197 protein-coding genes, 2 tRNA genes and 2 pseudogenes (2 of these 201 cut by a window edge) are annotated in these 230686 nt (G+C 73.6%); 95 read left to right on the top strand and 106 right to left on the bottom strand.

Annotated elements, in window-relative coordinates:
• Positions 1–603, bottom strand: partial view of an MFS transporter gene (locus PSED_RS09775; RefSeq protein ID WP_013674086.1) — the 5' portion only. 567 nt of this gene lie to the left of the window's left edge; only the first 603 of its 1170 coding nucleotides appear in the window; it begins with the start codon at positions 601–603; the stop codon falls past the left edge of the window.
• 53 nt (positions 604–656) lie between these two features.
• On the opposite strand from PSED_RS09775, the gene PSED_RS09770 reads away from it, so the two are divergent.
• On the top strand, positions 657–1427 hold the full coding sequence (locus PSED_RS09770) for an AraC family transcriptional regulator (RefSeq protein WP_013674085.1): 771 nt from the start codon (positions 657–659) through the stop codon (positions 1425–1427).
• Here the strand turns inward: PSED_RS09770 and PSED_RS09765 are convergent.
• The gene (locus PSED_RS09765; protein ID WP_013674084.1) at positions 1424–2248 is read right to left on the bottom strand and encodes a class II aldolase/adducin family protein; all 825 of its coding nucleotides are present in this window, start codon (positions 2246–2248) and stop codon (positions 1424–1426) included. The two genes, PSED_RS09770 and PSED_RS09765, sit on opposite strands and share 4 nt — an antisense overlap.
• Before the next feature lie 200 nt (positions 2249–2448).
• Between PSED_RS09765 and PSED_RS09760 the strand changes: the two genes are divergently transcribed.
• Both PSED_RS09760 and PSED_RS09755 read left to right on the top strand, forming a co-directional pair.
• On the top strand, positions 2449–3183 hold the full coding sequence (locus PSED_RS09760) for a DUF899 domain-containing protein (protein WP_013674083.1): 735 nt from the start codon (positions 2449–2451) through the stop codon (positions 3181–3183).
• Positions 3184–3222: 39 nt separating this feature from the next.
• On the top strand, positions 3223–4158 hold the full coding sequence (locus tag PSED_RS09755; RefSeq protein ID WP_013674082.1) for an RNA polymerase subunit sigma-70: 936 nt from the start codon (positions 3223–3225) through the stop codon (positions 4156–4158).
• Here the strand turns inward: PSED_RS09755 and PSED_RS09750 are convergent.
• The 4 genes from PSED_RS09750 to PSED_RS09735 all read right to left on the bottom strand — a co-directional run bounded on the left by PSED_RS09750 (position 4120) and on the right by PSED_RS09735 (position 8011).
• Positions 4120–5004 (bottom strand): hypothetical protein, encoded by an 885-nt coding sequence (locus tag PSED_RS09750; protein WP_013674081.1) that lies wholly within the window; start codon positions 5002–5004, stop codon positions 4120–4122. The two genes, PSED_RS09755 and PSED_RS09750, sit on opposite strands and share 39 nt — an antisense overlap.
• Positions 4997–6763, bottom strand: a complete 1767-nt coding sequence (locus PSED_RS09745; RefSeq protein WP_013674080.1) for a choline/carnitine O-acyltransferase — start codon at positions 6761–6763, stop codon at positions 4997–4999. The genes PSED_RS09750 and PSED_RS09745 overlap by 8 nt, the downstream gene beginning before the upstream one ends.
• A gap of 2 nt (positions 6764–6765) precedes the next feature.
• Positions 6766–7629: a HalD/BesD family halogenase gene (locus PSED_RS09740; RefSeq protein WP_013674079.1), complete on the bottom strand. Its 864-nt coding sequence runs from the start codon at positions 7627–7629 to the stop codon at positions 6766–6768.
• Between the two features lie 196 nt (positions 7630–7825).
• The gene (locus PSED_RS09735) at positions 7826–8011 is read right to left on the bottom strand and encodes a hypothetical protein (protein WP_013674078.1); all 186 of its coding nucleotides are present in this window, start codon (positions 8009–8011) and stop codon (positions 7826–7828) included.
• A gap of 123 nt (positions 8012–8134) precedes the next feature.
• Between PSED_RS09735 and PSED_RS09730 the strand changes: the two genes are divergently transcribed.
• Both PSED_RS09730 and PSED_RS09725 read left to right on the top strand, forming a co-directional pair.
• A complete protein-coding gene (locus tag PSED_RS09730; protein WP_013674077.1) occupies positions 8135–9124 on the top strand; it encodes a DUF6925 family protein in 990 nt (329 codons plus the stop codon).
• A gap of 366 nt (positions 9125–9490) precedes the next feature.
• Positions 9491–10264 (top strand): hypothetical protein, encoded by a 774-nt coding sequence (locus tag PSED_RS09725; RefSeq protein ID WP_013674076.1) that lies wholly within the window; start codon positions 9491–9493, stop codon positions 10262–10264.
• A 144-nt stretch (positions 10265–10408) separates the two neighbouring features.
• On the opposite strand, the gene PSED_RS09720 is transcribed toward PSED_RS09725, so the two are convergent.
• Both PSED_RS09720 and PSED_RS09715 read right to left on the bottom strand, forming a co-directional pair.
• Complete coding sequence (locus tag PSED_RS09720; RefSeq protein ID WP_013674075.1) at positions 10409–11245, bottom strand: Fpg/Nei family DNA glycosylase; 837 nt, start codon at positions 11243–11245, stop codon at positions 10409–10411.
• 3 nt (positions 11246–11248) lie between these two features.
• On the bottom strand, positions 11249–11722 hold the full coding sequence (locus tag PSED_RS09715) for a ribose-5-phosphate isomerase (protein ID WP_013674074.1): 474 nt from the start codon (positions 11720–11722) through the stop codon (positions 11249–11251).
• 16 nt (positions 11723–11738) lie between these two features.
• On the opposite strand from PSED_RS09715, the gene PSED_RS09710 reads away from it, so the two are divergent.
• A complete protein-coding gene (locus PSED_RS09710; protein WP_013674073.1) occupies positions 11739–12407 on the top strand; it encodes a DUF429 domain-containing protein in 669 nt (222 codons plus the stop codon).
• A 121-nt stretch (positions 12408–12528) separates the two neighbouring features.
• On the opposite strand, the gene PSED_RS09705 is transcribed toward PSED_RS09710, so the two are convergent.
• A complete protein-coding gene (locus PSED_RS09705; RefSeq protein ID WP_013674072.1) occupies positions 12529–13071 on the bottom strand; it encodes a DUF937 domain-containing protein in 543 nt (180 codons plus the stop codon).
• Positions 13072–13426: 355 nt separating this feature from the next.
• On the opposite strand from PSED_RS09705, the gene PSED_RS09700 reads away from it, so the two are divergent.
• From PSED_RS09700 to PSED_RS09670, 7 genes are all read left to right on the top strand, one after another.
• A complete protein-coding gene (locus tag PSED_RS09700) occupies positions 13427–15148 on the top strand; it encodes a hypothetical protein (RefSeq protein ID WP_013674071.1) in 1722 nt (573 codons plus the stop codon).
• Positions 15149–15901: 753 nt separating this feature from the next.
• Positions 15902–16675: an MBL fold metallo-hydrolase gene (locus tag PSED_RS09695; RefSeq protein WP_013674070.1), complete on the top strand. Its 774-nt coding sequence runs from the start codon at positions 15902–15904 to the stop codon at positions 16673–16675.
• 413 nt (positions 16676–17088) lie between these two features.
• Entirely contained in the window at positions 17089–17427 is a 339-nt protein-coding gene (locus PSED_RS09690; RefSeq protein ID WP_041759465.1) for an acetamidase/formamidase family protein, read from the top strand.
• Positions 17331–17921 carry a haloacid dehalogenase type II gene (locus PSED_RS09685; protein WP_013674069.1) on the top strand — a complete coding sequence of 197 codons (591 nt, stop codon included), beginning with the start codon at positions 17331–17333 and terminating at the stop codon, positions 17919–17921. The genes PSED_RS09690 and PSED_RS09685 overlap by 97 nt, the downstream gene beginning before the upstream one ends.
• A gap of 145 nt (positions 17922–18066) precedes the next feature.
• Positions 18067–20628, top strand: a complete 2562-nt coding sequence (locus tag PSED_RS09680; protein WP_013674068.1) for a carboxylate--amine ligase/circularly permuted type 2 ATP-grasp protein — start codon at positions 18067–18069, stop codon at positions 20626–20628.
• Between the two features lie 38 nt (positions 20629–20666).
• The gene (locus PSED_RS09675) at positions 20667–22448 is read left to right on the top strand and encodes an N-acetylglutaminylglutamine amidotransferase (RefSeq protein WP_013674067.1); all 1782 of its coding nucleotides are present in this window, start codon (positions 20667–20669) and stop codon (positions 22446–22448) included.
• On the top strand, positions 22449–24380 hold the full coding sequence (locus PSED_RS09670; RefSeq protein WP_013674066.1) for a S9 family peptidase: 1932 nt from the start codon (positions 22449–22451) through the stop codon (positions 24378–24380).
• Between the two features lie 23 nt (positions 24381–24403).
• Here PSED_RS09670 and PSED_RS09665 read toward each other — a convergent pair whose 3' ends face one another.
• Together PSED_RS09665 and PSED_RS09660 are read right to left on the bottom strand one after the other, a co-directional pair.
• On the bottom strand, positions 24404–25942 hold the full coding sequence (locus PSED_RS09665; RefSeq protein ID WP_013674065.1) for a serine/threonine-protein kinase: 1539 nt from the start codon (positions 25940–25942) through the stop codon (positions 24404–24406).
• Between the two features lie 150 nt (positions 25943–26092).
• A complete protein-coding gene (locus PSED_RS09660; RefSeq protein ID WP_013674064.1) occupies positions 26093–27517 on the bottom strand; it encodes an aldehyde dehydrogenase family protein in 1425 nt (474 codons plus the stop codon).
• 241 nt (positions 27518–27758) lie between these two features.
• Between PSED_RS09660 and PSED_RS09655 the strand changes: the two genes are divergently transcribed.
• Complete coding sequence (locus PSED_RS09655) at positions 27759–28193, top strand: CBS domain-containing protein (RefSeq protein WP_013674063.1); 435 nt, start codon at positions 27759–27761, stop codon at positions 28191–28193.
• Positions 28194–28288: 95 nt separating this feature from the next.
• Here PSED_RS09655 and PSED_RS09650 read toward each other — a convergent pair whose 3' ends face one another.
• Positions 28289–28915 (bottom strand): mycothiol-dependent nitroreductase Rv2466c family protein, encoded by a 627-nt coding sequence (locus PSED_RS09650; RefSeq protein ID WP_013674062.1) that lies wholly within the window; start codon positions 28913–28915, stop codon positions 28289–28291.
• Positions 28916–29129: 214 nt separating this feature from the next.
• Between PSED_RS09650 and PSED_RS09645 the strand changes: the two genes are divergently transcribed.
• The 3 genes from PSED_RS09645 to PSED_RS09635 are packed head-to-tail and all read left to right on the top strand — an operon-like array spanning position 29130 to position 32137.
• The gene (locus PSED_RS09645; RefSeq protein WP_013674061.1) at positions 29130–30425 is read left to right on the top strand and encodes a class I SAM-dependent methyltransferase; all 1296 of its coding nucleotides are present in this window, start codon (positions 29130–29132) and stop codon (positions 30423–30425) included.
• Positions 30425–31090 carry a PIG-L deacetylase family protein gene (locus tag PSED_RS09640; protein ID WP_013674060.1) on the top strand — a complete coding sequence of 222 codons (666 nt, stop codon included), beginning with the start codon at positions 30425–30427 and terminating at the stop codon, positions 31088–31090. The genes PSED_RS09645 and PSED_RS09640 overlap by 1 nt, the downstream gene beginning before the upstream one ends.
• Before the next feature lie 21 nt (positions 31091–31111).
• Positions 31112–32137, top strand: coding sequence for an NAD-dependent epimerase/dehydratase family protein (locus PSED_RS09635; RefSeq protein WP_013674059.1), 1026 nt, complete (start codon positions 31112–31114; stop codon positions 32135–32137).
• A gap of 10 nt (positions 32138–32147) precedes the next feature.
• On the opposite strand, the gene PSED_RS09630 is transcribed toward PSED_RS09635, so the two are convergent.
• Positions 32148–32690, bottom strand: a complete 543-nt coding sequence (locus tag PSED_RS09630) for a dTDP-4-dehydrorhamnose 3,5-epimerase family protein (protein WP_013674058.1) — start codon at positions 32688–32690, stop codon at positions 32148–32150.
• On the opposite strand from PSED_RS09630, the gene PSED_RS09625 reads away from it, so the two are divergent.
• From PSED_RS09625 to PSED_RS09580, 10 genes are all read left to right on the top strand, one after another.
• Positions 32689–33840: a class I SAM-dependent methyltransferase gene (locus PSED_RS09625; RefSeq protein ID WP_143770413.1), complete on the top strand. Its 1152-nt coding sequence runs from the start codon at positions 32689–32691 to the stop codon at positions 33838–33840. The two genes, PSED_RS09630 and PSED_RS09625, sit on opposite strands and share 2 nt — an antisense overlap.
• A gap of 85 nt (positions 33841–33925) precedes the next feature.
• A complete protein-coding gene (gene pepN / locus PSED_RS09620; RefSeq protein WP_013674056.1) occupies positions 33926–36517 on the top strand; it encodes an aminopeptidase N in 2592 nt (863 codons plus the stop codon).
• Positions 36518–36531: 14 nt separating this feature from the next.
• Positions 36532–37224: a phosphatase PAP2 family protein gene (locus tag PSED_RS09615; RefSeq protein WP_013674055.1), complete on the top strand. Its 693-nt coding sequence runs from the start codon at positions 36532–36534 to the stop codon at positions 37222–37224.
• Between the two features lie 11 nt (positions 37225–37235).
• The gene (locus PSED_RS09610) at positions 37236–38195 is read left to right on the top strand and encodes an NAD-dependent epimerase/dehydratase family protein (protein WP_013674054.1); all 960 of its coding nucleotides are present in this window, start codon (positions 37236–37238) and stop codon (positions 38193–38195) included.
• A 176-nt stretch (positions 38196–38371) separates the two neighbouring features.
• Complete coding sequence (locus PSED_RS09605; protein ID WP_013674053.1) at positions 38372–39490, top strand: Gfo/Idh/MocA family protein; 1119 nt, start codon at positions 38372–38374, stop codon at positions 39488–39490.
• On the top strand, positions 39487–40647 hold the full coding sequence (locus PSED_RS09600; protein WP_013674052.1) for a DegT/DnrJ/EryC1/StrS family aminotransferase: 1161 nt from the start codon (positions 39487–39489) through the stop codon (positions 40645–40647). Before PSED_RS09605 ends, PSED_RS09600 begins: the two co-directional genes overlap by 4 nt.
• Positions 40644–41753 carry a DegT/DnrJ/EryC1/StrS family aminotransferase gene (locus tag PSED_RS09595; protein WP_013674051.1) on the top strand — a complete coding sequence of 370 codons (1110 nt, stop codon included), beginning with the start codon at positions 40644–40646 and terminating at the stop codon, positions 41751–41753. The genes PSED_RS09600 and PSED_RS09595 overlap by 4 nt, the downstream gene beginning before the upstream one ends.
• Positions 41754–42021: 268 nt before the next feature.
• Positions 42022–42591 carry an acyltransferase gene (locus PSED_RS09590; protein WP_013674050.1) on the top strand — a complete coding sequence of 190 codons (570 nt, stop codon included), beginning with the start codon at positions 42022–42024 and terminating at the stop codon, positions 42589–42591.
• Positions 42588–43688 (top strand): glycosyltransferase family 2 protein, encoded by a 1101-nt coding sequence (locus PSED_RS09585; RefSeq protein ID WP_013674049.1) that lies wholly within the window; start codon positions 42588–42590, stop codon positions 43686–43688. The genes PSED_RS09590 and PSED_RS09585 overlap by 4 nt, the downstream gene beginning before the upstream one ends.
• A 32-nt stretch (positions 43689–43720) precedes the next feature.
• Positions 43721–44533: a polysaccharide deacetylase family protein gene (locus PSED_RS09580; RefSeq protein ID WP_013674048.1), complete on the top strand. Its 813-nt coding sequence runs from the start codon at positions 43721–43723 to the stop codon at positions 44531–44533.
• Between the two features lie 828 nt (positions 44534–45361).
• Here the strand turns inward: PSED_RS09580 and PSED_RS09575 are convergent.
• The 3 genes from PSED_RS09575 to PSED_RS09565 form a co-directional block, all read right to left on the bottom strand.
• On the bottom strand, positions 45362–49495 hold the full coding sequence (locus PSED_RS09575; protein WP_013674047.1) for an oligosaccharide flippase family protein: 4134 nt from the start codon (positions 49493–49495) through the stop codon (positions 45362–45364).
• 164 nt (positions 49496–49659) lie between these two features.
• Positions 49660–50799, bottom strand: a complete 1140-nt coding sequence (locus tag PSED_RS09570) for a glycosyltransferase family 4 protein (protein ID WP_013674046.1) — start codon at positions 50797–50799, stop codon at positions 49660–49662.
• A 227-nt stretch (positions 50800–51026) separates the two neighbouring features.
• Complete coding sequence (locus PSED_RS09565; RefSeq protein ID WP_013674045.1) at positions 51027–52070, bottom strand: glycosyltransferase family 2 protein; 1044 nt, start codon at positions 52068–52070, stop codon at positions 51027–51029.
• A 526-nt stretch (positions 52071–52596) separates the two neighbouring features.
• Here PSED_RS09565 and PSED_RS09560 point away from each other — a divergent pair.
• The 6 genes from PSED_RS09560 to PSED_RS09535 all read left to right on the top strand — a co-directional run bounded on the left by PSED_RS09560 (position 52597) and on the right by PSED_RS09535 (position 61015).
• Entirely contained in the window at positions 52597–54072 is a 1476-nt protein-coding gene (locus tag PSED_RS09560) for a sugar transferase (protein ID WP_158511302.1), read from the top strand.
• Complete coding sequence (locus PSED_RS09555; protein ID WP_013674043.1) at positions 54065–55276, top strand: glycosyltransferase family 4 protein; 1212 nt, start codon at positions 54065–54067, stop codon at positions 55274–55276. The genes PSED_RS09560 and PSED_RS09555 overlap by 8 nt, the downstream gene beginning before the upstream one ends.
• A 9-nt stretch (positions 55277–55285) precedes the next feature.
• Complete coding sequence (locus tag PSED_RS09550; RefSeq protein WP_013674042.1) at positions 55286–56242, top strand: YveK family protein; 957 nt, start codon at positions 55286–55288, stop codon at positions 56240–56242.
• A gap of 74 nt (positions 56243–56316) precedes the next feature.
• Positions 56317–58341 carry an O-antigen ligase family protein gene (locus PSED_RS09545; protein WP_013674041.1) on the top strand — a complete coding sequence of 675 codons (2025 nt, stop codon included), beginning with the start codon at positions 56317–56319 and terminating at the stop codon, positions 58339–58341.
• 31 nt (positions 58342–58372) lie between these two features.
• Positions 58373–59380, top strand: a complete 1008-nt coding sequence (locus PSED_RS09540) for a dTDP-glucose 4,6-dehydratase (protein ID WP_013674040.1) — start codon at positions 58373–58375, stop codon at positions 59378–59380.
• A gap of 522 nt (positions 59381–59902) precedes the next feature.
• Positions 59903–61015: a hypothetical protein gene (locus PSED_RS09535; RefSeq protein WP_041759461.1), complete on the top strand. Its 1113-nt coding sequence runs from the start codon at positions 59903–59905 to the stop codon at positions 61013–61015.
• Positions 61016–61070: 55 nt separating this feature from the next.
• Here the strand turns inward: PSED_RS09535 and PSED_RS09530 are convergent, their stop codons facing one another.
• Positions 61071–62315, bottom strand: a complete 1245-nt coding sequence (locus PSED_RS09530) for a carboxylate--amine ligase (RefSeq protein ID WP_143770409.1) — start codon at positions 62313–62315, stop codon at positions 61071–61073.
• A 255-nt stretch (positions 62316–62570) separates the two neighbouring features.
• Between PSED_RS09530 and PSED_RS09525 the strand changes: the two genes are divergently transcribed.
• The 3 genes from PSED_RS09525 (at position 62571) to PSED_RS09515 (ending at position 65625) form a co-directional block, all read left to right on the top strand.
• Positions 62571–63746 carry a glycosyltransferase family 4 protein gene (locus tag PSED_RS09525; protein WP_013674037.1) on the top strand — a complete coding sequence of 392 codons (1176 nt, stop codon included), beginning with the start codon at positions 62571–62573 and terminating at the stop codon, positions 63744–63746.
• Between the two features lie 43 nt (positions 63747–63789).
• The gene (locus PSED_RS09520) at positions 63790–64557 is read left to right on the top strand and encodes a polysaccharide deacetylase family protein (RefSeq protein WP_013674036.1); all 768 of its coding nucleotides are present in this window, start codon (positions 63790–63792) and stop codon (positions 64555–64557) included.
• Positions 64558–64638: 81 nt separating this feature from the next.
• A complete protein-coding gene (locus tag PSED_RS09515) occupies positions 64639–65625 on the top strand; it encodes a polysaccharide deacetylase family protein (protein WP_013674035.1) in 987 nt (328 codons plus the stop codon).
• Between the two features lie 136 nt (positions 65626–65761).
• Here PSED_RS09515 and PSED_RS09510 read toward each other — a convergent pair whose 3' ends face one another.
• Complete coding sequence (locus PSED_RS09510) at positions 65762–66823, bottom strand: GNAT family N-acetyltransferase (RefSeq protein ID WP_013674034.1); 1062 nt, start codon at positions 66821–66823, stop codon at positions 65762–65764.
• 89 nt (positions 66824–66912) lie between these two features.
• On the opposite strand from PSED_RS09510, the gene PSED_RS09505 reads away from it, so the two are divergent.
• From PSED_RS09505 to PSED_RS09485, 5 genes are all read left to right on the top strand, one after another.
• Positions 66913–68298 carry a sensor histidine kinase gene (locus PSED_RS09505; protein ID WP_233899371.1) on the top strand — a complete coding sequence of 462 codons (1386 nt, stop codon included), beginning with the start codon at positions 66913–66915 and terminating at the stop codon, positions 68296–68298.
• 120 nt (positions 68299–68418) lie between these two features.
• Positions 68419–69111 carry a response regulator transcription factor gene (locus PSED_RS09500; protein ID WP_013674032.1) on the top strand — a complete coding sequence of 231 codons (693 nt, stop codon included), beginning with the start codon at positions 68419–68421 and terminating at the stop codon, positions 69109–69111.
• A gap of 125 nt (positions 69112–69236) precedes the next feature.
• Positions 69237–70469, top strand: a complete 1233-nt coding sequence (locus PSED_RS09495) for an ATP-grasp domain-containing protein (RefSeq protein WP_013674031.1) — start codon at positions 69237–69239, stop codon at positions 70467–70469.
• Positions 70470–70695: 226 nt separating this feature from the next.
• A complete protein-coding gene (locus tag PSED_RS09490; protein WP_013674030.1) occupies positions 70696–73077 on the top strand; it encodes a right-handed parallel beta-helix repeat-containing protein in 2382 nt (793 codons plus the stop codon).
• Positions 73078–73154: 77 nt separating this feature from the next.
• Complete coding sequence (locus PSED_RS09485) at positions 73155–74039, top strand: IS5 family transposase (RefSeq protein ID WP_013674029.1); 885 nt, start codon at positions 73155–73157, stop codon at positions 74037–74039.
• A 473-nt stretch (positions 74040–74512) separates the two neighbouring features.
• Here the strand turns inward: PSED_RS09485 and PSED_RS09480 are convergent, their stop codons facing one another.
• The 3 genes from PSED_RS09480 to ctaJ form a co-directional block, all read right to left on the bottom strand.
• Positions 74513–76084: a sensor histidine kinase gene (locus PSED_RS09480; protein ID WP_013674028.1), complete on the bottom strand. Its 1572-nt coding sequence runs from the start codon at positions 76082–76084 to the stop codon at positions 74513–74515.
• A gap of 103 nt (positions 76085–76187) precedes the next feature.
• The gene (locus PSED_RS09475; protein WP_013674027.1) at positions 76188–76721 is read right to left on the bottom strand and encodes a DUF5130 family protein; all 534 of its coding nucleotides are present in this window, start codon (positions 76719–76721) and stop codon (positions 76188–76190) included.
• Positions 76708–76947, bottom strand: coding sequence for an aa3-type cytochrome oxidase subunit CtaJ (gene ctaJ / locus PSED_RS09470; protein WP_013674026.1), 240 nt, complete (start codon positions 76945–76947; stop codon positions 76708–76710). The genes PSED_RS09475 and ctaJ overlap by 14 nt, the downstream gene beginning before the upstream one ends.
• Positions 76948–77222: 275 nt before the next feature.
• Here ctaJ and PSED_RS09465 point away from each other — a divergent pair, with 275 nt between their 5' ends.
• The 6 genes from PSED_RS09465 to PSED_RS09440 all read left to right on the top strand — a co-directional run bounded on the left by PSED_RS09465 (position 77223) and on the right by PSED_RS09440 (position 83444).
• Positions 77223–78050 carry a sugar phosphate nucleotidyltransferase gene (locus tag PSED_RS09465; protein WP_013674025.1) on the top strand — a complete coding sequence of 276 codons (828 nt, stop codon included), beginning with the start codon at positions 77223–77225 and terminating at the stop codon, positions 78048–78050.
• A gap of 262 nt (positions 78051–78312) precedes the next feature.
• Positions 78313–78888, top strand: a complete 576-nt coding sequence (locus tag PSED_RS09460; RefSeq protein WP_158511301.1) for a phosphatase PAP2 family protein — start codon at positions 78313–78315, stop codon at positions 78886–78888.
• A 287-nt stretch (positions 78889–79175) separates the two neighbouring features.
• A complete protein-coding gene (locus PSED_RS09455; RefSeq protein ID WP_063821892.1) occupies positions 79176–80642 on the top strand; it encodes an MATE family efflux transporter in 1467 nt (488 codons plus the stop codon).
• On the top strand, positions 80639–81595 hold the full coding sequence (locus tag PSED_RS09450) for a glycosyltransferase family 2 protein (RefSeq protein WP_013674022.1): 957 nt from the start codon (positions 80639–80641) through the stop codon (positions 81593–81595). The genes PSED_RS09455 and PSED_RS09450 overlap by 4 nt, the downstream gene beginning before the upstream one ends.
• The gene (locus tag PSED_RS09445; protein ID WP_013674021.1) at positions 81592–82872 is read left to right on the top strand and encodes a polysaccharide pyruvyl transferase family protein; all 1281 of its coding nucleotides are present in this window, start codon (positions 81592–81594) and stop codon (positions 82870–82872) included. Before PSED_RS09450 ends, PSED_RS09445 begins: the two co-directional genes overlap by 4 nt.
• Positions 82869–83444 (top strand): acyltransferase, encoded by a 576-nt coding sequence (locus PSED_RS09440; RefSeq protein WP_013674020.1) that lies wholly within the window; start codon positions 82869–82871, stop codon positions 83442–83444. The genes PSED_RS09445 and PSED_RS09440 overlap by 4 nt, the downstream gene beginning before the upstream one ends.
• 28 nt (positions 83445–83472) lie before the next feature.
• Here the strand turns inward: PSED_RS09440 and PSED_RS09435 are convergent, their stop codons facing one another.
• The 14 genes and pseudogenes from PSED_RS09435 to PSED_RS09370 all read right to left on the bottom strand — a co-directional run bounded on the left by PSED_RS09435 (position 83473) and on the right by PSED_RS09370 (position 106134).
• Positions 83473–84711 carry a glycosyltransferase family 4 protein gene (locus PSED_RS09435; RefSeq protein WP_013674019.1) on the bottom strand — a complete coding sequence of 413 codons (1239 nt, stop codon included), beginning with the start codon at positions 84709–84711 and terminating at the stop codon, positions 83473–83475.
• A complete protein-coding gene (locus tag PSED_RS09430) occupies positions 84708–85970 on the bottom strand; it encodes a membrane protein (protein WP_013674018.1) in 1263 nt (420 codons plus the stop codon). Before PSED_RS09430 ends, PSED_RS09435 begins: the two co-directional genes overlap by 4 nt.
• 1 nt (position 85971) lies before the next feature.
• A complete protein-coding gene (locus PSED_RS09425; RefSeq protein WP_013674017.1) occupies positions 85972–87528 on the bottom strand; it encodes a right-handed parallel beta-helix repeat-containing protein in 1557 nt (518 codons plus the stop codon).
• Positions 87525–89513, bottom strand: a complete 1989-nt coding sequence (locus tag PSED_RS09420) for a heparinase II/III family protein (RefSeq protein ID WP_013674016.1) — start codon at positions 89511–89513, stop codon at positions 87525–87527. Before PSED_RS09420 ends, PSED_RS09425 begins: the two co-directional genes overlap by 4 nt.
• On the bottom strand, positions 89510–91717 hold the full coding sequence (locus tag PSED_RS09415; RefSeq protein WP_013674015.1) for a bi-domain-containing oxidoreductase: 2208 nt from the start codon (positions 91715–91717) through the stop codon (positions 89510–89512). Before PSED_RS09415 ends, PSED_RS09420 begins: the two co-directional genes overlap by 4 nt.
• Positions 91714–93657 carry an asparagine synthase (glutamine-hydrolyzing) gene (gene asnB / locus PSED_RS09410; RefSeq protein WP_041760805.1) on the bottom strand — a complete coding sequence of 648 codons (1944 nt, stop codon included), beginning with the start codon at positions 93655–93657 and terminating at the stop codon, positions 91714–91716. Before asnB ends, PSED_RS09415 begins: the two co-directional genes overlap by 4 nt.
• Before the next feature lie 291 nt (positions 93658–93948).
• A pseudogene (locus PSED_RS09405) lies at positions 93949–94803 on the bottom strand (glycosyltransferase); the annotation flags it as partial.
• Positions 94804–94877: 74 nt separating this feature from the next.
• Complete coding sequence (locus tag PSED_RS09400) at positions 94878–96203, bottom strand: nucleotide sugar dehydrogenase (RefSeq protein WP_013674013.1); 1326 nt, start codon at positions 96201–96203, stop codon at positions 94878–94880.
• 2 nt (positions 96204–96205) lie between these two features.
• On the bottom strand, positions 96206–98833 hold the full coding sequence (locus PSED_RS09395) for a histone H1-like repetitive region-containing protein (protein WP_233899441.1): 2628 nt from the start codon (positions 98831–98833) through the stop codon (positions 96206–96208).
• A gap of 2 nt (positions 98834–98835) precedes the next feature.
• Complete coding sequence (locus PSED_RS09390; RefSeq protein WP_143770407.1) at positions 98836–100437, bottom strand: YveK family protein; 1602 nt, start codon at positions 100435–100437, stop codon at positions 98836–98838.
• A 229-nt stretch (positions 100438–100666) separates the two neighbouring features.
• A complete protein-coding gene (locus tag PSED_RS09385) occupies positions 100667–102013 on the bottom strand; it encodes a glutamate-1-semialdehyde 2,1-aminomutase (RefSeq protein WP_013674010.1) in 1347 nt (448 codons plus the stop codon).
• Positions 102014–102023: 10 nt separating this feature from the next.
• Complete coding sequence (locus PSED_RS09380) at positions 102024–103529, bottom strand: sugar transferase (protein WP_233899369.1); 1506 nt, start codon at positions 103527–103529, stop codon at positions 102024–102026.
• Between the two features lie 603 nt (positions 103530–104132).
• Entirely contained in the window at positions 104133–105515 is a 1383-nt protein-coding gene (locus tag PSED_RS09375; protein WP_013674008.1) for a DUF2252 domain-containing protein, read from the bottom strand.
• Positions 105516–105642: 127 nt separating this feature from the next.
• Positions 105643–106134, bottom strand: coding sequence for an HNH endonuclease (locus PSED_RS09370; protein WP_041759458.1), 492 nt, complete (start codon positions 106132–106134; stop codon positions 105643–105645).
• Between the two features lie 309 nt (positions 106135–106443).
• Here PSED_RS09370 and PSED_RS09365 point away from each other — a divergent pair, with 309 nt between their 5' ends.
• Positions 106444–106656: a hypothetical protein gene (locus PSED_RS09365; RefSeq protein ID WP_013674006.1), complete on the top strand. Its 213-nt coding sequence runs from the start codon at positions 106444–106446 to the stop codon at positions 106654–106656.
• Between the two features lie 47 nt (positions 106657–106703).
• Here PSED_RS09365 and PSED_RS09360 read toward each other — a convergent pair whose 3' ends face one another.
• From PSED_RS09360 to PSED_RS09350, 3 genes are all read right to left on the bottom strand, one after another.
• On the bottom strand, positions 106704–107804 hold the full coding sequence (locus PSED_RS09360; RefSeq protein ID WP_013674005.1) for a cystathionine gamma-lyase: 1101 nt from the start codon (positions 107802–107804) through the stop codon (positions 106704–106706).
• Positions 107801–108811 carry an NAD(P)H-dependent glycerol-3-phosphate dehydrogenase gene (locus PSED_RS09355; protein WP_013674004.1) on the bottom strand — a complete coding sequence of 337 codons (1011 nt, stop codon included), beginning with the start codon at positions 108809–108811 and terminating at the stop codon, positions 107801–107803. The genes PSED_RS09360 and PSED_RS09355 overlap by 4 nt, the downstream gene beginning before the upstream one ends.
• Positions 108812–108884: 73 nt before the next feature.
• The gene (locus PSED_RS09350; protein ID WP_013674003.1) at positions 108885–109613 is read right to left on the bottom strand and encodes a lysophospholipid acyltransferase family protein; all 729 of its coding nucleotides are present in this window, start codon (positions 109611–109613) and stop codon (positions 108885–108887) included.
• A gap of 68 nt (positions 109614–109681) precedes the next feature.
• Here PSED_RS09350 and cofC point away from each other — a divergent pair, with 68 nt between their 5' ends.
• From cofC to PSED_RS09335, 3 genes are all read left to right on the top strand, one after another.
• Positions 109682–110449, top strand: a complete 768-nt coding sequence (gene cofC, locus PSED_RS09345; protein WP_013674002.1) for a 2-phospho-L-lactate guanylyltransferase — start codon at positions 109682–109684, stop codon at positions 110447–110449.
• A gap of 89 nt (positions 110450–110538) precedes the next feature.
• Positions 110539–113064, top strand: a complete 2526-nt coding sequence (locus PSED_RS09340) for an RNA degradosome polyphosphate kinase (protein ID WP_013674001.1) — start codon at positions 110539–110541, stop codon at positions 113062–113064.
• Between the two features lie 7 nt (positions 113065–113071).
• Entirely contained in the window at positions 113072–114010 is a 939-nt protein-coding gene (locus PSED_RS09335) for an NUDIX hydrolase (protein ID WP_013674000.1), read from the top strand.
• A gap of 53 nt (positions 114011–114063) precedes the next feature.
• On the opposite strand, the gene PSED_RS09330 is transcribed toward PSED_RS09335, so the two are convergent.
• The 3 genes from PSED_RS09330 to leuC all read right to left on the bottom strand — a co-directional run bounded on the left by PSED_RS09330 (position 114064) and on the right by leuC (position 116844).
• On the bottom strand, positions 114064–114621 hold the full coding sequence (locus tag PSED_RS09330; RefSeq protein WP_013673999.1) for an HU family DNA-binding protein: 558 nt from the start codon (positions 114619–114621) through the stop codon (positions 114064–114066).
• Positions 114622–114757: 136 nt separating this feature from the next.
• A complete protein-coding gene (gene leuD / locus PSED_RS09325; protein WP_013673998.1) occupies positions 114758–115354 on the bottom strand; it encodes a 3-isopropylmalate dehydratase small subunit in 597 nt (198 codons plus the stop codon).
• A gap of 71 nt (positions 115355–115425) precedes the next feature.
• On the bottom strand, positions 115426–116844 hold the full coding sequence (gene leuC, locus PSED_RS09320) for a 3-isopropylmalate dehydratase large subunit (protein ID WP_013673997.1): 1419 nt from the start codon (positions 116842–116844) through the stop codon (positions 115426–115428).
• 82 nt (positions 116845–116926) lie between these two features.
• On the opposite strand from leuC, the gene PSED_RS09315 reads away from it, so the two are divergent.
• Together PSED_RS09315 and PSED_RS09310 are read left to right on the top strand one after the other, a co-directional pair.
• The gene (locus PSED_RS09315) at positions 116927–117628 is read left to right on the top strand and encodes an IclR family transcriptional regulator (RefSeq protein ID WP_013673996.1); all 702 of its coding nucleotides are present in this window, start codon (positions 116927–116929) and stop codon (positions 117626–117628) included.
• Between the two features lie 148 nt (positions 117629–117776).
• Positions 117777–119534, top strand: coding sequence for an Hsp70 family protein (locus PSED_RS09310; protein ID WP_013673995.1), 1758 nt, complete (start codon positions 117777–117779; stop codon positions 119532–119534).
• 184 nt (positions 119535–119718) lie between these two features.
• Here PSED_RS09310 and PSED_RS09305 read toward each other — a convergent pair.
• The 3 genes from PSED_RS09305 to gltX form a co-directional block, all read right to left on the bottom strand.
• Positions 119719–119791, bottom strand: a tRNA-Glu gene (locus PSED_RS09305).
• A gap of 45 nt (positions 119792–119836) precedes the next feature.
• Positions 119837–119908, bottom strand: a tRNA-Gln gene (locus PSED_RS09300).
• 67 nt (positions 119909–119975) lie between these two features.
• Complete coding sequence (gltX, locus tag PSED_RS09295; protein ID WP_013673994.1) at positions 119976–121469, bottom strand: glutamate--tRNA ligase; 1494 nt, start codon at positions 121467–121469, stop codon at positions 119976–119978.
• Between the two features lie 73 nt (positions 121470–121542).
• Between gltX and PSED_RS09290 the strand changes: the two genes are divergently transcribed.
• Positions 121543–122829, top strand: a complete 1287-nt coding sequence (locus PSED_RS09290; protein ID WP_049803349.1) for an FAD-dependent oxidoreductase — start codon at positions 121543–121545, stop codon at positions 122827–122829.
• 124 nt (positions 122830–122953) lie between these two features.
• Entirely contained in the window at positions 122954–123268 is a 315-nt protein-coding gene (locus PSED_RS09285) for an EthD family reductase (protein WP_013673992.1), read from the top strand.
• A gap of 73 nt (positions 123269–123341) precedes the next feature.
• On the opposite strand, the gene PSED_RS09280 is transcribed toward PSED_RS09285, so the two are convergent.
• A complete protein-coding gene (locus PSED_RS09280; RefSeq protein ID WP_013673991.1) occupies positions 123342–124382 on the bottom strand; it encodes a 3-isopropylmalate dehydrogenase in 1041 nt (346 codons plus the stop codon).
• A 267-nt stretch (positions 124383–124649) separates the two neighbouring features.
• Positions 124650–126251 (bottom strand): phosphoglycerate dehydrogenase, encoded by a 1602-nt coding sequence (serA, locus tag PSED_RS09275; protein ID WP_013673990.1) that lies wholly within the window; start codon positions 126249–126251, stop codon positions 124650–124652.
• Positions 126252–126490: 239 nt separating this feature from the next.
• On the opposite strand from serA, the gene PSED_RS09270 reads away from it, so the two are divergent.
• Positions 126491–127354: a methyltransferase domain-containing protein gene (locus tag PSED_RS09270; protein ID WP_013673989.1), complete on the top strand. Its 864-nt coding sequence runs from the start codon at positions 126491–126493 to the stop codon at positions 127352–127354.
• Positions 127355–127363: 9 nt separating this feature from the next.
• On the opposite strand, the gene PSED_RS09265 is transcribed toward PSED_RS09270, so the two are convergent.
• The 4 genes from PSED_RS09265 to PSED_RS09250 all read right to left on the bottom strand — a co-directional run bounded on the left by PSED_RS09265 (position 127364) and on the right by PSED_RS09250 (position 132001).
• Entirely contained in the window at positions 127364–128356 is a 993-nt protein-coding gene (locus PSED_RS09265; protein WP_013673988.1) for an LLM class flavin-dependent oxidoreductase, read from the bottom strand.
• A 130-nt stretch (positions 128357–128486) separates the two neighbouring features.
• On the bottom strand, positions 128487–129491 hold the full coding sequence (gene ilvC / locus PSED_RS09260) for a ketol-acid reductoisomerase (RefSeq protein ID WP_013673987.1): 1005 nt from the start codon (positions 129489–129491) through the stop codon (positions 128487–128489).
• 45 nt (positions 129492–129536) lie between these two features.
• Positions 129537–130043 carry an acetolactate synthase small subunit gene (ilvN, locus tag PSED_RS09255; protein WP_013673986.1) on the bottom strand — a complete coding sequence of 169 codons (507 nt, stop codon included), beginning with the start codon at positions 130041–130043 and terminating at the stop codon, positions 129537–129539.
• Positions 130043–132001 carry an acetolactate synthase large subunit gene (locus PSED_RS09250; protein ID WP_013673985.1) on the bottom strand — a complete coding sequence of 653 codons (1959 nt, stop codon included), beginning with the start codon at positions 131999–132001 and terminating at the stop codon, positions 130043–130045. The genes ilvN and PSED_RS09250 overlap by 1 nt, the downstream gene beginning before the upstream one ends.
• Before the next feature lie 239 nt (positions 132002–132240).
• Here PSED_RS09250 and PSED_RS09245 point away from each other — a divergent pair, with 239 nt between their 5' ends.
• The 3 genes from PSED_RS09245 (at position 132241) to PSED_RS09235 (ending at position 135332) form a co-directional block, all read left to right on the top strand.
• Positions 132241–132702, top strand: a complete 462-nt coding sequence (locus tag PSED_RS09245; RefSeq protein WP_049803347.1) for a PH domain-containing protein — start codon at positions 132241–132243, stop codon at positions 132700–132702.
• A gap of 5 nt (positions 132703–132707) precedes the next feature.
• Positions 132708–134549, top strand: coding sequence for a dihydroxy-acid dehydratase (gene ilvD, locus PSED_RS09240; protein WP_013673983.1), 1842 nt, complete (start codon positions 132708–132710; stop codon positions 134547–134549).
• 132 nt (positions 134550–134681) lie between these two features.
• Positions 134682–135332: a dihydrofolate reductase family protein gene (locus PSED_RS09235; protein WP_013673982.1), complete on the top strand. Its 651-nt coding sequence runs from the start codon at positions 134682–134684 to the stop codon at positions 135330–135332.
• Between the two features lie 54 nt (positions 135333–135386).
• Here the strand turns inward: PSED_RS09235 and PSED_RS09230 are convergent, their stop codons facing one another.
• From PSED_RS09230 to PSED_RS09220, 3 genes are read right to left on the bottom strand one after another with little or no spacing between them, the layout of a single operon-like run.
• Positions 135387–136193: a phosphotransferase gene (locus PSED_RS09230; RefSeq protein WP_013673981.1), complete on the bottom strand. Its 807-nt coding sequence runs from the start codon at positions 136191–136193 to the stop codon at positions 135387–135389.
• Positions 136190–136786, bottom strand: coding sequence for a DoxX family protein (locus PSED_RS09225; protein ID WP_013673980.1), 597 nt, complete (start codon positions 136784–136786; stop codon positions 136190–136192). The genes PSED_RS09230 and PSED_RS09225 overlap by 4 nt, the downstream gene beginning before the upstream one ends.
• A gap of 53 nt (positions 136787–136839) precedes the next feature.
• Complete coding sequence (locus tag PSED_RS09220) at positions 136840–137763, bottom strand: 2-hydroxyacid dehydrogenase (RefSeq protein ID WP_013673979.1); 924 nt, start codon at positions 137761–137763, stop codon at positions 136840–136842.
• Positions 137764–137847: 84 nt separating this feature from the next.
• On the opposite strand from PSED_RS09220, the gene PSED_RS09215 reads away from it, so the two are divergent.
• The gene (locus tag PSED_RS09215) at positions 137848–138996 is read left to right on the top strand and encodes a PQQ-dependent sugar dehydrogenase (RefSeq protein WP_013673978.1); all 1149 of its coding nucleotides are present in this window, start codon (positions 137848–137850) and stop codon (positions 138994–138996) included.
• A 444-nt stretch (positions 138997–139440) separates the two neighbouring features.
• Here PSED_RS09215 and PSED_RS09210 read toward each other — a convergent pair whose 3' ends face one another.
• From PSED_RS09210 to PSED_RS09170, 9 genes are all read right to left on the bottom strand, one after another.
• Complete coding sequence (locus PSED_RS09210) at positions 139441–139857, bottom strand: DUF6841 family protein (protein ID WP_013673977.1); 417 nt, start codon at positions 139855–139857, stop codon at positions 139441–139443.
• A 142-nt stretch (positions 139858–139999) separates the two neighbouring features.
• Entirely contained in the window at positions 140000–140323 is a 324-nt protein-coding gene (locus PSED_RS09205; RefSeq protein ID WP_013673976.1) for a hypothetical protein, read from the bottom strand.
• A gap of 61 nt (positions 140324–140384) precedes the next feature.
• Complete coding sequence (gene fabG, locus PSED_RS09200) at positions 140385–141143, bottom strand: 3-oxoacyl-ACP reductase FabG (RefSeq protein ID WP_013673975.1); 759 nt, start codon at positions 141141–141143, stop codon at positions 140385–140387.
• The gene (locus PSED_RS09195; RefSeq protein ID WP_013673974.1) at positions 141136–142329 is read right to left on the bottom strand and encodes a CaiB/BaiF CoA transferase family protein; all 1194 of its coding nucleotides are present in this window, start codon (positions 142327–142329) and stop codon (positions 141136–141138) included. The genes fabG and PSED_RS09195 overlap by 8 nt, the downstream gene beginning before the upstream one ends.
• Positions 142326–143312 (bottom strand): alpha/beta hydrolase, encoded by a 987-nt coding sequence (locus PSED_RS09190; protein WP_013673973.1) that lies wholly within the window; start codon positions 143310–143312, stop codon positions 142326–142328. The genes PSED_RS09195 and PSED_RS09190 overlap by 4 nt, the downstream gene beginning before the upstream one ends.
• Before the next feature lie 25 nt (positions 143313–143337).
• Positions 143338–144459, bottom strand: a complete 1122-nt coding sequence (locus PSED_RS09185; protein WP_013673972.1) for a thiolase family protein — start codon at positions 144457–144459, stop codon at positions 143338–143340.
• Positions 144456–144875 carry a Zn-ribbon domain-containing OB-fold protein gene (locus PSED_RS09180; RefSeq protein ID WP_041760788.1) on the bottom strand — a complete coding sequence of 140 codons (420 nt, stop codon included), beginning with the start codon at positions 144873–144875 and terminating at the stop codon, positions 144456–144458. Before PSED_RS09180 ends, PSED_RS09185 begins: the two co-directional genes overlap by 4 nt.
• 63 nt (positions 144876–144938) lie before the next feature.
• Positions 144939–146024, bottom strand: coding sequence for a flavin-containing monooxygenase (locus PSED_RS09175; RefSeq protein ID WP_193788435.1), 1086 nt, complete (start codon positions 146022–146024; stop codon positions 144939–144941).
• A 33-nt stretch (positions 146025–146057) separates the two neighbouring features.
• Positions 146058–147101, bottom strand: a complete 1044-nt coding sequence (locus PSED_RS09170; RefSeq protein ID WP_013673969.1) for an IS110 family RNA-guided transposase — start codon at positions 147099–147101, stop codon at positions 146058–146060.
• A gap of 214 nt (positions 147102–147315) precedes the next feature.
• Between PSED_RS09170 and PSED_RS09165 the strand changes: the two genes are divergently transcribed.
• Entirely contained in the window at positions 147316–148722 is a 1407-nt protein-coding gene (locus PSED_RS09165; RefSeq protein WP_233899366.1) for an MFS transporter, read from the top strand.
• A gap of 167 nt (positions 148723–148889) precedes the next feature.
• Here the strand turns inward: PSED_RS09165 and PSED_RS09160 are convergent, their stop codons facing one another.
• Entirely contained in the window at positions 148890–149891 is a 1002-nt protein-coding gene (locus PSED_RS09160) for a LacI family DNA-binding transcriptional regulator (RefSeq protein ID WP_013673967.1), read from the bottom strand.
• 317 nt (positions 149892–150208) lie between these two features.
• On the opposite strand from PSED_RS09160, the gene PSED_RS09155 reads away from it, so the two are divergent.
• Genes PSED_RS09155 through PSED_RS09130 form a run of 6 tightly spaced genes read left to right on the top strand, consistent with a single transcriptional unit; the run spans position 150209 to position 155700 of the window.
• Positions 150209–151360, top strand: a complete 1152-nt coding sequence (locus PSED_RS09155; RefSeq protein WP_013673966.1) for an LLM class flavin-dependent oxidoreductase — start codon at positions 150209–150211, stop codon at positions 151358–151360.
• 36 nt (positions 151361–151396) lie between these two features.
• The gene (locus PSED_RS09150) at positions 151397–152899 is read left to right on the top strand and encodes an aldehyde dehydrogenase (RefSeq protein WP_013673965.1); all 1503 of its coding nucleotides are present in this window, start codon (positions 151397–151399) and stop codon (positions 152897–152899) included.
• Between the two features lie 41 nt (positions 152900–152940).
• The gene (locus tag PSED_RS09145) at positions 152941–153792 is read left to right on the top strand and encodes an SMP-30/gluconolactonase/LRE family protein (protein ID WP_013673964.1); all 852 of its coding nucleotides are present in this window, start codon (positions 152941–152943) and stop codon (positions 153790–153792) included.
• Positions 153786–154163 carry an alpha/beta fold hydrolase gene (locus PSED_RS09140; RefSeq protein WP_049803345.1) on the top strand — a complete coding sequence of 126 codons (378 nt, stop codon included), beginning with the start codon at positions 153786–153788 and terminating at the stop codon, positions 154161–154163. The genes PSED_RS09145 and PSED_RS09140 overlap by 7 nt, the downstream gene beginning before the upstream one ends.
• A complete protein-coding gene (locus tag PSED_RS09135) occupies positions 154082–154726 on the top strand; it encodes an alpha/beta fold hydrolase (RefSeq protein ID WP_233899362.1) in 645 nt (214 codons plus the stop codon). Before PSED_RS09140 ends, PSED_RS09135 begins: the two co-directional genes overlap by 82 nt.
• Positions 154727–154770: 44 nt before the next feature.
• Positions 154771–155700 carry a TIGR03564 family F420-dependent LLM class oxidoreductase gene (locus PSED_RS09130; protein ID WP_013673963.1) on the top strand — a complete coding sequence of 310 codons (930 nt, stop codon included), beginning with the start codon at positions 154771–154773 and terminating at the stop codon, positions 155698–155700.
• 81 nt (positions 155701–155781) lie between these two features.
• On the opposite strand, the pseudogene PSED_RS35850 reads toward PSED_RS09130, so the two are convergent.
• The 4 genes and pseudogenes from PSED_RS35850 to gatC form a co-directional block, all read right to left on the bottom strand.
• Positions 155782–156322 (bottom strand): annotated as a pseudogene (locus tag PSED_RS35850) (hypothetical protein); the annotation flags it as partial.
• A 120-nt stretch (positions 156323–156442) separates the two neighbouring features.
• Entirely contained in the window at positions 156443–157945 is a 1503-nt protein-coding gene (gene gatB, locus PSED_RS09125; protein ID WP_013673962.1) for an Asp-tRNA(Asn)/Glu-tRNA(Gln) amidotransferase subunit GatB, read from the bottom strand.
• A complete protein-coding gene (gene gatA / locus PSED_RS09120; RefSeq protein ID WP_013673961.1) occupies positions 157942–159447 on the bottom strand; it encodes an Asp-tRNA(Asn)/Glu-tRNA(Gln) amidotransferase subunit GatA in 1506 nt (501 codons plus the stop codon). Before gatA ends, gatB begins: the two co-directional genes overlap by 4 nt.
• Entirely contained in the window at positions 159444–159767 is a 324-nt protein-coding gene (gene gatC, locus PSED_RS09115; RefSeq protein WP_013673960.1) for an Asp-tRNA(Asn)/Glu-tRNA(Gln) amidotransferase subunit GatC, read from the bottom strand. The genes gatA and gatC overlap by 4 nt, the downstream gene beginning before the upstream one ends.
• Before the next feature lie 316 nt (positions 159768–160083).
• Between gatC and PSED_RS09110 the strand changes: the two genes are divergently transcribed.
• Complete coding sequence (locus PSED_RS09110; RefSeq protein ID WP_013673959.1) at positions 160084–160743, top strand: ACT domain-containing protein; 660 nt, start codon at positions 160084–160086, stop codon at positions 160741–160743.
• Positions 160744–161904, top strand: a complete 1161-nt coding sequence (locus PSED_RS09105; RefSeq protein ID WP_013673958.1) for a helix-turn-helix domain-containing protein — start codon at positions 160744–160746, stop codon at positions 161902–161904.
• Positions 161905–162159: 255 nt separating this feature from the next.
• Here the strand turns inward: PSED_RS09105 and PSED_RS09100 are convergent, their stop codons facing one another.
• The 5 genes from PSED_RS09100 to PSED_RS09080 all read right to left on the bottom strand — a co-directional run bounded on the left by PSED_RS09100 (position 162160) and on the right by PSED_RS09080 (position 168861).
• Positions 162160–163302, bottom strand: coding sequence for a fatty acid desaturase family protein (locus PSED_RS09100; RefSeq protein ID WP_013673957.1), 1143 nt, complete (start codon positions 163300–163302; stop codon positions 162160–162162).
• Between the two features lie 8 nt (positions 163303–163310).
• On the bottom strand, positions 163311–164375 hold the full coding sequence (locus tag PSED_RS09095; protein ID WP_013673956.1) for a ferredoxin reductase: 1065 nt from the start codon (positions 164373–164375) through the stop codon (positions 163311–163313).
• A 153-nt stretch (positions 164376–164528) separates the two neighbouring features.
• Positions 164529–165248 carry a 3-keto-5-aminohexanoate cleavage protein gene (locus PSED_RS09090; RefSeq protein WP_013673955.1) on the bottom strand — a complete coding sequence of 240 codons (720 nt, stop codon included), beginning with the start codon at positions 165246–165248 and terminating at the stop codon, positions 164529–164531.
• 330 nt (positions 165249–165578) lie between these two features.
• The gene (gene ligA / locus PSED_RS09085; RefSeq protein ID WP_013673954.1) at positions 165579–168017 is read right to left on the bottom strand and encodes an NAD-dependent DNA ligase LigA; all 2439 of its coding nucleotides are present in this window, start codon (positions 168015–168017) and stop codon (positions 165579–165581) included.
• A complete protein-coding gene (locus PSED_RS09080) occupies positions 168004–168861 on the bottom strand; it encodes an LLM class flavin-dependent oxidoreductase (protein ID WP_013673953.1) in 858 nt (285 codons plus the stop codon). The genes ligA and PSED_RS09080 overlap by 14 nt, the downstream gene beginning before the upstream one ends.
• 258 nt (positions 168862–169119) lie before the next feature.
• On the opposite strand from PSED_RS09080, the gene PSED_RS09075 reads away from it, so the two are divergent.
• Entirely contained in the window at positions 169120–169866 is a 747-nt protein-coding gene (locus tag PSED_RS09075; protein ID WP_013673952.1) for a Clp protease N-terminal domain-containing protein, read from the top strand.
• A 7-nt stretch (positions 169867–169873) separates the two neighbouring features.
• Here PSED_RS09075 and PSED_RS09070 read toward each other — a convergent pair whose 3' ends face one another.
• Entirely contained in the window at positions 169874–170971 is a 1098-nt protein-coding gene (locus tag PSED_RS09070) for a pyridoxal-phosphate-dependent aminotransferase family protein (RefSeq protein ID WP_041759441.1), read from the bottom strand.
• 79 nt (positions 170972–171050) lie between these two features.
• Between PSED_RS09070 and PSED_RS09065 the strand changes: the two genes are divergently transcribed.
• Complete coding sequence (locus PSED_RS09065) at positions 171051–171356, top strand: hypothetical protein (protein WP_013673950.1); 306 nt, start codon at positions 171051–171053, stop codon at positions 171354–171356.
• Between the two features lie 93 nt (positions 171357–171449).
• On the opposite strand, the gene PSED_RS09060 is transcribed toward PSED_RS09065, so the two are convergent.
• The 5 genes from PSED_RS09060 to PSED_RS09040 are packed head-to-tail and all read right to left on the bottom strand — an operon-like array spanning position 171450 to position 177227.
• Positions 171450–172715 carry a uroporphyrinogen decarboxylase/cobalamine-independent methonine synthase family protein gene (locus PSED_RS09060; RefSeq protein WP_013673949.1) on the bottom strand — a complete coding sequence of 422 codons (1266 nt, stop codon included), beginning with the start codon at positions 172713–172715 and terminating at the stop codon, positions 171450–171452.
• Between the two features lie 39 nt (positions 172716–172754).
• Positions 172755–173351: a TetR/AcrR family transcriptional regulator gene (locus tag PSED_RS09055; RefSeq protein WP_013673948.1), complete on the bottom strand. Its 597-nt coding sequence runs from the start codon at positions 173349–173351 to the stop codon at positions 172755–172757.
• Positions 173348–174544: an acyl-CoA dehydrogenase family protein gene (locus PSED_RS09050; protein WP_013673947.1), complete on the bottom strand. Its 1197-nt coding sequence runs from the start codon at positions 174542–174544 to the stop codon at positions 173348–173350. The genes PSED_RS09055 and PSED_RS09050 overlap by 4 nt, the downstream gene beginning before the upstream one ends.
• Positions 174541–175683, bottom strand: a complete 1143-nt coding sequence (locus tag PSED_RS09045; RefSeq protein WP_013673946.1) for a thiolase family protein — start codon at positions 175681–175683, stop codon at positions 174541–174543. The genes PSED_RS09050 and PSED_RS09045 overlap by 4 nt, the downstream gene beginning before the upstream one ends.
• Entirely contained in the window at positions 175680–177227 is a 1548-nt protein-coding gene (locus tag PSED_RS09040; protein ID WP_013673945.1) for a class I adenylate-forming enzyme family protein, read from the bottom strand. Before PSED_RS09040 ends, PSED_RS09045 begins: the two co-directional genes overlap by 4 nt.
• 305 nt (positions 177228–177532) lie before the next feature.
• On the opposite strand from PSED_RS09040, the gene PSED_RS09035 reads away from it, so the two are divergent.
• Complete coding sequence (locus PSED_RS09035) at positions 177533–177826, top strand: DUF1330 domain-containing protein (protein ID WP_013673944.1); 294 nt, start codon at positions 177533–177535, stop codon at positions 177824–177826.
• A gap of 3 nt (positions 177827–177829) precedes the next feature.
• Here the strand turns inward: PSED_RS09035 and PSED_RS09030 are convergent, their stop codons facing one another.
• The 7 genes from PSED_RS09030 to PSED_RS09000 form a co-directional block, all read right to left on the bottom strand.
• A complete protein-coding gene (locus PSED_RS09030) occupies positions 177830–178723 on the bottom strand; it encodes a DUF1206 domain-containing protein (protein WP_013673943.1) in 894 nt (297 codons plus the stop codon).
• Between the two features lie 71 nt (positions 178724–178794).
• The gene (gene mnmA / locus PSED_RS09025; protein WP_013673942.1) at positions 178795–179874 is read right to left on the bottom strand and encodes a tRNA 2-thiouridine(34) synthase MnmA; all 1080 of its coding nucleotides are present in this window, start codon (positions 179872–179874) and stop codon (positions 178795–178797) included.
• Positions 179871–181130, bottom strand: coding sequence for a cysteine desulfurase family protein (locus tag PSED_RS09020; protein WP_049803637.1), 1260 nt, complete (start codon positions 181128–181130; stop codon positions 179871–179873). The genes mnmA and PSED_RS09020 overlap by 4 nt, the downstream gene beginning before the upstream one ends.
• A 130-nt stretch (positions 181131–181260) precedes the next feature.
• Positions 181261–182385, bottom strand: coding sequence for a lysophospholipid acyltransferase family protein (locus PSED_RS09015; RefSeq protein ID WP_013673940.1), 1125 nt, complete (start codon positions 182383–182385; stop codon positions 181261–181263).
• 71 nt (positions 182386–182456) lie between these two features.
• Complete coding sequence (locus PSED_RS09010; protein ID WP_041759436.1) at positions 182457–183242, bottom strand: GNAT family N-acetyltransferase; 786 nt, start codon at positions 183240–183242, stop codon at positions 182457–182459.
• Positions 183243–183495: 253 nt separating this feature from the next.
• Positions 183496–184443, bottom strand: coding sequence for an electron transfer flavoprotein subunit alpha/FixB family protein (locus PSED_RS09005; protein WP_013673938.1), 948 nt, complete (start codon positions 184441–184443; stop codon positions 183496–183498).
• A gap of 27 nt (positions 184444–184470) precedes the next feature.
• Positions 184471–185259, bottom strand: coding sequence for an electron transfer flavoprotein subunit beta/FixA family protein (locus tag PSED_RS09000; RefSeq protein WP_013673937.1), 789 nt, complete (start codon positions 185257–185259; stop codon positions 184471–184473).
• Positions 185260–185663: 404 nt separating this feature from the next.
• Between PSED_RS09000 and PSED_RS08995 the strand changes: the two genes are divergently transcribed.
• The 6 genes from PSED_RS08995 (at position 185664) to PSED_RS08970 (ending at position 190261) form a co-directional block, all read left to right on the top strand.
• Entirely contained in the window at positions 185664–185954 is a 291-nt protein-coding gene (locus tag PSED_RS08995; RefSeq protein ID WP_013673936.1) for a hypothetical protein, read from the top strand.
• Positions 185955–186149: 195 nt separating this feature from the next.
• Positions 186150–188009: a 2-oxo-4-hydroxy-4-carboxy-5-ureidoimidazoline decarboxylase gene (gene uraD / locus PSED_RS08990; protein WP_013673935.1), complete on the top strand. Its 1860-nt coding sequence runs from the start codon at positions 186150–186152 to the stop codon at positions 188007–188009.
• A complete protein-coding gene (gene uraD, locus PSED_RS08985; RefSeq protein WP_013673934.1) occupies positions 188006–188482 on the top strand; it encodes a 2-oxo-4-hydroxy-4-carboxy-5-ureidoimidazoline decarboxylase in 477 nt (158 codons plus the stop codon). The genes uraD (PSED_RS08990) and uraD (PSED_RS08985) overlap by 4 nt, the downstream gene beginning before the upstream one ends.
• Positions 188479–188775, top strand: a complete 297-nt coding sequence (gene uraH / locus PSED_RS08980; protein WP_013673933.1) for a hydroxyisourate hydrolase — start codon at positions 188479–188481, stop codon at positions 188773–188775. The genes uraD (PSED_RS08985) and uraH overlap by 4 nt, the downstream gene beginning before the upstream one ends.
• Positions 188776–188780: 5 nt before the next feature.
• Positions 188781–189638: a factor-independent urate hydroxylase gene (gene pucL / locus PSED_RS08975; protein ID WP_013673932.1), complete on the top strand. Its 858-nt coding sequence runs from the start codon at positions 188781–188783 to the stop codon at positions 189636–189638.
• A gap of 254 nt (positions 189639–189892) precedes the next feature.
• On the top strand, positions 189893–190261 hold the full coding sequence (locus PSED_RS08970) for a hypothetical protein (protein ID WP_013673931.1): 369 nt from the start codon (positions 189893–189895) through the stop codon (positions 190259–190261).
• Between the two features lie 58 nt (positions 190262–190319).
• On the opposite strand, the gene PSED_RS08965 is transcribed toward PSED_RS08970, so the two are convergent.
• On the bottom strand, positions 190320–191834 hold the full coding sequence (locus tag PSED_RS08965) for a PucR family transcriptional regulator (protein WP_013673930.1): 1515 nt from the start codon (positions 191832–191834) through the stop codon (positions 190320–190322).
• 94 nt (positions 191835–191928) lie between these two features.
• Between PSED_RS08965 and PSED_RS08960 the strand changes: the two genes are divergently transcribed.
• From PSED_RS08960 to alc, 7 genes are all read left to right on the top strand, one after another.
• Positions 191929–192801, top strand: coding sequence for an FAD binding domain-containing protein (locus tag PSED_RS08960; RefSeq protein ID WP_013673929.1), 873 nt, complete (start codon positions 191929–191931; stop codon positions 192799–192801).
• Positions 192801–193271: a (2Fe-2S)-binding protein gene (locus PSED_RS08955; protein WP_013673928.1), complete on the top strand. Its 471-nt coding sequence runs from the start codon at positions 192801–192803 to the stop codon at positions 193269–193271. The genes PSED_RS08960 and PSED_RS08955 overlap by 1 nt, the downstream gene beginning before the upstream one ends.
• On the top strand, positions 193268–194602 hold the full coding sequence (locus PSED_RS08950; RefSeq protein ID WP_013673927.1) for an 8-oxoguanine deaminase: 1335 nt from the start codon (positions 193268–193270) through the stop codon (positions 194600–194602). Before PSED_RS08955 ends, PSED_RS08950 begins: the two co-directional genes overlap by 4 nt.
• Entirely contained in the window at positions 194599–196869 is a 2271-nt protein-coding gene (gene pucD, locus PSED_RS08945; RefSeq protein ID WP_013673926.1) for a xanthine dehydrogenase subunit D, read from the top strand. The genes PSED_RS08950 and pucD overlap by 4 nt, the downstream gene beginning before the upstream one ends.
• 70 nt (positions 196870–196939) lie before the next feature.
• Positions 196940–197314 carry an allophanate hydrolase-related protein gene (locus tag PSED_RS08940; RefSeq protein ID WP_041759430.1) on the top strand — a complete coding sequence of 125 codons (375 nt, stop codon included), beginning with the start codon at positions 196940–196942 and terminating at the stop codon, positions 197312–197314.
• On the top strand, positions 197311–198636 hold the full coding sequence (allB, locus tag PSED_RS08935; RefSeq protein ID WP_013673924.1) for an allantoinase AllB: 1326 nt from the start codon (positions 197311–197313) through the stop codon (positions 198634–198636). The genes PSED_RS08940 and allB overlap by 4 nt, the downstream gene beginning before the upstream one ends.
• Positions 198629–199558 (top strand): allantoicase, encoded by a 930-nt coding sequence (alc, locus tag PSED_RS08930; RefSeq protein WP_013673923.1) that lies wholly within the window; start codon positions 198629–198631, stop codon positions 199556–199558. Before allB ends, alc begins: the two co-directional genes overlap by 8 nt.
• A gap of 7 nt (positions 199559–199565) precedes the next feature.
• Here the strand turns inward: alc and PSED_RS08925 are convergent, their stop codons facing one another.
• Positions 199566–200411, bottom strand: coding sequence for an AraC family transcriptional regulator (locus PSED_RS08925; RefSeq protein ID WP_013673922.1), 846 nt, complete (start codon positions 200409–200411; stop codon positions 199566–199568).
• A gap of 399 nt (positions 200412–200810) precedes the next feature.
• Here PSED_RS08925 and PSED_RS08920 point away from each other — a divergent pair, with 399 nt between their 5' ends.
• Both PSED_RS08920 and PSED_RS08915 read left to right on the top strand, forming a co-directional pair.
• A complete protein-coding gene (locus PSED_RS08920; RefSeq protein WP_013673921.1) occupies positions 200811–201548 on the top strand; it encodes a class I SAM-dependent methyltransferase in 738 nt (245 codons plus the stop codon).
• Positions 201545–203119: a 1,4-alpha-glucan branching protein domain-containing protein gene (locus PSED_RS08915; RefSeq protein WP_013673920.1), complete on the top strand. Its 1575-nt coding sequence runs from the start codon at positions 201545–201547 to the stop codon at positions 203117–203119. Before PSED_RS08920 ends, PSED_RS08915 begins: the two co-directional genes overlap by 4 nt.
• Here the strand turns inward: PSED_RS08915 and PSED_RS08910 are convergent.
• The 11 genes from PSED_RS08910 to PSED_RS35625 all read right to left on the bottom strand — a co-directional run bounded on the left by PSED_RS08910 (position 203068) and on the right by PSED_RS35625 (position 212460).
• The gene (locus tag PSED_RS08910) at positions 203068–203910 is read right to left on the bottom strand and encodes a trypsin-like serine peptidase (protein ID WP_041759428.1); all 843 of its coding nucleotides are present in this window, start codon (positions 203908–203910) and stop codon (positions 203068–203070) included. The genes PSED_RS08915 and PSED_RS08910 overlap by 52 nt on opposite strands.
• 108 nt (positions 203911–204018) lie before the next feature.
• Entirely contained in the window at positions 204019–204324 is a 306-nt protein-coding gene (locus tag PSED_RS08905) for an antibiotic biosynthesis monooxygenase family protein (protein WP_013673918.1), read from the bottom strand.
• Between the two features lie 181 nt (positions 204325–204505).
• Complete coding sequence (locus PSED_RS08900; RefSeq protein ID WP_013673917.1) at positions 204506–204961, bottom strand: cupin domain-containing protein; 456 nt, start codon at positions 204959–204961, stop codon at positions 204506–204508.
• Positions 204958–205737, bottom strand: coding sequence for an alpha/beta hydrolase (locus PSED_RS08895; protein ID WP_013673916.1), 780 nt, complete (start codon positions 205735–205737; stop codon positions 204958–204960). Before PSED_RS08895 ends, PSED_RS08900 begins: the two co-directional genes overlap by 4 nt.
• Entirely contained in the window at positions 205734–206585 is an 852-nt protein-coding gene (locus tag PSED_RS08890; protein ID WP_013673915.1) for an ABC transporter ATP-binding protein, read from the bottom strand. The genes PSED_RS08895 and PSED_RS08890 overlap by 4 nt, the downstream gene beginning before the upstream one ends.
• Positions 206578–207387, bottom strand: coding sequence for an ABC transporter ATP-binding protein (locus tag PSED_RS08885; protein ID WP_013673914.1), 810 nt, complete (start codon positions 207385–207387; stop codon positions 206578–206580). The genes PSED_RS08890 and PSED_RS08885 overlap by 8 nt, the downstream gene beginning before the upstream one ends.
• Positions 207368–208219 (bottom strand): ABC transporter permease, encoded by an 852-nt coding sequence (locus PSED_RS08880; protein WP_013673913.1) that lies wholly within the window; start codon positions 208217–208219, stop codon positions 207368–207370. The genes PSED_RS08885 and PSED_RS08880 overlap by 20 nt, the downstream gene beginning before the upstream one ends.
• Positions 208219–209256, bottom strand: coding sequence for an ABC transporter permease (locus tag PSED_RS08875; protein ID WP_013673912.1), 1038 nt, complete (start codon positions 209254–209256; stop codon positions 208219–208221). Before PSED_RS08875 ends, PSED_RS08880 begins: the two co-directional genes overlap by 1 nt.
• On the bottom strand, positions 209253–210785 hold the full coding sequence (locus tag PSED_RS08870; RefSeq protein ID WP_013673911.1) for an ABC transporter substrate-binding protein: 1533 nt from the start codon (positions 210783–210785) through the stop codon (positions 209253–209255). The genes PSED_RS08875 and PSED_RS08870 overlap by 4 nt, the downstream gene beginning before the upstream one ends.
• Positions 210786–210815: 30 nt before the next feature.
• The gene (locus tag PSED_RS08865; RefSeq protein WP_013673910.1) at positions 210816–212186 is read right to left on the bottom strand and encodes an LLM class flavin-dependent oxidoreductase; all 1371 of its coding nucleotides are present in this window, start codon (positions 212184–212186) and stop codon (positions 210816–210818) included.
• A gap of 145 nt (positions 212187–212331) precedes the next feature.
• A complete protein-coding gene (locus PSED_RS35625) occupies positions 212332–212460 on the bottom strand; it encodes a putative leader peptide (protein ID WP_379652802.1) in 129 nt (42 codons plus the stop codon).
• 96 nt (positions 212461–212556) lie between these two features.
• On the opposite strand from PSED_RS35625, the gene PSED_RS08860 reads away from it, so the two are divergent.
• The gene (locus PSED_RS08860; protein WP_013673909.1) at positions 212557–213414 is read left to right on the top strand and encodes a LysR family transcriptional regulator; all 858 of its coding nucleotides are present in this window, start codon (positions 212557–212559) and stop codon (positions 213412–213414) included.
• A 22-nt stretch (positions 213415–213436) separates the two neighbouring features.
• Positions 213437–214702 carry a glycosyltransferase family 4 protein gene (locus PSED_RS08855; RefSeq protein WP_041760769.1) on the top strand — a complete coding sequence of 422 codons (1266 nt, stop codon included), beginning with the start codon at positions 213437–213439 and terminating at the stop codon, positions 214700–214702.
• A gap of 50 nt (positions 214703–214752) precedes the next feature.
• On the opposite strand, the gene PSED_RS08850 is transcribed toward PSED_RS08855, so the two are convergent.
• Positions 214753–215526, bottom strand: a complete 774-nt coding sequence (locus PSED_RS08850) for an acyltransferase (protein WP_013673907.1) — start codon at positions 215524–215526, stop codon at positions 214753–214755.
• A 138-nt stretch (positions 215527–215664) separates the two neighbouring features.
• Here PSED_RS08850 and PSED_RS08845 point away from each other — a divergent pair, with 138 nt between their 5' ends.
• Positions 215665–215868: a hypothetical protein gene (locus PSED_RS08845; RefSeq protein ID WP_013673906.1), complete on the top strand. Its 204-nt coding sequence runs from the start codon at positions 215665–215667 to the stop codon at positions 215866–215868.
• A 45-nt stretch (positions 215869–215913) separates the two neighbouring features.
• Here PSED_RS08845 and PSED_RS08840 read toward each other — a convergent pair whose 3' ends face one another.
• From PSED_RS08840 to PSED_RS08815, 6 genes are all read right to left on the bottom strand, one after another.
• A complete protein-coding gene (locus PSED_RS08840) occupies positions 215914–216534 on the bottom strand; it encodes a helix-turn-helix transcriptional regulator (RefSeq protein WP_013673905.1) in 621 nt (206 codons plus the stop codon).
• A 149-nt stretch (positions 216535–216683) separates the two neighbouring features.
• Positions 216684–217343, bottom strand: coding sequence for a response regulator (locus tag PSED_RS08835; protein WP_013673904.1), 660 nt, complete (start codon positions 217341–217343; stop codon positions 216684–216686).
• A complete protein-coding gene (gene macS, locus PSED_RS08830; RefSeq protein ID WP_013673903.1) occupies positions 217340–218479 on the bottom strand; it encodes a MacS family sensor histidine kinase in 1140 nt (379 codons plus the stop codon). Before macS ends, PSED_RS08835 begins: the two co-directional genes overlap by 4 nt.
• 44 nt (positions 218480–218523) lie before the next feature.
• Positions 218524–219480 carry a class I SAM-dependent methyltransferase gene (locus PSED_RS08825; protein WP_013673902.1) on the bottom strand — a complete coding sequence of 319 codons (957 nt, stop codon included), beginning with the start codon at positions 219478–219480 and terminating at the stop codon, positions 218524–218526.
• Positions 219481–219514: 34 nt separating this feature from the next.
• Positions 219515–220294, bottom strand: coding sequence for an enoyl-CoA hydratase/isomerase family protein (locus PSED_RS08820; protein ID WP_041759425.1), 780 nt, complete (start codon positions 220292–220294; stop codon positions 219515–219517).
• 67 nt (positions 220295–220361) lie between these two features.
• Entirely contained in the window at positions 220362–221126 is a 765-nt protein-coding gene (locus PSED_RS08815) for an ABC transporter ATP-binding protein (protein WP_041760767.1), read from the bottom strand.
• Between the two features lie 113 nt (positions 221127–221239).
• Between PSED_RS08815 and glgX the strand changes: the two genes are divergently transcribed.
• A complete protein-coding gene (glgX, locus tag PSED_RS08810) occupies positions 221240–223261 on the top strand; it encodes a glycogen debranching protein GlgX (RefSeq protein WP_013673899.1) in 2022 nt (673 codons plus the stop codon).
• A 61-nt stretch (positions 223262–223322) separates the two neighbouring features.
• Positions 223323–223547 carry an FmdB family zinc ribbon protein gene (locus PSED_RS08805; protein ID WP_013673898.1) on the top strand — a complete coding sequence of 75 codons (225 nt, stop codon included), beginning with the start codon at positions 223323–223325 and terminating at the stop codon, positions 223545–223547.
• A gap of 56 nt (positions 223548–223603) precedes the next feature.
• Here PSED_RS08805 and glgP read toward each other — a convergent pair whose 3' ends face one another.
• Entirely contained in the window at positions 223604–226159 is a 2556-nt protein-coding gene (gene glgP / locus PSED_RS08800) for an alpha-glucan family phosphorylase (RefSeq protein ID WP_013673897.1), read from the bottom strand.
• Positions 226160–226571: 412 nt separating this feature from the next.
• Between glgP and PSED_RS08795 the strand changes: the two genes are divergently transcribed.
• The 3 genes from PSED_RS08795 to PSED_RS08785 form a co-directional block, all read left to right on the top strand.
• Entirely contained in the window at positions 226572–228542 is a 1971-nt protein-coding gene (locus tag PSED_RS08795; protein WP_013673896.1) for an alpha-1,4-glucan--maltose-1-phosphate maltosyltransferase, read from the top strand.
• Positions 228543–228799: 257 nt separating this feature from the next.
• Positions 228800–230563 carry a maltose alpha-D-glucosyltransferase gene (gene treS, locus PSED_RS08790; RefSeq protein ID WP_013673895.1) on the top strand — a complete coding sequence of 588 codons (1764 nt, stop codon included), beginning with the start codon at positions 228800–228802 and terminating at the stop codon, positions 230561–230563.
• Positions 230560–230686 carry the beginning of a maltokinase N-terminal cap-like domain-containing protein gene (locus tag PSED_RS08785; RefSeq protein ID WP_013673894.1) on the top strand. It continues 1277 nt past the right edge of the window, so only the first 127 of its 1404 coding nucleotides appear in the window; its start codon is at positions 230560–230562; its stop codon lies off the right edge, out of view. Before treS ends, PSED_RS08785 begins: the two co-directional genes overlap by 4 nt.

Genomic DNA, 230686 nt, shown 5'->3' with positions numbered 1-230686 from the left:
GCGGACCGAGGCCGACGTGGCGGGGAGGGTGCGGCGCTGGTGGCGCAGCAGCACGAACCCCATGAGCACGGCGGGTGGGACGAACAGTGCCGTGGCCCCGACACCGAGGGCGTCGAGAGCCGGCGTCGCCAGGGCGGGAGCGACGAAGAACCCGACGCTGCCGCCCGCCGCGAAGTAGCTCATCGCGGTCGCGCTGCCCCCGGCGGCCCGCCGCGCGTCGCGGCCGGCGGGCGGATGGAACATCGCGACGCCCAGGCCGGAGACCAGCAGCGACACGAACATGAGCGGGTAGGCCGGGACGAGCCCGGCGACACCCGCGCCGATCCCGGCCAGGCTGATCCCGAGCGGGGACATCCACGGCAGCCTGCGGCGGTCGGCGAGCACGCCGACGGCGATCTGCGGCAGCGCGCTGCCCAGCGTCGCCGCGAGCGCGAGCCCGGACGCGCCGAGGTAGCCGATGTCGCGCTGCAGCACGAAGTACGGCACGGCGGCCGGCACGAGGCCCTGGTAGAAGTCGTCGACGGCGTGCGCGGCGGCCCACACCCGCATGCGCCGCCAGTGCGACGCCGGTTCTGCGACGGCGGTGGTCTCGAACGTGCTCACCGCTCCACGATCATCGTCGCGACGCCGACGGGCTTCCGATAATCTGCCGTTCGATGTCGGACATCCGCCACATGCCGGAGGCGCCCACCCACTCCGCGGCACACGAGGCCGGGGACGTGATCGACCGGCACCGCCACGACGACCACCAGCTGATCTACCTGAGCACCGGCGTACTCGCGATCCGCACCGCGCGCGGCGACTGGGTGGCCTCCAGCGACCGCGCGGTCTGGGTGCCGGCGGGGGTCTGGCACGAGCACCGGTTCTACGGGCGCGCGTCGTTCCACACGGTCGGCTTCCCGGTCGCGACCACACCGCTCACCGGGAGCTCGCCGACCGTCGTCGCCGTCGACGGCCTGCTGCGCGAGCTGATCGTCGCGTGCACCGAGGACGGGCTCCCCGCCGCGGAGTCGGCGCGCATCCGGGCCGTGCTCGGCGACCGGCTGCGCCGTGCCTCGGTCCAGCCGCTGCGGCTGCCGACCGCTCGCGATCCCCGGCTGGCCGACGCCTGCCGCATCGTCGAGGACGACCTGCGCACGCCACGCTCGCTGGCGGAGCTGGCGCGGGCCGTCGGGGCGGGCGAACGGACGCTGACCCGGCTGTACCGCACCGAGTTCGGCATGACCTACCCGCAGTGGCGCACCCGGGTCCGGGTCTTCCACGCGATGATCCGGCTCGCCGAGGGCGCGACCGTCACCGAGACCGCGCACCTCTGCGGATGGGCGACGACGAGCGCGTTCGTCGACACCTTCGCGCGCACGATGGGCCACACCCCCGGCACGCACCGGTCCGCCGCGGCGGACCGGTCACCGCACGACGGGCGCTAGTCGAACAGGTCGGGGTCGGTCCGGACGATCTCGTCCCACAGCGGCTGGAAGGAGAACCAGCCCGCGTAGGGGCTACCGGTCTGCTCGCGGGTGAAGCGCGCGTTCTCCGGGTCGATCAGCTTCGGCGTGCCCGCGGCCTCGGCGAGCAGCTGCGCCTGCGCGTTGCGCTCCATCTGCACGAACCACCACGCGGCCTCCGCGACCGTGTCCCCGACGGTGAAGATGCCGTGGTTCTGGTGGATCGCGGCGCGCTTGTCGCCCAGGCCCTTGGCCAGCAGCCTCGCGGCCTCCTCGTCGACGACGACGGCGCCCGCACCGTCGGTGACGACGACGTGGTTCTCGTAGAGCGCGCAGGCGTCCTGCGTGATCGGGTCGAGCACCCGCCCCAGCGACGACCAGGCCTTCCCGTGCACCGCGTGCGCGTGGCACGCCGCGACGACGTCGGGACGCGCCTCGTGGATCGCGGAGTGGATGACGAAGCCCGCCCGGTTGACCGGCCGGGTGCCGTGGTGGATGCGGCCCGTGTGGTCGACGAGCAGCAGGTCCGAGGCCCGGACGTGCCGGAACGACATGCCGAACGGGTTGACCCAGAACATGTCCGGGTCCTCGGGGTCGCGCGCGGTGATGTGCCCGGCGACGCCCTCGCCGAAGCCGAACCGGCCGAAGATCCGGCACGCCCCGGCGACCTGCTCCTTGCGGTGCCTGCGCTCCTCCGCGCTGGTCGCGAAGACCGGCGGCCGGGGCAGCGAGATGCCCTGCTGTCCGGGCTCGAAGGCCGTCATCGTGGCGTCGGCGGGGGTCGTGTCAGCGGGCGCAGCCATACGACGACCGTGCGCCGGTTCGCGGCCGAAAGCAAGACGGCGTACGCGCGACGCGGCAGAGCGGGACATGACCGCAGCGGCCCTCAGCGGCGCCCGACGAACGCGCATCGGAGTGCCGCAGCACACCACAGTCCCCGATGAGTCCGGGCCCGCGCCGCAGTCACCACCACAGGACGGACACCCCGACCGAGGGAGAGACGATGGCACTGCCCCGGATCGCGAGCCGCGACGAGTGGCTGGCCGCACGCATCGACCTGCTCGCCGAGGAGAAGGCGCTCACCCGCGCCCGCGACGCGCTGAACACGAAGCGGCGTGAGCTGCCCATGGTCGAGATCGACAAGGACTACCGCTTCACCGGTCCCGAGGGCGAGGTGGGGCTGGCCGACCTGTTCGCGGGCCGCCGCCAGCTCGTGGTCGTGCACTTCATGTTCGACCCGTCGTGGGAGGAGGGCTGCACCAGCTGCACCGCGGGCGCCGCCGAGCGGTCGCAGGGCCTGCTCGAGCACCTCGCCGTGCGCGACACCTCCCTCGTCCACGTCTCGCGGGCGCCGCTGCCGAAGATCGAGCGGTACAAGGCGAAGATGGGCTGGACGCTCCCCTGGTACTCCTCGTACGGCAGCGACTTCAACCACGACTTCCACGTCACGCTCGACGACGGCGTCCTGCCCGCGGAGTACAACTACCGCCCGGCCGCCGCGTACGGCCCCACGTGGACCGGCGACGCCCAGCCGTTCGAGATGCCGGGGCTGTCCTGCTTCCTGCGCGACGGCGACCGCGTCTTCCACACGTACTCGCAGTACGCGCGGGGCACCGAGTCGACGGGCGGGTCGTACTACTACCTCGACCTCACCGCGCTCGGCCGTCAGGAGGACTGGGAGGAGCCCGCGGGTCGCGCCGACCACGTGCGGTCCAACCAGCCGGACTTCTCGTCGTGACACCGATGAGCACCCCCGCCCCGCGTCGTTGAACCGGACATGGACGAGACCGACCTCGGCGCGCGGATGCAGCAGCACCGCCGCGAGCTCCATGTGCACTGCTACCGGATGCTCGGCTCGTTCGACGAGGCCGAGGACCTGGTGCAGGAGACCCTGATGCGGGCGTGGCGGGGGCGCGACTCGTTCGACGACGCGACGAACCTGCGGGCGTGGCTCTACCGGATCGCGACCAACGCGTGCCTCGACGTCCTGCGCCGCAAGGCCCGTCGTCTCCCGAGGACCGACAGCCCCGCGGAGATCCCGTGGCTGCAGCCCTATCCCGACCCGCTGCTCGACGCGGTCGCGCCCACGGCGGAACAGCCCGACGTCCTGGCCGTCGCGCGCGAGACGATCGGGCTCGCGTTCCTCGCGGCGATCCAGCTGCTGCCCGCCCGCCAGCGTGCGGTGCTGGTGCTGCGCGACGTGCTGGAGTGGTCGGCCGCCGAGACCGCGGACCTGCTGGAGATGACGGTCGCCGCCGCCAACAGCGCACTGCAGCGGGCCCGGGCGACACTGCGTGCGCAGCTGCCCGCTCATCACGGCGAGTGGCAGGCACCCGCGCCGACCGACGAGGAACGGGCCCTGCTCGACCGGTTCGTCCGCGCGCACACCACCGGCGACCCGGACGAGCTGGTGGCGTTGGTGCGCGACGACATCCGCGTCACGATGCCGCCCTACCCGATGGAGTTCACCGGGCTGGACGCGCTGCGGCCGCTGTTCGACCGGGCTACGTCGGGCGTCGACGGCGAGTGGCGGCTGCTGCCGACCGCGGCCAACCGGATGCCGGCGGCGGCGAGCTACCTGCGCGCCCCCGGCGCGACGGAGTTCCTGCCCTTCAAGCTCGACGTGCTGCGCATCGTCGACGGGCGGATCGCCGAGATCACGACGTTCGGGCCGTCAGGGTTCGCCGGCCACGGCCTGCCCGCGTCGTTGTGAGCCGGCGCGCACGGCGGCGAGGGCGCCGAACGGCGACGTCGTGCCCGCGGGGCGGCTGACGAAGCAGTCGGCGTGGTACCAGCCGTCGGCCTCGCGGCCGACGGGGTCCAGGCCGCGGGCGGCGACGTCGCGGCACGCCGCGGCTCGTTCCGCGGCGTCGGCGAACCGGCGCTGCCGGCACGCCAGCGCCGGGATCCGTTCGGTGACCAGGCCGAACCCGGCCAGGACGTCCGCGACCGGCGTGTAGTCGAAGACCCGCAGCACGTAGACGACCAGCCGCGTGCGGTCCGGCCGGTCGACCGCGCGCAGGATCCGGGCGAACGTCGTCGCGCCGACGTAGCCCACCCCGCCGGTGCACACGACGACACCGACCCCGCGGAGCGCCGCGGCCAGTGCGGGCGACGGGTCCGCGGTCTCGAGGTCCTCGGCGAACCCCGCGTCGAGCAGGCCGGTCGCCGTCGCGTATCCGACGGCGGGCGCAGACGCGTCCAGCCCGAGGATCCGCAGCTCGCGCCCGGTGTCCGTGAGACGGGCGGCGTAGAAGACGGTGTCGGCGGCGATGACCTCGACCGACGGCAGGGCGGCGCGGCCGGGGTCGGCGTGCCGGGCGGCGAGCTCGTCGTAGGCCGCCGTCGTGCGCAGGAGGGCGGCGTTGATCCCGTAGGAGCAGCACACGTCGAGCACCGTGGGCGAACCGGGCGCCGCCGCCAGGACCGTCTCGACGACGGGCAGCGCGTGCCGCGGCACCTGGTAGCCGAGCGGGGTGAGCGCGCGGAAGTAGGGCCGCGGGTCGGCCGCGGTGTAGATGTCGGTGAAGTCGGCCTTGCCGGAGCCCGCGTCAGCCACGGTCGTCCCCCTCGTCGGCGAGCAGCGACTCCATCTGCGCGACGGCACGCGGCAGTTCCGCGGCGAACGCCGCCATCGTCGCGGCGACGGCCCGCGGGGTGCTCAGGTACAGGTCGAACCGGCTGGGCATCAGCGCGTAGCCGACGCCGATGCACTGCGCGCCCGTCGAGCCGAAACCCCAGAACCGCACGTGCGGCGACGGGACCGAGCTGGTGGAGAGGCGGTCGTCGCGCAGGATCCGCCAGCCCGGGGAGTCGAACAGCGCCGGTGCGGGTTCTCCGCGCCGGGTCGCGATCATCTGCAGCTCCCAGAGGTGCTGCTCGGGGGCCCGCCCCGCCCGGCACTCGCGGACGCGGCGGACGTGGGCGTCGGCGGCGGCGGTCAGGGCGTCGCGACGCGCGGCGGCCGGCACCGCCGGGTCGGCCATCGCCGCGGTGAACGCGACGATCTCGGGGGTGACGACCCGCATCGCCTCGGTGCGGCCGTGGCGGAAGTGCCGCGTCGCGATCGACTCGTAGGTGGCGCCGACGCGGCCCGTGGCCCGGTGGTGCGCCACCTGGAAGGCCAGCTGGGCGAACGCGTCCGGCGAGATCCCGAGTGCCTTGGCCCGGTCGCTGCCGAAGTCGATGCGGACGGTGGTCGTCGCGGTGGCCGCGGCGTGGTCGGCGAAGGCCTTGGCGGCGTCGGTGACGGTGGCGCGCAGCCGGTCGTCGAGCACCCAGGGCACGGCGGCGAACTCCGGGACGGTGTCGGCGACCGGCGCCGGGGCGAGCGCCGCAGTGCCGGCCAGGACCTCGTCGAGCAGCGCGATCACCGTCGTGCCGTCGAGGTTGCAGTGCTCGCCGTTGTAGCCGGCCGTGCCGTCGCCGAACACGATCAGCGAGACGGCGGTGTCGAACCAACGGTCGGCGCTGTTCCCGGCGAGCAGCGCGTCGCAGGCGGCGAGCGGCGACTCCGGGACCTCGTCCTGCAGGCAGACGCAGAACAGCGCCGACTCGACGATCTCCAGCGCCGCGGCGTTGGCCGGGTCGTGGTCGCGCAGCGCCTCGCGGGCGCGGGCCCAATCGGCGCGCGCCATCGTCGTCAGCGCTCCTACCCCGTCGCCCGGGCCCGCAGCCGCCTGGACCGCGCGCAGTCCCGCTGCGATCTCCGCCCGGGTGCGCGGGCGCCCGTCGGAGCCGATCACGTCGAGCCTGAACACGTTGCCCCGCAACAGGACGACGACGTGCCGTGCTCGGGAGGGACCGGGGTGGGCGTCGCTGTAGGGGGTGCGCGCCCGGTCCCGGTCGACACCCGGGATGCGCGTCGAGGAGAACAGATGGCGGTGCTGGACCATCGACAGCGGCTCGCCGCCGTGCCGCGCCGGAGGGAGCGTCTCGTCGTCGATCCTCGCCTTGTACCCCAGCACCTGCTCGACGAGCGCCGCCGCCCGGTCGACCTGCCCCAACCGCGAGTCCTCGAACAGGAAGAAGAAGTTCGCGTTGAGGGCGATCCGGTCACGCCTGCCCAGGTAGCGGTCGGCCCAGAACGTGTCGAGCCAGCTCTGCACGCCCGGGAGGGCGTCGTACCGGACGAGCTCGGCGTGCAGGCGCTCACCGGCGCCACCCGGGGCGACGAACGCGGCGACCGCCGCACGGGTGCGGGCCAGTTCGTCGGGGGTGAGCAACGGCGCGCACCAGTCGAGGAACCGCGCGCAGCTCTCGGCGAGCGTCGGCAACGGCACCCGCGCCAGCGCGTCCTCGGCGTCGAAGGTGCGCATCCTCAGTCCAGCAGGCCGTCGACGCGGACGGGGTCCCCGCCGTGCGCCGGGGTGAGCCTGCCGAAGAGCTGACGCGTCCGCGCGGGGCTGCCGACGACGCCGGGCCTGGCGCTGTAGGCGAGGATCGCGGAGTGCCGCTCGCGGGCGCCCTCGACCGTCGTGACCCGGTGCAGCGCGTAGCGGCCCGCGAAGATCTGCAGGTCGCCCGCCCGCAGGGTGGCCCGGCGGACCAGGTGCTCGGCGCGGCCGTCGAGCACCGCGGCCACCTCGGCGAGGTTCTCGTCCCCGCGGGAGCGGATACCGGGGCAGTACTCGAACACGCCGCCCGCCTCGGGTTCCTGGGTGACGACGCTGATCGTGAACTCGTTGGTGTCGAAGTGCCAGGGATGCCCACGCCCCGGCGCGACGACGTTGAGCGTCAGCCCGGCGAGCGGGTCGGCCAGCACGTGCACCCGAGGCGCCCCGACGCATGCCGCGACGAACTCCTGCAGCGCCGTGCTCGTGTAGAGGTGCTGGACGAGCGCGTCGGACCCCAGCAGGTCGCGCGCGACGAACGCGTTGCCGCGGATCATGGTCCGCCGGGCGGGATGGCCCGCGGGCAGCGTCGGGTCGGGGTCGGTGTTGTAGACGTTGACGACGTCGACGTCGCGGTGCGCCCGCGGGGCGACCGCCGCCCCCTCCGCACGCAGCGTCTCGCGCAGCCCCGGCCGGACGAACCCCGCCAGCACGCAGCAGCCGTCCGCCGCGAGCTCGCGACGCACCCGGGCGACGATCGCGTCGCGTTCGGGCCCCGCCCGGGCGACGGGATGGGCACCGATGTCGACGACCTGCTCGATCACGTCCCGGTCGTCCAGCGCGCCGAGCATGTGTCCTCCGGTCGGAGCCCCCGGCACCGCGCCGGGCCGTCCGGGACCGATCGAACCGAGGACCCGGCCCCCGCGCAGGGCGCGGCCGGGACGACGAACCCGTCGTGACGGGAGAAAGTGCAGGTCAACGACGGTATGTGGGGGCGCGGCGCCCCTCACCCGTCGCGTAGGTGCGCGACGACCCCGCCGGACGGGGTCAGGCGGCCGATCTGCCCGCGTGGTCCGCGCGGGAGGCGCCGTCCCAGAGCCACTGCTCCGTCATCGCCTCGCCGCACTCGGGGCACGGCACGAGGAACCCCAGCCCGTCGATGCCGGGCAGCTCGGCGTCGACGCCGCAGTCGACGCAGCTCCACCACCCGATCGCGCTCGTTCCGGCATCCATGGGCTCCGATGGTAACTACAGCTGTGTCATTCGGCACCCGGCGCGCCCGACATCCGGGTGGCGTGCCGCCCGACCCCCGTCGCCGTCTTGCCGCGGCACACCCCGGGCTGCGACGCTCTTCCGATGGCAGGCCCGGACGCAGCGGACCCCGTCGCCGATCTCGTGGAGGCCCAGCTCGCGGACGCCGGAGCGACGTGGACGATCGGCGTCACCGGGGCGGTCGCCGAGTTCAGCCGCCGTCCCGGGGAGCCCGCGGCGCGCGGCCCGCGCTGCGTCGTCACGGGCCGCGGCGGCGTGCGGCTCGAGCTGCCGGACACGACCGAGGTCATCGCCTACGAGGTCCCCTCGGGCCCCGACAACCGCTGGAACCACGCCGTCGCCTTCTGCCTCGACGCAGGGGCCGCGCGGATGGCCGCGCGGACCGTCGTGACCGCGCTCGGGCCCGACGAGGAGGCGATCCGCCCGCGCGACCGCGTCGCCGTCCGCTACGACCTCGGCCTGGGCATCCCGACCGTCGACGCCTGCGTCCGCACCGCCGACCCGGCGCTGCGCGAGGCACTCGACGGCGCCGCGGGCGAACCGATGTCCGACGAGCTCGTCGCCACGCTGGTCCGGCTCGGCCCGCACCGGGTGTTCGCCGGCAGGTGCGGGCGCGTCGAGGTGTTCGCACCGATCGCGCGCCCCGGCACGCCGACCCCCGACGGCCCGCACACCCATCTGCACGCGGACCGGCTGCGCCCGACCCACACCCACCCGGACGCTGCCCCCATCGGGCCGGACCTGGTCTCCTGCGTCACGCTGCACCCGGCCCACCCGGTCACCGACGCGAACGGGCACGCCGTCGACTTCGACGAGACGCGGCACGCCGCCTTCCAGAAGGTGCTCGACACGTTCGGCGACCCCGTCGCCGGTGCCCACAAGGCCATGACCATCGCCGCGGTCCGCGCCGGCGTCGGGCCGGACCTGACGATGCTCCCGCGCGACCCCGCCTCGCGCGCGGCCGTGGCGGTGACACTGCGTCAGCTCCTCCACACCGACGGGCCGTCCCCGACCCTCGACGTCTGGCGTACCCGACACCCTCCGGATGCCGGACTCCTGCACCCTGACGGCTGAACATGATCGGCGCGTCGGGACCGCCGCGCCGGATTCGCTAACGAAGCCTTGACCGTCACCGAGTGCATCCGCGGACGGAGAAACCGCAGTTGGGCGACTGCACCCGCGGTGCGCTGGTGGCATCGTGGGTCGCGTCCGTGGCCGGTCCGTCCGCGGGTCGTGTGGCGCCCTCCCTCCACAAGACCCGTGGTCCACGCCGGCGTGCCCGCCGGCGTGGACCGCCGGGCGGGACCGGTCACCCATCGTGCACGCGCGCCGCGCGCGGGGCCTCGGCCCCGGCGCGGCGCCCGGGGGAACGTTCTGCCCGTCTCGTCCGTTCTCCGGACGACTGGTCCTCCGCACGAGGACCCACGACGAGGAGGGCTCATGGGTACGGTCGTGACCGTCATCATCCTGGTGGCGATCGTCGCGGGCGCCTACTGGCTGATCCGGCAGAGGTCCGTCGCGCAGGCGCGTGAGCTCGAGGACTCCAAGGCCGAGGCCCGGCGCTGGGTCGAACGCCTCGGCGGCCAGGTGCTCAATCTCGTCGGCACCGACGAGCCGTCGAAGCAGGCGCTGGCCGACGCGGCCGAGCGGTACAACGCCGCCGGGTCGCAGATGGAGCAGGCCCGCACCGCCGCGCAGTGCCGGCAGGTCACCGAGACCGCCTACGAGGGCCTCTACTACGTCCGTGCCGCGCGCACCGCGATGGGCATGGACCCCGGACCCGAGCTGCCGCCGCTGCCCGGCCAGCACCGGGCAGGCGCGGTGTCGGAGAACCGCGACGTCGAGGTCGAGGGCCACGCCTACAGCGCCTCGCCGAACCCGTCGGATCGCACGCCGCACTACTACCCCGGCGGCAACGTCGCGGGCCGGCCCGTGCCGGCAGGCTGGTACTCCGAGCCCTGGTGGAAGCCGGCGCTCGTGGCCGGCGCCTGGGGCCTCGGATCGATGCTGCTGTTCAGCGCCATGTTCTCCGGGATGTCCGGGGTCGCCTACGCCGACGGGTTCGCCGACGGCATGGCCGCCGACGGCGGCGACTGGGGTGGCGACGGCGGCGACCCCGGGGCCGGCGACTTCGGCGGCGACTTCGGCGGCGGCGATTTCGGCGGCGGCGATTTCGGGGGCGGCGACTTCGGCGGCGGGGGTTTCGACTTCTGATCTTGGGGAACATCAGGATCGTGGGGGCAACGGCGCTCCCGCCCCACACACGACCGGACTAGTCCGGATCTCCCGTCGGCCGGCCCGGTGTACGAATCCCGGGCCGGTCGACGCATGTCCGGGCCCCGCGACCGTCCTGCGACGTCAGGCGACGCCCGCGGCCGGCTGGCACGTCGGGCACCAGAAGAGGTTGCGCGCGGCGTGCTCGGCGTGCAGCACGGGTGTCCCGCAGACCAGGCACGGCATGCCCTGACGTCGATAGACGTAGACCTCGCCGCCGTGCCGGTCCTTGCGTCCGGGCTCGCCGCGGCGGCGCGGATCGTGCTCGGGCGCGACGGTGTCGATCCGGCCGCGGCGCACCCCGTCGCGCATGAGCACGACGAGATCGGCCCACATCGCGTCCCAGGTCCCGCGCGGCAGGGCCCGCCCCGGCAGCTGCGGGTCGATCCCGTGCCGGAACAGCAGTTCGGCGCGATAGACGTTGCCGACACCCGCGACGACCTTCTGGTCCATCAGCAGCGTCGCCAGCGGCGACGACGAGCGCCGGATCCGTTCCCACGCGAGATCGGGGTCGGCGTCGCGGCGCAGCGGATCCGGACCGAGCCGGGCGCGCAGCGCGCGCACCTCGCCGTCGGTGATCAGCTCGCACGCCGTCGGCCCGCGCAGATCGGCGACGTGGGTCGCGCCGACGATGCGCATCCGCACCTGGCCCCGCGGCTCCGGCGGCGCCCCGCCCGGCTCGGGCAGCTCCGTCTCGTCGAACGTGCCGTAGAGGCCGAGGTGCACGTGCACGACCCGGTCACGGCCGTAGCGGTGGAACAGGTGCTTGCCGTGCGCGTCGGCGCGGGTGAGGACCGCACCGTCGAGCAGCGCGGCCGCCTGCTCGAACCGCCCCTGCGGGCTGCTCACCCGCACCGGGGCACGCCCGAACAGCCGGCCGTGCCGCCGCGCCAACCGGTGCAGCGTGTGGCCCTCGGGCACCGGTCAGGCGCCCGGCAGCGGCGGGTAGTCGTGCGACTTCTCGAACTCGGCCAGGATGTCGATCCGGCGCTGGTGGCGCGGCTCGCCGGAGAACGGCGTGCCGACGAACGCGTCGACGATCGCCTTCGCCTCCTCCTCCGAGTGCATCCGCGCGCCGATGCCGACGACGTGCGCGTCGTTGTGCTCGCGCGCCAGCGTCGCCGTCTCGACGTTCCAGGCCAGCGCCGCACGGCAGCCCGGCACCTTGTTGGCCGAGATCTGCTCGCCGTTGCCGGAGCCACCGAGCACGACCCCCAGCGAGCCCTCGTCCGCGACGACCCGGCGCGCCGTCTCCAGACAGAACGCCGGATAGTCGTCCTGGGCGTCGTAGGCCAGTGCCCCGACGTCGACCACCTCGTGGCCGGCGTCCGACAGGTGCTCGACCAGCACGGCCTTGAGCTCGAAACCGGCATGGTCAGATCCGAGATACACGCGCACGGGAGAATCCTGCCGCATGGAGGAGGTCGCCGGTGTCGACGGGGCACCCGCGGGGTGGGTGGTCGCCCGGGTGCGCCCAGGTGCGGTGCGCTGGGACGTCGTTCCCGACGCGGCCGGGGTGCTCGCGGTGACCGCCGGGTGCGCGGCGGTCGGCGTCGACATCCCGCTGGGGGTGCACGCGACCGCCGGGCGCCGCGAGTGCGACGACCTCACCGCCCGCCGGCTCGGGAAGGCCCGCTCGTCGGTCTTCCCGGCGCCGCCGCGCGCGGTGCTCACCGCGCCCGACCATCCGGCGGCCTGCGCGCGCGCCCGCGCCCTCACCGGTAAGGCGATCAGCCTGCAGACCTTCCACATCGCACCGCGCATCCTCGACTGGGACGCGCTCCCGGACCGGCCCGGACACGTCGTCGAGGTGCACCCCGAGCTCTCCCTGCGCACGCTCGCGCCCGACGTCGGGTTCGCGTCGAAGAAGACCGCGCGCGGCGCGGGCCAACGCATCGCGGCGCTGGCCCGGTGGCTCGACCCGGCCGTGGCACTCGCCGACCTGCCGTCGGGCGCCCGGCTCGACGACGTCCTCGACGCGCTGGCCGCCGCGTGGTCGGCGCAACGCTGGGCGTGTGGTGCGGCCGAGGTGCTCGGCTCCGAGCTCGACGACCGCGGCCGCCCGATGTTCGTCGCCGTCTGAGCCGAGCGTCCGGCGCCGCGCCGGTTCGGCGCGGCGCCGACGGTCCGGTGTGGACGGCAGCTGTGAGCGGCGATGGTCCGTTCAGGCGGCCGGGTGGACGTTCCCCGCCGCGGCGACCGCGCTACTGGCGGGTGCCGCCGCCGAGCAGACCACCGAGCAGGTCGCCGAGACCCCCACCGAGCCCGCCACCGCTCGCCTGGCCGCCCCCACCGCCGAGGAGTCCGCCGAGCAGGTCGCCGAGCCCTCCCCCGCCGCCCGCGGCCGTGCCGCCGCCCAGCTTCTTGGCCAGGTAGGACATGACGATCGGCGCCAGCAGCGGCAGCAACTTGCCGATCAGCCCGCTGCCTCCGGCACCGCCCAGCGAGAGCTGGTTGACCACCTGGTCCTGGTTCGCGCCGAACACGTGGCTCACGATCTTGCGCCCGTCGTCGGTGTCGACCTCGTCGAGGTTCACCCCGCCGTCGATCAGCGAGCTGCTGTGCTGGTCGACCGCCCGGGCGAACGAGGAGGCGCCACCCGGGTCGTCGGTGTTGGCCTGCATGCCGCCGAGGAGCGCGGGCAGCGCCTGCCGGGCGGCCTGCTCGGCCGTGGCCTCGTCGGTCCCCAGCTGGGCCGCGAGGTCGCGCAACGGAATCTGCGAGAGGATCTCGTCCACGGGACTCATGGCGCGAGCCTAGCGTTGATCACGACGTCCGCTCGAACACTGCGAGTACTCGTTCGGCCCCGTCGACTCGGCCGGATGGTCACCCGGTGGTGGGGTTGTTGAGACCAATGTGAGTGGTGTGACTGCAATTCGTGACCGCAGCACCGCCTGTCGGGCTACGGTCCCGATCAACGCCACCAGCCGACGACCCCCTCAGGAGGTCCGCAGACGGTTCGAGACGACGACGGGGCGGTTCCGCCAAGAACCGCCCCGCCACCCTCATCGCACTCGTCGCCGGGGTCGCACCCCCGGCGTCGACGACGGTCCCGGCGCCAACCGGGACGCACTCCCCTCCGGTCACAAAGGGGTCTTCGCCATGCGCACCATATCCCCCGGGCACCGGCGCACCGCAGCGCCCCACCGCGCCCGGACCACCCTCCCGCTCACCGCACTCGCCGCCGCGGCGCTCGTCACCGCCGGGCTGATGCCCGCGGCCGCCACCGACGTGGCCCGGGCGTCCTGCTCGGCCCCCGTCGTCTCCGCGGGCACCGCGGCGGTGCCCTGCGCCGAGGACGGAGGCGGCGTGTCCGCGGGCGCCGGCACCGCCACCGCGCCGGGTGTCGCGGCCTGCCCGGGCGGCGCGCAGGTCACCCGGCCCTACTTCCAGAAGGCCGACTGGCTCTGGGACCCGATCCCCGCCGAGCCGAAGCTCGACCCGCAGTCCGCCAAGATGGCCGGCGCGCTCGCCGGTGGCGACCACATCCTCAACACCGGCGAGTTCGGCGTCACCCTCGTCGACCCCGAGGACATTCCCGCCGACGCCCCGCGATCCGCCGTCCCGCTCTCGGAGAAGGACTGGGGCCCCGACCCCCTCGCGGGCATCACCGTCCCCGTCCCGCCCGACCTGCCGATCCCGCCCGGCTCCGACGGCCACGTCGCCATCGCCGACGCCTCGACCAACACCGTGGTCAACCTGTGGGTGACGAAGAAGTCGGGCAACGGCCTCAAGGCCTCCTGGGGTGCGGCGACCCCCCTCGACGGGGACGGCCGCGAGACCAACGGCAGCTCCACCGGCGCCGGCATCGCCCGCTACGCCGCCGTGGTCCGGGCGCAGGAGATCGCCGACCAGGACATCCCGCACGCCCTGTTCTTCTCGACGAACATCGTGAAGCCCAAGGAGGTCCGCTACCCGGCGACCAAGACCGACGGGTCCAACATGGATGGCTCCTCCGCCCCGATTCCCGAGGGCGCCCGCGTCCAGCTCGACCCGAGCGTCGATGTCGACGCGATCCCGGGCATCGGCAAGGGCGAGGCCGCCATCGCCAAGGCGCTGCAGACCTACGGCGCCTACGTCGGCGACAACGGCGGCGCGCGGATGGCGTTCATCGCCGAGTACGCACCCGGCTCCACCGCGTACGAGGACGCCGGGCTGTCCGGCGACTTCGTCGGGCTGAAGGACATCCCCTGGGACAAGCTGCGGGTACTGTCCGACTGGAGCGGCGGGACGCGACCGACGCCCGGCAATGACCCCGCGGATGCGTCCGATGAGGACACGGGTGGCCCGGAGGCCGTGGCCGACCCGCCCGCGACGACGCAGCCTCCACATGCCGCGCCCGGTGGCGTGGCGACGACGGGGGGCACGGCCGCGGCCGCCCCCGCGGAGAACGACGGCCCGGCCGCCGGCGCCTGCGTGCCGGGCAGCGGTGCCGGCGTCGCCCCGCCGACGACTGCCCCGCCCACGACCGCTCCGCCCACGACCGTCCCGCCGACCGCGCTCCCGGGCACGACCGGTGGGGGCACAGCGTCGGCCCCTGCCGACTCCGCGCCTGCGGGTTCCGCGCCTGCGGGTTCGGCGCCTGCGGGTTCGGCGCCCACGGGTTCGGCGCCCACGGGTTCCGCGCCCACCGGTTCCGCGCCCGTAGGTTCCGCGCCGGCGGGTTCGCCGCCCGCGGGTTCCGCATCCGCGGGGTCCGCGCCCGCGGGGTCCACGCCTGTGGGTTCGGGGCTTGCGGTGTCCGATCCGGCAGCCGCCGGGCCCGTAGGTTCCGGGCCAGCGGGTTCGACCGCCCCGGCCGGATCGGGAGCTCCCGTCGGCTGACCCCCCGGGGTGATCATCGAAAGCGGGACATGGGCGTCGGGGCATGCGCCCATGTCCCGACAACGGCGATCACCCTCCTGCACCGGACGGCGCCGAGACGCTCCTCCGCCGCCCTCCGCGACGCGCCCGCGGCGGCTTCGACCGCCGAGCGCCGGCCGGAGCCGCGACCCCGCCTTCTCCGACGTCTGCCACCGGCGGACCGATGCCCGCCCGGGCCGGGCCCCGACCCGGGCAGACCCCCGCGCGCCGGGCACGGGCCGCTCCACCCGGCCCGTGATCGTCGATTTCGGGACATGAGCGCGTCTCCTTGCGCGCAGGTCTCGCATCTGGCGATCAACCCCGAGGGCAGGCCTCGCCCTCTGATCCGACCGGAGCGCAGCGACCCGCACCTCGAACCGGCCAGACCCGCCACCACCATGCCCCACCCCGCCAGCGCGCCCCCGCGGCTGTGATCACCGAGCCGGGGACATGAGCGCGTCAGATTGCGCCCATGTCCCGCATCTGGTGATCACGGTCAGGGCTGTGATCCGGGCAGAGCGCGGCGACCCGCACCTCGAACCGGCCGGACCCGCCACCACCCGCCAACCTGCGTCCATGTCCCACGTTCGGCGATCAACGGGCACCCGGCCCCGCCCTCCCGGATGATCGCCGACCTCGGGACATGAGCGCACCACCTGGCGCCCAGGTCCCGCACTCGGCGATCAACCCGCGTCGGGAGGCTGCCGCCACCCTCGCACCCGTCAGACTGCTCGCGTGGCGGACAGATGGCTCGAGGTCGGCGACGGGGTGTTCGCCCGCCGCCACGACGAGCTGGACCTCACGACGGGGCTGGTCGTCGGGGCGGAGCGGGCGCTGGTCGTCGACACCGCGGGCGACCGTGAGCAGGGCGCCCGACTGCGCGCGGCGGTCCGCACCATCACGAAGCTCCCGCTGATCATCGTGATCACCCACGCGCACTTCGACCACTGCTTCGGCACCGGCGCCTTCCCCGCGGGCCCCGTCCACGCCCATCCTCGTTGCCGCGCAACGATCGTCGCGACGGCCGACGCCCAGCGCGCCGAGTGGACCCGGCACTACCGCGACCGAGGCGACCACGCCACCGCCGACGCCCTCGCCGCGACGGATCCGCCGCTACCCGGCGGGACGGTCGACCCGGTGCTCGACGTCGACCTCGGCGGGCGCACCGTCGGGCTGCGGCACCCCGGTCGCGGTCACACCGACCATGACGTCGTCGCGGTGGCCGGGGACGTCGTGTTCGCGGGTGACCTCGTCGAGCAGGGGGCGCCGCCCGACCTCGGGGACGCCGTCGTCGCGGACTGGCCCGCCACGGTGTCCGCGCTGCTCGCCCTCGACGTGTCGACGTTCGTCCCGGGCCACGGCGACCCGATGGACCGGGCCGAGGTCACGACGCAGCGGGACGAGCTGGCCGAGGTCGCGGCCCTGCACGCTGCGGTCGCGCGCGGCGAACTGGACCTGGCGACGGCGACCGCGCGCTCTCCCTTCCCCGACGTGCCCTGGCCGGCCTGACACCCGTCGACGCCGCGACGGGGCTTCCCGGTCGCGGCCGGCGCGCACGCACGCGCGGAGACGAGTGGTGCAGGCGCACCGCGCGGCCGTGGACGTGACGCGGCGGAATCGTGACGAGCACGGCGGGTACGGGCGTGCCGGCTACCCACGGCGTTCGGTCAGCCGCTCCGAGCGGGCCACCCTGGATGATCATGCAACGGCGGCCATCGCGCTGGGCTGACCGGCCGCGCGTCCGATGGGACGACATGTCGGCAACTATTGACACGTCGGTTCCGGCTTTCGTACGTTCTCGATCATCCGACGGCCGTCGAAAGGTTCGGCACCGCCCATGGCCGGCGCCACGCATCACGTCTCCGTCGACCTGACGAAGTGCCTCGCCGAGGAGCCGGGGACCGGACACAACCGCTGGCACGGTGGCGCCGTCGACCGAGCTGCGCGTGCGCCAGGCGGCCCGGGAGGCCGAGCTGCTCGGGCGCGGTGGTGCCGTCACGGCGCCGCTGGCCGACAGCGCGGTGCCGGCCGACCCGCGGATCGCCGCCGAGGGGCTGCGCACCATCCCGCCCCGCGAGACCGGCGGCAACCTCGACGTCAAACAGCTCACCGCCGGCACCACGCTGCTGATCCCGGTCGCCACCGAGGGCGCGCTGTTCTCCGTGTGGCGGCCGACGTCGCGGCGGTGTGGCGGGGTGCGCAGCTCGACTACGCCTTCCGGGTCACGATCATGGACGACTACGAGGACTTCGCCGGGCTGACCCGGCGGGCGCTCGACTTCGCCCTGCTCGACCGGGGCCTCGACCTCGATCCGCAGGTGAGGGCCGGGCTCGTGTCCGCGTACGACCGGCTGCCCACCTTCCCCGACGTGGCCGCCGGGCTCGCGGCGCTGGCGGCGGCCGGGACCGAGTGCGTACTGCTGTCCAACGGCAGCCCGACCATGCTCGCGGCCTGCCTGCGGACGGCCGGGCTGGCTCCCTGGTTCTCGCACGTCATCAGCGTCGACGACGTGCGCGTCTACAAGCCGCACCCCGCGGTGTACCGGCATGCCGCCGCCGTCACCGGGCGACCGGTCGAGTCGATCCGGCTGGTCTCGTGCAACCCCTTCGACATCGTCGGCGCGGCGCGCGCGGGTATGCGCACCGCCTGGATCGACCGGTCCGGGCGCACCTTCGACACCCTGGGCCGCCTGCCCGACGTCGTCGTCCGGGAGCTGTCCGAGCTGGCGGAGCTGCGGACCCCGGCGGCCGGCTGACACCGGTTTCGGCCGGTGACGTCCGGCAGCGCCCGGCCGCACAGTCCGGAGCGTTCGGCCGAACGGCGGATCACGGCCCGCGCAAGCGGATGGAGGTGACGCCGCAGACAAGTGTTCGTAACAGCGGGCCCCTACGGTCGGGCAGATGGGCGACCTGCCGCAGATCGGCGTCGAGGAGGAGTTCCACGTCGTCGACCTGGAGACCAGACGTGCGGCGCCGGAGGTCGACGCGCTGCTGTCCAAGCTCGGCGGCGACGAGTTCGCGCCGGAGCTGCAGCGCTCGCTCGTCGAGACCAACACCCCGCCCTGCCGGACGCTCGACGACCTGCGCGAGCACGTCCGGCGGCTGCGCGGCACGTTGGAGAAGGTCGCCCACCCGCTGGGGCTGGGGGTCGTCGCCGCCGGGACGGTGCCGCTCGTCGAGCTCTCGGGCACCGACATCTCCGCGGGCGCGCGCTACGAGAAGATGCAGCACGAGTACCAGATGCTGGTGCGCGAGCAGCACATCTGCGGCGCGCAGGTCCACGTCGACGTGCCGGACCGCGACATGGCCGTTCAGGTGGTCCGTCGCGTCGCGCCGTACCTGCCGGTGCTGCTCGCGATCTCGGCCAGCTCGCCCTACTGGCGCGGCGAGGACACCGGCTACGCGAGCTTCCGCTCGATGGTCTGGTCGCGCTGGCCGACGGCAGGGCCGCCGGGCGCGGTGGAGACGGCCGCGGACTACGACGGGATGGTCGACGAGCTGATCGCGTCGGGGACGATCAGCGACCCCGGGATGGTGTACTTCGACATCCGGCCCAGCGCGCACCTGCCCACGGTCGAGCTGCGGGTGTGCGACGCCTGCCCCGACGTCGACGACGTCGTGCTGATCGCGGGGCTGTTCCGGGCGCTGGTGCGGCGGGCCTCGGAGGACGCGCTCGCGGGCGCGCCGCTGCCGACGTCGCGCCACGAGCTGCTGCGCTCGGCCAACTGGCGCGCGGCGCGGTCGGGTCTGGAGGGCGACCTGGTCGATCTCGTGGGTCCGGCGCTGATGTCGCCCGCGCTGATGGTCGGCATGCTCGTCGACGGGCTGCGCGCGCACCTGGAGGCGGCGGGTGACTGGGAGCAGGTGCTGGAGCTGTCGCGGCAGACGCTGGCCCGGGGCAGCGCGGCGGCGCGGCAGCGGCGCGCGTTCGGCCTGCGCGGCGAGCTGACCGACGTCGTCGACGCGCTGCTGGAGACGACCCAGGGCCGTGCCCTGACCGGGATCACGACGCCGGTCGCGCCGCCCCCGCCGGAGCTGCTGGCCGGGTACCGGCCGGAGGCGTTCGACGAGGCGGTCAGCGAGGGCGGGCAGGTGCTGCCGCACTACGGGTTCATGTTCCGTGTGCTCGACCGGCTGGGCCCGCGCGGCATGACGGCGGCCGAGTCGGCGCTGCGCACCGAGCAGCATGCCCGCGGCGTCACCTTCCGCGTCGGCGACGAGCCCGACCGGCTGTTCCCGCTCGACCTCGTCCCCCGCATCATCTCCGCGGAGGACTGGGCGATGCTCTCGGCCGGTCTCGCGCAACGGGTCCGGGCGCTGGAGCTGTTCCTGCGCGACGTCTACGGCCCGCGTGAGATCGTCGACGCGGGGATCGTCCCTGCGACGGTGGTCGACGGAGCCCCGGGGCGCAGCAGGATCGGCGCAACGCTGCCGGCCGACGCCGTGCGCGTCACCGTCGCCGGTATCGACCTGGTCCGCGATCGGGCCGACCACTGGTTCGTGCTGGAGGACAACCTGCGGGTGCCGTCGGGCATCGGGTTCTCGATCATCTCCCGGCGGCTGGTGCGCAGCGTGCTGCCGGACCTGGAGCCCCCGGCGGGCGTCGTCGGGCTCGACGACGTGCCGCGTGCGCTGCGGGCCGCGTTGCTGTCCGCGGTCCCCGACCACGACGCGGCGGGCGCCGACGAGGTCGCGCTGCTGTCGGCCGGGCCGGTCGACCCGGCCTGGTTCGAGCACACGCTGCTCGCCGACCGGATGCAGGTGCCCGTCGTGACGCCGCGGGACCTGCAGGTCACCCGCGACGGCGTGTACCTGGTGGGGCCGGGCGGCCGCCGGCGGCTCGCGGCGCTCTACCGGCGTCTCGACGAGCAGGACCTGCTCGACGCGACGGGCGCCGACGAGCGGCCGATCGGGCGTGCGCTGTGCCGGGCGGCGGCCGCGGGGACCGTGCAGCTGCTCAACGCGCCCGGCAACGGCGTCGCCGACGACAAGCTCGTCTACTCCTACGTGCCGGCGATGATCGAGCACTACCTCGGCGAGGCGCCCCTGCTCGACAACGTCCCGACGTACCCGTGCGCGGATCCCGACCGGCGCGCCGAGGTGCTGGACCGGCTGCACGAGCTCGTCGTCAAGCCGGTCGACGGGTACGGCGGGCACGGCATCCTGATCGGGCCCGACGCCACCCGCGCCGAGCTGGCCGATGCGGCCGCCGCGATCCGCGCCCGTCCGGAAGGCTGGGTCGCGCAGGACCTCGTCCAGCTGTCGACGCACCCGACGTTCTCCGGCGGCGCCCTGCATCCGCGGGCCGTCGACCTGCGCGCCTTCGCGTTCCAGTCGCGTGTCGGCGACCGCACGCGCGTCGACGTCGCACCGGCCGCGCTGTCCCGGGTTGCGCCGGCGGGCAGCCTCGTCGTCAACTCGTCGCGAGGCGGCGGCGCCAAGGACACCTGGGTGCTGAAGTGACCCGGTCACCGAAGTAGCGAGCGGAAGCAGGGACGCGCATGTGCGGCATCGCCGGCGAGATCCGGTTCGACGGCCTCGGTGCCGACGTCGCGGCGGTCGCACGGATCACCGAGGCGATGCACCGGCGCGGCCCCGACGGGCACGGCGTGCACGCGGCGGGCCCGGTCGCGCTGGGGCACCGCCGGCTGAAGATCATCGACCTGTCGGAGCGCGGGGCGCAGCCGATGGTCGACCCGGAGCTGGGCCTGGCCGCGGTGTTCAACGGCTGCATCTACAACTTCCGTGAGCTGCGCGCCGAGCTGGAGGGGCACGGCTACCGGTTCTTCTCCGACTCCGACACCGAGACGCTGATCAAGGCGTACCACCGCTGGGGCACCGGCTGCGTCGAGCACTTCCTCGGGATGTTCGCCTTCGCCGTGCACGAGCGGGACTCGGGCACGGTCGTCCTGGGCCGCGACCGGCTGGGGATCAAGCCGCTCTACCTCGCCGAGCGGCCCGGCCGGCTGCGGTTCGCGTCGTCGCTGCCCGCGCTGCTCGCGGGCGGGGAGGTCGACACCTCGATCGACCCGGTCGCGCTGCACCACTACATGACGTTCCACTCGGTCGTCCCCGCGCCGCGGACGATCCTCACGGGGGTCCGCAAGCTGCCGCCGGCCACGGTCCGCACGATCCGGGCGGACGGCACGACCACCGTCCACGAGTACTGGTCGCCGCGCCACGAGCGGCGGCCCGCCGACGCGGGGATGAGCGCGGTCGACTGGCGCGACGCGGTGCTGGAGTCGCTGCGGGTCGCGGTGCGCCGCCGGATGGTCGCCGACGTGCCGGTCGGGGTGCTGCTCTCCGGCGGGCTCGACTCGTCGCTGATCGTCGGGCTGCTCGCGCAGGAGGGCCAGACCGGCCTGAAGACGTTCAGCGTCGGCTTCCACGCGGCGGGCGGCGAGGCCGGCGACGAGTTCCGGTACTCCGACGTCGTCGCCGCCGAGTTCGGCACCGACCACCAGCGGATCCTCGTCGACCCGGCGCGCATGCTGCCGGCGGTCGACCACACCATCGCGGCGATGGCCGAGCCGATGGTCAGCCACGACTGCGTGGCGTTCCACCTGCTCTCGGAGGAAATCGCGAAGTCCGTCACCGTGGTGCAGTCCGGGCAGGGCGCCGACGAGGTGCTCGCCGGCTACAACTGGTACCCGCCGCTGGCGGGGGTGCCGCGAGAGCGGGCCGTCACCGAGTACGCGCGGGTGTTCACCGACCGGCCGCACGCCGACCTGGCGTCGATCCTCGAACCGGAGTGGCTGCTCGACCACGACCCGAGCCGCGAGTTCGTCGCCGCGCACTTCGCCCGTGAGGGCGCGGCCGAGACCCTCGACGCCGCGTTGCGGCTGGACAGCACCGTGATGCTCGTCGACGACCCGGTGAAGCGCGTCGACAACATGACGATGGCCTGGGGCCTGGAGGCCCGGGTCCCGTTCCTCGACCACGAGTTCGTCGAGCTGGCCGCGGCCTGCCCGCCGGAGCTCAAGCTCGCCCACGGCGGCAAGGGCGTGCTCAAGGAGGCGGCCCGCGGGGTGGTCCCGGACGCGGTGATCGACAGGCCGAAGGGATACTTCCCGGTGCCGGCGATCCGCCACCTCGAGGGCCCGTTCCTGGAGCGTGTGCGCGACGCGGTCACCGACCCGGTGGCGAAGGCACGGGGTCTGGTGCGGGCAGACTGGCTGGAACGGATGCTGGCGGACCCGAACACCGCGCGGACCAACCTCGGGTCCAACGCGTTGTGGCAGGTGGCGTTGTTGGAGATGTGGCTGCAGGAGAGGGGGTTGTAGATGGAACCGACCCTTGCCGACCGTCGTCGCGAAAGGCTGGTGGGCGAGCGGCTCGTCGCCGACGCCGGCCCGGTCGCCGACGTGGTGTCCGCGGCCTCGTTCCGGTCGCCCCGGCCGGGCCCGGACGGCCGGCTGCTGGCCTGGATCTCCGACCGCGACGGCCGCCCCCGGCTCTACGTCGGCGAGCTGGGCAGTGGACCGGCACCCGTCGTCGAACCCCGGGCCGCACTGCCCACCGAGCCCGACGACCGCGACCTGCCGCACGCCGACGTCACCGGCGTCGCCTGGTCCCCGGACGGCAGCTGGCTGGCCTGCCAGCTCGCGCCGGGCGGCGGCGAGCGCACCCGCGTCCTGCTCGTCTCCCCCGACGGCCGGCGCCGCCGGGAGATCGCCCCCGCGGCCACGGCCGTCGTGCTGGGCTCGTGGTCGCCCAACGGCTCGCACCTGGGTGTCACGATCTACGGCTCCGGGCAGGGCGAGGGCCAGGCGTGCCTGGTCGACCTGCGCGACGGCACGTCGACGGTGCTGGCGTCGGGACCGGCCGCGATGGTGTGCGCGGTGTCGGGCGACGGGCACCGCGTCGTGGTGCGTCACGGCCGCCGCGGCGACCGCCACCTCGAGCTGATCGACCTGCGCACCGGCAGGCGCACCGACCTCATCCCCGGCGGCGGCGCGACGGTCGCCGACGCCCGCTTCGGCGTCAGCGGCGGGCTGCTCTACCTGCACACCGATGCCGGCCGCGAACGCGCCGCGCTGCTCGCGGTCCCGCTCGGCACCGGCGCGCCCGGAATGTCCTCACCGGTCGCCGAACGCGCGCACGACGACCTCGACCTCGTCGCGCTCGACCCGGCGGGCGCCCGCGCGGTGCTGGTCTGGAACGTCGACGGCCGCAGCGAGCCCGAGATGCTCGACCTGCGCAGCGGCCTGATCTCACCGCTGCCCGACCCGGCGGGCGACGTCGTCACCGATGCCGCGTTCACCCGCGACGGCGCCGGCCTGCTGCTCGCGAGCGAGGGGCCGACCGTCGCACCGCGGCTGTCGCTGGTGCCGATCGTCGACGGGCTGCCCGGCACCGAGGCGCCCGCTGTGCTGCCCCCGGAGTCCGACGACCCCGACGACGACACCGACCCCGCGGACGTGCTCGTCTCCCCCACGCTGCACGAGTTCCGCGCCGAGGACGGCCTCACGCTGACCGGCTGGCTCTTCCGGCCGCGCGGCACGCTCGGCGCGACACCCGCCCTGATCTGGCTGCACGGCGGGCCGGAGGCGCAGGAGCGGCCGGTCTTCCAGCCGCTGTTCCAGGCGCTGGCGGCCGCGGGTGTGGCCGTGTTCGCGCCGAACGTCCGGGGCTCGGCGGGCTTCGGCCGCACGTTCTCCCGGGCCGACGACCTGCATCGCCGCTTCGCCGCCATCGCCGACGTCAGCGCCGCCGTCGACTTCCTCGCGGGATCGGGGCTCGCCGACCGCGACCGCATCGGCGTCGCGGGCCGCTCCTACGGCGGCTACCTGACCCTCGCCGCGCTGGTCCGCTACCCGGAGCTGTTCCGGGTGGGCGTCGACGTCTGCGGGATGGCCGATCTGGAGACGTTCTACGCGGGCACGGAGCCGTGGATCGCCGAGGCCGCGACGACGAAGTACGGCGACCCGCGGACCGACCGCGACCTGCTGCGCAGGCTCTCCCCGCTGCACCGCATCGACCGGCTCACCGCGCCGCTGCTGGTCGTGCACGGCCGCCACGACACCAACGTCCCGATCAGCGAGCCCGAGCAGGTCGTCGCCGCGCTGCGCGAGCGCGGCGTCCCGCACGGCTACCTGCTGTTCGACGACGAGGGCCACGAGGTGCACGACGTCGCCAACCGGGCGGCGTTCGTCCGCGAGGTCGTCAGCTGGGTGGCGGGCCACCTGAACGAGGTCGGCTCCCGCACCGCCTGAGGCCGAGCGGCGGCCGGGGTCAGTCAGCCGCCCTGGGTGAAGGACTGGATCACGCGGTTGCCGTCGGTGCCGCTGATGTCGAAGCGGTACGGCTCGCGCGTCTGGGTCCCGTCCTTGCGGGTGAAGACGATCGTCGCGGTGATGGTGTCGGCGTCGACCACGCGCAGCGTCTCGGCCCACACCGCGGTGAGCCCGCCGTAGAAGTCCTTGTACGCCTGGTAGCCGCCCGCCTGCTGCTGCGCCTGCGGGCTCAGCAGGGCCCACGCCTGGTCGACGTTGCCGGGCAGCAGGCCGTAGTAGCTCTGGACGAACTGGATGGCCGGCATCCCCGAGCCGGAGGCCGACGTGGGCGCCGCGGTGGTGGTCGACGGCGCGGTCGTGGGCGTCGGGCTCGGCGTGGGCGAGGCGGTCGCGGAGGCGCCGGCCGGCGGTCCCGTCGGTTCCTTCGTGCCCGACGACCGGACCAGCCCGATGATCACACCCGCACCCACGACGAGCACCACGAGCACCGCGGCCACGACGGCGACGAGCCTGCGCTGCCCGGGCGCCGCGGCCGCGGTCGGGGCCACCGGCGGCGCCGCGGCCGGCGGCGGGGCCGAGGCGAGGGTGGGCGTCGCAGGGGTGGCGACCGGCCGGGCGGGCTGCTCGACGGGGGGCGCGGCCGGGCCGAGGGCGAACGCCGAGCCCGCGGGCAGACCGGTCGGGGTGCGCCCGGCGGCGACGGCCTCCAACGCGGCGCGGGCCTGGCTCGCCGTCGGCCGGTTCGCGGGCTCGGGGGCCAGCAGCGTCGCGAGCAGCGGCGTCAGGGCCCCGGCGGCGACGGGCGGGCGGACCGTGCCGGTGGCCACCTTGTGCAGCAGCGCGTAGGCGTTGTCGTCCAGCCCGAACGGCGGCTCCCCCTCGACGGCCGCGTAGAGCGTCGCCCCGAGGGCGAACACGTCCGACGCCGGCGTCGGCTGCCCGCCCCGGGCCACCTCGGGCGCGAGGAACGCCGGGGTGCCCGCGATCATGCCGGTGCGGGTGAGCTGCACGTCGTCGACGGCGCGGGAGACGCCGAAGTCGGTGATCTTGGCCGTGCCGTCCTCGGCGATGAGCACGTTGCCGGGTTTGACGTCGCGATGCACGACGCCGGCCGCATGGGCGGCGGTGAGCCCGTCGGCCACCTGCTCGCCGACCGCGGCGGCCTCGCGGGCGCCCATCGGCCCCTTCTCGGCCAGTACCGCGGCGAGCGACCGCGACGGCAGGTACTCCATGACCAGCCAGGGTCGGTCGTCGTGGACCACGACGTCGAACATGCTGATGACGTGCGCGTGCTGCAGCCGGGCCCCGATCCGGCCTTCGCGCAGGATCCGCTGCCGCGACTCCTCGAGCGTGTCCTCCTCGCCCGGCGACGCGGCGACGAGCAGCTCCTTGAGGGCGACGGTCCGGTTGAGCAGCTCGTCGGTCCCACGCCACACCGCGCCCATGGCCCCGGCGGCGATCCGCTCGTCGAGCCGGTACCGGCCCCCGATCCGCCGGACCGTGGGGTTCTCGGGGCGGACGTCGGACTCGGGCGGGGTCATCGAACTCCAGCGTGGAGGGTCGCGTTCGGGGTGTCCGCGATCCTATCGAGCGACCCCCGACGAGCCGGGCGGGGCCGGACCCCGCCCGGTTCGCGACGGTTCGTCACGCTCGCCGCCCGGAAATCGCCCGATCAGGCCGTCGCCGACCGGTCAGCGTTGGATGGCCTTGGTCTCGAGGAACTCCTCGAGCCCGTAGCGACCCAGCTCGCGGCCGTTGCCGGACTGCTTGTAGCCGCCGAACGGCGCCATGATGTTGAACGCACCGCCGTTGACCTCGACCTGGCCGGTGCGCAGCCGGCGCGCGACGGCCAGCGCGTGGTCGTCCTCGCCGAACACCGCACCCGAGAGCCCGTAGACCGACGAATTGGCGATCGCGACCGCCTCGTCCTCGTCGCGGTACGGGATCACCGACAGCACGGGCCCGAAGATCTCCTCCTGGGCGATGACGGCGTCGGGCGCGACGTCGGCGAAGACCGTCGGCCGGACGTAGGCGCCCGACTCCAGGCCCTCGACCGGGCCGGGGCCGCCGAACACGACGCGGGCGCCGTCGGCGACGCCGCGCTCGATGTAGCCGTGCACCCGCTGCCGCTGCGTCTGCGACGACATCGGGCCGATCCGGGTGGCCTCGTCGGTCGGGTCGCCGACGGTGTAGCGCGCGGCCGCGGCCTCGACCATCTCCAGGATCTCGTCCTGCCGGTCGGCGGGGACCAGCATGCGGGTCCAGGCCGTGCACGTCTGGCCGCCGTTGATCCAGGCGTTGCCGATGCCGAGCTTCACCGCCTTGCCCAGGTCGGCGTCGGGCAGGATGACGTTGGCGGACTTGCCGCCCAGCTCCAGCGCCACGCGCTTGACGGTCTCGGCGGCGACGACCGACACCCGCTTGCCCGCACGGGTGGAGCCGGTGAAGGAGATCATGTCGACGTCGGGGTGCCCCGCGATCGCCTCGCCGACGACCGGGCCGGTGCCGTGCACGATGTTGAACGCGCCCGCCGGCAGCCCGGCCTCGGCCGCGACCTCGGCGAGCAGCTGCGCGGTCAGCGGCGCGATCTCGGTCGGCTTCAGCACGACGGTGTTGCCCGCGAGCAGCGCGGGCGCGACCTTCGCGACGATCTGGTGCAGCGGGTAGTTCCACGGCGTGATCGCCCCGACCACCCCGATCGGCTCCTTGACGACGAGGGAGTTGCCGATCTCCTCGGTCCACGGGAAGTCGGCCGCGATCTTCGCGAACCCGCGCGACGAGGCGACCGGCATCGTCGCCTGCACCTTGCGGGAGAACGTGACCGGGGAGCCCATCTCTGCGGTGATCGAGGTGGCGACGTCCTCCGCGCGGGCCTTGAGGCCGTCGGAGATGCGCTGGACGACGGCGGCGCGCTCGGCGACGTCGACGTCGGCCCACTCCCGCTGCACCGCCCGCGCGGCGCGCACCGCGCGGTCGACGTCCTCGGCGGTGCCCGCGGGAACCGTGCCGACGACCTCGCCCGTCGCGGGGTTGACGACGTCGATGGTCTCGCCCGTGGCGGCGACCGTCTCTCCTGCGATCCAGTGTCCGGTTGTGTTCAGCGTCGGTGCTGCCATGCCCCGATCCTCACACGGTTCGCGGGGTCCCCGCCCTCCCGAGGCCGGGCTCCGCCCGCCCGGGCGGCACGAGATCCGTCACATCCGCGCCACTCGCAGGCGGCGATCGGCGCACATCCCCCGGACGGTGGAGGCGACGTGCCCCTGAGTTCACCCGCGTCGGTGAGGCGGCTCACCCCGGACCGGCGCACGCTGATCGCAGGCCCCCTGGCCGGGGCCTCGCCACCGCGAGGAGGAACTCATGAACATCGCAGACGTCCTCGACACCAAGGGGCGGACCGTGCACAGCGTCGTGCCCTGGGCGACCGTGGCAGAGGCGGTCGAACGCCTCGAGAAGTACCGGATCGGTGCGCTGCTGGTCAGCGACGGCGAGAACCGGATCAGGGGGATCGTGTCCGAGCGCGACGTGATCCGCGAGCTGGCCCGGCGCGGCAACCGGCTGCTGTCGTGCAACGTCGAGGACATCATGACGCGCAACGTCGCGACGGTGTCGTCCACCGAGTCCCTCACCTACGCGATGGCGCAGATGACCCGCGGGCGCTACCGGCACCTGCCGGTCGTCGACGGCGGGCGGCTGGTCGGGATGGTGAGCATCGGCGACCTGGTGAACCACCGGGTGCGCGAGATGGAGCTGCAGACGGGCGTCCTGCGCGACGCCTACATCGCTACCCGCTGACACCACGGCGAACGACCCCGGCAGACCGACGGCCCGCCACGAGCGACGTGGCGGGCCGTCGACGCGTCGCGGTCGGGCCGGGTGACCGGACTCGCTCAGTAGTCGAAGTTCGGGCTCTCGGTGCGGGTCCGCTTCAGCTCGAAGAAGTACGGGTACTCGGCCAGCATCCGGGCACCGTCGAAGATCTTCCCGGCCTCCTCGCCCTTGGGGACGCGCGAGATCACGGGACCGAAGTAGGCGATGCCGTCGACGTGGATGGTCGGGGTGCCGACGTCCATGCCCACCGGGTCCATGCCGCGGTGGTGGCTGGCGCGCAGCTCCTCGTCGTACTCGGTGCTGGTGGCGGCCTCGGCCAGCGACTCCGGCAGACCCAGCTCGGCGAGCGACTCCTTCACGACGAGCTCGAGGTCCTTGATCCCCTGGTTGTGGATCCGCTCGCCCATCGCGGTGTAGAGCGGGCGCAGGATCTCCTGGCCGTGCTCGCGCGCCGCGGCGATGCACACCCGCACCGGACCGAAACCCGGGCCGAGCATGGCCTTGTAGGCCTCCGGGAGGTCCTCGCGGTTCTCGTTGAGGACCGACAGGCTCATGACGTGGAACGACAGGTCGATGTCGCGGACCTTCTCGACCTCGAGGATCCACCGTGACGTCAGCCAGGCCCACGGACAGCGGGGGTCGAACCAGACCTCGACGCGCGTCCGTGTGGACTCGGTGCTGCTCACAGGCACTCCGATCGGTTCGCGGCCGGCTCCTCTGCTGCGCCGGCTCCTCCATCAGCGCGAACAGGTGCGGAAGCTAACTTGTTCCCGCCCCGGCCGGGGCGTGCGCCGCGACACGACCGCCGGCCCACGGGGGTGCCGGGCCGGACCCTCACGAAACGTAATCGGCGGCCGATCCGAGACCAGTGGCGAGACGATCCGCCGACCGGAGGAACAGATGACGTCGTCGACCACCGAGCGTCCCGCCGCCGCGCAGGCGCCCGACGTCACGCTCAGCTGCCGCCTGTGCGGCTCGACCGACCTGCGCAGCTTCGTCGACCTCGGCGCGACGCCGCCGTGCGAGCTGTTCCTCACCGCCGACGCGCTCGAGCGCGCCGAGGCCACGTTCCCGTTGCACCCCAGGGTGTGCGGGTCCTGCCTGCTCGTGCAGCTGCCGCCGCTGATCGACCCCGGCGAGACCTTCACCGAGTACGCCTACTTCTCCTCCTTCTCCTCCTCGTGGGTCGAGCACGCCCGCCGGTTCGTCGACGCGGCGGTCGAGCGCGCGGGCCTCACGACCGACTCGCTGGTCGTCGAGGCCGCCAGCAACGACGGCTACCTGCTGCAGCACGTCGTCGCGCGCGGCATCCGGGCGCTCGGCGTCGAGCCCAGCGTCAACGTCGGCGAGGCGGCGCGGGCGAAGGGCGTCCCGACACTGACGGCGTTCCTGTCCCCCGACACCGGCGCGACGGTGCGCGCCACGCACGGGCCGGCGGCGCTCGTCGTCGCCAACAACGTGTTCGCGCACATCCCCGACGTCGCCGGGTTCGCGCAGGGACTGCGCGCCATGGTCGCCGACGACGGCTGGGTCTCGATCGAGGTGCAGCACCTGCTGACGCTGGTGCGGCTGCGCCAGTTCGACACGATCTACCACGAGCACTTCCAGTACTACACGGTCGCCACGGCGCAGCGGGCCCTGGCGGCAGGCGGCCTGGACCTGGTCGACGTCGAGCTCGTCCCGACCCACGGCGGCTCGATCCGGCTGTGGGCGCGGCCGCGCGAGCTCGGCGCGGCCCCGGGCCCGGCCGTCGCCGCCGTGCTCGCCGAGGAGGCCGCCGCCGGGCTGGACACCGTCGAGGGGCACGCAGGCTTCGCCCGCGACGTCTCCCGGATCCGCAACGACCTGATGCGCTTCCTGATCGACGCCGCCGACGCGGGCCGGACCGTCGTCGGCTACGGCGCGCCGGGCAAGGGCAACACCCTGCTCAACTACTGCGGCATCCGGCCCGACCTGCTCGCCTACACCGTCGACCGCAACCCGTACAAGCACGGCCGGTTCACCCCTGGCACCCGGATCCCGATCCACGCCCCCGAGCGCATCGAGGCCGACCGTCCCGACTACGTGCTCGTCCTGCCGTGGAACCTGCGCGAGGAGATCACCGCGCAGCTGGCGCCGGTCGTCGGCCGGTGGGGCGGGAAACTCGTGTTCCCGATCCCCGCGCTGGAGGTCGTCGACCCCGTGGGGCGCACCTGATGCGGGGGCTGCGCCCCGAGGCGCTCGACGAGCTCGTCCTGCTCGGCGCGCACTGCGACGACATCGCGATCGGGGCGGGCGGGACCGTGCTGACGCTGTGCCGGGCGCGGCCGGGCCTGCGGGTGCGCGCGCTCGTGCTCTCCGGTGCCGACACCGCGCGCGAGGACGAGGAACGGGCCGCGCTGGCCGCGTTCTGCCCGGGCGCCGACCTCACCGTCACGATCCTCGACGTCCCCGACGGGCGGCTGCCCGCCCACTGGGACCGCGCCAAGGAGGCGCTCGAGCAGTTCCGCCGCACCTGCGAGCCCGATCTGGTGCTGTGCACCACACGCCACGACGACCACCAGGACCACCGCGGCCTGGCCCGGCTCGCGCCGACGGTGTTCCGCGACCACCTGATCCTGGGCTACGAGATCCTCAAGGCCGAGCCCGACCTCGCCCAGCCCGCCGTCCTGTGGCCGGTCGAGGCCGACGTCGTCGACGAGAAGGTGCGGCTGCTGCACGAGCACTACCCGTCGCAGAAGGCCCGGCACTGGTTCGACGAGGAGACCTTCCGCGGCCTCGCCCGGGTCCGCGGAGTGCAGTGCGGACGGCGCTACGCCGAGGGCTTCCATCCCACCCGCATGATCGTCAGTGATGTCGCCGCCGCCCCAGGCGTCGGCTGACCGTCAGAAGGGAACTGCGCGATGCGCGTCCTGCTCACCGGCCACCAGGGTTACCTCGGCACGCTCATGGCCCCGATCCTCACCGACGCCGGGCACGACGTGGTCGGGCTCGACTCGGGCCTGTACGCGACCTCCGTGCTGGGGCCGGCGCCTGCCGACCCGCCGGGGATCGCCGTGGACCTGCGCGACGTCGGGAGGGACGCCCTGACCGGCTTCGACGCCGTCGTGCACCTCGCCGCGCTGTCCAACGACCCGCTCGGCTCGCTCGCGCCGCAGCACACCTACGACATCAACCACCACGCCTCGACGCGGCTGGCCCGGCTCGCCAAGGACGCCGGCGTCGGACGCTTCGTCTACGCCTCCACCTGCTCGGTGTACGGCGCCTCGGGCACCGACGACATCCTCGACGAGAACGCGCCCATGCGGCCCGTCACGCCGTACGCGGAGTCGAAGGTCCGGGTGGAGGGCGACCTCGTCGACCTCGCCGACGACGACTTCGTCCCCGTCTCGCTGCGCAACGCCACCGCGTTCGGGTTCTCCCCGCGGCTGCGCGCCGACATCGTGCTCAACAACCTCGTCGGGCACGCGATCCTGTCCGGGACGATCAAGGTGCTCAGCGACGGGACCCCGTGGCGGCCGCTGGTGCACGCCCGCGACATCGTCGCGGCGGTCGTCGCCGCGCTCGCGGCACCGGCCGACGTCGTGCGCGGCGAGGCGTTCAACGTCGGCTCGACGGAGAACAACGTGCAGGTCAGCGACATCGCGGCCGAGGTGAAGAAGGTCGTGCCCGAGGCGGAGCTGCTGGTCACCGGCGAGACCGGCGGCGACCCCCGCTCCTACCGCGTCGACTTCACCAAGATCGGCAAGGTGCTGCCCGACTTCCACGCGAGCTGGAGCGTCGCCGACGGGGCGGCCGAGCTCGCCGCGGCCTACCGGGCGCACGGCCTGACGCAGGAGGCGTTCGACCGGCGGTTCACCCGGCTCGCGGTGCTGGCCGACCGGCAGGCCGCCGGCACCCTCGACGCGACGCTGCGCCCGGTGGGCTGAGCGGCCCGGCTCAGCCCGTCGCGACCAGCTCGGCCCAGCTGCCCGCGGCCCGGTCCCGGTCGGAGATCGGGCCGAGCGGCAGCGGCCACGCGATGGCGAGGTCGGGGTCGTCGTGGGCGACCCCGACGTCCTCGGACGGGTCGTGCGGGCGGTCGATCCGGTAGCAGACGTCCGCGACGTCGGTCAGCGCCTGGAAGCCGTGGAGCAGGCCCGGCGGCACGTAGAGGTGGTGGAAGTCCTCGTCGTCGAGCCGGAAGGCCGCGACGACCCCGAACGTCGGTGACGACGGCCGGGCGTCGACCAGGACGTCGTGCACCGCGCCGTGCGCGGCCCGCACCAGCTTGGCCTCCCCGCGGCCGCGGCGCCCGTGCATGCCACGGACCGTCCCGCGCCACGACCGGGACTGGCTGTCCTGCGCCCGGGGACCCAGGTCGACCCCGTGCTCGGCGGCGATCGCGGTGTCGAACGTGCGGGTGAACAACCCGCGACCGTCGCGGAACGGCGTCGGCACGAAGAGCAGGACACCGTCGATGTCGGTCGTGCGAACCTCCATGACGGACACTCTGGCAGGTAACGCGCCGCCCGCCGAGGCCGAGTGGGATCCGGTGACGACCATCTGCCGTTGGTGCGGCACCGGCGCCGGAGAGCTCGTCCTCGACCTGGGCCGCCGGCCGACGTCCGAGTTCTTCCCCCGGCTCGACGACCCCGGCCCCGACCCGCTGTTCCCGCTGCGGCTGTGGCTGTGCGGCCACTGCGGGCTGGCCCAGCTCGCCGACGACGACGAGGTGCCCGAACAGCCCGTGGGGATCGAGCCGCAGGCCCTGACCGACCAGCGTCGCGACGCCGTCGCCGCGGTCCGCGAGGCCGGCCTGCTGGCCGGCCGGACGACGGTCGCCGAGGGGCCCACCCCGCACGGCGGGTCGTGGTTGCCCGACCTCGCCGGGCTCGGGATCACGCCCGCGGGCGCGCACGGCCGCGCCGACGTGGTCGTCGACGCGTCCTTCGGGCTCATGCACGCCCGCGACCAGGCAGCGGCCCTCGACGGGCTGCTCGCCCGGCTCGCCGACGACGGCCTGCTGCTGTTCGGCTTCCACAGCCTCGCCGCCATCGTCACCCACGGGCAGTGGAACGCCGTGCGGCACGGGCACTTCGCCTACTACTCGACGCCGACGGCCGTCGCCATGCTCGCCGACCGCGGGCTCACCGCGACCGACGCCTGGACGTTCCCGCTCTACGGCGGCACGGTCCTGCTGGCCGCCCGCCGCGGGGGGACGCCCGGCGCGTCGGTCACCGCGCTGGTCGAGTCCGAGCTGGCGGCGGGAGTCCACGACCCCGGGCGTGTCGCGGGGCTGCAGAAGGCCGTCGAGACGTCGACGGAGGCGCTGCGCCGCACGGTCGACGACGCGCGCGCCCGCGGCGAGCGGGTGCTCGGCTACAGCGCGGCGTCGCGGGCGGTGTCGCTGCTGCACCTGGCCGGGCTGGGCCCCGGCACCGTCGACGCCGTCGCCGACGCCTCGCCCGCCAAGCAGGGCTGCCGGATGCCCGGGACCGGCATCCCCGTCGTCACGCCGGACGACCTCGCCGCGGCGCGGCCGGACGTCGTGCTGCTGTTCGTCCCCGACCTGCTCGCCGAGGTGCGCCGCGCCCTCCCGGCGGTCGAGGCGGGCGGCGGGCGCTGGGTCGTGGCCGAGCAGCTCGGGTAGGACCCGAACGCGCACGACGCCGCGCGGGCTTCCGTGGTTGGATCGCAACCGTCCCGACCGCCCCCCGGAGGAGTCCCGAGAGCGCATGGCCCCGCCCAACCTCACCCGCGCCGACGCCGAGCTCCGCGCGTCGCGGATCGCGGTCGAGTCCTACGTCGTCGACCTCGACCTGACCGACGGCGCGGGCGCCCCGGGCGAGACGACGTTCGCCACGACCGCCACCGTCCGGTTCCGCGGCCTGCAGCCCGGCACCGACAGCTGGATCGACTTCGTCGGCGACTCGGTCACCTCGGCGACCCTCAACGGCACCCCGCTCGACGTGTCGGGCTACCGCGAGGACGACGGCATCGCCCTGCCCAGCCTGGCCGCGGACAACGAGCTCACCGTCGTCGCGACGGGCCGGTACATGAACACCGGCGAGGGCCTGCACCGCTTCGTCGACCCGGTCGACGACGCCGTCTACCTCTACTCCCAGTTCGAGACGGCCGACGCCAAGCGGCTGTTCGCCTGCTTCGACCAGCCCGACCTCAAGGCGCGCTACACGGTCACGGTGACGGCGCCGGAGAGCTGGAAGGTCGTCTCCAACGCGGCGGTCGAGCGGTCCGAGCCCGGCCCGGGCGGCTCGGTCGTGCACCACTTCGCCACGAGCGAGGTCATGTCGACCTATCTGGTGGCGCTCATCGCCGGGCCGTACCGGGAGTGGACCGACGTCCACTCCGACGGCGACGGCCCCGACATCCCGCTGGGCCTGTACTGCCGGGCGTCGCTGGGCGAGCACATGGACGCCGAGCGGATCTTCACCGAGACGAAGCAGGGCTTCGACTTCTACCACCGCAACTTCGGCGTGCGGTACCCGTTCGGCAAGTACGACCAGCTGTTCGTGCCCGAGTTCAACGCGGGCGCGATGGAGAACGCGGGCGCGGTCACCTTCCTGGAGGACTACGTCTTCCGGTCGCGGGTCACGCGGTTCCTCTACGAGCGGCGCGCCGAGACGATCCTGCACGAGATGGCGCACATGTGGTTCGGCGACCTCGTGACCATGCGCTGGTGGGACGACCTGTGGCTCAACGAGTCGTTCGCGACCTGGGCGTCGGTGATCTGCCAGGCGGAGGCCACCGAGTACACCAACGCCTGGACGACGTTCGCCAACGTGGAGAAGTCCTGGGCCTACCGGCAGGACCAGCTGCCCTCGACCCACCCCGTCGCCGCCGACATCCCGGACCTGCAGGCCGTCGAGGTCAACTTCGACGGCATCACCTACGCCAAGGGCGCGTCGGTGCTCAAGCAGCTGGTCGCCTACGTCGGGCTCGACGCGTTCCTCACCGGGCTGCGCAGCTACTTCCAGGCGCACGCGTGGGGCAACGCGACGTTCGACGACCTGCTCGGCGCGCTGGAGAAGGCCTCGGGCCGCGACCTGTCCGACTGGGGCGCGCAGTGGCTGCGCACCACCGGGCTCAACATGCTGCGCCCGTCGTTCGACGTCGACGAGCAGGGCCGCATCGTCCGGTTCGACGTCGTGCAGGGCGGCGCCCGCCCCGGCGCGGGCGAGACCCGCACGCACCGCATCGCCGTCGGCATCTACGACGACGAGCCGCAGGCCGACGACGCCAAGGGCAGCCCGCGGCTGGTGCGCACGCACCGCGTCGAGGTCGACGTCACCGGCGAGCGGACCGCGGTCCCCGAGCTGGTCGGCGTCCCGCGCGGCAAGCTCGTGCTGGTCAACGACGACGACCTCACCTACTGCGCGCTGCGGCTCGACCCGGACTCGCTGACGGTGCTCGTCGACCGCATCGGCGACATCGCCGAACCGCTGCCGCGCACGCTGTGCTGGTCGGCCGCGTGGGAGATGACGCGCGAGGCCGAGCTCAAGGCGCGCGACTTCGTCTCGCTCGTCGCGGGCGGGTTCGGCTCGGAGTCCGAGATCGGCGTCGTGCAGCGGCTGCTGCTGCAGGCGCAGACGTCGGTCGCGTCCTACGCCGACGAAGGGTGGGCGGCCGAGCGCGGCTGGCCCCTGCTGGTCGACGCGCTGCGGTTCCGCCTCGACACCGCCCCGCCCGGCTCGGACACCCAGCTGACCGTGGTCAACGCGCTCGCCGCGAGCGTCCTCGACGACGCGACGCTCGAGCGCATGCGCGGCTGGCTGCTCGACGTCGACGTGCCCGAGGGACTCACCGTCGACACCGACATGCGCTGGCGGCTGCTGCACGCCCTCGCCGCGCACGGCAGGGCGAGCGCCGCGGAGATCGACGCCGAGCTCGAACGCGACCCGACGTCGACCGGGCAGCGCCAGGCCGAGCGCGCCCGTGCCCTCGTCCCCACGGCCGAGGCGAAGGCCCGGGCCTGGGAGCGCGCGGTGCACGACGACGAGCTGCCCAACGCCGTCAACGAGGCGATCATCAGCGGCTTCAGCCACCCCGGCCAGCGGTCGCTGCTCGCGCCCTACGTCGAGCGGTACTTCGCCGAGGTCGCCGACGTGTGGGAGCGGCGGACGTCGGAGCGGGCCCAGTCGGTGGTGCTGGGGCTGTTCCCGTCGTGGGCCGTCTCGAAGTCGACGGTCGACGCCGCCGACGCCTGGCTGGCCGACGAGTCGCACCCGCCGGCGCTGCGCCGGCTGGTGTCCGAGGGCCGGGCCGGCATCGTGCGGGCGCTGGCCGCCCGCGAGTTCGACCGGTCGTGACAGGTCCCGGGCAGGTGCGCGACCGCCTCCCGGAGGCCGTGCTGGCCCTGCGCTGGGACCGGGCCGTGCTGGCCCGCCCGCTCGGTCCGGTCGCGGCGGTCGTCGCCGGCCTGGCGGCGGTCGTGCTCGTCGTCGGCGCCGTGCTCGTCGCCGGCCACGACTACGCGAGCACGCTGGACGAGCGGATCACGCTGGCGGCGCCGCGCGGCCAGGTCCTGTTCGCCGCGCTGGTCGCGGTGGGCGACGTCATGTCCGCCGCGGTGCTCGCCGTCGTGCTCGTCGCGGTGTGCCTCGCGGCGGGCCGGCCGCGGCACGCCCTGCTCGCGCTGCTCGCGCCCGCCGCGACCGGCGTCGTGACGACCGTGCTCAAGCCCCTGGTCGGCCGCACCCTCGACGGCGCGGACTCCTACCCGAGCGGCCACACCGGCTTCGCGACGTCACTCGCCCTGGTCACGGGCCTGCTGCTGGCGTCGGCACCCGCGGTGCGCGCGACGGCGGCCCGGATCGCGGTCGTCGTCGTGGTGACCCTGCTCGGTGCGGCGCCCATGGCGGTCGCGCTGGTCGCGCAGCACGTGCACTACCCCACCGACACCGTCGGCGGGTTCTGCACGGCGCTCGTCGTCGTCCTCGTCGTCGCGCTGCTGGTCGACCGGGTCGTGCCCGCGGTCACGGCCCGTGCCCGTCCCGGGGTGCCGCCGGGCGGATAGGGTCGACCGCCGTGCGCGCAGTGGTCACCGGCGGAGCCGGGTTCATCGGGTCGACGATCGTCGACGAACTGGTCGCCCGCGGCGACGACGTCCTGGTCGTCGACGACCTCAGCCACGGGTCGGAGGCCAACCTGACCTCCGCCTTCGCCGCCGGGACCCGGCTCGAGCGGCTCGACGTGCGCGACGGCGCCGGGGTCGCGGCCGCCTTCACCGCGTTCCGGCCCGACGTCGTGTTCCACCTCGCCGCGCAGATCGACGTCCGGCGCTCGATGACCGAGCCCGCGTTCGACGCCGCGACCAACGTCCTCGGCTCGGTCAACGTCTTCGACGCCGCCCGGCTCGCCGGCGCCCGCCGCGTCGTCAACACCTCGACGGGCGGCGCGATCTACGGCGAGACCTCGACCGTCCCCACACCCGAGACCGAGCCCGCCCGGCCGCTGTCGGCGTACGGGCTGTCCAAGCGCACCGCCGAGGAGTACGGCGCCTGGTTCCGCCGGGCGCACGGCCTCGACGTGGTGACTCTGCGCTACGGCAACGTCTACGGGCCCCGGCAGGACCCAACGGGCGACGCGGGCGTCATCGCGATCTTCTGCGACCGGGTCCTCACCGGACGGCGCCCGACGATCTTCGGCGACGGCACGCAGACCCGCGACTACGTCTTCGTCGGCGACATCGCGGCCGCGAACCTCGCCGCGGCCGACGCCGGCTCCCCCGCCCACGACCACTACAACGTCGGAACGGGCACCGAGGTCGACGTCGTCGAGCTGGCCGCGGCCATCGCCGAGGCCGCCGGGGTGGGCGCCGACGCGTTCGCGCCGGAGTTCCTCCCCGCCCGCGCCGGCGAGGTGCTGCGCAGCTGCCTCGACGTCAGCCGCGCCCGCGCCGACCTGGGGTTGCGCGCGCCGACGCCGCTGCGCGACGGCATCGCGACGACCCTCGGCTGGGTCCGGACCGTCACTCCGACGGCCTGATCGTCCCGTTTCCGGCGCCGCGGCGGCCGGCCGTCGGACCGGGCCGTCGGCGCCGGGGGGCGGCGTCGGGGTCGAGCGCCCCGGGACCTATCGTGGACGCCGTCCGCCGCCCCCGGCTCGCCGCTCCCCGGCCCCCCGTGCGGCCCGCACCGGGGGTTGGCGTAGGAAGGACCACCGTGACCACGCCACATCCACCGATCGGGATCGCTGTCGTCGGAGCCGGTTACTGGGGCCCGAACCTCGTTCGGAACGCGCAGGCCACCCCTGGCCTCCAGCTCCACTACCTGTGTGACATCGACGAAAATCGGGCACGCAGCGTGATCGGTAGGTATTCGACCGTCGCGACGACCCCGTCGCTCGACGACGTGCTGGCCGATCCGCGCGTCGACGCCGTCGCGATCGCCACGCCGGCAGCCACCCACTTCGCCGTGGCCAGCGCCGCGCTGGAGGCCGGCAAGCACGTGCTCGTCGAGAAGCCGCTCGCGCCCACCTACGAGGAGGGCCGCAAGCTCGTCGAGACCGCGGACCGCATGGATCGCGTGCTCATGCTCGACCACACCTACTGCTACACCTCGGCCGTCCGCTACATCCGCGACTCGATCGCGAACGGCGAGCTGGGCGACCTGCAGTACCTCGACTCGGTGCGGATCAACCTCGGGCTCGTCCAGCCCGACGTCGACGTGCTCTACGACCTCGCCCCGCACGACCTGTCGATCTTCGACGCGATCCTGCCCGACGACGTGGTCCCCGTCGCGATCTCCGCGCACGGGTCCGACCCGGTCGGCGCCGGGCACGCCTGCGTGGGTCACCTCACGATCAAGCTGTCCAACGGCGCGCTCGCCCACGTGCACGTCAACTGGCTCTCGCCGACCAAGATCCGCACGATGATCGTCGGCGGGTCGAACCGGATGATCGTCTGGGACGACCTGAACCCGACGCAGCGGCTGTCGGTCCACGACCGCGGTGTCGACACCGCCGACGGCGGGCCGGAGTCGCGCGCCCGGACGATCGTCTCCTACCGCACGGGCGACACCGTCGCGCCCGCGCTGGCCAACACCGAGGCGCTGCGCTCGGTGATGCTCGAGTTCACCGACGCGATCAACGAGAAGCGGCCCCCGCTCACCGACGGACGCTCCGGCCTGCGGGTCCTCGCGATGCTCGAGGCCGCCGCGCACAGCCTGGCCAAGGACGGCGAGTTCGTCCCGGTGGCCGAGATGAGCCACCACCGCCCCGCCCGGGCGGGCCGCCCGACGACCGAGCCCGCGCGGCGCGGCCCGGGCGAGGTGACCACGTGACCGCCTCGCCCACCCGGCTGCCCACCATCCCGGTGATGCGGCCGTTGCTGGGCGAGGAGGAGGCCGAGGCGGTCGCCGAGGTCGTGCGGTCCGGCTGGGTCGCCCAGGGTCCGAAGGTGGCCGAGTTCGAGCGCGAGTTCGCCGCGTCGGTCGGCGCCGGCCACGGCATCGCCACCACGTCGTGCACGACGGCACTGCACCTGAGCCTGCTCCTGCTCGGCATCGGGCCCGGCGACGAGGTCGTCGTCCCGTCCTTCTCGTTCATCGCGACCGCGAACACCGTGCGCCATTGCGGCGGCACCCCCGTGTTCGCCGACGTCGAGCGCGACTCCGGCAACCTCGACCCCGCGTCGGTGGCGGCCGTGATCACCCCGCGCACCCGCGCCGTCGTCGTCGTCCACCAGGGCGGCATGCCCTGCGACGTGTCCGCGATCGCCGCCGTCTGCGGCGACCTGCCGATCGTCGAGGACGCGGCCTGCGCGGCCGGTTCACAGGCCCACGGGCGGCCCGTCGGCAGCGGTGCGCTGCTGGCGGCCTGGTCGTTCCATCCGCGCAAGGTGCTCACCACCGGCGAGGGCGGGATGATCACCACCGACGACCCCGAGTGGGCCGTCCGGCTGCGCCGCCTGCGTGAGCACGGCATGTCGGTCTCGGCCGCCGACCGGCACGCCGCGGGCGACAAGGTCATCATCGAGTCCTACGTCGAGCAGGCCTACAACTTCCGGCTCACCGACCTGCAGGCCGCGATGGGCCTCGTCCAGCTGCGGCGGCTGCCCGGCATGGTCGACCGCCGTCGCGAGCTGGCCGCCCGGTACGCGTCGCTGCTGCCCGACCTCGGGGTGCGCCCCGTCGCCGACCCGCCGTTCGGCCGCAGCAACTTCCAGTCCTACTGGGTCGAGCTGCCCGACTCCGCCCCGCCGGTCCCCGACGTGCTGCAGACGATGGCCCGCGCCGGCGTCTCCGGTCGTCGCGGGATCATGGCCGCGCACCTCGAGCCCGCCTACGCGGGCCACCCGCACGTCCCGCTGCCGGTCACCGAGCACCTCACGACGCGCTCGCTGATCCTGCCGCTGTACCACGACATGACCGAGTCCGACCAGCGCCGCGTCGTCGACACGCTCGCCGCCGCGATCACCGACCCGTCTGGAGCATCGTGACCGACACCCCCGTCCCGCTCGTCGACCTCGGCGCGCAGCACGCCCAGGTGGCCGACGAGGTCGCCGAGGGCTGGGCCGCCATCCTCTCCCGGACCGCGTTCGTCGGCGGTGCGGCGGTCAAGGACTTCGAGACCGCGTACGCCGAGTACATCGGCGCCGCGCACTGCATCGGGGTCGGCAACGGCACCGACGCGATCGAGATGGCCCTGCGCGCGCTCGGCGTGGGCGCGGGCGACGAGTGCGTCCTGCCGGCCAACACCTTCATCGCGACGGCCGAGGCCGTGGCCCGGACCGGCGCGACCGTCGTGCTGGCCGACTGCGACGAGACCACCGCGCTGCTCGACCCCGCCGCCGCCGGTGCCGCCGTCACCCCGCGGACGAAGGCCGTCCTCCCGGTGCACCTCTACGGCCAGGCCGCCCCCGTCGAGGCGATCCGCGCCGCCGTCGGCGACGTCCCGATCGTCGAGGACGCCGCACAGTCGCAGGGCGCCCGGCGCAACGGGGAGGCCGCGGGCACGCTCGGCGTCCTCGCCGCGACCAGCTTCTACCCCGGCAAGAACCTCGGCGCCTACGGCGACGCGGGCGCCGTCCTGACCTCCGACCCCGAGCTCGCGACGGCAGTCCGCCTCCTCGGCGAGCACGGGTCCCCGCGCAAGTACGAGCACACCGTCGTCGGGTTCAACAGCCGGATGGACGCGCTGCAGGCCGTCGTGCTGTCGGCCAAGCTGCGCCGGCTCGACGAGTGGAACCAGCAGCGTCGCGCGGCCGCCGATCGCTACGCCGCGATGCTCGCCGAGGTCGACGGCGTCGTCGCCCCGGTCACCGCCGAGGGTAACGAGCACGTCTGGCACCTCTACGTCGTCCGCGTCGCCGAGCGCGACCGGGTGCTGGCCGACCTGCACGCCGGCGGCATCGGCGCCGGCATCCACTACCCGACGCCCGTGCACCTGACCGGTGCGTTCGCCCACCTCGGCCACGGCTCGGGCGCGTTCCCCGCCGCCGAGGCGCTCGCCGGGGAGATCCTGTCGCTGCCGCTCTACCCGGGCATCACGCAGGCGCAGCAGGAGCGGGTAGTCGAGGTGCTGGCCAAGGCCGTCGCCCGGTGATCGAGCGGCGGCGGGCGACCCCCGGCGAGGGAGTGCGGTGAGCGAGCGACAGCGAGCGAACAGTCGACACAGCGCCCCCGCGCAGCGCCGACCGAGCCCCGGCGAGGGAGTGCGATGAGCGAGCGACAGCGAGCGAACAGTCGACACAGCGCCCCCGCGCAGCGCCGACCGAGCCCCCGCGAGGGAGTGCGATGAGCGAGCGGCAGCGAGCGAACAGTCGACACAGCGCCCCCGCGCAGCGCCGACCGAGCCCCGGCGAGGGAGTGCGATGACGACGGTGGCCGGGGTGCGGGTGCACCCGCAGGGACTGTGCGAGAGCGAGGACGTGGGCGCGGGCACCCGCGTGTGGGCGTTCGCCCACGTGCTGCCCGGCGCCAAGGTCGGCCGCGACTGCAACATCTGCGACTGCGCGTTCGTCGAGGACGGCGCGACCCTCGGCGACAACGTCACGGTGAAGAACGGCACGCTCGTGTTCCGCGGGGTGACCTGCGAGGACGACGTCTTCCTCGGGCCCAACGTGCTGTTCACCAACGACATGCGACCGCGGTCGGCCAACAAGATCGCCCCTGACGACCTCCTCCCGACCCTCGTGCGCCGCGGGGCGTCACTCGGAGCCGGGACGATCGTTGTCTGCGGAACGGAGATCGGTGAATTCGCGTTCGCCGCCGCAGGGGCCGTCGTCACCCGCGACGTGCCGGCACATGCTTTCGTCGCCGGCAACCCCGCCGTCCAGAAGGGATGGGTCTGCCGCTGCGGCGCCCGTCTCGACAGCGAGCTCGCATGCACCGAGTGCGGCGAGCGCTACCGCGAGAACGACAGGGGGCTCGTCCCGGCATGAGCGAGTTCACGGCCGAAGCATCAGCAGGTCCGAAGGGTGACGCCGGTCCACGCGTCGACGTCGTCATCCCCTGCTACAAGTACGGCCATCTCCTCCCGGAGGCGGTGCGCAGCGTCCTCGCGCAGGACGGCGTCGACGTCCGGGTCCTGGTCATCGAGGACGCGTCCGGCGACGGCAGCGCCGACGTCGCCCGCGAGCTCGCCGCGGAGCACGAGCGCGTCGAGGCGCTGGTCCACGAGACCAACAAGGGCCACATCATCACGTTCAACGAGGGCATCCTCGACTGGGCGCAGGCGCCCTACACGCTGCTGATCTCGGCCGACGACGAGCTCACCCCCGGTGCCCTGCAGCGCGCGACGCAGGTCATGGAGGACAACCCGGGCGTCGGTTTCGTCTACGGCCACTCCGTGCGCTGGGTGACCGGCGACCCCCGCCCGCAGGTCCGCACCGGCCGTTGGAAGCCCGTGGTGCACAGCAGCCAGTCGTGGCTGCGGCGCATCTACAGCCGGGGCTCCAACCCGGTGTTCTCGCCGTCGGTGGTCATCCGCACCGACCTGCAGAAGCGGGTCGGCGGCTACGACGCCCGCATGCTGCAGACCTCCGACCTGCACATGTGGCTCCAGCTCGCCCTCTACTCCGACGTCGGCTTCGTCTCCGGCGTCGACCAGGCCTGGTACCGCGTGCACGGCGCGAACATGTCGCAGGCCTACTACGACAAGGACGCCGGACTGCCCGACCTGGAGATGCGCAAGCTCGCGTTCGACGCGGTGCTCGAGCGCGGCCGGACCGTCCTGGGCGACGCCCAGACCGACGACCTCGACCAGCGCATGCGTCGTGCCCTCGCCCGCGAGGCGATGCTGCGGGTCAAGCGCGCCGACGAGAAGGGCTGGGAGCTGGGCGACGCCGCGCGGCTGCTGGCCAACTGGGCCGCCGAGATCACCGGCGACGTCACGACGATCCCCGAGTGGCGCACCATGCGGCTGCGCCGCCGGCTGGGCCCGCTGGGCCAGGTCGTCCGCCCGCCCGTGCTGAGCAAGGCCGGCCGTCGCCTGCGCCAGGAGGGCCGCACCGCCCGCCTGGTCCGCGTCGGCACCTGAGGGCCCCGACCCGCCCGTCCGAAAGGGAGAACGTGTCGCTCATCGAGCGTGTCCGCCACTCCGCCGAGTGGCGGACCGAGGCCGCCCGCGACCGGGTGGCCCGTGGCCGCGCCTACGCCGAACGGCAGCTCATCGCGCGGGCGCGGGCGCCCAAGCCGCCGACCAGCCGGATCCTCTGCTACCACACCGTCGGCATGCCCAAGATGGGGCTCAACGACGTCTCCCTGCAGCGGATCCGTCGCCAGCTCGAAATGGCGCGCATCGCGGGCTACCGCTTCGTGCCCGCGTCCGAACTGGTCGCCGAGCCGACCGACCCGGCCCCCGGTGACCGGCGCCTCGCCCTCACCTTCGACGACGGCTTCCGCAGCATCCTCACCACCGTCGAGCCGCTGCTGCGTGAGCTGGACATCCCGTGGACGGCGTTCATCGTCAGCGGGTTCGCCGACGGGAAGAAGGGCCACGAGGACTTCCTCGACTGGGACGAGGTCGCGGGGCTCGCGGAGCGCGGTGTGACGATCGCCAGCCATTCGGTGACGCACCCCAACTTCGCGACCCTGTCCCCCGGGCAGGTCGTCGACGAGCTGGAACAGTCGCGGACGGCCCTCCGGGACAAACTGGGCATCGAGACGACGGAGTTCGCCATCCCGTTCGGACAGTCGAAAGACTGGCCGGAGGTGGCCCGCAAGGCCGCGACGGAGGCGGGCTACACCACCGTCTACGCACAGTCGATGGAACGGCGCCCCGCCGGCACCGTCCCCCGCACCTTCGTCACCCGGTTCGACGACGACCGCGTCTTCCGCGCCGCCCTCGGCGGCGCCTTCGACCGCTGGGAAGAGTGGTACTGAGCCGTCCCCTGCCCGCCGCCCCTGCCCGTCCCGTCCGCAGGGCGAGCACCGTCCTGTGCAGCGGTCGACCGGGGTTGCGTCACGGACGCGGTCCGCGGACGCGTGAGCGTCGCGGCCGCGGTGAGCGCTGCGGCCGCGGTGCGCGGACGCGGTCCGCGTCGCCGACGCTGGGAGCGCAGCGGGTGCGAGGAGCGTTGTCGGCGCGGTGAGCCCTGCGGGCACGATGAGCGGCCGCGTGGTCGCCCCGACGACCCGGTGATCGTCGAACGAGGGATCTGAGCGCAACCACACGCGCCCATGTCCCGCGAACGACGACCACGATCAGAAGGCAGCCGCGGCGCCCAACCCCGACTCCCCGCCCCGCCCGTCGGGCCCCGGGGCGCCTCAGCGCCCACGCGACCATCGCCGCCCCGCCCGGTGATCACCGAACCAGGGACCAGAGCGCAACCACACGCGCCCATGTCCCGCAAAGGGCGACCATCGAAGGGCGCGGCGCGGCCGCGATGGTCGCCGGACCGGCGGGAACAGGCGCCGACGGGGAGGTGTTCGGGCCGCGCGGTCGCGCCCAGCACGACCCGGTGATCGCCGAACGAGGGACCACGTGCGCCCATGTCCCGCGTACGACGATCACCGGCCGGGCTGGGGGCGTGGCCGCGGACGCCCGTCAAGCGCGACGCGCCACCGGCGTCGAGGCATCCGCGCCCCGACGCCGAGGTGCAACCGACCCTCACCGTCGACCCGCACCCCCGGTGATCGTCGAACGAGGGACCTGAGCGCAACCAGCGACGCTCACGTCCCGCAAACGACGACCACGAAGCGGCGTCGGGGTCAGCCGCGGCGGTCGTCGGAGGACGAAGCGCCGGAGTCGGATTCGACCGGCCGTGGGCGGGGTCGGGGCGACGGGCGTCGCGGGGCGCTGTCGGCCGGGGGGCCGTCCGCCGCGGTGTCACCAGGTCGGCTGGGCGCACCGTCCGCGCTCGTCGCCCCGCGGTGCGGCTCGCTGCGCGATCCCGCGGCTGCGGTCGGGGTCAGGCGGCGGGTCTGCTCGACGCCCGCCGACGGCGCTCCACGTCGCGGATCGTCGGACTGCCCGGCGGCTGCCTCCGACCCGGTGCTTCCCGATCCCGTGCCCGCCGAGTCGCCCTTGGTGCCGGTGGCAGGACGCGACCCCGCAGGAGCCGCACCTTCCGGGCCGGCGCCGTTGCTGCCCCGGCTGCCGACAGGCGGGCCGGACGAGCCCGTCTCGCCCGCGTCGTTCGCGGCGAGGCCCGAGCCGGTTGGGACCGATCCCTTGCGGGCCGGACCGTGGCCGGCGGGGTCGCCGGGGATCGCGCTCTTTGACGCCCGACCGCCGGGGACGCCGAGGGCCGAGCCACCATCCGGGACCGAGCCACCCGGGACCGAGCCGCCTGGACCAGAGCGACTCGGCTCGCGACCACTCGGCTCCCGACTGCTCGGAGCGGGACCGCTCGGCTCCCGCCCACTCGACTCCCGACCGCTCGGAGCCGGACCGCTCGGCTCCCGACCACTCGGGGTTGCCCCGCTCGGAACCTGACCACTCGGCGCCGGACCGCTCGGCGGCGCTCCCTGCTGAGGTCCGGAGCTCCCGGCGCCCCTCGTCGGCGCGGCGTCGGCCGAGAAGGCGCCTCGAGAACCCGGCGTCTGCGAGCCGGCAACGCCGGAGCGGGAAGCGTCCGGATCGGGACGGTTCGTGCTGGCCCTCCGTGAGCCCGGACCCTGCGAACGCGGGCCGTTCGAGACCGGAGCGTTCGAAGCGAGACCATTCGAGACCGCACCTTGCGACCCCGACCCCGGCGAACCCGGGCCCTGCAAGCCCGAACCGTTCGAGCCCGAAACGCTCGGGGCCGGGCCGTTCGAGGCCGCCCGTTGCGAGCCCGACCGCGACGAGTCCGGCGCGTGCGAGCGCGATCCCGGAGAACCCGACCCCTGAGAACCGGGCCCCCGAGAACCTGAACCCGTCGTGCCCAAGCCGTTCGGGCTCGGCGCGTCCGGGGCAGGACCGTTCGAGCCCGCACCCTTCGGGCCTACCCCCTGGGTACCCGGGCCCGTGGAGTCCGGCTCCTGCGCCGCGGACCGACCGAGAGCGGACTCCGTCGGACCGGACCCTGTCGGACCGGACCCCGTCGGAGCAGACCCTGTCGGACCGGACCCCGCTGCGGCGGATCGCGTCGGACCTGACCCCGTCGGACCAGATTGCGTCGGGGCGGGTTGTGGGCCGTTCGGGCCGGGCCGCTGGACGTCCGTCGCGGTCGGCCCACCGCCGTGCGTATTGCCGCGGTCGGAATGCGCCGGGGGTGTCGGGCTGCCGTTGCCGGCGGGGCCGCCGCCCCCTCGACCCGCGGGCGCCGACGACTCGGCCGGCTGACCCGGGCGGCTCGGCGCGCTTCCGGGCACCGCGCCGCGCCCGCTCCGGCCGCCGCCACCCGTCGGGCCGGCGGGGGCCCGGTCGGAATCCGAGGGCCGCGCGTCGGCCACGGGACCACCGTCGGCGCCACGCTTCGGCGGAGCCGGCTCGGCCTGCCCGGCGGACGGACCGCCCGTCGGTCGACCCGCGGCTGTGCCGCCGGACGGCGGTCGAGCGGGGACCTTGGCGGTGCTCGACTCGTCTCCCGGGGGCAACGGCGTCGGTCGTGGTCGGGGCGAGGGCCGCGGTCGTGGTGGGGCGCCGGGGACGTCCGGGCGAGCGTTCGCGGCGTCACCGGAGCGGCTCGACCGAGCGGCCGGCGGGCCGCTCGGCGCTGCCCCCCTGGACTCGGGACGACCTGCCGCGTCGGGACCCGAAGCGCCCTGCGCCCCGGCACGGTCGACCGGCGCGGAACCGTCGTGGGAGCCCGCGCCCCTCACCGGCGTGCCACCCGCAGCAGGCTCGTCCGTCGGCGGCCCACCGGCAGGACGGCCCCCGGCCCCGGACGGGCGCAGGCTCTCCAGCGGCGCATCCCAGCGGCGGCCGTCGGAGGTGGTCGTGACGTCGCGGGCAGCGTCGTCGGGCGCGGAGAACAGGTCGACCGGACCGTCCGTGGGCCCGGGACCGGACCCGCCCGCCGGGTGCAGCAGCACGGTCCGCTCCGCCGGCGACGCGGTGCCTTCGACGGGCGTGACCTGCGGCAGCGGTGCGAGCCGCGGCCGCGGGTGCGGCTGGGGACGCGGTCGCGGGCGGGGGGCGCCGAGACCCGGCGAGCTCGTCGGCGAGATGAGTCGCATCTGGACGGTCGCATCGTCGAGACCCTCGGAGATGACGGCGCGCGCGATGCCGAACACACCGCTCGCGGTGAGCGGTGGCAGCCGGATGGTCTGCTCGGCCGCGGTCGGCGCGGGTACCCCGGCCCCGACGAGCTCGCGGTCCGGGTCGGTCGGGGACGCCGGAACGCGCGATTCGTCCTCGTCGCCCTCGTCCTCCTCGTCGTCCGCACCGCCGCGGCGGAGCTTGGACCGGACGGCGGTGAGCAGCGAGCGGCCCAGCGACGGCGCGAGCGCCGTCAGCACGGCGAGGTACACCACCACGAAGACGATCGCGTCGAGGACGAGCATCACGACGCCGAGCAGCACACCGTGCTCGTCGGCGTTGAGGACGTTGCGGTCGACCCACCACGTCGCAACCGTGGCGACGCCCGCCGCGACCAGCGGGGGGACGAGCATGCCGACGAGCCGCGGCACGGAGTAGGTGACGATCCGCCTCGACAGCACCAGGATGACGAGCCCGACGGCGATCTCGGTGATCGACATCGCGATGCCGACGCCGATCAGGCCGAGCGGCAGCAGCGCGAGCAACGAGCCGATGCCGAGGACGAGGCTGGTCGCCGTCGTCCAGTTGAGCATCTTCGACGCGCCGACGGCCTTGATCACCTCGCTGCCGACGGCCTGCAGCGCGATGCCGACGCCGTAGCCCGACATCACCATCAGCGCGACGCCCGCGGCCCGCCACTTCTCCCCCAGCAGCACGACGACCGCGGGCTCGCCGAGGCAGATCATCAGGCCGGCGAGCGGCGCGGCGATGACCCACGTGACCTGCAGGGCGCGTTCGAACGCACGGGTGAAGCGCGGCGGATCGGACTGGAGCCGGGAGAACGCCGGGAAGAGGACGTACGAGCCGATCTGGACGATCACCATCGCCGGCAGCTGGGCGAGGCTCGACCCGTAGCGGTACTGGCCGAGGTTGTTGGCGTCGAGCCTGCGGCCGATCAGCGCGGTCTCGGCGGCGGTCCGGACGCGCTCGACGATGCCTTCGATGAGCAGCGGCGCGGCGAACCTGGCCATCTCGCGCCAGAGCCCGAAGTGGAACTTCCCGACACCCGGCCGCCACTTCGCGTACCGCCAGCTCAGGAACAGCCAGATCCCGATGCCGACGTAGTTGCCGATCACCATCGACCAGACGCCGAAGCCGCACAGCGCCAGCGTGATCGTGACGATCGCGTACCCGAGCACGCGTGTGGGGTCGACGATCAGCCGTCGCTTGAAGTTGAAGCGGCGCTGCATGAGGCCGTCGGGGACGTTGGTCAGCGCGTGCAGCACCACCGCGCCCGACGACACCGCGGCGATCGTCCCGGCGAGCTCGCTCCGGAAGACGAGCCCGATGATCGGCGCGGACGCCAGCGACAGCACGGCCAGCCCGAGCCCGGTGACGAACGTGACCCAGAAGACGGTGTCGGCGGCGTCCTCGACGTCGCCCTCGCGCTGGATCAGCGCGCCGCGCAGGCCGCCCTCGGTGAAGCCGAGGAGGAACCCCATCATCACCGTGCCGGCCGCGTAGAGGCCGATCTGGGTGGGATCGAGGATGCGGGCGAGGATCAGCGTCTGGACGAACGAGACGACCTGCACGACCCCCAGCGCGAGTCCCGAGAGCATCGCGCCGCGCTTGAGCGTGCTGCCCAGCGTCGAGATGTCGGGGTCGCTCGTCGCCTCACGGGTGGTGGCGACACTCGCCCGATGCTTCCCGAGAGGCACTCAGCACCGCCCGGCGATCGGGGCGGGGACGGGACGGCGCAGCGCCTCGCCACGTGCTCTGGTCAACTGGTCGTCCTCGGATGGCCTCGGCGATGTATTACCCCGAGCAGGGTAACGGCGTGTCCGAACGACGGTGCGCCGGCCGGAGCAACTCACCGTTCCCGTCACCGCTTCCGGTGATCGAGCTCCTGGTAGAGGCGGTCGAGGTTGCGCGCCGTGACGTCGGCCGCGAAGCGCTCCTCGACGCGGCGACGCCCGGCTGCACCCATCGCCCGGCGCGCCGCGACGTCGCGGACGAGCGGCTCGAGCGCGTCGGCGAGCCGCTGCGGGTCCTGCACGGGCACGACCCGGCCGGTGACCCCGTCGTCGACGGCGCGCGCCACGTCGCCCACGTCGGTCGCGACGACCGGGAGCCCGCCCGCCATGGCCTCGAGCACCGACAGCGGCATGGCCTCCCACCACGACGGGAGGCTGAAGACGTCGGCGGCCGCGTACTCGGCGGGCATGTCGGCGGGATCGCGCGTGCCCAGGAGCGTGACCCACGGCGGCAGGTTGTCGCGGACGGCCGTTTCGGCCTCCGGTCCCTCGTCGGGGGCGCCGCCGAGCAGCCGCAGCTCGTGTTCCGCCCCGCGTTCGCGCAGGATCCGGGACGCCTCCACGAGGTCGAGCACACCCTTGCGCGGGGTCAGCAGGCCGACGTAGAGGATCCGCGGCGGATCGTGGGGGGCCTCGGGCTCCGGGACGTTCTCCAGCGGCACCCCGTTGTCGACCAGCCGGACCTTGCCCGCGGGCAGCACCGCGCGCAGCGCGTCCTCGCCGGCCGTCCACACGGCGACGACGCTGTGCGCGGGCGCCATCGCCAGCCGCATGATCATGCGACGGACCGGCGTCGTCAGCCAGGTCTGGATGTTGCCGCCGTGCGCGTGCACCACGACCGAGCAGCCCCGGCTGCGGCCGGCGAGCGCGAGCAGCCCGGCGCGGATCACCGTCACCGCGGGCGCGAGCGCGGAATGGATGTGCACGACGTCGGCACGCCGGGCGTTGCGCCGCACGGCGAGCGCGTCACTGATCGTGCGGCCGATGTTGCCGGTCGTGAACCGGCCACCCTCGCGGACCCCGGAGTGCGCGACGTTGAGCAGCCGGACGTCGTGCCGCTCGGCGAGCGCGCCGCCGCGCAGCATCTCCAGGAACGTCGGGATGCCGCCGCGGTCCGGATAGGACTTCCCGACGAGGAGAACCTTGAGCCGGTGCCCGGTGGGCCCCACGCCCGCCTCCGGCGCCGCCCCTGTCTCCTGCGCACTCATCGCACTCCCTCGCCGGGGCTCGGTCGGCGCTGCGCGCGGGCGCTGTGACGATCATTCACTCGCCGACGCTCGTTCATCGCACTCCCTCGCCGGGGCTCGGTCGGCGCTGCGCGCGGGCGCTGTGACGATCATTCACTCGCCGACGCTCGTTCATCGCACTCCCTCGCCGGGGCTCGGTCGGCGCTGCGCGCGGGCGCTGTGACGATCATTCACTCGCTGACGCTCGTTCATCGCGCCCCACCACGCAGCCGGGCGACGGCCTCGTCGCCGACGCCCTGCCAGAACCCGATCCCCCAGCCCAGGTGCATGGCGAGGAACGCGGGCGCCACGTACTTCCGCTCCCCCGCCGCGAGGTCGCGGGCGGTGCGCGCGGAGGCGGCGGCGACGGCCACCGCGTAGGGCGCGACGAGCGCGGCCCCGGCCGACGGGCGGCGGAGCGCGACCAGCAGCGCGCCGGCCAGGTAGGCGACGAACGCCGGGATCATGAGGTGACGCGGGCGCATCGAGCGCGGGTGCAGCAGTGCGACGGCGACCTTGCCGCGGCCGTAGCGCCGGTACTGCAGGAACAGGTCGCGGATGGTCTGCCGGCTGTGCCAGCTGATCGTCATCGCCGGGTCGAACAGCAGCCTGTGACCGGCCAGCCGCACCCGGTGGTCGAACTCGAAGTCCTCGTTCGCGACGAGGTTCTCGTCCCAGCCGCCGAGCTCGCGCACGAGCGCGGTCGGGTAGGCGCCGAACGGGATGTGGTCGACCTCCTGGCGCTCGGTGCCGTGGTGGTAGACCGAGCCGCCGACGCCGAAGGGGCTGGCGAGGGCCGCGGCGATCGCGCGGCCGACGGGCGTCACGCCACGTCCGTCCTTGCGGCCGCCGACACCGCCCCACTCCCCCTCGCGCAGCAGCGCGACGGCGGTGGAGACGTAGTCGGCCGGGACGGTGGAGTGTGCGTCGACCCGCACCAGCCATCGGCCGCGCGCGGCCGCCACCGCCATGTTCAGCGAGACGGGGATGCCGCCGCGGTCGTTGCGCAGCAGCTCGATGCGGGGGTCCTCGGCGGCCATGGCGGCGACCTGCTCCGCGGTGTCGTCGCGGCTGCCGCCGTCGACCACCACCACGATCTGCATGTTGCGATGGTCCTGGGCACGGACCGACCCGAGGCAGGCGCCGATGAAACCGGACTCGTCACGCGCGGGGACGAAGACGGTCACCAGGTCCCCGGCCTCGTCAAGTGTGGTCTCCGTCACGGTCTCGGCGACCGTATCCGGGTCTGTCACGGACTCCACCTTCCGGCCGTTCGTCGGGGCGGCCCGACCGTACTCGGGAGCACCGACACCCCGGCCCGCGGCCTGTCACCGACCTGCACTCATTCCCGGAACCCCCTCGCGACCTGGGAGTTCTCCTTCGCGACGAAGCGCGTGCTCACCAGAGGGCCGATCGCCCGAACGTGTACGCCGAACGGCGGACAGCAGAAACACACCGTCACAGAGGTTCCACTGACGGGGGCATCGGCTACCCCGACGGAGTGCTCGAAGTCCGGAGGCAACATCCCCGGCGGTGAAACGTCTTTAGGGATAGCGGCGATGGCCGTCGTGAGTGCCCGGGTCGCAGGGAGCGCCTCGCGCCCCCCTGCAGCAAGGGGGCCCGGTGCCTTCTCGAGGAGGAACGTAGTTGACCGACGTATTCGAATCGGCGAATCGTCCGACGGCCTCGCCGACGGCATCGTCCGCCGGGGGGAGCACATCGGCGATGGGCAGGCATGCGCGTGGGGGCCGCGCGGCTCGCAACAGGTTCGGCCTGATCGTGACCGGGCTCGAGGTGGGAGCGCTGGTCGTGGCCGGGGGGCTGTCGGCGTGGCTGCTCGCGCCGCTGCCCGCCGCCGTGGTCGCGGTGGCGGTCCTGCTGGGCGTCGCCGCGAGCCGGCGCAACGCCTGGCGGCTGGGTCTCTCGGTGCTCGACGACCTCCCCGCGACGGCGCTGCTCGTCGCCGTGCCGACCGTGCTCGCCGAGGCCGTCCTCGTGCCGACCGGCCTGGCGCACCCGCTCGACGCGCTGTTCACCGGGGCGGCCGTGCTGGTCGCCCTCGTCGCGGCGCGCATCGTCGCGTTCGCGATCATCCGGCACCGCCGCAAGGACGGCCGCGACCACCTGCGTGCACTGATCGTCGGCTCCGACGAGGCGGGCACCCGGCTGGGCAGCAGCCTCGACCACGGTCTGCAGTACGGCATCCGCGTCGTCGGCTTCGTCGACGACGACCGCCCGCTGCTCGCCGACCTCGGCCCGCAGCTCGGGTCCGTCGACGTCCTCCCGCAGCTGGTCGACGAGCACCGCATCGACGTCGTCCTCGTCTCCTTCGGCGCGCACCGCGACGACGCGGTCGTCGACGCCGTCCGCGAGCTCACCGGCAGCAACGCCGAGGTGTTCGTGGTGCCGCGGATGTTCGAGCTGCACCAGCGCAACAAGGTCTCGGAGATGGTCGACGGCATCCCGCTGCAGCGGCTGCGCTCGATCACCCACCCGCGCGGCGCGTGGCGCGTCAAGCGCGCGATCGACGTCGTCGTCTCGGCCGTCGCGCTGCTGATGGTCAGCCCGGTGCTCGCGGTGATCGCCGCCGCCGTGCGCAAGGAGACCGGCCCCGGCGTCATCTTCAAGCAGGAGCGCATCGGCCAGCACGGCGTCCCGTTCACGCTCTACAAGTTCCGCTCGCTGATCCCCGTCGGCGGCGAGGGCGACGTCCGCTGGAACATCGACACCGACACGCGGCTCGGCCGCGTCGGCAAGTTCATCCGGGCCACCAGCCTCGACGAGCTCCCCCAGCTGGTCAACGTGCTCAAGGGCGACATGAGCCTGGTCGGCCCGCGGCCGGAGCGCGGCTACTTCGTCGAGCGGTTCAACGAGACGATCCCCGGCTACCGCTACCGCCACCGCGTCCCGGTGGGCCTGACCGGCTACGCCGCCGTGCAGGGCCTGCGTGGGGACACCTCCATCCACCAGCGCGCGCACTTCGACAACCTGTACGCCGAGTCCTGGTCGCTGTGGCTCGACGTGAAGATCGCCTTCTGGACGATCTCCCAGCTGGTGCCGAAGCGTGCGCCGGAGGCCGTCCTCCCGGTCCCGTCCCCGCCCGCGGAGGTCCCGGCGCCGCCCGCCCCGATGGACGACGCCCCGACGGCCGTGATCCCGCGGCTGCCCCGGCCCACCCAGGAGAACGCCGAGACCGAGCAGCCGAGCTCGGGGTCGCTCGAGATCACCCACGAGATCACCCTGCCCCGTGACTGATCGTTCGCTGCGCGTCCTGCAGGTCATCGACACGTTCGCCTACGGGGGTGCCGAGCGGCTGCTCGCCACCCTCAACGGGGTCGCCCCCGACCTCGGGCTCCACATGTCGGCGGCGTCCCTCGCGCCGCCGACCCCGGAACGCTCGCTGAGCTTCCCGGTCCTGCAGGACGCCGGGCTCGATCCCAGCTACATCGGGGTCCGGCTGATGCGCCAGCGCAACGCCGTCCCGCTGATCGCGAAGAAGATCCGGGAGTCGCGGGCCGACGTCGTGCACGCGCACCTCGGGACCTCGTCGGTGCTGGTGCCGCTGGCCGCGCGGCTGGCCGGCGTGCCGGTGCTGAGCACGCTGCACCACCTGCCCGCCCCCGGCCGGCCACTGCCGGCCCGGACGAAGGAGAAGCTCGCGATCCGCTCGGCGGGCCGGGGCCACTCGCTGATCTTCGTCTCCGAGGCCGCCCGCGCGGCCGCCGAGCGCATCCACGGCTCGCCCCGCCCGTCGTGGCGGGTGCTGCACAACGGCGTGGACCTGTCCGCCTACCGCCCGCCCGCCGACGGTGTGCCCGAGCCGCTCCCGGCGGATCTCGCCGTCACCGGCGACGGCCCGGTCGTGACGATCGTCGCCGCGCTGCGCAAGCCGAAGGGCCACGAGGTCGCGCTGCGGGCGTGGCCGTCGGTCCGCGAGCGCGTGCCCGGCGCGACGCTGCTGATCGTCGGCGACGGCGAGCACCGCGCGACGCTGGAGTCCCTCGCGGGCGAGGGCGTCGTGTTCGCGGGCTCCCGCGACGACGTCCCCGCGATCCTGCGCGGCTCGACGCTCGCCCTGCTGCCCTCGCTCACCGAGGCGCTGCCCACCGCGGTCATCGAGGCCGCGGCGACCGGGCTGACGGCCGTCGCGACGACCGTCGGCGGCACCCCCGAGATCGTCGACCACGGCCGGACCGGCCTGCTCGTCGCCCCAGGTGACGACGCCGCCCTCGGGGACGCCGTCGTCGAGCTGCTCACCGACCACGCACGCCGTGCAGAGCTCGGTGGGGCGGCCCGTAGACTCGCCGAGGATCGATTCGATCTGCGCCGGTGGGCAGGACGGCTGGCGGATCTGTACGACGACGCCCTCACCGCCCGGACGGCGGCCGGTTCCCGCCGGATGCGCGTCCAGCGGCTCCGGTCCGACGGGGTCGCCGACCGAACAACCGCCGACCTTTAAGGAGGCGACGTGAACGACCAGGGACTCAGTCGCCGCGCACTTCTCGTCATCGCCGCGACGGGGCTGGTCACTGCACTGGTCGCCCTGCTCGTGACCCACCTCGTCGTCGGCTCGGAGCAGCCGACGTACCGGGCTACCGCACAGGTCGCCCTCGTGCCGGCGCCGACGGTGCCGGCCGAGCAGGTCCCGTCGTACTGGGAGTCGCTGGGTGGCGGCCAGGCCGCCACGATCGGCGCCGAGGTCCTCAAGCAGTCGCAGTGGCTCGCGCCCGCCGCGCAGGCCGCCAACGTCACCCCCGACCAGGTCACGGTCACGGCCGCCGCGACGGCCAGCACCAGCCTGATCACCGTCACGGCGACGACGACGAGCCCCCAGGGCGCGGAGGCCGCCGCGACGGCCCTGATCCAGGCCGCGACGCCGACGGTCCAGCAGGTCTCGGGCCCGTACACGCTGCAGGTCGCGCAGCCCGCCACGGGCACGGCCGTGCCCGCGAGCATCCCCGAGAGCCAGCTGCTGATGGTCGTCTTCGCGGGCGCGCTGTTCGTCGGAGCCGGGGTCGCGCTCGTCGTGGCCCGGGGTCGCGCGCGGCGCCAGGCGCCGGAGGAGCGGCAGGCCGCCCAGCCGGTCGCCGCCCAGCCGGTCGCCGCCGACCCGGTCCGCCGCATGCCGCCCGCGCCGGTCAACGCCGGCAACAGCACCTCCACGCCGCCGAACGCCCCGGGCAGCGGCGGGCCGCTCGGCAAGGGCCCGAACGGCCCCGGCAGCGGTCCCGGAAACGGCCGCGCCGGTGCCCCGGCGGGCAAGCCGGGCGGCCCCAACGGCGGCGGCCCCAACGGCGGCGGCCCGAACGGCGGCGGCCCCAAGGGTGGCGGCGGTAAGGGCCCGTCCGGCGGCCCCGGTCGCCCGCCCGGCAGCTACACCCCGCGCGGCGCGGCACCCGACCCGGCGCGGCCCTCCTCTTCGTGACCACCACCCCCGTCCGCCCGTCGCCCGCCCCGGCGCCGCCGGGCGGCCGTGACCCACGCGGACCGCGGCGGCCGATGTCGACGCTGAGCACCGTGGTCCAGCGCAACGGCGGCTTCGTCGCCGCCATCGGCGTCGCGCTGCTGGTGCTGGCGTTCACCGTCGGCCCGTCGATGACGCTGCTGATGCTCGGCGCGCTGATCGGCCTCGGGGTCGTCGCCGCGGCCGTCATGGTGCCGACCGTCGCGCTCGGCCTCATGGTCGCCAGCGAGTTCGCCAACGCCAGCGGTGTGCTCGCCCAGCTCCCGGTGTCGGTCTACATGGCGCTCCTCGGGCTGTGCGGGTTGTCGGCGGTCGTCGGCCTGTCCCGCAAGCGCTACCGCGCCCGCATCCGCCCCGGCTGGTGGATCCCGGCGTCGCTGCTGCTGGCCTACCTCGTCACGCTGATCCCGTCCGCGGTGCTCTCCCAGGACCCGGCCTCGACGACGACCTCGCTGTCGGACTCGCTCAAGGACCTGGTCTTCGTCGTCATCGTCTCGCTGCTGCTGCAGATGTCGGGACGTCCGTGGTGGACGATCGTCGCGATCCTCGTCCCGCTGGCGTTCATCAGCATCCTCACCGCGCTGAGCGAGTACGTCGTCGGCAACAACGTCACGTTCGGCGGGTTCTCCACGATCCAGTCCGACGCGGGCGCCGACATCGCCGCGGCCCGACATTCCGGCCCGCTGCCCGACCCGAACTTCTGGGGCCGGTTCCTCATCCTCGGCCTGCCCTTCGGGCTGGCGTCGGTCACGCGGTCGCTCAACCGTCGCAACTGGATGGAGCTGCTGTTCTCCGGCGGCGCGACGTTCGCGATCCTGCTCGGCATCTACCTGACGCAGTCACGCGGCACCATGCTCGCCGCCGGACTCGCCGTCGTCGTGTGGATCATCGCGGCCGGTCCGCGGATCCGGCGGCGGGCGTTCTTCCTCGCCCCGCTGTCGCTGCTGATCCTGCTGCTGCCCGGCATCGGCGACCGGCTGCTGACGCTGACCCAGACGGTCTCGTCGGCCCCCGACTACTCCGCCGACCAGTCGCTCACCGAGCGCGGCAACGTCGGCGACGTGGCGTTCGGCGTCTTCAAGGCCAACCCGCTGTTCGGCACCGGCCCCGGCTCGTTCGCCAACGTCATGACGCACTACGCGCCGTTGACCAACGCGGGCCCGACCGGCGACATCACGGCGACGCACAACCTCTACCTGGAGATCCTCTCCGAGAGCGGCATCGTCGGCATGGCGGGCTGGGCGATTCTCGTGATCGGCATGCTCGTGCTCGCGTACAACGCGACCGTGCGGCTCGCGGGCTCGTTCCCCGACGCGCGCGGCGGCCGGCTCACCCGGGCCACCGGGGCGGCCGGGATCGCGGCGATCGTCGGCTTCTCCGCCGCGAGCATCTTCCTGCACCTGGCCTACTCGCGGACGTTCCTGTTCGTCTGCGCGCTGATCGGCTACATGTACACGGTCGCGCGCACCGACCGCGAGCTGTCCCGGCCCGGTCCGCGGCGGGCGACGAACCGGGCGCGCAAGGCGTTCGCGTTCGCGTCGGCCGTCACGGTGCTCACCGCGGTCGCCGCCACGGTCGTCGGGGCGACCCTGGTCGGGGTGCTCGCCCGGCAGACCTACGTCGCGACCAGCGAGCTCACCCTGCAGGCGACGGGTGCCGGCTACCCCGGCTACGCCATGGACGTCCGACGACGGGTGGCGACGCTGCCCGCCTACGCGTCGGTGATCCAGGCCGGCGGAGCCAACCAGGAGACGACGGTCATCGCCGACCCGACACGCGGGGTCATGACGGTGACCGCGGTCGGCAGCTCGCCCGCCGAGGCGATCCAGCGCCGCGACGCGATCGTCACCAACGCGCCGAACGCGATCAAGCAGTCGTCGCTGGACGCGGTCTACAACGTCGTGACCGTCTCCGTCGGGGACGTCACCGAGAAGCGCGCGGTCGACGGCACGACCCTGCGCATCGTGCTGCTGGCCACGGCCGGCGAGATCGCACTCGTGCTGTTCCTGTGCGGGCGCATCCGCCGCGAGGAACGCCGCCGCGGCGTCTGGCTCATCTGAGCACGTCGTTCTGAGAGGACACGGAAGGTACATGGGCACCTACACCAACAAGCGCCTGCTGGTCACCGGTGGTGCCGGCTTCATCGGCTCCGAGCTGGTGCGCCAGCTCGTCGAGGACGGCGCCCACGTCACGGTGCTGGACAACCTGACGGCCGGGCACCGGCGCAACCTCGAGGCGTTGCCGGCGGACGGCTACCGGCTGGTGGTCGCCGACATCCGCGACCTCGAGCGGGTCGACGCGCTGATGCCGGGTATCGACGCCGTCTTCCACCTCGCGTGCCGGGGCGTGCGGCACTCGATCCACTCCCCCGTCGAGAACCACGGCGTGAACGCGACCGGCACCCTCGGGCTGCTGAAGTCGGCGCGGGCGGCCGACGTCCCCCGCTTCGTCTACGTGTCGACGTCGGAGGTCTACGGCTCGGCCCCGCAGGTGCCGATGTCGGAGGACAACCTGGCGCTGCCGACGACGGTGTACGGGGCGTCCAAGCTCGCCGGCGAGTGCTACACCCGCGCGTTCCACCGCACCTACGACTACCCGACGGTCGTCGTCCGCCCGTTCAACTCCTACGGCCCGCGCAGCCACCACGAGGGCGACAGCGGCGAGGTCATCCCCAAGTTCATGCTGCGCAGCATGGCGGGGCTGCCGATGGTCGTCTTCGGCGACGGCAGCCAGACCCGCGACTTCACCTTCGTCGCGGACACCGCGCGCGGGATCCTGGCCGCGGGTGCGAGCGACGCCGCCGTCGGCGAGACGATCAACGTCGGCAGCGGCAAGGAGATCACGGTGGCCGAGCTGGCCGCGACGGTGTCGAAGGTCGTCGGCGGCGGGGACGCGACGATCGAGCACGTCGAGCAGCGTCCCGGCGACGTGCTGCGGCTCAAGGCCGACGTCTCGCGCGCCACTGCGCTCCTCGGCTGGGCGCCCACGGTCCCACTGGCCGACGGCCTCTCCCAGCTGCGCGACTGGTACCTGCAGGGCGGCAGCTCGCCCGAGGACCTCCTGGCCGAGGAGAAGGTCAGGAACTGGGAGCTCGTCTGACCCTCCCGAACGACCTGCGCCGGCCCGGGCACCCACGTGGGGCCCGGGCCGGCGGCCGTCCGGGGCCGCCGGCGCGCCGGGCCCTCCCGGCGGGCGGGGCGAGCGGCCGGTGGGCGGCGATCAACGGTGCGGGCGGCCACGCGAGGACGTCCGCTCGTCCCTCCGACGCGCCCGATCAACCGATGGGCGATGGGTGGGCAACCACCCCCGACCGGTCGTCCTTGCCTCGGCTGCAAGTCGGCGACGGGATCGGTTGTCGCCCGTTCGGGTGGCATTTCCCCCGGCATACTTCTCCCCGGGAGCAGTACGGGTCCCGGGGAGAAGTGAGCCGGGATCCGCGTCAGGCGCAAGGGGATGGGACCCCGCGCGCACGTACGAGCAAGCCGGACGTTGGGGCCGACGGCGAGGATTTCGGAAGGATCTCGACCCGTGACTCGACACCGTCGGTCGGCGGTTCGTTCGCGCCGACGTTCGACGGGCCGGTTGGTGCTGGCTGTCGCCGTTCCCGCTCTCGTGGCTCTGGTGGCGTCCCTGCTGCCCATCGTCCTCAACTCCCCCTCGGGCGAGGGCGCGCCGCTCGTCACGTCGCCGGACCCGGCCGCCCTCTCGATCGTCGAGAACCCGCCCGACAGCACGCCGAGCCAGCTGCCGCGGTCACTCGTCGACAACACGACGAAGACGCCCCGTTCGACGTCGGCCCCCTCGACCGGTCGCGGCGGCGGTGGTGGCGGCGGCGCCCCGGCGGCGTCCGGCGGCACGTCCGCGCTGTTCGCAGGCCCCGGCAGCCCGTGGGGTCAGCTGCTGCCCGCGGGCGCGGCCGTCGACCCGAACTCGTCGGGCTACGTCTCGTCGATGGCGAGCGAGAAGTTCCTGATGTCGTTCAAGCAGTGGACCGTCCCGATCTACTACGCCGACGCGTCGACCCCGCGCCACGACGTCCCGCTCACCGAGAACTGGGGCGCGAGCGTGCTGCGCAACGTCCCGGTCCCGCCCAACGCCAAGCCCGACCCGTCCGAGGACGCGCACCTGTCCATCGTCGACCGCTCCACCGGCTGCGTGTACGACTTCTGGGGCGCCAAGGGCGGCGGCAGCGGCCTGTCGGCGTCGTGGGGCAACGCGATCCCGACGAACAGCAACGGCATCTACCCCGGCGGCATGGGCTCGCGGGGATCGGGCTTCTCGGCCGCGGCCGGCGTGGTCACGGCCGACGAGCTGCGCCGCGGCGTCATCAACCACGCGCTGGTCTTCGCCTACCCGAACACGAAGTCGGGCGGGCCCGTCGCGCCGGCCACCAAGAGCGACGGCCGGACCGGCGGTGGCAACGCACTGCCGGAGGGCGCCCGGGTGCGGCTGGACCCGTCGCTGAACCTGGCGTCGCTGGGGCTCAACAAGTACGAGCTGACGATCGCCACGGCGATGCAGAAGTACGGGATGATCCTGGGCGACACCAGCGGCGGCTTCACCGTCTACGCCCAGAACCCGCAGAGCGCGCCCGGCGCGTTCACCGGACTGCTGCCCGACGACACCTGGGTCGACCTCACCAAGATCCCGACCGACCGACTGCAGGTCATGAAGCTGCCGCCACAGTCGTCGAACGACTCGCGGGTCGTCGGCAACCGCTGCAACGGGTGGTGAGGACCCGCGTGGCCGCGGGGAGTGCCCGGGTCCTCGTCGGGGGGAGCCCGGGTGCTCAGCCCTCGGCGGTGGCGGGGGCGCCCGACCCGCGGCGGGCCGGCCGGCGCAGCGCGCCCGAGACCACGCAGGCCGCCCGGCCGCCGAGACGGCGCAGCTCGCTGGTGAGCGGGGTGCGGTCGGCCGTCGCCGAGAACGCCGCCATCCGGCCCGAGGCACCGCGCAGGCCCCCGACGACGGCGCGGACGTCGAGCACGCCGCGGGCCGCGGACACGGCCATCGCCCGCGGCAGCGACGTCTCGTGGATCCAGACCGCGGGCCGCGGGTCGGGCAGCTGCGGGAGGTCGAGGCCGAGCGCGTCGCGGTACTGCAGGAGCGTGAGGTTGACACCCGCGGCGGTGGCGACGTTGGACTGCAGGTTGGGCCGCCCGACGGTCGGCTCGGTGATGTAGAGCTTCCCGTCGGCGGTGCTGCGCTTGACCTCCAGCGAACCGACCCCGATGTGCCCGGCCGCGTCGAGCAGCCGGTGCGTGAGCGCGCGAAGCTCCTCGTCCTCCGCCGTCGTCGCGAGCGCGGTGCACCCCGTCCCGACGGGCCACTGCACGAGTTTGCGACCGACCTGCGAGGCGACCTCGCGGCCCCCACGGTCGCGGTAGACCAGGCAGAACCAGACGTCGCTGTCGGTGCCCGGGATCCACTGCTGCAGCACGAACCGCGGCGCCGCGTCGAAGAGCCGGAACCCGATCCGGGCGACGTCGGCCGCCGACCCGAGCCGGTAGGCCTTGTGCCGCGGGCTCACGACCTGCCACTGCGGGGTGCGTTCGAACGGCTTGATGACGGCCGGGTACGGGATGCGCGCCAGCGCGGCGGCGAGCTGCGCCTCGTCCTCGACGATCTCGGTGTGCGGCACCGGGAACCCGTGCTCGACGGCCCACGCGTGGAACGCGGTCTTGTCCAGCAGAGTGGTGACGACGTCCTTGGGCGGGAGCACGAACTCCACGAGCGGCTCGAGCTCGGTGGCGTGGTCGGCGACCAGCTCGACGACGTCGTCGCGGACGGGGATGAGCACCGTCCGCCCGTACCGCTCGACGATCCCGCGGACGGCCGCGACCCACGCCCGCGGGCAGCCGTCACCCTCGTCGACGACCTCGTGCCACAGGCCGGACCGGCACGGCGAGGCCGTCGGGTCGTTCGTCAGACCGACGAGGGTGAGGCCCTCGCCGCGCAACGCACGGGCGACACCGAGCCCCGTGGGGGACTCGGCCCCGGCGACGAGCACGACGGCGCGGTCGGGGAGCGGCATCCGGCGATTCTCGACCATCCCGCCCAACTGCGACCGGGCGGGGTCGAGGCCCGGCAGCGGTCACGCAGCGTGGCGAACCGTACGGCTCGGCTGCCGGTACGAGCAGGTCAGTGTCCCACCGGCGGCGATCCGTCCGCCGAGCGGGTGGCCACCGGGTGGCGTACGGCGACCGTCTGGTAGACCCACGTCCGAGGTACGCCCCGGCCGCCGCCGTCCGTTCCCCGGCCCCCAGCAGAGAGACGCAGCAGAGCCACCGTGAACCGCAGACGTGTCGCCTTCGTCGAGTTCCCGCCCGCGGGTGGGCTCTACCAGTTCAGCGCGCAGCTCGCCGCGGCGATGGCCGAGCGCGGCCACGAGGTCCACCTCTACACCGGGCCGCGGCCCGAGCTGGTGCCGGTGCACCCGAACCTGCGGGTCCGCCCGGTGCTGCCGACGTGGCATCCCGCCGACCCGAAGACGATCCACCCGCTGCTGCACAAGATCCGCCGGGTGCTGCGGGCCGGTCAGCTCGTCGTCGCGTGGGTGGTGCTGCTGGGGTTCCTCGCGCGCGACCGGCCGGGCACCGTGATCTGGTCGAACTGGCGCTACACGGTCGACGCCCTCGGCGTGCTGGCCGTGCGCAGGCTGCTGCCGCGGGCCCGGTTGGGGCTGATCTCGCACGAGCCGGTGCTGCACAACCAGCAGAACACGACGGTCGACCGCACCGGCCGCGTCCTCGACCCGGCGCTGGCGAAGGCCTGGACGTCGATGGACGTCGTGTTCGTGCTGGGCGAGGAGCCGCGCAGGCGGGTGCTGGAGCGATGGGCGCCGGGCTGCCCGGTCGTCGTCATCCCGCACGGCGACGAGAACGCCCTGCGCGGCGACGCAGCCGTCCCCGACGTCGCCGACACCGCGCCCAACGTTCTGTTCTTCGGCACCTGGAGCGCCTACAAGGGCATCGACGTGCTGCTCGACGCCGTGCCCGCGATCCGCGCCGCGGTGCCGGACGCGGAGATCGTGGTCGCCGGGGCGGTCTACGGCGTCGACCTGCCCGCGCTGCAGGCCCGCGCCGACGCCCTGGGCGTCCGCACGCACCCCGGCTACATCCCCTCCGAGCAGGTGCCGGAGCTCTTCGGCGCGGCGCGGGTCGTCGTGACGCCCTACAAGCGGGCCAGCCAGAGCGGCGTCGTGCACCTGGCGTACACGTTCGACCGGCCGGTCGTCGCGACCTCGGTCGGGGAGCTGCCCACGGTCGTCCAGGACGGCGAGACCGGACTACTCGTCCCGCCCGACGACGCGCCCGCGCTCGCAGCGGCCGTGGTCGAGCTGCTGACCGACGCCGAGCGGGCCCACAAGATGGGGCTGGCCGGGGCGCGCTGGCTCGCCGACGTCGCCTCGTGGACCGCGGTGGCCGAGAAGTTCGACGACGGGCTCGCGCAGGCCCGTCGGTGAGGCCCCGTCCGGCCGCGCTCGGGCCGTGTGGAATCGTCGGGTCGTGACGATCCTGTGCTATCACTCGGTCGCTCCCGGCTGGGACGACCCGGTGTCGGTCGAGCCGATCGACTTCGATGCGCAGTGCGCGGCGCTGGCCCGCAGGGGTGACGTCGTCTCCCTGACCGCGGTACAGGCGCACGTGGCCGCGCACGGCGACGCGCCCGCCGGCACCACCGTCCTGACCTTCGACGACGGTTTCGCCGACTTCGTCGACCATGCAGTGCCGATCATGTCACGGCACGGCCTGACCGCGTCGATGTACATCGTCGCCGGCTCGCTGCGGCCCGAGGGCGTGCAGGTCGACTGGATCACCGGCCTCGACGCCGCCGACGCGCCGCCACTGCTGACGGCCGACCAGATCCGCGAGCTGCACGACCGCGGCTGGCACATCGGCAGCCACACGATGGTGCACGCCGACCTGCCGACGCTCTCCGAGGCCGAGTGCCTCGCCGATCTCACCGAGAGCCGCGAGCTGCTGTCCGACCTGCTCGGCACCGCCGTGACCACGCTCGCCTACCCGTTCGGCCACCACGCCGAGCACGTCCGACGCGCCGCGCGACACGCCGGTTACGACATCGCCCTGGCGCTGCCGGACAAGCCTGAGCAGGGCGAACGCTATGCAGTTCCGAGAACGGGTGTCTACCGAGGCAACCCGATGTGGAAGTTCCGCGTCAAGAACACGGGGTTGTACGCACGCGTCCGGACGTCGTCGGCCTACCAGCACGCCACGGGTGCGGCGAGCGCACTGCGTTCCCGCATCGGCGCCTGACCGGGGAGCTCAGGCGCCGCCCACCACGCGCACCGGACCACCACCGGCGCGACTTTCCGGACAGGAAGGACGCGTTGCCGAATGTCCCGAACCGAGCAGGCCGCCCGGCTGCTTCGCCTGACCCGTCTCGACGCACTCGCCCGCCGCACCTGGAGCGGGCTGCTGATCTTCAACTACCACCGCTTCGGCCGTCCCGGCGCCCAGGACGACCCGGACCTCTACAGCGCGACGCTCGACGACTTCGCCACCCACGTCGCCGAGCTCGCCGACCGGTTCGAGATCGTGCCGGCCGGCAGCGCCGAGTGGAGCGAGGGCGGGCCCGCCCGCCGGGTCGCCATCACCGTCGACGACGGTTACCGCGACCAGCTGGGCGCCGCCGAGGTGCTCGCCGCCCAGGGCGTCGTCGGGAGCTTCTTCATCTGCACCGGCTTCATCGACGAACCTCACCACGCATGGTGGGACGAGATCGCCTGGCTGACGGCCGACGGCCCGGTGTCGCTGCCGCCGTCGGAGTGGTTCCCCGGGGGGCTGGACCCGGTCGGGATGACGCAGACCGCGTTCCGCCGCCGCGTCAACCTCGCCTACAAGACCCGCGCGGGCGAGGCGGGCGAGAAGTTCCTCGACGACCTGGCCGAGGTCGTCGGCCGACCCCGGCTGCCCGCGGACGCCGCGGTCGACCACTGGATGAGCTGGGACGACGTCCGGAGCCTGCGCGAGATGGGGATGGAGGTCGGCGCCCACTCGGTCTCGCACCCGGTGCTCGCGACGCTCCCCCAGCAGCGTCAGCACGACGAGATCGCCGACTCGGTCGAGCGGCTGAGCAAGGAGCTCGCCGAGCCCGTCGACCTGTTCAGCTACCCGGTCGGCGCGCGCACCAGCTTCGACGACACCACCCGCGAGGTGCTCTCCGACATGGGCATCCGCCGGGCGTTCAGCTTCTACGGCGGGGTGAACGGCCGGGCCCACGAGGACATGCTCGACGTCCAGCGCGCCGGGGTGTACGCCGACCACACGACGCCCGTGGTGCGGGTCATGGCCGACCTGCCCGGCGTGCTCTGCCGCAGCTGACGCGTCGCGCCCGGCCGTCCTCCCCCCGCCACCGGCGCCCCGCCCGGGACGCAACCTCACTGCTGCGGATCGGCCTCACCCGGACCGTGAGGTTGCGCCCGGAACGCCGGGCGCAACCTCACGGCGGCGAGCAGCGTCAGGCGCGGACGGCCGAGCGGACCGAGCGCAGCGTCCGGCCCACGGGGCCGTCGTTGCGGGCGAGCGGGACGAGACCGGCGCGGACGATGCGCTTGGCTCGCCGCGGCAGCGAGGACAGCGACGCGGCGTCGAGCGAGCCGGATCGCACGACGAGCTCGCCCGTGGCGGTGGCGTCCTTGTAGTCGTGGGCACCGCGGCCGAGGTCGAGCTGACCGATGCCGCGCGCGGCCGCCGCCTCGGCGAGCGCGAGCAGCAGCAGGATGCCCGGGGAGTACCGGCCGAACTCGGGGTCGTAGGCAGGGAACCACCACGAGAGCACCGACTCCGAGTGCAGCCCCAGGTGGGCGGCGACGAGCCGGTCGCCGGCCCATAGCGCGGAGAGCGCGCCGTGGCACTCGGCCGCCTCGGAGGCCGCGAGCGACTCCGCGAGCGCGACGATCCGCGTGTCCGCGAAGCGGTCCCACTCCCCGAGGGCGGCGTACTGCCCGGACTTCCACGCCATCAGCGACGACAGCACCGTCGGATCGGCGCTGTGCAGCTCGAACCGGACCGGACCGACCTCGCGCTCGAGCTTGCGCTGCTTGCGCCACGTCGAGGAGAGCCACTTCTTCGACCGCGCCGAGATCACGGCCAGGTACTCGTCCCAGCCCGCGGACAGGTCCAGCACGGGCGAGCGCTCGGCGTCGACCCGGTAGGCGCCCGCGGGCAGCAGCCCGTCGGCGAGGCAGTCGAAGTCCCAGCCCGCGAGGCCCTCGTGGGCGAGCAGCGCGGCCATGTCGACCCGGGCGCCCGGCGCGAGCACCGGCCCCTCGGAGTCGGCCAGCTGCCACCCGACGGGCCGCGCGGTTCGGCCGTGCCGTTCGTGGGCGAAGAACCCGGCCGTCGAGGACCCGTCCTCGATGATCGTCACACGCGTCTGCGGACGGACCGCACCGACCGCGAGCGCGAACTCCGGCGCGAGGAACGGGTTGCGCGGCGACGGCTGTGCCGCACGGACGGCGCGCATCCGATCGAGGTCGCCGCGGTCCAGGTCGCGCGGATGGACCGTGGAGAACCGCACGTGAAGGACTCCTCGACTCGACGTCACGGGGGTGCTGCGAGTCTCGCACGCCGGGCACGCGGGCATGATGGCGCCCGGACCCCGACGCGATGACGGGACGTCGGGAGGAGGGACGGCCGGTGCGCAAGCGGATCGTGCTGCTGACCGTGGCCGCCTCGTCGGTGGCGATCCTGCTGTTCGTGCTTCCGCTGGCAATCGTCGCGCAGCGGTTCTACACCCGCATCGAGTACGCCGAGCTGGAGAGCCGCGCGCACACCGTCGTCGACCGGATCTCCGACGACGTCCGCGACCACGAGGTCCCGGCCGTCCGCCTGCTCAACGCCGGCGACGAGGACACCGGCGTCGCGCTCTACGGCCCCGACGGGGCCCGGCAGGTCGGCGACGGACCACCGAAGGGCGAGTGGCTGGTCGGCGCGACGGTCGACACCGGTGAGGTCCACGAGGGCGACGTCGACGGCGACCTCGTCGTCACGGTCCCGATCATCGACGACGGCGACGTGGTCGGTGTCGTCCGGGCGGCCACCCCCGGCGGCGACGCCGCCTCGCGGATCGCCACGCGCTGGGTCGAGATGTTCGGGCTGGCCGTGGTGGCGCTGATCGCGACGTGGGCGCTGGCCCGCTACCAGTCGCGCCGGCTGGCCGAGCCGGTCGAGGACCTCGCGCGCGCCGCGGAGCGGCTGGGCGACGGCGACTTCAGCGTCGAGGAACGCACCGTCGGGATCCCGGAGGTCGACGAGGTCCGCGCCGCGCTCAACGCCACCGCGGCCCGTCTCGACTCGCTGATCGCCCGCGAGCGGGCCTTCTCGGCGGAGGCCTCCCACCAGCTGCGCACCCCGCTCACCGGCCTGCAGCTGCGGCTGGAGGCGGCCCTGCGCACCCCCGGCAGCGACCACACCGCGGCCATCCGGGCCAGCCTCGCCGAGGTCGACCGGCTGGAGCGCACGATCTCCGACCTGCTGGCACTGGCCCGCGGCACCCGCCAGCGCGGCGTGCTCGACCTGCCCGCGCTGCTCACCGAGGTGTCGCAGGTGTGGGGTCCGCGGCTGGGCGACCAGCAGCGCGAGCTGCGTTTCGCCGTCGAGCCCGGGCTGCCGCCGACGGAGGCGTCCACCGCGGCGATCCGGCAGGTCTTCACGGTGCTGCTGGGCAACGCCGTCGAGCACGGCGCGGGGGCGGTCACGGTCGGCGTGCGCGACATCGGCGAGGCCGTCGCGATCGACGTGTCCGACGAGGGCAGCCTGCCCGCGGGGCCCGACCTGTTCGAGCGCCGCGAGCCCGACGCGGAGGGCCACGGTATCGGGCTCGCGTTGGCGCGCAGGCTGGTCGAGGCCGAGGGCGGCCGGCTGCAGCTCACCGGGTCCGACCCGACGACGCTCACGGTGTTCCTGCCCGCCGGGGCGCGGGCCGGCGACCCGGCCGAACCGGCCGCCACGTCCGAGGAGTCCCCGCACGGGGCGCCGCTGTCCCGGCCGTAGACCCGCGCACGGTTCCGCGCCGCCGTCGCGGCGCCCGGACGGGCGACGGCGTCGTCACCGGCGGCGTCCGGGTGCCGGGCCCGCGGCCAGTGGTCCGTCGGGTGCCCTTAGGCTGGCGACGTGGCCCAACTGCTGCTCGTCGAGGACGACGCGACGATCGGGAACGTGCTGCAGGCGAGCCTCGCGTCGTCGGGTCACGACGTCACCTGGCACGCCGAGGGCCGCGCCGCGATCGACTTCGCGACGACCGCCCCGGTCGACCTCGTGCTGCTCGACCTCGGCCTGCCCGACATCGACGGCATCGACGTCTGCCGCCGGGTCCGGGCCGTCCAGCCGGGCTGCGTGATCGTCATGCTGACCGCACGGCACGAGGAGATGGACGTCGTCGTCGGGCTCGAGGCGGGCGCGGACGACTACCTGGTCAAGCCGATCCGGCTGGGCGAGCTGCTGGCCCGCATCCGCGCGCACCTGCGCCGCGTGGCCACCGCGGGGTCCGACGAGTCGCAGGTGATCGGCGATCTCGTCGTCGACGCCGGGCGCCGCCGGGTGACCGTGGGCGGCGAGGAGATCACGTTGCGCACCAAGGAGTTCGACCTGCTGGCGCGGCTCGCCGCCGAGCCGGGCGTCGCGCTGAGCCGCGCGCAGCTGATGGCCGACGTGTGGGACACCAACTGGTTCGGCTCGACCAAGACGCTCGACGTGCACGTGGCGGCCCTGCGTCGCAAGCTCGAGTCGGTCGCGGTGCCCGACTCGGTGCGGATCCCCCGGATCGCGACGTTGCGCGGGTTCGGGTACCGCCTCGAGGAGGACTGAGCCGTTCGGCGGTACGTCCCGCACTCCATATCGGACGGACGGGACGTACCGGGCGGGTCAAACCCTTGCCGAGCGGAGGGCCTCGATTTGCCGGCCGCTAACCGTCGGGGGCCGAGACTCGAGTCATGACCGCGACGCTCCCCGTGTCCGCCACGAACACCACCCCCGCGACCGGCTCCGCGTCGGCGCGGCGGGCGACGAGCCGGCCCTCCCGGCGGCGGCCGTACCGGGTGCTCGTGACCGGCGTCGAGCACGCGGGTGGCCTGGCGGTGCTGCGCGCGCTGGCCGCGGCGGGCTACGAGCCGTGGGCCGCGACGGAGGACGCCGCGTCGTACGGGGCGCGGTCGCGGGCCGCTCGCGGGGTGGTCACGGTCGCCGACGCGCGCCTCGAGCCCGAGCGGTTCGCCCACGACCTCGCCCTCGCCGCGGCACGCATCGACGCCGCGGCGGTGCTGCCCGGGACCGAGGCCGCGCTGATCGCGCTGGGCACCCACCGCGCGATGTTCGGCCCGGAGGTCGCGGTCGGAGCCCCCGACGTCGCCGACACCGTCGCTGCACTGGACAAGGACGGACTCGCCGCACTGGCCGCGAAGGCCGGGTTCGAGACCCCGCGCACGACGCGACTGCACGTCTCGCAGGTCGCGGCCACCGACGTCACCTTCCCCGCCGTCGTCAAGCCGGTGCGGTCGGAGCTGGTCAGCGACGGCAAGCTCGAGCGCTTCGAGGTCGTCCGGGTCGCCGACGCCGCGGAGCTCGCCGACACACTCGCCGCGCTGCCCGGCGGCGAGGGACTCGTCCAGCCCTACGTCACGGGCAGGCTGCGGACCGTCAACGGGGTCGCCTGGCAGGGCCGGGTCGTCACGACGGTGCACAAGGCCGCCGAGCGCACCTGGCCAGCGGACTGCGGTGTCGTGACCTGGGCCGAGACGGTGGAGCGCGACCGCGCCCTCGACGACGCCGCCCACGCGCTGATCCGCGAGCTCGGCTGGAGCGGGCTGTTCAACCTGCAGCTCATCGAGTCCGACGGGCACTTCTACCTGATCGACGTCAACCCTCGCGCCTATCACTCGCTCGGGCTGGCCGTGCACGCCGGCGCGAACCTGCCTGCGATCTGGACGGCGCTGCTGCTCGGCGAGGCCCCGCAGGTCGACGAGTACGAGCGCGGCGTGCGGTTCCGGTCCGAGGAGGACGTCCGGGCGCTGTGGGCCGCGTTCCGCTCGGGTGAGCGCGCGGCGGCGGTGCGCGGCCTGCTGCCCCGGGCCCGGACGGCGCACGCCGTGTTCTCCGCGTCCGACCCCGCGCCGATCGCCGGTGTCGTCGGCAAGGCCGTCCGCCTGGTGACCCGGCGCAACCGATAGCTCGGCACGACCCGGTGGCACGTCCCTCGTCCCGCACGCTCGTGACCGAGCGTGATCTCCGCAGGACCACATCAGTCACACTGGCCTCATAACACAACTGGGTGCACTGCGGTCCATCCGTTCACCCTTATGGTGATCTTTCTCTGACGATCAGCGCGTGTCGTGACGGAGCTGGCTAGCTTTCCGACGTCATCGCCACCCTTCGGAGAGATCGGCCAGGGACGACATGTACGCACCGCGACCATCACGGCGCCCCGCCCGGGCCGTCGGAGCCGTCCTCGTCGGCCTGGTGGCCGTCTTCGTCGCCGTCGTCCTGACCGTGGCCGCGGTGCAGGGCCCCCCTCCTCCGGGTGACGACGTCAGGTCCGCCCCGGACAGCGCCGCTTCCGGTCCCGCCGCGGTCGACCCGGCCGGCCCACCGGCCGCCGCGGACGCCGGCGCCGGCGTCGACGCGGGCGGCGCGGGGGCGGCCGTCACCCAGGCGCCGGTCGTGCCCGTGGTGCCCGTCCGGCCGGTCGCGCCCGCCAGGCCCGCGGCACCGGTGAAGCCGCACGTCGAGCTCCAGGCGGCCGACCGGCCCGCCGCGCCACTGGTCCCCCCGGCCCCGCCGAGCCCGCCGACACCGCTGCTCCCGCAGTCGCCGGCGAGCCCGGCCACGCCCCTGGTTCCGTCGACCCCCCTGATTCCCGCGACGCCCCTGGCCCCGCCCACCGCGCCCGCGGACCCGTTGCCCTCGACGCAACCCGCCCCGACCGACGCGCCCGCGCACGTGGCGCAGGCCCCCGCGCACGCCCCGGCCGGGATCACCCCGCCCACCGCTCCCGCCGAGCTCGCGCCGGCCGAGGCAGCGACCTCGACGAACCCTGCCGTCCCGACGACCACGACCCCGCCCACAGCGACCACCACGGCGCCGGCGGTGCCGACGACCACCGCCCCTGCGCCGACGACAAACGCCCCTGCGCCGACCACCGCGGCCGCTCCCGCAACCCCCGGGCCCGCACCGAACGAGCCCACGGCGGTCGACCCCGTCGAGGTGAACCCGACGACCGCGCCTCCGGCCGTCACCACGCCCCCTGCCGTCACCACGCCTCCGACCACGGCGCCCCCGGCGACGACTCCCCCAGCGACGACTCCCCCAGCGACGACTCCCCCCGTCACGACTCCCCCCGTCACGACGCCTGCGGACACCGCGCCGCCGGTCACGGCGCCTGTCGTCCCCGTCGCGACCGGCACCACCCTCCGCGTCGCCGCCGACGGATCGGGCCGATACCGGACGATCGCCGAGGCCGCCGCGGCCGCGAAGCCCGGCGACACCGTCCTGATCGCGCCCGGCAGCTACGCCGGCCTGCAGATCCCCGTCAGCGGGACCAAGGACGCCCCGATCACCTTCAAGGCCGACGGCGGCGCCGTCACGCTGACCAGCGGCGGCACGGGCAACGGCCGCCTCGACCTGAGCGGACGCTCCTACGTCCACGTCGTCGGGATCGGCGTGTCCCGGTCGAGCCGGTTCGGCGTCTACGCCACCAACGCGACCGGCATCGTGCTGCAGGACTGCGAGGTCGCCGACTCGCAGGACGGCGGCGCGGTCTTCATCGACTCCGCCGACATCCGGATCCTCGGCTGCGACGTCCACGGCAACAACGCCAAGGGGACGAGCGCCGACATGGAGGGCGTGAGCCTGGAGAACGTCGACGGCTTCGAGATCGCCGGGAACCACGTGCACGACAACGGGGAGGAGGGCATCGACACGAAGTACGAGACCCGCAACGGCACCGTGCACGGCAACCGTGTGGAGAACAACCGCGGGCCCAACATCTACGTCGACTCCGCCCACGCGATCCAGGTCTTCGACAACGTGTCCTCCGGCGCGAAGGAGAGCTCGAAGGCGGGCATCGCGCTCGCCGTCGAGAACTACTCGAAGACACGCAAGACCTACGACGTGCAGATCTACAACAACGTGCTCACGGGCAACGCCGGTGGCGGCATCAGCTTCTGGACCGAGTCGAGCGGCACGTTCAGCGACATCTCGATCGTCAACAACACCATCGTGGACAACAAGAAGGCGGGCATCACCATCTCGGCCGGCCAGTTCCAGGGCACGAACGTGTTGCGCAACAACATCTTCAGCGGCAACCCGCAGGACGTCGGCGGGAGCGCGGCCGCCTTCACCGCCGACCACAACCTGTTCTCGGGGACGTCCCTCGGGGCGAACGTCGTGACCGGCGTACTGCGGTTCGTCAACGCCGCCGCGGGTGACCTGCGGCTGGCGCCGGGCTCCGCGGGCGTCGACGCCGGGTCCGCCCAGGGCGCGCCTGCCACCGACATCACCGGTGCACCACGCCCCAGCGGAGCGGGCTTCGACCTCGGCGCCTACGAGCTGCAGGTCGTGCCCCCGGCCGCGGCCCCCGCGGATCCGCCTGCCTCGGCCGGAGCCCTCGCGCCCCCGGCGCCGTCCGACCCGGCCGCACTCCCGGCGGCCGGCGGTACGCCGACGACGACCGCGCCGCCGGTCCCGCCGGTGGCACCCGCCTCAGGGGCGCCGAGAACGGACCCGCCCGCGGTCCTGGCCCCCGTTCTGCCCAGCGCGGGCGGCGCACCGGTCGGCTGAGAGAGTGTTGTGAAACCTGGTGATCACTCGGCGTGGCGGCCGTAGTAGTCGCCCGGACCTGTTGATCATCCGGTCGGGTGTGTGTCTGTACCTGCAAACCGGCGTATGACTCCTCGGTGACCGACGCCCAGTGGGTGTTGATCGAGCCGTTGCTGCCCCGCCCGGCGGCGGTGTTGGGCGGACGCCCGTACGTGCACTCCCGCCGGTTGATCATCGACACGATCTCTTATGTGCTGGTCAGCGGGTGCGCCTGGCGGCTGGTCCCGCACGATCTGGCCCCGTGGAGCATCGCCTACCAGTGGTTTCGGGCCTGGACCCGCGACGGCACCTGGGACCGGGTCCACGAGGTGCTGCGTGAGCGGGTCCGCATCGCCGACGGGCGTGACCCGCAGCCCTCGGCGGCGGTGCTGGACTCCCAGTCGGCGAGGTCCAGCGAGGGCGGTGAACAGATCGGCTACGACGCCGGTAAACGCGTCCGGGGCCGCAAGCGCCACCTGCTGGTCGACACCCTGGGCCTGGTGCTGCACGTGGTGGTGCACTCGGCGTCGGTGCAGGACCGGGCCGGGGCCCGGTTGATGCTCACCGGTGCCCGCGGCCGGTTCCCGCTGCTCGGGTTGGTGTGGGTCGACGGCGGTTACGTCAACTCGGTGGACGCGGGCCTGGTCGGTTGGGCCCGGCGCAGTGAGGGGCTGGAGGTGGTCGCGGTGCCGCGTAACGCCGACGTGAAAGGGTTCCAGGTGCTGCCCCGCCGGTGGGTGGTCGAGAGAACCTTCGGCTGGTTGACGAGGTGTAGACGGTTGGCCCGGGACTACGAACGCAAGACCGCCCACGCCGAGGCGATGATCAAGTTCGCGATGATCCGGCTGATGGCCGCCCGCCTCGCCGGTGAGGAACTCCCCGCTCCCCGCAGTGACATTGAGAAGGAAGCCGCCCGCCGACTAGCAGAAGACCTCAAAGACTGACCACCGAGGTTCTACAACACTCTCTGAGGCGCCGGTCGGACGCGACCCCGGCCCCGTGCCTCCGGTCGCGGACCCCTGTCGGGCGCGGCCGGGTCGGCCGTGGACCGGTCGGCTCGGGACCTGGTGGGCGGAGACCCCGGTCGTGTCGGGCCCATCGGCTGAGCCCGTCGGGTGCCGCCCCGGTCGCATTCCCCCGTCGGCCGCGGCCTGGTCTTAGCGGGCCCGCCGGGCCGGACCCGGTCGCCTGCCGCCCCGGTCGTATCGCGCCCCGGTTGCTGAGGCCTGGTCGCGTGAGATCCGTCGGGCCGTCCCGGTCGCCCGCCGCCCCCTGTCGCGAGCGGACCCGGTACGGGTCGGGTCGGCGGCCGCTGAGGTCATGACCTGCGGCGACGGCTCACCGGCGCCGACGGCCCCGACGCTCCGTCGCCGGGCTACGGCGCCGATACGGCCACGACCCGGCCGGGTCCGGCGCGTCAGGCCGGGCCCGACTCGTAGCCGCGGCGGACCGGGCGCATCCGGAAGGCCGACGTCTGGGCGCCCTGGGACGGTGCGCGGTCGGGGGTCTCCTCGGCGACCCGGTCCGCGTCGCCGCCCCGGCGCAGGCTCGGCGGCGAGGCCGCTCCCAGCCGCAGCCGGGCGATCGTGCCGGTCGGCGCCGTCGCGGTGGTGAGGGTCAGGCTGCCGCCGTCGTGCTCGGCGAGCCGCCTGCTGATGTGCAGGCCCAACCCGGTGCCGCCGGCGCCGTCGTCACGCACCCCCCGGCGGAAGAGCAGCTCGGTGTCGAGCGGAGGTAGCCCCGGCCCCTCGTCGCGTACCTCGACGACGACCGTCGCGCCGTCGCGCCGCGCGGTCACCGTGACCGGCGCGGCCGGGGCGTGCCGGTCGCAGTTGGCCAGCAGGTTGGTGACGACCTGCGACAGCACCGCCGAGTCGCCCTGGACCCGCAGCCCCGGCTCGACGTCGAGCGTCGTCACGCCGGCGCCGACCGTCCCGGCGCGCAGCGTGACCAGGTTGGCGAGCACGGGTTCGACGGTGTAGCTCCCGTCGGCGGCGAGCTCCTCGCCGTCGAGGATCCGGTGCAGCCGGCCGAGCTCGGAGAGGACCGCGAGCTTGAGCCGGTCGTGCCCCTCCCCCGTGGCCTCGGCACCCAGCAGGTGGGTGATGCCGGCGAGCCCGGCCAGGCCGTTGCGCAGCTCGTGGTCGCGCTCGGCGGCGTGCTCGGCGGCGCGTTCCATGTGCCGCGCGGCGGTCTCGAGCTCGTCACGCTGCATCTGTTCGCGACGGTGCACGGTGTTCAGCGCGGCCGTCGTGAGCTGGGCGAGCCCCAGCAGCACGATCGCGAGCCCGATCATCCGCAGCGCGCCGAACGCGAGGCCCGCCATCGGGTGCGTGCTCCCGGCGAGGAGCCGGTAGAGCTGCGCCGCGGCGATGACGACCAGCCCGATGCCCAGCCGCGCGCGCGGCTGGCTCCGCCGGTGCAGCGCGTCGACGACGAACCCGGCCGCGACCGCGACCCAGCCCGCGAGCACGACGAGCGTCGGGATCGACCCGTCGACGACGACCCGCACCGCCTCGGTCCCCGGGACGGTGAGGGCGGCGACGGTCGCGATCGCGCCCAGCGCGGCGACGACCCAGCCGCCCCACCAGCCCGCCCGGGCCGGCGGCCGGATGGAGACGACGAGCAGGATCAGCGCCGTCGCGTAGGCGACGAGGCGCGCGAGCCGGTGCGGGACGTCGGTCGTGCCGGCCGGCGACGCCGCCGACCACGGCAGCACGACGACGCAGTACAGGACGAGCGCCGGAGCGAGCCAGGCCATGCGCAGGTCCTCGAGCAGCCGCCCCGCGACGACGGCCAGGATGGCGGCCGCGGCGCCGAGCGTCGCCGCGATGACGGTCAGCGTGACGGTCGCCAGCGCCGGGTCCGCCTTCGCGACGGGCCCGGTGAGCAGGCCGCGAGCGGCGAGCACGCCGACCGCGACGCACAGCACCGCCACGACCAGCACGTCGATCGCCAGCCGCGCGGGGAACCGAGCTGCGCTGGGCACCTCACGCCTCCACACCCCCCACCCGGGGTGATCGGGGTCACATGGCGAGGCCCATGCTAACGGTTCGCATCCGCCGACACCGCCGGATGATCCGGACCGCGCGTCAGGCGATGACCGTCTCGCGGATCGGTCCGCGGTGGACGGGGACCCGACCGGCCTGGTCGGCCAGCATCCGCAGCCCGCTCAGCAGGCCGCCGACGAGGTCGCCCTCGCGGAACGACGCCACCATGCTCATGACCGCGAGCTTGGAGCTGCGGTCGGGGAGCCGCTTGCGGGCCTCGTGGCCCGTCAGGACCTCGACGAACCGCTGACCGGGGCTCACCGCGATCAGCACGGCCTCCGCGGCACCGGCGATACCGGCGTGCAGCTCACCCGTCCTGGCCTCGGGGTTCTCCCCCAGGTCGCCGATGTAGACGGTGAAGCGCAGCCCCGACGAGCGGCTGGCGAGCATCATCGCCTCGTCGATCCGCGTCAGCTGCTGCGGGGTGAACGGTCCGGTCTCGGGCTCGTTCTCGGAGTAGAACTCCGCCGCCGACACCCGGCCCGACGCCGTCACGACCGCGCCGGTCGGCAGGTCCTCCTGCTTCGGGACCGCGACGGCACCGTGGCCGTCGTGCCCGTGCTCACCAGCTGCCACGAGCTCCTCCTCGTCCGGCCGTCGCGGTCGGGTCGTCGGTGGAGCCGGCCGATTGGCCGGTACCCGCCGGGTTCGCCGACCAGAACAGGGGCTCGTGGTCCCACGGCTGTCCCACGCGATACCGCGGCCGCCTGGCCCGCCCGCGCCCGACGATCAGCGCATAGAAGGCCCCGAAGACGGCGGCGGGGATCAGCACGTAGATGCCGATCGTCTCCCACACGCTCATGGGTGTGACGGTAGTGCACGCGCGCTCGCCCCAGGTCACGGGCCGCCCGCAATCACACGCCGCACCGCCGCGGCCACATCCCCTGCGCGGGTGGACGTCGCGGTGCCCGCGCTCCCGGCCGGGCCGGCCTGCCCGCGACCGGACGCGACCCGTCACGGACGGCGCCAGGCGTCGGCACGGATTCCGGCGGACGCATCCACGTTCGGCGCAGCGGTTAACGCGGAGACCACGGAGAGCGAGCATTCTCGCGAGCCACTAGCCCAGAAGGGATCGACATGAAGGTAGTCCTGTTCTGCGGCGGTTACGGAATGCGCATGCGCGACGGCCAGTCGGATATTCCGAAGCCGATGACGACCGTCGGGCCACGGCCGCTGATCTGGCACGTCATGCGCTACTACGCCCACTTCGGCCACAAGGACTTCGTCCTGTGCCTCGGATACGGGGCGCACCACATCAAGGACTATTTCCTCAACTACTCCGAGACCGCGTCGAACGACTTCGTCCTCGCGGGCGGTCGTGTCGAACTGCTCGGCTCGGACATCCAGGACTGGAACATCACGTTCGTCCACACCGGGCTGGACTCGTCGATCGGCGAGCGCCTGCGCCGGGTCCGCGAACACGTCCAGGACGAGGAGATGTTCCTCGCGAACTACGCCGACGTCCTGACCGACCTGCCGCTCAACGACATGATCGACACGTTCAAGGCGAGCGAGGCGGTCGCGGCGCTGGCGGCAGTGCCCCCGCAGACCGCCTTCCACTGTGTCGAGGTCGACGACGACGGCATGCTCACCGGCATCAAGACGCTGCAGGACATGCCCGTCTGGCTCAACGGCGGTTACTTCGTGCTGCGTCCCGAGGTCTTCGACTACGTCCCGAAGGACGGGGACCTCGTCGCCGACGCCTGCACCGCGCTGGCCGCCGAGGGCCGGATGCTCGCCTACCGCCACCACGGCTTCTGGCACCCCGCCGACACCGTCAAGGAGCGGACCGCGCTGGAGGCCGCGTACCGCGCGGGGAAGAGCCCGTGGATGGTCTGGCAGGCCGGCCCGCAGCGCGACCCGCTCCAGGCCACCATCGCCGCGCTGGGTGCCGCCGAGCACTGAGCCGCCGCAGACCCTGCCCGGCGCACCGGGCCGCACCGAACACTCCTGATCGGAGCACGCCCGTCGGATGCGTGAGCTGACCCGCCGACTCGCGAGAGCAGGCAGAGACCGGGCCGCGACAGTGCGACCCGGTCAGCAGCCCGAGCCCGCGGCGGAGGGGACGGCGGGTGATAGGGGGCGTGCGGTCCGCGCACCCCGGGCGGCGCTACCGACGCCGCTGCGTCGGCCGCTCGCGGTCCTGGCGGCGGTGTGCGGTGTGCTCGTGGTGGCGCAGGCGGTCCTGTACGCGGGCACCTCCGCGCCCGGCACCGCCGACGCCGCGGTCACGGCGTGGGTGCAGGAGCAGGTGCCGATGTCCTATCCCGTCGCGTTCGCGATCGACGCGGTCGGCATGCCGTGGGTGGCGAGCGGCCTCGCCGCCGTGGTCGCCCTCGCGTGCCTGCTCACCGGCCGGCGACGCGGCGCCCTGCTGGCGTGTCTGGGCCCGGCGCTGGCGGTTGCGGTCACGAGCGCGCTGAAGCCGTTGGTGGACCGCACCATCCACGGCGACAACCTCGCGTTCCCCAGCGGCCACACCGCGGTGGCGACGGCCATCGGCGCCACGGCCTTCATCGCGCTCGCGGGCGCGACCCGGCTGCGTCCGGCCACCGCACTCGCCGTCGCCGTCGGCGGGACGGTCGTCTGCGGTGCCGTGATGGCCGTGTCCCAGGTGTTCCTGACCGCCCACTACCCCTCCGACACCCTCGGCGGCTTCGCCATCGCGGTGTGCGCCGTCGTCGTCACGGGGTGGGGTGTCGATCTCGTCGCGGATGCGCTGCGCCGCCGTCGGCAGCGCTGAACGGTGCCGAACCGTGCCTAACGGTCCGGTACCGACACCCGGACGGCGCATCCGAGGCCGGATCGTCGACGGAACGTAACGACCGTGAGTGGGTCGCCGAGTGACCTGCTGTACGGGTCCGAGACCGGGTCCGCCCATCTCCGGACATCATCGGCCCGAGGGGAACCGTGGCACGACAAGGCTCGCGCGCCGACGACACGGGTTCGGCGGAATCGCTGACCGTTCCCTTCCCGGCGGTCGCCGGAGGGATGCCGACGGTCAGCCATCGGTCACAGACAGTGAGATCCATGGCCCGGCGGGTCAGCTGGGGACTCGGCGACCAGGCGGTGTCGAGCCTGACCAACTTCCTCGTCGGGGTCTACGTCGCACGATCGCTCGACGCGACGTCCTTCGGCGTGTTCAGCCTCGTCTGGGTCACCTACGGAGTGCTGCTCAACGTCTCCCGCGGCCTCGGCACCGATCCGCTCACGGTCCGGCACAGCGGCGAGCCCGGGCCCGAGTGGCGCGAGGCCGTCGGCCGGTCCTCGGGCACCGCGCTGGTGCTCGGGATCGCCGGCGGCCTGGTCGGCGTCGTGGTCGGGCTGCTCATCGGCGGGTCGCTGGGGAACGCGTTCGTCGGTCTCGGGATCGTCCTGCCGGCGCTGCTGCTGCAGGACAGCTGGCGGTTCGCGTTCTTCGCGGTCGGCCGCGGGCAGTACGCGTTCGTCAACGACCTCGTGTGGGCCGCCGCTCTGGTGCCGGGGATGGTCCTCGCCTCGCACCACCACACCGTCTCCGGATTCGTCCTCGCGTGGGGCGGGTCGAGTGCCGTGGCGGCGATCGTCGGTGCCGCTCAGGCGCGCATCCTGCCGCGGCCGGCGGCCTTCCGGACCTGGGTGCGGCTCCACCGCGACCTCGGCTACCGCTATCTGGTCGAGAACGTCAGCACGAGCGGCGCCTCGCAGCTGCGGGCCTACGGCCTCGGCGCCATCGCCGGGCTGGCGGCCGTGGGCACGGTCCGCGGCGCGGAGCTGCTGATCGGCCCGTTCCTCGCCGTCCTGATGGGGCTGAGCCTCGTCTCGGTGCCGGAGGCGGCGCGCATCCTGCGTCGGTCACCACGTCGGCTGCCGCAGTTCTGCCTGGTCCTCGGCTCCGGCCAGGCACTGGCCGCGATGCTGTGGGGCTGCGTCCTGCTGTTCGTCATGCCGGCCTCGATCGGCCACTACTTCCTCGGCGACGTCTGGGACGAGTCCTCCCGGCTCATCGTGCCGATCACAGCGTCGGTGATGTCGGCGAGCTTCCTCACCGGCGCCGCCGCGGGTCTGCGTGCGCTCGGCGCGGCGCGACGGAGCCTGCGCGCGCAGCTGGTGGCCGCCGTCCTGTACCTCGGTGGCGGGCTCGCGGGCGCCGCCGTCGGTGGCGCGTACGGGTCGGCCTGGGGCGTGGTGCTCGCCCAGCTCGCCGGGGCCGGCGTCGCCTGGTGGCAGCTGCGGGACGGGCTGCGCGACCACATGGGCGGCCTCGGGCCGACCGACCGTGCCCAGGACGCCACGCCCCCGGCGGAACCGGACGCACCCCCGACCGAACCGATCCCGACGACCGGTGCCCGTCCCGCGCCCGCCGCCACACCCACGCCCGGCCACCCGGGCGACGGCGCGACCGACGACGCGGCCGCCCACGCGACCGGGGCACCGAGGATCCCGGTCGTCGCCCGACTGCGGACGACCACACAACCCGACACCCAGTCCGGCTCACCGGAGAGGAGCAGCAGGTGAGATCGACACCGCGCCTCAGCATCGGCCTGCCCGTCTACAACGGCGAGGACTACCTCGCCGAGTCGCTCGACGCGCTGCTGGGCCAGACGTTCACCGACTTCGAACTGATCATCTCGGACAACGCCTCGACCGACGGCACCGAACAGATCGGCCGGCAGTACGCGGCCCGGGACGAGCGCGTCCGCTATGTCCGCCAGCCCCGCAACCTCGGTGCCATCCCGAACCACAACCTCCTGGTCGACCTCGCGCGCGGCGAGCTGTTCAAGTGGGCGTCGCACGACGACCTGTACGCCCGGACGTTGCTCGAGCGCTGCATCGCCGAGCTCGACGCGCATCCCGACGCCGTCCTCTGTCATGCGTGGCAGGGGATCATCGACGAACACGGCCGGGTCGTGCAGGAGATCGACTATCCGCTGGCCACCGACGCCGTCCGGCCGTCGGACCGGTTCGCGAGCGTCTTGTTCACCGTGGGCGGCGACGACTTCTACGCGGTGATGCGGACCGACGACCTGCGGCGGACCCCGCTCAACGGCAGCTACCACCACAGCGACCGGACGATCATCGCCGAGCTCGCGCTGCTGGGCAGGTTCCTGCAGGTACCGGAGATCCTGTTCTTCCGCCGCGATCATCCCGGCCGTGCCGAACGGGCGCGTCCGACCAAGCGGGCCCGTGCCGCGAACATGGACCCGCGCCGCGCCGACCGGCTCCGCAACCCGACGGTCCGGCTGCTCGGCGAGTACGTGTGGGGCTTCGTGTCCGCCATCCAGCGCGCCCCGCTGTCGTCGGCGGAGCGCCGCGCGTGCTACGCCCACCTGTCCCGGTGGCTCGGCAGCCGGATCGTCAGCGGGGGGTCGACGGAACGGATCGAGGACCGGCCCCGGCTCGACGCGGGGTCGCCGCCCTCGATCGACCTCGACGAGATCGTCGCAGGACGGGCGTGGAGGACGGCATGACCTCCTGGGCCCTGCGCCCGGCCCGGAGCCGCCGCGACCGGGTCCCGCGCATCGGGCTGTTCGGCCTGCTGGGGTCGGGCAACCTCGGCAACGACGCCTCGCTGGCCACGGTGCTGGCCCACCTGCGAGCCGCGTACCCCGGGGCCGAGATCCGGATCATGACGACCGGACACGAGGAGGTCGCTGCCCGGTACGGTGTTGCGACCACGCCGTTGCACGTCGTCGACACATTGCGCCGCAAGCCACACGGCGCGCTGGGTGCGCTGGTGCGGCTCGGCGGCAAGCTCGCCGACGGGGTCGCCACGCTGGTCTGGCTCGTGGGGCTCGACGTCGTCGTCGTCCCCGGGATGGGGGTGCTGGAGGCGAGCCTCCCGATCTGGGCCTGGCAGTTCCCGCTCGCGCTGCTGACGCTGTGCGTCCTCGCGCGGGTCGTCGGCACCCCCGTCGGCCTCGTCGGGGTCGGCGCCCAGGTCGTCGACGAGCGTCCGCTGCGCCGCGTGCTGGTCTGGTCCGCGCGGGCCGCGGCCTACCGCTCGTACCGCGACGAGCTGTCCCGTTCCGCCATGCGCGACATGGGCGTCGACACCTCGCGCGACGACGTCTACTGCGACCTGGTCTTCGCGATGCCGGCCCCGACGCCGGCCGGCCCCGTCGTACCGGGTGCCGTCGGGGTCGGCGTGATGGACTACCACGGCCGCAACGGTGCCGCCGACCGCAGGCGGGAGCCGGCGATCCACGCGGCCTACCTCGCGATGACGTCCGCGTTCGTGCTCCGCCTCGTCGACGCCGGCCGCACCGTCCGCCTGTTCGTCGGTGACGGCGTCGACACGTCGGTCGCCGACACCGTGATCCGTGAGGTGCGCAGCGCCCGGCCGGCCGTCGAGGTCGGCCGCGTCGCGCTCGTCGCGACCGACGACCTCGACGGGCTGATGAACGCCATGGCCGAGGTCGAGATCGTGGTCGCGACGCGCTACCACAACGTCGTCGCGGCACTGATGGCCGGCCGGCCGACGGTCTCGCTCGGCTACGCGCCCAAGAACGCCGTGCTGATGGAGGAGTTCGGCCAGGGCCGGTTCGCGCTCGCGCTCGAGTCGACGGACCTGGACACACTCTGCGCCCGGTTCGACGAGCTCGACGCCGACCGCGCGGCCGCCGCGCGGGTGATCGCGGCGGCGGCGCAGCACTGCCGGCGGCGCGCGGAGGCCGAGCTCACCGACATGTCCCGGATGCTGATCGACGCGGCGGCCGGGCGGGCCGGCCGCGAGGCCCCCTCGTGATCCCTCGGCCCCGCGTCCGCTCGACGCTCGCCCGTGCCGCCACGCACCTGCTCAACTCCGCTTCGGACCTGCTCGGCGACGACGTCGTCGGGCGGCGGTTGCGGTCGGCGCTGCTGCGGGCCAGCGGGGCCCGCCTGCCCCGGTCGAGCAGCTTCCACGGCGGCACGTACTTCAGCCGCGCCGCGAACCTGAGGGTGGGCGAGAACTGTTTCGTCAACCGTCGCTGCTACTTCGATCTCGAGGGCACCGTCACGCTCGGCGACGGTGTCACGATCGGCCACGGCGTCACCGTCGTCACCTCCACCCACGCAGTCGGCCCGACCTCCCACCGGGCCGGAGCCGTCACCGCCCGGCCGGTCACCGTGGGGCGAGGCGCGTGGATCGGCGCGAACGCCACCGTCCTGCCCGGCGTCACGGTCGGCCCGGGGGCCGTGGTCGCCGCGGGTGCCGTCGTCGTCGACGACGTCGCGCCCGACACGCTCGTCGCCGGTGTGCCGGCGAGGGCGGTCCGCCGGCTCGACGGCGCCGACGCGCTCGAGACGGCCCGTCGCGCGCGGCCGACGGCCGGCTGACCGCTCGCGCGCAGGCCGGCGAGCGTCCTCACCGTGCGAGGCGCTCCGCGGGCAGCGCCACGCCGGCGCCGCGGTGCGCGATCGCGGCGTCGTACCCGGCGAGCAGCCCGGCCAGGCCGGCGGCGGGCGAGAAGTCGCGGTCGTAGCGCTCGCGGGCGTCGACCCCCATCGCGGCGTTGCGGGCCGGATCGAGCACGTCCACGATCCGCGCGGCGAGGTCCGCGGCGTCGTCCGGACGGTGCAGCAGCCCGGTGCGACCGTCGTCGACGAGCTCGGGGAGCGCCCCCGTCGCCGACGCCACGGGCGGGACACCTGCAGCCATCGCCTCCACGACGACCAGGCCGAACGCCTCCTGCCACACCGAGGGCGCGAGGACGGTGGCGGCCTGCGCGGTCAGCTCGGCGCACCGCTGCGGAGGCTGCAGGCCGAGGACGCGGACGTCGGACCGGCCGGCCGCCCAGCGCCCGACGTCGTCCTGCATCGGGCCGGAACCGACGACGACGAGCGGCAGCCGCGCCCGGACCGCGGCCGGGACGCGGTCCCAGGCGGCCATGAGCGTGCCGACGCCCTTCTCCGCGGTGAGCCTGCCGACGAACAGGACGTGCTCGCCCGGTCCCGCCCGGACCGCCTCCGGGTCGTCGACGAAGTTGTACTTCACCGACAGCCGGTCGCCGGGGACGCCCAGTTCCGTCAGCGTCGCGCGTTGGGCGGCGGAGATGCAGAAGAAGCGGTCGACAGCCTCGAGCCACCGACGGCGGTTGACCGCCGTCCCCAGCGCCACGGGCACGCTGAGCACCCGCGAGCCGCGGTAGCAGCCGTGGCGCACCGCCGGCACGGGAAGCCCACGCGCGCAGTCGGTGCACGTGGCGCCGTCGCGGTAGAGGCTGCCGACCGGACAGACGAGCTGGTAGTTGTGCAGCGTCGCCACGACCGGGGTCGCGGTGGCCCGGCAGGCGTCCACGACCGACGGGCTCAGCAGCGGGAACGTGCTGTGCACGTGCACGACGTCGGGCCGCTCGGCACGCAGCCGCCGTTCGAGCTCGGTGCGGACCGGCCGGTTCCACGGCACGCGCAGCGGGACGGACACCTTGTCCCGCAAGGACATCGACGCGATGTCATCGCTGCGCCGCTCGAACATCGAGACGCGGTGCCCGGCCCCGCGCAGCAGCGCCACCTCCTGGGTGACGACGCGGTCCTCGCCGCTGGGCTGCTCGGAGCGGTACCAGTTGTGCACCACCATGACGTGGCGCGCGGACGCGGCGCTCATCCGGTTCCCGCCACCGGCTGCTCCGGCGAGGTGTTGCGGCGGTGCACGAGCAGCGAGGCGGCCACCGCCATGTTGAGCAGGTACGGCGACGCGTCGCCGAGACCGACCTCGGTGTAGGAGGCGGTGATCCCGTACACGACGATGAAGATCGCGCAGGTCCGGCCGATCGACGGCGGGCGCAGGACCGCGACGCCCAGCAGCGTCAGCAGCATCGCGACGACCAGGACGATGCCGATCCAGCCCTCCTCGTTGAACACCGCGAGCCACGCGTTGTCGATCGGCAGGCCGCCGTACGACTTGTCCGTGAGCCCGACGCCGATGAGCAGCTCGTCGAGGGTGCGGGGCCGGGCGAGCAGCTGGTCCCAGACGTTGGCCCGGCCCGTGAGGCTGGCGAGCTGGTCGGCGTCCTGCCCGCGGGCCAGCCACGTGATGATCACGCCGCTGAACAGCAGCGCGGCGCCCCCCGCCACCGCGATCCCGCCCGCGAACGCCCGTCTGGCCCGTCTGCTGGTGGTGGCGACGCTCAGACCGGCGACCGCGAGTCCCACCACGAGCCCGAGCAGCGACGTCCGGGTGTGGCTGAGCAGCAGCAGCGCGAGAGCGGGCACGGCCACGACGGCCGCCGTCCGGCCGGGCAGGACCTTTCCGATCCACAGCAGCACGCACAGGCCGATGGTGATCGCGCAGTACATGCCGACCTGGGGCGCCGGGATGGGCCAGATCGCCCCGACGAGGCGACCGTCGGGACCGGAGAACGCCGAACCGGGCGAGATCAGCAACCCGAGGAGGACCGACCCGAGCACGACGACGAGCGCCCGCAGGTGGTACCCGACGAACCTCAGGTCACCGCGCCACCACGGCGTCAGCAGCCACAGCGTGGTCACGAACAGGGTGAGCCGGAAGCACCGGAACAGGGCGCCGTAGCCCGACTCCAGCCGCAGGCTCGACACGATGCTCAGGACGAGGATGAGCGTCAGGAACAGCAGGTAGGCGGTCGGCCGGATCCGGATCCGCGGGTTGAGCAGCAGGGCGAGGCCGAGCGCGGCGACCAGGGCGCCCATCGTGACGACCTGGCCGACCTGCCGCGGGAACGGGATGATCTGGGCGACCGTGGTGAAGCCCAGGGTGTTGACCACCATCAGCGTCCACACGACGGCGACGAGCCGCGGCACCGGCGGCTCGGCGGGCGGCACCGGGAACGGGCGGCGGGGGGCCGTCGCCGGTGTGGGGCGCCTCGCGGCGGGGTCGACCGTCGTCATCTCAGCACCTCGCCGCGTCGTCCGCGGTGAACGTGCTGCCCACGTCCTGCTTCTGGGTGTTCTGCCAGTCGGCCGCGCTCACCGCGACCTCGACGGCGCCGAAGACGAACGACCAGTTGCCCTGGTAGGTGTTGTTGGCCCAGGTGTTGTGCTGGGCGGTGCTGATCGCCTTCTGGATGACCTCGCCGTGGTAGGGCGACCAGTCGGGGTACGTGCCGTAGTTCGACAGGACCGCGCTGCGGGACGCGTAGCGGGGGTCGCAGCCGACCACGGCCGGGTCGGCGACGAACGTGTTGTCGTGGACGTCGACGTTCTGGGTCTTCCAGCGACAGTCGTCGTAGAGCGGCGGGGTCGCGATGCCCGGCTGCACGCACGTCGCGACGTCGGGCACCAGCAGCGTGCAGACGCCCGTCGAGGTGTTGGCCGGACTGTTGCAGAAGCGGTCCGCGTTCTCCCACGCGACGATCCCACCCCAGTTGTTCTCGAAGCGGTTGCCGGAGATGTCGATCTCGGCGGTGCGCGCCTTGATGCGCGGCTCGCCACCGGACTCGCTGAGGTACACGGCCCCGACCGGGAACGCGTCCTGCTGCGCCGCCTTCGCCTTGCCCGCGACCATGGCGTTGCCGCGCACCAGGTTGTCGCGCATCACGAGGTTGTAGCTGGTCTCGTAGAAGACGGCCTCGGCGTCGTTGTTCTCGATGAGGTTGCCCTCGATGAGGAAGTCGTTGTCGTTGGTGTCGGCCCAGATGCCGGGTCCGTGGTTTGCGTGGATCCAGTTGCCGCGGACGTCGGCGCCGTCGACCGACCAGAACTTCATGCCGCCGCTGCACCCGCAGCCGGGGACCTTCGTCTCCCAGTCCCCGGTGTTGTTGCCGACGATCTCGTTGCCCTCGACGACGAGACCGGTGATGCCGTTGCCGGGCTGGTAGGCGTTGAGGCCGTATTGGCCGTTGTTGCGCAGGCAGTTGCCCCGGACCTGCTGGTGCGCGCCTGCCATGAGTCCGGCGCCGCCGTTGTCCTCGATCGTGTTGGCGACGATCGTCCAGCCGTTGCCGGAGTCGTGGTTGACCACGCCCTGGTCCTGCGGCGGGGTGAAGCCACGCACGGTCAGGTGGCTGATGGTGACGTTCTTCGCCGTCTTGGCGAAGGCGTAGTAGTTGACGCCCTTGCCGTCGACGATCGCCCCCGGCGCCCCGGTGTACACGTCACCGTCCTTCGGCGAGACCTGGTCGAACTGGTGGGTGCCCAACGTGTGCACGCCCGGGCCCAGCCAGAACGTCGTGCCGGGCGGACTCGCGTCGGTCTTGGCGACGAGATCGCCCGGGACGGCCGGGTCGATCACGACGGCGCCCGGCGGTGCCGTCGCCGGGCCCGGCTCGGTGTTGTCGCACACCGCGGCGGGTGGGCCGGCCGGCAGCCCGGCCGGGGCGCTCGCGCCCCCACCGGTCGCGGGCGGACCTCCGGACCCACCGGGGGACGGCGTCGACGTGCAGCCCGCGACGACCGCCAGCAGGCACAGCAGGAGCGCCAACCGGTGGCGGCGCGCGGTGCGGGTCATCCAGGACCACTCCCGGTCGAGCTCGTCGTGTCGACGACCAGCGTCGTCCGCAGCGGCCCCGCGGCGCCACCACAGCGGCCGGAGCCGATCAGCGTGACGGACGGCTGCTTGCGTCCGAACCCCTCCGAGTACCAGCCGGCGGGCGGTGCGGTCTCGCCGCGGTGGCGGGTCCACGTGAGCGACCCGGGCAGGTCGAGGCGACCGTGCCGGGTCGCGCCGCCCGCGGGCCACGACAGCATCGCCACGTCGCCCACCAGGTCGACGTCGATCTGCGGCCCGAGGTGGAACGCCAGGCGGCAGTCGGCGGCGGGTCCGGTCACCTCGTCGACGATGCGCAGCGCGCCGTCGGCGCCGAGCTCCACGGTGCGGCGATGGACGTTGCCCGCACGGTCGCGGTACCCGTCGTGCTCGCCGACCCACCGGGCCGTCCCGCCCACCGGTGTGTCCAGCTCGACGAGGCGGCTGCGGGCGTGCCGGACCCAGAGGAAGGGGCCGCCCGACCGCGACTGGTCGCGGCCGTGCAACTCCAGGGTGTTGTGCCCGGCCGTCGAGCGGAAGTAGCGCCGCCAGGCCGGTTCGCCGTGGTAGCAGTAGGTCCCGGGATCGGCGAGGACGTCGACGCCGTCGTGGCGGACCTCGACCGACAGCGCGTCGGCGTGGGCGTGCGCGGCGATCGCGAGGAAGCCGTGCGGGCCCGCGTCGCAGCGCACCCACACCTCGCCGCCCGGCGACGCCGCGCGCAGCACCGTCATGCCCGCGTCGGCGAGCTGGACCGGTCGCGACCACGGCCGCGTCCCCGACACGACGACCGGTCGCGCGAGCGCGGCCAGCGCGGCGGTGCGGACGTCGGTCCCGCCCGCGGGGGGCCACCAGTCGCAGGCGCCGAACAGGGCGGCGCCGGTCGCGAGCAGCGAGCCCCAGCGGTCCACCGCGGTCCCGTCGAGGACCAGGCCGTGCCCGTCGTCGGCGTCGCCCTGCCGCGGCGGACGCAGCCGGGTGTCGACGATCGCGGCGAGTGCGTCGGTCATGCGGCGCAACGTCTCCCACACCGCCGGCGGTACGTCGGCGCCCGCGGCGTCGGCCTCGACGGCGGCCGCGAGCCCCAGCTCCAGCACCAGGCCGTGGTACTCGCTCGCGAGCTCGCGGTTGAGCCCGGAGCCGAAGGTGTTGGCGGTCAGGTGGTGGTCCAGCGCGCGCATCGCGTCGGCGCCCCAGCCGCGGGACTCGGCGAACCACGGGAACGCCGCCGACGCCGCGACCTGACCGGCGAGCTCGGCGATGACGTGGTTGTTGGCCGACGAGCCGCGGCTGGGGAACACGGTGAGCCAGCGCTGGTGCGCGCCGACCTGCTCGACGGCCACCGGGTTCTGCTCGAACAGCGCCGCGGCGCCGTCCCAGCCCGCGAGCAGCCGGCGCACCCACACCCAGCTCAGCAGCCGGATGCCCAGCTCGATGCCGCCGAGCCAGTGCGGCCCGCGCAGCGGCGGGTTCGCCGCCCACCACGACTTGAGGTGGTCGGCGACGCGGTGGGCGTAGCGGTCGTCGCCGGTGACGGCATAGGCCGCGGCGAGGACCGTCAGGTGCTGGTGGCGCGACGGCTCCCAGATCTGCTTGATGTCGCCGACGGCGTCCTCGTCGCGGTAGGGGACGTCGAACGCGTAGGCGTCGGCCGGGGCCCGGCGTCCCGTCTTCGGGTCGAAGGTCCAGTCCGGCAGCTCCATGTCGTCGCGGACGACGCCGAAGTACTCGGCCCGGCCGGCCATCAGCTCGCCGGCCGTCGCGAGGAGTGCCGCGACGACGTCGGGGGGCAGTCCGTCGAACGTGCCCGGGGGCAGCGGCGCGGGCACGGCCCGTGTCGTGAGCGGGGCCGGGACCGGGAACGACGTGCGGAACCGCCGGCTGCGGACGGCCGTGACCGCTCGGCCCGCGATCTCCGCGGGCCCCATCCGCGAGAGCCGCCGCAGGTACCAGCCCGGACCCGTCACGACGGCGCACCCACCGCGGCGTCGAGCCGCACGGTGGCACCGCTCGCGAGGCTCGCGTCGACGGCGAGCGTCGCGCGGGTCGTCGCGGCCAGCGATGCCACCGACGTCGGGAACGGCCCGCCCGTGCGGGCGGCGGCGACGAACGCCGCGACCTGCGCGGCCTGGCCCTTGTCGCGCCCGTGTGGGATCCGCGACGACGTCCACCTGCGGGGACCGTGCACGCCGGCGCGGGCGAAGTCGTCGAACCGCAGCACCGAGCCGTCGGCCAGCACCTCGATCGTCTCCTTGGGGAACCGCGCGGCGCCCGACGTCGCGTAGGTGATCACCGCGGTCGATCCGTCCGGGTAGGTGAGGACGGCGTGCAGGTCCTCCTGGCTCGGCGTGGCCGCGGCGTACACCGAGACCGGATCGGCGCCGAGCAGCCAGCTGACGGTGTCGATGAAGTGGCCGCCCTCCCCCGCGAAGCGGGAGCCCTCGGTGGCGCTGCGCAGGTACCAGCTCTGCGCGTCGAGACGGCCCGCGTTGACCAGGTAGCGGACGGTCGCCGGGCCGACCCGGCGGCCCAACCGCCGCGACGACTCCACCAGCAGCGGGGCGAAGCGGCGGTTGAAGCCGACCTGCAGCCGGTCGTTGCCCGACTCCGCCACCGCGTCGAGCACCGAGCGCAGCCCGGCCTCGTCGAGCGCGAGCGGCTTCTCGACGAACACCGCCTTGCCCGCGAGCAGGGCGCGGCGGGTCAGCGCCGCGTGCGAGCTGTGCCGCGTCACGACGAACACCGCGTCGATCGACGGGTCGTCGAGCACGTCGCCGAGGTCGGTCGAGCTCTCGGCGAAGCCGAACTTGCGGCGGGCGTTCGCCGCCGACAGCGCCGAGGTCGTGACGACCCTGGCGAGCTCGGCGTCGGGGCGCTCCGCGAGGTGCGGCAGCAGCATCGATGTCGCGTAGTTGCCGGCACCGACGAACCCGATCCGCAGCGGCCGGCCCAGCGGGACCGCCGGGCGGCGCTGCTGCGGGAGGGGCGTCACGGGGCGGGTCGTCGCCGGGGCGACCGCGGCGACCGGGGCGGGCGCGCCGTCGGGGCGCTGCGGGTAGCGGAACAGCACCGCGACGGCCTTGAGGTCACCGGACTCCAGGCCGCGGTAGGTCTCGACGGCGTCGTCGAAGTCCGCCACGTGCGAGACCAGCGGCTCGACGTCGACCCGGCCGCGGGCGGCGAGGTCGAGGAAGCACTCGAGGTTGCGGCGCTCGGTCCAGCGCACGTAGCCGATCGGGTAGTCGCGACCCTCCAGCTCGTAGGACGGGTCGTAGCGGCCGGGCCCGTACGACCGTGAGAACCGGACGTCGAGCTCCTTCTCGTAGTAGGCGTTCCACGGCAGGTCGAGGCGGGTCTTGCCGATGTCGACGACCGTGCCACGGTCGCGGCTGAGCCTCGCGGCCAGCTCGACGGGCTCGTTGCTGCTGCCGCCGGCGGCCAGGTAGACCTGGTCGACACCATGGCCACCCGTGATGTCGGCGACGGCCGCGTCGACCACGCCCGACGACGGCGCACTGCACACGGACGCGCCGAGCTTCTCCGCCAACGCGCAGCGCGACGGGTCGGGGTCCACGCCCAGTACCTTCACGCCGGCTGCGACGAGCAGCTGGACGACGAGCTGGCCGATCAGGCCGAGGCCGACGACGAGCGCGACGTCTCCGAGCTGCGGCTCGCCGCGCCGGACGCCCTGCATGGCGATCGCGCCGACGGTGCCGAAGGCGGCGTGGCTCGCGTCCAGCCCCGCGGGCAGCGGGCTGTAGAGGTTGACCGGCACCCAGTTCAGCTCGGCGTGCAGCGCGTGCTCGTTGCCGGCACAGGCGACGAGGTCGCCGACCTTCACGTCGCGGACCCCCTCGCCGACCTCCTCGACGACGCCGCAGGTCGAGTAGCCCAGCGGGGTCCAGGAGTCGAGCTTGCCCGCCACCTTGCGGTAGGTGGCCGCCAGGCCCTGCGTCGAGACGCTCTGCACGACCTTGGCGACCTGGTCGGGTCGCGCCTTGGCCTTCCCGATCAGCGACATGCTCGCCTCGCCGACCTTCATCATCTCCGTCCCGGTGGAGATGAGCGAGTACAGCGTGCGCACCAGGACACCGCCCGGCTTGCACATCGGCTCGGGAACGTCGAGCAGTGCCAGCTCGCCGCTCTTGTAGTTCTGCACGACCTGCTTCATCGGGCTCCCCCGCTCACGGCGGTCCGGAGGTCGCCGCCCGCCGACGTCGCGTTCCGGTACCAGTACTCCAACGTCACGATGTGCCAGAGGTGCTTGGACCGGTCCTCGCGGCCGGCGGCGTCCTCGGCGACCAGCCGGGCCGCGGCGTCGCGGCGCAGGAAGCCGGAGCGGACGAGGACGCCGTCCTCGACGACCTCCCGGACGAGCGGTGCCAGGTCGCGGCTCATCCACGCCCGCAACGGCGCGCTGAACAGGCCCTTCGGCCGGTGCACGATCTCGGCGGGCAGGATCGACGTGGCGGCCTGCTTGAGTACCGTCTTGCCCGACCGCCCGACGATCTTCTGGACGCCGCGCGCCCGGAAGGCTGCCGTCACGACGTCCACGTCGACGAACGGGACACGCACCTCCGTCGAGGCCGCCATGCTGGACCGGTCGGTGTAGCCCAGGTTGAGCCCCGGCAGGAACAGCCGGGCGTCGGCCAGGCACATCCGGTTCACGTGGTCGGTCAGCTCGTTGTCGGTGTAGACGTCGGCGTGCTCGGTGAGCACGTCGTCGACGGCACCGGCGAGATCCGGGCTGACGAGGTCGAGCAGCTCGCCCCGGTCGTACATGGTGTAACTGCGCCGGAAGGCGGCCTCCTCCCCCAGCTCGGCGAACGACAGGAAGCGCTTCGCGAACCGGACGGACCGGTACCCGCGCGTCGCGCTCGCGACGGGCAGCCGGTCGACCGCGGCGTGCACCGGGCGGCGGACGGCCCGCGGCACCCGCTGGTAGCGCACCGCCAGCCGGTTCGCGAGGTGCTTGCGGTAGCCGGCGAACAGCTCGTCGGCCCCCATGCCGGAGACCATGACCTTGACCCCGGCCTCGCGGGCGGCCGAGCAGATCAGATAGGTGTTGATCGCGGCCGGGTCCCCGATGGGCTCGTCGAGGGCCCGCGTGATCATCGGCAGCATCTCGAGGACGTCGGGGGCGATCTCGATCTCGTGGAGCCGCACGCCGTACCGCTGCGCGACCTGGCGGGCGTAGCGCAGGTCGTCGGGCATCGCCTCGAACTTCGCGTCCTCGGCGCGGAAGCCGATCGTGTAGGCCGAGATCCCCGGGCGCTCGCGCGCGGCGAGCGCGGTCAGGTAGCTGGAGTCCAGGCCACCGGACAGGAACGTCGCGACCGGCACGTCCGCGATCAGGTGCCGCCGCGTGGAGTCGGCGACGATCTCGTGCAGCTCCGCGGCGGTCGGGGCCGGCTCGTGCGCCGCCCGCTCGGCGACCTCGCGCAGCGACCAGTACGTGCCGCGCGCGACGTCCCCGTCGGGACGGACCCGCAGCCAGCTGCCGGGCGGCAGCTTCTCCGCCTCCTTGTAGGCACAGCGGCTGTCGGGGACCCAGTAGTAGAGCAGCGACGCGACCAGCGCCGTCTCGTCGACGTGCAGATCCCCGCCGAACGCGTCGGCGAGCGCCTTCAGCTCGGAGGCGAACGCGAGCCCGCCCCCGCGACGGACGACGAACAGCGGCTTGATGCCCAGCTGGTCGCGGGCCAGGAACAGCTCGCCCGTCGCCGTGTCGAACACCCCGAACGCGAACATCCCCCGCAGGCGCGGCAGACAGTCGGTACCCCAGCGTCGCCACGCCTGCAGCAGCACCTCGGTGTCCGACGTGCCACGGAAGCGCACCCCCGCGGCCTCCAGCTCGGCGCGCAGCTCGGCCGCGTTGTAGAGCTCGCCGTTGTAGGTGAGCACGAGGCCGTCGGCCGCCATCGGCTGGGCACCGGTCGGGGACAGGTCGACGATCGACAGCCGGCGGTGGCCCAGCTCGACGGTGCCCGCGCCGACGCGGTGCGACCAGCGGCCGGCGGCGTCGGGTCCGCGGTGGGCGACCGCGTCGGTCATCAGGTCGGTGAGCCGGTCACCGTCGGGAATCAGGTACGTCCCCGCGACACCGCACATCGTCGGTCTCTCTTCCTCAGGATCCGATGAGCCGGTCGTAGACGCCGACGTAGGGCGGGATCTGGTGGCGCCAGGCCAGCACGTCCTCGACCCGGCGCCTGCCGACCTCGCCCATGTGCTTGCGGGTGACCTCGTCGTCGAGGAGCGCGAGCACCGCGTCCCCGTACTCCGCGACGTCGTTGGGCGTCGCGTACACCGCGGCGTCGGCGGCCGACACCTTCGTCTCCACCAGGTCGAAGCGACGACCGGCAGCTCGAAGGCCATGTACTCCATCGTCTTGTTCATCGTGGAGACGTCGTTCAGCGCGTTCTTCGGGTCCGGCGAGAGGCCGATGTCCGCGGTCGACATCAGTCCCTTGACGACGTCGTCGGGCGCGCGGCCGGTGAAGACGACGTGGTCGTCGAGGCGCAGTTCGGTGGTCAGGGCGCGCAGCGCCGGGGCGGCGTCGCCGTCACCGATGAGCGTGAGCGCGACGTCGCTGCGCCCCCGCGTGTGGACGATGTGCTCCATGGCCCGGATCGCGAGGTCGACGCCGTCCTGCGGGCCCATCACCCCGATGTAGACGAGCAGGTGCCGGTGCCCGTGGCGCAGCGACGCGTCCGGCTCCCGGCGGCGCATCTTCTCCGGGTCCGGGCCGGTGCGCACCACGGTCACGTCCGAGGGCTTCTTGCGGCCGCGCCTCATCGCGACGGCCCGGTAGGACTCGTTCGTCGAGATGACGTGGGACGACAGCGCGTACGTCGCCCGCTCGGCCAGCACGAGCGCCTTGTAGGGCAGCGACCCGGCCGACTCGAACCTCGACTCGTACAGCTCCGGGCACAGGTCGTGCTGGTCGAACACCATCCGGACGCCGAACAGCAGCGTGAAGGGCAGCACCGCGGTCCACAGCACGTCCGGCGGGTTGCAGACCTGCACGACCGTGAACCGGTTGCGCCGCCACGCCTTCGCGAGCCCGAGCAGCGTCGCGACGATGGAGTACGCGTACTCGGCCAGGAACATGACCTGCCGGGTGATCGGCGGGAACGCCCGGTACTTGAAGATGTGGACGCCCTCGAGCTCCTGGTAGGACGGATCGCCCGGCCCCTTCGGGCATACGACCGAGACCTCGTAGCCCGCGGCCGCGAGCGCCCTGCACTCGAGCCACACGCGGCGGTCGAACGGCACCGGCAGGTTCTGCACCACGATGCAGACATGCCGGCCGGGCACTCGTCGACGGAACCTCACCAGCCCACACCCTGGTATCCGGGCAGCACCTCGAGCGCCGCGAGCCTGCCGTTGAGGTCGATCACGACCGCCGGGTCGGCGGCCACGATCGCGTCGACCACCCGCGGCGCCGCCGATGACACCACCGCCACGAGCGAGCCCGCCAGCGCCGACGCCGCGTCGTCGTGCAGCACCTTCTGCAGGTGCGGCAGCTTCGACCGGACGTAGCGCAGGTTCGCGCCCGACAGCTGCGACATGCTGATGATCGGGTCGTAGATCTGCACGTCGACGCCCTTGCCGATCAGGATCTCCGCCAGCGCGACGTTCGGGCTCTCGCGCAGGTCGTCGGTCGCGTGCTTGAACGCCAGCCCGACGAGCGTCACCCGGCGGTTGTCGCCGCCGCGGGCGTCGATCTCCTGCAGGACGCGATCGGCGACGTCACGGACGAGGATCTCGTTCGACGCCAGCGCGCCGGCGAGCACGGGCAGGTCGACGTCGTTGACCCGGCCGAGGTGCAGCAGCGAGCGGACGTCCTTGGGCAGGCAGGACCCGCCGAACGCGAACCCGGGGCGCAGGTAGGCGGGCGAGATGTTGAGCTGGCGGTCCTCGACGAACACCTTCATGACGTCGCGGGCGTCGACGTCGAGGGTCCGGTAGAGCCGGGCGACCTCGTTGGTGAACGCGACCTTGAGCGCGTGGAAGGCGTTCGAGGCGTACTTGACGCTCTCCGCCGCCCGCGTCTGCACGACGTGAACCGAGCAGGTCAGGAACGCGAACAGTTCGCGGACGGCCGCGGCCGCGACCGGGGAGCCACCGATGACCAGGAACGGCGGCTCGAAGAAGTCCTCGACGCTGGAGCCCTCGCGCAGGAACTCCGGACACATGGCGACGTGCAGGTCCGCGCCCACCCGCCGGCCCGACGTGGCCTCCAGCAACGGGACGACGACGTCGTCGACGGTGCCGGGAGGCACCGTCGACCGGATGACGACGGTGTGCGGGCGCGAGGTTTCCGCCAGCGCGGCACCGATCTGGGCGACGACGCGCCGGACGTAGGTCAGGTCGGTACTGCCGCCCTGCGCCGACGGCGTGCCGACGCACACCAGTGACAGGTCGCTGTCCTGCATGCCGTCCGCCGCGGAGACCGAGGCACGCAGCGCGCCCTCGGCGACGACCCGCGCGGCGATCTCGTCGAGACCGGGTTCGATGACGGTGGGCCTGCCCCCGTTGACGGTGGCGACCTTGCCGGCGTCGGTGTCGACGCCGACGACCCGGTGCCCGCGGTCGGCCAGGCACGTCGCCGTCACCGATCCGACGTAGCCCAGCCCGAACAGGGTCACGTTCATGCCTACCCCCGGTGATCGGCCGGTGTGGATGCCACGACCGGGACGAACGGTTCGGAATCGGCAGCCCCGTCCGGGGCGGCCGTACGTGTCGATGTGCTCCGCTTGCGGGCCCGGGGGCGGGCAGCCGGCTTCGCCGGGGCCTTCTCCTCGGCCGCCGCGGACTCCTGCGCCTCGGCCGTCGCCGCGTTCGCGGTGGTCTCGGCGGCGGCGTCCTTGCGTGCCGCCCGGCGACCCGCCCGCCCCGCGCGGGCGCGGGTCGTGCCGTCCTTCTTCGCGGACGTGCCCGTCGTCGACGTCGTGCTCCGCTTGGTCCGGGTGCCGCGCCGGGTCGTCTTGGGCGGGCCGCTCGCGGGCTCGGCACCGGCCGGCTCGGCGGTCGCCGACGCGGCGGTGTCCGCCTGGTCGGTCCCGGTCCGCGTCGTGGCCGCGGGCCCGCTCTTGGGCGCGGACCGACCCTTGGCCGCGGTCACGCCGGTGGTGGCGTCGCCCTTCGTCGGGGACGGCGGCCCGCCCTGCGGCGGACCGGACGGGCCGGGCGCGTGGTCGGGTTCCCCGCCCGGTCGCGTGCGGTCGTCGGCGCTCGGGCCCGCGCCCCGCACCGCCGCGATGCGGACGGTCGGCGAGTCGGCGTGTGCGTCCGAGCCGGCCGTGGAGACCGCGAGTGGGACCACCGACGCCGGGCCCGACCCGGCCTTCCGTGACAGCCCCGCGACCGCGGGTATCCGGACCGTCGGGGACTCGACGACGGTGAACACGCTGGATTCCGACGACATCGCCGCACCGGCCACCGCGGCGATCCTGACCGTCGGCGACTCGGCCTCCGCGGCCGCCTTCTCCGCCGCGGCCTTCTCCGCGGCCGCCTTCTCCGCGGCCGCCTTCTCCGCGGCCGCCTTCTCCGCGGCCACCTTCTCCGCGGCCGCCTTCTCCGCCGCGGCCTTCTCCGCGGCCACCTTCTCCGCGGCCGCCTTCTCCGCAGCCACCTTCTCCGCGGCCACCTTCTCCGCGGCCGCCTTCTCCGCCGCGGCCTTCTCCGCGGCCGCCTTCTCCGCAGCCACCTTCTCCGCGGCCACCTCCTGCGCGGCCACCTCTTGCGCGGCCACCTCCTGCGCGGCAACCGACTCGGTCCTCGGCTCGGTCACGGCGTCGGCCGCGGCGGCCGGGAGCGCGTCGGCGTCGTCGGTCGTGCCCGGGGCCGTCCCGGTGGCCACGACGACCCGGTCGGCCCGCGCCTCCTCGGGCGCGCTGCGCGCACGCAGCTCGGGGTGCGTCGCCGTCCACAGTGTCCCGTCCGAGCGGTCACGCGGATCGGGATCGACGAGGACGACGCCCAGGACCTCGACCCCTGCATCGTCGAGCCGGCGCGCGACGGTGTGCAGCCACGCGGTGGAGGCGCCTGCCGCGCGCACGACCACGAACGCGACGGAGTCGTCGAGCAGCGGTCCCGACCACGTCGTCCCCGGAGCCGCCGAGGTCAGACCGACCACGCGGGCCGCCGTGTGCTCGGCGCCGCGCACGTGGTCGGCGCCGCCGACGACCCGGACCGTGGAGCCGTCCTCGGGCGCGACGTGCTCGGTGTCCCCGGGCAGGTCGTCGACGACCACGACGTCGCCGCCGTCGCTCGCGAGCTCGGTGGCGATGCCGGTCGCCAGCTCGGCGGCGACATCGGCGACGCCCACCTCGACCAGCACGACGTCGCGAGATTCCGCCCGCACCGACCGGGCGAGCTCGACGACGACCCGCTCCTGGTCGCGCCGGGACCGGCGGGGGCGCCCGGGAAGGAGCAGCCGGCGCCTGCCGAGCTGCGCCACGACCGAGGCGCCGAGGTTCGCGGAGACGTCGCGGCGCAGGACCGGCCGGTCCCCGACGACGGTGAGCAGCAGCGCCGCCAGCAGCCCGAGCATGAGCCCGACCAGCAGCCCGAGTCCACCGTTGATCGCCATCGCCGACTTCAGCGACCGGGTCGTCGAGTGCGGCGCGTCGATGACCCGCGTCCCCGCCACGACCTCGGGAGCGCCCAGCGTCGCCTGCTGGGTCTGCTGCGTGAGTCCGTCGATCTGCGCCTGCAGCTGTGCCTGGGTGGCGGGGTCGGCGGCCGCCCCCGGGCGGTTCAGCTGCGCCAGCTGCCTGCGCAGGTCCGCGACCCGGGTCTGCAGGGCCTGGGTGTAGGCGTCGGCCGCGGCCTGTGCGCGACCGATGTGGTCGGCCACGAACGCGTCGGCGATGGCCGTGGCGTTGGCGACGGCGGTCGCCGGGTTGCCGGCCCGGACGGTCAGGTCGACGAGGTTCACGCCGCTGGAGGTGGCGGTGTAGGTCTTGATGAAGTCGCGTGTCGGCATCGTGGAGCCGAGCGTGCGCAGTGCGGCGTCGGCGACCGTGCTCGACTGCATGATCGCGACCGCGGTCTGCATCCGGGCCTCGCCCGTGTCGGTCTGGTCGGAGTCGACGACGTAGATCCGCGCGGCCGCGGTGGCGCTGCCGGGCATCACGATCGGCAGCGCCGCACCGGCCAGCAGGCCGATCAGCGCCACGAGCAGCCAGGGCCGCATGCGCCGTCGGACGCCGGCGACGAGCGCGTGCAGGTCGAACAGCGGCGTCGAGGTCTCGGAACCGGTCGGGACCAGGTCGAACATCTTCACGATCGGACCGCCGGAACACCGTTGGTGTGGCCGTTGCCGCTCGCGGCCACCTCCGGCGCCGGGGCCGCCTCGGGCTCCGGCTCGGGCTCGGTCTCAGGGTCCGCCGCGCGGCGCGGCCGCACGAGCAGCACTCCGGTCACGACGTGCCCGGCGTCGAGCACCGCGCCGGCGATGTCGGAGAGCTCTGTGGCCGATCGGACCCCGACGGTGGTGACGACGACCGTCGCATCCACCGGGGCGGTGTCGGGTACCGACGGACGGACGCCGTCCACGTCGACGGTGACGATCCGGAACCGGCTGCAGGTCGGTTCCGGCAGGAGCTCGTCGTCGTCTGCCACCGCGATCGCCGGACCGCCGTCGCAGGCCGCGGCGAGCTGCGCGCGCACGACGTCGGAGTCGGTGACGACCCCGACCTCTCCCAGGCCGGCCTGCGCCGTGACGACGAACTCCGCCACGGCCCGCACGGCGGTCAGGTCGTCCGCGGCGACGACGGCGAGCAGGTCGTGCCGGCTGCGGCCGGCCTCGCCGAGCAGCCGTGCCAGCGCTCGGCGGTAGCGGGTGCGCTCGTCGTCGGTCCGGCCCGGCGGGAGCGGGTCGAGCTCCCACCGCGAGCGGTCGGAGAAGAGGGTCCTGAGCAGCCCTGCGAGGCCGTGACGGGCCGGCGTCGGCCCCGTCGCGTCGGCATCGGGCCGCACGACGGTGACCGTCGAGACGACGCCTGCGCCGAGCGCGGACTCGATGATGTCGGGGTCGCCGACCCGACCGGTCCGGCGACGCGCCCACAGCATGACCAGCAGACCACCGACGGCCGCGACGAGCGCGCCGCCCGCGGTCAGCTGCAGCGGTGAGGGAGCCGCGGCACCGCGGTCCTGCGCGGCCTCGAGGATCGAGACCGCACCGGTCGAGATGCCGGTCTGTCCGGAGCCCGCCGCGGCCTGCCGGTCGAACTCCTCGAGTTGGGACTGCGCGGCGGCGCGGGCGGCGCGGAGCTGGTCGGGGGTCTGGCCGGCGGTGTCCGTGGCGCCCGCCGACCCGGCCGTCGGCCCGGCGGCGTTCGCGTCGGCGCCCGCCGGGGGTCCGCCGGCGTCGGTCCCGGCCCGGGCGATCTGCTGGTCCAGGTCGTCGATCCGCTTCTGGATCGTGGCGCGCTGCTGCGTCTGCGCCGCCTGCGCCGCCTGCACGGCGTCGTCGGTCATCTTCGCGGAGAAGGCCACGTACTGCTTCGCGGCCTCGTCGGCGAGCCGGCGGGCGTCGGCGGGCGTGTCCGCGACACCCGAGATGTCGATGACGTTCCCGTCGGACACGGCCGCGCTGATCACCTGTTGCAGCTGGGCGCCGGTACGTCCCCAGTTCAGGGCGGCGGCTACCTGGTCGGCGACCGAGAGGCTCGTGGCGATCTGGGTCTCGGTGAGCAGCTGGTCGGGCGTGCGTTGCCCCTGGACCAGGACCTTGCCGGTGGCCTGCTGTCCTGGCGACAGCACGAAGGACGCACCGAACCCCAGCACGGCCCCGGCGACGGCGAGAGCGAGCAGCCCGCGCCACCTGCCGCGAATCACGTCCCCGACGACGCTGAGCCGGGCGACGTCCTCATTCGCCACGACGCTGCGCTCCCATTTCTGCGCGGCCGGACCGATGTGTCCGGAAAGGACCACATCGCGGCTCGGCGTGCCCCTGCATCGAATTCTCCCCACAGAACCGATCATGTCGGCCGCAGGATTTCGGAGAGCCCCGACCAACGAACCCGACTCGATTTCTCTTGCCGGGTAACTCGACCGATCCGCTCGTCGCGTTACATCGTCCAGAGCACAGTTCGGCGACGCTGTGTAACTAATTTGTGACGCGCAACCGCCGCGGTTCGGCCATCAGGCGGTGTGCCGGGGCTACCGGTCTGCCGTCGAACAGCTCCTCCGGCCGGCCGGTCTCGAGCGCCTTCCGGTAGCTGGGCATCGCGGCCCGCGCGGCCTCGATCGTCGCGTCGACGTCGGCCGGGGTGTGCGCGGCGGAGATGACGAACGACTGGCCGAGGACGCCGCGCTGCAGCAGCTCCGTCAGGAACAGCGTCCGCATGGCCTGGGAGGGGCGGCCGTCGCGGTCGAAGGTGCGGAAGACCATGCAGGAACGCCGGCCGACGACGTCGAGGTACTCACCGATGCCCGCCTCCGCCGCCGCGGCGTTGACGCCGTCGGCGAGCGCGGCGCCGCGCGCCTCCATGGTCGCCACGGGATCGTCGCGCCGGTACGCCGCGACGACCGCACGGAACGCGGCGAGCGACACCGTCTCGGCGCCGTTCGTGCTGGACAGCACGAACACGCGCGGGCGGTCGGTGTCGAGCCCGCCCAGCTCCATGAGCTCCCGCCGACCGGCCAGCGCCGCGATCGGGAAGCCGTTCCCCATGGCCTTTCCCCAGGTCGAAAGGTCCGGACGGACCCCGTACACGGCCTGTGCCCCGCCGAGCGCCCAGCGCAGGCCGGTGATCGTCTCGTCGAAGACGAGGACGGCGCCGTGCCGGTCGCACAGCGCCCGCACGCCTTCGAGGTAGCCGGGCTCGGGCTCGGTGAGCGCACTCGCCGCCTCGAGGATCACGCACGCGACCCTGCCCGGCTCGGCCTCGAACACCGCCTCCAGCGACGACAGGTCGTTGTAGCCGAAGGGCCGCACCAGCGCGCGGACCGCCTCCGGCACGCCGGTGTTGATCGGCAGCGTTCCGACGAACCAGTCCTGCGAGGAGAAGTACGGCTGGTCCGAGCACATGGCGACGAGATCGCGACCGGTCGCGCCGCGCGCGAGCCTGATGGCGGTGGCGGTCGCGTCGGACGCGTTCTTGCAGAACTTGACCATGTCGGCGCCGGGCACGAACCCGAGGAAGTCCTCGGCGGCCGCGAGCTCGAGGTCGGTGGGGCGGGTGAAGGCGATGCCCCGGTCCAGCACTGCGCGGACGGCGTCGAGCACCGGCTCGAAGCAGTGACCGAGCGTGATCGCCCGCATACCCATCCCGTACTCGACGAATTCGTTTCCGTCGACGTCCCAAACGTGCGCGGCCCGGCCCCGAACGAGGACCGGCGCCATCCCCTCGGGATATTGGTCCGACGCCTTCGCGAAGGTGTGCGCGCCTCCCGGGACCACTCGGTGCAATCGGGCCTGCAGGTCGGACGAGCGCACGAAACTCTTCGTCACGAGGTTCCTTTCAGTAGGCTCCGCGCCTTGAGATCACCGCACCGAGGGTCTTCCAGAGAATGCGGGCGTCGAGGGCGAGGTTCCAGTTCTCGACATAGCGCAGATCCAGCCGCACGGACTGCTCCCAGGTGAGGTCGCTGCGCCCGCTGATCTGCCAGAGCCCCGTCAGTCCCGGACGGACGAGGAGGCGGCGCTGCGCGGCGCGGCCGTAGGAGGCCACCTCGACCGGCAGCGGCGGTCGCGGCCCGACGAGCGACATCGTCCCGTTCAGCACGTTGAACAGCTGCGGGAGCTCGTCGAGCGAGAACCGGCGCAGCACGCCACCGACCCGGGTGATCCGCGGGTCCTTGCGCAACTTGAACAACGGGCCGGCGCCCTCGTTGTCGGCGGTCAGCGCCGCGAGCCTGCGCTCGGCGTCGACGACCATCGACCGGAACTTGAACATCGTGAACTCGCGGCCGTGCCGGCCGACGCGGGTCTGCTTGAACAGGATCGGACCGCCGTCGAGCTTGACGGCCACCGCGACCGTCACGAGCAGGGGCGCGAGCGCCAGCAGGAGCAGGACGGCACCGAACCTGTCGACGACGTGCTTGGCGATCCACGCGACGCCGGTGAAGGTAGGCCGGGTGAGCCGCAGCAGCGGCAGGCCGTCGACCGGGTCGACGTGCAGCCGGGGCCCGGCCACGTCCATCAGACCGGGATCGACCACCAGTTCGGCCGTCAGGTCCTCCAGGTTCCAGGCGAGCTGGTGCAACCTCGCGGGCGACCATCCCGGAGCCGGGCACACCGCGACGATCCGATGCGCCCCCTCGCGCGCCACCTCGGCCACCGCATCCAGGTCTCCGACCACGGGAACGCCGTCGATCGAGTCCGAGCCGTCCGGTGCCGCTCCCGTCGGCACGCAGGCACCCACGACCACCCAGCCTCGCTGCTCGTCGCGGCGGATCCGCTCGATCAGGTCGCCGACGGACTCGACGTTGCCGACGGCCAGCACGGGCAGGGCGCACCGTCCACGAGCCCGCAACCTGCGGATCTGCGACCGCAACAGCAGCCGCCCGAGTGCCGCCAGCACGCCGGCGAGCGGGATCAGGCCGAAGACCCACGGGCGGGCCGCGAGTGCCTGACCGGCGAGCCCCAGCAGACCGAGGGCAACCGCGGCGCTCAGGATCGCCCGCATCAATCGGCTGAACTCGTCCGATCCCTGACCGAGAACCCGCGGGTCCCACGCGCGGCAGAGGTAGAGGAACACCAGGACGAGGAGGCCCGCAACGACGCCGACCCCCGGCGTGACGTCACCGAGCCACGGGACGTGGGTACCGAGCCCGAGCACGTACCCGACGAGGATCGAGATGCTGACCGCGCACGTGTCGGACGCGATCGTGGCCGCGACGTAGTACGCCTCCCAGCGTTCCTTGACCACGCCCGCGCGGGGACGTGGCGGGATGGGTGCACGCTGGGCCGGCCGGGTTCGCGCCGGGGAGGCCTGCACCCCCTCGAACGACCCCCCGATGTCCACATTAGAGCCCACAGCTTCCCTCGCTCCGACCCCGAAACCACCGTGTGGCGACGATGCCCCGCGACTCCGGCTCCCCGCCGGCCCCGACCGCGCGTTGCACTGCCCTCGGCGACCAACTCGTTCCCTTCGGGACATCCGTTACAGGCAGCGATCACGAATGGGGCCGAAAGGGTGGCTCTTCGCCCAGATGGTCCATCAGCAGCAACGGACTGCTCTGTCCGAGCGTGCACCCTGCGTCATGATGCGCTCTCCGGTTGTGCCGATCGCCGCAGCGAGGCGCCCAGGGGCCGTCCGGAGCGGCGACCGACCGAGCCGTGCGGGGCGCCGCTCCCACAGACATCCGTCCGGAACGTCCCGTTCTCCTCTTCGGCCCGTGGAGAATCCCTCCGTCCGCGGCGGACGTGCGGCAGCGTCTGCGGCGGCCGGACCGGGATGGTCGGCACAGGCGGCACCCGGCGGCCGACGACCGCGCGGAACGCGGCGAGCCCGGCCGGACCGACACCGATGATCGTCACGGACCGTGACCGACAGCCACCCGGTTGTCAGAGCAACGGCGGTCGACGGCCGGTCACAGCCCGTCGCCGACCCCGGTCGGTCGGCGCCTCAGCTCCGCACGAGGGTCTCGTGGTCGGCCTCGGTCTGGTCGGCGTAGAGCCGCGCGAAGCGGGAGAGCGCCCGTTCCAGGTTGTCCCCGCGCCCGCAGTACCCCGCGATCATCGACGCGCCGCTCGTGCGTGCGTGCCCCTTGGCCAGCATCAGCCCGCAGACCGCGGCGTAGTCGGCGAGCGCGGCGGCACCGATATCGTCGAGGACGAGCGCGCCCTTCATGTTCCGGAACTGCCGCACGTAGTACTGCCGGTCGTCGACGGTCGTCCAGCCGAGCAACGGGTCGGAGACCGTCTGCAGGGCCTGCTGGTACTCCACCACCCGCTGCCCCTGGTGTGCATGCCAGGCCGACCCGCCGTGCACGTACGGCGCGACTACCGACCGGCGGGCCTCCTTGAGCTGCAGGAACAGCACGTCGTCGGAACTCGAGCCCTCGCACAGCACCAGGTAGGCCCGCAGGCCGACCGACCCGACCCCGACGACCTTGTGGGCGATGTCGACCACGTGGTATCCGCCGACGACGCGCGCCCAGTGCAACGGGAGCGTCGACAGGTAGTCGTCGAGGCCGATGAGCAGGGCGTCGTCGTACTCCGCGGGGCCGGGGCGGGTGATCAGGGGCGGCTCCTCGACGATCCGGCGCAGCCCGCCCTCGTCGTGGGTGAAGCGGGGCAGGGCGCGGTCGCTGGTCCGGGTCCGGGCGCGGCTCACGGCGTCGCGTACGGCCTTGCGGCTGGACCTGCCGCTGATGTGATCCTCCATCGCCTCGGCGTCGATGCGCTCGAAGGAGCGCGCGAGCAGCGGCTCGGCGGCGAGCCTGCGCAGGTTTCGCCGGTACGCCCGGACGCAGCGCCGGACGGCGTGCTCGCACTGCTCCTCCGACGCCCCGGACATCCGCCCGGCCACCCACGTGCTCGACACGAGCCTGCGCAGGTCCCACTCCCACGCACCCGGGTGGGACTCGTCGAAGTCGTTGAGGTCGAACACCAGCTCGCGCTCGGGCGAGGCGTAGAAGCCGAAGTTGCCGAGGTGGGAGTCACCGCAGATGACGGGGCGGATGCCGGTGGCGGGCAACGTCGCGAAGTCGGCGGCGGAGATGCCCGCCGCTCCGCGCAGGAAGCCGTAGGGCGACGCGGACATCCGCTCCAGCCGGATCCGGACGAGCTCGGGCACCCGCCCGCGGTGCACGGCACGCAACTGCTGCAGGACGTCGGCGCGGTCGGGCGAGGGCGCCCACTCCCCCAGCGACCGGCGCGGCGTCCGGGCGCGCAGGGAGCGCCCCAGCGCGAGCCGCTCCGACCGTGGGATCGCCCGCCGCGACAGCGCACCGAAGGCGGCCCGGTCGAGCGGTACGTCGTCCGGGTCGAGGACGGGATGGCTCATCGGCGCGGCTCCCCTCCGGCTCGGGACCAGACGCGGCCGGACGACGACCGGTGGTCCCGCCGCGGCGATCATCGTCGCACCCCGGCGCGGTAGCGGCGAGCCCCCACGACCGGCTGACCGGAAGCCGCTACGCCGCGGACAGCCAGGGCTCCCAGGTCGGGTGCGGCTCGACGGCGAGCACGAGGATGCCGCCCGCGCGCGAGGGCGGGGCGGGCGGGACGGCGAGGGTCCAGCCCAGCTCCTCGAGGAGCCGGTCGGCCTTGCGGGAGTTGCACCCACGGCAGGCGGCGACGCAGTTCTCCCAGGAGTGGTCGCCGCCGCGGCTGCGGGGGACGACGTGGTCGATGGTGTCGGCCCGGACACCGCAGTAGGCGCAGCGCCTGCCGTCGCGCCGCAGGACACCGGCGCGGGTCATCGGGACGGCGCGGCGATAGGGAACGCGCACGTAGCGCGAGAGGCGCATCACCGAGGGAGCGGGGACGGTGAGGTTCTCAGAGTGGAAGGCGCCGCCGCCGATCGCCGCCTCCACGCACTCCGCCTTGCCACTGAGCATCAGCACGATCGCGCGCTTCGCCGTGACGACCGCCAGCGGTTCGAAGCTGGCGTTCAGCAGGAGCACCCTGGACCCCGTCGGAACCACACCCGGGCACAGTGCGGTCCCCGGTACCGCCCCTGGATCGAGGTCGGCACCGATGGGGTCGGGTTGTCGATGGGGCACGCGACCACCTCCCGCTCGTCGCACCTAGTCGACCATACGGAGGCCGCTCGGCGCGACTGTGATCTCGACGTGTCCCGCAGGTGGCGCAGGGGCGGCGACGAGTGTGCGTCAGGTACGGTTCAGCGGTCACCTCGTGATCGGTTGCTCGACTGTGACGGGGTGCACATCGAGACGCGTAACGCAGGATCACCGGAGGGCGAAGCTCACATCATGAAGCTCGGCCGGATCGGGGTCCGTCCTGCAGCTGTCGACGTCGGCTACGTCGTCGAGGCGCCGGACGGAGAGGTGCTGTGCGGGACGTTCCGTCTCGAGGGCAGCCGCACGGAGGACGAGGCGCGCTCGTTCATCGCAGGCAGGCTGCACGACGTGCACGGCCTGCGCGTCGCGTGGCGCCAGGTGCACCTGCTGGAGCCGGCCTCCTAGCGCCCCTCGGCTCCGTCCGAGCACACCTCGGATCGGCGCACCTCGGATCAGCCCATCTGGTCCAGGGCGGCCAGCACGTCCGTGACCAGGTCGCGGGAGTCCTCGCAGCCCGCCGAGAGCCGCACCAGTCCCGGCGCCACGTCGTCGCCCCAGCGCTGCCGCCGGTCCGCCGACGTCCGCAGCCCGCCGAAACTCGTCGCCGACTCGACCAGTCCGGACGCGGCGAGGAACCGCCCGACCGCGTCCGCGTCGGCCAGCGTGAACCGCAGCACCCCGTTCCACCTGCGCATCTGCCGCGCGGCGACGGCGTGCGCCGGGTCGTCGGACAGCCCGGGCCAGCGGACGTCGGACACCGCCGGATGCTCCCGCAGCGCCGTCGCGAGCGCGCGGGCGTTGGCCGCCTGCCGCTCCAGCCGCAGGTCCAGCGTGCCCAGGCCCCGATGCGCGAGCCAGACCTCCATCGGCCCGGGCACCGCTCCGCCGCGGGTCCGCGCGGTCCGGACGGCCTCCGTCAGGGCGGGGTCGGCCGTCGTGACGTGCCCGAGCACGACGTCCCCGTGACCCGCGAGCGCCTTCGTGTCGCTCGCGACGACGAGGTCGGCTCCCAGCTCGAGCGGCCGCTGCCCCAGCGGCGTGGCCGTCGTGTTGTCGACGGCCACGAGCGCGCCCGCGGCGTGCGCCCGCGCGGCGACGACGGCGATGTCGCAGACGTCCAGCCCGGGGTTCGACGGGGTCTCGACCAGGACGAGCGACGCGTCGGTGAACGTGGCGTCGGGGGCCGACGCCGTCGGTACGAGCCGCACCGGCAGCCCGAGGTCCGAGGCCAGTGTGCGGGCGAGGTAGTACCCGTCGGAGGGCAGCACGACCGTCCCCGGCCGCGCGCACGTCCCGAGGACCGCGGCGACGGCGGCCATTCCCGAGGCGAAGAGCGTGCACTCCCCGCCCTCGAGATCGCCGATCGCGGCCTCCAGCGCCCGCCAGGTGGGGTTGCCTGCGCGGCCGTAGAAGTCGGTCGGCGGGTCGCCGCTCCCGCTGCCCAGGGCGAACGTCGACGACAGCACGGGACCCGGATGTAGCGGGTCCCCGACGGCGGGCACGCGGGCGCCGCCGTGGATCACCCGGGTGCCGTCGCCCAGCGGCTCGCTCATTCCGGCTTCGGCGCGCGCGTGATCAGCTCCTTGGCCATCGCCGCGGCCGACAGCCCCTCGTGGCAGACCCGTCGCACGGCGTCGGAGATGGGCAGCTCGACGCCGTGCCGGGCCCCCAGCTCGCACAGCGACACGCACGACTTCACGCCCTCGGCCACCTGCCCGTGGTTGGCCTCCTCGGCCTGGGCGAGGCTCTCGCCGCGGCCGAGCCGCTCACCGAAGGTCCTGTTGCGCGACAAGGGCGACGAGCAGGTCGCGACGAGGTCGCCCAGCCCGGCGAGGCCGGCGAACGTGAGCGGGTCGGCGCCCAGGTCGGCGCCCAGCCGCGAGATCTCGGCCAGTCCGCGGGTGATGACCGAGGCGCGGCTGTTGTCGCCCAGTCCCATCCCGGCCGCGATCCCGACGGCCAGCGCGATGACGTTCTTGCCGGCGCCCCCGAGCTCGCAGCCGATGACGTCGGTGTTGGTGTAGGCGCGGAAGTAGTCGGTGGCGCAGGCGGTCTGCAGCGCGACGGCGCGGTCGTGGTCGGCGCAGGCGATGACGGTCGCGGTCGGCTGCGCGGCGGCGATCTCCCTGGCCAGGTTGGGCCCGGACACGACGGCGACCTGCTCGGGCGACACCGACGCCACCTCGGCGACGACCTCGCTCATCCGCTTGAGCGTCCCCAGCTCGATGCCCTTGGCGAGGCTGACGAGCGTGCGCCCCGGCGGCAGCAGCGCCGCCCAGCCGGAGAGGTTGCCGCGCAACGTCTGCGACGGCACCGCCAGTACGACGGCGTCGGCGCCGTCGAGCGCGGCCGCGGCGTTGGTGGTGGCCCGCAGGCGCGTCGGCAGCTCCACACCGGGCAGGTAGCCGGGGTTGGTGCGGGTGTCGTTGACCGCCGCGGCCACCTCCGGCCGACGCGCCCAGAGCGCGACCTCGCGCCCGGCGTCGGCCAGCACCTTGGCGAACGCGGTCCCCCACGACCCGGCCCCGAGCACGGCCACCCGCTGGACGGCTCGGGTCACGAGGCACCGCCTGTCGTCGGAAGGGCCGGGGGCACGATGCGCGGGACCGCGGGCGGCGGCGCGCCGTCGGGGCTCACGCCGCACCGCCCCGGCGGAAGAAGTCGGCGGGCGCGGGCTCGCCCCGGACCTCCGCGAGCAGGTCGCGGACCCGGACCATGAGCAGGTCGGTGACCTCGCGCAGCAGCGCGGCGTCGAGCGGCCTGCCCCGGTACTCCGACAGGTCGACCGGGTCCCCGGCCCGCACGACGATGTCGCGGCGCGGCAGCGGGCGGAACCGCTTGCGGTAGTGGTCGTAGACCTCGCGGGTGCCCCAGTGGACGACGGGGATCACCGGGACGTCGCGGTCGAGCGCGAGGCTGCTCAGCGCCAGCCGCGCGACGCCCGTCCGGGCGAGCATCGGCCAGCCGTCGGGGTCACGGGTGATCGTGCCCTCCGGGTAGATGACGACGATCTTGCCCTCGGCCAGCGCCCGCTCCCCGTCGCGCAGGCTGTTCTGCGCGTCGGCGGACTCCCGGTAGACGGGGATCTGCCCCGAGGCGACCAGCACCTTGCCGAAGACCGGGATCTTCCACAGGCTGGCCTTGGCCAGGAAGCGCGGCATCCGCCGCGCCGTGTGCACCCAGAGCGCGGTGTGCACGGGGTCGAGGTAGGAGATGTGGTTGGCGACGACCAGCGCGCCGCCACCGCCCGGGGCGGGCAACCGGTCGCGACCCTCGTAGCGCTGCCGCCCGGTCAGGAACCCGATCGGGTAGAAGAACGCCGCGCAGACCGCGACCCACAGGCCGCCCTTCTCGCGTCTCACCCGCACCTCCCGCTCTCGATCTCCGGTGAGTCTCCCGTGACCGGGCGGCACGGGTCCACCCGCCCGTGATGCACGATGGTGGCGTGCGCCCGCCCGCCGCCGCCCACGTCGACCTCGTCGTCCCGGTCAAGGGACTGCGCGCGGCCAAGTCGCGGCTGCGCGGGGCGGCCGACGCGGGCGCAGGCGACCCGGCCGCGCACGCCCGGTTGGCCCTGGCACTGGTGCTGGACACGCTCGCGGCGGCCCGCCTCGCGCGGGTGCGCACGCTGCTCGTCGTCACGGCGGACGCCGCGATCGAGACCGCCGTCGGGCAGACCTTCCGCCCCGGCCGGGTCGCCTCGGTGACCCGCACCACGGGTGACGACGACGACATCGCGACGCCGGGCCGGGCGGTCGTCGAGGTCGTCGCCGAGGGCGGGCTGCCCGGGCTGAACGCCGCCCTCACCCACGGGGCCGACCTGCTCAGGGCCCGCGACCCGGACGGGATCGTCGGCGCGCTGCAGTCCGACCTGCCCGCGCTGCGCCCCGCCGAGCTCGACGCGGCACTCGCCGCGGCCGCCGCCGCGTTCGCCGCCGGTGCCGAGCGGGCCTTCTGCTCCGACGCCCCCGGTGACGGAACGTCATTGCTCCTCGCGGCGCCCGGGGTCGCGCTCGACCCGATGTTCGGCACCGGTTCCGCTGCGCGGCACGCGGAGTCGGGGGCGGTGCCGCTCGGCGGCGCCCTGCCGGGCCTGCGCCGCGACGTCGACACCCCCGACGACCTGCGCGAGGCCGTCGCCCTCGGGCTGGGCGCCCGGACCGCGGCAGCGCTGCCCGTCACCGCCCGCGGCGCCTGACCGATCCCGCGCGCCGACAGGATGCTTGCGCGCCAACAGCACGTGATCAGAACGTGACCATCGCGTCGACCAGAGTTCACCCGGATGCCATGTCGGTGAGTGCGGCACGACCGCCCGAGTGGGGAACAATCTCGACCGTGAGTGACGACGCGCGGACCCCTGACCCGGCCACGCCCGACAACCACGCCGCCGAGGGCGCCCGGGGCTCGGGATCGCGTGCCCGCGGCCGGGCGAGTGCCCGCCGCGCCCCCCGCCCGTCGAGCCGCCGGGTCAGCGCCGACACGTCGCAGCCGGCCGCACCCGCTCAGCCGGGCGGTGGCGGCCGGGCCCGCGGCACGGCCTCGCGCCGTACCGCGGCGGCCACGACGGCGCCCTCGTCGACACATGCGACGGCCGCGACCTCGACGCCCGCGGTCCCGCCCCAGGCCGCCTCGACGACGGCCACCACCCCGCCCGGGGCCGCCCCCATCGGGCCGCCCGCGCCGACGACGGCGCCCCTGGCGGCGACCACCCCGCTGCCCGACGACCGCTACCTCAACCGCGAGCTGTCCTGGCTGGACTTCAACGCCCGCGTGCTCGCGCTGGCCGAGGACACCAGCCAGCCGCTGCTCGAACGGGCGAAGTTCCTGGCGATCTTCGCGTCGAACCTCGACGAGTTCTACATGGTCCGCGTCGCCGGGCTGAAGCGTCGCGACGAGACGGGCCTGTCGGTCCGCAGCGCCGACGGCCTCACCCCGCGCGAGCAGCTGGCCCGCATCACCGCGCGCAGCCAGGTCCTCGCCGAGGCGCACGCCCGCGTGTTCCTCGACGAGGTGCGCCCCGAGCTCGACGAGTACGACATCCACATCCGCCGCTGGGCCGACCTGTCCGACGAGCAGCGCGAACGCCTCTCGAACTACTTCACCGACCAGGTCTTCCCGGTGCTGACGCCGCTCGCGGTCGACCCGGCGCACCCGTTCCCCTACATCTCGGGCCTGTCGCTGAACCTCGCCGTGACGGTCCGCGATCCCGAGGGCCGCACCGAGCGGTTCGCCCGCGTGAAGGTCCCCAACAACGTGCCGCGGCTGGTGCGGGTTGCCCCCGACCAGAGCACCGACCAGGGCGCCGGCGACCCCGGCATCACGTTCCTGCCCATCGAGGATCTCATCGCCGCGCACCTCGGCAAGCTGTTCACCGGCATGGACGTCGCCGAGGTGCACGCCTTCCGCGTCACGCGCAACGCCGACCTCGAGGTCGAGGAGGACCGCGACGAGGACCTCCTGCAGGCCCTCGAGCGCGAGCTGGCCCGTCGCCGGTTCGGCCCGCCGGTGCGGCTCGAGGTCGTCGACACGATGAGCGAGCACGTGCTGGAGCTGCTGCTGCGCGAGCTCGACGTCGACCCGGGCGACGTGGTCACCGTGCCCGGTCTGCTCGACCTGACCTGTCTGTGGGAGGTCTACGGCGTCGACCGGCCCGATCTCAAGGACGAGCCGTTCCGCCCGGCCACCCACCCGGCCTTCGCCGAGCGGGAGACCCCGCGCAGCATCTTCTCGACGCTGCGCGAGGGCGACGTGATGGTCCACCACCCGTACGACTCGTTCTCCACGAGCGTGCAGCGGTTCATCGAGCAGGCCGCCGCCGACCCGGACGTGCTGGCCATCAAGCAGACGCTCTACCGCACCTCGGGCGACTCGCCGATCGTCGACGCGCTCGTCGACGCGGCGGCCGCCGGCAAGCAGGTGGTGGCGCTCGTCGAGATCAAGGCGCGGTTCGACGAACAGGCCAACATCCGCTGGGCGCGCGAGCTGGAGAAGGCCGGCGTGCACGTCGTCTACGGCCTCGTCGGGCTCAAGACGCACTGCAAGACGTCGCTGGTGGTACGCCAGGAGGGCGCCCAGATCCGGCGCTACTGCCACATCGGCACGGGCAACTATCACCCGAAGACGGCGCGGCTGTACGAGGACATCGGCGTGCTCACTGCCGACCCGACGATCGGCGCCGACCTCACCGACCTGTTCAACACCCTCACCGGGTACTCGCGCCAGACCTCCTACCGCAGCCTGCTGGTCGCGCCCTACGGCGTGCGGCGCGGGATCGTGCGCCGCATCGAGGACGAGATCGACGCGTTCCGCGAGGGCGACGCCGCCGCCCGCGTGCGGATCAAGGTCAACTCGCTGGTCGACGAGCAGGTCATCGACGCGCTCTACCGCGCGTCACAGGCGGGGGTGCCGGTCGACGTCGTCGTCCGCGGGATCTGCGCGATCCGCCCCGGCCGCGAGGGCCTCTCGGAGAACATCCGGGTCCGTTCGATCCTCGGCCGCTTCCTGGAGCACTCGCGGATCTTCCACTTCGGCGCGGCCGACGAGTACTGGATCGGCAGCGCGGACATGATGCACCGCAACCTGGACCGGCGCGTCGAGGTGCTGCTGCGGGTGGCCGACCCGCGGCTGGCGACCCAGCTCGGCGACGTCTTCGACTCCTGCCTCGACCCCGCCACCCGCTGCTGGACGCTGCAGGCCGACGGGTCGTGGGAGCCGTCCCCGCCGCCGGGCTCGGACGTCGACCGGGTGCGCGACCACCAGGCCGAGATGATGGAGCTGCACGCCGCGGCGGCCGTCAGCAGCGACGGCGAGTGACCCGCCGATGACCCGTACCGACCGGTCCGGGCTCGCGCACGACCTGGGTGTCGACGTCCTCGCCGCCGGTGCCGTCCTCTGGCGCGAGGGCCCCGGTGGCCCGGAGGTGGGCCTGGTCCACCGGCCGCGTTACGACGACTGGTCGCTGCCCAAGGGCAAGCTCGACCGCGGCGAGACCCTCGCGGCCGCGGCCGTGCGCGAGGTGTTCGAGGAGACCGGGCACCGGATCCGACTGGGCGCCCGCGTGGGCGAGACCCGCTACACCGTCGCCGAGGGCGCGAAGCTCGTGCGCTACTGGGCGGGCGAGTCGCGTGGCGGGGTGTTCGCGCCCAACGCGGAAACCGACGAGCTGCGCTTCCTCCCGGCAGCCGAGGCCGTCGGCCTGCTCAGCTACGAACACGACCGCGACGTGCTGCGGCTGTTCGCCCGGCGGCCGGTGGTCGTGTCGACGCTGCTGCTCGTCCGGCACGCCAAGGCGGGCAGGCGCGAGGCGTGGAGCGGCGACGACCTGCGGCGCCCGTTGTCGTCGACGGGGCACGCCGAGGTGGCCCGGCTGACGCCGTTCCTCAGGCTGTTCGGCCCCGACCGGATCGCCTCGGCGCCGCCGCTGCGGTGCGTCGCGACGGTCGAGCCACTCGCCGCGGCGCTCGACGTCCGGATCGACGTCGAGTCGTCGTTGGGCGAGAACGCGTTCGCGACCGACCCCACCATCGGCCTCGAACGGGCGGCCGCGATCGCGACGCAGCTCGGGGTGTCGCTGGTCTGCAGCCAGGGCGGGGTGATCCCCGATCTGGTGGACGCCCTGACGGCGGGCACGCCGCTGGCCGACCGGGTCCGCCCCGGAGGCGCGGCGATTCCCGCCCGCAAGGCGAGCACGTGGGTGATCGGGTTCGGCGACGACCGCCAACCCGTCTTCGCGGACTACTACCGCGACCCCATGGGCTGACGGCCGCCGGGCGACTCCCGCGCGGTGACCGGCCGGGCATCACCCGGCCGGGATCACTTCTTCGCCTTGGCCTTCTTCGGCTTCGCAGCCGGCTTCTCCGCCTTCGCCGCCGCGGCCTTGGCCTGGGTGGGGGTCGCTGCCTTGGCCTCGGCGGCGGTGGTCTTGGCCGCCGTCTTCGTCGCGGACTTCGCCGCCGGCTTGGGGGCCGGCTTCTCCGCGGCGAACGACGAGCCGGCCTTGGCCCGGCTGCGCGTCGCCCTGGCCGGGGCCGCGGGTGCGGCAGCAGCCGCACGCGGCCGGCGGGCCGGGGCGGGCCGCGCGCCTTCGGCGGCGGCACCGTTGCCGGACACGGTCGCCTTGAAGGCGATACCGGGCCGGAACGACGGCACGACCGTCGGCGGCACCGCGACCGTGTCCCCGGTCCGGGGGTTGCGGGCGACCCGGGCGGCCCGGGCACGCGCCTCGAAGACGCCGAACCCGGTGAGCGACACCGAACCACCCGAGCCGACCGTGTCCACGATGATCGAGAGCACTCCGTCGACCGCGGAGGCCGCGGTGCGCCGGTCGCCGAGCCGCGCCGCGAGCGCGTCCACGAGCTGCGTCTTGTTCATGGATGCGCACGGTAGAGTGTTGTCGCAGCTCACACCAGAGATCGGCGCAAGAAAAACCCTTGTCGTGCAACAACAGTCTCCGTCAGGGGACTGCGCCGCAGCATGTCCGGGCGATCAGGCGACCGCGGGCCGATGATCAGTGCGCGGGCGTCGTGACCGGCAGCCAACCCGGCCTGACCTGCTCGTATGCCGTGATGTCGGGCTCGTGGCGCAGGGTCAGACCGATGTCGTCGAGCCCTTCGAGCAGCCGCCAGCGCGTGTAGTCGTCGATCTGGAACGCGACGGTGAGATCCTTGGCCTGCACGGTGCGTTCCCGCAGGTCGACGGTCACCTCCGTGCCCGGTTCGGTCTCCAGCAGCTTCCACAGCAGCTCGACGTCGGGCTGCTCGCACTGCGCCGCGACGAGCCCGCCCTTGGCCGAGTTGCCGCGGAAGATGTCGCCGAAGCGCGACGAGATCACGACGCGGAAGCCGTAGTCCATGAGCGCCCACACGGCGTGCTCGCGCGAGCTGCCGGTGCCGAAGTCCGGACCCGCGACCAGCACCGACCCGCGGGAGAACGGCTCGGTGTTGAGGATGAAGTCCTCGTGCTGGCGCCAGGCGGCGAAGAGCCCGTCGTCGAAACCGGTGCGTGTCACGCGCTTGAGGTAGACGGCGGGGATGATCTGATCGGTGTCCACATTGGACCGGCGCAGCGGGACGCCGATCCCGGTGTGGGTGCTGAACGGTTCCATGCTCTGCAGGCCTCCTTCGTCGGCCCGTGAGTGGCGTCTCCGGTCACGACCGGCAACGCCCGCTCACGACCTCAGTCCAGGTCCTCGGGGGACGACAGCGTGCCGCGCACGGCCGTGGCGGCGGCCACGACGGGCGAGACGAGGTGGGTGCGGCCGCCCTTGCCCTGGCGGCCCTCGAAGTTCCGGTTCGACGTCGAGGCGCTGCGCTCCCCCGGCGCGAGCTGGTCGGGGTTCATGCCCAGGCACATCGAGCAGCCGGCCGACCGCCACTCGGCGCCCGCGGCGGTGAACACCTTGTCCAGGCCCTCGTCCTCGGCCTGGAAGCGCACCCGCATCGAGCCGGGCACGACGAGCATCCGGACGCCCTTCGCGAGCGAACGACCGTCGAGCACCTTCGCGGCGGCCCGCAGGTCCTCGATGCGCCCGTTGGTGCAGGAGCCGACGAACACCGTGTCGACGCGGACGTCGCGCAGCGGCATCCCGGCCTCGAGGCCCATGTAGTCGAGCGCCCGCTCGGCGGCGATGCGCTCGTTCTCGTCGGGGATCGTGGCGGGGTCGGGCACGTTCTCGCCCAGGGGCAGCCCCTGGCCCGGGTTGGTACCCCACGTGACGAAGGGGGTCAGCGTGTCGGCGTCGATGTCGACCTCGGCGTCGAAGAGCGCGCCCTCGTCGGTGCGCAGCGTCTGCCAGTCGGCCAGTGCGGCGTCCCAGGCCTCGCCCTTCGGGGCGTGGTCGCGACCGGCGATGAAGTCGTAGGTGACCTGGTCGGGCGCGATCATGCCCGCCCGCGCGCCCGCCTCGATCGACATGTTGCAGATCGTCATCCGGGCCTCCATCGACAGGTTGTCGATGACGTTGCCCCGGTACTCCAGGACGTAGCCCTGCCCGCCGCCGGTGCCGATCTTCGCGATGATCGCGAGCACGACGTCCTTGCTCGTGACGCCGGGACGCAGCGTGCCGTCGGCGCTGTTGACGTTGATCGCCATGGTCTTGAACGGCTTGAGCGGCAACGTCTGCGTGGCCAGCACGTGCTCGACCTCGGAGGTGCCGATGCCGAACGCCATGGCCCCGAAGGCGCCGTGCGTCGAGGTGTGGCTGTCGCCGCAGACGACCGTCATGCCCGGCTGGGTGAGCCCGAGCTGCGGGCCGATGATGTGGACGATGCCCTGCTCGGCGTGGTTCATCGGGTACAGGTCGACGCCGAACTCCGCGCAGTTGCGCCGCAACGTCTCGACCTGGGTGCGCGAGACCGGGTCGGCGATCGGGAGCTCGACGTCCTTCGTCGGGACGTTGTGGTCCTCGGTCGCGATCGTGAGGTCCGGGCGCCGCACCCGGCGACCCGCGAGCCGCAGGCCGTCGAACGCCTGCGGGCTGGTGACCTCGTGCACGAGGTGCAGGTCGATGTAGAGAAGATCGGGCTCCTGCCCCTCGCCCTTGCGGACCACATGGCGGTCCCAGACCTTCTCTGCAAGCGTGCGCGCCTCAGTCACGGCGCCGCCTCCTCGCGGTTGCCTCACGGTGGTGGGTGGATCGACCTAGACCTCCCAGATGTTGGGAAGCTAGTATCGAGGCGTGAGACAGTCTAGCGGCATCGGCGTGCTCGACAAGGCCGTGGGTGTACTTCGTGCCGCGGCCGCCGAACCGTGCGGGCTCACCGAGCTGTGCGAGCGCACCGGGCTCCCCCGCGCGACGGCGCACCGGCTGGCCGTCGGGCTCGAGGTGCACGGCCTGCTCCACCGCGGTGCCGACGGCCGCTGGCGCCCCGGCCCCACCCTCGCCGAGCTCTCCAGCGGCCACGGCGACCCGCTGCTCGACGCGGCGGCCGCCGTCCTCCCGCGGTTGCGCGACATCACCGGCGAGAGCGTGCAGCTCTACCGCCGCGACGGCACCCACCGCATCTGCGTCGCCACCGCCGAGCCGGCCAGCGGGCTGCGCGACACGGTGCCCGTCGGCACCCGGCTGGCCATGACGGCGGGCTCCGGGGCCAAGGTCCTGGCCGCCTGGGCGGACCCCGCGACGCAGCGCGCCGTCCTCGCCGACGCCACGTTCACCGAACGCGTGCTCGTCGACGTGCGCCGCCGCGGCTGGGCGCAGAGCATCGCCGAACGCGAGGCGGGCGTCGCCAGCGTGTCCGCGCCCGTACGCGACGGCTCCGGCAAGGTCGTCGCCGCCGTGTCCGTCTCCGGCCCGATCGACCGCATCGGCCGCCGCCCCGGCGTCCGCTGGGCCGCGGATCTGCTGGCCGCCGCGGAGGCGCTCCAACACCGTCTGTAGTCCGGCCACGGCGCCCCGGCGTCCGCTCGTCGCCGCAGGGTGGGGCGGTTGCGAAGGGCCGGGCATCGTGACGCTAACGTGACGTCGATCCGGCTCGATGGACACCGAGAGTCGCATTGGTTGGGGAACCGGACGAAGACGGGTGACGATGAGCTATCTGCTCGGCATCGACGTGGGCACCACTCGGACCGCGGCGGCGATCACCCGCCTCGACGGGGGGCGGATCGTCGAGACCGAGATGGTCAATCTCGGTGACCGCTCCGTCCACGTCCCCTCGGTCCTGTTCGTCGGTGCCGACGGCGGGGTCGTCGTCGGCGAGGCCGCCGAGCGGCGCGCGCTCACCGACCCCGACCGTGTCGTCCGCGAGTTCAAGCGCCGAGTCGGCGACCCCACGCCCATCCAGGTCGCCGGCCAGCCCTGGACGCCGGAGGACCTCTCCGCCCGGCTCGTCCGCTGGGTCGTCGACCAGGTCGCGGCGCGCGAGGGCGGCGTCGCCGAGCGCATCTCCGTCACCCATCCGGCGTCGTGGGGCAACCACAAGAAGGAGCTGTTCGCCACGGCGCTCGCCCGCGTCGGGCTGACCGTCACCTTCCTCGCCGAGCCGCAGGCCGCCGCGCTGCACTACGCGTCGGCCGAGCGCGTCGAGCAGGGCGCCACGATCGCGGTCTACGACCTCGGCGGCGGCACGTTCGACGCGGCCGTCGTCCGCAAGGACGGCACGTTCGGGCTGCTCGGCCGCCCCGAGGGCATCGAGCGGCTCGGCGGCATCGACTTCGACCAGGTCGTGTTCGACCACGTCGTCGAGGGCATGCCCGACGCCTTCGCCGACCTCGACGAGACCGATCCCTCCGTGCTCTCCGCGGTCGCGCGCATCCGGCGCGACTGCACCGAGGCCAAGGAGGCGCTCAGCTCCGACACCGAGGCCTCGGTCCCCGTCCTGCTGCCCGGCACGCAGGGTTCGGTGCGGCTGCACCGCAGCGAGTTCGAGCAGATGATCGGCCCGCAGATCGAGGAGACGGTCGCGGCGCTGCGCCGGGCGATCAGCTCCGCGGGGCTCACGCCCGAGCAGATGTCGGCCGTGCTGCTCGTCGGCGGGTCGTCGCGGATCCCGCTCGTCGCGCAGACCGTGTCCGACGAGCTGGGCCGCCCCGTCGCCGTCGACGCCGACCCCAAGAACGCCATCGCCAAGGGCGCTGCCATCGCGCTCGCGCCGCAGCAGGTCGGGGCGACGGGCGGCCAGCCCGCGCACGCCCCCGCGCCGCCGCCCGGCCCGGGTGCCGCGGGTGCGGTTGCGGGCGGGGCCGTGGCGGGCGGGGCGCTGGCGGGTGCGGGCCTCGCCGCGGGCGGGTTCACCCCTGCGACCGACGAGCTGCCCACCGTCGACGTCCGGCGCGGGATGGGTGCGCCGCCCCCGCCCGGGTACGGCGCCCCGATGGCGCCGCCGCCCGCACCGCCGCGCGACCCCGCCCCGATGGCCTACGCGACGCCCGGCTTCGACGACGACCACGGCGGCTCCGGCCGTCGCACCCCGGTACTGCTCGTCGCGGCCGGCGGCGTACTCGCCGCGGTGGGCGTCATCGCCGCCGTGCTGTTCTGGCCGCAGAACGCGCCCGAGAGCGCAGCGACGACCCGAATCGTTCCGACCGACGTCGCCACCCCCTCCGACACGCCCACGACGACCACCGAGGCGCCGCCGGAGACCCACAGCGAGTCGCGCAACAACCCCCCGCCCGTCGTGCGGACCACGACCCCCAAGCCGGTCGTCACGACGACGACCCCGCCGCCGGTCACCACCACGACGCCGCCGACGACGACGACCACGACCTCACCCAAGCCCACCACCGCCCCGCCCACGAGCTCGGCCGCCGCCTCGGCGAGCGGCACGGTGCACGCCCAGCCGCAGTAGGAACCCCGGCCCCACCCGGCCCGTGAGTGGCGATGGTCGCCGGAGCGACCATCGTCACTCACGAGCACTCGGGCACCGGCTGCCCCCGCGCCGACCCGGATCGCCACGGGCGGACACGCGGGGTGCGCTGTACACCGCTCGACGAAAAAGGTCCCCGCTCCGAAGAGCGGGGACCTTTTTCTTGTAGCCCCGACGGGATTTGAACCCGCGCTACCGCCTTGAGAGGGCGGCGTCCTAGGCCGCTAGACGACGGGGCCGAGTAGGACTTTCTTATTGTACATCTGGAAACTGCGAGGTTTCCGCTGGGGTACCAGGACTCGAACCTAGACTAACTGAACCAGAATCAGTCGTGCTGCCAATTACACCATACCCCAAGGTTCACGTTCTCCCGTTCCCGCGGTGACCCGCCGGCTCGGTTTCCCGTGCCCTGCGCAGAGAACTCTAGACCACGCCCCGAGCGCGCTCCAAACCGGCCCCCAGTCGACGCACCGACCGCTCACGGCCCAGCAGTTCCATGCTCTCGTAGAGCGGCGGCGAGACGGTCCGGCCCGACACGGCGACCCGGACGGGGCCGAAGGCCTTGCGCGGCTTGAGGCCCAGACCGTCGACCAGCGAGGCCTTCAGGGACTCCTCGATGGCGGCGGCGGACCAGTCATCGAGCGCGTTCAGGCCGGTCAGGGCCGCGTCGAGGACGGGGACGGCGTCGGCGCCGAGGTTCTTGGCCGCGGCGTCGTCGTCGACGGCGAAGCCGTCCTCGTCGACGAACAGGAAGCGCAGCATGCGCGCGGCGTCGGTCAGCACGACACTGCGCTCCTGCACCAGCGGGACCGCGGCGGCCAGCAACGCGGCCTGTGCGTCGGTCGGCGTGCCACTGATCACACCCTCGGCCTCGAGGTAGGGAACGACGCGGCGCGCGAACTCGTCGGCGGGCAGCAGTCGCATGTGTGCGGAATTGATGGCCTCGGCCTTCTTGAGGTCGAAGCGGGCCGCATTCGAGGAGACGCGCGACACGTCGAAGGCTGCGACCATCTCGTCGAGGGAGAAGACGTCGCGGTCGTCGGCGATCGACCATCCCAGCAATGCGAGGTAGTTCAGCAGTCCCTCGGGCAGGAATCCGCGGTCGCGGTAGTGGAAGAGGTTCGACTCGGGGTCGCGCTTGGAGAGCTTGCGCGCACCTTCACCGGTGACGAGCGGCAGGTGCGCGTAGGTCGGCGCGCCGTTGCCGATGCCGACGCGCTGGAAGGCCTCGTACAGCGCGATCTGCCGCGGTGTCGAGGAGAGCAGGTCCTCGCCGCGCAGGACGTGCGTGATGCCCATGAGCGCGTCGTCGAGCGGGTTGGTCAGCGGGTAGAGCGGGCTGCCGTCGCCACGCGCGAGGACGAAGTCCGGGACGGTCCCGGCCTTGAACGTCACCTCGCCGCGGATGAGGTCGGTGAACGTGATGTCGCGGTCGGGCATGCGCAGCCGCCAGACGGGCTTGCGACCCTCGGCGCGGAAGGCCTGCTTCTGCTCCTCGGTCAGCGAGCGGTCGGCGTTGTCGTAGCCGAGCTTCGGGTCCCGACCGGCCGCGCGGTGCCGGGCCTCGATCTCCTCCGCCGACGAGTACGACTCGTAGACCTCGCCCGCCTGCGTGAGCCGGCCGAGGGCGTCGCGGTAGAGGTCGTGGCGCTCGCTCTGCCGGTAGGGGCCGTGCGGCCCGCCGACCTCGGGACCCTCGTCCCAGTCCAGGCCCAGCCAGCGCAGGGCGTCGAGCAGCGCGTTGTACGACTCGACGCTGTCGCGCGCGGCGTCGGTGTCCTCGATCCGGAAGACGAACGTGCCGCCGTGGTGGCGGGCGTGCGCCCAGTTGAACAGCGCGGTGCGGATGAGGCCGACGTGCGGCGTGCCGGTGGGCGACGGGCAGAACCGCACCCGGACCTGGGAGGGAGTGCTCACGACCCCATCGTCTCGCGTGCCCGATCGGCGCCTTCCGGTGGCCCCCGAGCGGATGGAGAGCTATATTCAACGTATGAGGAAAAACGAGCGCGCGACCGTCGCCGTCGTCGGGGGCGGGCCCGCCGGGATGGTCCTCGGGCTGCTGCTCGCCCGCGCCGGGATCGAGGTCACCGTGCTGGAGAAGCACGCCGACTTCCTGCGGGACTTCCGGGGCGACACGGTGCACGCCTCCACGCTGACCCTGCTCGACGAGCTGGGGCTGGGCGAGCGGTTCGCCGCCCTTCCGCAGCGGCGGCTCGAGGCCGTCTCCGCCGAGCTCGACGGTGGGACCGTCCGGCTCGCCGACATGCACCGGCTGCCGGGCGACCACCAGCACGTCGCGCTCGTCCCCCAGTGGGACCTCCTCGAACTGCTCGCCGGCGCCGCGGCCGAGGAGCCCTCGTTCACCCTCGTCCGGCAGGCCGACGTCACCGGCCTGGTCCGGGAGGCCGGACGGGTCGCGGGCGTCCGCTGGACCGACCGCACCACCGGCGAGGAGCACGTGCTGCGCGCGGCGCTCACCGTGGCCTGCGATGGCCGGCGCTCCGCGGTGCGCGCCGCGGCCGGGCTGCGGCCCCGCGGGTTCGGCGTCCCGATGGACGTGTGGTGGTTCCGCCTCCCCCGCCACGCCGAGGACGTCGCCGGCGGCGTCGGCCGCTTCACCCGCGGCCACTTCTGCGTGCTGATCGACCGCGGCGACTACTGGCAGTGCGCCTACCTGATCCGCAAGGGCAGCGACGCCGAGCTGCGCGCCGCGGGGATCGGCGAGCTGCGGCGGCGGCTGGCGGGGCTGGTCCCGTGGTTGGCCGACCGCGTCGACACCCTTGCGTCCTGGGACGACGTCAAGCTGCTCGACGTGCGGCTCGACCGGTTGCGCCGCTGGTACGCCGACGGCCTGCTGCTGGTCGGCGACGCGGCGCACGCGATGTCGCCCGTCGGCGGCGTCGGGATCAACCTGGCCGTCGCCGACGCGGTGGCGGCCGCCCGGCTGCTCGCTCCCGAGCTGCGCCGCAACGGCCGTGCGACGACCCGCGCGCTGCGCCGGGTCCAGCTGCGTCGCTGGTGGCCGACGGCCCTGGTGCAGGGCGCGCAACGGGTCGCGCACCGGGTGGTCATCGGCACGGCGCTCGACACCGGTCGCGGCGCGACACCGCCGGTCGCGGCAACGTTGCCGCTGCCGGTCCGGATCCTGCAGCGGTTCCCGGTGCTGCAGGGCATCCCGGCGCGGCTGGTCGCGATCGGCCCGCTGCCCGAGCACGCGCCGGTGTGGGCACGCCGTCCGGTCGCCACCGCCGGACGTGAGGCCCCCGCACGCACCTGATCGCGATGTTCGTGCCGTTCGTCCGTCGAGGGGGCCGGCTGCGGGAGGGCGCGCCCGGCGTCGGGTCGGCATGATGTCGACGAGGCCGTCGACACCGGAGTCGCGGCCACGGATCGGAGGAACCGTGTCCTACCAGCTCACCGTGCTCTACCACCACCCCGCGGACGCCGCGGCGTTCGACAAGCACTACGACGAGGTGCACACCCCCATCGCGGGCAAGCTCCCCGACCTGCGGAGCTTCTCCGTCAGCAGGCCGCAGCCCGGCCCCGACGGCGCGCAGCCCGCCTACCACCTGGTCGCGGTGCTGACGTGGGACTCGGCCGAGGCGATGGGTGCGTCCATGTCGAGCGACGCGGGCAAGGCCGCCGTCGCCGACCTGGGCAACTTCGCGGGCGCCGGCGTGACCATGCTGACCGGCCCCAGCGACGCGGTGGTCTGACCGCCACTCCCGACGGCGCGACGACGGCGGCGCCACCCCGGACCGGGGGACGCCGCCGTCGTGCGGGGACGGGTCAGGCGGGCGCGGAGGCCTGGCGGCTGACGAGCGCGGCCAGCCGGTCGCCGATGGAACGGGTGTGGCTGTTGGCGCCGTGGTCGCGCGTCGCGAGGTCGAACGCCACGGCGGCCTCGATCCGACGCGCGGCGTCGGACCGGCCGAGGTGGTCGAGCAGGAGCGCGACCGACAGGACGGCGGCCGTCGGGTCGGCGATGCCCTGTCCGGCGATGTCGGGGGCGCTGCCGTGCACCGGCTCGAACATGCTGGGGTTGCGTCCCGACGCGTCGATGTTGCCGCTGGCGGCCAGCCCGATGCCGCCGGTCACCGCGGCCGCGAGGTCGGTGAGGATGTCGCCGAACAGGTTGTCGGTGACGATCACGTCGTAGCGCGACGGGTCCGTGACGAGGTGGATCGTCGTCGAGTCGACGTGCTGGTAGGCGACCGTGACGTCCGGGTGCTCGAGCGAGACCTCCTCGACGATCCGGGACCACAGCGCGCCGGCGAACGCGAGCACGTTGGTCTTGTGCACGAGCGTGAGGTGCTTGCGCGGCCGGCGCTCGGCACGGGCGAAGGCATCGCGGACCACGCGCTCGATGCCGAAGGCGGTGTTGGTGCTCACCTCCGTCGCGACCTCCTGCGGGGTGTCCTTGCGCAGCAGGCCGCCGGTGCCGACGTACGGGCCCTCGGTGCCCTCGCGGACGACGACGAGGTCGATCTCGGGGTTGCCCGCCAGCGGTCCGCGCACGCCCGGGTAGAGGCGCGCGGGCCGCAGGTTGACGTGGTGGTCGAGCTCGAAGCGCAGCCGCAGCAGCAGGCCGCGCTCGAGGATGCCGCTCGGGACGGACGGGTCGCCGACCGCGCCCAGCAGGATCGCGTCGTGACCCCGCAGCTCCGTCAGCACCGACTCCGGGAGGAGCTCGCCGGTGGAGTGCCAGCGGGCGGCGCCGAGGTCGTAGTTGGTGGTCTCGGCGCCGGGCGCTACCTCGTTCAGGACCTTGAGCGCCTCGTCGATGACCTCCGGGCCGATGCCGTCGCCGGGAATGACCGCTAGGCGCATGTCCAGATACCTCTCTGTTTGGGGAGTCGCAGCACGCTACCCGCTGCGACACCGCCGATCGGTCGCCGTCCACTCTTCCGAGGTCACCCGTACCGGTGGAACAGGTGCCCGCGGGACGGCCCGACGGTGCCGCCGGGAGCGCGACACGCCCCCGAGCGGGTCTGATTGTCCGCCCGAGGTTCGCGCCGGCGGCAGCCGGGGTACACCGGCTGCCGCCGGTCGGGGCCGGGTGCGGACCGTCAGGGACCCGCAAAACCCGGGCCCGTGTCAGTCGAGCGAGATGAGCCGGACGGTCTTCGCGCCGACCGAGGCACCGATGGGCTCGAGCACGGCCGGGTCGATCGGGCGGTCGACGCGCAGCAGCATGATCGCGTCGCGGCCGTCGGTGGTCTGGCTGATCTGCGCGGCCTCGATGTTGACGGCGGCCTCGCCCAGCAGCGACCCGACGCGGCCCATCACCCCGGGGCGGTCGGCGTACTCGAGCAGCAGGATGTCGCCCTCGGCCCGCAGGTCGAAGTGCCGGCCGTTGATCTCGACGAGCTTCTCGACCTGCGCACGGCCGGTCAGCGTGCCCGAGACGGTGATCGCCTCGCCGTCGGCCATCGCGGCGCGCAGCTGCACGACGCTGCGGTGGTTGGCGCTCTCGGGGGCCGTGGTCAGCTCGACCGCGACGCCGCGCTCCGCGGCCAGCGCCGGCACGTTGACGAACGTGACCTGGTCCTCGACGACGTGGGTGAACACCCCGCGCAGGGCCGCGAGCGGCAGGACCGAGACGTCCTCGGAGGAGAGCTCGCCCGCGACGTCGACGGTGATCGAGCTGGGCACGCGCCCGGCCAGGGCGTGCAGCACCGTGCCCATCTTCTGCACGAGCGGCAGGTACGGCCGGACCTCCTCGCCGACCGCGCCGTCGATCTGCACGTTGACCGCGTCGGGCACGAACTCGCCCGCGAGCGCCAGCTGGACCGACCTGGCGACGTCGGTGCCCGCGCGGTCCTGCGCCTCGTCGGTGGACGCGCCCAGGTGCGGGGTGACGACGACGTTCTCCAGCTCGAAGAGCGGGCTGGAGGTCGTCGGCTCGGTGACGTAGACGTCGATGCCCGCGCCGCCGACGTGCCCGGAACGGACGGCCTCGGCGAGGGCGGCCTCGTCGACCAGCCCGCCGCGGGCGGCGTTGACGATGATCACGCCCTTCTTGGTGATCGCGAGCTGGTCCTTGCCGATCAGCCCGAGGGTCTCGGGGGTCTTCGGCAGGTGGATCGAGATGACGTCGGCACGGCGCAGCACGTCCTCGAGCGAGGCCAGCTCGATGCCGAGCTGGGCGGCACGGGCCGGGGCGACGTAGGGGTCGTACGCGATCAGCGTGACGCCGAACGCGGCGAGCCGCTGCGCGACGAGCTGACCGATCTTGCCCAGGCCGACGATGCCCACGGTCTTGCCGTTGAGCTCGACGCCGGTGTAGGCGCTGCGCTTCCACTGCCCCTGGCGCAGCGCGGCGTCGGCGGGGGCGACGTGGCGGGCCGCGGCCAGCAGCAGCGCGATGGCGTGCTCGGCGGCGGAGACGATGTTCGACGTCGGCGCGTTGACGACCATGACGCCGCGCGCCGTGGCGGCGGGGACGTCGACGTTGTCGAGGCCGACACCGGCGCGCGCGACGACCTTGAGGCGGGTCGAGGCGGCGAGGACCTCGGCGTCGACCTTGGTGGCCGAGCGGACGAGGAGTGCGTCGGCGTCGGCGACCGCGGCGAGGAGCGCCGGCCGGTCGGTTCCGTCGACGTGGCGGATCTCGACGTCGTCGCCGAGCAGCTCCACCGCGGACGGCGCGAGCTTCTCGGCGAGGAGGACGACAGGACGGGCGGCGGCGGTGCTCACGGCGGTTGCAGGGCTCCCGGGTCGGTCGGTAGGGACCCCCCGATCCTAGGGCCGCCCGCCGACGGCCCTGCAGCCAGCGTGAGCGGCGCAATAGCGCAACCTGCACGAATGGTCGGTGTCCGCGCCGGGACGGGCCGGCCCCGTGTCCGGTTCGCCGCAGTCGGATCCGGGCGAGCGGCCGGTTTCGGCAGCCGAACGGCCGTGGCGGACAGGGGCCTGATGTGACCAGGATGACGCGCATGACCCGCACCGAGGCGAACCGGCCCGCGGCGAACCGCAGCGCGGCGCCCCGCACCGAGGGCCTGTCCCTGCACGCCTTCACCGACCTCGACGACGACGCACCCGAGATCGGCCCGTTCGTCAGCGCGCTGGAGGCGTTCGACCGGCTGCCGCTGCTCGGCGAGCTGAAGAAGCTGGCGATCCAGCGCACGCGCACCGGCCCCGGCGCGACGGTGCTCGACGTCGGCTGCGGGTTCGGGCTGGAGAGCCTGCGGCTGGCGCGGGCCGTCACACCGGGCGGGTCGGTCACCGGCGTCGACGCGAGCGCCCGCTTCGTCGCCGAGGCGCAGCGCCGCGCGGCCGCGGAGGGGCTGACGGTCACGTTCGTCGAGGGGGACGCGGCGGACCTGCCGTTCCCCGACGACGCCTTCGACGTCACCCGCGCCGAGCGCGTGCTGGTCTACCTGCCCGACCCCGACGCCGCCCTCGCCGAGATGGTCCGGGTGACCCGTCCGGGCGGGCGGATCGCGGTGATCACGCCGGACTTCGACACGAACACGATCGGCGTCGGCGACCGGGCGACGACCCGCGCGATCCTGGCCCACGAGGCGGACACGGCCGTCGTACACCCCTGGCTGCCGCGCACGCTCGGACCCGCGCTGCGCGCCGCGGGGGCGCACGACGTCGAGGTCGCGAGCCGGATGGTCGTGTTGTCCCCCGACCTCGCGGCGAGCTACTTCGCGACCGTCGGACGCTCGGCGGCCGCGGCCGGCGCGGTCTCGGAGGAGGACGCGCAGGTCTGGGTCGCCGAGATCGCGCAACGCCACCGCGAGGGCACGCTGTTCGCCGCGATCGGCTACTACCTGTTCACGGCGACGGTCTGACCCGACCCGTCAGGCCGGGACGGCGGTCCGACCCGCGAGCAGCTCGAACGAGCGGTACCACGCCGCCCGGTCGACGGCCGGGCTCGTGACGATCAGCTCGTCGATCCCGACCCGGGCGGCGAACTCCGTGAGGTACTGCTCGACGACGTCGGGCGTACCGGCGGCGGTGTAGCGCATCATGTTCAGCACCTGGCGACCCGCGGGCAGGTCGAGCGCGGCGACGGCCTCGGCGTCGGTCAGCTCGTGGCCACCCCGGCTCAGCAGCCGTTTGACCCGGTCGATCCGGGCGAGCCGCAGCAGCTCGTCGGCGTCCGCGGCGGAGTCGGCGACCAGCACGTTGACCCCCGCCATCACCAGCGGCGCCGCGAGCTGGGCCGACGGCCGGAACTCGGTCCGGTACATCTCGACGGCCTGCTCGAGCGCCTCCGGCGCGAAGTGGGACGCGAACGCGTAGGGCAGCCCGAGGATCGCGGCCACCTGCGCGCCGTAGAGCGAGGAACCGAGCACGTAGAGCGGGACGGCGGTGCCCTTGCCGGGGAACGCCTCGACCCCCGGCACGAGCGACTGCTCGCCGAGGAACGCCTGCAGCTCCTGGACGTCCTGCGGGAAGGTCTCCGACGCCCGCGGGTCGCGGCGCAGCGCCCGGAACGTGGCCTGGTCGGTGCCCGGGGCGCGGCCGAGACCCAGCTCGATGCGGCCGGGGTAGAGCTCGGCGAGCGTGCCGAACTGCTCGGCGACCTGCAGCGGCGAGTGGTTGGGCAGCATGATGCCGCCCGCGCCGAGGGTGATCCGCTCGGTGTTCGCCGCGACGTGCCCGATCAGCACGCTCGTCGCCGACGACGCGATCGCGCGCATGTTGTGGTGCTCGGCGTACCAGATGCGCCGGTAGCCCCAGCGCTCCGCCCGGCGCGCCAGCTCGACGCTCGCGGCGAGCCCCTCGGCGACCGACTCACCCGGGGGGACGAGGGCGAGGTCGAGGATCGACAGCGGGGGCAGGGACACGGCAGGCACCTCTCGACGGGGAACGCTCATCCCGCCCAACGCCGTGCGCGCCGCGTCTCTTCCCCGGAACGCACGAACGGCCCTCTCCCGCGACTGCGGGGAAGGGCCGTTCGAGCAGCGGGAGAAGGCCTTACTTGGCCTTCTCGCCCACCCAGCTCATGAGGCCGCGGAGCTTCTCGCCGACCTGCTCGATCGGGTGCTCGGCGCCCTGCTTCTGCAGACGGGTGAAGTTGGGCCGGCCGGCCTCGTCCTCGGCGACCCACTCGGAGGCGAAGCGCCCGTCCTGGATCTCGGCGAGGATCTTCTTCATCTCCTCCTTGGTCGCCGCGTTGACCACGCGCGGGCCGCGGGTGAGGTCGCCGTACTCGGCGGTGTCGGAGATCGAGAAGCGCTCGTTGGCGATGCCGCCCTCGTACATGAGGTCGACGATCAGCTTGAGCTCGTGCAGGCACTCGAAGTAGGCGATCTCCGGGGCGTAGCCCGCCTCGGTGAGCACCTCGAAACCGGTCTGGACCAGCGCCGCGGCACCACCGCAGAGGACGGCCTGCTCGCCGAACAGGTCGGTCTCGGTCTCCTCCTTGAACGTGGTCTCGATGACGCCCGCGCGGGCGCCGCCGATCCCGGCCGCGTACGAGAGGGCGAGCGCCTTAGCGTTGCCGGAGGCGTCCTGCTCGACGGCGATCAGGGCGGGCACGCCCTTGCCGTCGACGAACTGGCGACGGACCAGGTGGCCGGGCCCCTTCGGGGCGACCATGGCGACGTCGACGTCGGCAGGCGGCTTGATCAGGTCGTAGCGGATGTTGAAGCCGTGCCCGAAGAAGATCGCGTCGCCGCTCTTGAGGTTCGGCGCGATGTCCTCGGCGTAGATGAAGCGCTGCTTGGTGTCCGGGGCCAGGATCATGATCAGGTCGGCCCACGCCGACGCCTCGGCCGGGGTGAGCACCTCCAGACCCTCGTCCGCGGCCTTCTGCCGGCTCTTCGACCCCTCGGGCAGGCCGATCTTCACCTCGACGCCGGAGTCGCGCAGCGACAGCGCGTGCGCGTGCCCCTGCGAGCCGTAGCCGATCACGGCGACCTTGCGGCCCTGGATGATCGACAGGTCGGCGTCGTCGTCGTAGTAGATGTTCACGCTCATGACGGGTGGTACGTCCTCTCCCAGGGGGTGTTCGGGGGCAAGTCTCTAACGCATCGCCGCGGCGGTGATGGACCGGGGCCCCCGACCCACCGCGACCATCCCGGACTTGACCATCTCGCGGATGCCGTAGGGCTCCAGGATCCGCAGCAGCGCCCCGAGCTTGTCGACGGTGCCGGTGGCCTCGATCGTCAGCGCCTCGGGCGCGACGTCGACGACCTTGGCTCGGAACAGCTCGGCGGCCTCGAGCACCTGGCTGCGGATCGCGGCGTCGGCACGCACCTTGACCAGGAGCAGCTCCCGCTGCACCGACGCCGCCGGGTCGAGCTCGACGATCTTGATGACGTTGACCAGCTTGTTGAGCTGCTTGGTCACCTGCTCCAGCGGCAGGTCCTCGACGGCGACGACGATCGTCATCCGCGAGACGCCCTCCTGCTCGGTCGGGCCGACCGCCAGGGAGATGATGTTGAAGCCGCGCCGGGAGAACAGGCCCGAGACGCGGGCGAGGACACCGGGCTTGTCCTCGACGAGGACCGACAGCGTGTGGGTCTGCATCACTTCGCGTCCTCGTCGTTCCCGTGCGCGCCGTGCTCCAGCGCGCGTTCCACCACGGCGTCGATCTCGACGACGTCCGCGGCCAGCTCGTCGCCCTCGAAGAGCGGCCGGATGCCGCGGGCGGCCATGACCTCGTTGTTCGACGTGCCGGCCGCGACCATCGGCCAGACCTGCGCGTCGGCGCCGACGGTGAAGTCGATCACGACGGGCCGGTCGTCGATCTCCATGGCCTGCTTGATGACGCGGTCGACCTCGTCCTTGGACTCGGCACGCAGCCCGACGCAGCCCATCGCCTCGGCGAGCAGCTTGAAGTCGGGGATGCGGTGCTTGTGGGTGCCGAGGTCGGTGTTGGAGTACCGCTCCGAGTAGAAGAGGTTCTGCCACTGCCGGACCATGCCCAGGTTGCCGTTGTTGATCACAGCGACCTTGATCGGGATGCCCTCGATCGCGCAGGTGGCGAGCTCCTGGTTGGTCATCTGGAAGCAGCCGTCACCGTCGATGCACCAGACGACGTCGTCGGGGCGGGCCATCTTGGCGCCCATGGCCGCGGGCACCGCGAAGCCCATCGTCCCGAGGCCGCCCGAGTTCAGCCACGAGCGCGGCTTCTCGTACTTGATGAACTGCGCGGCCCACATCTGGTGCTGGCCGACGCCCGCCGCGTACACGGCGTCGGGGCCGGCGATCGCGCCGATCCGCTCGATGACGTACTGCGGCGACAGCGAGCCGTCGTCGGGCCAGTCGTACCCCAGCGGGAACGTCGTGCGCAGGTCGTCGAGCCGGGTCCACCAGGCACCGAGGTCGACGACGTCGACCTCGCGCTCGGCGCGGACGGCCTCGATCAGCTCGACGATGACCTCCTTGCAGTCGCCGACGATCGGCACATCGGCGCGGCGGTTCTTGGAGATCTCGGCCGGGTCGATGTCGGCGTGCACCACCGCGGCGTGCGGCGCGAACGTCTCCAGCTGGCCGGTGACGCGGTCGTCGAAACGCGAGCCGAGCGCGACCAGCAGGTCGGCCTCCTGCAGGGCCGCGACGGCCGCGACCGTGCCGTGCATGCCGGGCATCCCCACGTGCTGCGGATGGCTGTCGGGGAACGCCCCGCGGGCCATCAGCGTCGTCACGACCGGGATGTTCGTCAGCTCGGCCAGCTCCAGGAGCTCCTCGGAGGCGTCGGCCTTGAGCACGCCGCCGCCGACGTAGAGCACCGGCCGCTCGGCGGCGGCCATGAGCTTGGCCGCCTCGCGGATCTGCTTGCCGTGCGGCCGGGTCGTCGGCCGGTAGCCGGGCAGGCGCAGCTCCGGGGGCCACGAGAACGTCGTCTGCTCCTGCAGGACGTCCTTGGGGATGTCCACCAGCACCGGGCCGGGTCGGCCCGTCGACGCGAGGTGGAAGGCCTCGGCGATCGCGCGCGGGATCTCCGTCGCGTCGGTCACCAGCATGTTGTGTTTGGTCACCGGCATGGTGATGCCGGTGATGTCGGCCTCCTGGAAGGCATCCGTGCCGATCAGCGGACGGGTCTGCTGACCGGTGATGGCCACGACCGGGATCGAGTCCATGTAGGCGTCGGCGATCGGGGTGACGAGGTTGGTCGCGCCGGGACCCGACGTGGCCATGCAGACCCCGACCTTGCCGGTGGCCTGCGCGTACCCGGTCGCCGCGTGGCCGCCGCCCTGCTCGTGGCGGACCAGGACGTGCCGCACCCGGGTCGAGTCGAGCAGCGGGTCGTAGGCGGGCAGGATCGTGCCGCCCGGGATGCCGAAGACGACCTCGCAGCCGATCTCCTCCAGCGAGCGCACGAGCGACTGCGCGCCCGTCATCGGCTCGGGGCCGATCTGCGGTCCGGGGACGACGTCGGGACGCGCCGACACGGCCTCGGGCCGGGCCGGGGAACCGGGCCGCCCGGGCGGCGGTGCCGGTTTCGGGCCGGCTGCGCCTGGGCGGGGGGTGGCGGTGGTCATCGGTCAGCCTCGCTGCGTCGTGGGCATGGAGTCAGGTCAGGGCATGAAAAAACCCTCGCCGCCGTAGGCGGAACGAGGGTGGCGCGTCGTCGTCCGAGTACTCGATCAGAACTCAGGCGAGAACGCGCCTGCGAATTACGAGAAGGTCGGTGACGAACATGCGTCCGACGCTAGCACGCATCGGTTCCGGATGGTCAACCGGCCGCCGCCATCACCCGGCGGGGTGCGACGATGTGCCGGTGAGCACCACCGAACAGCGTCCGGACCAGGAGACCCACCCCGTGAGCGGACCGGCCGCGCAGGACCCCGCACCGCCGCCGCGGGCCGTGTTCCGGCCCACCCGGCTGTCCTACCTGTTCGTCGTCGCGCTGGCGGTGGTCGCGGTCCCGTTCGCGTTCGGCGCCCCCTGGTTCTGGCTCTTCTACCTCGTGCCGCTCGCGATCGCGTGGTGGATCGCGCGGACACGCACCGTCGTCGACAGCGAGGCGGTGGCCGTCCGCCGGGCCTTCGGTGGCCGCCGCGTACCGTGGGCGGAGATCAGCTCGCTGCGTCTGCAACCCGCCACCCGGTCCCGGGGTGCCCGGGTCAGCGCCGTGCTGACCGGCGGCGGGGAGCTCCTGCTGCCCGCCGTGACCGTTCGCGACCTGTCCCAGCTCGCCGCCGCCAGCGGCGGCCGGCTGCCCGATCCGGCTGGAGAGTGAGCCCGATGCCGGCCCTGCGTTCCCGTGTCACCACCCATGGCCGCAACGCCGCCGGTGCGCGTTCCCTGTGGCGCGCCACCGGGATGACCGACGACGACTTCGGCAAGCCGATCGTCGCCATCGCCAACAGCTACACCCAGTTCGTGCCGGGCCACGTGCACCTCAAGGATCTCGGCGACCTCGTCGCCGAGGCGGTCCGCGAGGCCGGCGGCGTCCCCCGCGAGTTCCACACGATCGCCGTCGACGACGGCATCGCGATGGGCCACGGCGGCATGCTCTACTCGCTGCCCAGCCGCGAGGTCATCTCCGACGCCGTCGAGTACATGGTCAACGGCCACGCCGCCGACGCGCTCGTCTGCATCTCCAACTGCGACAAGATCACCCCGGGCATGCTCAACGCCGCGATGCGGCTGAACATCCCCACGGTGTTCGTCTCGGGCGGGCCGATGGAGGCCGGCAAGGCCGTGGTCGTGGTCGGCGTCGCGCAGGCGCCCACCGACCTCATCACCGCGATCTCCGCGTCGGCCTCCACCGAGGTCGACGACGACGGCCTCGACGTCGTCGAGCGCTCCGCGTGCCCGACGTGCGGGTCGTGCTCGGGCATGTTCACCGCCAACTCGATGAACTGCCTCACCGAGGCGCTGGGGCTCGCCCTGCCGGGCAACGGCTCCACCCTCGCCACCCACGCCGCCCGCCGTGAGCTGTTCCTGGAGGCCGGGCGGACCGTCGTGGAACTGGCGACGCGCTGGTACCGCGACGACGACGCGTCGGTCCTGCCCCGCAGCATCGCGACCCGCGACGCGTTCGAGAACGCCATGGCGCTCGACGTCGCGATGGGCGGTTCCACCAACACCGTGCTGCACATCCTCGCGGCGGCGCAGGAGGGCGAGATCGACTTCACCCTCGCCGACATCGACGCCATCTCCAGGCGGGTCCCCTGTCTCGCCAAGGTCTCGCCGAACTCCAGCTACCACATGGAGGACGTGCACCGGGCGGGCGGCATCCCGGCGATCCTGGGCGAGCTGCGCCGGGCCGGCCTGCTCCACGAGGACGTCCACACCGTGCACTCCCCGTCGCTGCAGGCCTGGCTCGACGAGTGGGACGTCCGCGGCGCGGCGCCGTCGGAGCGGGCCGTGGAGCTGTTCCACGCCGCGCCGGGCGGGGTCCGCACCACCGAGGCGTTCTCCACGCAGAACCGCTGGTCCTCGCTCGACACCGACGCCGCGGGCGGCTGCATCCGCGACCGCGAGCACGCCTACACCGCCGACGGCGGCCTGGCAGTGCTGCGCGGCAACCTCGCCGAGAAGGGCGCGGTCATCAAGACCGCCGGCATCCCCGAGGACATCTGGCGCTTCGAGGGCCCGGCGCGGGTCGTCGAGAGCCAGGAGGAGGCCGTCTCGGTCATCCTCACCAAGGAGATCCAGCCCGGCGACGTCCTCGTCGTCCGCTACGAGGGTCCCGCGGGCGGGCCGGGGATGCAGGAGATGCTGCACCCCACCGCGTTCCTCAAGGGCGCGGGCCTCGGCGCGAAGTGCGCTCTGATCACCGACGGCCGGTTCTCCGGCGGATCCAGCGGAATCTCGGTCGGGCACGTCTCCCCCGAGGCCGCCGCGGGCGGGACGATCGGGCTGGTCGAGAACGGCGACCGCATCCTGATCGACGTGCGCTCCCGCACCGTCGAACTGCTCGTCGACGACGAGGTGCTGGCCGCCCGCCGCGCGAAGATGGAGGCCTCCGAGCGGCCGTGGCAGCCCGCCGACCGGCAGCGTCCGGTCACACAGGCGCTGCGGGCCTATGCCGCCCTGGCCACCTCGGCCGACACGGGCGCCGTGCGTTCGGTGCGCTGAACCCCTGCTGTGAGTGGCGATGGTCGTCGGGGCGACCTGCTATGACGACCATTGCCACTCACGACCCCTGGCGATGAGTTCGGCGGTCCGGGTCGGTCCACCCGTCGACCCTCGGCGCTCCCAGGAGGCACCATGACGCGCACCCGCGTGCACAACCTGAACATCTCCCTCGACGGCTACGCCGCCGGCGGGACCGTCACCCTCGACGCCCCGATCGGCGGTGCGGAGGCCCTGTTCGGTGGGTTCGACGGGCGGTTCATCCACGGGATCGACGCCGTCGACGCCCCCGTCACGCTGGACCGGGCGCTGACCACGCTGTGGGGCCAGGGCATCGGTGCCGAGATCATGGGCCGCGCCAAGTTCGGCCCGCCCGCGGGCGACCGGCCCGACGGGTGGCGCGGCTGGTGGGGCGAGGAGCCCCCCTTCCGCACCCCCGTGTTCGTCATGACCCATGAATCGCTCCCGCCGATCGAGTTCGCGAACGGGACGAGCTTCCACTTCGTCGACGGCCCGCCGCACGAGGTGCTGCGCCTGGCCCGGGAGGCCGCGGGCGGTCTCGACGTCCGGCTCGGTGGCGGACCCTCGACCGTCCGTCAGTTCCTGCAGGCGGACCTCGTCGACTTCATGCACCTCGTGACGGTGCCGATCACCCTGGGTCGCGGGGTGTCGCTCTGGGACGGGGTCAGCGGGACCGAGGGGCGCTTCACCGTCGAGTCGGTCGCCTCCCCGAGCGGCCTCGTTCATCAGCTCTGGAACCGCAACGCTCCTGTCCCGGCCGGCTGACCCCGTCCGGCGGCGGTCGTGAGCGGCGATGGTCGCCATGGCGACCGTCGCCGGTCACAGGGCAGCCAGGCCCTGCTCCGCCATCGCCGCCAGTTCGAGGACGCGTTCGGTGCCGAGGTGGTCGGCGGCGAAGCCGAGGTAGGCGACGGCCATCGCCAGGTCGGACCAGGCGTCCTCGGCCGGGTCGCCCGTCGACACGTCGGTGCCCTGGGCGCGCAGGACCGCGAGGTCGAAACCGCGTGGCGCGACGCGGGCGTTGCCCCAGTCGACCAGCCACCCCCCGCCCGCCCCGTCGACGACGATGTTGCCGCGGTGCGGGTCGCCGTGGGTGAGCGTGCGCGGGACGGCGGCGGCCGCCCGGAGCGCGCGGGGATCGTCGGCCCAGGCGCGCAGCCTGTGGCCCACCGGAGCGACGGCACGCTCCACGGCCGGGGCGATCCGCTGCAGGCACAGCTCGCGCCACCACGCGGCGTCGGCGACCGGGACCGTCCGGGGCCGCCTGCCGCGCCAGTGCGCGTGCACCCGCTCGAGCATCGTCAGGACCGCGGCGGGGACGGGCGCGTCGTCGGCGAGCGGCAGGCCGTCGTGGAACGGGACGACCACCCAGCCGGTGCCCGCGGCGAGCAGGACGGGCTCGTCGAGCGTGGGGACGACGGCGACGGCCCGCAGGGCGGCCACCTCGCGCGCCGCCGCCACCTTCACGACGACGGACGTCCCGTCGGACAGATCGACCCGTTCCGCGCCCGCCGACGCGTACCCACCGGTCAGGGCCTGGCGCGACGTGACGGACACCTGGCCGCGGCGCCGCGCCAGCGCGGCGAGCCACACCTCGTCGGGCGGCGCCGTCACAGGGGACGTCACCGGCGCAGCGTCAGCATCACCACGAGGACGATCGCGACGGTCACGATCAGGCACACGACCGCATACGGCATCGGGCGACGCAGCCAGGTGCGGCCGTTGTCGAGCGCGATGCGGCCCGCCCCCGCGAACATCAGCGTGGCTGCCCCCGCCCCCAGCAGGATGTCGACCTCGATCGCGTCGGGAGCCTGCGCGGCGAAGAACTCGATCGCGGGGATCTTCACCAGCAGCGCCACGACCTTGATCGCCAGCAGACCCGCGGCGGCGAGCGGCGTGAACAACCCCAGCACGACGAACGCGCCCGCGGCCATCTCGACGATGCCCAACGCCCACGCGAGGCTGGTCTGCTGGGCGACGAAGCCGTACCCCGCGAGGTTCTCCGCGGTGCGGGTGATGCCCTGGCCACCCCACATCCCGAAGACCTTCTGCGCGCCGTGCGCGAAGAAGAGCCCGCCGACGGCCAGCCGCAGGATGAGCAGGCCGATGTCGGCCGCACCGTTCGAGGGCACCGGACGGCGCTCGGGCCGGGTCGTCGAGTTGGAGGGCTCGGAGCCGCCGAGGGTCCCGATGTCGAAGGACCGGGTCGGTTCACTCATGCGCGAGAACCTAGTCGGCCCAGGTCACCGCGGGGTCGACCCGCAGCGGCGTGTCAGTAACCGTTCTCGACGAGGTTCGGCGGCCGCTCGCCGCGGACGAACGCCGCGATCTGTTCGACGGCGACCCCGTAGGCCCGGCGCATGGCGCCCGGCACGCTCCCGCCGACGTGGGGGGTGAGCAGCAGCCCGGGTGCCGACCACAGCGGGTGACCCGCGGGCAGCGGCTCCGGGTCGGTGACGTCCACGGCGGCGCGCAGCCGGCCCGACGTCAGCTCCGCGACGAGGGCGTCGGTGTCGGCGACGGGTCCGCGCGCGGCGTTGACCAGCACCGCGCCGTCGGGCATTGCCGCCAGGAACCGGGCGTCGACGAGGCCGCGGGTGTCCTCGGTCAGCGGGACGATGACGACGCACGCGTCGTAGCGCGGCAGCAGGTCGTACACCTCGTCGATGCCGTGCACCCCGTCGCGGGCCCGGCGGCCGACGAGCGTCGTCGACACCCCGAAGGGCTCCAGCCGCCGCACGGTGTGCTCGGCCACGTCCCCCGCACCGACGATCAGGACGCGCTTGCCGTCGAGCTCGTCGGTGCGGTGGTAGTCCCAGCGGCCCTCGTCCTGCGCGCGCACGAAGACCGGGAGGTCCCGGTAGACCGCGAGCAGCGCGCCGACGATCCACTCCGCCGTGGCGCCACCGTGCGCGCCCTTGCAGTCCGAGAGCGCGACGCCGTCGGGCAGGTTGCCGACCCAGATCTCCGCGCCCGCGGTGAGCAGCTGGACCAGCCGCAGCTTGGGCATCTGCTCGGCGAGGCGCACGCCGCTGGCCGGCGACAGGAACGGCGGGACGAGGATCTCGGCGGTCGCGGCCTCGGGCGGCAGCGGCTCGTCGGGGTCGTAGTGGACCGGCCGCACGCCGGGCATCTGCTCCAGGGCCGCGCGGCCTTCCTCGTCACACACCAGCACGTCGATGTCGGGCACGAGCACACGCTAGTCCGTGGCCGCGCGGCGGTCGCCGGTGCGCGAGCACGCTCACGTGGGGATCACCGCGCGCCTCCTAGCCTGGGGACCGTGGCGCGGTGGCGGATCGTCGGGGGAATGGTGGCCGTCTGCCTGTTCCTCGTCGGCGGGTGCGCGTCGTTCCCCGACGACGGGAGCCGCACCTGGCACGACCAGGTCGAGAGCTCCGGAGAGCTCGGCGGGCCGCCCACGCTCGACGAGCCCGAGCCGCCCGCCGACCCCAGCAGCGGGAACGCCCCGCCGCCGACCAGCAGCGCGCCGCAGCAGCCCGCGGGGTGCGAGGACCCGGACCCGCAGGTCGTCGCGACCTGCCTGAGCCCGGTCGGGGCGATCGCGGTGCTGCCCGACGGCTTCTCCGCGCTCGTCGCCGAACGCACAACCGGGCGGGTGCTCAAGGTGCAGCGCGGATCGGCCCCGCAGCTGATCGCGACGGTGCCGGTCGACGCCGCCGCCGGCGGGCTGAGCGGGCTCGTGCTGTCCCCCAGCTACGCCGAGGACGAGCTCGTCTACGCCTACGCGGCCACCGCGGACGACGAGCGCGTGCTGCGGATCGCGCCGGGTGAGGCCCCGAAGCCGGTGCTCACCGGCATCCCGCGCGGGCCCGGTGGGGCGCTGGGCGTCGACACCGCGACGGGCAGCCTGCTCGTCGCGACCGGCGACCCGGACGGCGCCGCGGGCAACCCGGCCTCGCTCGCGGGGAAGGTGCTGCGCATCGACACGCTCGGCCGGCCGACGGCGGGCAACCCGGCGGGGACGGCCGTCTACGCGTCGGGCCTGAGCAACCCGCAGGGAATGTGCACCGGCACCGACGGCACGACCTGGGTCACCGACCGCGCCGCGGGTCGCGACGTGCTCTTCCGGCTCGGCGCGGGCACGCTCGGCACGCCCGCGTGGAGCTGGCCGAACAGGCCCGGCGTGGCCGGGTGCTCGGTGCTGGGCGGGGCGCTGGCGATCGCGTTGACCGGCACGAAGTCGTTGTTCGTGCTGCGGCCCGGCCAGGACGGCACCTTCACCGGCGACCCGCGGACCCTGCTGCCCGACGCGTACGGCCGGCTCGCCGCCGCAGCCGCCGGCCCCGACGGCCTGCTGTGGCTGGGCACCGTCAACAAGGACGGCGCCGCCGGTGCCCTGCCCAAGCTCAGCGACGACCGCGTCATCCGGATCCAGCCCCCGACGGGCGGCGGCGCGAGCGCGGCCTGACCCGCGGCGGGATGTCGTGCGCCGCGTCGTCGGGTGATCGCGGATCGAGGGACAAGAGCGTGCCTCACGACGTCCGTGCCGTCCCGGGGCCCGGGCGAGCCGCGGCGGCCGGCCGGGCGGCTACGTCGACGCGATCCTGCCCTGAGAGCGCACGCCCGCCTGCAGGAACGAGCGGAGCGAGCGAAGGGGCAGGAAGCGGAAACGTCCCGGCGCCGTGGTGGACGGCTCCTGGCCGAGGTCGGTCGCTGATCACTGAGCGGCGACGCGGCTGACCAAGCCGGCCCAACACCGCAGCGGCGTCGGCTCCCGGGCGCACCGTCCACCGGCGGGCGCGCTCGGACCGGATGCAACGTCGGGGTGCCCGCCCGGCCGGCGGTGGTCGTCCAGCTCCGTCCCGGTGGTCAGCTCTTGAGCCTCGCGACGATGTCGATATGGGTCCCGGTGTCAGGGTGCGCCGCGGACCAAGACCAGCGTCGTGATCCGCCAACTCGCGTCGGCCTCAGGTCGCGCCATGAGGTAGAGGACGTCGAATGCCTGGAGCGTCGCTCCCGCTCGGTCGTGGCGGGTGCCGCGCGACCGCACCAGCGCGGCCGTCCGGTCGAGCACGGAGACCTCCAGCGACGCGACGCGCGACCCGCTGTAGCCCAGGGCGTCGAGACGCTGCGTCATGCCGGCGAGCATCCGGCGGACGTCGTCCGCGGTGGGATGGACCGTCGTCCGCCCGTCGGCCACCCGCAGCAGCGGCGCGGTGAAGTACGCGGCGGTGGCGTCCGGGTCGCCGCGCTGGAAGCACGCGACGTAGTCCGTGTACGCGGCGCGCACCGACCGTTCGACCGCCACGGCGTCGGCAGGCGTGGTCATCGTCGACTCCCTTCGGCAGCGAACGACATCGAGAGCTCGACGCGGTCAGCGGGCTCGCGCGGGCAGTAGCCGCAGGCGCCATGCCGACGACGCCGTGACCTCACGGCTCCCGACCGGAAGCGGGGCCGGCGTTCCCCGCCACTCAATCCGACGCCGGGAGCGCCGCAGCCGCTTTGATCGTCAGAATCGCCCCGTCAAGAGTCAGCGGCCCCGCACCGCCCTTGGTACACAGCACCTCGAGTGTCCCGGTGGCGTCGGTGTAGCGCTTTCCGAGCTGCACCGCGTCCGCTGCCGCCTCCGCCGCGTGCGGGGCTGACGCGAGGACGTCACCAGGGCCGACCATGGGAAGGCCTCCGCAAGCCAAGATGCCTCCGGGCCCCGGCCGAATGACGATGAGCTCGACCGGGCCGGTCTGGCTCTGCAGCCGCATCCCGGGGCGCAGCTCGGGTGCGAACGGTGTGGACATGGCTCACCTCTGGGTGGGTAGTGCGGCGGCGAGTGCCGCCGCTGCGGAATGGTCGCTTCGGTCAGACGCGCGGGCCGCCGGACACGTAGAGCACTTGACCGGACACGAACCCGGACCGCTCGTCGACGAAGTAGGACACGGCGTGGGCGATGTCCTCGCCCTGGCCCGCCCGGCCCACCGGGAGCTCAGCCACCCGCTGGGCGAGATAGTCCGTCCACGGCACTCCGAGTCGTTGTGCGGTCGCCCTGGTCATGTCAGTGACCACGAAGCCGGGCGCGACGCAGTTCACTGTGATCCCGAACCGTCCCAGCTCGAGGGCAAGCGCCTTGGTGAAGCCCTGCACGCCGGCTTTGGCCGCGGCGTAGTTGGCCTGCCCGCGCTTGCCCAGCGCCGAAGTCGACGAGAGGTTCACGATGCGTCCCCATCGGGCCTGAACCATGAATCCCTGCACCGCCCGGCTCATCAGAAACGAACCCTTCAGGTGGACGTCCACCACCGCGTCCCAGTTCGTCTCGGTCATCCTGAACAGCAGGTCGTCACGGGTGATACCGGCGTTGTTCACGAGCACCGTGGGCGGCCCCAGCTCTGCCACCACCTGGTCCACCGCAACCTGAACCGCGGCGGCGTCGGTGACGTCGAGACGCACCGCGATCGCAGTCCCCCCCGCGGCGACCACCGCGTCGGCCGAGGCCTTCGCAGCGCTCTCCTCCAGGTCCACGACCGCGACGGCCAGCCCGTCTCGGGCCAGGCGCTGCGCGGTGGCCGCACCAATTCCACGGGCCGCACCCGTGACCACGGCTACTCGGCGGGATTCAGACATCGGCGATCTCCTCGGGACGGAACTCGGACGGTGCGTCGTCGTGGATGCCCAACTCGGCCAGGACCGCCCGGGTGTGCTCCCCGAGCGCCGGTACCGGACCCATGGGGAGCTCGACGTCGCGGAAGGTCATCGGGGGGAGCACTCCGCGGACCTCTCCCACCTCGGTGCGCACGGACCGCCATCTGTCGCGCGCAGACAGCTGCGGATGCTCCACCACTTCGGCGGTGCCGTTGAGCTGTCCTGCAGGTACTCCGGCGTCCGCCAGGGCCTGGTCGAGATCCGCTGTCGCCCACTGCCGGGTGAAGTCCGCAACCAGCATGTCGCACTCCGCCCTGTTCGCCACTCGGGCCACGTTCGTGGCGAAGCGGGGGTCGTCGGCGTACTCGGGCTTCCCGAAGACCGCGCCGACAAGGGCGCGCCATCCCCGATCGTTCTGAACACCGATGAGGATCTGCCCGTCGGCCGTCGGATAGGCGTCGTAGGGCGCGATGGCTGCGTGCGACAGCCCCATCCTCGGCACCTGTCTGCCCCCGTAGAGCTGCATGTACAGCGGATGTCCCATCCACTCGACGGCGGCGTCGAACATCGACACGTCGATCACGGCGCCGACGCCCGTGCGGGCTCGGCGTACCAGCGCGCCCAGCACCGACATCGCCGCGTACACCCCGGCCCCGATGTCCACGGTCGGAACCCCGGTCTTGGTCGCCGTCTGCGGGGTCCCGGTCACCGCGACCATTCCGGACTCGGCCTGGATCAACATGTCGTAGGCCTTGCGGTCCCGGCGCGGTCCGGTCCGCCCGTAGCCCGAGATGTTGACCACCACCAGCTCCGGCTGGTCCGCGCGGAGCGTCTCCGCGTCCAACCCGAGGCGCTCGACGACCCCGGGTGCCGTGTTGTGGAGGAAGACGTCCGCCCGCGCGATGAGCGCCCGGGCCGCTCGCGCGCCCGCCGCGGACTTCAGGTCGAGCACCAGGGACTCCTTGCCGCGGTTCAGCCACACGAAGTGCGACGCGATCCCGCGCACCACGTCGTCGTAGCCGCGGGCGAAGTCGCCGCCGTCCGGCCGCTCGATCTTCACCACCCTGGCCCCGAGATCCGCGAGGTGTCGCGAGGCCAGCGGTCCGGCAACGGCTTGCTCCAATGCCACCACGGTCATCCCGGCCAGCGGCAGCTCCCCGACGGTCATGACGCCTCCAACCGGCGCCGCAGCCACCCGGCCCGGCACCTCACCGCAGCTGTCGAGAGTGTCGCGGCCGGCGCGACGATCTCGAAGCAGTGATAGGCCCCTGGCCACACGTGCAGCTCGGCCTCGCCACCGTCGGACCAGATGCGTGACGCATACTCCACGGTCTCGTCCCGGAAGGTGTCGACCGAGCCGACGTCCAGGAACGCGGGCGGCAATCCGCCGAGGTCCCCCGCGCGGGCCGGCGCCGAGTACGCACTGACCGTCGGTCCTCCGCGACGGGCGCCCAACCGCGCCGCCCATGCCGTACGGTTCGCCGTCCGGTCCCAGACTCCTTCACCCGCGAGCAGTCTGCTCGAGACCGTCTGCTCCCGATCGTCGAGCATCGGGCACAGCAGCAGTTGCCCGTGCGCGCGAGGGCCCCCACGATCGCGCGCGAGCAACGCCGTCCCGGCCGCCAGCCCGGCGCCCGCGCTGTGTCCGCCCACTATGATCCCGGTCGGATCGACCTGCAGCGTCCGGGCGTTCGACGCCAGCCAGCACAGGCCGGCATAGCAGTCCTCGATGGCAACCGGATCCCGGTGCTCGGGAGCCAGCCGGTAGTCCACCGACACCACCGTCACCCCGAACTCCGCGGCCCAGGTCAGGGCCGGGTCGATCCCGAACCGGAAATCGCCGAGGACGCCGCCGCCGCCGTGGATCCAGTAGAGGGCACCGGAGGTCGGTGTCGGAGGGCGCGCCACGAGCAGCCGCAGGTTCGGCCCGCCGTGACGGGTCGCGGTGACGATCCGGACCGCGACACCGTACTCGGCGGCGAGTTCCTCGACCGAGGCAGTCGTGCGTGCCGCACGCTCCCGAATCGCCCCGATCCCGGACGAGGTCACCGTCACGGGCATCTCGTCGCGCACCTGCGTCAGGGCCTCCGCCAACTCGGCGTCGAACGGCGGACGCTGCGGGGTCCGCAGCCGCTTCACGTCGTCATTCACGTTTCGCTCCGCACCGTCGAAGGCCTCAGGCCCCCAGGAGCAGAACCTCGCCGATCACGACGACCAGCGCGATCTCCGCCTCGACCTGGTTGGCTGCGCTGTCGCCACGCAGCTGACGGACCGCCTGCACGACACGCTGCAACCGCTGGGACTCCCCCGTGTGCGAGTGCGACATCGTGCCGCCGTCGGTGACGATCGGATAGCGTCCACCGAGCTCGATCGCCCCGTTCGCGACGAAGTCCGGGCCCTCTCCTACCTCGCAGTAGCGAAGCGCCTCGAAGTACCGCACGATCTCCCAGGAGAAGTTGTCGTAGAGCTCGAACAGGTCGACGTCGTCACGGCTGATCCCGGCCTGGCCGAACGCGGCGTCCGCCGCCTTGCGACCCCACATCGCGACCCGTTCGTAGGTCGATGGGTGGGTGTAAGTGGGCCCCCAGCTGTCGTAGGCGCCACCGAGTACCTTCACCGCGGGCACGTCGAGGTCCGCAGCTCGCTCCGCGGTGGTCATCACCACCGCAGACCCGCCCTCGCTGACGGTGGCGCAGTCCAGCAGCCGGTACGGACTGGCGATCAGCCGGGACGACAGCACGTCCTCCACGGTGTAAGGACCGCGGCCGTAGTAGATCGCCTCAGGGTTGCGCGCGCCGTTGTTGCGAATGACCGAGGAGATGTAGGCGATCTTCTCCGGTGCCACGGAGAACCGGTGCATGTACTGCTGAGCGGAGAGCGACCATTCCGCCGGCGTCATCAGCCCCCAGCACTCGATGAACTCGTTGGGGGTGCGCGCCCACGGCGCGACCGACGCCCGATCGGTATAGACACCCGCCTGACCGCTGGCGAGCACCACCGTGTCGCACACTCCGCGCTCGATGGCCGCGGCGGCCTCGACGACCGCGCCCGGACTGGGCACGAAACCGCCGGTCCAGAACCACGGAATGCCGAGCGCATAGCCGAACGCGTCCGCACCGCCGCGGTAGTTCAGTCCGGAGAGCACGTTCAGGCCGTCGACATCGGCCACGGTGAGCCCGGCATTGCCCAGGGCCCCCTTGATCGCGGCCAGCGTCACCGAGTCGGAGGTCTCGCCCGGAAGCACCCGGGCCTGCGGGGTGTTGTAGGCGCCGACGATGACGGCCTGCCGCCTGCTCACGGCACGACCTCGAAGCACGGCAAGGTGATCTCGTCCGTGACCGGGATGAAGCGGACCCGCACGGCGTCACCGATCCTGACGTCCTCCGCGGGGCCTCCGACGATGTTGGTGATCATCTCGTATCCCTCCTCGAGCTCGACGACCGCCACGACGTACGGGGTCTCGAACGCAGGTGTCTGCGGTCTACCGATGACCGTGAACGTCACGATGTGTCCGCGGCCGGCGGACTCGACCCAGGTCAGGCTCGTGGCATGACAGGCCCGGCAGAACTCCTGCGGGGTGAAGATGTGTGCCCCGCACGCGTCGCAGCGTTGGACCAGTAGCCGATTCTCCCTGCATGCCGCCCAGAACGGCGCGCTGAGCGGCGTCGGGACCGGGACGGGCCGGGTCACCGACGAGCCGGCGTCGTGGGGCACGGACACCTCGAGAGGAGTGGCCTGTGGGGCCGAGGATGCAGGCATGGTGGTCCTCACTGAACCTCACCGGGTCCTTTCGGTCACCGCGACGTGTCGGGACGGCAGCGGAGAGCCGTCGAAGAGCAGGCCGTCGAAGCCACCGGTCGAGCGCCATTCCTCGACGGTCTTCTCGAATCGCCACACCCCCGGGGCGTAGGCGCCGTTCCGCTTGAACGCCTCGACGTTCGGATGGCCCTCATTGTTGTAATAGCCGGGTGTGCACGTCTTGAGGAACTCCGCGTTCCGACGAGCGGAGTCGACGACCGTGCGCACCCACCGCTCCTCGGCCTCGATCGTCGCCTCGACAGTGGCCGCTCCGACCCTCTGTGTCGCCTCGACCACCCCGGCGATGTGCCGCGCCTGCACGTCCAGCAGGTGCGTCTGGTTCGAGGCGATCCCCACCTGGTTGATCGCGACGATGAAGAGGTTCGGGAAGCTGTGGGTCTGCATACCGAAGAGCGTGGAGATGCCGGGCGCGAACTTCTCGCTCAGCGTCAGTCCGTCCCGGCCGACCACGTCGAAGCCGAGTCGCGTGGCGAACGACGCACCGATGGTGAAGCCGCTCGCGAACACGATGCAGTCGACCTCGTATTCCTGCCCGTTCGCGACGACTGCGGTCGGAGTGATCTTCTCCACCCCCTTGCCATCGGTGTCGACGAGGGTGACGTTGGGCCGGTTGAAGGTCGGCAGGTACTCGTCGTGAAAAGTAGGGCGCTTGCACAGAGCTCGGTAGTACGGCTTCAGCGCCTCGGCCACCTCGGGATCGGTGACGGTCGCGTCGACGCGGGCGCGCACAGCCTCCATGACCTCGAAGTCGACCGCCTCGTCCAGCACCCCTGCGTGCAGTGCACGGTTGCGGAAGATCTTCGTCCAGCCGTCGTCGACCAGGTCTTCGCCGACATCCTCCCCCGCGATGTAGCCGGAGAAGTTCGCCACACGCTCCCGTTGCCAACCGGGGCGCAGCGACGCCGCCCAGTCCGGATCGGTGGGCCGGTTGTCCCGGACGTTGACCGCGGACGGCGTGCGCTGGAAGACGTAGAGATGCTCGGCGCTCGCCGCGACGTGGGGAACGACCTGGACGCCGGTGGCCCCGGTCCCGATGACTGCCACACGTTTGTCGGCCAACCCCGCGAATCTCCTATGTCAACCGGCCTCCGGATGGCAAGTACCGGGGCTGCCCGTGTCTGCCCGGAGCCGGTGGTAGACCACGTCGGCGAGGTGGCGTCGGAGCACCCGTAGGGCTTCGGTCTTCGAGTTCCCGGCGGCGGTGCGTCGCTGGACGAGTGCCTGGGCGGGTCGGTGGATTCGTAGTTGGGTGACCGCGATGCGGTGCAGGGCGGCGTTGAACTGCCGGTTGCCGCCGCGGTTGAGGCGGAACCGCGCACGGTTGCCCGCCCAGACAGGGATCGGCGCCGTCCCGGCGTGCATGGCGAACGCGGCCGAGGACCGGAAACGGTCGACCCCTGCGGTCTCGGCGAGGACCTTCGCCGCGGTCAGCCCGCCGCAGCCAGGAATAGCCAGCAGGTGCGGCACCAGCGGCTGCACCTGGGCCTCGATGCGCCGCTTGAGCTGCCCGACCCGCCGCGTCACCGTGATGATCCGCTCGATGAGCTCGGCGGCGATCTCGGCGCGCACGCCGCCCGCAAGCCGGCCGATCTGTTCGCGGAGCCGGTTCAGCGTGGTGATCCGGTTCAACGCCTGCCCGCGTGGCAGCGCGACCTCAAGGTCGTGCAGGTGCCAGCCCAGCCGGTTGATCATCCGGGTCCGCTCGGCCACCAGGTCTTCGCGGTGATCGAGCAGGAGCCGGATCTGCAAGGCCTGCTCGTCGAGGTGGGCCTCGGGCAGGTCGGGCTCGCGCAGCGCGGCGCGGGCCACCGCCGGCGCGTCGATCGGGTCGGACTTGCCGCGGGTGCGGGCCGAGGCCCTGGCCCGTGCCATCAGCTTCGGCGGCACCGTGACCACCGCCTGGCCTGTTCCGAGCAGAGCGCGAAGCAGCGAGCCGGCGACGTGACGGCAGTCCTCGACCGCCCACCGCCTCGATCCGGGCCAGCGCTGCGCCCACTCCAACAGCCGGATCAGCTCAGCCGCGGTGTTGCCGACGGTGATCTGGCCGAGCTCGCGACCGTTGGAGTCCACCGCGACGGCGGTGTGGCTGTGCTTGTGCGGGTCCACGCCCACCACGACCATGTGCATGTCTCCTTCACCGGGGATACGGGTCCGGCCGGCGGACACACCTCAGTCGGAGGACGTCGCCTCGTTCTCCTATCAAGTCACGCCGGTCGGACCGACTCCGGCCGCGATGGACGATTCACGAGAAGGCCAGCCCGAGCAGGCGGCACCCACCGTAAGAGTCACCTCGCGACCGAAGTCGATCTACCACCTCAGCGGCGGCGGCGACAGCGTGACACCGAGGTTCACCGTAGCGTTGCTCTGGTTCGGCGTCTTCTCCTACATGACGATGGAGATGATGGTCGCACCGATCGTGCCGATCGTGCAGCACGAGCTCGGAATGAGCCCGGCCGTCGCCGCCTGGATGCTGACCGGTCTGATGGTCGTGGGCGCCGTCTCGCTCCCGCTCTCGACTCGCTACGCGGACATCGCGGACAAGAAGAACGTCTTCTTCATCATCCTGGGAGTCTCCGGGGTGGGTGCAGTTCTCGCGGCCGTGGCCCCGTCGGCGAGCCTGCTGATCGCGGGAAACATGCTGCAGGGAGTCGGGATCGCGGTGGTGCCGATCGCCATCGGGATCGCCCGCGACAGCCAGCCGCTCGCACGTGCCAAGTTCGCGACCACTGCGTTCGTCGTCGCGGGTGGCGCCGGCTCGGCAGTCGCCTATGTCGCGGTCGGACCGATCGTCAAGCACCTTCACTACTCCTACATCTACTGGATCCCGACGGCCGTGATCCTCGCGGTGATCGTCCTCGGCGCGAAAGGGCTGCCTGCGTGCCCGCCCGTGAGGACCGGGCGGGTCGACTGGCTCGGCGCAGCGCTCCTGGCCGTGGCGTTGACGTCGTTCCTGCTCGGGCTGACGCTTGCGTCGACCGAGGGCTGGGGCTCCGCCATCGTTCTCGGGTTGCTGATCCTCACCGTCGCCTTGGCCACGGTCTTCGTCGTCGTCGAGCGACGGGTCGACTCCCCACTCGTGGACCTGCGGGGCATCGCAGAGCGCGAGGTCGCGGGCGTCATGGGACTGTCACTGCTGCGCGCTGCCTGCGCCTACACGATGTACCTCGTCCTGCCGACCGTCGCGCTGCTCCCGCTCGCAACCGGGTACGGCATGGGCGGTGACGCCTCCACCGCGGGCCTTGTCCTGCTTCCGTACGCCCTCGTCATTCTCGTGGCCGGGCCGACCGCGTCCCGGCTCGAGCCAGTCCTGGGACGGCGGGGGGTCATGGTCCTCAGCGGTGTCCTCATGACCCTCGGCGCGGTCCCGCTGTTGTTCATCGGCAGCGCGCCCTGGACGCCCTACCTGACGGCGGCGATCCTGGGAGCCGGTATCGCGATGAGCCTCACCCAGGGGCTCAACACGATCGTCCAGGTGGTCCCCAACGACCGGGTCGCCAGCACCAGCGGAACGACGTACGTGCTGCAGTCCGTCGGTGGTGTGACCGGCGGACAGATCGCGGCAGGAATCCTCGCCGTGGGCATGGTCGCCGGGGGCGCACCGACCTGGGGTGGATTCCTCGGAAACGTCGTCCTGCTCCTGGCCCTCGGACTCGCCGCCATCGGGCTGAGCTTCACCCTGAAGACCAAGCGCGCGGCCGCGTCTACGGGTCGCGACACCGACCCGGTGTCCGCGCCGGCCTGAGTGGTTCCCGGGACGGCACCGGCGCGCCCGCGTGGGGACACGACAGTCCCCGCCCGGCAGCCGGTGCCATCCCGATCTTCGCGTGCACCGACCAGGCACGACGGGCCCGCCGGGCCGAGCACCAGGACGCCGCACGCACCGGCCCTGCGCGGGTCGCCTGCCGGCCGTCATCGAGCGGACACGCCGTCCGGCTCCGGGACAGGTCCGGTCGAGGAGCGCTCGATCCACTCCATGCCGCCCGGCACCAGGACGTCCTCGATCTCCTCGCCCTCCAGCGCGGCGAGCATCGACCGAGCCGCAGCACGGCCGAAGAGCTCGTAGTCCGCACGGAGACTCGACAACGGAGTGCGCAGCATGGGAGCGCTCAGGCCGTCCACAGTGGAAACCACGGACAGCTTCTCCGGGACCGGGACACGGAGCTCCTCACACACGCTCAGCAGTTGTACCGCTCCCGGGTAGTCGGCCATGAACAGGGTGGGCGGGTCCGGTGTGGCGAGTTCGGTGCGGACGTGGGCCAGCATGACGGTGCGGTCGGAACCCAGATCACACCGGCGCCACCGCAGCTCACCGAACGACCTGAACTTCTCGTGCATCGGAGGAGTACCACCGCGCGTGAACTCGACTGCGACTCGGTGCCCGAGATCGGTCAAGCGCTGGTACATCTGGGCGAAAACAGCTTCGGCGTCGTGGGTCACGAAGGGCAACTCAGGACAGCCGTCGTCACGGTGACTGATGGCCACGACCGGGACCTCGGCCTGCCTGTAGCGCTCCAGCAGACGCGACGGCTGGGCGTTCTGGAAGAAGACGCCGTCGACGCCGCGGGCCAGGAAGCCCTCCAGATGCATGTCGATCTGAGCCGAACCACCCCGCGCGACGGACAGCAGCACCTGCTTGCCTGCCTCCTCCATCTCCCGGATGAGACAGTCCAGGATGGACATGATCTCCATGTGCGGGTCGAGGTCCGCGTTGATCAGGACGCCCACCGTGTTCGTTCGGCCGCCTCGCATCCGACGGGCCGCGACGTTGGGGACGTACCCCAGCGCCTCGGCCGCCGCCTTGACCCGGGCTGCGTTCTCCGGAGACACCTGGCCGCCGCTCAGCGCCCTGGAGGCGCTCATGAGAGACAGGCCCGCGAGATCCGCAACGCTCTGCAGAGTCGGCCCCGACACCCGCGGCCCGGGGCGCCGCTTCCGATTCGTCACCCGGCCATGCTAGCCCCGACGATGCGCGACCAGGGGCCGAGAACGGATCGGCGACGAGGGCTTCACCGCACGTCAGAGGAGTGGTAACGTTACCAGCACATCAGCGGCATCCCGATGCGCGAGCAACTGCGGCCCGGTCGGCCAGTCGGCCGTCGGCACCCTCACCGCATCCGGTCGCACGGTGTTCGCCACTGCTCACCCCGGTCCGGGTCCACTGCCTGAGCAATCACGAGCAGTACGGAACCGCACCCGAGCACACACGCATCCAACCGAGTGAGGTCACGATGAAGGTCGGCGTCAACTATCCGTTCGGGAACGACAGCGACTGGGATCGGTACAAGGCCCAGAGCGACGGCCCCCAGAAGGTCACTGATCAGCAGGTCCTCGACGAGCAGCTCGCCCTCGTCGATCTCATCGAGCCGCTGGGCTTCGACTCCTACTGGGCGATCGATCACTACATCACCCCGTACGGAATGACCGGCGGTGTGCTGCAACATCTCACCTATGTGGCCGGACGCACCTCACGGATCGACCTCGGGACCATGGTGACGGTGCTGCCATGGTATGAGCCCGTGCAGCTCGCGCACCAGATCAGCGTGCTGGACAACGTCCTGAAGGGCCGGGGCCTGACACTCGGGGTCGGCCGTGGCGCGGCCGTGCGGGAGTTCGACGGGTTTCGGGTCGCCATGGACGACGCGCGAATCCGGTACAACGAAACCCTTGACATCCTCCGCCTGGCGCTGTCGCAGGAGTGGTTCGAGTACCAGGGCGAACACTTCACGATCCCGAGAACCTCGGTCCGTCCCAAGTTCCGCAACCCCGAACGCATCCTCGGCTCGATGAAGTCCGGCTGGGCCAGCCCGCAGAGCCTGCCGTTGGCGGCGAACGCAGGCCTGGGGATGCTGCTGACGAACCAGAAGAGCTGGGCCGGCTATCGCGAAGACGTGATCGAGTTCAACCGTCTCCGCGCCGAGCACGGCTGGGATCCGGTACAACCCACGGTGTGTGTCCGGGCCGCCTGCTTCGAGGACGAGGCCGAGGCCTGGGACGTGATGTCCCGGCACAACCTGGAGTCCCAGCACAGCAGTCTCAACCACTACCAGCTCGACGACGTCGCCCGTTTCGCCAAGACGAAGGGGTACGAGCAGTACGCCTCGTTCGGTACGAGCACGCTGACCGACGAGGAGCAGACCGAGACCACCGCGCGACCGCAGGCCTGGGGAACTCCCGAGCAGGTCTTCGAGCGACTCCGGCGAATCCAGAAGATGACGGGGGCCGGCGAGTTCGTACTGACCTTCAAGTTCGGCAACATGCCCGCGGAGACCGCGGAACGGTCCAAGCGGCTCTTCGCCGCGACTGTCCTGCCACGGCTGCACGACCTCGAGGCCACGCTCGACCTGACCGACAGCGACGATCTCGCCGTCAGCCCTGCCTGACATGGTCGTCCGAGCCAACCCACCTGGCCGGCCACCATGCACGGCCCACACCTGGAGGTCCGTGTGACGAGCATCGTCGGTGAAGCGACCACGGCGGACCGCCCCCGCTTCTTCGTAGGCGGCGCGTGGGTCGCTCCCCGTGGAACCGAGATGCACCGGGCCGTCGAAGCGGCGACCGGTGAGCCACTGGGAACCGCGGCCCTCGGCGACGAGGCGGATATCGACTCCGCGGTTCGTGCGGCCCGCGCGGCGATCGACGAGGGCCCCTGGGGGCGGACGACCCCGGGCGAGCGGGCGGCGATGATGCTCCGGTTCGCAGACGCCCTTGCAGCCCGCGCCGAGGACACCGCCCGGCTGGTCACCCGGGAGAACGGCATGCCCATCCGGCTGTCGAAGGGTTCCAACGGCGTCGTCCCGCCGGCGCTGCTGCGTACCTACGCCGACCTCGTCGAGCGCTTCCCGCTGGAGGAGACCCGCCCCGGCGCAGCCGGGGCGACGATCGTGCGCCGCGAGCCGGTCGGCGTCGTCGGCGCAATCGTGCCCTGGAACTACCCTCAGGCCCTGGCGATGTTCAAGATCGCCCCGGCGCTCGCCGCGGGCTGCACCGTCGTGCTCAAGCCGTCTCCGGAGACCCCGTTGGACGCCTACGTCCTCGGCGACGCCGCGATCGAGGCCGGGCTACCGGCGGGTGTGCTCAACATCGTGCTGGGCGGGCGAGAGGCCGGACGCGCGTTGGTGTCGCACCCGCTCGTGGACAAGATCGCGTTCACCGGCTCCACCGAGGCCGGGAGGGTCATCGGCGCCGAGTGCGGCCGGCTCATCCGGCGCTGCACCCTGGAGCTGGGCGGCAAGTCCGCGGCGATCGTGCTCGAAGACGCCGACCTCGACGTGCCCCGGGCAGGCCTGAGCACCGCGTCGTTCCAGAACAACAGCCAGACCTGCACCACCCAGTCGCGTGTCCTCGCCCCGCGTTCCCGCTACGACGAGGTCGTGGAGGTCCTCGCCCAGTACTGCCGCGACCGGGTCGTCGGTGATCCACTCGATCCGGCCACCTCACTGGGGCCGATGGCCAGCGAGGCACACCTCCACCGGGTCCTGGCGTACATCGACATCGCGCGGAACTCGGACGCGCGGTTGGTGACGGGCGGTGGACGCCCAGCGGGGCTGGACCGCGGCTGGTTCGTCGAGCCCACGGTCTTCGCCGACGTCGACAACGCCGACCGGCTCGCCCGCGAGGAGGTCTTCGGGCCCGTCATCGCCGTCATCCCTTACGACGGCGACGACGAGGCGGTCCGCATCGCCAACGACTCCGACTACGGCCTCGCCGGATCGGTGTGGACGCGAGACGAGGCACGTGGGCTCGACCTGGCCCGGCGTATCCGCACGGGGACGATCGGCGTCAACCGGTACAGCATCGATCTCGGCGCGCCCTTCGGAGGGATGAAGGACTCCGGGATCGGCCGCCAGCTCGGCCCCGAGGGCCTGGCGAACTACCTCGAGTACAAGTCGATGTACGTGAGCGCTGCGCACGTCGACTGAGTTCCACACTCCACGCTCGGTCTACATACGGAGGCGGACCGATGGAACCGACACCCCTTCTCGACGGGCTCCGCTTCGCCGAGTGCCCCCGTTGGCACGACGACAGGCTGTGGTTCTGCGACATGCACGCGCGGCGGATCATGACCGTCGACGAGCACGGCCATGCCGAGACCGTCGTCCAGTTCGCCCGCGGCGTCACACCCGCGGGCCTGGGCTTCCTCCCGGACGGATCGTTGCTCGTCGTCAATCTGGAGCGCCCGGTGATCCTGAGACGCGCTGTCGACGGCGCCGTCACCGAGTACGCGGACCTGACCTCTCTCGCCGTCGGCCCGCTCAACGACCTCGCCGTCGACCGGCACGGCCGGGCGTACGTGGGGTCGAGCGGTACCGACGGCTTCGACTTCGAGGTCCGCCCCCCGAAGGGCTCGGGCTCTGTCATCCTCGTCGAGGCGGACCGCTCCGCGCGAATCGTCGCCGGTGAGGTCGACGCGCCGAACGGCCCGGTCCTGACGTGTGACGACACCCGGTACATCGTCTCGCTGCTGTTCGCCGGGCAGCTTCTGGGTTTCGACAAACGGCCCGACGGGTCGCTACACAACCGGCGGATATGGGCGGACCTCAAACCCGGCGGGGCCGACGGCATCACCGTCGACCGCGAGAACGCGATCTGGACCTGTGAACCGATGACCGGGCAGATCCGACGGGTGCGCGAAGGCGGCGAGATCACCGACATGATCACTGTCGAGGGCCGCATGCCGATCGTGCCCTGCCTCGGCGGCCAGGACGGCCGCACGTTGTTCATCCTCAACCTTCACGGGGGACCGGACGCCTTGATGAACCGCACGTGCACGGCCACCATCGACACGATGCGGGTGGTGGTTCCGGCATGGTGAGCCCCGACATCGACGTCGTCGACGGACGCGCCGCGGTCGGTGCTCTGGAGCTCTGCTTCCAGACTCGCGGCTCCCGCGCCGATCCCGCTCTCCTGCTGATCATGGGCTTCGGCGCCCAGCTCACCGCGTGGGACGAATCCTTCGTGGACGCCTTCGTGCGCCGAGGCTTCTTCGTGATCCGCTACGACCACCGCGACGTCGGCTTGTCCTCGGGGGTCGTAGGCGTCCCGGACCTGGAGGCGCCTGTAATCGCGGGGATCACTCCAGTGTCCCCTACACACTGTTCGACATGGCCGCCGACGCTGCCGGGCTGTTGGACGCGCTCGACGTTCGTGCCGCGCATGTGCTGGGGGCGTCGATGGGCGGCATGATCGCGCAGGCGTTGGCCATCGACCATCCGGGGCGGACGCTGTCGCTTGCGTCGGTGATGTCGACCACCGGTGATCCCGGCTTGCCCGCGGCCTCCGCCGAAGCCGCCGCTGCGGCCGTCCGGGCGCGCGCGGCACGGACTCGCGCCGAGTCGATCGAGGCCACTGTGGATGCTGCGCGGGTTTATGCGGGTTCCAGGTTCCCCTTCGACGCCGAGAGCGTCCGCCGCCGGGCCGCTGAGGCGCTGGACAGGGCGGACCGCCCCGAGGGCAGGCTCCGGCATGTCGCCGCCGTCCGGACCGCGAGCAACCGGACCGCCGCCCTGGGCCGCGTCCGGGTTCCCACCGTCGTCGTGCACGGAACCGAGGATCCTCTGCTTCCGATCGAGTGCGGACGCGCCACGGCTGCGGCGATCCCGGGGGCGCGCTTCGTTCCTGTGCCGGGTCTTGGCCACGAGCTGCCCGACGGTGTTCAGCAGTGGCTCGTGGAACTCGTGGTAGCGAACGCCACCGGCGGAGGACGCGACCCCGATTGCAAATGGGGTACCACCCCGTTTAGTGTGTGAATCGACCGAGACACCCGGTCGAAATTCGAGGGGAGATCAGATCCATGCGCATCAGCCTGAACGCTGCGGTCGGCATGGGAGGCCCCCAGACCGTCCCCCACGCAGTTGAAGAAGTCGCCGGCGCCGCGGACAACGGCCTCGCCGCCGCATGGCTGCCGCAGATGCCGCCGTGGGCCGGGATCGCCGGCTGGGACGCCCTCACGGTGGCCGCGGTGGCAGGTGCCGCCGTGCCCGGGATCGGCCTCGGCACCTCTGTGGTCGTCGCCCAGACCCGCCATCCCCTCACTCTCGCGGGACAGGCGCTCACCGTGCAATCGGCCGTCGGCAACCGCCTGACACTCGGCATCGGCGTGAGCCAGGCACCGGTCATCGAGCCGACCTTCGGTTACCCCTTCGAGAGACCGGTCCGGTACCTCCGTGAGTATCTCGAGGTGCTCCTCCCGGCACTGGCGGGCGAACCCGTGGAGCACAAGGGCGAGGCCCTCATCGCGAACGGGCAGCTGACGTTCCCCGGGGTGACCGCTCCCCCGGTCGTCCTTGCGGCCCTCGGACCCCAGATGCTGCGACTGGCGGGTGAACTCACCGAGGGAACCGTGACTCTGTGGACCGGAGTGCGAACGATCTCCGAGCACATCACCCCTCGGATCACAGCGGCAGCCGAGACCGCCGGCCGTCCGCAGCCTCGCGTGATCGTCGGTTCCCTCGTCTGTGTCACCGACGACCCCGACTCTGCACGTGCACTGGCGGCCGAGCGGTTCGCCGGCGCGGGCCAGCTGCCCAGTTACGGAGCGATGCTCGAGATCGAAGGGGTCGCCAGTGCCGTCGACGTGATCCTGGTCGGGACCGAGGAGCAGATAGCGGCCGACCTCCGCCGCTACGAGGAGGCAGGCGCCAGTGAGCTGATTGCTGTGCTATGCGGCACGGCCGAGGACCAGGCGCGCACAATGAGGTTCTTGAGCGCGATCAACAACTGACCGGCCTGTTCGTGCAGATGCGCAGTCGGCATCCAGTCCGCCGACCCGGTTCGTCAGACCACCGAAGTCCTCGACCGGATGTGCGTGGCGCCCGTCTCGATGGTCTACGTCCCCGGGCTCGCCGGGCTGGTCGGTGATGAACGGTGGTACTCGAAGGTCCGGAGCAACTCCGGTCGGGCGGGATCAGCCCGACCGGCCCGGCGTTCGCGGATGCCGGCGGGGTCGGGGGCGGTGCACGATCAGCCGCATCCGCAGCCCGTTGCCCCGCCACGGCGAGGATGGAGTGGGCCGGCGGTGGCCGAACACGACCCGGTCCAGCCCGATGACCGCGGCACCGGGTTCGAAGCGGGCAGCGGGGTCCAGCGGTGCTCGGGGACCACGCGGATCGCCGCACGCATCCGGCCGAGCAGGCGGGCGCCGATGGAGTACCCCACCCCACGGCGGCGACACTCCCGGTGGCGTCGTTGGGCCGCATGCGGACCCGCGGTGACCTGCGTGTCCAGCAGGTCGGGCAGGCCAGCCGCTGCCCCAGCGTTGGCGGCAGCACCCGCCCCGCCCCAGCGATCAGCGACGCGTCGCCCACGGTCACCGACAACCGCTCGAGTACATGCGATGCCGACACCGAGAGGGTGCCCCTTCAATCCGGACCGACTGCTGGTGTGAGAACCGCAATCGCCCAGCTCAGGAGCACCCTCCACCCACACGCCACGGCTGGACCAGCACCGGAACGGTGAGTTGAGGCTCAGCCGCCGCAGCGCTCGATGATCAGCTCGCGGACGCGCTTGGCGTCGGCCTGACCTCGGGTGGCCTTCATGACCGCGCCGACGATCGCGCCGGCCGCCGCCACCTTGCCGCCGCGGATCTTCTCGGCGACGTCGGGCTGTGCGGCCAGCGCCTCGTCGACGGCGGCGATGAGCGCGCCGTCGTCGGACACGACCGCGAGACCCCGCCCGGCGACGACCTCGTCGGGCTCGCCCTCGCCCGCGAGCACCCCGTCGACGACCTGCCGGGCGAGCTTGTTGTTCAGCTCCCCCGACGAGACCAGCTCGATAACCCGGGCCACCTGCGCCGGGGTGATCGGCAGCTCGTCGAGCGCGACCCCGCGGGTGTTGGCCTGCTGCGCCAGGTAGGACACCCACCAGGAGCGGGCCTCTCCCGACGGCGCCCCGGCCTCGACGGTCGCGGCGACCAGGTCGAGCGCACCGGCGTTGACCAGGTCGCGCTGCTCGGCGTCGGAGAGCTGCCACTCCTGCTGGATGCGGGCGCGCCGCTCCCAGGGCAGCTCGGGCAGGGTGCCGCGCAGCTCCTCGACCCACTCGGGCGACGGCGCGATGGGGACCAGGTCGGGCTCCGGGAAGTACCGGTAGTCCTCCGAGGTCTCCTTGATGCGGCCCGACCGGGTCGTGGCCGTGTCCTCCTGGAAGTGCCGCGTCTCCTGGACGACCTTCTCCCCCGCGTCGAGCACGCCGGCGTGGCGGGTCATCTCGTAGCGGACCGCCCGCTCGACCGAGCGCAGCGAGTTGACGTTCTTCGTCTCGCTGCGGGTGCCGAGGATGCCCGACCCCTTCGGGGACAGCGACAGGTTCACGTCGCAGCGCATCGAGCCCTGGTCCATGCGGACGTCGGAGACGCCCAGGGACCGGATCAGGTCGCGCAGCGCGGTGACATAGGCGCGGGCGACCTCGGGCGCGCGGGCGCCGGTGTCGGGGATCATCTTCGTGACGATCTCGATCAGCGGGACGCCGGCGCGGTTGTAGTCGAGCAGCGAGTACTCGGCGCCGTGGATCCGGCCGGTGGCGCCGCCGACGTGCAGCGACTTGCCGGTGTCCTCCTCCATGTGCGCCCGCTCGATGCCGACGCGTACGACGGTGCCGTCCTCCAGCGTGACGTCGAGGTGCCCGTTCACGGCGATGGGCTCGTCGTACTGCGACGTCTGGAAGTTCTTGGGCATGTCCGGGTAGAAGTAGTTCTTCCGCGCGAACCGGCCCCACGGCGCGATGTCGCAGTTCAGCGCCAGGCCGATGCGGATCGCGGCCTCGACCGCGGCGCGGTTGACCACGGGCAGCGAGCCGGGCAGGCCCAGGCACGTCGGGCAGACCTGGGTGTTGGGCTCGGCACCGAACGTCGTCGGGCAGCCGCAGAACATCTTCGTGTTCGTCGACAGCTCGACGTGCACCTCGAGCCCGAGCACCGGGTCGTAGCGGTCGACGACGTCGTCGAAGTCGACCAGCGTCGGCGCGCTCATCGCTTCACCTCCGGGATGCGGGTGGCGAACGGACTGCCGTCGGCGGCGTCGCGGGCCGCCTCGTAGGCCGCGCCGACCCGGTACATGACGGCCTCGCCGAGGGCCGGGGCCATGATCTGCAGGCCCGTCGGCAGGCCGTCCTCGGCCGCGACGCCGCTCGGCACCGACATCGCGGTGGTGCCCGCGAGGTTGGTCGGGATCGTCGCGAGGTCGTTGAGGTACATGGCCAGCGGGTCGTCGACCTTGTCCCCGATGGGGAACGCCGTCGTCGGTGCGGTCGGGCTGACCAGGACGTCGGCCTGCTCGAAGGCGGCGGCGAAGTCGCGGCTGATCAGCGTCCGCACCTTCTGGGCCTGCCCGTAGTAGGCGTCGTAGTAGCCCGACGAGAGCGCGTACGTGCCCAGGATGATGCGGCGCTTGACCTCCGGGCCGAAGCCGGCCTCGCGGGTCGCGGCCATGACCTCCTCGGCGCTCGCGCCCTTGTCGACCCGCAGGCCGTAGCGCATCGCGTCGAACCGCGCGAGGTTCGACGACACCTCGCTGGGCAGGATCAGGTAGTACGCGGCCAGGCCGTACTGGAAGTGCGGGGCGCTGACCTCGACGACCTCGGCGCCCAGCTTCTCGAGCTCGCGCAGGGCGGCGTCGAAGTTCTCCTGGACACCGGCCTGGTAGCCCTCGCCGGTGAGCTCGCGGACGACACCGACGCGCAGGCCGTGCAGGTCGCCCTCGGCACCGCGGCGCGCGGCCTCGACGACGGCCGGGACCGGGGCGTCGATCGACGTGGAGTCCAGCGGGTCGTGCCCGGCGATGACCTCGTGCAGCAGCGCCGCGTCGAGCACCGTCCGCGCGCAGGGTCCGGCCTGGTCGAGCGACGACGCGCACGCCACCAGCCCGTAGCGCGAGACGCCGCCGTAGGTGGGCTTGACGCCGACGGTGCCGGTCATCGCGGCGGGCTGGCGGATCGAGCCGCCGGTGTCGGTCCCGATCGCGAGCGGGGCCTCGAACGCCGCGAGCGCCGCCGCCGACCCGCCGCCCGAACCGCCCGGGATGCGGTCGAGGTTCCACGGGTTGTGCGTCGGCCCGTATGCCGAGTACTCCGTCGACGAACCCATGGCGAACTCGTCCATGTTGGTCTTGCCCAGGATCGTGACGCCCGCGGCGCGCAGCTTCGCGGTGACCGTCGCGTCGTACGGCGGCCGCCAGCCCTCGAGGATCCGGGAGCCCACGGTGGTCGGCATGTCGGTCGTCGTGAGGACGTCCTTCAGCGCCAGCGGGACGCCCGCCAGCGGCGACGCCGGCGGCGTGTCCGCGTCGAGCGACTCGTCGACCAGCGCGGCCGACGCCAGCGCGGCCTCGGCACCGACGTGCAGGAACGCGTGCACCCGCTCGTCGACGGCCGCGATCCGGTCGAGATGGGCCTGCGCCGCCTCGACGGCCGAGACCTCCCGCGAGTGGATCTTCTGCGCGAGCTCGGCGGCCGTGAGCCTCGTCAGCTCGCTCACTGCTCCTCCCCCAGGATCTGCGGCACGCGGAAGCGGCCGTCCTCGGCGGCAGGGGCGCCCGAGAGCGCCTGCTCCTGGGTCAGCCCCGGGCGCAGCTCGTCGGGCCGGAAGACGTTCTCCAGCGGGACGGCGTGCGACGTCGGCGGGATGTCCTCGGCCGCGACCTCGCCCACCCGGGCGACCGCGCCGAGGATGACGTCGAGCTGGCCGGCGAAGACGTCGAGCTCGGCGTCGGTGACGGCGAGCCGCGAGAGCCGGGCGAGGTGCGCGACCTCGTCACGGGTGATGGCCCCGCCTGCCGACGAGGATTCGGGAGACATGTCCCTCCTGGGTGCAACAGTGGACGGTGCCCGCGCGCCGCGGCTGCGCTGCGTACGTTCGCGCACGGGCGGCGGCCGGACGGCCACCGGCGCGCCGCGTCACCACACGGGCCTGACCGAAGTCTAGGACCCCCGGTCAGGGCACCTGCCCGCACCCGGCGTGGCCGGTCGGTCCCGGTGGGTGTCCCGGTGGGTGCTGTGTGCCGTGGTCCGGCCTGGCAGTATCGCGGCGGTGCCGCGTCGGCCACCCGCGGGGCTCCACTCGCGGGCGCCCGCGCGACCGGGTCGTACTGGGTGACCGAGGAGGCGTGACCGGGTGACGTTCTTGCTCCGTGTGGTGCTGCCGGACCGTCCGGGCAGTCTCGGAGCGGTCGCCTCCGCGCTGGGTGAGGCGGGCGCCGACATCCTCGGTGTCGACGTCGTCGAACGGGCCGACGGGAGCGCCGTCGACGACCTGACCGTCGAGCTGCCCTCCGGCCGCCCCCCTGACGTGCTGATCACCGCCGCCGAGTCGGTCCGCGGGGTGCAGGTCGAGTCGGTCCGGCCCTACTCCGGGCGCCTGGACACCCACCGCGAGCTGGAGCTGCTCGACCGCATCGCCGGCGAGCCCGCGCACGGGCTGCAGCTGCTCGCCGAGGAGGTCCCGCGGCTGTTCCGGGCCGGCTGGGCGCTCGTCGCGGTGCGCGAGGGACAACGGTCGTGGCGGCTCGCCGAGTCGTCGGCCGCCCCCGAGACGCGCGCGGGCGACCTGCCGTGGCTGCCGCTGGCCAAGGCCATCGTCATCGACCCCGACGAGCACTGGGTGCCCGAGCCGTGGCGCGCGCTGGACACCGAGCTGGCCGCCGCGCCGCTGGGCCCGGCGTCGGTCATGCAGGTGCTCGTCGTGGGGCGCCCGGGCGGGCCGGCGTTCCGGCCCTCGGAGCTGGCCCGGCTCAGCCATCTCGCGGGGATCGTCACGACGGTCCTGGGAGCCTGAGTGGACCGCCCCTGGGCCCACGTGCCCGGGTGGGTGGGCCCCGCACTCGCCCCGGAGCTGCTGGGCGCGGCGGACGCGATCATCGCCGCGGTGCGCGCCCAGGTCCCGGAGTACGCCCGGCCGCTGGAGGGCAGGTTCGGGGAGCGCATCACGCGCGGGGTGACGGTCGCGCTCCAGCAGTTCGTCGGGCTGCTCGGCTCGGCCGCCGACCTGCCCGACACCCGCACCTACCACGACCTCGGCCAGGTCGAGCACCGCGAGGGCCGGACGCTCGCGGCGCTGCAGGCGGCCTACCAGGTCGGGACCCGCACGCTCTGGCAGCACATCGCCACCGGTGAGGCGGGGCGCCGCCTCGAGCCGGACGTCATCTTCGCGCTGGCCGAGGCCCTGTTCGGCTACCTCGAACAGCTCTCGGCGGCGTCGGTCAGCGGCTGGGCGCACGCCGAGGCCACGCTGGCCGGGTCGCTGCGGGCGCGCCGTCAGGAGCTCGTCGAGCTGCTGGTCCGGTCACCGCAGGCGTCCGCGGCCGACGTCGAGCGCGCCGCCGCGGCGGCGAACTGGGCGCTGCCGACGCTGGTGGCCACGATCGTCGTCGAGGACGCGGTCGAGATCGCGAGCCGGTTGCCCGACGCCGTCGGCGCCCGCTTCGAACCCGCCGGGGTCGTCCTCGTCCCGGCCCGCGACGGCCTCGCGGGCGCGCTGCGCCACGCCGTCCGCGGCCGGCGTGCGGTGCTGGGCCCGAGCGTCGCGCCCGCCGACGTGGCCCGATCGGTCGCCCGCGCCCGCGCCGCATGGCCGCTGCACATCGCGGGCCAGCTCGGCGAGGGCGCCGTCGTGCGTGCCGACGACCATCTCGTGACGCTCCTGCTCGCCACCGACACCGGCCTGACCGCCGACCTGTGTGCCCGGGCACTCGCGCCGCTGCAGGGGCTGCCCGCCGGCGCCGGGATCCGCGCCGAGGAGACCCTGCGCGCCTGGCTCGACGCGCACGGCGACGTCAGCGCCACCGCCGCCGCCCTGCACGTGCACCCGCAGACGGTCCGTTACCGGCTCGCGGGCCTGCGCGACGCGTTCGGCGACGCCCTCGACGACCCGACGCGCCGCCTGGAGATCATCCTGGCGCTGCGTGCGCAGAGCATCGGCGGCACGCCCCGTGAGTGAGGGCATCCGGCGCCGCGTCGGAGTCGGCCTGGGCGCGCGGTGGTGCCGGGCGCGAGGCGCCGGGGTCGGCCCTCGGCGCGGACGTGCCGGCGCGCCGGGGGAGGCGCCAGGTTCGGCGTAAGGCGCAGATCGCCAGGGTGCGGCAGTGGCCAGGGGCGGGGGTGCCGGGGCGCGAGATGCCGGGGCGCGGGGGTGCCGGGCGCGAGATGCCGGGGCCGCGGGATGCCGGTGCCGCGGGGTGCCGGGGCCGCGTGGTCAGGCGGCCGCGGCGAGGCGGGCCGCCGCGCGCGGGCGCAGCCGGCGCACCGTGGCCGGGGAGCCACCGTAGCGCTTGTGCCCACCCGGGAACGCGAGCCGCGCGAGCCGTCGCAACACCGTGCCGTACTGCCGCGGCAACGAGCCCGACGTGTAGGGCAGCCCGTAGCGCCGGCACACGTCGCGCACCTTCGGCGCGATCTCGGCGTAGCGGTTGCTGGGGACGTCGGGGAAGAGATGGTGCTCGATCTGGTGGCTGAGGTTGCCCGTCATCAGGTGGAACAGCGGGCCGCCCTCGAGGTTGGCCGAGCCCAGCAGCTGGCGCACGTACCACTGCCCGCGGGTCTCGCCCTCGAGCCGTGACTCGTCGAAGGTCTCGACGCCGTCGGGGAAGTGCCCGCAGAAGATCACGGCGTGCGACCACACGTTGCGCACCACGTTCGCGGTGGCGTTGGCCGTCAGCGTGCTCAGCGCGCCGGGGCCCGACAGCAGCGGGTACAGCAGGTAGTCCTTCGCGAGCTGCCGACGTGCCTTGCGCCAGATCGTCGCCATCTGCGCCTTGGCCTCCGGCCAGGGCTTCGTGCCCTCCTGGACGCGGTCGAGCTCGATGTCGTAGATCGCGATCGCCCACTCGAAGAACGCCGACAGCCCGAGGTTGTAGATCGGCTGCAGCAGGTACACCGGGTGCCAGGGCTGCTCCGGGGTGACCCGCATGATCGCGTAGCCCAGGTCGCGGTCCTTGCCGCGGACGTTGGTGAACGTGTGGTGCTCGTAGTTGTGCGAGCGTTTCCACATCTCCGCGGGCGAGACGTGGTCCCACTCCCACGTCGTCGAGTGGATCTCGGGGTCGCGCATCCAGTCCCACTGCCCGTGCAGGATGTTGTGCCCGAGCTCCATGTTCTCCAGGATCTTGGCGACGGACAGCGCCGCCGTCCCGGCCACCCACGCCGCGGGGACGCGCGAGAACAGCAGCAACGCCCGGCCGCCCGCCTCGAGGCCACGCTGGGCGCGCACGATGGACCGGATGTAGCGGGCGTCGGCCTCGCCGAGGCTGTCGACGACCTCCGCTCGGATGGCGTCGAGCTCGGCGCCGAGGGCGTCGATCTGCTCGTCGGTCAGGTGGGCGTCGATCACGGGAGGCATGCGGCGTCCTAGAGGTCGATGGTGACGTCGCCGGTCGGGGCCGAGACGCAGGTGCGGACGGACTGTCCGGGGGTGTCGTGGAGCTCGCCGGTGCGCAGGTCGCGGACCGCGCCGGAACGCAGCGGGCCGACGCACGTGTGACAGATGCCCATGCGGCAGCCGTTGGGCAGCAGGACGCCCGCGGCCTCGCCGGCGGCGAGCACCGGGGTGCCGGGGGCGGCGTCGGCGACGATGCCGCTGCGCCCGAACGTGACGCGCCCGCCGGTGCCGGCGGCGTCGTCGTAGGTGGGCGGGCGGAAGCGTTCGACGTGCAGCGCCGCCGGGTCGCCCGCGCGGTCCCAGTGGTCGACGAGGTCGTCGAGCATGTCGGCGGGCCCGCACGCCCAGGTCTCGCGGGCGCCCCAGTCCGGGACGACGCAGGAGAGCCCGGCGGGGTCGAGCCGTCCCTCGGTCGCGGTGTGGCGCTCGACCAGGCGCATCCCGGTCCGCGCCGCGAGCGCGCGCAGTTCCGGGCCGAAGACGACGTCGGCGGCGGTCCGGTCGCTGTGCACGTGGACCGCGCCGTCGAGGACCGACGGGCGCGTCGCGGCGAGCGTGCGGACCATGCTCATGACCGGCGTGATGCCGCTGCCGGCCGTGACGAACAGCAGCTTCTCCGGCGTCGGCGCGGGCAGTACGAACTCCCCCGACGGCGGGGTGATCCGAACCAGGGCGCCCGGGCGCAGCCGCCGCGCCAGCAGGGTCGAGACCGCGCCGTCGGGCACGGCCGTCACCGTGACGGCGAGCAGGGACTCTCCCGGTCGCGACGTGACCGAGTAGCTGCGCCACGTCCAGACGCCGTCGACCGGTACGCCCAGCCCGACGAACTGGCCCGGCCGGTGCGCGGGCAGCGGGGTGCCGGGGCGCAGGAACAACGTCGTCGCGTCCGCGGTCTCCGGCCGCACCTCGACGACGCGGGCTCCCGGCGCGCGGCCGGACCGCAGCGGCCGCCAGACGGACAGGAAGTCCTCCGGCAGCAGCGGCGTCGTCAACGCGCGCGCCGCGGCGAGGACACGACGTCCGAGGGGAGCCATGTGATCAACGGTATGCAGCGGCCCCGCACCGCGGCCACGCCGTCGGCAACGGGGAGATAACGGGTTCTGTTGCAGGAGCCACAAGCCCCGTCACCGGCGGTCGACGAGCTCGCCCAGGACTCTGACGTTATGCCGCTGACCTGCGCAAACGACTCAGGGACGGAAGGCGAGGGCGGACCGGACGAGGTCGTCGTTACCGGTCGCGAGCCAGCCGTCGGGACGCACGAGGACGTCCTCGAAGCCGATCCGGGTGTCCTTGCCCATGCGCATCGCGTACTCGAGGACCGGCCAGGCCCCGTCCTCCTCGCCGTGCAACATCACGGGGACGGGGAGCGAGCCCAGCGCGCGCAGGATGCGCACCGCCTCGGCGACGGCGGTCTCGGGATCGGACACCGTCGACTCCGCGAGCACCCGCACCGTCGACGGCGGGACCCCGTTCTGCCGGAGCGTGACCGCGTCCCCGCTGGTCCACACGCCCAGTTCGACGCCGATCCCGGCGTTCGCTGCCGCCTTGCAGACGTCGACCCAGCCCTTCTCGTGGACGTTGACCGAGCACACGTCGGGCTTGCCGGCGCCGAGCCGGGCCCACGCCGTGACGGCCTCCATCCGCTTGCGCGGATCGGGCTGGATCCAGCGCCCCGTCGTCACGCCGATCTCCATGTTTGGGACCTCGCTGCGGATCAGTGCGACGGCGTCCCCCACGTGCACGGGGTCCAGGGTCTCCTCGCCCTCCGGCCCGCGGGGGTGCACGTGCACCGACGTGAGGCCGAGCCGGGCGACGGCGCGCGCGTCGCGGGCGAGATGGCGGGCCTGGATGGGCAGCGCGGGGTGCGCGTCGGCCGGACGCGACCCGTTCAGAACCGCCTGCAACACCCCGTGGCCCTCCTTCGTCTGCGCGAGCCTAGCGACTGCGGCCCGGCCGCGACGTGGTCGAGCCGCGCCCGCACAGTCGATCACATCCGGGGCCGTTCGTCGTGTGGCCGCGCCGGGTCGGTCGGCGACGTCACCGAACCGGTTCAGTCATTGCGCCCGTTCGGGTCCGGGCGTCACCCGACGTCGGCTGTCCGTCCCCTTCGGACACCGGACGGGGTCGCGGTCGTGAACGGCGGGCCGAGCGGGCCGGGGTCATCCGCGACGGCCAGCGGGTCGTGTCGGCGGCCGGGGGCGCGGGGGGCCGCGCAGAGCGGAGCAGCGCCGAGCCGGTCAGGCGTCGCCGATCGTCGCGACCTTCCGCGCCGCCTCCGGGCCGTCCGCGAGCAGGACGCCGAAGCCGGCCTCGTCGAGGATGGGCACCCGCAGCTCGAGCGCCTTGTCGTACTTCGAACCCGGCGCGTCACCCGCGACGACGAACGAGGTCTTCTTCGACACCGAGCCCGCCGCGCGACCGCCCCGGGCGGCGATCGCCTCCTTGGCCTCGTCGCGCGAGTACCCCGCCATCGACCCCGTGACCACGATGGACATGCCCTCCAGCGTGCGCGGGACCGACGTGTCGACCTCGTCGACCATCCGCACCCCCGCGGCCCGCCACTTGGCCACGACGTCGCGGTGCCAGTCGACGGTGAACCAGTCGCGCACGGCGGTCGCGATCGTCGGGCCGACGCCCTCGACGCCCGCGATCGGGGCGATCGCCGCGGCGAGGGCCTTCGCCTTCGCCCGCGCCGCCTCCCGCGCGGCCCTGGCCGCGGCGACGGCGGCGTCCTCGGCGGCAGCGGCAGTCTCGGCGGCGGTGCCGTCCTCTGTAGCGGCGCCGTCCTCGGTAGCGGCGCCGTCCTCGGTAGCGGCGCCGTCGTCCCCCGTCGCCCCCGCCTCGACGGGACCGCCACCCCCGGAGCCCGGGATCTCGCCCTCCCCCGGGTCGTCGGCGTCGGCCGCGGACCCGTCGGAGGTGATCTCCACCCCTGCCTTCGCCGTCTCCTCGGCGGCCCGGGCCGCCGCGTTCTCGATCGCCTCCAGCGACCCGAACTCGCGGGCCAGCGCCTGGGCCGCCGTCGGCCCGACATGCCGGATCGACAGGCCGACGAGCACCCGCCACAGCGGCCGGTCCTTGGCCTTCTCCAGGTTGTCGAGCAGCTTGCGGCCGTTGGCGCTGAGCACGCCGGCCTTGGTGCGGAAGAGGTCGACCCGCAGCAGGTCCTCCTCCGTCAGCGCGAAGACGTCGCCCTCGTCGGCCACCACACCTGCGTTGAGCAGCGCGGTGGCGGCCTCGTAGCCCAGGCCCTCGATGTCGAAGGCGCCCCTGCCTGCGACGTGGAACAGCCGCTCCCGCAGCTGCGCGGGACAGGACCGGGCGTTGGGGCACCGGATGTCGACGTCGCCCGCCTTCTGGTGCGCGAGCTCGGTACCGCACTCGGGGCAGTGCGTCGGCATCACGAACTCGCGCTCGGAACCGTCGCGCACGTCGATGATCGGCCCGAGCACCTCGGGAATGACGTCGCCCGCCTTGCGGATGACGACCCGGTCGCCGATCAGCACGCCCTTGCGGCGCACCTCGTCGGCGTTGTGCAGCGTGGCGAGCGAGACCGTCGAGCCCGCGACCGTGACCGGCTCCATGAACGCGAACGGGGTGACCCGCCCGGTACGACCGACGTTGACCCTGATGTCGAGGAGCCTCGTGGTGGCCTCCTCGGGCGGGTACTTGAACGCGATCGCCCAGCGCGGGGCCCGCGACGTCGCGCCGAGCCTGCGCTGCAGCGCCACCTCGTCGACCTTGACGACGATCCCGTCGATCTCGTGCTCGATGTCGTGGCGGTGCTCGCCCCAGTACTCGACGTGCGCGACGACCTGGTCGATCCCCTGCACGATCTTCGTGCGCCCCGACACGGGCAGACCCCAGGCGCGCAAGGCGTCGTAGGCCTGGGACAGCCGCTCCGGGTTGAAACCCTCGCGCTTGCCGAGGCCGTGGCAGATCAGCCGCAGGTTGCGCGACGCGGTGACCCGCGGGTCCTTCTGCCGCAACGAGCCCGCGGCGGTGTTGCGCGGGTTGGCGAACGGCGGCTTGCCGGCCTCGACCAGCGAGGCGTTGAGCGCCTGGAAGTCCTCGAGGCGGAAGTAGACCTCGCCGCGGACCTCGAGCAGCGCGGGCACGGGGAACTCGGCGGTGCCGGTGAGCTGCTCGGGCACCTCGGCGAGGGTGCGCATGTTGAGCGTGACGTCCTCGCCGGTGCGCCCGTCGCCCCGGGTCAGTGCCCGGACCAGCTTCCCGTTCTCGTACAACAGGTTCACCGCGAGTCCGTCGATCTTCAGCTCGCACAGGTAGTGCACGTCGGTGCCGATCTCGCGGCCGACGCGCTCGGCCCAGGTGCGCAGCTCGTCGGCGCTGAACGCGTTGTCGAGGCTGAGCATCCGTTCCAGATGGTCGTGCGCCGCGAACTCGGTGGCGAACCTGCTGCCGACCTTCTGCGTCGGCGAGTCCGGCGACACGAGATCGGGGTAGCGCTCCTCGAGCGCCACGAGCTCCCGCCACAGCTCGTCGAACTGGCCGTCGGACACCACCGGCGCGTCGAGCACGTAGTACCGGAACTGGTGGTCGGCGACCTCGGTGGCGAGCGCGGCGTGCCGCTCCCGGTCCGCGTCGGGCGCGGGCTCGGGCGCGGGACCGGTGGACGTCTCGGTGCTCACGCGGGAGAGGTTAGTGGCGGGCACCGACAGAGTGCCTCAGGAGAGCCCCAGGTCGGCGAGCCGGTCGAGCTGGTCGGGGTCCGGCGCCCAGTGGTAGCAGACCAGCTCGTCGACGCCCAGGTCCGCGAAGTCCCGCGCTGCGGCGACGACGGCGGCGGGCGCGGTCAGCAGGCCCGCCGCCATCCGGTCCGCGTCGCCGGTGAACGCGTAGTACGCCCGCATCGAGGCACGCGCGGCGTCGGCGACCGACGGCGGCCCGAGCGACGTTGACCTGTGCGACGTTGCGCGGCATGCCTTCCCGGCCCGCGGCGACCCACTCACGGGCGACCGTCGCCAGCAGTGCCTCCGCCCACGACGGCGCCGCGGCGCAGAGCAGCCCGTCGCCGTGGCGGGCGACACGGGCCGACGCGGCGGGCCGGAAGGCGCCCAGCAGGATCTCGGGGCCGCGGGGGCGCAGCGGGGCCGGTCCGACGCCGGTCGTCCCCGCCCACTGGGAACGCAGGTCGCGCAGCTGGGCGTCCAGGCGTGCACCACGACCACGGGGGTCGACGTCGGCGGCGGCGAAGTCGTCGTCGCGACCTCCGATCCCCAGCCCCAGGGTGAAGCGGCCGCCGCAGAGCCGGTCGAGCGTCGCGACCTGGCTGCCCAGCAACGCGGTGGCGCGCAACGGCGCGAGCAGGACCTCGGTCTGCAGCCGGATCCGGGCCGTCGCCCCGGCAAGGACGGCGAGGGTGACGAGCGGCTCGGGGTTGTGCCAGACCAGGCGGTCGAGCAGGCCGAGCGTGGCGAACGGGCCGGCGTCGGCGCGGGCGGCCCAGTCGTGCAGGACGGCCGGGTCGTCGACGGGCAGACCGATTCCGATCGTCATCGGGAGGAGCTCCTTCGGGCAGGCGGATTCAGGACCGCCCGCTCCTGGCGAGGATCACGCCGGCGTCCCTCTGCGGCATCGTTCTCGCGGAACCACCTGTCGGAGTCGTCGACGACGCCAGCGCGCCCCGCCGCGTCCCGTCACCGCTTTCCGGCTCACCCCCGTGGGCTCGCGGCAAGTCCTGTCGAGGCCCGACCCTGGAGCGGACAGCGTCAACCTGGGGTTGACATCTGTTTCGCGTCAACCCGCAGTTGACATATGGACGACACCTCCGCCGGCCGTCCCGCCGTCCGGCTCGACGACCTCATCGACACCGTGCACCACCGCAGCCCCACCCCCGACCCGCTCGACCGGCTGGGACAGGCCGTCCTCGTCGCCGACGACCTCGGGGAGGCCGCCGACCACCTCGTCGGCCACTTCGTCGACCAGGCCCGCCGGACGGGTGCGTCCTGGACCGAGATCGGGCGGGCGATGGGCGTCACCAAGCAGGCGGCGCAGAAGCGCTTCGTCCCACGGGCCGGGGAGGAGGACCTCGCCGGCGGCCTCTACGCGCGCTTCACCCCGCGCGCCCAGAACACGGTGCTCGCGGCCCAGCAGGCCGCGCTGCGACTGCAGGCGGCGGAGGTGACCAGCCGGCACCTGCTTCTCGGGCTGCTGACCGAGCCGCAGGCGATCGCGGGCGAGGCGCTGCGCCGGCTCGGTGGCGGCGACCTCGCCCGCATCAGGGAGACCGCCGAGGCCGGTGCCGGGCCGGCCGTCGAGGATCCGCCGCCCAACCCGCCGTTCAGCAGCGGCGCCCGCAAGGTACTCGACCTGACCCGGCGTGAGGCGCTGCGTCTGGGGCACAACTACATCGGCACCGAGCACCTGCTGCTCGGCATCCTGGCCGACCCGGGCGACGGCGCCGCGACGGTGCTCGCCGGTTTCGGGGTCGAGCACGCCGCCACCGGGGCGTTCGTCCACGAGGCCCTGGCGGCGGTGACGGCCGCCAGGAGGCCCACGTGAACGGAGGTCAGGCCAGCAGCTCCCGGACCGCACCGAGCAGGGTCACGACCGAGCGCTCGGTGGCGGCGTGGCCCATCAGACCGATCCGCCACGCGCGGCCGGCGAAGTCGCCGAGCCCGCCGCCGACCTCGATGCCGTACTCGGCCAGCAGGCGCTTGCGCAGCGAGCCCTCGTCGAGGCCGTTGGGCAGCGTCGTGGCCGTCAGCTGCGGAAGCCGGTGCGACTCGGGCGCGATGAGCCCGAAGCCCAGCTCCGGCAGCGCCGACTGCAGCAGCCGGCCGATCCGGTCGTGGCGCGCCCAGACCTGCTCGACGCCCTCCTCGAGCAGCCGGCCCAGGCCCGCGTGCAGCGAGTACGCCAGCGTCGAGGACGCCGTGTGGTGGTAGGTGGGCGGGCTCGCGAGGAAGTACTCGTGCAGCAGCCCGAGGTCGAGGTAGAACGACCGGACCGGCGTCTTCCTGGCCTTCATCCGGGCCACCGCGCGCGGGCCCAGCGTCACCGGCGCGAGGCCGGGCGGGGCGCCGAGGCACTTCTGCGACGCGGAGTACGACGCGTCGATCTGCCAGGCGTCGACCTCGAGCTGCGTGCCACCGAGGGCGGTCACCGCGTCGACCAGCAGCAGCGTGTCGGTCTGCGCGAGGGCGGGACCGATCGGGGCGACGTCGTTGCGCACACCCGTCGACGTCTCGGCCGCGACCACCGCCAGCACCGCGGCCTGCGGGTTGGCCTGCTGGGCGGCGACGAGGTCGGCCGGGTCGATCGGGGTGCCCCACGGCGCCTCGACGCGCACGACCTCCGCGCCACCGCGGCGCGCGACCTCGCACAGCCGCTCGCCGAAGTACCCGTTGACCCCGACGATGATGGTGTCGCCGACCTCGAGCAGCGACGCGAGGCAGGCCTCCATGCCGGACGAGCCGGTGCCGCTGACCGGCAGCGTCAGCTCGTTCCCGGTGCGGAACACCTGCTGCAGCTGCTCGCGGATCTCGCGGATCACCGCGAGGTACTCCGGGTCGAGGTGGCCGAGCACGGGGCGGGCGAGGGCCTCCATGGCCTCCGGGTACGGCTCGGAGGGGCCCGGGCCGAGCAGCAACCGATCTTCGTGCATACCGGCGACGGTACTCTCCACCCCCGCACGGCCGAACGACCGGAGCGCGGGACGCCCGGGCCCGCAGCGAGGGGTGACGATGCTGGTGGCCTGCGACGACGGGATCGTCCTCACCGGCGAGCACCACGAGCGGCTGGTCGAGGCGCTCCCGTTGGGCGTCGAGGCAGAAGCTCTCGAGGGTGCGCTGGCCGACTGCCGCACCGTCACCCACCTCGGCACGACCGTCTCCGCGAGCCGCGAGATCGCGTTCGACCTGCGCACCGCGATCCGCCTCTACGAGCGCGTCCCACTGGGTGACCACGACGTGGAGCTCACCCTCGACGACCCGACCCTGCTGGCGTGGCTGCGCGGCCGCGGCGGCGAGGTGGAGGTCGTCGCGCCGTGAGGAGGCCACCCGTTCTGCAGGAACGGCACTTTCCCGCAACTGGGCTGCGGGAAAGTGCCGTTCCGGCAAGTCGGGGAGCGGCTCTGCAGGGCCTCAGCGCTCGTCGACGTCCTTGTCCCCCGTGGGGTCCAGGAACGCCTCGCCCAGCTGCCGGCACAGGCCCAGGGCGGTGCGGGCCCAGTCGGGGGTAGCACCGGCGAGGCCGCAGGTGGGCGTCGGGACGGCCAGTTCGGCGAGGCGGTGCCGGGCGAACCCGAGCCGGTCGGCGAGGTCGAAGGCGCGCTGGGCGAGCACCGCCACCTCCGGCGTGCGGGCGGGCGCCGTCGTGCGGACGAGCCCCAGCATGATCGGCGTCCCGGCGTCCCAGACCTCCCCGACCGCGTCGAGCGCGGCCGGCAGGGCGGTGTCTCCGGAGATCGCGCGACGGGTTCCGTCGATCCCGACGGCCGCGGCGCCGACCCCGGCGAGGAGCTTCATGGGCGGGTCGTCCGCGCAGCAGTGCAGGACGACCGGGGACCCGACGGCGGCGAAGGCGTCGACGGCGTCGCGCAGCAGGTCGGCGGCGTCGTTCTCCTCGATCGCGCGGACGGTCCCGTAGCCCGACGCCGTCGGCAGCGAGCCACGCAGGACGGCGGGCAGGGCCGGTTCGTCGAGCTGGACGACGACCCGGGCCCCGGTCCGCGCCGCGACCTCGGCGACATGTCCGCGGAGCCCCTCCTGCAGGCTGGCCGCGAAGTCGCGGACGGCGCCGCGGTCGGTGAGGACCCGGTGCCCGGCGTGCGTCTCGACGGTCGCGGCGAGCGTCCACGGGCCCGCGGCCTGCACCTTCACCCAGCCGGGCCGGATCGCGTCGCAGGCCTCGTCGAACGCGTCGAGGTCGCCGCGCATCAGGTCGACGGCGCGGCGATGGTCGCGCCCGGGGCGCTGGGTGACCCGGTAGCCGGTCGGCACGACCTCGACCGCGATGTCGACGAGCAGGCCCGCGGTGCGGCCGGTGAGGTCCGCGCCGACACCGCGGCCGGGCAGCTCCGGGACGAACGGCATCGCGCCCACCTCGCCCGCCACGATCGCGGCCGCCTCGCGCACGTCGGTGCCGGGCATCGAGCCGACGCCCGTCGCGATGCCCGCGGGCCAGCGCGGCAGGTCCTCGGGCTCCTCGTCCTCCTCGGGTGTCGTGACGACGATGCCGCCCCCGACCTGCGGCGGAGCGGGGGCGCCCGGCACGGCGTCGGCCAGGCCGGCGGCGGCCAGGGCCGCGGAGAGCGGGTCGGCGGGGGCGGGCGGCGCGACGCCGCCGAGCCCGGCCTTCGCCAGCGCCTCGGCGAGCGCGTCGGCGGCGGGGTCGCTCTCGGAAGTCATGGCCGACGGTCTATCAGATGGGCCTGCCTCAGGCCTCACTCACAGGAGGGTGACCAGCGACGCCGCGACGTGCTCGGCCAGCTCCTCCGGGGAGAGGGCGCCTGCCGGGTCGTACCAACGCCGCAGGTAGGCGAGCGAGCCGAGCGCGAGGTACGTCCCGATCAGGGCGTCCCCCCTGTCACCGGCCACCTCCGCCGCCACCTCGCGGAAGACCGCGGCGTGCTCACGGGACAGCTCGCGGACGCGGGCGTCGAGCACCGGGTCGGGCAGGTGCATGAGGAACAGCGGCGCGAACGACGGGTAGTCCCGCAGCTCGACGAGCGCCTGCGACACGAACAGCCGCCGCAGCCGGTCGACCGCCGGCCCGCCCGAGGACGCGACCTCGCGGAGCCGGGCGACGACCTCGGCGGTCGCGTTCTGCACCGCGGCGAGGAACAGGTCCTCCTTGGACGGGTAGTAGTGGTAGAGGCTGGCGCCGCGCATGTCGAGGCGCGCGGCGATCTCCTCCAGGCTCGCCCGCTCGTAGCCGCGCTCGGCGAACACCTCGGCGGCGACGCGCTCCATGAGCCGCTGCCGCTCGGCCCGTTTCCGGGCCACCCGTGACACGGGCGCGCCGACCGATCCCACGGAGGTCACACCGGCAACCCCAGGCCGCGCGCGATCAGCATCCGCTGCACCTCCGACGTCCCCTCGCCCACGGTGAGGATTCTCGCGTCCTGATGGTGCCGCGTCGACGCGGTCTCCTCCATGAAGCCGTACCCGCCCGCGAGCTGGGTCGCGGTGTAGCCCGCGGAGTTGGCGAGCTCGGAGGCGACGAGCTTCGCGATCGCGGCCTCGCGCTCGATCGGCAGCCCGCGGTCGTACTTCCAGGCGCCGTCGTAGGTGAGCACGGTGGCCGTGGCGACGGCGGCGGCGATGTCGGCGACCTGGAACGCGACGCCCTGGTGCCCGCCCAGCGGCCTGCCCATCGAGGCGCGCTCCCCCACGAACCGCACGCTGTCGACGAGACAGCCCCGCGCGACGCCGATGCTCATCGCGGCGATCGGCAGCCGCGCCCACGTCAGGAAGCGCAGCGCCTCGCGGTAGCCGCGGCCCTGTTCGCCGAGCAGGGCGTCGGCGGGCAGGCGGACGTCGTCGAAGTACAGCGGATGGGTGTCCGACGAGCGCCAGCCCTGCTTGGCGTACGCGGGCCCGACGGTGACGCCGGGCGCGTCGAGCGGGACGAGGAACGCCGAGACGGGTGGGCGCCCGGTGCCGGGGTCGTCGTCGGTGGCGGCGAAGAGGATCACGTAGCGCGAGAACGGCGTGCCGGAGTTCGTGATGAACTGCTTGGCGCCGTTGATCACCCAGTCGTCGCCGACGCGGCGGGCGCGGGTCCCGATGTTGCCGGCGTCGGACCCGCCGGAGGGTTCGGTGAGCCCGAAGGAGACGAAGGTGCTGCCGGCGGCGGCGCCGGGGACGATCTCCTTGAGCAGGTCGGTGCGGTCGGCCGCGAGATGCACGAGCAGCGCGACGCTGATCGCCTGGACGTGGACGGTGACGGCGAGGGAGGAGTCGACGGTGGCGATCTCCTCGGCGGCGAGGCAGGCGGAGCGCAGGTCGGCACCGGCGCCGCCGTACTCCTCGGGCGCGAGCAGCCCGAACGCGCCGAGCTCCCCCGCGGCCTCCACCAGTTCGGGCGAGAAGCGGGCTTCCACGTGGCGCTGGGAGGCGCCGGGGGAAACGACGTCGGCGCAGAACCGCCGGACCGCCTTCTGCCACTCGCGGTGCTCGTCGTCGAACGCCCAGGGCACGTCGTAGATCGCGCCGGTCCGAAGCTCGTCCGTCATGAAGTTCCCCCCAGTACATGGACGACGGCACACGCCACGTCCGTCCCGACGATCCCGCCGAGGTTCTGCGCCATCGCGATCCGGGCGCCGTCGACCTGCCGGGCACCGCCGCGGCCGGTGAGCTGGGTGTGCAGCTCGACCAGCTGGGCGACGCCGGTCGCGCCGATCGGGTGCCCGCGTGCCAGCAGCCCGCCGCTGGTGTTGACGGGTCGGGCCCCGCCGAGCCGGGTGGTCCCGCCCTTGACCAGGGCCTCTTCCGAGCCGGACGCACACAGCTGCAGCTGCGCGTACAGCTCCAGCTCGCCGACGGCGGTGGCGTCGTGCAGCTCGACGAGATCGAGGTCCTCGGGTCCGAGCCCGGCGCGCTCGTACGCAAGGGATGCCGCACGCGAGACGGCCGTCGGCATCGAGGCGTCGTCCCCGCGGCCGCTGGTCATGGCCGACGCCAGGACGCGGACCGGCCCGGGCGAAGCGGAGAGGACGACCGCGGCCGCCCCGTCCCCCATCGGCGCGCACATCCGCAGCCGCAGCGGCCCGACGATCGCGCGCGACGCCAGCACCTCGGCCGCGTCGAGCGGGGTCCGGTACTGCGCCAGCGGGTTCAGCGAGCCGTGGGTGTGGTTCTTGGCCGCGATCTCGGCGAGCAGGGACTCGTCGAGGTCGTCGCGGCCGGCGTAGTGGTCCATGAAGATCGTGCGGTCGGTGGGGGGTTCGGGATGCAGCGCGCGCATCTCCTCGAGGTCCATCGACGCGTCGAAGGCGCGGAAGGCCTTCTCCCGGTCGGGGTGCACGAGCTTCTCGTAGCCGACGACGAGCACCCGCCGGTGCAGCCCCGCGACGACCGACTGCCACCCGAGGTGTGCGGCCACCGCCCCGGAGGCACACGCGTTCTCGGTGTTGACGACGGGCACACCCCGGATCCCGGTGCCGCGCAGCACGACCTGCCCGCGCACCGACTCCTGGCCGGTCATCAGCCCGTCGACCGCGTTGCCGACGACGACCGCGTCGACGTCGGCGGGTCCGAGCCCGGCGTCGGCGAGCGCGGCGGCGACGGCCTCCTCGACGAGGTCGCGCGGGCTGCGGTCGAGGTGGCGCCCGAACCGGGTCATGCCCGATCCCTGGACGAACACGTCGGTCATGCGCCGTGCACCCGCCGGTCGTGGCCCGCCCAGTGCGGTTCACGAAGCACCTTGCGCTGCACCTTGCCGACGACGCTCTTGGGCAGCGGTTCGGTCGTGATCTCGACGCGGCCGGGCTTCTTGTAGGAACCGAGCCGGTCGCGCACGAGTGACACGACCTCCTCGGCCTGCAGCGTCGACCCGGGGGCGACGACGCAGACCGCCATCGGCGTCTCGCCCCACTTCTCGTGCGGCACACCGAACACGGCGACCTCGACGACCTCGGGATGGTCGTTGATCGCGCTCTCCAGCTCGGCGGGCCAGATGTTGAACCCACCGGAGACGATCATGTCGTCGGCCCGGTCGAGCACGTACAGGTAACCGTTGACGTCGAGGCGGCCGATGTCACCGGTGCGGACCCAGCCGTCGATCAGCCGGGTCCGGGTGTGGACGTGGCCGGGGTCGTCCCAGAACTCGCGCATCTGGCCCTCGCACTGCGCGTAGATCTCGCCCTCCTCGCCGAGGGGCAGGACGGTCTCCCCGTCGGCGTCGCGGATCTCGATGCGCACGAACGGCAGCACCCGGCCGGCGGCGCGCATCGGCGTCGAGCCGGGCACGTCGGAGAACCACTCCGCGGGCGTCATCTCGGTGAGCGGCACCGCCTCGGTCTGCCCGAACACCTGGTGCATGACCTCACCGAACACGCGTCGGCCCGCCTGAGCCGTGGCGTCGGTGATCGGGGCCCCGCCGACGAGCACGCACTGCAGCGCCGACCAGTCCCGGCCCGCCGCGGAGGGTTCCGCACTGAGCATCTGCACCATCGACGGCGGCGCGAACATGTGCGTCACGGCGTGGCGCTCCATCATGTCGAGCACCTTCACCGCGTCGAACCCGCCGAAGAGCAGGTTCGCGCTGCCGTGCAGCCACGCGGGCAGGAACAGGTAGCCCGAGGCGTGCGAGATCGGTCCCGCGTGCCCGACGACGCTGTCGAGCTGCAGCAGCGGGAGCCGGCAGTACCAGTTGCGGCAGTTCACGAGCCAGTCGTGCTGGGTGTAGCCGACGCCCTTGGGCCTGCCCGTCGTTCCCGCGGAGTGCCGGATGACGTACCAGTCGTCGTCGCCCACGACGACGTGCGGGTCCTCGGCCGGCTGCGACGCGAGCCAGTCCTCGTACCCGGCGTCGCGCACGACGATGTGACGCAGGCAGTCCACGGTCGCGTCGAGCCCCTTGACGCCGTCGGCGTACGCGGCGTCGGTGAGCAGCACGACGGCGCCGGTCTGGCCGATCATGTGCGCGTGCGCCTCGGCCGAGTTGCGCGCGTAGAGCGGCACCCGCACGGCCCCGGCGATCGCGGCGCCGATGAAGAGATCGGCCGCGCCGAGGTTGTTGTCCTCCAGGCCCGCGACCCGGTCGCCCGGCCGGACGCCGAGCGCGATCAGGGCGTTGGCGAGCCGGACGCCACGGTCCCAGGCCTCGCCATAGGTGAGCGAGCGGTGCTCGTCGATCAGCGCGGTGCGGTCGCGGTGGAACGCGACGGACTGCCGCATCATGTCGGCCACGTACACGGCGGACCTCCTCGCCGACGCCGGTGTCGGACCCTCCGAGCATGGCCCCGCTCGCCCAGAAGTTCAAGACATCAGCAGAATTTCTGCTCATTCATAGGGGTTGTCCGGGGATCGCCGTCGCCAGGCCTGGTGATCCGGGTGGTTCGCGGGAAGGCGGAGCCGGGTCGGCATCCGGGCGTGTTCGGGTTCGGCACCGACGCAGGAACGGGCCGCCCGGGCGCGGGACCGCGGCGAGTGGTCCGCCGGAGGCCCCCTATCGGCCCGCATACGATGCCCTGACGAACACCTGACGAAAGGCGGCGAGCGTGGCGAAGGGGTACTGGGTCGTGACCTACCGGTGGGTGACCGACACCGACGCACTCGCGAGGTACGGCGCACAGGCGGCGCCGGTCGTGCTCGAGGCCGGGGGTCGCTTCGTGACCCGGGGCGGGAAGGTCACCGCACGGGAGCACGGGCTCGCGGAGCGCACCGTCGTCGTCGAGTTCGCCGACTACGACGTGGCCGTCGCGACCTACGAGAGCCAGGCCTACCAGGACGCCGTCCGCATCCTCGACGGCGTCGCCGAACGGGACTTCCGGATCGTCGAGGGCGCCGCGTAGCGCTCACCGCTTGCGGCAGCGGGCGTCGAACAGGCAGTAGAGCCCGAACACGGCCAGCCCGGCGGCCAGCGCGAGCAGCAGTGCCGGGCCGTAGGGCTGGGCGCCGAGCGTCTGCACGCCGGCGTCGAGCCCGACGGGCTGCGCGGGGTCGTAGCGCACCGCCGTCCGCACCGTGAGGACGCCGGCGGTCAGGTAGGCCAGCCCCAGCGCCACCCAGCCGACGTGCCCGGCGAGCACCCCGAGCCGGCCCAGGCGCGGTCCGCAGCGCGACAGGTCCAGGTCGCGACGGAACCCGCCCCGCAGCCCGCGCCACACCGCGAACCCGGCGAGCACCGCCACCCCGACACCTGCCGCCCCGACCAGCCACTGGCCGCCGGGCCAGCGCAGCACCGTGCTCAGCACCGAGCCCTGCGACGACCCGCCCGCGGCGATCTTCGCGGCCGAGACGGCGAGCGTCGCGAAGATGCCGGCCTCCGCCAGGTCGATCGCGCCGCGCAGCACCCGGCGCCCGACGGACGGCCCGCGGTGGCCGAACACCACCTCGGCGAGCGTCCAGAGGGTCAGCGCGGCCAGCCCCGCGACCGCCAGCCACAGGGCGACCCGGCCCACCCCGGTCTCGGCGACGGTCGCGAGCGCGCCGGTCTTGTCGGCGCGCTCCCGGTCGCCGAACGCGACCTGGACGGCCAGCGACGCGATGACGAGGTTCACCGCCCCGTAGGCGACGAGCCCGATGCGGCCGAGGACACGGACCGGCTTCGACGTGGCGACGTCCTCGGCGGTGTCGGCCGCACCGGTGTCGGGGCCAGCGGTGTCGGGGCCAGCGGCGTCAACCGGGTGCGTGTCCGTCGCGACGGTGTCCGGGTCGTCGGACGGGCGGTACAGGACGTCGTCGGGCACACGCCACCTCCGGTCGGCCGGAGCGCAGCATGACCCTTTCGAGCGGTTCGCGCCACTCGTCCGGGTGGCGGTCAGCGGGCGGCGCTGATGACGGCACTGCCGAGGACGACGTCACCGCCGGGATCGGGCCGGTAGAACGCCGCCGACTGCCCGGGCGCGACCCCGCGCAGCGGCTCGCCCAGCTCGACGTGGAGACCGTCGCGGGCGGTCGGCCATGCCGTGGCCGGGGCCAGACCGCCGTGCGCGCGGACCTGCACGACGCAGCTCACCGGTCCGTCGGGCGCGGTGCCGCAGCCCCACACCGGGGTCTCGGTGTCGATCTCGCGGACGTCGAGCGCCTCGGCCGGGCCGACCGTCACCGTCGCGCTCACCGGCTCGATGCCCAGCACGTAGCGGGGACGGCCGTCGGCGGCGGGCCGGTCGACCCCGATCCCCTTGCGCTGCCCGACGGTGAAGCCGTGCACGCCTGCGTGGTCGCCGATGACCTCGCCGCTCACCGCGTCGACGATCGGGCCCGGCCGCGCACCGAGCCGCTCGGCCAGGAACGCCCGGGTGTCGCCGGAGGGGATGAAGCAGATGTCGTGGCTGTCGGGCTTGTCGGCGACCCGCAGGCCCCGCTCGGCGGCCTCGGCCCTGACCTGCGCCTTCGGGGTGTCGCCGATGGGGAACAGCGCGTGCGCGAGCTGGAACGGTGTGAGTACCGCGAGCACGTAGGACTGGTCCTTGCCGTCGTCGACCGCACGCCGCAGGACACCGTTGGAAAGACGTGCGTAGTGCCCGGTGCAGACGGCGTCGAAGCCGAGCGCGAGCGCCTTGTCGAGCAGCGCCGCGAACTTGATCCGCTCGTTGCAGCGCACGCAGGGGTTCGGCGTGCGGCCCGCGGCGTAGGCGGCGACGAAGTCGTCGACCACCCCGGCGGAGAACGGCGCGGCGAAGTCCCACACGTAGAACGGGATGTCGAGCACGTCGGCGGCACGGCGCGCGTCGTCGGCGTCCTCGCGCGAGCAGCAGCCCCGCGATCCCGACCGCAACGCATCGGGTGTCTCCGACAGCGCGAGGTGGACGCCGACCACGTCGTGGCCCGCATCGACCGCGCGGGCCGCGGCAACGGCGGAGTCGACCCCGCCGCTCATCGCGGCGAGGACCCTCATCGCGCGACCGCCCGTGGCGTTGCCTCCCTGCCCGGCTGCTGCGCCGCCGCGGGGCGACGGTGCGCCGCCGCGTTCTGCCCGGCCCGGCGGGCCCGCTCGACGACCGGCCCGATCGCCGCGGCGAGGGCGTCGACGTCGCGCGCGGTGGACGTGTGGCCCAGCGACAGGCGCAGCGAACCGCGCGCCGTGGCCTCGTCGGCGCCCATCGCCAGCAGCACGTGGCTGGGCTGCGGGACCCCCGCGGTGCACGCCGAGCCGGTGGCACACTCGATGCCCTGGGCGTCGAGCAGCATGATCAGACTGTCGCCCTCGCAGCCGGGGAACGACAGGTGCGCGTTGCCCGGCAGCCGCGACGGGCCGCCGTCGATCGTGTCGGTGCCGGGGTCGCCGTTGAGGACGGCGTCGGGCACCGCCGCCCGCACCCGCTCGACGAGCTCGTCGCGCAGCGCGCCGATCGTCGCCGCCCGCCGCGGCGCGTCGGCCACCGCGAGCTCGACGGCGGTGGCGAGCCCGATCACCGACGGGGTGTCGAGGGTGCCGGAACGGACGTCGCGCTCCTGGCCGCCGCCGTGCAGCAGCGGCGTCAGCGACACGCTGCGGCCCAGCAGGAGCACACCCGCGCCGTAGGGCCCGCCGAGCTTGTGGCCGGTGAGGGTGAGCGCGTCGGCACCGCAGGCGGCGAAGTCGACCGGCAGGATGCCCACGGCCTGCACCGCGTCGGTGTGGAACGGCACGCCGAACTCGTGGGCGACGGAGGCGAGCTCGCGGATCGGGTTGACGGTGCCGACCTCGTTGTTGGCCCACATGACCGACACCATCGCCGCGCTGTCGGGGTCGCGTTCCAGCGCCGCGCGCAGCACCTCGGGGCGCACCCGGCCCTCGGCGTCGACCGGCAGCAGCTCGACGTCGGCGCCCTCGTGCTCGGCGAGCCAGTCGGCCGAGTCGATGACGGCGTGGTGCTCGACGGCCGAGACCAGGACCCGGGTGCGCCGGGCGTCCGCGTCGTGCCGGGCCCAGTAGAGGCCCTTGACCGCGAGGTTGTCGCTCTCGGTGCCACCCGTGGTGAAGACGACCTCGGACGGCCGGGCACCGACCGCGCCCGCGATCGTCTCGCGCGCCTCCTCGACCCGCCGGCGCGCGCGCCTGCCGGAGGAGTGCAGCGCGGAGGCGTTGCCGGTCGTCCCCATCGCCTCGGCGACGGCGGCGACGGCCTCCGGGATCATCGGCGTCGTCGCCGCGTGATCCAGGTACGCCACGGCGCCGTGGGAGCCGGTCGACCCGGTCCCGGTCGCGTCGGTCACTGAGCTCACGAGGTCCTGCCCGTCCCTGTCCGTCGTCAGGACGTCCAGGGTAATCGCCGTCTCCCTCGGGCCGTCCGCGGGCGGGTCACGCGGCGACTGCGGTGTCCCCCGCCGGGCCCGGCGCCGCACCGGCACGCTCCCCGTCGACACCCTCACGGTCGGCGCGTCCCTCGCCGGCGCGCTCCTCACCGGCGCTCTCCTCACCGGCGCTCTCCTCACCGGCGCTCTCCTCACCGGCGCTCTCCCCACCAGCGCTCTCCTCACCGGCGCTCTCCTCGACGCGCTCCCCGGCTGCGGGGACGGCCCGCTGCGGGCGGACGCGCGCGCCGGTCACCGCCTGCCGGGCCTGCGCCGCCAGCGTGCGCCGGTCCGCACCCGGGCCCGGGCGCAGTACCGGGTGCAGCGTGAGCTCGCAGACCAGGCCGTCGAGGGCGAGGACGCGGCGCAACGAGGCGGCGAGCGTCTCGTCGCCGACGAACGCCGCGGCGGTCGTCGGACGGCCGTCGGCCGCCCGCAGGTCGAGCGTGACGGGCCGGACCGGTGCCCCGGAGTCCACCGCGGCCTGGAACACCGCGCGCCGGAACGGGCCCGCGGCCGAGCCGCACCAGGTCGTCCCCTCGGGGAAGACGCCGACGACGGCACCCGCGCGCAGGGCCGCGGCCGTCTCGGCGACGACCCCGGGCAACGCCCGCAGCCCCGTCCGGTCGACGAACAGCGCGCCGCTGCGCGCCGCGACCCGTCCGACGACGGGCCAGTCGCCGACCTCGCGCTTCGCGACCATCCGGACCGGCTGCACCGCACCGAGGGCGAGCACGTCGATCCACGACAGGTGGTTGGCCACGACGAGCACACCGCCCTCGTCCGCGAACGAGGAGCCGCCGATGACCCGCAGCCGGATGCCGGCCGCACCCAGCACGGCGCGGAAGACGTGGCGCATCGCGACGCCGGTGGCGCGGCGACCGAACGGCGCGACCAGCGGGAGCGTGAGTACCGCCGCGCCGACGACGGTGAGCAGCGCGGCGGCGCGGCGGGCGGAGCGCAGCCGTGCGGGCCGGGCCGGCGGTGGCAGACAGTCCGGCCCGCACGGCGAGTACGGAGGCCAGGGGCCGGCGTCGCGCTCGGTGGCGCGCGGCACCCCGGGGTGGGTCGGGTGCTGGACGACGTGCGGGACGTGCGCACCAGGGACATGGGCGACAGCGGCGACGCCCATGTCCCGCGGACGACGATCACCACCGCGGGCCGGGGCGGCAGGAGCCCCTGTCGGCGGCACGGCCGGCGTGCTCACGCGATGGCGCCGAGGAAGTAGCGCAGGTAGCGCTGGTCGAGGCGCTGCACGTCGAGCAGCACGAAGAAGTCGGCGCAGCGGAAGTCGGGGTCGTGGGCGGGCGGGCCGCCGATCCAGGTGCCCAACCGAAGGTAGCCGCGCAGCAGCGGCGGCATCGCGAGCCTGCCCGACCGCACGACGGGTCCCGGCCGCCACGGGTTGTGCGGCGCGACGCGGTAGAGGTCCGGCGCGAGGTGCGTGGCCTTGACCCGCTCCCAGACGCCCGCGGCGAGCGCGCCGTCGGCACCGTCCTCGCCGTCGAGGGGCACGCTGGCGCAGCCGGCGAGCCAGCGGTTGCCCGACAGCAGCATGTAGCGGGCCAGGCCGGCCCACACCAGGCTGACCACGGCACCGTTGCGGTGGTCGGGGTGCACACAGGAGCGGCCCGTCTCGACCAGCTCGGGGCGCAGCCCGTCGAGGGAGGTGAGGTCGAACTCGCCGTCGGCGTAGAGCGCACCGGCCTCGCGGGCGCGAGCGGGCGGCAGCATCCGGTAGGTGCCGACGACGCGGCCCGTCGCGTCCTCGCGGACGACGAGGTGGTCGCAGAACTCGTCGAACCGGTCGACGTCCAGGCCCGGCACGCGGCTGTGCAGGGTGGCACCCAGCTCGTCGCCGAACACGTCGTGGCGCAGCCGCTGGGCCGCGCGCACCTCGTCGGCGTCGGTGGTCAGCAGCAGCGAGTAGCGGCCGGCCGGGGTCTCGGGGGTGGTGCCCAGCACCCGAGAGGAGATCGAGGAGGTCACGCCCCATTTGGTACGGGTCGCAGACGAACGTACGATCCGTGCCGCGGCGGCCGTCGGGTGGCGACCGGGTGAACTCCCCCGGACGGACCCCGCGCTGCGCGCCCCAGCCCGCCCCGGCCCGGCCCGATTGCAGGAACGGCACTTTCCCGCCGCCCAGTTGCGGGAAAGTGCCGTTCCTGCACGAAAGAGCCGCCAGCGGCCCGAGCAGCACGACGCCCCCGGTCCGCAAGGGCCGGGGGCGTCGTCGGAGACGTCAGGACTTGCGCTTGACGATCTCCTCCTGCAGCTGCGGCGCAACCTTGAACAGGTCGCCCACGACCCCGAAGTCGGCGATCTCGAAGATGGGCGCCTCGGCGTCCTTGTTGACCGCGATGATCGTCTTGGACGTCTGCATGCCGGCGCGGTGCTGGATCGCGCCGGAGATGCCGAGCGCGATGTAGAGCTGCGGCGAGACCGTCTTGCCCGTCTGCCCGACCTGGAACTGGTGCGGGTAGTAGCCGGAGTCGACGGCCGCGCGCGAGGCGCCGACCGCGGCGCCGAGGGAGTCGGCGAGCTTCTCGACGATCTCGAAGTTCTCCGCCGACCCGACACCACGCCCACCGGAGACGACGACGCTCGCCTCGGTGAGCTCCGGACGGTCGCCACCGGCCAGCGGCTCGCGCGCGGTCACCGTCGCGGACCGGCCCGCTGCGGCCGGGACCTCGACGCTCTCCTCGGCACCGGCGCCGTCGGCCTGCTCGACCTCGACCGAACCGGGCCGCAGCGTGATCACCGGGTGCGCGGTGTTGGCCTTCGCCTCGGCGATGTAGGCACCGCCGAACACCGAGTGCGTGACGCCCTCGGGCGAGACCGCGACGGCGTCGCCCAGCAGCGCGGAGTCGGTGCGGACGGCGAGCCGCCCTGCGATCTCCTTGCCGTCCGCGCTCACCGAGATCAGCACGGCCGCCGGGTTCGTGGACTCGACGAGCGAGGCCAGCACGGACACCTGCGGGGTCAGGAAGTCGGTGGAGTCGGTCTCCGCGACGTAGATCTTCGCGGCGCCGTGCGCCTTGAGCCCGTCGGCCAGCTTGCCCGCGGTGCCCGCCGGGCCGACGACGACCGCCGACGGCTCGCCGAGCGCGCGGGCCGCCGTCAGCAGCTCGTAGGTGCTCTTCTTGTTCTCACCCTCGACGTGGTCGACGAGGACCAGGACCTCGGCCATGGTGGATTCTCCTTCTCGTCGGTGGGGTCAGACCAGCTTCTGCGCGACCAGGTAGGCGGCGATCTTCGCGCCGCCGTCGCCCTCGTCCTCGATCTTCTCGCCCGCGCTCTTCGGCGGCTTGGGCTGCGAGCTCGTGACCGTGGACAGCGCGTTGGCCAGCCCGACCTCCGACGCGTCGATCCCGGCGTCGGCCAGCGACAGCGTCGCGACGGGCTTCTTCTTGGCGGCCATGATCCCCTTGAAGGAGGGGTACCGCGGCTCGTTGATCTTCTCGTTGACCGAGACCAGTGCGGGCAGCTCGGCGGTCAGCTTGGTGACGCCGTCGTCGGTCTCGCGGGTGACGCTGACGCTGCCGCCCTCGACCGTGACCTCGCGCGCGTGGGTGAGCGCCGGGACGCCCAGGATGTCGGCGACCATGGCGGGCACGGCGCCGGCGCGGCCGTCGGAGGCCTCGTTGCCGGCCAGCACCAGGTCGAAGCCGCCGTCGACGGTCCCGATCAGCTTGGCCAGCGCCTTGGAGGTCTGGACCGCGCAGGAGCCGTGCAGCGCGGCGTCGGACAGGTGCACGGCCTTGTCGGCGCCCATGGACAGCGCCTTGCGGATCGCGTCGGTCGCCCCGTCCGGGCCCATCGTCACGACGGTCACCTCGGTGCCGTCGTTGGCCTCCTTGAGCTGCAGGGCGGCCTCGACGGCGCGCTCGTTGATCTCGTCCAGCACGGAGTCGGTGGCCTCGCGGTCCAGCGTGCCGTCCGAGCCGTCGAGCTTGCGTTCGGAGTAGGTGTCGGGCACCTGCTTGATCAGCACGACGATGTTCATCGGACCTCTTCGACCTCCTGCCGGTGCGGGAGCCGCGCCCGTCCGGTGCGCGACCCGTGTCTCGGAAATGCTGCTCGGACGGTCCGCCCGCCCGGTCGCCACCCTGCCCGCCATGGTCGGAGAGCGTGTCGGCGGTGCCCGCGGACCCTCGTCGCGAACGTCCGCGGTGTGTCCCGGATGGTTCCGCCGCGAACCGTCGATCCCTGCGGCCATTGTCGTCGCGGGTCCGGGGCGCGGCAAACGATCGCCGGGGTGAGAACCCTCACCAATCAGTTCAACATTTCAGCTTTCACAGCGGTTAGACGGTTCTCACGTTCGGTGCTGTGCGCGGGCGCGCCGCACCGCTCGGCGGTAGAACGGACACCGCCGCCGGGCCGTTCCGGCGACGGGCAGGGGGTGCCGAGGTGCTGGTCACCGGATACGACGACCGCACGGGTTGCGGGTACGTCCTGCGCACGGGATCGGACACGGCCGAGGGCGCCGACTGCACGCCCGTGACCAGCGGCGGGCTCACCGTCCTGGCGACGCCGGAGCTCGCGGCCATGCTGCGCGACGCGCTCGCGAACCGGCCCGTGGCGCTGCTGAGCTGGACGGGCCCCGAGGTGCCGCTCGACCTCACCGACGGGGTGCTGCTCGGCTGGCTGACCCACACCGTCGGCGGGATCGTGACCGTCGCGGGCGCGCCCACCGGCTGACCGTTCCCGGCGGCCTGGAGGATCCTCCGAACCGGGGTCCTCCGGGACCCGTCGGCTTCGTCGTTTCGACGGGTGGTCGCTGCCGTCGGGCGGCCGTCATCGTGGGTCGCGTCACAGCCGACGACCCCTGCGAGGTGCCAGGTGCGCGCCCGTCCTCCCACTCCGACACCACGCCGACGCCATCCCGTCGACGAGGTGCTCCCCCCGGCGAAGCTCGCCGTCTACGGCTTCCAGCACGTGCTCGCCTTCTACGCCGGCGCGGTCATCGTGCCGATCCTGCTGGCCGGGGCCATCGGGTTGAACGAGCGCGAACTCATCCACCTCATCAACGCCGACCTGTTCACCTGCGGCATCGCCTCGATCATCCAGTCCGTCGGGTTCTGGAAGGTCGGTGTGCGGCTACCGCTGCTGCAGGGCGTGACGTTCACGGCCGTGTCGCCGATGATCGCCATCGGGATGGCCGCGGGCGGGGGCACCGACGGCCTGCTCGTCATCTACGGCTCGGTGATCGTCGCGGGGCTGTTCACCCTCCTGATCGCGCCCGTGTTCGGCAAGCTCATCCGCTTCTTCCCGCCGGTGGTCACCGGGTCGGTCATCACGATCATCGGGCTGGCGCTGCTGCCCGTGGCCGCGGCCGACGCCGTCGGCGGTGCCGACAACCCGCACCCCGAGGACTGGCACAACCTCGCGTTCGCGCTGGGCACGCTCGCGCTGATCGTCGTCATCCAGCGGGTCTTCCGCGGGTTCATGGCCACCGTCGCCGTCCTGATCGGGCTGGTCGCCGGCACGCTCGTCGCGTGGGCCACCGGCTTCGCGACGTTCTCCGCCGTCGGCGAGTCGGCCTGGTTCGGCGTCACCACGCCGTTCTTCTTCGGAATCCCGAAGTTCGGCCTCGCCGCCATCGTCTCGATGATCGTCGTCATGCTCATCACCGCCGTCGAGACCACCGGCGACGTGTTCGCGACCGGCGAGATCGTCGACAAGCGCGTCGGGAAGTCCGACATCGCTCGTGCGCTGCGTGCCGACGGGCTCGCCACCACCATCGGCGGCATCTTCAACTCGTTCCCCTACACCTGCTTCGCCGAGAACGTCGGCCTCGTCCGGTTGACCAGGGTGAAGAGCCGCTACGTGGTCGCCACTGCCGGAGCGATCATGATCGTCATCGGGCTGGTTCCGAAGACGGGCGCGATCGTCGCGGGGATCCCGCACCCGGTGCTCGGCGGCGCCGCGCTCGCGATGTTCGCCACCGTCGCCGTCGTCGGCTTCCAGACGCTCTCGCGCGTCGACTTCCACGACCACCGCAACGTCGTCATCGTCGCCTCCAGCGTCGGCCTGGCGATGTTCGTGACGGCCCAGCCCGACGTCGCCAAGGCGCTGCCCGAGTGGGCACAGGTCGTGTTCGGCTCCGGCATCACGCTCGGCAGCATCACCGCGATCGTGCTGAACATCGTGTTCCACCACATCGGACGCGGCCGCGGCCCGGCCGTAGCGGGCTCGCCCGGCGAGGGCACGGTCCGGTTGGAACAGGTCAACGGGATGAGCCGGGAGGAGTTCGTCGCGACGTTCGGGCGGCTGTTCCAGGGCGAGACCGCCGTCGTCGGGCACGCCTACGACCGCAGGCCCTTCGCCGACACGGACGCGCTGCGCACCGCCTTCCAGGAGGCGCTGTTCGCCGCGCCGCGCGACGAGCAGCGGGCGCTGATGGCGGAGTACCCGGACCTGGGCGGGCTCGACATCGGCGAGGACTCCGAGCGCGACCAGTCCGCCGCGGGTCTCACCCGGCTCGCCGACGAGGACCAGCAGGAGTTCGAGGCGCTCGCCGCGACCTACCGGGAGCGGTTCGGCATCCCGCTCATCGTCTGCGTCCGCGACGCGCACAACCGCGATCACATCCTTCGCGACGGTGCGCTGCGGCTCACCAACTCCCCCGCGCAGGAGCACGCGGCGGCGCTCATCGAGATCGCGAAGGTGGCCAACCACCGCTTCGCCGACCTCGTCGCCGACGCCAACCCGATCCACACCGCGCGGACGTCGTGGACGAAGAGCGCTCGATGACACTGCAGCAGTTCAACGCCCTTCCCGCCGCGGAGGCCGAGCGCGCGCTGCTGGCGTGCTGCTCGGCCCCCCGGTGGGCCCGGGTCGTCGCCGCCCGACGGCCCTTCCCCTCGGTCGAGGCCCTGCAGGCCGCCGCGGCGGAGGCGTTGCGCGACAGCGACCTCGACGACGCGCTCGAGGGACACCCGCGCATCGGGGACCGGGTCGCCGAGGGCGCCTCGGCGCGCGAGCAGGCGGGGGTGGCCGGTGCGCCGCTGGACGTCCTCGACGCCCTCGCCAGGGGCAACCGCGCCTACGAGGCCCGCTTCGGGTACGTCTACCTCGTCTGCGCCAGCGGGCGCAGCGCCGAGGACCTGCTGGCGACGCTGCAGGCCCGGCTGGCCAACGACCCGGCGACCGAGCGCAAGGTCGCCCTCGAGGAGCTCACCGGGATCAACCGGCTGCGCATCGCCCGGCTGGTGAGGTCGTCGTGAGCCTCTCGACGCACGTGCTCGACGCCGCGACCGGCTCGCCCGCCGCCGGGATGCGGGTGTCGCTGGAGGGCGTGGGCTCCGCCGTCACCGACGACGACGGCCGGGCCCGATTCGCCGACCTGCCGGCCCCCGGCACGTGGCGGCTGGTCTTCGACACCGGTGCCTGGTTCGGCGACCGGCCCCACTTCCACCCCGAGGTGGTCGTGACGTTCACGGTGACCGATCCCGCGGCACACCTGCACGTGCCGCTCCTGTTGTCCCCCTTCGCCTATTCCACCTACCGCGGGAGCTGAACCCGATGACCACCACGTCGACGATCACGCTGGGCGCCAACCAGTACGGCAAGGCCGAGAACCGCGTCGTGCGCATCTACCGCGACAGCCCCCGGCACGAGATCCGTGACGTCACGGTGTCGACGGCGCTGCGCGGCGACTTCACCGCCGCCCACCTCGAGGGCGACCAGGCGCAGGTGCTGCCGACCGACACCCAGAAGAACACCTGCTACGCCTACGCCAAGGAGAAGGGCCTGCGCGAGATCGAGACCTACGGCCTCGACCTGGCCCGGCACTTCGTCGCCGACGTCGAGCCGGTGACCGGGGCCAGCGTGGCGGTGGACGAGCTGTTCTGGGACCGCGTGGAGGTCGGCGGCCAGGGCCACGACCACACCTGGGTCCGGCGCGGCCCCGAGGTGCGCACGACGGTCGTGACCGTCGACGGGAGCGGCGAGCAGGTCGTCTCCGGGCTCCGGGACCTGGTGCTGCTCAAGTCGACCGGCTCGGAGTTCGCCGGCTTCCTCACCGACGGGTACACCACGCTGGCCGAGACCCACGACCGGATCATGTCCACCTCGCTCGTCGCGACGTGGCGCTACGCGACGACCGAGCTCGACTGGGACAAGACGTGGTCGGACGTGCGGCGCATCCTGCTCGAGCAGTTCGCCGTCGTGCACTCCAAGGCGCTGCAGCAGACGTTGTGGGAGATGGGCCGCGCCGCGCTGGAGGCCCACCCCGAGGTCGCCGAGATCTCGCTGTCGGCACCGAACAAGCACCACTTCGTCGTGGACCTGTCGCCGTTCGGCCTGGACAACCCCAACGAGGTCTTCTACGCGGCCGACCGGCCGTATGGCTTGATCGAGGCCACGGTCACGCGTTCCTGACGCCCTGCCCGGCCGCGCCCCTGTGAGTGGCAATGGTCGCCATAGCGACCATTGCCACGCACGGGCGCCGGCCGGACGCCGCCGTACTCACCTGTCCGGCGGAGCCCGACGCCACGGACGGAGCAGGACCGTTCGGCAACGAGCGGTGAGTTCGCGACACGCCGCCGTCCGCCGTAACGTGCGCATATCGCGCGCCGACCCCCACATCAGCCCTCCGGCGCGACGACGCGCCGCGGGCGGAAAGGGGATCGGTCGTGGGGGGACGTCCGAGTGCCACCGGCAGACCCGGCCGGGTCGTGTCCGCGGCGTTCGCGGCGGCGGCGGTCGCCGGGCTCGTCGTGGGGCGGTCGGTCGGCGCCGCCCGGACCCGCCGGCGCGTTCCGCAGCTGGGCGCGCTGCTCGACCACTCCCGCCGCATCGACCTGACGACCGGCCTGGTCTGCGACGCCGCCGGGCACCCACGGGCGCTCGTCGAGCTCGACGGCACCGTCCGGGACCGGGCCGGGCGCCAGGTGGGCGTCTACGACGACGCCTCGGCGACCTTCCGCGACCATGCCGACCGGGTCGTCGCGACCGTCGACGAGGCGGGCCGCATCCGCCCGGCCCGCCGCCGCGGCGTCTGACCGCGGCCCGGGGTCCGTCCCGCCGGCAGCACACCGCGCGGGCGCCGCGCCCCTCGGGTCAGCGCGCGCGCAGCGCGAGCCAGACGTCGACGCGGTCGGCCAGGGTCGAGAGGTCGCGCGCCGTCAGCTCCTCGACCCGCCCGATGCGGTAGCGCACGGTGTTGACGTGCAGGTGCAGCCGCTCGGCGGTGCGGCTCCACGATCCCGAGCACTCCAGGAACGCCTCGAGCGTCCCGACGAGCCCGGCACCGGTGCGCTCGTCGTAGGCCAGGACCGGGTCGAGGACGCTCGCGGCGAAGGCCCGGCGCACCTCGTCCGGGACGGCCGCGAGCAGCGCGACGTGCGAGGTCACCTCGGCCGCGGCGACGACGTGCAGCGTCCCCGGCCTGCCGTGCGCGAGCTCGCGGGCGTGCTGGGCCTCACGCAGGGCGCCGGCCAGCGTGCCGGGGTCGGCGGGACGGCTCGTCCCGACGAGCAGCGTGCCGGGCAGCCCGGGACCGAGCCGCTGCAGCGCGGCGTCGACGGCGTCGACCGGACCGGGGAGCAGCGCGACGGCGGTCCCGTCGCTCACCCCGACCACGGGCGCGTCGCCGGCCTCGGCGGTCCCGACGTCGAGCAGGATCGTCCGCGCGGTCTCGGCCAGGTCCGGCCGGCCGGCGAACCCGGCGACGACGACGCTCAGCGCGCCCGTGGCCCGCAGCCCGGCCTGCCGCAGCCGGACCGCCGTCTCGGGCCGGTCGTGCGCGCCTCCCGCCAGCAGCGCGACGGCGTCGTCGGCGATCGCCGACGCGACGCGCTGTCCCTCCCCGCGCCGCGCCCGGTCGAGCGCCGCGATCGCCACCAGCTCACCGACGGCGTCGGCGACCTCGGACTCCCACTCGTCGAACCGCCCGTCGGCGACCACGAACCACGAGGTCACCCGCGCCCCGGCCCCTGGCCCTACCAGCAGGACCGAGCACCCCGCCCCGACGCGGGCGGGCAGCCGCTGCGCGGTCAGGAAGGTGGCGACCAGGCGGTCGCGCAGGTCGTCGGACAAGGGCGGTCCGGCGATCCGCCGTCCGCTCGCCGAGAGCACCCGGCAGCCGACGCCCGTCGCCGCCGAGACCTGCGCGACCAGCTCGTCGAGCCCCGCCCCGCTCGCGACGGCGCTCAGCAGCTCGCGCTGGCGGCCCAGGGTGTGCGCGAGCCGGTCGCCCCTGGCCGCGGTGACGGCGCCGACGACGATCTCGGTCACCGTCCCGAACGACGTCTCCTCCGGCACCGCGATCAGCGGCACGCCGTGGCGCCGGCAGGCCTGCACGAGGTCGTCGGGGACGGTGTGGAAGACCGCCTCGCCGGCGGCGAGCGCGGCCGCCCCGGACGCGGCGACGGCGGCGACGAACCGCTCGCTGTCGGCGGGGTCGTTGCGCCACACGAGCCCGCTGATGACGAGCTCGCCCCCCGACAGGTAGCGGCCGGGATCGATGAGGTCGGTCGTGTAGACCCACCGGACGCCGCGGTCGAGGTCCACGTCCGACCCGTGGAGCAGCCGCAGGTGCAGCCCGGGGTGCGCGAGCAGGTCACGCAGGAGCATTGGAGGAACGTACAAGACCTCGGCGTGACGCGGGCCACCGATTCGTGGCGGCGGCGACTTATCCGCACGGCCGCGTGCCGGTGTACTCGTCGGCATGGACTTCCTGGCACCGAGCACGTGGGCAGAGGCGCTCGCGGCGAAGGCGGAGCGGCCCGACGCGCTGCCGGTCGCCGGTGGCACCGACGTCATGGTGGAGCTGAACTTCGACCATCGTCGTCCGGACGCGCTGCTGGACCTGACCCGGGTACCGGAGCTGCGCGAGTGGGCCTGGGACGACGGCCGCATCCGGCTCGGCGCGGGCGTCACCTACGCGCGGGTCATCGCCGAGCTGGGCGACCGGCTGCCGGGGCTGGCGATGGCCGCCCGCACCGTCGGCTCGCCGCAGATCCGCAACCGGGGCACCGTCGGCGGCAACCTCGGCGCCGCGTCCCCCGCCGGTGACTCGCACCCGGCGCTGCTGGCCGCCGACGCCGTCGTCGAGATCGCCTCGGCGGCGCGCGGCACCCGGGAGGTGCCGGTCGCGGAGTTCTTCACCGGCGTCAAGCGCAACGCACTCGCGCCCGACGAGCTGATCGCCGCCGTGCTCGTCGCCCCGCCCGCGGGACCGCAGCAGTTCTGCAAGATCGGGACCCGCAACGCGATGGTGATCGCGGTGTCCGCGTTCGGGTTCGCGCTGCACCCGGACCGCAAGGAGGTCGGCACCGGGGTGGGCTCGGCCGCCCCGACCCCGCGCCGGGCCGACGCCGCCGCCGCGTTCCTCGCCGGCGAGCTGGAGGCCGCCGGGCTGTGGGAGTCGCGCGCCGCGCTGCCCGACGGTCTGGCGGCCGAGTTCGGCCGCAGGGTGCGCGACGCGGCCGCCCCGATCGACGACGTGCGCGGCACCGCCGCGTACCGCCTGCACACGCTCTCGGTGATGGCGCGCCGCGCCGCCACCTGGGCCTGGGACGAGCACCGGAGGGCCGCCTGATGCGGATCGAACTGACGGTCAACGGCGAGCGCCGCGAGGCCGACGACGTGTGGGAGGGCGAGAGCCTGCTGTACGCGCTGCGCGAGCGGCTGGGCCTGCCCGGGTCCAAGAACGCCTGCGAGCAGGGCGAATGCGGGTCGTGCACCGTCTACATGGACGGGGTACCGGTGTGCTCGTGCCTCGTCGCGGCGGGCCAGGCGCAGGGCCGCGAGGTCACGACGGTCGAGGGGCTCGCCGGCGACGACGGGCTCGACCCGGTGCAGCAGGCGTTCGTCGAGTGCGGTGCCGTGCAGTGCGGGTTCTGCACGCCGGGCTTCCTCGTCTCCACCCACGACCTGCTGGCGCGCAACCCCTCCCCGAGCGACCCCGAAATCCGGGAGGCGCTCGCGGGGAACCTCTGCCGCTGCACCGGCTACGAGAAGATCCTGGACGCGGTGCGAGCGGCGGCTTCCGCGGGAGCGCAGTCATGATCATCGAGGGTGCCCATGTCGTCACCGTGACCGGTGCCGAGTTCGCCGACGGCCACGTCGTGATCGACGGCAACCGGATCACCGCCGTCGGCCCCGGCCCGGCGCCGGTTCCCGGAGAACGGATCGACGCCCGCGGCTGCCTGCTCACCCCCGGGTTCGTCAACACCCACAACCACCTCTACCAGTGGGTCACCCGCGGCCTGGCCGTCGACGCGACGCTGTTCGAGTGGCTCACCACGCTCTACCCGGTGTGGGCCGGCATCGACGAGCACGCCGTGCACACCGGCGCCACCGGCGCGCTGTCGCAGCTCGCGCTGACCGGCTGCACGACCGCTGCCGACCACCACTACGTCTTCCCCCGCGAGGGCGGCGACGTGCTCGGCGCCGAGATCCGCGCCGCGGCCGACGTCGGGCTGCGCTTCCACGCCACCCGTGGCTCGATGGACCTGGGCCGCAAGGACGGCGGCCTGCCACCCGACCACGTCGTCGAGGACCGCGACGCGATCCTCGCCGCCTCGGAGGAGGCGGTGCGCCGTTGGCACGACCCGTCGCCCGACGCCATGCTGCGGATCGCGCTCGCGCCGTGCTCGCCGTTCTCGGTGACCGGTTCGCTGATGCGCGAATCAGCGGAACTGGCGCGGCGGCTCGGGGTGCTGCTGCACACCCACCTGGCCGAGACCGTCGACGAGGAGGAGTTCTGCCGCGAGCGGTTCGGCTGCTCGCCGCTGGAGTACGTGGAGAGCCTCGGCTGGACCGGCGAGGACGTCTGGTTCGCCCACGGCATCCACTTCGACGACGCCGAGGTCAAGAAGGTCGGCGCCACCGGGAGCGGGGTGGCGCACTGCCCCTCGTCCAACGCCCGGCTCGGCGCCGGCATCTGCCGCACCCGCGACCTGCGCGACGCCGGGGCCCGCGTCGGCCTCGGGGTCGACGGCGCCGCCTCGAACGAGGCCGGCAGCCTGCTGGAAGAGGTCCGGCACGCGCTGCTGTTCGCCCGCGCGGTGGGCGGTCCGACCGCACTGACGGTCCGCGACGCGCTGGAGCTGGCGACGATCGGCGGCGCCTCCGTGCTCGGCCGACAGCGGGAGATCGGCTCCGTCGAGCCCGGCAAGCTCGCCGACCTCGCACTCTGGCGCATCGACGGCCTCGGCCACGCCGACGTCGCCGACCCCGTCGCGGCGCTGGTCCTCGGTGCGCCGCCGCCGCTGGAGCTGCTGCTCGTCGACGGGCGGCCGGTCGTCGAGCGCGACCGCGTCGTCACCGTCGACACCTCCGCCGTCGCGCGCGAGTGCGCCGCCGTACACGAGACCCTGTTGGAGAAGGCGTCATGACCTCGACCGAGACCCGCAACGTCGGGAAGATCGGCGACTCCCCGCTGCGTCCCGACGGCACGCTCAAGGTCACCGGCGAGTTCGCGTACTCGTCCGACCTGTGGCACGACGACATGTGCTGGGGCGTCACGCTGCGCAGCCCGCACCCGCACGCCCGCATCCACTCCATCGACGTCAGCGCCGCCCTGGCGACCCCCGGCGTCTACGCGGTGCTCACCCATGCGGACGTCCCGGGTCTGAACCGCGTCGGGCTCGAGCACCTCGACCAGCCCGCGCTCGCCGAGGACGTCGTCCGCTACCAGGGCGAACCCGTCGCCCTCGTCGCCGCCGACCATCCCGAGACGGCCCGGCGCGCCGCCAAGCGGATCGTCGTCGACTACGAGGAGCTGCCCGCGCTGACCGACCCGCGCCGGGCGCTGGACGACGACGCCCCGCTCGTCCAGCCCGGCGGGAACCTGGTGCGCGAGCTGGCGATCCGCCGCGGCGACCCCGCCCCGACGGCACCGGTCGTCGTCGCACTGGACTTCGAGGTCGGCATGCAGGACCAGGCCTTCCTGGGTCCGGAGTCCGGGCTCGCGGTGCCCGACGGCGAGGGCGGGCTCGACCTCTACGTCGCGACGCAGTGGCTGCACGTCGACCAGCAGCAGGTGTGCCGGGTGCTCGACCTGCCGCCCGACCGGGCGCGGCTGCACCTGGCCGGCGTCGGCGGCGCGTTCGGCGGTCGCGAGGACCTGTCGATGCACGTCCACGCCTGCCTGCTCGCGATGCACACCGGCAAGCCCGTGAAGATGAGCTACTCGCGCGAGGAGTCGTTCTTCGGTCACGTGCACCGCCACCCCGCGTGGCTGCGCTACGAGTTCGGCGCCACGGAGGGGGGCCGGCTGATCTACGCCAAGGCCGACATCCTGTTCGACGGCGGCGCCTATGCCTCGTCGACGACGGCGGTCGTCGGCAACGGCGGAACACTGGGCCTGGGCCCGTACGACATCCCGTCGGTGCACGTCGACGCGCGCGGCGTCTACACGAACAACCCGCCGTGCGGGGCCATGCGCGGCTTCGGGTGTGTTCAGGCCGCCTTCGCCCACGAGGCGCTGATGGACGAGCTCGCCGAGCGGGTCGGCGTCGACCCCGTGGAGATCCGGGCGCTCAACGGCATGCGCGAGGGCGACCGCAACATCACCGGCCAGCTCATCGACTCGGCCGCGCCCGTCGCGGAGCTGATCCGCACCGTGCGCGACCTGCCGCTGCCCCCGCCTCCGGACGACCGGCCCGACATCCGCGACCTGCCCGGCGGCGCGTCCAACACCACGCACGGTGAGGGCGTCGTCCGCGGGATCGGGTACGCCGTCACGTACAAGAACGTCGGGTTCTCCGAGGGCTTCGACGACTACTCGACCGCCCGGGTCCGGCTGGAGATCGTCGGTGGCGAGCCCGTCGCGACGGTGCACACCGCCGCCGCCGAGGTCGGGCAGGGCCTGATCACCGTCGAGCAGCAGATCTGCCGCACCGAGCTGGGCGTCGACCGGGTCGTGGTGCACCCCAAGAACACGATGGTCGGCTCCGGGGGCTCCACGTCCGCGTCCCGCCAGACCTACGTGACCGGCGGCGCCGTCAAGGCGGCCTGCGAGGCGGTCCGGGAGTCGGTGCTCGCCCTGTCCGCGCGGCGGCTCGGCGTGAGCGGCCTCCGTCTCGACGGCGACAAGATCGTCTCCGCGTCGGGCGAGGTGCTCGCCGTGCTGGCCGAGGTACTGGCCGACGAGGCCGTCGAGGAGACCGTCGAATGGCACCACCGGCCGACGTATCCGGTCGACCCGGAGACCGGCCAGGGCGACGCCCACGTGCAGTACGCGTTCTCGGCGCACCGGGCGGTCGTGGACGTCGACGTCGAGCTCGGCCTGGTCAAGGTCGTCGCGCTGGACACCGCGCAGGACGTCGGCAGGGCGATCAACCCCGACGCCGTCGTCGGCCAGATCCAGGGCGGTAGCGCCCAGGGCATGGGGCTGGCGCTGATGGAGGAGATCGTCGTGACCGACGGCAAGGTGCGCAACCCGTCGTTCACCGACTACCTGATCCCGACCATCCTCGACATGCCGCCGATGCAGGTGAAGGTCCTGGAGTACGCCGACCCGCACGCGCCCTACGGCGTCCGAGGCGTCGGCGAGCCGCCGACGATCTCGTCGGGCCCGGCGGTGGCGGCGGCGATCCGCGCCGCGACGGGCAAGGCCCTGCGCCGCGTCCCCGTCCGCCCGGAGCACATCACCCTGTGAGTGGCGATGGTCGCTCTCGCGACCATCGCCACTCACGACCCCCTACTCGTTGGAGGCTCGTGTGCCCCGCATGTTCCTGAACGGCACGGCGATGGCCGGCGGCGCCGATCACCACCTGGTCGGCGGCGCCGCGCTCGTGACCGCGACGACGACGGCGAAGCGCTACCGGTTCCACGCCGTCGACGGTGCGTATCCGGCGCTGGAGGACGTCGGCCCGGACCAGGGCGCCGCCGTACAGGGCGAGGTCTACGAGCTCTCCTACGAGCAGCTGCGCGAGGTGCTCCTGCCCGGCGAGCCGGCCGGCCTGGAGCTCGGTGTCATCGAGCTGGCCGACGGCAGCGGGTCGCTCGCGATGATCCTGCGGCGTCCGTGGGACGGCGGGCCCGCGCCGACCGACATCTCCGACCTCGCGAGCTGGCGGGCGTACCGGGAGCAGCAGCCGTGATCGTGCTGCGGGCCCGCCGGGCGCTCGTCGAGGGATCGCTGCGTCCGGCCGCCGTCGTGGTCGACGGTTCGCGGATCGCGGCGGTCCTCCCGTTCTCCGACGCCGTGGCCGCGCAGGAGATCACGCTCGCCGACGACGAGGTGCTGCTGCCCGGGCTCGTCGACACCCACGTGCACGTCAACGAGCCCGGCCGCACCGAGTGGGAGGGCTTCGCGTCGGCGACCCGGGCGGCCGCGGCGGGCGGGGTGACGACGATCGTCGACATGCCGCTGAACTCGTTGCCGCCCACGGTGTCCGTTCCCTTCCTGGCGACGAAGCGAGCCGCGGCGGCCGGGCAGTGTCTCGTCGACGTCGCCTTCTGGGGCGGGGCGATCCCCGGCAACGGGTCCGAGCTGCGCCCGCTCCACGACGCCGGCGTCGTCGGGTTCAAGGCGTTCCTCGTCGACTCCGGGGTACCCGAGTTCCCGCCCCTGCCCGACCCACGACCCGCCCTCCGGGAACTCGCCGCGTTCGACGGCCTGCTCATCGCCCACGCCGAGGACGGCGCGCTCATCACACCCGCCGGGGGGCGGCGCTACGCCGACTTCGTCGCCTCGCGGCCCCGCGCCTCGGAGGACTCCGCGATCGCCGGGCTGCTGGCCGCCGCCCGCGAGACCGGTGCCCGGGTGCACGTCGTGCACCTCTCGTCCGCCGACGCGCTCCCGCTGCTCGCCGCGGCGCGCGCGGACGGGGTGCGCGTCACCGTCGAGACCTGTCCGCACTACCTCGCGCTCACCGCCGAGGAGGTACCCGACGGCGACACCCGCTTCAAGTGCTGCCCGCCGGTGCGCGAGGCCGACAACCGTGACGCGCTGTGGCAGGGGCTCGTCGACGGCACGATCGACATCGTCGTGTCCGACCACTCCCCCTGCACCCCGGACCTGAAGCGCCTCGACTCTTTCGACTCCTTGTGCGGCGATTTCGGCGCTGCCTGGGGCGGTATCGCCTCCCTGCAGATCGGGCTGCCCATCGTGTGGACCGAGGCGCGGGCGCGCGGGATCGACCTTGCCGACGTCGTGACCTGGATGTCCCGGCGCCCCGCGGATCTCGTCGGACTGACGAGCAAGGGCCGGATCGAGCCCGGCGCGGACGCCGACCTCACGGTCTTCGCCCCCGACGCCACCTTCGCCGTCGGGGCACTGCACCACCGCAACCCCGTCACCCCCTACGCGGGCCGCACGCTGCACGGCGTCGTCCGCGCGACCTGGCTGCGCGGCACCGTGATCACCGACGGTGAGGCTCCGCGCGGCCGGCTGCTGAGCAGAGAGGACGCCCGTGTCTGACTTCCGGCTCCTGCCCGACCTGGCCCGCCGCGACGTCGGCGGCGCCGTCGTCTCCGCCAACGACGAGGCCTTCGCGACCCGCGAGAACCTGATCACCCCCGGCCCCGCCGTCTTCGACCCGTCGACGTTCGGACCCAAGGGCAAGGTCTACGACGGCTGGGAGACCCGCCGCCGTCGCGAGCCCGGCCACGACGAGGCCGTCGTCCGCCTCGGGGCGCCCGGCGTCGTGCGCGGGATCGTCGTCGACACCGCGTGGTTCACCGGCAACTACCCGCCCGAGGCCGCCGTCGACGGGCTCGCCGGCGACACCTGGGTCCCGCTCGTCGCCCGCTCGCCGATCAAGGGCGACACCGAGAACGCCTTCGACGTGCAGTGCGACGACCGCATCACCCACGTCCGCCTGCGGATCTTCCCCGACGGCGGCGTGGCGCGGCTGCGCGTCCACGGCGTGGCGAAGCCCGACCCTGCGCTACTGGCGGCGCTCGGGTCGGTGGACCTCGCCGCGATCGAGAACGGCGGCCGCGTGACGGCCTGCTCGAACCTCTTCTACAGCTCGCCGCAGAACCTGCTGCTCCCCGGACCCGCACGCAGCATGGGCGAGGGCTGGGAGACCGCGCGGCGGCGCGACGACGGCAACGACTGGGTCGAGCTGGCCCTCGCCGGGCCGGCCGTCGTGCGGGTCGCCGAGCTGGACACGAGCTGGTTCCTGCACAACGCCCCCGGGTCGGCGTCCCTGCAGGGTCGCCTGTCGGACGCCTCACCCTGGGAGCCGCTGCTGCCGCGCACGCCCCTGGAGCCCGACACCCGGCACCGCTTCGTCCTCCCCGGCGCAGGCCCGGTGACCCAGGTCCGGATGGACGTCTTCCCCGACGGCGGCATGGCCCGCCTGCGGCTGCACGGCTCCTTCGTCCCGCAGGCATAGCCGCGGGTCAGCGTTCACAGGCTTGTGGGTTCACGGGAAACAGGTGCCCGGGGGTGGTGCCGAAGGTCGCGCGGAAGGCCGCGACGTAGGCGCTGGGGGTCTCGTAGCCTGCGATCTCCGACGCCGCTGCGACCGTCGCCCCCTCGGCGATGCGTTCCAGACCGCGCAGCAACATCCGTTGCCGGCGCCAGCGGCCGGGGGTCATGCCGGTCTCGTCGTGGAAACGGCGTTCGAGCGTGCGGACGCCGATCTCCAAGCGGCGCGCGATCACCGCGAGGGTCGCGCCGGCGTCGAGCATCGCCGCTACCTTCACCATCAGCGGGCTCTCCGGTTCCGGGAGGGTGAACGCCGACGGGCCGTCTCCGTGACGCGCGGCCTGCGCCGAGGTGCGGGCGTCGGCAGGTTCGGCACCCGGGACGTCGACGCCGCGGGTGTCCACCGGCAGCTCCGCGAGGATCACGGCGGCCATCGCGGCCTCGACGGGGACACGTTCGTCGAGCATCCCGATGTCGGCGGCCCGGACGATCAGCTCGCGCAGCAGCGGCGAGACCGCGAGGGCGCGGCACTCGCCATAGCCGCCGATGCCGGGTCGCAGGTAGAGGGTGCGCACAGCGCTGCGGCCGGCGAACCGGATCGAGTGCCGGGCCCGTGCCGGCACCCACACCGCCCACGTCGGCGGGGCGAACCATGCTCCCGCCGGGGTGCGGACGGTCATCAACCCGGAGCGGACGTACACGAGCTGGTGCCAGTCGTGGCGGTGCTCGGCGATCTCCTGGCCGTCGAGGTGGTCGCCGACGGCCGACCGGACGACGAGATGCGGCTCAGCTGCGACGGATCGACGTTTCTGCGACATCGGGGGCCGACGGTATCGGCGTTGCGTCGTTCCGTCGGCCGGTTCGGGTCGGCCGGTGCCGAGTGCGAAGCTCGCTCGGGACGGCGGGGATCGCGTCGGAGCCGCGCGGTCGGGTGCGGCTCTCCGGGCGGTCGACGGGTACTGGTCACGGATGACGTGTTCGCCGCGACACGGCGGCACATGTCGCGGAAACGTCGAGCCCGCCGAGTTGGTCGTGCTCGCCGAGCCTGCTGTGCGGCCAACCGTTGCGGCAGCGGCGTGGATCGGCCGATCGCGCGCAACCCCACGGTCGTCCGGCGGCTCCCGGGTTCAGCAGCAGCAGTGAGGTTGCGCGCGGTGCCACACCACGGGTCGGACCGCGCCCCAGCCGCCGAGATGCGCGCGGGATACGGTCGATCGATGACCGCGCCCGGCCTGCCACTGACCGGCGAGCGCACCGTGCCGGATGTCGCCGCCGAGAATTACTGGTTCCGCCGTCATGAGGCCGTCTACCTCGCTCTGCTGCCGCGCTGCACGGGCATGGTCCTGGAGGCAGGCTGCGGGGAAGGGTACGGCGCCGATCTGGTCGCCGGACACGCCGATCGGGTCCTCGCCCTCGACCACGACGTCCCGACCGTGCAGCACGTCGCCCGCCGCTACCCGCGGGTCGCACCGGCGCGGGGCAACCTCGTCGCGCTGCCCGTGGCGACGGGCGTGATCGACGTGGTCGTGTCGTTGCAGGTGATCGAGCACCTGTGGGAGCAGGAGCGGTTCGTCCGCGAGTGCGCCCGGGTGCTGCGGCCCGGCGGTGAGCTGCTCGTCTCGACGCCCAACCGGCTCACGTTCTCCCCCGGCCGCGACACGCCGCTCAACCCGTTCCACAGCCGGGAGTTCGCCCCCGCCGAACTCGAGGACCTACTGCGCGCCGACGGGTTCGACGACGTCGAGATGCTGGGCCTGCACCACGGCGCACGGCTGCGCGAGCTCGACGCCCGGCACGGCGGCTCGATCGTCGAGGCCCAGGTCGCGGCGGCGCTCGCGGGCACGGAGCTGTCGCCGGCGCTCGCCGCGGACGTCGCGTCGGTGACGGCCGCGGACTTCGTACTGCACGACATCGCGCTCGACGACAGCCTCGACCTCGTCGCGATCGCCGGATGACCGAACCGGTCGGCACGTTCTGCCTCGTCCTGCACTCGCACCTGCCGTGGCTCGCCCACCACGGGCGCTGGCCCGTCGGCGAGGAGTGGCTCTACCAGTCGTGGGCGCACGCGTACCTGCCTGTCGTCGACGTGCTCGAGCGGCTCGCCGCGGAGGGTCGCCGCGACCTGCTGACGCTCGGCGTCACGCCGGTGCTCGCCGCCCAGCTCGACGACCCGCACTGCCTGCGCGGCATGCACGACTGGCTCGGCGGCTGGCTGCTGCGCGCCCACGAGGCGGCCACGCGGCTGCCCGACCTGGCCCGCCGCGAGCACCGGGCGGCGACGGCGGCACTGCGCGGCTTCGAGGCCCGCTGGCGCCACGGCGGCGCCCCGGTGCTGCGCGGGCTCGCCGACGCGGGCGCGCTCGAACTGCTCGGCGGCCCGGCGACGCATCCCTTCGCGCCCCTGCTCGACGACCGGGTCCGCGCCTTCGCCCTCGACGCCGGGCTCGTCGACCACACCCGCCGCTTCGGGGTGCGACCGGCCGCGATCTGGGCCCCGGAGTGCGGCTACGCACCGGGGATGGAGACCGGGTACGCGGCGGCGGGCGTCGACAGGTTCGTCGTCGACGGTCCGGCGTTGCACGGCGACACGGCGCTGCTGCGTCCGGTCGGCGACTCGGGCGTGCTCGTCGCCGGCCGCGACCTCGACGTCACCTACCGGGTCTGGTCGCCGCGCGCGGGCTACCCGGGGCACCCCGACTACCGCGACTTCCACACGTTCGACCACCGCTCCGGACTCAAACCGTCGCGCGTGACCGGGAAACACGTTGCCCCACAGGACAAGCGCCCCTACGACCCCGACCGCGCCGCGGCGGCCCTGGCACGGGACGCGGCGGACTTCGTCGGTGTCGTCCGGGAGCGGCTGACGGGGATCCGGGCGCGGCTGGGCCGGCCCGGACTGGCGGTCGCCGCCTTCGACACCGAGCTGTTCGGGCACTGGTGGCACGAGGGCCCGGCCTGGCTGGAGGCGGTGCTGCGGGCGCTCCCGGAGGCGGGCGTACGGGCCACGACGCTGGCCGGGGCCGTGGACGCGGGACTCGTCGGCACACCCGTGGAGCTGCCGAGGTCGTCGTGGGGGCTGGGCAAGGACTGGCACGTCTGGGACGGCGACCCGGTCGCCGATCTGGTGCGGCGCGGCCAGGCCGTCCAGCGCGACCTGCTGGCCACCGCGCACCCCGCCCCCGCGCACCCCGCCCCCGCGCACGCCACCGCCGCCCGCGACCCGCTGCGCGACGCCCTCGCCGAGCAGGCCCTGCTGGCCCTGTCGAGCGACTGGGCGTTCATGGTCAGCCACGACTCCGCCGCCGACTACGCCCGGTCCCGCGCCCACGGGCACGCCGACCGGGTGGCGACGCTCGCACGGCTGCTCGCGGCCGGCGACCGGCGGGCCGCGCAGGCGGCGGTGGCGAGCTGGGAGCCGGGGCCGTTCGGCCACGTCGACGCCCGCAGGCTCGGCGCCGTCCGGCCCGGGGCCCGTCAGGCCGCCGTCAGCGTCGCGAGCAGCGCCACGGTGTCGGCGTCGAGGTAGCTGGCGTAGGAGACGTCGTCGCTCTCGCCGCCCTGCTGGTAGCCGCCGGTGACGCCGATGATCCGGGTGCCGTCGCGCAGCCACGGCCCGCCGCTGGTGCCGCCGGGCAGATCCGCGTCGGCGAGCTGCAGCTGGGTGGGGCTGAACCGGGTCGCGACGCCGGTCGGGGCGACGGGCCCGGCCGCGTCCTCGGGATATCCGACGACCTGCACCGGACCACCGTCGCCGGGGTCGATCGCGAGCCGGTAGCCGCCGGTCACGTCCTGGATCGGTCCGGCGCCGTCGCGGCCCACCGCGAGGAACGCCACGTCGAGGTCGGGATCGGCGGCGGCGACCCAGCGCGGGTCGACGGCCGTGTCGCGGACGGTCCAGATCCCGAACGGCGCGACACCGTCGTGGTACCCGGGGACGAACACGAGATCGGTCCGTGCGGGCGTGCCGTCACCGTCGGCGACGCAGTGCGCGGCAGTCATCACCGTGTCCCCCGCCGGGGTGTCGACGACGGCGCCGCTGCAGAAGTGCTCACCCCAGCCCTCACCGTCGGACCCGACGTCGGCGGCGTCGAAGATCGCCCCGACGGCGGGCCAGGCCACGCCTGCGACGGCGGCGGGGCCGGTCCGGTGTGCGGGGGTGGCGGCCGGGAGCTGGGGCGCCGGCGCGGCCGGTGACCCCGACGCCGTCCCGGACGCCGCGACGACCACGAGGCACACGACGACCGCGAGGCACACGACGACTCCCGCCGTCACCGCCCATGCCGGCCGTCCCCGCACGCCGCCCCCCTCGGTCCGCACCCAGGATCCCGGCACCGGGTGCGTCGCGCACGGGCGGGGCGCCCATTCACAGCGCAGCCACAGGGAGCCGATGCCCGGGCGGGGCCGCCGCAGGGGTGGCGAGGAACGCTAGGCCGCGAAGTCCTCGAGGACGTCGAACAGCTCGATCGCGGACGGCGCCTGCATCCCCGGGGCCTGCGTGTCGGAGTGCGCGGCCTTGAACGAGTCGGACCTCATCCAGGCGCGGAAGTCGTCGGCCGAGTCGAACTCCATCGTGGACACGTAGGCGCCACCGGCCTTCGCCGGGCGCAGCAGCAGGCTGCGGCGCAGGCCGGGCACGCCGTTCAGCGTGGCGCGCATGCTCGCCGTGAAGGTCTCCTCGAACGCCGCGGCCTGCTCCGCGGTGACCTCGATGCGGTTGTGAACGACGTACATCCCGTGCCTCCAGGGGAATAGTGAGCGACGCACCCCATCTTACCGACACAGTGTCGGCAAGGCAGGGGCGACGTACGCCGCCGGCGGTCCCGCGGAGCTGTCCGATCGGGCGCCCCCTCGCCGGCGACCCGACCGTGCTCGTGCGTGGCGATGGTCGCCATGGCGACCATCGCCGCACGGGTCAGGCGGGCGCCACCGGCAACGGCGTCAGCTCCGGCACGTTCACGACGATGCCCTCCTGCGTGCTCCGCGAGATGACCACGACGGCCGGCTCGTCGGGGTCCGGGTTCTCCTCACGGTGCGGGACGTAGGGCGGGACGAAGATGTAGTCGCCCGGCCCGGTCTGGATTCGCACCTCGCCCGCACCGTCGTGGAACACGAACGCGGGTCGTCCGCTGACGATGTAGATCGACGTCTCGGCCTCGCCGTGGTGGTGGTTGCCGGAGTTGGTCGACGGGGCGACGTGCGTCTCGCCCGTCCAGATCCGCTCGGAGCCGACGGTCTTGCCGCTCACCGCCTCCAGCCGGGTCATGCCGCTGGTCTGCGCGGTGTCGCCGACCAGCTCCCCCGCGCGGACGTGGTGGATGCGGGCACGCGAGGGTGCCACGGTCGCCGTCAGGTCGGGATGGAACGTCATCGGGCGGCCCCCGGGGTCTCGACGCGGACGATCGCGGGCAGGTCCGGGCCCAGCCGCAGGCGCTCGAGGAACAGCACCACCGATGCCGCGGCGGCGCGGTGGGTGGCGTCGTTGAGCGCGTCGTGCCGCCCGCCGACGACGGTGACGAGCTCGACGGTCGCGACGCCCGCGTACCAGCCGCGGGCTCCGTCGAGCGGGCTGACGGTGTCGGCCGCGCCGTGCACGCCGAGCACCGGGACACCGACGGCCGCTGGGTCCGCCGCGGCGAACCAGGACGGCGGGATCGCGTCGGCGAGCGCACCGCGGCGCACGGCGGGGTCGTCGCCGAGCCTAGCCAGGTGCGTCGGGCAGGCGGTCCGGGCGGCGAGCTCGTCGTCCCACGACCCGGGGGCGGCACCGGCGGACGCGGGCAGCCCGGCGAGGACGAGCCCGGCGACGTGCGGCAACCCGGACGCGACGAGACCGGCGGCGAAGAGCGCACCGCTGTCGGACCCGACGAGCACGACCGGCCCGGGTTCGGCGGGCAGCAGCGCCCGGACCTGGCCCTCGGTCCGGTCGGCGTCGACCGTGGGGTCGGCGACGGCCCAGACGCGGTAGCCGTCCGCGCTGATCCGACGACCGAACCGCTCGTAGACCCCGGCGTGCTCGCCCCGTCCGGGGACGACGACGACCGTCCCGCGCGGGCTGACGCCGGCCGGCTCGCGCCAGGAAGCGACGACCGGGACGGCGTCGGGCGTCCTGGGGACTGTGCCGGGGCCGGCACTCGTGACGGTCACGGAACCACCTTTCCGAGCGGGACGGACCCGCCCGTGGACGAGCTCGCGGACAACAGGGCGCGCAGCTCGGCGCGCTCCGTGCGGCTCATGCCCCCGCCGTCGACGGTGGGGGCCGAGCCGATGAGCAGGCGGGTGTAGGGATGGCGCGGGGCGGCGACGACCTGCTCGGTCGTGCCCGCCTCGACGACGTCGCCGTGGTGCAGCACGGCGAGCCGGTCGGTGACGCCCGCGACCGACCCGAGGTCGTGGGAGATGTAGAGCAGGCCGATGCCGTTCTCGGAACAGAGCGCGACGAGCAGGTCGAGGACCTGCACGCGGGTCGCGGCGTCGAGCGCGCTGACGGGTTCGTCGCAGATCAGCAGGCGCGGCCCGGCGATCATCGCGCGGGCGATCGCGGCGCGCTGCCGCTGCCCGCCGGAGACCTCCCCCGGCAGCCGGGACGCGAGCGCCGGGTCGAGGCCGACGAGACGGAGCGCATCGGCCACCCGGGAGCCCGCGTCCGGGATCCCGAACCCGACGGACTCCCCCACCGTCAGGTCGGGGTCGAGGCTGCGCAGCGGGTCCTGGAACACGTACTGCACGACGCCGCTGCGGCGGAACGCCCGCAACCGTCGCCCGCGCAACGACGTCACCTCCGTCCCCGCGACCCGGATGCGTCCCCGTGCCGCGCGGTGCAGGCCGACGACCGTGCGCGCGAGGGTGCTCTTGCCCGATCCGGTCTCCCCGATCAGCCCGACGCTCTCGCCCGCCCCGACGGTGAGGTCGACACCGTGCAGGATCTCGCGTCGTCCCCGGCCGCGGCCGAGCGCGACCGCCAACCCGGCGACCTCGAGCAGCGGCTCAGCCACGCTGCGCCTCCTCGAGCCGGAACTTCTCGATGCCGTAGCGGGTGTGCGCGTCGATCAGCGAACGGGTGTAGGGGTGCGACGGTGCGGCGAGCACGTCGCCCGCGCGCCCGCGTTCGACGACCGCGCCGTCGCGCATGACGATCACCTCGTCGCAGACCTGCGCGACGACGGCGAGGTCGTGCGAGACGAGCAGCAGCGCGAGCCCGGTGCGGTCGCGCAGGTCGGCGAGCAGGTCGAGGACCTCGGCCTGCACGGTGACGTCGAGGGCGGTGGTCGCCTCGTCGGCGATGAGCAGGTCGGGCTCGGCACTGATCGCGACGGCGATCAGCACCCGCTGCAGCATGCCGCCGGAGAGCTCGAACGGGTACTGCCGGTACACCCGCGCCGGGTCGCGCAGCCCCATGTCCGCCAGCAGCTCCACGGCACGGTCGCGGGCGGCGCGCCTGCCGAGGCCGACGCGGACCCGCAGCACCTCCGCGAGCTGGGCACCGACACCGATCGACGGGTTGAGGTAGGAGGCCGGGTCCTGGAACACCGCGCCGATGCGGGTGCCGCGGTACTCGCGCCAGCCGCGCTCGTCGAGCCCGCGCAGATCGGTCCCGTCGAACTCGACGACGGTCCCGTCGCCGTTGCGCAGGCCCGGCGGCAGGATGCCGAGGATCGACCGGCAGGTCAGCGACTTGCCGCTGCCCGACTCCCCGACGACGCCCAGCGTCGCACCGCGGTCGAGCCGCAGGTCCACCCCGGAGACGAGCGTCGTGTCCCCGGTGTGGACGGACAGGTCACGTACTCGCAGCAACATCGGCCACCACCTTCCGCCGGGCGGGACGGCGGGACGGGCCGTCCCGCAGCGCGTCGGCGAGCCCGTTGCACGCCCCGACCGTCGCGACGATCAGCGCCGCGGGCACGAACGGGCCGAACGGGCGTTGGTAGAGGTACTGCAGGTCGGTGGCGAGCATCCCGCCCCACGTCGGCGTCGGCGGGGTGATGCCGATGCCGAGGAACGTCAGCGACGACACGATCACCAGGCTCGCCCCCAGCAGGCTCGCGGTGCTCACCGCGACGGCGGGGACGACCTTGGGCCACACGTGCCGGCGCAGGACGGTCCACGGCGAGGCGCCGGCGAGCACGGCGGCCTCGACGTACTGGGCGGTCGCGACGGGCAGCGCCGCGGCGCGGGTGACCCGGTAGAAGCCGGGGGCGATCAGGATCCCGACGGCGAGCATCGCCTGCTGCAACCCGTTGCCCAGCAACGCGGTCATCGCGACGGCGAACACCAGGAACGGAAGGGTCACGAACGTCTCCATGACGCGCAGCGACACCCACTCGACGACCCGTCCGAGATGGACCGACAGCAGCGCCGGAACGACGCCGAGCACCAGCCCCACGGCCACGGCCTCGACGCCCGCGACCAGCGAGAGCGTCGACCCGGCGAGCAGCCGGCTGAGCACGTCGCGGCCGAGGTTGTCGGTGCCCAGCCAGTGCTGTGCCGACGGCCCGGCGAGGATCGCGCGCGGGTCCTGCAACAGCGGGTCGTGCGGGGCGAGCAGCGGCCCGAACGCGGCGAGCAGCGCGATCACCGCCAGCACCGCGACCGAGACCACGCCCACCCGGCCGGCGAGGACGCGGCGCATCAGGACCTCCGCCGGGCGGCGGGGCGCAGCCGCAGCAGCAGCGCGTCGACGATCGTGTTCGCCACGAGCACCAGCACGATCGCGACGACGAGCGTGCCCTGCACGACCGGGACGTCGCCGCGCAACGCGCCGTCGGCGGCGAAGCGGCCGAAGCCCGACATGCCGAAGATCGACTCGGTGACGACGGCACCGCCGACGAGCATCGGGATGCGCAGCCCGAGCACGCTCAGTGCGGGGCCGGCACCGTTGCGCAGCACGTGGTTGAACAGGATGCGGCGCGGACCGAGCCCGCGGACGACGGCGCCCAGCACGTAGTTCTCCCGATAGGCCCCGGCGAGACCGGTGCGCAGCTGGCGGGCGATGTCGGCGACGGCGTCGAGGCTCAGCGCGACGGCCGGCAGCGTGATCAGGGTCAGCCACATGCCGGGGTCCTGGTCGAACGGCACGTACCCGGCCGACGGGACCAGCGGCAGCAGCACGCTGAACACCACGATCAGCGCGACGGCCACGACGAACGGCGGCAGCGCGGCCACGACCGAGCAGAAGACCGTCACCGCGCGGTCGAACCACGTCCCGCGCCACACCGCGGCGCCCACGCCGAGCGCCGTGCCCGCGACCACCGCGATGAGCAGCGCGAACCCGGCCACCGAGAGGCTGACCGAGAGGCGGTCGCCGATCTGCGACGACACGCTGACCCCGTTGAGCCACGAGCTGCCGAAGTCTCCGCGCACGACGTGGGAGAGCCAGTCGACGTACTGCACGAGCACGGGCCGGTCGAGCCCGAGCTCGGCGCGGACGCGGGCCACGTCGGCCGGGGTGGCCGCGTCACCGAGCAGGAGACCGGCCGGGCTCAGCCCGCTGACCGCGCCCAGCAGGAACGTCAGGAACGTCGCGAACAGGAAGACGGGGACGGTGAGCGCGAGGGTGCGCAGGAGCCAGCGGGCCGCGCCCGCGACGGCCGGGACCGCGCCGCCGCGCGCGGGTCCCGCGACGGCGGCCGGGTTCGCCCAGGTGCTCTCGACGACCGTCGCGGTCACGACGGGCTCCCCACCGTGACGCCCTCCCACCGGTACTGCGACAGGAAGTGCGGCAGCGGCGAGACCTTCTTGCTGCGCACCGCGACGCGCGGCTGGGTGCCGAGGGAGAAGCTCGGCGACATCTGCACGCCCGCGCGCACCGCGGCCTGCAGCACCTGCGGGTAGTTCGGGGCGTCGAGCGGGGTGCGGCGCACCGCGTCGAGCGCGGCGAGGAACTCCGGCGTCGCGACCTTGCTCGTGTTCATCAGGCCCTGCGACCCGTAGACCACCATGAGGTTCTGCACCGGCGACTCGCGGCCGACGGTGCCGTCGAGCGCGAACTGCGCCTTGCGGCCCAGGTAGACCTCCTGCTGCCAGGTCGACGAGCCCGGCGGCACCACCTTGATCGTCGCGTTGACGCCGACCGCCTGCAGCTGCTGCTGGACGAGCTCGGCGGTCGCCTGCGAGAGCGCGTTGACGGTCACCGTGAGCGAGAGCTGCCCCGGCGCGTAGCCGGCGTCGGCGAGCATCTGCCTGGCCTTGGCCGGGTCGTAGGCGAAGGCGGTGTCCAGGCTCGGGTCGTAGGCGACGTAGCCCTTCGGGAACGGCTGGGAGACGGCGTCGCCGACGCCGCCGTTGATCACGTCGATGATCTGCTCGCGGTCGATCGCGTACTTGAGGGCGTCGACGACGCGGCGGTCGGTCAACGGTTCGAGGGTGCTGTTGACGTCGACCTGGTTGACCTGCATCGAGTCGATGACGTCGACCTCGAGCCCCGCGGCCTTGGCCTGCGGGATCTGGTTGCCGGGGATGAACGAGACGTCGAGGGCCCCGGACTGCACGGCGGCGATGACCGTCGCCGGGTCGGTCGTGGGGGTGAGCTCCAAGCGGTCGATCTTGATCGCGTCGGCGTTCCAGTAGCCCGGGTTCTTGACCAGCACGGCCTTCGACTCCGGCACGAACGACTCGAACTTGAAGGGGCCGGCCCCGACCGGCGCGGTCGGGATCGCGGCCGCGTCCTTGGTGAACGCCGCGGGGCTGACGATCTCGCCGGTCTTGCCCGCCAGCAGGTTGGGCACCTGGTAGTCCGGCGCCGCCAGGTGCAGGGTGACGTCGAGGTCACCGGAGGTGGTGATGTCGGAGATCGTCGCCAGCTGGTCCTTGAGCAGCGAGTTCTGCTGGGTCTTGCCGCGCAGCAGGCTCTGCTTCACCGCGTCGGCGTCGAGCGGGGTGCCGTCGGTGAAGGTCAGGCCGGGCCGCAGGTGGAACGTGACGGCGGTGCCGTCGGCGTTGTAGTCCCACGACCGGGCCAGGCCCGGGATGGCGGTGGCCTTCTCGTCGAGCTGGGTGAGCGAGGCGTAGACGAGGCTGATCGTGTTGATGTCGTTGCCGGTGCTGGACGTGACCGGGTCCCACGACGTGGGCAGGGAGAAGCCCCACTTCAGGGTCGATCCGGACGCCGAGCCGGCGCCGGCGCCGCAACCGGCGAGGGCGACGGCGGCGGCCGCGGCGAGCGCGGCCAGTCTGAGCAGGGTGCGGGGGCGGGCCATGAGGGTTGGTCCTCCGGGGACTCGGGTCGGTCAGGCGTGTGCGGGTGCCGGGACGCGGGCGTCGCGCGCCTCGCGGGCCTCCCGCTCCACGGTGTGGACGTTGCGCGGGATCGGCAGCCCGAGGTTGCCGCGCAGGGTCGTGGCCTCGTAGTCGGCGCGCACGACGCCGCGCTCGCGCAGGATCGGGAGCACCTCGTCGGTGAACCGGGCGAACTCGCTGGGCACGGTGACGTGCACGTTGAGCCCGTCGAGACCGCGGCCGGTGAACCAGCGCTCGATCTCGGCGGCGACGGTCGGGGCCGAGCCGACGAACGGCGCGGGTGTCGACGACATGAAGTGCTCCACGGTCTGGCGCAGCGTGAAGCCGTTCTCCCTGGCCACCTTCTTGATCTGCTCGGCCTGGGTGCGGAAGGAGTCGGCGCCGAGGTCGCCCAGCTCCGGGAAGGGCGCGTCGAGGTCGTAGCCCGAGAAGTCGTGCCAGCCGAAGGGCCTGCCGAACTGGGCGAGGTTCTTGTCGAAGTCCTTCCCGAGCCGGGTGGCGCGCTCGATCTCGCGGGCCTCGTCGTCGGTGTCGGCGATGACCGGCGTGACGCCGGGCATGATCACGACGTGGTCGGGGTTGCGCCCCTTGGCCGCGGCCCGGGACTTGATGTCGCGGTAGAACGCCTGCGCCTTCTCCAGCGTCGGCGAGTGCGTGAAGATCCCCTCGCCGACGGCCGCGCCGAGGTCGCGGCCCTCGTCGGAGTCGCCGGCCTGGAAGATCACCGGCCGGCCCTGCGGCGACCGCGAGATGTTGAGCGGCCCGCGCACCGAGAAGTGCTCGCCGACGTGGTCGAGGCGGTGCTGGCGGCTCGGGTCGAGGAACACGCCGGTCGCGACGTCGCGCGGGAACGCGTCGTCCTCGTAGGAGTCCCACAGCCCCTGGCAGACCCGCACCGACTCCAGCGCCCGGCCGTAGCGCGAGGGGTAGTCGAAGTGCTCGTCGCGGCTGTAGTTCGCCGCGGTGCCGCCGTCGCCGGTCGCGACGACGTTCCAGCCCGCCCGGCCGCCCGAGATCAGGTCCAGCGACGCGAGCCGCCTCGCCAGGTTGAACGGCGTGTTGTACGACGTCGTGAGCGTGCCGACGAGTCCGATGTGGCTGGTCGAGACCGCGAGGGCCGACAGCAGCGTCAGCGGCTCGAGCCGGTTGAGGTAGTGCGGCGGCGAGTCGGGGGTGATGAACTGGCTGTCCACGATGAACACCAGGTCGAACAGTGCGGCCTCGGCCTGCCGCGCCCGCTCGATGTACCAGCGGATGTCGATGCTGGCGTCGCCGGGGATCTCGGGGTGGGTCCAGGTGTCGTGCTGGCCGGGGCCGCCGACCCCCATCAGGACGGCGCCGAGCTTCAACTGCCGGACCATGGGTCCGCCTTTCTGCGCAGGAGGAGGCCGCTCCGGACGCGGCGGCGCGCGGGAGCGGTGCGAGGACTGTCGGAGGCACGGGATGGGACGACCGGCCGGCACGGGGCACACGGGTGCCCCGGCGGCGCTCAGCGGGCGCGGCCGGTCAGGCGGTGTGGCGACGACACGTCGCGGTGGACGTCCGGCCGAGATCGACGGCACGGCGTCGGGTGAGCATGACGGCGCCGGCGGCCACGCACCGTGCGGTGCGGGCGGAAGCCGGGCGGTCTGCCATGACCCGATGGTGTCACGAGGGGATCGGCCCGGTCCAACTCGCGGTTCCGATCACATCCGATAGAGAACATTGATCGGTCTGTGCTTCGCTCCCCCTATGGCCAGGACCCTCGAGCTCACGCAGCTGCGCAGCTTCGTCGCCGTCGCCGACTGCGGCGGGTTCCATCGTGCCGCCAATGCACTGCACGTCAGCCAGCCGACGGTGAGCCACCACATCCGCAGGCTGGAGGCGACGATCGGGCAGCCCCTGATGGTCCGGGAGGGCCGGACCTCCCGCCTGACGGCGGCGGGCGAGATGCTGCTGGCCGACGCCCGGCGGATGCTGGAGATCCACGACGAGGCCATGCGCCGCATCGGCAACGCACCCGAGACCGACGAGGTCGTCGTCGGCTCGACCGAGCACGCCGCCGACCAGCTGCTGCCCGAGCTGGCCTCGGCGCTGCAGGCCTCGCTGGGCGTCGCCCGCATCCGGTTCCGGCTCGACCGCGGCGCGGTGCTGCGGACGGCCCTGGACAGGGGCGACGTCGATCTCGCGCTGCTGTTCGGCGCCCCCGACGACGACCGCTCCACCGGCTCGGGCCGGCTGACCCTGCGCTGGTACTCCGCACCCGGCTGGGCTCCCCCGACCGACGGGACCGCCATCCCGCTCGTCGCCTTCGACGAGCCGTGCGCCATCCGCAACCGGGCCCTGGAAACCCTTGCCGCGCACCACACGCCCGCCGCCGTCGTGTGTGACGCGGCCTACCTCGGCGGGGTGCTGGCCGCCGCCAGGGCGGGGTTGGGCGTGGCCCTGCTGGCCACCGTCGGGCGCACGCCGGAGGGACTCGTCGAGCGCGACGACCTGCCCGTCGCCGAACCCATCGCGCTGGCCGTCCGCTCCCGGCGCGGGCTGCGCAGGGAGCTCGCCGTCGAGGCCGCGCGCTCGATCAGGCAGGTCCTCGACGTCGCGGGCTGACCGGCCTGCCACCATGGCGCGGATGCGTGTACTGGTGCTGAGCTGGGAGTACCCGCCGGTCGTCGTCGGCGGCCTCGGGCGGCACGTGCACGCCCTCGTGCGCGAGCTCGCCGCAGCGGGCCACGAGGTCGTCGTCGTGTCGCGCCGACAGACGGGCACCGACGCCGCGACCCACCCGACCACCGACGGCCCCGATCCCGACGATCCCCGGATCCGGGTCCTGCACGTCGCCGAGGACCCTGCCCACCTGCGCTTCTCCGACGACCTCGTCGCCTGGGCGCTCGCGATGGGGCACGCGATGCTGCGTGCCGCGCTGACCCGGCTGGCCGGCTGGCGCCCCGATGTCGTGCATGCCCACGACTGGCTCGTCGCGCACCCCGCGATCGCGCTGGCCGACGTCCTCGGCGTCCCGCTCGTCGCGACGATCCACGCGACCGAGGCGGGCCGGCACGCCGGCTGGCTGACGACGCCGCTGAGCCGGCAGGTGCACTCCGTCGAGTGGTGGCTCGCGCGCCGCGCCGACGCCGTGGTCACCTGCTCACGGGCGATGCGCGCCGAGGTCGCCACCCTGTTCGACCTCGATCCCTCTGAGATCTCCGTGGTGCACAACGGGATCGCCCCCCGACGGTGGAGCGTGCCGCCGACCGCGCGGGAGGCGGCCCGCCGCCGCTGGGCGCCGGGCGGGGTGCCGCTGCTGGCGAGCTTCGGACGCCTCGAGTACGAGAAGGGCGTCCAGGACCTGATCGCGGCGCTGCCGCGGGTGCGACGGGCCTACCCCGGGACGCGGCTGGTCGTCGCGGGCACCGGGACCCAGCGCGAGATGCTGGTCGAGCAGGCGCGCCGGTTCCGGGTCCGCCGTTCGGTCACCTTCGCCGGACACCTCCCCGACGACGAGCTCGCCGCGCTGCTCACGGCCGCGTCGGCCGTCGTCCTGCCCAGCCGCTACGAGCCCTTCGGCATCGTCGCGCTGGAGGCCGCCGCGGCCGGGGCGCCGCTCGTCGCGTCGACGGCGGGCGGGCTGGGTGAGGTCGTCGTCGACGGCGAGACCGGACTGTCGTTCGCGCCCGGCGACGTCGCGGGGATCGCGGCCGCCGTCGATGCGGTGCTCGCCGACCCCGCCGCCGCGGCCGAACGGGCCCACCGGGCGCGGGCCCGGCTCGGCCCCGACTTCGGCTGGCCGGTCATCGCGGTCCGGACCGCCGAGATCTACGCTGCCGCGCCGGCGGGCGGCCCGATCGACGTGGGCCGGCCGAAGATCCCCACGGGGAACGTGCTCGGTCCGGCGTGACACGCGCAGGCCCCCGCTCGTCCCGGGTTCGGGTGGGGCGTCGACGGCGGCTACGGCTCGGTCGGCGGCGACAGCTCGGGGGTCTGCGCGAGCTGCTCGCGGACCGCGGCCTCGGTCTTGCGCGCGATGTCGGCCAGTGCGGCACGCTGCGCGGCGGCGGCCTCGTAGTCGGCGACGCGGTCGCGCACGACCCGCGCCGGGGTCCCGACGGCGACCGAGAACGCCGGGATCTCCCCGCGCGCCACGGCGTGCGCCCCGAGCACGCTGCCGCGGCCGATCCTGGTGCCGCGCAACACCGTCGACTTCACCCCGAGCCAGCAGTCCGGCCCGATCCGCACCGGCGACTTGACGATCCCCTGGTCCTTGATCGGGACGTGGACGTCGTCGGTGCGATGGTCGAAGTCGGTGACGTAGACCCAATCGGCGACGATCGTCGCCGCCCCGATCTCGACGTCGAGGTAGCAGTTGACGGTGTTGTCCTTGCCGAGGACGACCTTGTCGCCGATGCGCAGCGAACCCTCGTGACAGCGGATGGAGTTGCCGTCGCCGATGTGCACCCAGCGGCCGATCTCGAGGCGTCCGTACCCGGGTCGCGCGTGCAGCTCGACCCGGCGCCCCAGGAACACCATGCCCCGCAGCACGACGTGCGGGTTGGCCAGCCGGAAGCGCAGCAGCCGCGCGTAGCGGACGAGGTACCACGGCGTCCATGCCCGGTGCCGGACGACCCAGCGCAGCGAGGCCAGGGTGAGGAAGCGCGCCTGTTCGTCGTCGCCGCCGCGCCGGGCCCAGCGCCGCCACACCGGCGCCCCCCACATGCTGGTCATGCCCGGGACCCTATTGCGCGAGCACACCGGAGCCCGAGCGCAACCTGATGGTCGCCCGCGGCCCCGGCGCGAGCAGTGCGGGTGCGCGCGTCCGACGGACGGAGTGTGCCGCGGCACCGGCCCGGGTAGGCCGGCGACATGGTGGACAACGGATCCCGCACCGGCGACGCCCCTGGCGACGAGGGCCCGCACGGCTCGGTCGTCGACCCCGGCGCCCATTCCGACGGCGACGACTCGGTCACCACGGTCGTCGGCGGCGGGGACGGCGACGAGGGCACGAGCGGGGCGGCGAGCCGGGAGGTCGCCGACGAGGCCGCGAGCGAGCCGACGCGGTCGGAGTGAGCCGGATCGCACACGCCGTCGGGACCGGCACCGCCGGCGCCGCGGTCAGGCGAGCCCGTTCTCGATCGCGAAGCGCACCATCGCCGCCCGGCCGCTGACGCCGAGCTTGCGCTGGATGCGCTGCACGTGGTTCTCGACCGTCCGCGGCGACAGCACCAGCCGCACCCCGATCTGCCTGGCCGTCAGGCCGTCCACGACGAGCCGCACGACGTCGGCCTCGCGCTCGGTGAGCACCACGGGCCCGGCGGACGCGCCCGCGCCATGGGCGTCGAGGACGAGGTCGGCGATACCGGGGCCGAAGACGACGTCACCGGCGGCGACCCGGCGGACCGCGTCGGCCAGGGCGAACCCGTCGGTGTCGCGGCACAGGAACCCCGACGCCCCCGCGCGCAGCGCCGCGAGCACCTGCCCGGGCACGACGTCGGCGGCGACGGCGAGCACCGCCGCCCCGGGCGCGGCCTCCAGCACCGTGTCGACGACGGGTGGTGCGCCGACGGGCGCGGCGTCGTCGAGACCGACGTCGACGACCACAACCACGTCGCCGCGGGGCGGCACGGTCGCCGGATCGGGCCCACGGCCCTCGACGGGCAGGCCGGCCGCTCCGAGTGCCGCGGCCAGCCGGGCCGCGACGTCGACGGGCGCGACGACCACCACACGCGCCGACATCCCGCCCCCTACCAGCTCGCACCAGCCTGCCGACGCCGCGGTGCTCCGCCGGATCTTCGCATCTGCTGCACGGGCACCCGGACCGTTCGGCGCCCGATCACCCGACGGCGCGCACGATCACCCGGGCGGCGGCCACCGGCCACCGAGCGTCACGCCTCGTCGAGACCCTGCTCGATGGCGTACCGGACGAGCTGGGCGCGGTTGTGCAGCTGGAGCTTGCGCAGCGTGTTCTGCACGTGGCTCTCGACGGTGCGGTGCGAGAGGCCGAGCCGCTCGCCGATCGCGCGAGCCGTGAGCCCCTTCGCGACCAGCCGCAGGACGCCGGTCTCCCGCTCGGTCAGCGCGGGCACGGCCGGATCGCCCGCCGGGCGCCGGGCCGGCTCGTCGGCCAGCCTGCGGTACTCCCCCAGCACGAGGCCTGCGAGTCCCGGCGTGAAGACCGGATAGCCGTCGGCGGTGCGGCGCACGGCGTCGAGCAGCTCATCGGCGCCGGCGGACTTCACCAGGTACCCGGTCGCGCCCGCCTTGACCGCCTCCAGCACGTCGGTGTGCTCACCGCTGGCCGACAGGACCAGGATCCGGGTGTCGGGCAGGGCGTCGACGATCCCGCGGATGGCGTCGACGCCCGAGGTCCCGCCGAGGTTGAGATCCATGAGCACGACCTGCGGGCGGACCGCGCGGGCGATGCGCACGGCGGCATCGGCGTCGGCGGCGGTCGCGACGACGTCGAGACCGCGTTCGTCCAGATCACGGGCCACCCCTTCACGCCAGATGGGGTGGTCGTCGACCACCATCACGGACACCGTCATGCGGTCGCCACCTCCCTGGGCACCCTGATGATCCACTCCGTGCCCCGGTCGACGGCCGTGTCGCAGGCGATCGTGCCGCCCAGGTCGCGTACCCGCCCCCGCATCGACGCGGCGACCCCCAGCCGGCCCTGCGCCTCGGCCTCGGCGAGCCTGCCGTCGGGGATGCCGGGGCCCTCGTCACGGACGCTGATCTCCACCTCGTCGCCCAGGTCCTCGACGAACACCCAGGCGGGCGCGTCGACCCCGACGTGGACGGCAGTGTTCGCGAGTGCCGCCCCGACCACGCCGAGGAGGTCGTCGACGACGCGGGCCGGCAGGTCGAGGGGGTGCGCGGGCGCGGAGACGCTCACCCGTGTCGACGCCAGCGTCCGCAGCGCGGCGGCCAGGTCGCGACGGCCACCGCCGTCGACGGCCGCGGTCCCGCTGGTGAGCAGCGTCCGCAGCGCGACCTCCTGCTCCCCCGCCAGCGTCCCGAGCTCACCGGCGCCCCCGCCGAGCTCGGCACCCCGCCTGCGGACGTGCGCGAGGACCTGCAGGACACCGTCGTGGATGCTGCGCGCCAGGCGTTCCCGCTCGGTCGCCGCCGCCTGCTCGGCGACCGCGGCCCGGACCCGCTCCGCCGAGCGGCGCAGCACACCCGAGCAGAACCCGACGGTCAGCCCGGCGAGGACCAGCAGCTGGACGTCGGCGAGGTCGACCAGCGTCATCGGGCCCGACGTCAGCGTGACCGCCACCAGGGCCGCCGCGACGACGAGCGCCCCGACCAGCCCGCCCCGCAGCCCGAACGCGATGGCCAGCGCCAGCGCGGCACCGGGCGTCCAGATCGAGCCCATCAGCGGGGTGTCGCCCGCGAGCTGGGCCGGGCTCTGCACGACCGGCGTCGTCAGCATCACCCCGGCGGTGACGACCAGGTCGACCGCCGCGACGGTGCCGCGCCGGTCGGGACCGTCACGGCGCGGGAAGTACGCGAACCCGGTGACGACCGTCCACACCACCATGACCGCGACGACGAGACCCGCGCCGAGGGGATGTGCGTACTCGCGCAACGACACCAGGACGAACACCGACGTGCTGACGAGCGTCAGCACGCGGTAGACCAGCAGGCCCCGCCACAGCGGCTCGAGCGGGCGATCCATGCCGCCATCCTGCCCGGTGCGACCGGGCGCCCGGATCCGTACGTCTACGCAGGCCGGGTCCCCGTCACCAGCGCGTTGTAGAACCAGGCGCGCGGCACGACCCGGGAGAGGACGTTCTCGTCGAGCCAGGACAGCCGCTGCCAGCCACGGTAGGCGAACATCGCCCACCCCCAGCCCAGTCTCTCGGTGGGCACCGCGGCCTCGAACGTGCGCACCGGCCAGCCGAGCATGGCGGCGGTGAACTCCTCGGTCACGACGCGCACGTCGGCGGCGCCGGCCGCGTTCGCGACGCGCTCCAGCTCGGACGGGTCGAAGACGTGCTGGTCGACGACGGCCTCCAGCGCCGCGGCGCGCGACGACTCGTCGAGCTCGGCCTGCGGCCGCCGCCACCCCTGCAGCCCCGGCAGCCGGGTCAGCGTCGTCGTCGCCTTCCACGTGAGCATCCCGAGGCGGCGGGCGTAGAAGTCGCCGATCTTCGTCGGTTCCCCCGCGAACACGAACCGCCCACCCGGCCTCAGGACCCGCAGCACCTCGCGCAGCGCCGTCCCGACGTCCGGGATGTGGTGCAGTACGGCGTGCCCGACGACGACGTCGAACGTCGCGTCGTCGTAGGGGATGCGTTCGGCGTCGGCGACGCGGCCGTCGACGGGCAGGCCCAGGCCCTCGGCGTTGCGCAGCGCGGCCTCGACCATGCCCGGCGAGAGGTCGGTGACCGAGCCGTGGGTGGCGAGCCCGGCCTGCATCAGGTTGAGCAGGAAGAAGCCGGTGCCGCAGCCGAGCTCGAGCGCGCGCTCGTACGGCCAGTCCGCGTCTCCCGCGGCGTGCCGGAACCGCCCCGCGGCGTAGTCGATGCAGCGCTCGTCGTAGGAGATCGACCACTTCTCGTCGTAGGAGCCGGCCTCCCAGTCGTGGTAGAGCGCGTTGGCGAGCTTGGGATCGCGACGCGCGGCCTCGACCTCCGCGGCCGTCGGGTGCGGGCGGGGCTCGGGATCCGGGCTCATGGGAACCGAGCGTAGAGAACCTCGTGAGTGGGGGTCAGCGGCCCGTGAACGTCGCCTTGCCGGGGCCGTTCTCGATGAACGACTGCATGCCCGCCGTCCGGTCCTCGCTGGCGAACAGGCTCGCGAACAGCTCGGACTCGATGTCGAGGCCGGTGCGCAGGTCGGTGTCGAGGCCGCCGTCGATGGCCTTCTTCGCCGCCGCGTAGGCCAGCGCCGGGCCGTTCGCGAACTGCGCGGCGTACTCGACGGCACGGGTGTAGACGTCGTCGGCGGGGACGACCTCGTCGACCAGCCCGATCGACAACGCCTCCTGGGCGTCGACGAACCGGCCCGTGTAGATCAGGTCCTTGGCACGCGCCGGACCGATCAGCCGCGCGAGCCGCTGGGTGCCGCCGCCGCCGGGGAAGATGCCGAGCAGGATCTCGGGGAAGCCGAGCTTGGCGTTGTCGCCCGCGATGCGCCGGTCGGCACCGAGGACGACCTCCAGCCCGCCGCCCAGCGCGTAGCCGGTGACGGCCGCGACCGTCGGCTTGGGGATCGTCGAGATCGAGCCGAGGCCCGCGGAGAGCCGCCGCGCCACCGGGGCCATGTCCGAGTAGGACATCGCCGCCATCTCCTTGACGTCGGCACCCGCCGCGAAGGTCTTCTCACCGCCGTAGACGACGACGGCGCGCACGTCGTCGCGCGTCGCGGCCTCCGTGGAGACCTGCAGCAGCTCTTCCTGGACCTGCCTGCTCAGGGCGTTCATCGGCGGCCGCGCCAGCCGGATCGTGCCCACACCGTTGTCGACCTCGAGGCTCACGAACTCCGTCACGCCCGGGACCCTAACCCGGGTCACGGTCATCCGGCTGGAGACGCACGCCACGGGCCAGGGCCGGGGGTCACCGCAGCCAGGCCGTGTACCGCCCGCGACGACGCTGGACCGCGAGCGGCAGGCCGAAGGTCTCGGTGAGGTTCTCGTCGGTGAGCACGTCGTCGAGCAGCCCGGCGGCCACGACCCGGCCCTCCCGCAGCAGCAGGCCGTGGCTGTAGCCGCGGGGGATCTCCTCGACGTGGTGGGTGACCAGGATCGACGTCGGCGCGTCGGGGTCGGCGGCCAGCGTCGCGAGCCGGCCGACGAGGTCCTCCCGGCCGCCGAGGTCGAGACCCGCGGCGGGCTCGTCGAGCAGCAGCAGCTCGGGGTCGGTCATGAGCGCGCGGGCGATCAGCGTGCGCTTGCGCTCGCCCTCGGACAGCGTCCGCCACTCGCGGTCGGCGAGCTTCCCGACGCCCAGCGCGTCGAGCAGCGCGTCCGCCCGCTCGGTGTCCATGCCGTCGTAGGTCTCGCGCCAGCGGCCGAACACGCCGTACCCGGCGCTGACGACGACGTCGCGCAGCACCTCGTCGCCCGGCACCTGCAGGCCCAGCGTCGCCGACGAGACCCCGATCCGCGGCCGCAGCTCGAACACGTTGACACGCCCGAGCCGTTCGCCGAGGACGTGCACCACTCCCTCGGTGGGGTGCAGCTCCGCCGAGGCCATGCGCAGCAAGGTCGTCTTCCCGGCGCCGTTGGGACCCAGCACGACCCAGCGCTCGTCGAGCTCGACCGTCCAGTCGATCGCCGAGACGAGCGTCGTCCCGTTGCGGCGCACCGTGACCCCGTCCATCGCGACGACCACGTCGGTGAGGTCGCGTTCGGGCGTGCGCGCCTCCCCGGGGTCGGTGACGGACGACTCAGGCAACGTTCCGGACCGGTCCACGGGCCCTATCCTCGCCGATCGTGCCGGTCTTCCCGTTGGGTGCCCATGTCGACGGCGACGCCGTCCGCTTCGCGGTCGCGTCGACCAGCGCGGAGGTCGTCGAGGTGTGCCTCGTCGACGGGCCCGACGACGCGCTGACCGAGCGGCGCGTCGAGCTCACCGAACGGACCTTCGGGGTCTGGCACGGCACGATCCCGGGCGTGCGGCCCGGCCAGCGCTACGGCTACCGGGTGCACGGCCCGTACCGGCCCTGGGAGGGCACCCGGTCGAACCCGGCGAAGATCCTCGTCGACCCCTACTCGCGGCAGATCACCGGCCGGGTGACCGACGTGCGGGCGGCGCGGGGCTGGGCGGGCGACCCGATGACGGGCCCGCCCGACACCGTCGACTCGCTGGGCCACGTCCCGCTGTCGGTCGTCACCGCGCCGCCGGAGGGACCGTCCCGGCCGCGGCCCGACCTGCCGTGGTCGGACACGGTGATCACCGAGCTGCACGTCCGCGGGTTCACCCGGCTGCACCCCGAGGTGCCGCCGGAGCAGCGCGGCACCTACCTCGGGCTGGCTCACCCGGCCGTGATCGCGCACCTCAAGCGGATCGGGACCACGGCCGTCGAGCTGCTGCCCGTCGCCTCGATCGCCGACGAGCCGCCGCTGCTGGAGCGCGGCGCGCCCAACTACTGGGGCTACTCGACGCTCGGTTTCATGGCCCCGCACGCGGGCTACGCGAGCGTCCCGGGCGCGGAGGTCACCGAGTTCGTCACGATGGTCGACGCGCTGCACGCGGCGGGCATCGAGGTCATCCTCGACATGGTCCCCAACCACACCTGCGAGGGCGGGGTCGGCGGCAGCACGCTGTCCTACCGCGGTCTCGACGCCCGGGCCTACTACTCCCTCGGCGGCAACGGGCACGACGCCGACATCACCGGCACCGGCAACACCCTGGACTCCGGGTCGCCGACCGTCATCCGGCTCGTGTGCGACGCGTTGCGGCACTGGGTGACCGCCTACGGCGTCGACGGCTTCCGCATCGACCTCGCCTCGGTGCTCGGCCGGCCGCGCTCGGGCGGCTTCGACCCCAACGCCTCGCTGCTCACCGCCATCGCCGTCGATCCCGTGCTGTCCACGACGAAGCTGATCGCCGAGCCGTGGGACGCGACCGGCGAGGGGTACCGCGTCGGCGGGTTCGGCGTGGCCTGGTCGGAGTGGAACGGCCGCTACCGCGACGCCGTGCGCGACTTCTGGCGCGGCCACGGCCTGATCGGCGAGGTGGCGTCGCGGCTGACGGGCAGCTCGGACATCTACGCGCTGTCGGGGCGGCGGCCGTGGGCGTCGGTCAACTTCGTCACCGCCCACGACGGGTTCACCCTGCGCGACCTGGTCTCCTACGAACGCAAGCACAACGAGGCCAACGGCGAGGCCAACCGCGACGGCACCGACGACAACCGCTCGCAGAACTTCGGCGTCGAGGGCCCGACGACCTCCCCGGTGATCGCGGAACGCCGGCTGTCGACGGCGCGGGCGATGCTCGCGACGACGCTGCTGTCCATCGGGACCCCGATGCTCGTCGCCGGCGACGAGCGCTGGCGCACCCAGCGCGGCAACAACAACGCCTACTGCCTCGACGACGAGACGTCGTGGGTCGACTGGACGCCGGACCCCGACGCCGAGAACCTCACCGAGTTCACCTCGCGCGTGACCGCGCTGCGCCGGGCGCACGCGGACCTGCGCCGTGACCGCTGGCTGGCCGACGAGGAGGCCGCGTGGTGGCACCCGTCGGGACGGCTGATGACCGAGCAGGACTGGCACGACTTCGGTGCCTGCACGATCGGTGTGCACGTCGGCGACAGCCTGCTGCTCCTGCACGCCGGTGGCGCCGCGGTGGCGTGCACGCTGCCGAAGGTGGGCCCGTTCCGGCCGGTGCTCGACTCGACCCGGGCGACGGGCCGTCCGGTGTCGGGCAGGCTGCTGCCGGGGGGCACGACGATCACGCTGCCGCCGCGGTCGGTGCTGCTGCTGCGGGGGCCCGCGCAGGTGGGCGACTGACGGGTTCGCTCCGCGTGGGCGAACCCCGCCGGACGGCGGATCCATCGCTTAGGATCCGCCCGTGCCCCGTTACGAGTACCGCTGCCGGCAGTGCGACACGACCTTCGAGGTCAACCGGCCGATGAGCGAGTCCGGCGAGCCCGCGTCCTGCCCCGGCGGGCACGCCGACACCGTCAAGCTGCTGAGCACCGTCGCGCTCGCCGGGGTCGGCGGACGCGGCGGCGCCGCGCCCCGGCCCGCCCCCGCCGCGGGCGGCGGGTGCTGCGGCGGCGGCTGCTGCGGCTGAGAGTCCCGGCCCTCGTGAGTGGCGATGGTCGCCGTGTCGACCATCGCCACTCACGGTCAGCCTGCGAGGACGACCTTGCCCAGCTCCGCCGGCGTCGCGAGCAGCGGGTGCGCCGGCAGGACCCGGACCGTGTAGCCGGTCAGGCCCGCGTGCGGCAGCGGGACGACGGCCTCGAAGCGGTCCAGCCCGTCGACCGCGCCGACGTGCTTCATCACCGACATCATCGGCGCGTCGAGCTCGTCGCTGTCCGAGACCCGCCCGACGACGGCCTGGACGGACACGTCCTGCGGGTCGAGGCCGGCGAGCGAGACCGCGGCGCGCACCGTCATCGGGGCACCGACGACGGGGGTGTCCGGCAGCCCGGAGGCGTCGACGCCCGAGATCTGCACCCGCGGCCACGCGTCGTTCAGCCGCGACCGGTACCCGGCGAGCGCGCGGGCGCCCGCGAAGTCGTCCCGGGCGATCTCGCGCGCCGCGAGGGCGGCCGGGGCGTACCAGTCCTCGACGTACTCGCGCACCATCCTGCTGGCCTGAACCTGGGGACGCAGCGTCTCCAGCGTGTGCCGGACGAGCTCGACCCACCGGGTGGGCACGCCGTCGGTGCGCTCGTAGAACGCCGGGGCGACCTGCGTCGCGAGCAGCTCGTAGAGGGCGTTGGCCTCGAGGTCGTCGCGCTTGACCGGGTCCTCGATGCCGTCGGCGGTGGGGATGGCCCAGCCGTTCGCGCCGTCGTAGAGCTCGTCCCACCACCCGTCGCGGATGGACAGGTTGAGCCCGCCGTTGAGCGCGGACTTCATGCCCGACGTGCCGCAGGCCTCCAAGGGGCGCAGCGGGTTGTTGAGCCAGACGTCGCAGCCCCAGTACAGGTAGCGGGCCATCGACATGTCGTAGTCGGGCAGGAAGACGATGCGGTGGCGCACCGCGGGGTCGTCGGCGAAGCGGACGATCTGCTGGATGAGCGCCTTGCCGCCGTCGTCGGCCGGGTGCGACTTGCCGGCGACGATCAGCTGCACCGGCCGGTGCGGGTCGAGCAGCAGGTCGCGCAGCCGGTCGGGGTCGCGCAGCATCAGCGTGAGCCGCTTGTAGGTGGGGACGCGGCGCGCGAAGCCGACGGTCAGCACCTCGGGGTCGAAGACGTGGTCGGTCCAGCCCAGCTCGGGGGCCGACGCGCCGCGCTCCAGCCACGCCGCGCGGACCCGCCGGCGCACCTCCTCGACCAGCCGCGCCCGCAGCGAGGCGCGCAACCCCCACAGCGCCGCGTCCGGGATGTCGCCGACGGCGTCGTCCCCACCACCGACGCCCGGCTCACCCAGCAGGTCGGTGACCTCGCGGGCCTCCCACGTGTGCCCGTGCACGCCGTTGGTGACCGAGCCGATCGGCACCTCGTCGGCGTCGAACCCGCGCCAGATCGTGGAGAACATGCCGCGCGAGACGATGCCGTGCAGGCGGGAGACGCCGTTGGCGCGCTGGGCCAGCCGCAGCCCCATGTGCGCCATGTTGAACATCTCCGGGTCCTCCTCGGCGCCGAGCGCGAGGACGCGGTCGAGCGGGACGCCGGGCAGCACCTCGTCGGAGAAGTGCCTGCGCACCAGGTCGAGCGGGAACCGGTCGATGCCCGCGGGCACCGGGGTGTGCGTGGTGAAGACCGTGCCCGCGCGCACCGCGGCGACGGCCTCGTCGAAGTCCAGGCCGGCGGCGTCGTGCCCCTCGCCCGCGAGCAGCTCGCGGATGCGCTCGAGGCCCAGGTAGCCCGCGTGGCCCTCGTTGGTGTGGAAGATCTCCGGCGCGACATGGCCCGTCGCGGCGCAGAAGGCGCGCACCGCGCGGACCCCGCCGACGCCGATGAGCAGCTCCTGCTTGATGCGGTGGTCCTGGTCGCCGCCGTAGAGCCGGTCGGTGACGCCGCGCAGGTCGGCGTCGTTGGCCTCGATGTCGGAGTCGAGCAGCAGCAGCGGCACCCGGCCGACCGCCGCCTGCCAGACCCGCACCGTGAGCGTGCGGCCCTCCGGCATGCCGACCTCGACGAGCACCGGCTCGCCCGCCCCGTCGACGAGCAGCTGCAACGGCAGGCCCTGCGGGTCGAGCTGCGGGTAGTGCTCGAGCTGCCAGCCGTCGAGCGAGAGCGACTGGCGGAAGTAGCCGGAGCGGTAGAGCAGCCCGACGCCGATCAGCGGGACGCCCAGGTCGGACGCGGCCTTGAGATGGTCGCCCGCGAGGACCCCGAGCCCGCCGGAGTAGTTGGGCAGCACCTCGCTGACGCCGAACTCCATCGAGAAGTAGCCGATGGCCGCGGGCAGGTCCTGGCCGTCCTCGGCCGCGAGCTGGTACCAGCGCGGCTCGTTCAGGTAGGCGTCGAGCTCGTCGGACAGCTCGCGGACGGTCACGACGGTCTCGGCGTCGGCGGCCAGCTCGGCGAACCGGGCGGTGCTGATCTCGCCCAGCAGGCGCACGGGGTCGTGGCCGGCACGTTCCCAGGCGTCGTGGTCGAGGCGTGCGAACAGCTCCTGGGTCGGCGGGTGCCAGCTCCAGCGCAGGTTCGTCGCCAGTTTCTGCAACGGGGCGAGCTGCTCGGGCAGCTGGGCACGGACGGTGAAGCGACGCAGGGCTCTCACGCGGACGCAGCGTACTGATGCCGTCGGCGCGCCGCGTCCGGCGTCGCGGACGTCCGGATGGTCCGCGCCCGATCGGGTGGGGTTGCACAGCCCGCCTGCGCGCCGTCACCACCCGGAACCGGATCGATCCCGACCGCTGGGCCCCGGGCCAGGACCGGTCGGCGCGGGGCGAGTCGGTGAACGGACCGACAACGTCGATGAACTGCGTGTAACACCTTGCATCGCGGTCAACCCCGTTACCGCCACGGCTGGACGGGGTAGGTACCGTTGTGACACACGCGACGGGTGGTGATCGGGTGGGTGCGAACCCGGTCCGCGGTCCCCGGCGGGGCACTGACCATCGAGCGCAGGACCCACCGGCTCCCCGGCCCCTGCGACGTACGGATCTCGGCCAGACCTGGGGGTGGCACCGATGACCGGTCGTCTCGGTATCGACGACGTGAGCCCGGCGGTCGGCGACGGACGCCATCCGTCCAAGGCCGTCGTCGGCGAGGTGATCCCGGTCCGCGCCTCGGTGTGGCGCGAGGGTCACGACGCGGTGGCGGCCAACGTCGTGTGGAAGAAGCTCGGGTCGACCGACGACGCGGTGCACGTGCGGATGGTGCCCGACGGCGTCGGCAACGACCGGTTCGTCGGCACCGTGGTCCCCGACGAGCCCGGGCTGTGGACGTTCCGCGTCGACGCGTGGTCGGACCCGTGGGCCACGTGGCGGCACGGCGTGCAGGCCAAGATGGCCGCCGGGCAGACCGCCGACGAGATGGCCAACGACCTCGAGATCGGCGCCCGGCTGCTGCAGCGGGTCGGCCGCCGCCCGTCCGAGCGCGCCAACCGCGACCTGCTCTTCGGGGCGGCGAACGCGCTGCGCGACCACGCCCTGCCGCTGCACGCCCGCGTCGCGCCCGCCATGTTCCCCGCGGTGCACACGATCATGACCGAACGCCCGGTCCGGGAGCTCATCACCCGCGGCCGCGCGCAGCAGGTCTACGTCGACCGGCCCCGCGCGCTCTACGGGTCGTGGTACGAGTTCTTCCCGCGCTCCACCGGTGGTCGCGACGAGACCGGCCGCGCCGTGCACGGCTCGTTCGTCACGGCCGCGAAGGAGCTCGACCGCATCGCCGGCATGGGGTTCGACATCGTCTACCTGCCGCCGATCCACCCCGTCGGCACGGTGCACCGCAAGGGCCGCAACAACTCCGTCAACGCCGAGCCCGGCGACGTCGGGTCGCCGTGGGCCATCGGGTCGGCCGCGGGCGGGCACGACGCCATCGACCCCGAGCTCGGCACGTTCGAGGACTTCGACGCCTTCGTCGCCCGCTGCGAGGACCTGGGCATGGAGGTCGCGCTCGACCTCGCGCTGCAGTGCGCGCCCGACCACCCGTGGGTCACCGAGCACCCCGAGTGGTTCACCGCCCGCCCCGACGGGACGATCGCCTACGCGGAGAACCCGCCGAAGAAGTACCAGGACATCTACCCGCTGAACTTCGACAACGACCCGGCGGGGCTGTACGCGGAGTGCCTGCGCGTCGTGCTGCTCTGGATCTCCCACGGGGTGACGATCTTCCGGGTCGACAACCCGCACACCAAGCCGCCGAACTTCTGGCACTGGCTGATCTGGCAGGTCAAGGCCCGCCACCCCGAGGTGCTCTTCCTCGCCGAGGCCTTCACCCGCCCCGCGCGCCTGTTCGGCCTGGCCCGGCTCGGGTTCACGCAGTCCTACACCTACTTCACCTGGCGCACGACCAAGGAGGAGCTGACCGAGTTCGCGCTCATGCACGCCGAGCGCGCCGACGAGGCCCGGCCCAACCTGTTCGTCAACACCCCGGACATCCTCCACGAGTCCCTGCAGACCGGGGGCCCGGCGATGTTCGCCATCCGCGCCACCCTGGCCGCGACGATGTCGCCGACCTGGGGCGTCTACTCCGGGTTCGAGCTCTACGAGGGCGAACCCGTCAAGCCGGGCAGCGAGGAGTACAAGGACTCCGAGAAGTACGAGCTGCGGCCGCGCGACTTCCAGGCCGCGCTCAACCGGGGCGAGTCGCTCGAGCCCTACATCACCCGGCTCAACGAGATCCGCAAGGCGCACCCCGCGCTGCAGCAGCTGCGCGACATCCACTTCCACGACGTCGACAACGACGCGATCATCGCCTACTCGCGTACCGACCCCGCGACGGGCGACACCGTCCTCGTCGTCTGCACGCTCGACTCGCACGAGGCGCGCGTCGGCACGACCGCACTGGACATGCCGGCACTCGGGCTGAACTGGGGCGACCGGTTCTTCGTCGTCGACGAGGTCACCGGCGACACCTACGAGTGGGGCCAGTTCAACTACGTGCGGCTCGAGCCGTGGGCCCACGTCGCCCACATCTTCCGGATCGTCCGCTGACGCCCGGCTGAGGGCCGCGGGCGCCCGTCCCGGCCGGCCCGTGTGACATCCGGCCGCGACGGGTACGAGCCGGGCACGCGGCGTGCGGGCATTCCGTGGTGGCGCCCCGGCGGTGCCGGGTGAGACCGTCGGGTACCGGTACGCGCGCGCAGCGGCGGCGGCGCGTCGCCGGCCGTCCGGCCTGCGCGAGCCCGCCCCTCGCGGTACCAATTGGGGCGATGCTTCCGCCGACCCCGCCGCCGACCGGGAGGACGCCCATGACCGCCACGAATCCCCGGCCCACGGGCGCCGACACCGAGCTCGACGAGGCCTCGTCCGACGAGTTCGACCATGCCCGGACGCTGGCGGTCGACCACGACTGGTTCAAGCGCGCCGTCTTCTACGAGGTGCTCGTCCGCGCGTTCGCCGACTCCAACCGCGACGGCACGGGCGACCTGCGCGGGCTCACCGACAAGCTGGACTACATCCAGTGGCTCGGCGTCGACTGCCTGTGGCTGCCGCCGTTCTACGACTCCCCGCTGCGCGACGGCGGTTACGACATCCGCGACTTCCGCGCGGTGCTGCCGGAGTTCGGCACCGTGGAGGACCTCGTCGTGCTGCTCGACGAGGCCCACAAGCGCGGGATCCGGGTCATCACCGACCTCGTCATGAACCACTGCTCCGACCAGCACCCCTGGTTCGAGGAGTCCCGGCGCAACCCCGACGGGCCCTACGGGGACTTCTTCGTCTGGTCCGACGACGACACCCGCTACGCCGACGCGCGGATCATCTTCGTCGACACCGAGTCGTCGAACTGGACCTACGACCCGGTGCGCGGGCAGTTCTACTGGCACCGCTTCTTCGCCCACCAGCCCGACCTGAACTACGACAACCCGGCCGTGCAGGAGGCGATGCTCGACGTCCTGCGGTTCTGGCTGGACCTGGGCATCGACGGCTTCCGCCTCGACGCGGTCCCCTACCTGTACGAGCGCGAGGGCACCAACTGCGAGAACCTCGCCGAGACCCACGCGTTCCTCAGGCGCTGCCGCAAGGTCCTCGACGACGAGTACCCCGGCCGCGTCATGCTCGCCGAGGCCAACCAGTGGCCGAGCGACGTCGTCGAGTACTTCGGCGACCCGGCCGTCGGCGGCGACGAGTGCCACATGGCCTTCCACTTCCCGCTGATGCCGCGCATCTTCATGGCCGTCCGCCGGGAGAACCGCTTCCCGATCTCGGAGATCCTCGCGCAGACACCGGCGATCCCGTCGGGCGCGCAGTGGGGGATCTTCCTGCGCAACCACGACGAGCTGACGCTCGAGATGGTCACCGACGAAGAGCGCGACTACATGTACTCCGAGTACGCCAAGGACCCGCGGATGAAGGCCAACATCGGCATCCGCAGGCGACTGGCGCCGCTGCTGGAGAACGACCGCAACCAGCTGGAGCTGTTCACCGCGCTGCTGCTGTCGCTGCCGGGGTCGCCCGTCCTGTACTACGGCGACGAGATCGGCATGGGCGACAACATCTGGCTGGGCGACCGCGACGCCGTCCGCAGCCCGATGCAGTGGACTCCCGACCGCAACGCCGGCTTCTCGACGGCCGATCCCGGCAGGCTGTACCTGCCGCCGATCATGGACCCGCTCTACGGGTACCAGGCCGTGAACGTCGAGGCGCAGCTGAACTCGACGACGTCGCTGCTGCACTGGAACCGGCACATGATCGAGATCCGCAAGCGGCACAGCGCCTTCGGCCTCGGCGACTACCACGAGCTCGGCGGCTCGAACCCCTCGGTGCTGGCCTACGTGCGGACCCACCGGGGCGGCTCCCAGGACGGCACCGACGACGTGGTGCTCTGCGTCAACAACATGTCGCGGTTCCCCCAGCCGGTCGAGCTGGACCTGTCGGCATGGCAGGGTTGTCGGCCGCACGAGCTGACCGGCGGGGTCCCGTTCCCGCGGATCGGCGAGCTGCCGTACCTGCTGACACTGCCCGGGCACGGCTTCTACTGGTTCTCGATCACCCCCGAGGAGGAACCCTCGTGACCGAGCTCGCGAGCTCACCGTCCGCCGACCTGGCGGCCCTGCTGGCGGACTGGATTCCGCAGCAGCGCTGGTCCGGCGCGAAGGGCCGTGAGGTCGGCTCCGTGTCCGTCGTCGCGTCGACGC

Origin of the sequence: Pseudonocardia benzenivorans CB1190, from assembly GCF_000196675.2 — a bacterium.
GTDB lineage: Bacteria > Actinomycetota > Actinomycetes > Mycobacteriales > Pseudonocardiaceae > Pseudonocardia > Pseudonocardia benzenivorans.
This window is presented reverse-complemented; position numbering and strand designations above follow the sequence as displayed.

Coding starts and splice junctions, on each gene's coding strand:
- PSED_RS09770 (WP_013674085.1), top strand. CDS start 657: ATGTCGGACATCCGCCACATGCCGGAGGCGCCCACCCACTCCGCGGCA.
- PSED_RS09765 (WP_013674084.1), bottom strand. CDS start 2,248: ATGGCTGCGCCCGCTGACACGACCCCCGCCGACGCCACGATGACGGCC.
- PSED_RS09760 (WP_013674083.1), top strand. CDS start 2,449: ATGGCACTGCCCCGGATCGCGAGCCGCGACGAGTGGCTGGCCGCACGC.
- PSED_RS09755 (WP_013674082.1), top strand. CDS start 3,223: ATGGACGAGACCGACCTCGGCGCGCGGATGCAGCAGCACCGCCGCGAG.
- PSED_RS09745 (WP_013674080.1), bottom strand. CDS start 6,763: ATGCGCACCTTCGACGCCGAGGACGCGCTGGCGCGGGTGCCGTTGCCG.
- PSED_RS09740 (WP_013674079.1), bottom strand. CDS start 7,629: ATGCTCGGCGCGCTGGACGACCGGGACGTGATCGAGCAGGTCGTCGAC.
- PSED_RS09735 (WP_013674078.1), bottom strand. CDS start 8,011: ATGGATGCCGGAACGAGCGCGATCGGGTGGTGGAGCTGCGTCGACTGC.
- PSED_RS09730 (WP_013674077.1), top strand. CDS start 8,135: ATGGCAGGCCCGGACGCAGCGGACCCCGTCGCCGATCTCGTGGAGGCC.
- PSED_RS09725 (WP_013674076.1), top strand. CDS start 9,491: ATGGGTACGGTCGTGACCGTCATCATCCTGGTGGCGATCGTCGCGGGC.
- PSED_RS09710 (WP_013674073.1), top strand. CDS start 11,739: ATGGAGGAGGTCGCCGGTGTCGACGGGGCACCCGCGGGGTGGGTGGTC.
- PSED_RS09705 (WP_013674072.1), bottom strand. CDS start 13,071: ATGAGTCCCGTGGACGAGATCCTCTCGCAGATTCCGTTGCGCGACCTC.
- PSED_RS09700 (WP_013674071.1), top strand. CDS start 13,427: ATGCGCACCATATCCCCCGGGCACCGGCGCACCGCAGCGCCCCACCGC.
- PSED_RS09680 (WP_013674068.1), top strand. CDS start 18,067: ATGGGCGACCTGCCGCAGATCGGCGTCGAGGAGGAGTTCCACGTCGTC.
- PSED_RS09675 (WP_013674067.1), top strand. CDS start 20,667: ATGTGCGGCATCGCCGGCGAGATCCGGTTCGACGGCCTCGGTGCCGAC.
- PSED_RS09670 (WP_013674066.1), top strand. CDS start 22,449: ATGGAACCGACCCTTGCCGACCGTCGTCGCGAAAGGCTGGTGGGCGAG.
- PSED_RS09665 (WP_013674065.1), bottom strand. CDS start 25,942: ATGACCCCGCCCGAGTCCGACGTCCGCCCCGAGAACCCCACGGTCCGG.
- PSED_RS09660 (WP_013674064.1), bottom strand. CDS start 27,517: ATGGCAGCACCGACGCTGAACACAACCGGACACTGGATCGCAGGAGAG.
- PSED_RS09655 (WP_013674063.1), top strand. CDS start 27,759: ATGAACATCGCAGACGTCCTCGACACCAAGGGGCGGACCGTGCACAGC.
- PSED_RS09645 (WP_013674061.1), top strand. CDS start 29,130: ATGACGTCGTCGACCACCGAGCGTCCCGCCGCCGCGCAGGCGCCCGAC.
- PSED_RS09640 (WP_013674060.1), top strand. CDS start 30,425: ATGCGGGGGCTGCGCCCCGAGGCGCTCGACGAGCTCGTCCTGCTCGGC.
- PSED_RS09635 (WP_013674059.1), top strand. CDS start 31,112: ATGCGCGTCCTGCTCACCGGCCACCAGGGTTACCTCGGCACGCTCATG.
- PSED_RS09625 (WP_143770413.1), top strand. CDS start 32,689: ATGACGGACACTCTGGCAGGTAACGCGCCGCCCGCCGAGGCCGAGTGG.
- PSED_RS09630 (WP_013674058.1), bottom strand. CDS start 32,690: ATGGAGGTTCGCACGACCGACATCGACGGTGTCCTGCTCTTCGTGCCG.
- pepN (WP_013674056.1), top strand. CDS start 33,926: ATGGCCCCGCCCAACCTCACCCGCGCCGACGCCGAGCTCCGCGCGTCG.
- PSED_RS09590 (WP_013674050.1), top strand. CDS start 42,022: ATGACGACGGTGGCCGGGGTGCGGGTGCACCCGCAGGGACTGTGCGAG.
- PSED_RS09585 (WP_013674049.1), top strand. CDS start 42,588: ATGAGCGAGTTCACGGCCGAAGCATCAGCAGGTCCGAAGGGTGACGCC.
- PSED_RS09570 (WP_013674046.1), bottom strand. CDS start 50,799: ATGAGTGCGCAGGAGACAGGGGCGGCGCCGGAGGCGGGCGTGGGGCCC.
- PSED_RS09545 (WP_013674041.1), top strand. CDS start 56,317: ATGTCGACGCTGAGCACCGTGGTCCAGCGCAACGGCGGCTTCGTCGCC.
- PSED_RS09540 (WP_013674040.1), top strand. CDS start 58,373: ATGGGCACCTACACCAACAAGCGCCTGCTGGTCACCGGTGGTGCCGGC.
- PSED_RS09530 (WP_143770409.1), bottom strand. CDS start 62,315: ATGCCGCTCCCCGACCGCGCCGTCGTGCTCGTCGCCGGGGCCGAGTCC.
- PSED_RS09515 (WP_013674035.1), top strand. CDS start 64,639: ATGTCCCGAACCGAGCAGGCCGCCCGGCTGCTTCGCCTGACCCGTCTC.
- PSED_RS09505 (WP_233899371.1), top strand. CDS start 66,913: ATGACGGGACGTCGGGAGGAGGGACGGCCGGTGCGCAAGCGGATCGTG.
- PSED_RS09495 (WP_013674031.1), top strand. CDS start 69,237: ATGACCGCGACGCTCCCCGTGTCCGCCACGAACACCACCCCCGCGACC.
- PSED_RS09490 (WP_013674030.1), top strand. CDS start 70,696: ATGTACGCACCGCGACCATCACGGCGCCCCGCCCGGGCCGTCGGAGCC.
- ctaJ (WP_013674026.1), bottom strand. CDS start 76,947: ATGAGCGTGTGGGAGACGATCGGCATCTACGTGCTGATCCCCGCCGCC.
- PSED_RS09465 (WP_013674025.1), top strand. CDS start 77,223: ATGAAGGTAGTCCTGTTCTGCGGCGGTTACGGAATGCGCATGCGCGAC.
- PSED_RS09455 (WP_063821892.1), top strand. CDS start 79,176: ATGGCCCGGCGGGTCAGCTGGGGACTCGGCGACCAGGCGGTGTCGAGC.
- PSED_RS09445 (WP_013674021.1), top strand. CDS start 81,592: ATGACCTCCTGGGCCCTGCGCCCGGCCCGGAGCCGCCGCGACCGGGTC.
- PSED_RS09435 (WP_013674019.1), bottom strand. CDS start 84,711: ATGAGCGCCGCGTCCGCGCGCCACGTCATGGTGGTGCACAACTGGTAC.
- PSED_RS09430 (WP_013674018.1), bottom strand. CDS start 85,970: ATGACGACGGTCGACCCCGCCGCGAGGCGCCCCACACCGGCGACGGCC.
- PSED_RS09425 (WP_013674017.1), bottom strand. CDS start 87,528: ATGACCCGCACCGCGCGCCGCCACCGGTTGGCGCTCCTGCTGTGCCTG.
- PSED_RS09415 (WP_013674015.1), bottom strand. CDS start 91,717: ATGAAGCAGGTCGTGCAGAACTACAAGAGCGGCGAGCTGGCACTGCTC.
- asnB (WP_041760805.1), bottom strand. CDS start 93,657: ATGTGCGGTGTCGCGGGGACGTACCTGATTCCCGACGGTGACCGGCTC.
- PSED_RS09400 (WP_013674013.1), bottom strand. CDS start 96,203: ATGAACGTGACCCTGTTCGGGCTGGGCTACGTCGGATCGGTGACGGCG.
- PSED_RS09395 (WP_233899441.1), bottom strand. CDS start 98,833: ATGTTCGACCTGGTCCCGACCGGTTCCGAGACCTCGACGCCGCTGTTC.
- PSED_RS09375 (WP_013674008.1), bottom strand. CDS start 105,515: ATGAGCCATCCCGTCCTCGACCCGGACGACGTACCGCTCGACCGGGCC.
- PSED_RS09365 (WP_013674006.1), top strand. CDS start 106,444: ATGAAGCTCGGCCGGATCGGGGTCCGTCCTGCAGCTGTCGACGTCGGC.
- PSED_RS09360 (WP_013674005.1), bottom strand. CDS start 107,804: ATGAGCGAGCCGCTGGGCGACGGCACCCGGGTGATCCACGGCGGCGCC.
- cofC (WP_013674002.1), top strand. CDS start 109,682: ATGCACGATGGTGGCGTGCGCCCGCCCGCCGCCGCCCACGTCGACCTC.
- PSED_RS09340 (WP_013674001.1), top strand. CDS start 110,539: ATGTCGGTGAGTGCGGCACGACCGCCCGAGTGGGGAACAATCTCGACC.
- PSED_RS09335 (WP_013674000.1), top strand. CDS start 113,072: ATGACCCGTACCGACCGGTCCGGGCTCGCGCACGACCTGGGTGTCGAC.
- PSED_RS09330 (WP_013673999.1), bottom strand. CDS start 114,621: ATGAACAAGACGCAGCTCGTGGACGCGCTCGCGGCGCGGCTCGGCGAC.
- leuD (WP_013673998.1), bottom strand. CDS start 115,354: ATGGAACCGTTCAGCACCCACACCGGGATCGGCGTCCCGCTGCGCCGG.
- PSED_RS09310 (WP_013673995.1), top strand. CDS start 117,777: ATGAGCTATCTGCTCGGCATCGACGTGGGCACCACTCGGACCGCGGCG.
- PSED_RS09290 (WP_049803349.1), top strand. CDS start 121,543: ATGAGGAAAAACGAGCGCGCGACCGTCGCCGTCGTCGGGGGCGGGCCC.
- PSED_RS09280 (WP_013673991.1), bottom strand. CDS start 124,382: ATGCGCCTAGCGGTCATTCCCGGCGACGGCATCGGCCCGGAGGTCATC.
- PSED_RS09270 (WP_013673989.1), top strand. CDS start 126,491: ATGACCCGCACCGAGGCGAACCGGCCCGCGGCGAACCGCAGCGCGGCG.
- ilvC (WP_013673987.1), bottom strand. CDS start 129,491: ATGAGCGTGAACATCTACTACGACGACGACGCCGACCTGTCGATCATC.
- ilvN (WP_013673986.1), bottom strand. CDS start 130,043: ATGCAGACCCACACGCTGTCGGTCCTCGTCGAGGACAAGCCCGGTGTC.
- PSED_RS09250 (WP_013673985.1), bottom strand. CDS start 132,001: ATGACCACCGCCACCCCCCGCCCAGGCGCAGCCGGCCCGAAACCGGCA.
- ilvD (WP_013673983.1), top strand. CDS start 132,708: ATGCCGGCCCTGCGTTCCCGTGTCACCACCCATGGCCGCAACGCCGCC.
- PSED_RS09235 (WP_013673982.1), top strand. CDS start 134,682: ATGACGCGCACCCGCGTGCACAACCTGAACATCTCCCTCGACGGCTAC.
- PSED_RS09225 (WP_013673980.1), bottom strand. CDS start 136,786: ATGAGTGAACCGACCCGGTCCTTCGACATCGGGACCCTCGGCGGCTCC.
- PSED_RS09210 (WP_013673977.1), bottom strand. CDS start 139,857: ATGACCACGCCTGCCGACGCCGTGGCGGTCGAACGGTCGGTGCGCGCC.
- PSED_RS09205 (WP_013673976.1), bottom strand. CDS start 140,323: ATGTCCACACCGTTCGCACCCGAGCTGCGCCCCGGGATGCGGCTGCAG.
- fabG (WP_013673975.1), bottom strand. CDS start 141,143: ATGTCTGAATCCCGCCGAGTAGCCGTGGTCACGGGTGCGGCCCGTGGA.
- PSED_RS09195 (WP_013673974.1), bottom strand. CDS start 142,329: ATGACCGTCGGGGAGCTGCCGCTGGCCGGGATGACCGTGGTGGCATTG.
- PSED_RS09170 (WP_013673969.1), bottom strand. CDS start 147,101: ATGGTCGTGGTGGGCGTGGACCCGCACAAGCACAGCCACACCGCCGTC.
- PSED_RS09155 (WP_013673966.1), top strand. CDS start 150,209: ATGAAGGTCGGCGTCAACTATCCGTTCGGGAACGACAGCGACTGGGAT.
- PSED_RS09150 (WP_013673965.1), top strand. CDS start 151,397: ATGCACGGCCCACACCTGGAGGTCCGTGTGACGAGCATCGTCGGTGAA.
- PSED_RS09145 (WP_013673964.1), top strand. CDS start 152,941: ATGGAACCGACACCCCTTCTCGACGGGCTCCGCTTCGCCGAGTGCCCC.
- PSED_RS09140 (WP_049803345.1), top strand. CDS start 153,786: ATGGTGAGCCCCGACATCGACGTCGTCGACGGACGCGCCGCGGTCGGT.
- PSED_RS09135 (WP_233899362.1), top strand. CDS start 154,082: ATGGCCGCCGACGCTGCCGGGCTGTTGGACGCGCTCGACGTTCGTGCC.
- PSED_RS09130 (WP_013673963.1), top strand. CDS start 154,771: ATGCGCATCAGCCTGAACGCTGCGGTCGGCATGGGAGGCCCCCAGACC.
- gatB (WP_013673962.1), bottom strand. CDS start 157,945: ATGAGCGCGCCGACGCTGGTCGACTTCGACGACGTCGTCGACCGCTAC.
- gatC (WP_013673960.1), bottom strand. CDS start 159,767: ATGTCTCCCGAATCCTCGTCGGCAGGCGGGGCCATCACCCGTGACGAG.
- PSED_RS09100 (WP_013673957.1), bottom strand. CDS start 163,302: ATGCCTCCCGTGATCGACGCCCACCTGACCGACGAGCAGATCGACGCC.
- PSED_RS09095 (WP_013673956.1), bottom strand. CDS start 164,375: ATGGCTCCCCTCGGACGTCGTGTCCTCGCCGCGGCGCGCGCGTTGACG.
- PSED_RS09080 (WP_013673953.1), bottom strand. CDS start 168,861: ATGACGATCGGAATCGGTCTGCCCGTCGACGACCCGGCCGTCCTGCAC.
- PSED_RS09075 (WP_013673952.1), top strand. CDS start 169,120: ATGGACGACACCTCCGCCGGCCGTCCCGCCGTCCGGCTCGACGACCTC.
- PSED_RS09070 (WP_041759441.1), bottom strand. CDS start 170,971: ATGCACGAAGATCGGTTGCTGCTCGGCCCGGGCCCCTCCGAGCCGTAC.
- PSED_RS09065 (WP_013673950.1), top strand. CDS start 171,051: ATGCTGGTGGCCTGCGACGACGGGATCGTCCTCACCGGCGAGCACCAC.
- PSED_RS09060 (WP_013673949.1), bottom strand. CDS start 172,715: ATGACTTCCGAGAGCGACCCCGCCGCCGACGCGCTCGCCGAGGCGCTG.
- PSED_RS09050 (WP_013673947.1), bottom strand. CDS start 174,544: ATGACGGACGAGCTTCGGACCGGCGCGATCTACGACGTGCCCTGGGCG.
- PSED_RS09045 (WP_013673946.1), bottom strand. CDS start 175,683: ATGACCGACGTGTTCGTCCAGGGATCGGGCATGACCCGGTTCGGGCGC.
- mnmA (WP_013673942.1), bottom strand. CDS start 179,874: ATGAGGGTCCTCGCCGCGATGAGCGGCGGGGTCGACTCCGCCGTTGCC.
- PSED_RS09015 (WP_013673940.1), bottom strand. CDS start 182,385: ATGGGCGTCGCCGCTGTCGCCCATGTCCCTGGTGCGCACGTCCCGCAC.
- PSED_RS09005 (WP_013673938.1), bottom strand. CDS start 184,443: ATGGCCGAGGTCCTGGTCCTCGTCGACCACGTCGAGGGTGAGAACAAG.
- PSED_RS09000 (WP_013673937.1), bottom strand. CDS start 185,259: ATGAACATCGTCGTGCTGATCAAGCAGGTGCCCGACACCTACTCCGAA.
- uraD (WP_013673934.1), top strand. CDS start 188,006: ATGACACTGCAGCAGTTCAACGCCCTTCCCGCCGCGGAGGCCGAGCGC.
- pucL (WP_013673932.1), top strand. CDS start 188,781: ATGACCACCACGTCGACGATCACGCTGGGCGCCAACCAGTACGGCAAG.
- PSED_RS08965 (WP_013673930.1), bottom strand. CDS start 191,834: ATGCTCCTGCGTGACCTGCTCGCGCACCCCGGGCTGCACCTGCGGCTG.
- PSED_RS08960 (WP_013673929.1), top strand. CDS start 191,929: ATGGACTTCCTGGCACCGAGCACGTGGGCAGAGGCGCTCGCGGCGAAG.
- PSED_RS08955 (WP_013673928.1), top strand. CDS start 192,801: ATGCGGATCGAACTGACGGTCAACGGCGAGCGCCGCGAGGCCGACGAC.
- PSED_RS08950 (WP_013673927.1), top strand. CDS start 193,268: ATGATCATCGAGGGTGCCCATGTCGTCACCGTGACCGGTGCCGAGTTC.
- pucD (WP_013673926.1), top strand. CDS start 194,599: ATGACCTCGACCGAGACCCGCAACGTCGGGAAGATCGGCGACTCCCCG.
- PSED_RS08940 (WP_041759430.1), top strand. CDS start 196,940: ATGTTCCTGAACGGCACGGCGATGGCCGGCGGCGCCGATCACCACCTG.
- PSED_RS08925 (WP_013673922.1), bottom strand. CDS start 200,411: ATGTCGCAGAAACGTCGATCCGTCGCAGCTGAGCCGCATCTCGTCGTC.
- PSED_RS08920 (WP_013673921.1), top strand. CDS start 200,811: ATGACCGCGCCCGGCCTGCCACTGACCGGCGAGCGCACCGTGCCGGAT.
- PSED_RS08915 (WP_013673920.1), top strand. CDS start 201,545: ATGACCGAACCGGTCGGCACGTTCTGCCTCGTCCTGCACTCGCACCTG.
- PSED_RS08905 (WP_013673918.1), bottom strand. CDS start 204,324: ATGTACGTCGTTCACAACCGCATCGAGGTCACCGCGGAGCAGGCCGCG.
- PSED_RS08900 (WP_013673917.1), bottom strand. CDS start 204,961: ATGACGTTCCATCCCGACCTGACGGCGACCGTGGCACCCTCGCGTGCC.
- PSED_RS08885 (WP_013673914.1), bottom strand. CDS start 207,387: ATGTTGCTGCGAGTACGTGACCTGTCCGTCCACACCGGGGACACGACG.
- PSED_RS08880 (WP_013673913.1), bottom strand. CDS start 208,219: ATGCGCCGCGTCCTCGCCGGCCGGGTGGGCGTGGTCTCGGTCGCGGTG.
- PSED_RS08870 (WP_013673911.1), bottom strand. CDS start 210,785: ATGGCCCGCCCCCGCACCCTGCTCAGACTGGCCGCGCTCGCCGCGGCC.
- PSED_RS08865 (WP_013673910.1), bottom strand. CDS start 212,186: ATGGTCCGGCAGTTGAAGCTCGGCGCCGTCCTGATGGGGGTCGGCGGC.
- PSED_RS35625 (WP_379652802.1), bottom strand. CDS start 212,460: ATGGCAGACCGCCCGGCTTCCGCCCGCACCGCACGGTGCGTGGCCGCC.
- PSED_RS08860 (WP_013673909.1), top strand. CDS start 212,557: ATGGCCAGGACCCTCGAGCTCACGCAGCTGCGCAGCTTCGTCGCCGTC.
- PSED_RS08855 (WP_041760769.1), top strand. CDS start 213,437: ATGCGTGTACTGGTGCTGAGCTGGGAGTACCCGCCGGTCGTCGTCGGC.
- PSED_RS08850 (WP_013673907.1), bottom strand. CDS start 215,526: ATGACCAGCATGTGGGGGGCGCCGGTGTGGCGGCGCTGGGCCCGGCGC.
- PSED_RS08845 (WP_013673906.1), top strand. CDS start 215,665: ATGGTGGACAACGGATCCCGCACCGGCGACGCCCCTGGCGACGAGGGC.
- PSED_RS08840 (WP_013673905.1), bottom strand. CDS start 216,534: ATGTCGGCGCGTGTGGTGGTCGTCGCGCCCGTCGACGTCGCGGCCCGG.
- PSED_RS08835 (WP_013673904.1), bottom strand. CDS start 217,343: ATGACGGTGTCCGTGATGGTGGTCGACGACCACCCCATCTGGCGTGAA.
- macS (WP_013673903.1), bottom strand. CDS start 218,479: ATGGATCGCCCGCTCGAGCCGCTGTGGCGGGGCCTGCTGGTCTACCGC.
- PSED_RS08825 (WP_013673902.1), bottom strand. CDS start 219,480: ATGAGCCCGGATCCCGAGCCCCGCCCGCACCCGACGGCCGCGGAGGTC.
- PSED_RS08815 (WP_041760767.1), bottom strand. CDS start 221,126: ATGGACGGGGTCACGGTGCGCCGCAACGGGACGACGCTCGTCTCGGCG.
- PSED_RS08795 (WP_013673896.1), top strand. CDS start 226,572: ATGACCGGTCGTCTCGGTATCGACGACGTGAGCCCGGCGGTCGGCGAC.
- treS (WP_013673895.1), top strand. CDS start 228,800: ATGACCGCCACGAATCCCCGGCCCACGGGCGCCGACACCGAGCTCGAC.